Origin of the sequence: Serratia sp. BW106, from assembly GCF_002607755.1 — a bacterium.
In the GTDB taxonomy this organism is placed as follows: Bacteria; Pseudomonadota; Gammaproteobacteria; order Enterobacterales; family Enterobacteriaceae; genus Serratia; species Serratia proteamaculans.
Genome location: NZ_MCGS01000008.1, coordinates 1 through 230686, shown reverse-complemented (window position 1 = coordinate 230686; position 230686 = coordinate 1). Strand labels below are relative to the sequence as shown.

General features: G+C 54.8%; 193 protein-coding genes, 5 pseudogenes and 1 riboswitch (1 of these 199 cut by a window edge). Of the genes and pseudogenes, 114 read left to right on the top strand and 84 right to left on the bottom strand.

Going from position 1 to position 230686, the window contains the following annotated elements:
• The 3 genes from BEI65_RS06925 to BEI65_RS06915 form a co-directional block, all read right to left on the bottom strand.
• Window positions 1–101, bottom strand: the beginning of a protein-coding gene (locus tag BEI65_RS06925) for a YfhL family 4Fe-4S dicluster ferredoxin (protein WP_099062700.1). 160 nt of this gene lie to the left of the window's left edge; only the first 101 of its 261 coding nucleotides appear in the window; it begins with the start codon at window positions 99–101; its stop codon lies beyond the left edge, outside the window.
• Between the two features lie 108 nt (window positions 102–209).
• Window positions 210–1748 carry a phosphoethanolamine transferase gene (locus BEI65_RS06920; protein ID WP_099062699.1) on the bottom strand — a complete coding sequence of 513 codons (1539 nt, stop codon included), beginning with the start codon at window positions 1746–1748 and terminating at the stop codon, window positions 210–212.
• 134 nt (window positions 1749–1882) lie between these two features.
• On the bottom strand, window positions 1883–2731 hold the full coding sequence (locus tag BEI65_RS06915; RefSeq protein WP_099062698.1) for a MurR/RpiR family transcriptional regulator: 849 nt from the start codon (window positions 2729–2731) through the stop codon (window positions 1883–1885).
• 168 nt (window positions 2732–2899) lie between these two features.
• Here BEI65_RS06915 and murQ point away from each other — a divergent pair, with 168 nt between their 5' ends.
• Genes murQ through yfhb form a run of 3 tightly spaced genes read left to right on the top strand, consistent with a single transcriptional unit; the run spans window position 2900 to window position 5840 of the window.
• Entirely contained in the window at window positions 2900–3793 is an 894-nt protein-coding gene (gene murQ / locus BEI65_RS06910; RefSeq protein WP_099062697.1) for an N-acetylmuramic acid 6-phosphate etherase, read from the top strand.
• 19 nt (window positions 3794–3812) lie between these two features.
• Window positions 3813–5180 carry a PTS transporter subunit EIIC gene (locus BEI65_RS06905; RefSeq protein WP_099062696.1) on the top strand — a complete coding sequence of 456 codons (1368 nt, stop codon included), beginning with the start codon at window positions 3813–3815 and terminating at the stop codon, window positions 5178–5180.
• Between the two features lie 3 nt (window positions 5181–5183).
• Window positions 5184–5840 (top strand): phosphatidylglycerophosphatase C, encoded by a 657-nt coding sequence (yfhb, locus tag BEI65_RS06900; protein ID WP_099062695.1) that lies wholly within the window; start codon window positions 5184–5186, stop codon window positions 5838–5840.
• A 42-nt stretch (window positions 5841–5882) separates the two neighbouring features.
• On the opposite strand, the gene yiaY is transcribed toward yfhb, so the two are convergent.
• Window positions 5883–7034: an L-threonine dehydrogenase gene (yiaY, locus tag BEI65_RS06895; RefSeq protein WP_099062694.1), complete on the bottom strand. Its 1152-nt coding sequence runs from the start codon at window positions 7032–7034 to the stop codon at window positions 5883–5885.
• A 199-nt stretch (window positions 7035–7233) separates the two neighbouring features.
• Window positions 7234–8286 (bottom strand): DUF2157 domain-containing protein, encoded by a 1053-nt coding sequence (locus tag BEI65_RS06890; protein ID WP_099062693.1) that lies wholly within the window; start codon window positions 8284–8286, stop codon window positions 7234–7236.
• 110 nt (window positions 8287–8396) lie between these two features.
• Here BEI65_RS06890 and tadA point away from each other — a divergent pair, with 110 nt between their 5' ends.
• Window positions 8397–8909 (top strand): tRNA adenosine(34) deaminase TadA, encoded by a 513-nt coding sequence (tadA, locus tag BEI65_RS06885; protein WP_099062692.1) that lies wholly within the window; start codon window positions 8397–8399, stop codon window positions 8907–8909.
• Here tadA and mltF read toward each other — a convergent pair whose 3' ends face one another.
• Window positions 8910–10370: a membrane-bound lytic murein transglycosylase MltF gene (gene mltF, locus BEI65_RS06880; protein WP_099062768.1), complete on the bottom strand. Its 1461-nt coding sequence runs from the start codon at window positions 10368–10370 to the stop codon at window positions 8910–8912.
• A 279-nt stretch (window positions 10371–10649) separates the two neighbouring features.
• On the opposite strand from mltF, the gene purL reads away from it, so the two are divergent.
• The 15 genes from purL to BEI65_RS06805 all read left to right on the top strand — a co-directional run bounded on the left by purL (window position 10650) and on the right by BEI65_RS06805 (window position 32724).
• The gene (gene purL / locus BEI65_RS06875; protein WP_099062691.1) at window positions 10650–14540 is read left to right on the top strand and encodes a phosphoribosylformylglycinamidine synthase; all 3891 of its coding nucleotides are present in this window, start codon (window positions 10650–10652) and stop codon (window positions 14538–14540) included.
• Between the two features lie 891 nt (window positions 14541–15431).
• Window positions 15432–16868, top strand: coding sequence for a HAMP domain-containing sensor histidine kinase (locus tag BEI65_RS06870; RefSeq protein WP_099062690.1), 1437 nt, complete (start codon window positions 15432–15434; stop codon window positions 16866–16868).
• 2 nt (window positions 16869–16870) lie between these two features.
• On the top strand, window positions 16871–17743 hold the full coding sequence (qseG, locus tag BEI65_RS06865) for a two-component system QseEF-associated lipoprotein QseG (RefSeq protein ID WP_099062689.1): 873 nt from the start codon (window positions 16871–16873) through the stop codon (window positions 17741–17743).
• Window positions 17740–19077 carry a two-component system response regulator GlrR gene (glrR, locus tag BEI65_RS06860; protein WP_099062688.1) on the top strand — a complete coding sequence of 446 codons (1338 nt, stop codon included), beginning with the start codon at window positions 17740–17742 and terminating at the stop codon, window positions 19075–19077. Before qseG ends, glrR begins: the two co-directional genes overlap by 4 nt.
• Window positions 19078–19206: 129 nt before the next feature.
• Entirely contained in the window at window positions 19207–20829 is a 1623-nt protein-coding gene (locus BEI65_RS06855) for an NAD+ synthase (protein WP_099062687.1), read from the top strand.
• A 10-nt stretch (window positions 20830–20839) separates the two neighbouring features.
• A complete protein-coding gene (gene glnB / locus BEI65_RS06850; protein ID WP_004847623.1) occupies window positions 20840–21178 on the top strand; it encodes a nitrogen regulatory protein P-II in 339 nt (112 codons plus the stop codon).
• A gap of 223 nt (window positions 21179–21401) precedes the next feature.
• Window positions 21402–22325: a LysR substrate-binding domain-containing protein gene (locus BEI65_RS06845; protein ID WP_085118317.1), complete on the top strand. Its 924-nt coding sequence runs from the start codon at window positions 21402–21404 to the stop codon at window positions 22323–22325.
• Window positions 22326–22440: 115 nt separating this feature from the next.
• A complete protein-coding gene (locus BEI65_RS06840; protein ID WP_085118316.1) occupies window positions 22441–23904 on the top strand; it encodes a gamma-aminobutyraldehyde dehydrogenase in 1464 nt (487 codons plus the stop codon).
• 61 nt (window positions 23905–23965) lie between these two features.
• Entirely contained in the window at window positions 23966–25120 is a 1155-nt protein-coding gene (ydcS, locus tag BEI65_RS06835; RefSeq protein WP_085118314.1) for a putative ABC transporter substrate-binding protein YdcS, read from the top strand.
• A 55-nt stretch (window positions 25121–25175) separates the two neighbouring features.
• Window positions 25176–26204 (top strand): ABC transporter ATP-binding protein, encoded by a 1029-nt coding sequence (locus tag BEI65_RS06830; RefSeq protein ID WP_099062686.1) that lies wholly within the window; start codon window positions 25176–25178, stop codon window positions 26202–26204.
• A gap of 7 nt (window positions 26205–26211) precedes the next feature.
• Complete coding sequence (locus tag BEI65_RS06825; protein WP_369804750.1) at window positions 26212–27150, top strand: ABC transporter permease; 939 nt, start codon at window positions 26212–26214, stop codon at window positions 27148–27150.
• Window positions 27140–27946: an ABC transporter permease gene (locus BEI65_RS06820; RefSeq protein WP_085118310.1), complete on the top strand. Its 807-nt coding sequence runs from the start codon at window positions 27140–27142 to the stop codon at window positions 27944–27946. The genes BEI65_RS06825 and BEI65_RS06820 overlap by 11 nt, the downstream gene beginning before the upstream one ends.
• A 46-nt stretch (window positions 27947–27992) precedes the next feature.
• Complete coding sequence (gene patD / locus BEI65_RS06815; RefSeq protein ID WP_099062685.1) at window positions 27993–29417, top strand: aminobutyraldehyde dehydrogenase; 1425 nt, start codon at window positions 27993–27995, stop codon at window positions 29415–29417.
• Between the two features lie 212 nt (window positions 29418–29629).
• Window positions 29630–31540, top strand: a complete 1911-nt coding sequence (locus BEI65_RS06810) for an FAD/NAD(P)-binding protein (protein ID WP_099062684.1) — start codon at window positions 29630–29632, stop codon at window positions 31538–31540.
• Window positions 31537–32724, top strand: coding sequence for a cytochrome c (locus BEI65_RS06805; protein WP_099062683.1), 1188 nt, complete (start codon window positions 31537–31539; stop codon window positions 32722–32724). The genes BEI65_RS06810 and BEI65_RS06805 overlap by 4 nt, the downstream gene beginning before the upstream one ends.
• A 165-nt stretch (window positions 32725–32889) precedes the next feature.
• Here the strand turns inward: BEI65_RS06805 and hmpA are convergent, their stop codons facing one another.
• Window positions 32890–34080 carry an NO-inducible flavohemoprotein gene (hmpA, locus tag BEI65_RS06800; protein ID WP_099062682.1) on the bottom strand — a complete coding sequence of 397 codons (1191 nt, stop codon included), beginning with the start codon at window positions 34078–34080 and terminating at the stop codon, window positions 32890–32892.
• A gap of 373 nt (window positions 34081–34453) precedes the next feature.
• Here hmpA and glyA point away from each other — a divergent pair, with 373 nt between their 5' ends.
• The 5 genes from glyA (at window position 34454) to BEI65_RS06775 (ending at window position 39734) form a co-directional block, all read left to right on the top strand.
• Window positions 34454–35707 (top strand): serine hydroxymethyltransferase, encoded by a 1254-nt coding sequence (glyA, locus tag BEI65_RS06795; protein WP_099062681.1) that lies wholly within the window; start codon window positions 34454–34456, stop codon window positions 35705–35707.
• A 281-nt stretch (window positions 35708–35988) separates the two neighbouring features.
• Window positions 35989–37173, top strand: coding sequence for a NupC/NupG family nucleoside CNT transporter (locus BEI65_RS06790; protein WP_099062680.1), 1185 nt, complete (start codon window positions 35989–35991; stop codon window positions 37171–37173).
• 82 nt (window positions 37174–37255) lie between these two features.
• Window positions 37256–37999, top strand: a complete 744-nt coding sequence (locus BEI65_RS06785) for a glutamine amidotransferase (protein WP_099062679.1) — start codon at window positions 37256–37258, stop codon at window positions 37997–37999.
• A 1-nt stretch (window position 38000) separates the two neighbouring features.
• Window positions 38001–38429 carry a cytidine deaminase gene (gene cdd, locus BEI65_RS06780; RefSeq protein ID WP_099062678.1) on the top strand — a complete coding sequence of 143 codons (429 nt, stop codon included), beginning with the start codon at window positions 38001–38003 and terminating at the stop codon, window positions 38427–38429.
• 153 nt (window positions 38430–38582) lie between these two features.
• A complete protein-coding gene (locus tag BEI65_RS06775) occupies window positions 38583–39734 on the top strand; it encodes a 3-phenylpropionate MFS transporter (RefSeq protein ID WP_099062677.1) in 1152 nt (383 codons plus the stop codon).
• Here the strand turns inward: BEI65_RS06775 and csiE are convergent.
• Window positions 39731–40996: a stationary phase inducible protein CsiE gene (gene csiE, locus BEI65_RS06770; RefSeq protein WP_099062676.1), complete on the bottom strand. Its 1266-nt coding sequence runs from the start codon at window positions 40994–40996 to the stop codon at window positions 39731–39733. The genes BEI65_RS06775 and csiE overlap by 4 nt on opposite strands.
• A gap of 177 nt (window positions 40997–41173) precedes the next feature.
• Between csiE and BEI65_RS06765 the strand changes: the two genes are divergently transcribed.
• On the top strand, window positions 41174–41809 hold the full coding sequence (locus BEI65_RS06765; protein WP_232519018.1) for a DUF1007 family protein: 636 nt from the start codon (window positions 41174–41176) through the stop codon (window positions 41807–41809).
• Entirely contained in the window at window positions 41800–42822 is a 1023-nt protein-coding gene (locus BEI65_RS06760) for a nickel/cobalt transporter (protein WP_099062675.1), read from the top strand. Before BEI65_RS06765 ends, BEI65_RS06760 begins: the two co-directional genes overlap by 10 nt.
• A gap of 63 nt (window positions 42823–42885) precedes the next feature.
• Here BEI65_RS06760 and suhB read toward each other — a convergent pair whose 3' ends face one another.
• Window positions 42886–43689 carry an inositol-1-monophosphatase gene (gene suhB / locus BEI65_RS06755; protein WP_085118289.1) on the bottom strand — a complete coding sequence of 268 codons (804 nt, stop codon included), beginning with the start codon at window positions 43687–43689 and terminating at the stop codon, window positions 42886–42888.
• A 119-nt stretch (window positions 43690–43808) separates the two neighbouring features.
• Here suhB and trmJ point away from each other — a divergent pair, with 119 nt between their 5' ends.
• The 11 genes from trmJ (at window position 43809) to sseB (ending at window position 52730) form a co-directional block, all read left to right on the top strand.
• Complete coding sequence (gene trmJ, locus BEI65_RS06750) at window positions 43809–44543, top strand: tRNA (cytosine(32)/uridine(32)-2'-O)-methyltransferase TrmJ (protein WP_085118287.1); 735 nt, start codon at window positions 43809–43811, stop codon at window positions 44541–44543.
• A 194-nt stretch (window positions 44544–44737) separates the two neighbouring features.
• On the top strand, window positions 44738–45232 hold the full coding sequence (iscR, locus tag BEI65_RS06745) for a Fe-S cluster assembly transcriptional regulator IscR (protein WP_085118285.1): 495 nt from the start codon (window positions 44738–44740) through the stop codon (window positions 45230–45232).
• A gap of 54 nt (window positions 45233–45286) precedes the next feature.
• Window positions 45287–46501 carry an IscS subfamily cysteine desulfurase gene (locus BEI65_RS06740; RefSeq protein WP_085118284.1) on the top strand — a complete coding sequence of 405 codons (1215 nt, stop codon included), beginning with the start codon at window positions 45287–45289 and terminating at the stop codon, window positions 46499–46501.
• 24 nt (window positions 46502–46525) lie between these two features.
• Complete coding sequence (iscU, locus tag BEI65_RS06735; protein ID WP_012146333.1) at window positions 46526–46912, top strand: Fe-S cluster assembly scaffold IscU; 387 nt, start codon at window positions 46526–46528, stop codon at window positions 46910–46912.
• Between the two features lie 55 nt (window positions 46913–46967).
• A complete protein-coding gene (gene iscA / locus BEI65_RS06730) occupies window positions 46968–47291 on the top strand; it encodes an iron-sulfur cluster assembly protein IscA (RefSeq protein ID WP_085118282.1) in 324 nt (107 codons plus the stop codon).
• A gap of 63 nt (window positions 47292–47354) precedes the next feature.
• Window positions 47355–47876, top strand: a complete 522-nt coding sequence (gene hscB, locus BEI65_RS06725; RefSeq protein WP_099062674.1) for a co-chaperone HscB — start codon at window positions 47355–47357, stop codon at window positions 47874–47876.
• Window positions 47877–47903: 27 nt separating this feature from the next.
• Entirely contained in the window at window positions 47904–49754 is a 1851-nt protein-coding gene (hscA, locus tag BEI65_RS06720) for a Fe-S protein assembly chaperone HscA (protein WP_099062673.1), read from the top strand.
• A gap of 2 nt (window positions 49755–49756) precedes the next feature.
• The gene (gene fdx / locus BEI65_RS06715) at window positions 49757–50092 is read left to right on the top strand and encodes an ISC system 2Fe-2S type ferredoxin (protein WP_085118276.1); all 336 of its coding nucleotides are present in this window, start codon (window positions 49757–49759) and stop codon (window positions 50090–50092) included.
• 13 nt (window positions 50093–50105) lie between these two features.
• Complete coding sequence (gene iscX / locus BEI65_RS06710; protein ID WP_085118275.1) at window positions 50106–50306, top strand: Fe-S cluster assembly protein IscX; 201 nt, start codon at window positions 50106–50108, stop codon at window positions 50304–50306.
• Between the two features lie 83 nt (window positions 50307–50389).
• A complete protein-coding gene (pepB, locus tag BEI65_RS06705; protein ID WP_198404410.1) occupies window positions 50390–51685 on the top strand; it encodes an aminopeptidase PepB in 1296 nt (431 codons plus the stop codon).
• 214 nt (window positions 51686–51899) lie between these two features.
• Window positions 51900–52730 (top strand): enhanced serine sensitivity protein SseB, encoded by an 831-nt coding sequence (gene sseB, locus BEI65_RS06695; protein WP_099062672.1) that lies wholly within the window; start codon window positions 51900–51902, stop codon window positions 52728–52730.
• A gap of 142 nt (window positions 52731–52872) precedes the next feature.
• Here sseB and BEI65_RS27390 read toward each other — a convergent pair whose 3' ends face one another.
• From BEI65_RS27390 to BEI65_RS06680, 4 genes are all read right to left on the bottom strand, one after another.
• A complete protein-coding gene (locus tag BEI65_RS27390) occupies window positions 52873–52956 on the bottom strand; it encodes a Hok/Gef family protein (protein WP_153860932.1) in 84 nt (27 codons plus the stop codon).
• 477 nt (window positions 52957–53433) lie between these two features.
• A complete protein-coding gene (locus tag BEI65_RS06690; protein ID WP_099062671.1) occupies window positions 53434–54612 on the bottom strand; it encodes a MalY/PatB family protein in 1179 nt (392 codons plus the stop codon).
• A 1-nt stretch (window position 54613) separates the two neighbouring features.
• Window positions 54614–56053: a Na+/H+ antiporter NhaC gene (nhaC, locus tag BEI65_RS06685; RefSeq protein ID WP_099062670.1), complete on the bottom strand. Its 1440-nt coding sequence runs from the start codon at window positions 56051–56053 to the stop codon at window positions 54614–54616.
• A gap of 123 nt (window positions 56054–56176) precedes the next feature.
• Window positions 56177–57214 carry a LacI family DNA-binding transcriptional regulator gene (locus BEI65_RS06680; RefSeq protein ID WP_099062669.1) on the bottom strand — a complete coding sequence of 346 codons (1038 nt, stop codon included), beginning with the start codon at window positions 57212–57214 and terminating at the stop codon, window positions 56177–56179.
• Between the two features lie 149 nt (window positions 57215–57363).
• On the opposite strand from BEI65_RS06680, the gene BEI65_RS06675 reads away from it, so the two are divergent.
• From BEI65_RS06675 to BEI65_RS06615, 13 genes are all read left to right on the top strand, one after another.
• Entirely contained in the window at window positions 57364–62355 is a 4992-nt protein-coding gene (locus BEI65_RS06675; protein WP_099062668.1) for an alpha-2-macroglobulin, read from the top strand.
• A 61-nt stretch (window positions 62356–62416) separates the two neighbouring features.
• Window positions 62417–64741, top strand: coding sequence for a peptidoglycan glycosyltransferase PbpC (gene pbpC / locus BEI65_RS06670; protein ID WP_099062667.1), 2325 nt, complete (start codon window positions 62417–62419; stop codon window positions 64739–64741).
• 181 nt (window positions 64742–64922) lie between these two features.
• Window positions 64923–65348: a nucleoside-diphosphate kinase gene (gene ndk / locus BEI65_RS06665; RefSeq protein ID WP_012146321.1), complete on the top strand. Its 426-nt coding sequence runs from the start codon at window positions 64923–64925 to the stop codon at window positions 65346–65348.
• A 231-nt stretch (window positions 65349–65579) separates the two neighbouring features.
• On the top strand, window positions 65580–66776 hold the full coding sequence (locus tag BEI65_RS06660) for a bifunctional tRNA (adenosine(37)-C2)-methyltransferase TrmG/ribosomal RNA large subunit methyltransferase RlmN (protein WP_085118255.1): 1197 nt from the start codon (window positions 65580–65582) through the stop codon (window positions 66774–66776).
• Between the two features lie 87 nt (window positions 66777–66863).
• Complete coding sequence (gene pilW, locus BEI65_RS06655; RefSeq protein WP_085118253.1) at window positions 66864–67613, top strand: type IV pilus biogenesis/stability protein PilW; 750 nt, start codon at window positions 66864–66866, stop codon at window positions 67611–67613.
• Window positions 67603–68577, top strand: a complete 975-nt coding sequence (gene rodZ, locus BEI65_RS06650) for a cytoskeleton protein RodZ (protein ID WP_099062666.1) — start codon at window positions 67603–67605, stop codon at window positions 68575–68577. The genes pilW and rodZ overlap by 11 nt, the downstream gene beginning before the upstream one ends.
• 47 nt (window positions 68578–68624) lie before the next feature.
• Window positions 68625–69746, top strand: coding sequence for a flavodoxin-dependent (E)-4-hydroxy-3-methylbut-2-enyl-diphosphate synthase (gene ispG, locus BEI65_RS06645; RefSeq protein WP_099062665.1), 1122 nt, complete (start codon window positions 68625–68627; stop codon window positions 69744–69746).
• Window positions 69747–69884: 138 nt separating this feature from the next.
• Window positions 69885–71159: a histidine--tRNA ligase gene (hisS, locus tag BEI65_RS06640; RefSeq protein WP_099062664.1), complete on the top strand. Its 1275-nt coding sequence runs from the start codon at window positions 69885–69887 to the stop codon at window positions 71157–71159.
• Window positions 71160–71172: 13 nt separating this feature from the next.
• Complete coding sequence (locus BEI65_RS06635; RefSeq protein ID WP_099062663.1) at window positions 71173–71793, top strand: YfgM family protein; 621 nt, start codon at window positions 71173–71175, stop codon at window positions 71791–71793.
• Between the two features lie 11 nt (window positions 71794–71804).
• Window positions 71805–72986, top strand: coding sequence for an outer membrane protein assembly factor BamB (gene bamB / locus BEI65_RS06630; RefSeq protein WP_085118245.1), 1182 nt, complete (start codon window positions 71805–71807; stop codon window positions 72984–72986).
• A 130-nt stretch (window positions 72987–73116) separates the two neighbouring features.
• Entirely contained in the window at window positions 73117–74601 is a 1485-nt protein-coding gene (gene der, locus BEI65_RS06625) for a ribosome biogenesis GTPase Der (protein WP_085118243.1), read from the top strand.
• A gap of 102 nt (window positions 74602–74703) precedes the next feature.
• Entirely contained in the window at window positions 74704–75660 is a 957-nt protein-coding gene (locus tag BEI65_RS06620; RefSeq protein WP_099062662.1) for an AEC family transporter, read from the top strand.
• A gap of 13 nt (window positions 75661–75673) precedes the next feature.
• On the top strand, window positions 75674–75895 hold the full coding sequence (locus BEI65_RS06615; protein ID WP_099062661.1) for a zinc ribbon domain-containing protein: 222 nt from the start codon (window positions 75674–75676) through the stop codon (window positions 75893–75895).
• A gap of 4 nt (window positions 75896–75899) precedes the next feature.
• Here the strand turns inward: BEI65_RS06615 and BEI65_RS06610 are convergent, their stop codons facing one another.
• From BEI65_RS06610 to BEI65_RS06600, 3 genes are all read right to left on the bottom strand, one after another.
• Entirely contained in the window at window positions 75900–76241 is a 342-nt protein-coding gene (locus BEI65_RS06610) for a protealysin inhibitor emfourin (protein ID WP_099062660.1), read from the bottom strand.
• A complete protein-coding gene (locus tag BEI65_RS06605) occupies window positions 76241–77266 on the bottom strand; it encodes a M4 family metallopeptidase (RefSeq protein ID WP_099062659.1) in 1026 nt (341 codons plus the stop codon). The genes BEI65_RS06610 and BEI65_RS06605 overlap by 1 nt, the downstream gene beginning before the upstream one ends.
• An 82-nt stretch (window positions 77267–77348) precedes the next feature.
• The gene (locus BEI65_RS06600) at window positions 77349–78431 is read right to left on the bottom strand and encodes a LacI family DNA-binding transcriptional regulator (protein ID WP_099062658.1); all 1083 of its coding nucleotides are present in this window, start codon (window positions 78429–78431) and stop codon (window positions 77349–77351) included.
• 365 nt (window positions 78432–78796) lie between these two features.
• Between BEI65_RS06600 and BEI65_RS06595 the strand changes: the two genes are divergently transcribed.
• Window positions 78797–80104, top strand: a complete 1308-nt coding sequence (locus tag BEI65_RS06595; RefSeq protein ID WP_085118233.1) for an MFS transporter — start codon at window positions 78797–78799, stop codon at window positions 80102–80104.
• A gap of 11 nt (window positions 80105–80115) precedes the next feature.
• The gene (locus BEI65_RS06590) at window positions 80116–82482 is read left to right on the top strand and encodes a TIM-barrel domain-containing protein (protein WP_099062657.1); all 2367 of its coding nucleotides are present in this window, start codon (window positions 80116–80118) and stop codon (window positions 82480–82482) included.
• Between the two features lie 114 nt (window positions 82483–82596).
• On the opposite strand, the gene xseA is transcribed toward BEI65_RS06590, so the two are convergent.
• Window positions 82597–83988: an exodeoxyribonuclease VII large subunit gene (gene xseA / locus BEI65_RS06585; protein WP_099062656.1), complete on the bottom strand. Its 1392-nt coding sequence runs from the start codon at window positions 83986–83988 to the stop codon at window positions 82597–82599.
• A 170-nt stretch (window positions 83989–84158) separates the two neighbouring features.
• Between xseA and guaB the strand changes: the two genes are divergently transcribed.
• The 5 genes and pseudogenes from guaB to BEI65_RS06555 all read left to right on the top strand — a co-directional run bounded on the left by guaB (window position 84159) and on the right by BEI65_RS06555 (window position 90805).
• Window positions 84159–85622 (top strand): IMP dehydrogenase, encoded by a 1464-nt coding sequence (gene guaB, locus BEI65_RS06575; protein WP_085118229.1) that lies wholly within the window; start codon window positions 84159–84161, stop codon window positions 85620–85622.
• Window positions 85623–85723: 101 nt separating this feature from the next.
• Entirely contained in the window at window positions 85724–87301 is a 1578-nt protein-coding gene (gene guaA / locus BEI65_RS06570) for a glutamine-hydrolyzing GMP synthase (RefSeq protein WP_099062654.1), read from the top strand.
• A 300-nt stretch (window positions 87302–87601) separates the two neighbouring features.
• Window positions 87602–87751, top strand: a pseudogene (locus BEI65_RS06565) (Arm DNA-binding domain-containing protein); the annotation flags it as partial.
• A 56-nt stretch (window positions 87752–87807) separates the two neighbouring features.
• The gene (locus BEI65_RS06560; RefSeq protein ID WP_099062653.1) at window positions 87808–89577 is read left to right on the top strand and encodes a hypothetical protein; all 1770 of its coding nucleotides are present in this window, start codon (window positions 87808–87810) and stop codon (window positions 89575–89577) included.
• A 625-nt stretch (window positions 89578–90202) separates the two neighbouring features.
• On the top strand, window positions 90203–90805 hold the full coding sequence (locus BEI65_RS06555) for a hypothetical protein (protein WP_099062652.1): 603 nt from the start codon (window positions 90203–90205) through the stop codon (window positions 90803–90805).
• 419 nt (window positions 90806–91224) lie between these two features.
• Here BEI65_RS06555 and BEI65_RS06550 read toward each other — a convergent pair whose 3' ends face one another.
• On the bottom strand, window positions 91225–92397 hold the full coding sequence (locus BEI65_RS06550; RefSeq protein WP_099062651.1) for a hypothetical protein: 1173 nt from the start codon (window positions 92395–92397) through the stop codon (window positions 91225–91227).
• A gap of 347 nt (window positions 92398–92744) precedes the next feature.
• Between BEI65_RS06550 and BEI65_RS06545 the strand changes: the two genes are divergently transcribed.
• From BEI65_RS06545 to BEI65_RS06520, 5 genes and pseudogenes are all read left to right on the top strand, one after another.
• Window positions 92745–93899 carry a hypothetical protein gene (locus BEI65_RS06545; protein ID WP_099062650.1) on the top strand — a complete coding sequence of 385 codons (1155 nt, stop codon included), beginning with the start codon at window positions 92745–92747 and terminating at the stop codon, window positions 93897–93899.
• 157 nt (window positions 93900–94056) lie between these two features.
• A complete protein-coding gene (locus tag BEI65_RS06540) occupies window positions 94057–95133 on the top strand; it encodes an RES family NAD+ phosphorylase (protein WP_099062649.1) in 1077 nt (358 codons plus the stop codon).
• Window positions 95134–96656: 1523 nt separating this feature from the next.
• A complete protein-coding gene (locus tag BEI65_RS06530) occupies window positions 96657–100268 on the top strand; it encodes an inverse autotransporter beta domain-containing protein (RefSeq protein WP_157765435.1) in 3612 nt (1203 codons plus the stop codon).
• Between the two features lie 99 nt (window positions 100269–100367).
• Window positions 100368–101037: pseudogene (locus tag BEI65_RS06525) on the top strand (hypothetical protein).
• 611 nt (window positions 101038–101648) lie between these two features.
• Window positions 101649–103136: an amidohydrolase family protein gene (locus BEI65_RS06520; protein ID WP_099062646.1), complete on the top strand. Its 1488-nt coding sequence runs from the start codon at window positions 101649–101651 to the stop codon at window positions 103134–103136.
• Between the two features lie 89 nt (window positions 103137–103225).
• Here BEI65_RS06520 and BEI65_RS06515 read toward each other — a convergent pair whose 3' ends face one another.
• Entirely contained in the window at window positions 103226–103600 is a 375-nt protein-coding gene (locus BEI65_RS06515; protein WP_085118224.1) for a helix-turn-helix domain-containing protein, read from the bottom strand.
• A gap of 126 nt (window positions 103601–103726) precedes the next feature.
• On the opposite strand from BEI65_RS06515, the gene BEI65_RS06510 reads away from it, so the two are divergent.
• Window positions 103727–104560 (top strand): enoyl-CoA hydratase/isomerase family protein, encoded by an 834-nt coding sequence (locus BEI65_RS06510; protein ID WP_099062645.1) that lies wholly within the window; start codon window positions 103727–103729, stop codon window positions 104558–104560.
• Window positions 104561–104636: 76 nt separating this feature from the next.
• On the opposite strand, the gene BEI65_RS06505 is transcribed toward BEI65_RS06510, so the two are convergent.
• Window positions 104637–106418, bottom strand: a complete 1782-nt coding sequence (locus tag BEI65_RS06505) for a hybrid sensor histidine kinase/response regulator (RefSeq protein WP_099062644.1) — start codon at window positions 106416–106418, stop codon at window positions 104637–104639.
• Window positions 106415–107047, bottom strand: coding sequence for a response regulator transcription factor (locus BEI65_RS06500; protein WP_099062643.1), 633 nt, complete (start codon window positions 107045–107047; stop codon window positions 106415–106417). The genes BEI65_RS06505 and BEI65_RS06500 overlap by 4 nt, the downstream gene beginning before the upstream one ends.
• A gap of 177 nt (window positions 107048–107224) precedes the next feature.
• On the opposite strand from BEI65_RS06500, the gene BEI65_RS06495 reads away from it, so the two are divergent.
• The gene (locus BEI65_RS06495) at window positions 107225–107539 is read left to right on the top strand and encodes a hypothetical protein (RefSeq protein ID WP_085118217.1); all 315 of its coding nucleotides are present in this window, start codon (window positions 107225–107227) and stop codon (window positions 107537–107539) included.
• Window positions 107540–107742: 203 nt separating this feature from the next.
• Window positions 107743–110778: an autotransporter domain-containing protein gene (locus tag BEI65_RS06490; RefSeq protein ID WP_099062642.1), complete on the top strand. Its 3036-nt coding sequence runs from the start codon at window positions 107743–107745 to the stop codon at window positions 110776–110778.
• A 20-nt stretch (window positions 110779–110798) separates the two neighbouring features.
• Here BEI65_RS06490 and rluF read toward each other — a convergent pair whose 3' ends face one another.
• The gene (gene rluF, locus BEI65_RS06485) at window positions 110799–111599 is read right to left on the bottom strand and encodes a 23S rRNA pseudouridine(2604) synthase RluF (protein ID WP_099062641.1); all 801 of its coding nucleotides are present in this window, start codon (window positions 111597–111599) and stop codon (window positions 110799–110801) included.
• Between the two features lie 318 nt (window positions 111600–111917).
• Between rluF and BEI65_RS06480 the strand changes: the two genes are divergently transcribed.
• Both BEI65_RS06480 and BEI65_RS06475 read left to right on the top strand, forming a co-directional pair.
• The gene (locus tag BEI65_RS06480; protein ID WP_099062765.1) at window positions 111918–112226 is read left to right on the top strand and encodes a YcgJ family protein; all 309 of its coding nucleotides are present in this window, start codon (window positions 111918–111920) and stop codon (window positions 112224–112226) included.
• Between the two features lie 49 nt (window positions 112227–112275).
• On the top strand, window positions 112276–112617 hold the full coding sequence (locus tag BEI65_RS06475; RefSeq protein WP_099062640.1) for a TonB family protein: 342 nt from the start codon (window positions 112276–112278) through the stop codon (window positions 112615–112617).
• Between the two features lie 123 nt (window positions 112618–112740).
• On the opposite strand, the gene BEI65_RS06470 is transcribed toward BEI65_RS06475, so the two are convergent.
• Entirely contained in the window at window positions 112741–113190 is a 450-nt protein-coding gene (locus tag BEI65_RS06470; protein WP_099062764.1) for a helix-turn-helix domain-containing protein, read from the bottom strand.
• 95 nt (window positions 113191–113285) lie between these two features.
• On the opposite strand from BEI65_RS06470, the gene BEI65_RS06465 reads away from it, so the two are divergent.
• The 4 genes from BEI65_RS06465 to BEI65_RS06450 all read left to right on the top strand — a co-directional run bounded on the left by BEI65_RS06465 (window position 113286) and on the right by BEI65_RS06450 (window position 117706).
• Window positions 113286–114521 (top strand): MFS transporter, encoded by a 1236-nt coding sequence (locus tag BEI65_RS06465; RefSeq protein WP_099062639.1) that lies wholly within the window; start codon window positions 113286–113288, stop codon window positions 114519–114521.
• 116 nt (window positions 114522–114637) lie between these two features.
• Window positions 114638–115345, top strand: coding sequence for a GntR family transcriptional regulator (locus BEI65_RS06460; RefSeq protein WP_099062638.1), 708 nt, complete (start codon window positions 114638–114640; stop codon window positions 115343–115345).
• Window positions 115346–115354: 9 nt separating this feature from the next.
• Complete coding sequence (locus BEI65_RS06455) at window positions 115355–116332, top strand: sugar phosphate isomerase/epimerase (RefSeq protein WP_099062637.1); 978 nt, start codon at window positions 115355–115357, stop codon at window positions 116330–116332.
• Window positions 116333–116440: 108 nt separating this feature from the next.
• Window positions 116441–117706 (top strand): MFS transporter, encoded by a 1266-nt coding sequence (locus BEI65_RS06450; protein WP_099062636.1) that lies wholly within the window; start codon window positions 116441–116443, stop codon window positions 117704–117706.
• Window positions 117707–117747: 41 nt separating this feature from the next.
• Here BEI65_RS06450 and BEI65_RS06445 read toward each other — a convergent pair whose 3' ends face one another.
• On the bottom strand, window positions 117748–118173 hold the full coding sequence (locus tag BEI65_RS06445; protein ID WP_099062635.1) for a GNAT family N-acetyltransferase: 426 nt from the start codon (window positions 118171–118173) through the stop codon (window positions 117748–117750).
• A 68-nt stretch (window positions 118174–118241) separates the two neighbouring features.
• Window positions 118242–118333, top strand: a riboswitch (TPP riboswitch).
• A 36-nt stretch (window positions 118334–118369) separates the two neighbouring features.
• Here BEI65_RS06445 and thiM point away from each other — a divergent pair.
• From thiM to BEI65_RS06430, 3 genes are all read left to right on the top strand, one after another.
• Window positions 118370–119164, top strand: coding sequence for a hydroxyethylthiazole kinase (gene thiM / locus BEI65_RS06440; protein WP_099062634.1), 795 nt, complete (start codon window positions 118370–118372; stop codon window positions 119162–119164).
• A complete protein-coding gene (gene thiD, locus BEI65_RS06435) occupies window positions 119161–119961 on the top strand; it encodes a bifunctional hydroxymethylpyrimidine kinase/phosphomethylpyrimidine kinase (protein ID WP_099062633.1) in 801 nt (266 codons plus the stop codon). Before thiM ends, thiD begins: the two co-directional genes overlap by 4 nt.
• An 86-nt stretch (window positions 119962–120047) precedes the next feature.
• The gene (locus tag BEI65_RS06430; RefSeq protein ID WP_099062632.1) at window positions 120048–120506 is read left to right on the top strand and encodes an inhibitor of vertebrate lysozyme family protein; all 459 of its coding nucleotides are present in this window, start codon (window positions 120048–120050) and stop codon (window positions 120504–120506) included.
• Between the two features lie 73 nt (window positions 120507–120579).
• Here BEI65_RS06430 and gutQ read toward each other — a convergent pair whose 3' ends face one another.
• The 17 genes from gutQ to BEI65_RS06345 form a co-directional block, all read right to left on the bottom strand.
• Window positions 120580–121551 carry an arabinose-5-phosphate isomerase GutQ gene (gene gutQ, locus BEI65_RS06425; RefSeq protein WP_099062631.1) on the bottom strand — a complete coding sequence of 324 codons (972 nt, stop codon included), beginning with the start codon at window positions 121549–121551 and terminating at the stop codon, window positions 120580–120582.
• Window positions 121544–122317, bottom strand: a complete 774-nt coding sequence (locus BEI65_RS06420) for a DNA-binding transcriptional repressor (protein WP_099062630.1) — start codon at window positions 122315–122317, stop codon at window positions 121544–121546. The genes gutQ and BEI65_RS06420 overlap by 8 nt, the downstream gene beginning before the upstream one ends.
• An 83-nt stretch (window positions 122318–122400) precedes the next feature.
• Window positions 122401–122757, bottom strand: coding sequence for a transcriptional regulator GutM (gutM, locus tag BEI65_RS06415; protein ID WP_099062629.1), 357 nt, complete (start codon window positions 122755–122757; stop codon window positions 122401–122403).
• 52 nt (window positions 122758–122809) lie between these two features.
• Window positions 122810–123589 (bottom strand): sorbitol-6-phosphate dehydrogenase, encoded by a 780-nt coding sequence (gene srlD / locus BEI65_RS06410; RefSeq protein ID WP_099062628.1) that lies wholly within the window; start codon window positions 123587–123589, stop codon window positions 122810–122812.
• A gap of 10 nt (window positions 123590–123599) precedes the next feature.
• A complete protein-coding gene (gene srlB, locus BEI65_RS06405; RefSeq protein ID WP_099062627.1) occupies window positions 123600–123962 on the bottom strand; it encodes a PTS glucitol/sorbitol transporter subunit IIA in 363 nt (120 codons plus the stop codon).
• Between the two features lie 26 nt (window positions 123963–123988).
• A complete protein-coding gene (locus BEI65_RS06400) occupies window positions 123989–124969 on the bottom strand; it encodes a PTS glucitol/sorbitol transporter subunit IIB (RefSeq protein ID WP_099062626.1) in 981 nt (326 codons plus the stop codon).
• A gap of 15 nt (window positions 124970–124984) precedes the next feature.
• Entirely contained in the window at window positions 124985–125533 is a 549-nt protein-coding gene (locus BEI65_RS06395) for a PTS glucitol/sorbitol transporter subunit IIC (RefSeq protein ID WP_004941528.1), read from the bottom strand.
• A gap of 266 nt (window positions 125534–125799) precedes the next feature.
• Window positions 125800–126849: a class I fructose-bisphosphate aldolase gene (gene fbaB / locus BEI65_RS06390; RefSeq protein WP_099062625.1), complete on the bottom strand. Its 1050-nt coding sequence runs from the start codon at window positions 126847–126849 to the stop codon at window positions 125800–125802.
• A gap of 213 nt (window positions 126850–127062) precedes the next feature.
• Window positions 127063–127749 (bottom strand): GntR family transcriptional regulator, encoded by a 687-nt coding sequence (locus BEI65_RS06385; protein WP_099062624.1) that lies wholly within the window; start codon window positions 127747–127749, stop codon window positions 127063–127065.
• 98 nt (window positions 127750–127847) lie between these two features.
• A complete protein-coding gene (locus tag BEI65_RS06380; RefSeq protein WP_099062623.1) occupies window positions 127848–129179 on the bottom strand; it encodes an MFS transporter in 1332 nt (443 codons plus the stop codon).
• Between the two features lie 14 nt (window positions 129180–129193).
• On the bottom strand, window positions 129194–130672 hold the full coding sequence (locus BEI65_RS06375) for a mannitol dehydrogenase family protein (protein ID WP_099062622.1): 1479 nt from the start codon (window positions 130670–130672) through the stop codon (window positions 129194–129196).
• A 58-nt stretch (window positions 130673–130730) separates the two neighbouring features.
• Entirely contained in the window at window positions 130731–132020 is a 1290-nt protein-coding gene (locus BEI65_RS06370; protein WP_099062621.1) for an MFS transporter, read from the bottom strand.
• 88 nt (window positions 132021–132108) lie between these two features.
• Window positions 132109–133125 carry a Zn-dependent oxidoreductase gene (locus BEI65_RS06365; protein WP_099062620.1) on the bottom strand — a complete coding sequence of 339 codons (1017 nt, stop codon included), beginning with the start codon at window positions 133123–133125 and terminating at the stop codon, window positions 132109–132111.
• Window positions 133126–133139: 14 nt separating this feature from the next.
• A complete protein-coding gene (gene manD, locus BEI65_RS06360) occupies window positions 133140–134354 on the bottom strand; it encodes a D-mannonate dehydratase ManD (RefSeq protein WP_085118175.1) in 1215 nt (404 codons plus the stop codon).
• A gap of 203 nt (window positions 134355–134557) precedes the next feature.
• Entirely contained in the window at window positions 134558–135475 is a 918-nt protein-coding gene (yegS, locus tag BEI65_RS06355) for a lipid kinase YegS (RefSeq protein ID WP_099062619.1), read from the bottom strand.
• Window positions 135476–135964: 489 nt separating this feature from the next.
• Window positions 135965–137317: a tRNA 5-hydroxyuridine modification protein YegQ gene (gene yegQ, locus BEI65_RS06350; protein ID WP_099062618.1), complete on the bottom strand. Its 1353-nt coding sequence runs from the start codon at window positions 137315–137317 to the stop codon at window positions 135965–135967.
• A gap of 178 nt (window positions 137318–137495) precedes the next feature.
• Window positions 137496–137834: a YegP family protein gene (locus BEI65_RS06345; protein WP_099062617.1), complete on the bottom strand. Its 339-nt coding sequence runs from the start codon at window positions 137832–137834 to the stop codon at window positions 137496–137498.
• Between the two features lie 354 nt (window positions 137835–138188).
• On the opposite strand from BEI65_RS06345, the gene BEI65_RS06340 reads away from it, so the two are divergent.
• Both BEI65_RS06340 and BEI65_RS06335 read left to right on the top strand, forming a co-directional pair.
• Entirely contained in the window at window positions 138189–138452 is a 264-nt protein-coding gene (locus BEI65_RS06340; RefSeq protein WP_099062616.1) for an antitoxin, read from the top strand.
• 2 nt (window positions 138453–138454) lie between these two features.
• Window positions 138455–138841, top strand: coding sequence for a type II toxin-antitoxin system VapC family toxin (locus tag BEI65_RS06335; RefSeq protein ID WP_099062615.1), 387 nt, complete (start codon window positions 138455–138457; stop codon window positions 138839–138841).
• Window positions 138842–138847: 6 nt separating this feature from the next.
• On the opposite strand, the gene baeR is transcribed toward BEI65_RS06335, so the two are convergent.
• The 6 genes from baeR to BEI65_RS06305 are packed head-to-tail and all read right to left on the bottom strand — an operon-like array spanning window position 138848 to window position 149821.
• Entirely contained in the window at window positions 138848–139564 is a 717-nt protein-coding gene (baeR, locus tag BEI65_RS06330; RefSeq protein WP_099062614.1) for a two-component system response regulator BaeR, read from the bottom strand.
• Window positions 139564–140946 (bottom strand): two-component system sensor histidine kinase BaeS, encoded by a 1383-nt coding sequence (gene baeS / locus BEI65_RS06325; RefSeq protein WP_099062613.1) that lies wholly within the window; start codon window positions 140944–140946, stop codon window positions 139564–139566. The genes baeR and baeS overlap by 1 nt, the downstream gene beginning before the upstream one ends.
• On the bottom strand, window positions 140943–142373 hold the full coding sequence (locus BEI65_RS06320; protein ID WP_099062612.1) for an MFS transporter: 1431 nt from the start codon (window positions 142371–142373) through the stop codon (window positions 140943–140945). The genes baeS and BEI65_RS06320 overlap by 4 nt, the downstream gene beginning before the upstream one ends.
• Window positions 142374–142383: 10 nt before the next feature.
• The gene (mdtC, locus tag BEI65_RS06315; protein WP_099062611.1) at window positions 142384–145464 is read right to left on the bottom strand and encodes a multidrug efflux RND transporter permease subunit MdtC; all 3081 of its coding nucleotides are present in this window, start codon (window positions 145462–145464) and stop codon (window positions 142384–142386) included.
• Entirely contained in the window at window positions 145461–148580 is a 3120-nt protein-coding gene (locus BEI65_RS06310; RefSeq protein WP_099062610.1) for an MdtB/MuxB family multidrug efflux RND transporter permease subunit, read from the bottom strand. Before BEI65_RS06310 ends, mdtC begins: the two co-directional genes overlap by 4 nt.
• Window positions 148580–149821, bottom strand: coding sequence for an MdtA/MuxA family multidrug efflux RND transporter periplasmic adaptor subunit (locus BEI65_RS06305; protein WP_099062609.1), 1242 nt, complete (start codon window positions 149819–149821; stop codon window positions 148580–148582). Before BEI65_RS06305 ends, BEI65_RS06310 begins: the two co-directional genes overlap by 1 nt.
• Window positions 149822–150091: 270 nt before the next feature.
• Here BEI65_RS06305 and BEI65_RS06300 point away from each other — a divergent pair, with 270 nt between their 5' ends.
• The gene (locus tag BEI65_RS06300; RefSeq protein ID WP_099062608.1) at window positions 150092–151045 is read left to right on the top strand and encodes an aldo/keto reductase; all 954 of its coding nucleotides are present in this window, start codon (window positions 150092–150094) and stop codon (window positions 151043–151045) included.
• Window positions 151046–151069: 24 nt separating this feature from the next.
• On the opposite strand, the gene BEI65_RS06295 is transcribed toward BEI65_RS06300, so the two are convergent.
• On the bottom strand, window positions 151070–151636 hold the full coding sequence (locus BEI65_RS06295) for a GNAT family N-acetyltransferase (RefSeq protein ID WP_099062607.1): 567 nt from the start codon (window positions 151634–151636) through the stop codon (window positions 151070–151072).
• A gap of 49 nt (window positions 151637–151685) precedes the next feature.
• A complete protein-coding gene (yegD, locus tag BEI65_RS06290) occupies window positions 151686–153038 on the bottom strand; it encodes a molecular chaperone (protein WP_099062606.1) in 1353 nt (450 codons plus the stop codon).
• Between the two features lie 166 nt (window positions 153039–153204).
• Here yegD and alkA point away from each other — a divergent pair, with 166 nt between their 5' ends.
• On the top strand, window positions 153205–154701 hold the full coding sequence (gene alkA / locus BEI65_RS06285; protein ID WP_099062605.1) for a DNA-3-methyladenine glycosylase 2: 1497 nt from the start codon (window positions 153205–153207) through the stop codon (window positions 154699–154701).
• Window positions 154702–154706: 5 nt separating this feature from the next.
• On the opposite strand, the gene BEI65_RS06280 is transcribed toward alkA, so the two are convergent.
• From BEI65_RS06280 to BEI65_RS06265, 4 genes are all read right to left on the bottom strand, one after another.
• Window positions 154707–155057 carry a DNA-binding protein gene (locus BEI65_RS06280; RefSeq protein ID WP_099062604.1) on the bottom strand — a complete coding sequence of 117 codons (351 nt, stop codon included), beginning with the start codon at window positions 155055–155057 and terminating at the stop codon, window positions 154707–154709.
• 283 nt (window positions 155058–155340) lie between these two features.
• Window positions 155341–157932, bottom strand: a complete 2592-nt coding sequence (locus BEI65_RS06275; protein ID WP_232519012.1) for a diguanylate cyclase — start codon at window positions 157930–157932, stop codon at window positions 155341–155343.
• A 162-nt stretch (window positions 157933–158094) separates the two neighbouring features.
• A complete protein-coding gene (mgtE, locus tag BEI65_RS06270) occupies window positions 158095–159528 on the bottom strand; it encodes a magnesium transporter (RefSeq protein ID WP_099062603.1) in 1434 nt (477 codons plus the stop codon).
• Window positions 159529–159718: 190 nt separating this feature from the next.
• Window positions 159719–159898: a YfgG family protein gene (locus BEI65_RS06265; RefSeq protein WP_099062602.1), complete on the bottom strand. Its 180-nt coding sequence runs from the start codon at window positions 159896–159898 to the stop codon at window positions 159719–159721.
• A gap of 457 nt (window positions 159899–160355) precedes the next feature.
• Between BEI65_RS06265 and BEI65_RS06260 the strand changes: the two genes are divergently transcribed.
• On the top strand, window positions 160356–162575 hold the full coding sequence (locus BEI65_RS06260; RefSeq protein WP_232519011.1) for an EAL domain-containing protein: 2220 nt from the start codon (window positions 160356–160358) through the stop codon (window positions 162573–162575).
• A gap of 32 nt (window positions 162576–162607) precedes the next feature.
• Here the strand turns inward: BEI65_RS06260 and ppx are convergent, their stop codons facing one another.
• A complete protein-coding gene (gene ppx, locus BEI65_RS06255; RefSeq protein WP_099062600.1) occupies window positions 162608–164158 on the bottom strand; it encodes an exopolyphosphatase in 1551 nt (516 codons plus the stop codon).
• Window positions 164159–164168: 10 nt separating this feature from the next.
• Entirely contained in the window at window positions 164169–166232 is a 2064-nt protein-coding gene (gene ppk1 / locus BEI65_RS06250) for a polyphosphate kinase 1 (protein ID WP_099062599.1), read from the bottom strand.
• A 394-nt stretch (window positions 166233–166626) separates the two neighbouring features.
• Between ppk1 and BEI65_RS06245 the strand changes: the two genes are divergently transcribed.
• Genes BEI65_RS06245 through pstB form a run of 3 tightly spaced genes read left to right on the top strand, consistent with a single transcriptional unit; the run spans window position 166627 to window position 171291 of the window.
• Window positions 166627–168801: an ABC transporter permease subunit gene (locus BEI65_RS06245; protein ID WP_099062598.1), complete on the top strand. Its 2175-nt coding sequence runs from the start codon at window positions 166627–166629 to the stop codon at window positions 168799–168801.
• Window positions 168798–170450, top strand: coding sequence for a phosphate ABC transporter permease PstA (gene pstA, locus BEI65_RS06240; protein WP_099062597.1), 1653 nt, complete (start codon window positions 168798–168800; stop codon window positions 170448–170450). Before BEI65_RS06245 ends, pstA begins: the two co-directional genes overlap by 4 nt.
• Window positions 170451–170478: 28 nt before the next feature.
• Window positions 170479–171291 (top strand): phosphate ABC transporter ATP-binding protein PstB, encoded by an 813-nt coding sequence (pstB, locus tag BEI65_RS06235; protein WP_085118133.1) that lies wholly within the window; start codon window positions 170479–170481, stop codon window positions 171289–171291.
• A gap of 78 nt (window positions 171292–171369) precedes the next feature.
• Here the strand turns inward: pstB and speG are convergent, their stop codons facing one another.
• Complete coding sequence (gene speG, locus BEI65_RS06230; RefSeq protein ID WP_099062596.1) at window positions 171370–171924, bottom strand: spermidine N1-acetyltransferase; 555 nt, start codon at window positions 171922–171924, stop codon at window positions 171370–171372.
• Between the two features lie 146 nt (window positions 171925–172070).
• Between speG and BEI65_RS06225 the strand changes: the two genes are divergently transcribed.
• Both BEI65_RS06225 and BEI65_RS06220 read left to right on the top strand, forming a co-directional pair.
• Entirely contained in the window at window positions 172071–172265 is a 195-nt protein-coding gene (locus BEI65_RS06225; protein ID WP_099062595.1) for a hypothetical protein, read from the top strand.
• Window positions 172266–172268: 3 nt separating this feature from the next.
• Window positions 172269–172538, top strand: coding sequence for a type II toxin-antitoxin system RelE/ParE family toxin (locus tag BEI65_RS06220; RefSeq protein ID WP_099062594.1), 270 nt, complete (start codon window positions 172269–172271; stop codon window positions 172536–172538).
• 50 nt (window positions 172539–172588) lie between these two features.
• Here the strand turns inward: BEI65_RS06220 and purN are convergent, their stop codons facing one another.
• Complete coding sequence (gene purN / locus BEI65_RS06215; RefSeq protein WP_099062593.1) at window positions 172589–173227, bottom strand: phosphoribosylglycinamide formyltransferase; 639 nt, start codon at window positions 173225–173227, stop codon at window positions 172589–172591.
• A complete protein-coding gene (gene purM / locus BEI65_RS06210; protein ID WP_099062763.1) occupies window positions 173227–174264 on the bottom strand; it encodes a phosphoribosylformylglycinamidine cyclo-ligase in 1038 nt (345 codons plus the stop codon). Before purM ends, purN begins: the two co-directional genes overlap by 1 nt.
• A gap of 255 nt (window positions 174265–174519) precedes the next feature.
• Here purM and upp point away from each other — a divergent pair, with 255 nt between their 5' ends.
• Both upp and uraA read left to right on the top strand, forming a co-directional pair.
• Window positions 174520–175146, top strand: a complete 627-nt coding sequence (gene upp, locus BEI65_RS06205; RefSeq protein WP_017893631.1) for a uracil phosphoribosyltransferase — start codon at window positions 174520–174522, stop codon at window positions 175144–175146.
• Between the two features lie 59 nt (window positions 175147–175205).
• The gene (gene uraA / locus BEI65_RS06200; RefSeq protein WP_099062592.1) at window positions 175206–176495 is read left to right on the top strand and encodes a uracil permease; all 1290 of its coding nucleotides are present in this window, start codon (window positions 175206–175208) and stop codon (window positions 176493–176495) included.
• Between the two features lie 52 nt (window positions 176496–176547).
• Here uraA and BEI65_RS06195 read toward each other — a convergent pair whose 3' ends face one another.
• Window positions 176548–176796 (bottom strand): GlsB/YeaQ/YmgE family stress response membrane protein, encoded by a 249-nt coding sequence (locus BEI65_RS06195; protein ID WP_006316897.1) that lies wholly within the window; start codon window positions 176794–176796, stop codon window positions 176548–176550.
• 30 nt (window positions 176797–176826) lie between these two features.
• Window positions 176827–177342, bottom strand: a complete 516-nt coding sequence (locus BEI65_RS06190; protein WP_099062591.1) for an E3 ubiquitin--protein ligase — start codon at window positions 177340–177342, stop codon at window positions 176827–176829.
• A gap of 228 nt (window positions 177343–177570) precedes the next feature.
• Between BEI65_RS06190 and hda the strand changes: the two genes are divergently transcribed.
• On the top strand, window positions 177571–178272 hold the full coding sequence (gene hda, locus BEI65_RS06185) for a DnaA inactivator Hda (protein ID WP_085118118.1): 702 nt from the start codon (window positions 177571–177573) through the stop codon (window positions 178270–178272).
• Between the two features lie 57 nt (window positions 178273–178329).
• On the opposite strand, the gene arsC is transcribed toward hda, so the two are convergent.
• Window positions 178330–178683, bottom strand: a complete 354-nt coding sequence (arsC, locus tag BEI65_RS06180) for an arsenate reductase (glutaredoxin) (protein WP_099062590.1) — start codon at window positions 178681–178683, stop codon at window positions 178330–178332.
• A 20-nt stretch (window positions 178684–178703) separates the two neighbouring features.
• Window positions 178704–180173: a M48 family metallopeptidase gene (locus tag BEI65_RS06175; protein ID WP_099062589.1), complete on the bottom strand. Its 1470-nt coding sequence runs from the start codon at window positions 180171–180173 to the stop codon at window positions 178704–178706.
• Window positions 180174–180544: 371 nt separating this feature from the next.
• Here BEI65_RS06175 and BEI65_RS06170 point away from each other — a divergent pair, with 371 nt between their 5' ends.
• Entirely contained in the window at window positions 180545–181087 is a 543-nt protein-coding gene (locus BEI65_RS06170; RefSeq protein ID WP_099062588.1) for an Rrf2 family transcriptional regulator, read from the top strand.
• A 148-nt stretch (window positions 181088–181235) separates the two neighbouring features.
• Window positions 181236–182444, top strand: coding sequence for an NAD(P)/FAD-dependent oxidoreductase (locus tag BEI65_RS06165; protein WP_099062587.1), 1209 nt, complete (start codon window positions 181236–181238; stop codon window positions 182442–182444).
• A gap of 38 nt (window positions 182445–182482) precedes the next feature.
• Here BEI65_RS06165 and BEI65_RS06160 read toward each other — a convergent pair whose 3' ends face one another.
• On the bottom strand, window positions 182483–182944 hold the full coding sequence (locus tag BEI65_RS06160) for an Lrp/AsnC family transcriptional regulator (RefSeq protein ID WP_099062586.1): 462 nt from the start codon (window positions 182942–182944) through the stop codon (window positions 182483–182485).
• Window positions 182945–183138: 194 nt separating this feature from the next.
• Between BEI65_RS06160 and BEI65_RS06155 the strand changes: the two genes are divergently transcribed.
• Window positions 183139–183756, top strand: coding sequence for a LysE family translocator (locus tag BEI65_RS06155; protein ID WP_099062585.1), 618 nt, complete (start codon window positions 183139–183141; stop codon window positions 183754–183756).
• A gap of 50 nt (window positions 183757–183806) precedes the next feature.
• Here BEI65_RS06155 and BEI65_RS06150 read toward each other — a convergent pair whose 3' ends face one another.
• Entirely contained in the window at window positions 183807–184235 is a 429-nt protein-coding gene (locus BEI65_RS06150; RefSeq protein ID WP_099062762.1) for a molybdopterin-binding protein, read from the bottom strand.
• A gap of 340 nt (window positions 184236–184575) precedes the next feature.
• Here BEI65_RS06150 and BEI65_RS06145 point away from each other — a divergent pair, with 340 nt between their 5' ends.
• The 3 genes from BEI65_RS06145 (at window position 184576) to BEI65_RS06135 (ending at window position 189236) form a co-directional block, all read left to right on the top strand.
• On the top strand, window positions 184576–185658 hold the full coding sequence (locus BEI65_RS06145; RefSeq protein WP_099062584.1) for a YncE family protein: 1083 nt from the start codon (window positions 184576–184578) through the stop codon (window positions 185656–185658).
• A gap of 60 nt (window positions 185659–185718) precedes the next feature.
• Entirely contained in the window at window positions 185719–187917 is a 2199-nt protein-coding gene (locus BEI65_RS06140) for a TonB-dependent siderophore receptor (RefSeq protein WP_099062583.1), read from the top strand.
• 248 nt (window positions 187918–188165) lie between these two features.
• The gene (locus BEI65_RS06135) at window positions 188166–189236 is read left to right on the top strand and encodes an AI-2E family transporter (RefSeq protein ID WP_099062582.1); all 1071 of its coding nucleotides are present in this window, start codon (window positions 188166–188168) and stop codon (window positions 189234–189236) included.
• Window positions 189237–189279: 43 nt separating this feature from the next.
• Here the strand turns inward: BEI65_RS06135 and bcp are convergent, their stop codons facing one another.
• On the bottom strand, window positions 189280–189744 hold the full coding sequence (bcp, locus tag BEI65_RS06130; protein WP_085118108.1) for a thioredoxin-dependent thiol peroxidase: 465 nt from the start codon (window positions 189742–189744) through the stop codon (window positions 189280–189282).
• Window positions 189745–189746: 2 nt separating this feature from the next.
• Window positions 189747–190352 carry a glycine cleavage system transcriptional repressor gene (locus BEI65_RS06125; RefSeq protein WP_198404413.1) on the bottom strand — a complete coding sequence of 202 codons (606 nt, stop codon included), beginning with the start codon at window positions 190350–190352 and terminating at the stop codon, window positions 189747–189749.
• A 110-nt stretch (window positions 190353–190462) separates the two neighbouring features.
• Here BEI65_RS06125 and dapA point away from each other — a divergent pair, with 110 nt between their 5' ends.
• From dapA to ypfH, 6 genes are all read left to right on the top strand, one after another.
• Window positions 190463–191344: a 4-hydroxy-tetrahydrodipicolinate synthase gene (gene dapA / locus BEI65_RS06120; RefSeq protein ID WP_099062580.1), complete on the top strand. Its 882-nt coding sequence runs from the start codon at window positions 190463–190465 to the stop codon at window positions 191342–191344.
• 16 nt (window positions 191345–191360) lie between these two features.
• On the top strand, window positions 191361–192413 hold the full coding sequence (bamC, locus tag BEI65_RS06115; RefSeq protein WP_099062579.1) for an outer membrane protein assembly factor BamC: 1053 nt from the start codon (window positions 191361–191363) through the stop codon (window positions 192411–192413).
• 124 nt (window positions 192414–192537) lie between these two features.
• A complete protein-coding gene (gene purC / locus BEI65_RS06110) occupies window positions 192538–193251 on the top strand; it encodes a phosphoribosylaminoimidazolesuccinocarboxamide synthase (RefSeq protein ID WP_085118101.1) in 714 nt (237 codons plus the stop codon).
• 165 nt (window positions 193252–193416) lie between these two features.
• A complete protein-coding gene (locus BEI65_RS06105; RefSeq protein ID WP_012146218.1) occupies window positions 193417–194283 on the top strand; it encodes a neutral zinc metallopeptidase in 867 nt (288 codons plus the stop codon).
• Between the two features lie 48 nt (window positions 194284–194331).
• On the top strand, window positions 194332–196344 hold the full coding sequence (locus BEI65_RS06100; RefSeq protein WP_099062578.1) for a tRNA(Met) cytidine acetyltransferase TmcA: 2013 nt from the start codon (window positions 194332–194334) through the stop codon (window positions 196342–196344).
• A gap of 117 nt (window positions 196345–196461) precedes the next feature.
• Window positions 196462–197151, top strand: coding sequence for an esterase (ypfH, locus tag BEI65_RS06095; RefSeq protein ID WP_099062577.1), 690 nt, complete (start codon window positions 196462–196464; stop codon window positions 197149–197151).
• Between the two features lie 28 nt (window positions 197152–197179).
• Here the strand turns inward: ypfH and BEI65_RS06090 are convergent, their stop codons facing one another.
• From BEI65_RS06090 to BEI65_RS06075, 4 genes are read right to left on the bottom strand one after another with little or no spacing between them, the layout of a single operon-like run.
• Window positions 197180–197365, bottom strand: a complete 186-nt coding sequence (locus BEI65_RS06090; RefSeq protein WP_099062576.1) for a YpfN family protein — start codon at window positions 197363–197365, stop codon at window positions 197180–197182.
• A 2-nt stretch (window positions 197366–197367) separates the two neighbouring features.
• Entirely contained in the window at window positions 197368–198042 is a 675-nt protein-coding gene (locus tag BEI65_RS06085; RefSeq protein WP_099062575.1) for a M15 family metallopeptidase, read from the bottom strand.
• Complete coding sequence (gene dapE, locus BEI65_RS06080) at window positions 198039–199166, bottom strand: succinyl-diaminopimelate desuccinylase (RefSeq protein ID WP_099062574.1); 1128 nt, start codon at window positions 199164–199166, stop codon at window positions 198039–198041. Before dapE ends, BEI65_RS06085 begins: the two co-directional genes overlap by 4 nt.
• The gene (locus tag BEI65_RS06075; protein WP_099062573.1) at window positions 199163–199549 is read right to left on the bottom strand and encodes an ArsC family reductase; all 387 of its coding nucleotides are present in this window, start codon (window positions 199547–199549) and stop codon (window positions 199163–199165) included. Before BEI65_RS06075 ends, dapE begins: the two co-directional genes overlap by 4 nt.
• On the opposite strand from BEI65_RS06075, the gene BEI65_RS06070 reads away from it, so the two are divergent.
• Window positions 199548–199850, top strand: coding sequence for a hypothetical protein (locus tag BEI65_RS06070; protein WP_099062572.1), 303 nt, complete (start codon window positions 199548–199550; stop codon window positions 199848–199850). The two genes, BEI65_RS06075 and BEI65_RS06070, sit on opposite strands and share 2 nt — an antisense overlap.
• A gap of 467 nt (window positions 199851–200317) precedes the next feature.
• On the opposite strand, the pseudogene BEI65_RS06065 reads toward BEI65_RS06070, so the two are convergent.
• Window positions 200318–201428: pseudogene (locus tag BEI65_RS06065) on the bottom strand (IS3 family transposase).
• 278 nt (window positions 201429–201706) lie between these two features.
• Here BEI65_RS06065 and BEI65_RS06060 point away from each other — a divergent pair.
• From BEI65_RS06060 to BEI65_RS06045, 3 genes are all read left to right on the top strand, one after another.
• Entirely contained in the window at window positions 201707–202600 is an 894-nt protein-coding gene (locus BEI65_RS06060; protein WP_099062571.1) for a DUF1837 domain-containing protein, read from the top strand.
• A 5-nt stretch (window positions 202601–202605) separates the two neighbouring features.
• Entirely contained in the window at window positions 202606–205194 is a 2589-nt protein-coding gene (locus BEI65_RS06055; RefSeq protein ID WP_099062570.1) for a DEAD/DEAH box helicase, read from the top strand.
• Between the two features lie 681 nt (window positions 205195–205875).
• Window positions 205876–206199 carry an EAL domain-containing protein gene (locus BEI65_RS06045; protein ID WP_099062568.1) on the top strand — a complete coding sequence of 108 codons (324 nt, stop codon included), beginning with the start codon at window positions 205876–205878 and terminating at the stop codon, window positions 206197–206199.
• Between the two features lie 20 nt (window positions 206200–206219).
• On the opposite strand, the gene BEI65_RS06040 is transcribed toward BEI65_RS06045, so the two are convergent.
• The 3 genes from BEI65_RS06040 to BEI65_RS26750 are packed head-to-tail and all read right to left on the bottom strand — an operon-like array spanning window position 206220 to window position 207927.
• On the bottom strand, window positions 206220–206813 hold the full coding sequence (locus BEI65_RS06040) for a DUF4326 domain-containing protein (protein WP_099062567.1): 594 nt from the start codon (window positions 206811–206813) through the stop codon (window positions 206220–206222).
• Entirely contained in the window at window positions 206810–207247 is a 438-nt protein-coding gene (locus tag BEI65_RS06035) for a DUF488 family protein (RefSeq protein ID WP_099062566.1), read from the bottom strand. Before BEI65_RS06035 ends, BEI65_RS06040 begins: the two co-directional genes overlap by 4 nt.
• On the bottom strand, window positions 207244–207927 hold the full coding sequence (locus BEI65_RS26750; protein ID WP_157765434.1) for a hypothetical protein: 684 nt from the start codon (window positions 207925–207927) through the stop codon (window positions 207244–207246). Before BEI65_RS26750 ends, BEI65_RS06035 begins: the two co-directional genes overlap by 4 nt.
• 169 nt (window positions 207928–208096) lie before the next feature.
• Between BEI65_RS26750 and BEI65_RS06030 the strand changes: the two are divergent.
• Together BEI65_RS06030 and BEI65_RS06025 are read left to right on the top strand one after the other, a co-directional pair.
• Window positions 208097–209206 (top strand): annotated as a pseudogene (locus BEI65_RS06030) (IS3 family transposase).
• A 638-nt stretch (window positions 209207–209844) separates the two neighbouring features.
• Window positions 209845–210270, top strand: coding sequence for a GNAT family N-acetyltransferase (locus BEI65_RS06025; protein WP_099062565.1), 426 nt, complete (start codon window positions 209845–209847; stop codon window positions 210268–210270).
• A gap of 15 nt (window positions 210271–210285) precedes the next feature.
• Here the strand turns inward: BEI65_RS06025 and BEI65_RS06020 are convergent, their stop codons facing one another.
• The 6 genes and pseudogenes from BEI65_RS06020 to BEI65_RS27385 form a co-directional block, all read right to left on the bottom strand.
• A complete protein-coding gene (locus tag BEI65_RS06020) occupies window positions 210286–210891 on the bottom strand; it encodes a GNAT family N-acetyltransferase (protein ID WP_099062564.1) in 606 nt (201 codons plus the stop codon).
• Between the two features lie 24 nt (window positions 210892–210915).
• Window positions 210916–211236 (bottom strand): isochorismate lyase, encoded by a 321-nt coding sequence (locus BEI65_RS06015; protein WP_099062563.1) that lies wholly within the window; start codon window positions 211234–211236, stop codon window positions 210916–210918.
• 23 nt (window positions 211237–211259) lie between these two features.
• Window positions 211260–211691 carry a GNAT family N-acetyltransferase gene (locus tag BEI65_RS06010; protein ID WP_099062562.1) on the bottom strand — a complete coding sequence of 144 codons (432 nt, stop codon included), beginning with the start codon at window positions 211689–211691 and terminating at the stop codon, window positions 211260–211262.
• Between the two features lie 11 nt (window positions 211692–211702).
• On the bottom strand, window positions 211703–212182 hold the full coding sequence (locus BEI65_RS06005) for a tetratricopeptide repeat protein (protein WP_099062561.1): 480 nt from the start codon (window positions 212180–212182) through the stop codon (window positions 211703–211705).
• A gap of 328 nt (window positions 212183–212510) precedes the next feature.
• Window positions 212511–214682, bottom strand: a complete 2172-nt coding sequence (locus tag BEI65_RS05995; protein ID WP_099062560.1) for a TonB-dependent siderophore receptor — start codon at window positions 214680–214682, stop codon at window positions 212511–212513.
• Window positions 214683–214690: 8 nt separating this feature from the next.
• A pseudogene (locus BEI65_RS27385) lies at window positions 214691–215761 on the bottom strand (YncE family protein).
• Window positions 215762–216156: 395 nt separating this feature from the next.
• Between BEI65_RS27385 and BEI65_RS05985 the strand changes: the two are divergent.
• Both BEI65_RS05985 and ypfM read left to right on the top strand, forming a co-directional pair.
• Window positions 216157–218196: a TonB-dependent receptor domain-containing protein gene (locus tag BEI65_RS05985; protein ID WP_099062559.1), complete on the top strand. Its 2040-nt coding sequence runs from the start codon at window positions 216157–216159 to the stop codon at window positions 218194–218196.
• A gap of 238 nt (window positions 218197–218434) precedes the next feature.
• On the top strand, window positions 218435–218494 hold the full coding sequence (gene ypfM / locus BEI65_RS26745; RefSeq protein WP_112349006.1) for a protein YpfM: 60 nt from the start codon (window positions 218435–218437) through the stop codon (window positions 218492–218494).
• A gap of 120 nt (window positions 218495–218614) precedes the next feature.
• On the opposite strand, the gene acrD is transcribed toward ypfM, so the two are convergent.
• Window positions 218615–221752, bottom strand: a complete 3138-nt coding sequence (gene acrD, locus BEI65_RS05980) for a multidrug efflux RND transporter permease AcrD (RefSeq protein WP_099062558.1) — start codon at window positions 221750–221752, stop codon at window positions 218615–218617.
• Window positions 221753–222033: 281 nt separating this feature from the next.
• Here acrD and BEI65_RS05975 point away from each other — a divergent pair, with 281 nt between their 5' ends.
• Window positions 222034–222312: a helix-turn-helix domain-containing protein gene (locus tag BEI65_RS05975; protein WP_099062557.1), complete on the top strand. Its 279-nt coding sequence runs from the start codon at window positions 222034–222036 to the stop codon at window positions 222310–222312.
• Window positions 222313–222338: 26 nt separating this feature from the next.
• Here BEI65_RS05975 and narL read toward each other — a convergent pair whose 3' ends face one another.
• Both narL and narQ read right to left on the bottom strand, forming a co-directional pair.
• A complete protein-coding gene (gene narL / locus BEI65_RS05970) occupies window positions 222339–222971 on the bottom strand; it encodes a two-component system response regulator NarL (RefSeq protein ID WP_085118079.1) in 633 nt (210 codons plus the stop codon).
• A gap of 161 nt (window positions 222972–223132) precedes the next feature.
• On the bottom strand, window positions 223133–224815 hold the full coding sequence (gene narQ, locus BEI65_RS05965; RefSeq protein WP_099062556.1) for a nitrate/nitrite two-component system sensor histidine kinase NarQ: 1683 nt from the start codon (window positions 224813–224815) through the stop codon (window positions 223133–223135).
• Window positions 224816–225234: 419 nt separating this feature from the next.
• Here narQ and napF point away from each other — a divergent pair, with 419 nt between their 5' ends.
• From napF to nudK, 6 genes are all read left to right on the top strand, one after another.
• Complete coding sequence (gene napF, locus BEI65_RS05960) at window positions 225235–225732, top strand: ferredoxin-type protein NapF (RefSeq protein ID WP_099062555.1); 498 nt, start codon at window positions 225235–225237, stop codon at window positions 225730–225732.
• The gene (gene napD / locus BEI65_RS05955) at window positions 225722–225988 is read left to right on the top strand and encodes a chaperone NapD (protein ID WP_176980464.1); all 267 of its coding nucleotides are present in this window, start codon (window positions 225722–225724) and stop codon (window positions 225986–225988) included. The genes napF and napD overlap by 11 nt, the downstream gene beginning before the upstream one ends.
• Window positions 225985–228471, top strand: a complete 2487-nt coding sequence (gene napA / locus BEI65_RS05950) for a nitrate reductase catalytic subunit NapA (protein WP_099062553.1) — start codon at window positions 225985–225987, stop codon at window positions 228469–228471. Before napD ends, napA begins: the two co-directional genes overlap by 4 nt.
• Before the next feature lie 55 nt (window positions 228472–228526).
• On the top strand, window positions 228527–228976 hold the full coding sequence (gene napB / locus BEI65_RS05945) for a nitrate reductase cytochrome c-type subunit (RefSeq protein WP_099062552.1): 450 nt from the start codon (window positions 228527–228529) through the stop codon (window positions 228974–228976).
• A gap of 11 nt (window positions 228977–228987) precedes the next feature.
• Window positions 228988–229605, top strand: coding sequence for a cytochrome c-type protein NapC (napC, locus tag BEI65_RS05940; protein ID WP_085118070.1), 618 nt, complete (start codon window positions 228988–228990; stop codon window positions 229603–229605).
• Window positions 229606–229736: 131 nt separating this feature from the next.
• Window positions 229737–230312, top strand: a complete 576-nt coding sequence (gene nudK, locus BEI65_RS05935; protein WP_099062551.1) for a GDP-mannose pyrophosphatase NudK — start codon at window positions 229737–229739, stop codon at window positions 230310–230312.
• 68 nt (window positions 230313–230380) lie between these two features.
• Here the strand turns inward: nudK and BEI65_RS05930 are convergent.
• The coding region (locus BEI65_RS05930; RefSeq protein WP_304528411.1) for a transketolase C-terminal domain-containing protein at window positions 230381–230686 on the bottom strand (306 nt) is incomplete at its 5' end.

Sequence of the window (230686 nt, the reverse complement as noted above, 5' to 3'; positions counted from 1 at the left end):
TCTATCTGGTAGATATCATCGCCCATCGAAATGGCCTGATTAGGGCATTCCGGCTCGCACATATCGCAGTTGATGCATTTTTTGGTAATCAGCAGTGCCATATCAGTTATCTTTTAATCGGTGCACACGAACAGGCGCGCAATCTATCATAAAACCCATTTTTCCGGGCATTTTTCCACCTGTAGCGGCAAATACGGTTAACCGGGGCGTCATAGTAACTCTGGCGGGTCGTTGGCCAACTGATCAAAATCAACCATTTCCTGACCATTGAAGACATGCCTTTTGCTTTGTGCCGTTACCGCTGAAGACAATTGTGGCTGGGCAATGGTAATCCCAGCCTGTTGGGCAAACAGACTGATAAAGTCAAAGGCGCTGTAAGGATCCTCAATAAGGGTCCGTTGCCGATCTGAATCAGAAAGCACCAGCAGCGGAACTTCATAATTCTGCCGGGTATCACCGCCATGGCGCAGGTAAAGTTTGCCGTCAATCTCACGGTGGGAAAGACCGTGGTCAGAGAAATAGAATAATTTAAACGGGGAGTGAGTCGCCTGCAGCATTTCATAAGCATGCTCGATGAAACGGTCCGTCTTGCGGTAGGTTGAAAGGTAACAAGCGAGCTCAGCGTTATCGCTGGTGAAAACCGGCGGCTCACCACCGAGACGTTCGCAAAAGTCCGAGTGAGAACCCATGATATGCAGAACATACAGATTCCCCAGACCATTGTTCGCCAATGAGCTTTGCAGCAGAGGCAATAGCTCATCGTCGTCGGTGTTGCGTGACTGGTAATCCCCTTTTTTCAGGAACTGGTGCTCATCACTGAACATGGCTATTTTGGATATCGGCGTATCAAACTGGCCAATCAGACCCTGGTTGGAAAACCAATGGGTGTGTAATCCTGCGGTTTTCGCCAGCGTAATAATATTATCTGCAATATGACTGTTTTTCCCTTCGCTCAATGCCAACGTTCTTGGCAAAGATTCGAAGGTGTTCGGTGCAGTGGAAATATAATTACTGTAAAAGGTCCCGTTGACGTGATCCAGGAAGGGGGTCGTCGGCGTCGGATAACCGAATAATGACATGTAGTCCCTGCGCATGCTTTCACCAACCACAATGACATAGTTAGCCTTATTACTATTAGCGCCATTAAGGAGCCAGCTGGGTTGGGAATGCGTGCTGGCATCAATTTCTGCCATTTGTTGGTTGTAGCTTTGGTAGGAAGAAACTAGCGAGGAAAAGAAATCCACCAAATGAAGATTTCCTACTCCCCCGCTGAGTATTCTGGCGAACAGCAAAACGATAAAAATTACCAAAAATGGCAATATTTTTTTTGTCGGGAGTGACCGTTGCCAGCTATAGCGAGCAAGAATAAACAATGTGAGCAGTGTGGCGCAGGGTAGCAGATAGCAGCCGGCAGGTATGGCATGCAGAAACTCGATGGCTTCCGCCCTGTTGGTTTGAAACAGGGCCGACACCACGGACACGGAAGGTGGGCCGTAGATCACCCCTACAGGGGCATAAATGGCACAGAATATAATGTAGGGGATAACCAGAAAATATCGCGTGAGGGGGATGGCAGATAATAATAACAGGCTAAGGGAAATAAACAGAATATCAACCCCTTTGGTGCCGCCATATCCCATCGCTTTTATTAATATCAACGAAGCGACAACGAAGAGCAAAAAATTGCGGACCACGGGGGATGTTGCGAATATGTGGGTTCTATTTAAAATTACTGTATGTGTTTTCATTAAACTCTATTATCAATATATTGCTGTCCATGCCTGTTAAAATTCCTGGCGGAATTTTAACAATAAACACCACACACTCTATTTTTAGATATGTTTTTTATATCCTGGTATTTGTGGCCTGGGCATTATACGACTCAGACGAGTTTTTTCACTAATTGTTCGCTATGTTTTATTCGGTTGCGGGCATGATCAAGATCGTGCTGGATTAAGGCCATAAACAGCAGGTCGGTGAGGGCATATTGAGCGGTGCTGGAAGAAATAGCGGCGCTGCGGGTATTGGGTTCTTCGGCAATGGTATACAAACAGTGGTCGGCGCGTTGTTGCAGGCCGTTCGGTGAGAAGCTGGTGAGCGCCAGCACTTTAGCGCCGGCCAGGCGGGCTTCTTCCGCTGCCAGGTTGATTTCCCGTCGTTCGCCGCTGAACGAAATTGCCAACAGCAAATCCCGCTTATCCAGCGCCTGAACCGTTGCCAACTGGACATGCATATCTTGCTCGGCCACCGCCATCACGCCAATTTTCATCAGTTTGTAGGAGAAGTCCTTGGCGACCAGGCCGGAAGCGCCAATTCCCAGCAGAATAACCCTCCGCGCCTGACGTAACATTTCCAGCGCCTGATGCAGACGTTCCTCACTGTTGATGTCCAGCGTGGCGCGCAGTGCTGCCTGCTTCTCTACCAACAGTTTTTCTCCGACGGTTTTCAGGGCGTCACTGCTGAGGATCTGGTTATGCACCGTCACCGCGGGTTCTGTCTGCGGTTGTGCCAGGGTTTCACTCAGCGCCAGTTTTAGCGCCGGGAAGCCTTTATAGCCCATCTTCTGAGCAAACTTCACCACGCTCGACTGACTGATCCCAGCCAGTTGGGCCAGCTTTTGTGAGCTGAGATGGCGCGCCTGCTCGGCGTTATGCAGCAGAAAGTCCGCCAGTTTGCGGTCATTTTGAGCCAGCGTGGGATACATCTGGCGAATACGAAGAAGGGTACTCATTGATAATTCCCTGAAAACCAGACGCCATTCTGCCACGTCGATGGCGAAAACGCGCAGTGAAAATTTTTTGTGAGCGAGTCTTTAAAATAGCAAAAAGCGCTCGCTTTGTTGAATAAAATATTCAAATAATGATTTAAGTTTGTGAATTAAAAATTCAAAGGTGAAGAGATGAACTTAGGCGCATTAGTATCCGAAACCCGCAACCCAGCCACCATGGGGCTGGACGAGATGTCGACGCTGGAGATGGTGAGCTGTTTTAACCGGGAAGATCGCAAAGTGCCGGAGGCGATTGAAAAAGTGCTGCCGGCTATTGCGCAGGCAGTGGATCTGGCGGCGGCGGCGCTGAGGGCCGGTGGTCGGTTGATTTATTTGGGCGCTGGCACCAGCGGCCGCCTTGGCGTGTTGGATGCTTCTGAATGTCCACCGACCTTCGGCGTGCCGCATGGCATGGTGATAGGGCTGATTGCCGGTGGGCCGGGCGCGCTGCTGAAAGCGGTGGAGGGCGCAGAGGACGACGCGGCGCTGGGTGAGGCCGATCTTGTCGCGCTGGATTTAACGGCTACCGACATGGTGGTCGGGCTGGCCGCGTCCGGGCGCACACCTTATGTGATAGGTGCGCTGCGCTATGCACGACAACTGGGCTGCGCGACGGCGGCGATCTCCTGTAACCCGGATTCACCGATCGCCCATGAGGCACAGGTGGCGATTTCACCGGTGGTGGGTCCGGAAGCCTTGACCGGTTCAACGCGTCTGAAGTCTGGTACTGCGCAGAAGCTGGTGCTGAACATGCTGTCGACCGGTGCGATGGTCAAGCTGGGCAAGGTCTATGAAAATCTGATGGTGGACGTGAAGGCCACCAACGTAAAACTGGTGGATCGCGCCTGCCGCATCGTGGTGGAAGCCACCGGTGCCGAGCGTAGTCAGGCCGAAGCGGCGCTGACGCAGACCGGTTTTGAAGTCAAACCGGCAATCCTGATGATTCTGGCCGGCATCGATGCTGAAGAGGCGCAGCAGCGCTTACAGCAGCACGACGGCTATTTGCGCGCGGCATTGACGCGCTAAACCACTCCTGGGGCGGGCGATGGACAAGACAACGGCACTGGCGACACAGATTCTGGCGGGCATTGGCGGCGAGGGAAATATCCTGCGTCTGGAGAACTGCATGACAAGGGTGCGCGTCGAAGTTAGTGACGAGCAACGCCTTGATTTAGCGGCGCTCAAACAGTTATCGGGCGTTAAAGGCTATATCAAACAGGGCGATCAGCACCAGTTCATCGTGGGTCCGGGGGCCGCCGCCAAGGTGGTGGATGCCATGCGTTCACTGCTCCCCGGCGCACCGGCGGTGGTAGCAGTTGGGGATGCTGTTGCTCGCAACAAGGCGCAGGCCAAGCAAAAGTATGCCGCGCCAATGAGCGGAGCGCTGAAAAAACTGGCCGATGTCTTTATTCCGTTGATCCCGGCGTTCATCGCTTCCGGTTTGATTACCGGCATCATTAATCTGCTGAAACGGCCGGATATTGCCGGTGAGCTGGCAGTGAATTATCCCAACGTGCTGGGGCTGTTGGCGATTTTCGGCAGCGCAGTATTTGCCATCATGAATATTCTGGTGGGGGTTAATGCCGCCAGGGTGTTTGGCGGTTCACAGGCGATGGGCGGCGTCATGGCCGGTATTCTCTCCAGCCCGGCGTTGGCGCAGATCACTCTGTTTGGTGAGGCGTTGCAGCCTGGCCGTGGCGGGGTCATCGCGGTACTGCTGGTGGTGGCGTTGATGTGCTGGGTGGAAAAGCGCCTGCGTAATTGGCTACCGGAGTCGATTGAGTTAATCCTCAACCCGCTGATCACCACGCTGGTCACCGCATCGTTGGCAATTGTGATCCTGCAGCCGCTGGGCGGCTATATTTCGGACGCTATCGCCCACGGCGCCAATTTGGCGATCGATAAAGGGGGCTTGCTGGTGGGCGCGGTACTGTCCGGGCTTTTCCTGCCGCTGGTCCTGTCAGGTTTACATCAGGGGCTGGTGCCGATCCACGTCGAACTGGTACAGGCGCACGGTTCTAATCCTCTGTTGCCGATTTTGGCCATGGCAGGGGTCGGCCAGGTCGGAGCCGCGCTGGCAGTATTAATGAAAACCCGTAATGCCCGCCTGAAAAAGGTGATCAAAGGGGCGCTGCCGGTCGGCATTCTTGGCATTGGTGAACCCTTGATTTTCGGTGTGACTTTGCCGCTGGGGAGGCCCTTTATCGCCGCCTGTCTCGGCGGGGCAGTGGGTGGTGCACTGATCAGTTACTGGAAGGTGGCGACGGTGATCACCTTCGGCATCTCGGGTTTACCTTTGGCGTTAACCATTGTCTCGGGTAAGGTGATGTTGTATCTGGCTGGCCTGGTGATTACCATTGCTGCTGGATTTATTTTCACCTGGATAATGGGATTCAACGATCCTGAGGAGTAGCGCTTGAGCGAGAAACAGAACCAGCAGGCCGAGGAAGGCCGCCGTGTGGTGTTCTTTGATCTGGACGGCACGCTGCATCAGGAAGACATGTTTGGCAGTTTCTTGCGTTTTTTGTTACGCCATCTGCCTTTGAATCTGTTGCTGGTAGTGCCGTTGTTGCCGGTTGTCGGGCTGACACTGCTGGTGATGGGGCGCGCCGCCCGCTGGCCGATGAGCGTTCTGTTGTGGTCAATTACCTTTGGTCGCTCAGAGGCCCGTTTAAAGGCATTGGAACAGCGCTTTGTCAGTTATTTTCGCGATAAGGTGACCGCTTTCCCGGTGGTGCAAATGCGTCTGCGTCAGTACCTCGAAGTGCATGATGCGCAGGTATGGCTGATCACGGGTTCGCCGGAGCGACTGGTGGAGCAGGTGTATCAGGACTCTGCTTTTCTGCCACAGGTACATCTGGTGGGGAGCCGTATTTTACGGCGTTACGGTGGTTGGGTGCTGGCTCTGCGTTGCCTGGGGGTGCAGAAGGTGACTCAGTTGGAACAGCGTCTCGGTGCACCGCTCAAGTTATATAGCGGCTACAGCGACAGCAAGCAGGATAATCCTTTGCTGTATTTCTGCGAGCACCGTTGGCGGGTCAGTAAGCTGGGTGAGCTGCAACAGCTGGAATAACAACAAAGGGCGGGAGATCCGCCCTTTGCTGTTTTTGGTGGTTTACATTGCCGCGCGGAAGATGGCGACAATCTGCTCGTGGGTGGCTTGTATCGGGTTGGTAAAACCGCAGGCATCTTTCAGCGCGTTGGCCGCCAGCGTATCGAAGTCTTGTTCTTTCACCTTTAAATCGAGCAGCCCGGCCGGGATACCGACGTCTTTCGCCAGCAAACGGATGGCGGCGATACAGGCGGCAGCGCCCTGTGGGTCGTTAAGGTGTTTCACATCCAGCCCCATGGCGACGGCGATGTCTTTCAGCCGTGGTGCGCAAACGCGGGCGTTGAACTCCTGCACATGTGGCAGCAGCACGGCGTTGCATACCCCATGCGGCAGATCGTAGAAACCGCCGAGTTGGTGCGCCATGGCGTGCACATAACCGAGTGAAGCGTTATTGAAGGCCATGCCGGCCAGGAACTGGGCATAGGCCATATTTTCACGTGCCTGCATATTACTGCCGTCGGCAACCGCGTCGCGCAGCGATTCGGCAATCATGGTGACGGCTTTCAGAGCGCAGGCATCGGTAATCGGGTTGGCGGCGCTGGAAACGTAGGCTTCAATCGCGTGGGTTAATGCATCCATCCCGGTGGCGGCGGTCAGTCCTTTTGGCATGCCGGCCATCAGGTGCGGATCGTTGACCGACAGGATCGGGGTGACGTGTTTATCGACAATCGCCATTTTGATGTGGCGTGCTTCATCGGTAATGATGCAGAAACGGGTCATTTCGGAGGCGGTGCCGGCGGTGGTGTTAATGGCAATCATCGGCAGTTGCGGTTTGGCAGAGCGATCGACACCTTCATAATCCTTGATCTCCCCGCCGTTGGTCGCGACCAGCGCAATGCCTTTGGCGCAGTCATGCGGCGAACCTCCACCGAGCGAGACTACGCAGTCGCAGCGGTGTTCTTGCAGCAGCGCCAGGCCCTGTTTCACGTTCAGCGTAGTTGGATTAGGGTGAGTACCGTCATAAACGCAGCTTTCGATCTGTTGTGCGGCGAGCAACCGTTGAACCTGGGCAACCACGCCAATGTTATTCAACACTTTGTCGGTCACGATCAATGCGTGGCGCAATCCCTGTTGTTTCATGGTGTTTGCCGCTTCGTCCAGACAGCCGGAACCAATCATATTGACTGAAGGGATAAAGAAAGTTGAGGCAGCCATAACTCACTCCTTGATAAAAGCTTTATTGCTTGCCTCAAACACTACTCCGCTAATTATTAAATCATTATGATCTATCGCAATTTTGCAGTGGTTAGACCAGGTGATTGATTTGATTCCAATTTAACCATTTTAATTGTATGGTCTATTTCCCCTGCACCAGCCCAATCCAGCAGTAAGACTTACGATTAAGCGACAGGCCTTAATCATCGGTCTGATCGTGGGGTTTACGGCCCAGTTGCCATATCTTTTCTGCATAGTGGCCTAATGCCCACAGGCTCAGGCCGAGCAGTACGAAGAAAATCGCCTTTGGCATGGCGCCCCAGAAGAATTCGAAGAATCGGGTATAGAGGTTAATGCCAAGGAACGTCAGCCCGAATCCGCGCAGCATGCCGTCGTCGCGCTTCAGCCCCAGCCAAATGCAGCCGACGGCGACCAGGCCGAACAACAGGCTCCAGTGGAACAGTTCAATCTGACGCGCGTTGTACCAACTGTCGAGGTCGCCATAGTTACCAAAGATCGACAGCAACCACAGGGCAATAAACAGATACAACAAACCCATCGCCAGCGAAACTCGCTCCAGCCCGCGACTGGCGAGCAGGGGCCGCAACAGCAATGCCGCGGCGATCAATACTGCTCCGAAGGCGATAAAGCGCATTGGGAAGCTCATGCCCAGCCAATAAGCTCCCCAGCCGGACATATAGCCGGTTTCGGCACCGAAGGCGTTGCCGAGTGACAGCAAGGCAAACCACCACACCAACCCGGAGCGGCTGAACCAGCCAATCACGGCATACAACAGGGCGGCAAACATCAGCAGCAGGGAAACCCGACCGCTGCCGTTATCGAGCCAGACGCCCATTTGCCACAGGGCGCAGGCAGTGAACAGCACGGCAACAAACAGCGCCGCTTCATTGCCATAGCGTTTTTCCGGATGACGGCGGCGACGGCGCAGCGCCCAGACATAGCCAAAGACGGCCACCACGGCGGCCATTGTCATGCGTACCGGCGCATCGAAGCGGAACAGTTCGCCCAGCCGGTAAAGCAGCTCGCTGTCGGCGAACAGGCTGCTGATGGCAATCACCAACGAAGCCAACGCGGCGAGAAACGCATAACGCGCCAGTCTTCGCCAGTCAAAGGGTTGTACTTCGACATGTTGCAGCAGTTGTTGCTGCTGTTGCGGGGTCAGTGTGCCTTCACCCACCCAACCGTCCAGCGCCTTACGCACCACAACGGCATTCTTTTTGCTGAATTTCATGTTTCCTGTCCCTGAAAAACACTGTTATTCGGCCAGTATAGTCGAGTGGCTGCGACAAAAGGGGGGTACTGTGTATAATGCCCGCCGCAAAGTGCACGAGGAATGATGCAATGACTGAATATAATGATGAGTACTGGATGCGTCAGGCATTGCGGCTGGCCCTGCGTGCGCAGGAAGAGGGCGAGGTGCCGGTAGGCGCGTTGCTGGTGCTGGATAATCAGGTGATTGGCGAAGGCTGGAACCGGCCGATTGGTCGCCACGATCCGACGGCGCATGCGGAGATCATGGCGTTGCGACAAGGCGGGACGGTGTTACAGAACTACCGTCTGCTGAACGCAACCTTATATGTGACTCTGGAGCCCTGCGTGATGTGTGCCGGCGCGATGGTGCACAGCCGTATTCGTCGGTTGGTGTACGGCGCGGCCGATGTCAAAACCGGTGCGGCAGGATCGCTGGTGGATATTTTGCGCCATCCGGGCATGAATCATCAGGTGGAGATCCTGTCCGGCGTACTGGCCGAGGAGTGTGCCGCCACGCTGAGCAACTTTTTCCGCCTGCGTCGTGAGCAGAAAAAGGCGTTGAAGCAGGCGCAGCGCAGCGATACGGATAACAGCCCTGAATAATCAGAAGTTCAGTGCCAACTCCGGCGTCACGGCCGGATAGCCTTTCCCCAGTTCCGCCTGCTCGGCCGCTTCCTGCGCCGCCTTTCTCTCTTTTTCCAGCAAATAACCCACCAGGCTAACCTGATAGCGACGGATGTTTTCCACGTAGTTATAGGCTTCGCGCCCGCGTGCATAGCCATAGGTTAATTGCGGGTAGTAGCGTTTCTGGCTGAGCATCGGCAGGCGCTGTTTGACGTCGACCCAACTGTCCGGATTGCCTTTTTGCATTTTGGTCAGCTTACGGGCATCGAGCATATGGCCCCAGCCCATGTTGTAGGCCGCCAGTGAGAACCAGATACGTTCATCTTCCGGTACGCTGTCGGGCACCTTGGCCATCAGCCTTTGCAGGTAGAGGGCACCGCCCTGAATGCTTTCCTCGGGGTCGAGACGATCGTTAACCCCCAGTCCGTCAGCGGTGGCTCGCGTCAACATCATCAGGCCGCGTACGCCGGTCGGTGAGGTCGCCTGCGGGTTCCAGTGTGATTCCTGATAGGCAATCGCCGCCAGCAGCTTCCAGTCGATCTCGCTGGCGTATTTTTCAAACAGAGAACGGAAGGTCGGCAGCACTGAATCGATGGCCGACAAGAAGGTCCTGGTGTCGACGTAATCGAAACTGCCGACGTGGCCGAGGTACTTCTCTTCCAGCCGCGCCAGCGTGCCGTCATCAACCATCTGGCTGTAGAAGTCCAGCATCGCCGCATACAGGCTGTCGTCACTGCCACGCTTGAGATACCAGGTGACCGGTTCTTCATCGGTGACGTCGAAGGCTACCGCCAACTGAGGGTGAATGCGTTGCAGCAGGGCGATGGTGACGGAATCGCCGAGGGTGTAATCCAGCTTGCCGTCGGCCACCTGCTCCAGCAGCTCTTTCGACGTGAGATCGCTGGAGGCTTCCCAACTGAGGTTCGGGAATTTACTTTGCTTAAGCTGTTTCAGGGTGCTGACGTGTGCCGAACCGGAGGCGACCGCCAGTTTGCCTTTAATGTCGGCAAAGGTTTTCGGTCGTGCGGTACCCAGGCGATAGACCAGCTGTTGGGAAACAGAATAATAAGCCGGGCCGGTGCGCGCACGGCTGAGCCGATCCTGATTGTAGATCAGCCCGGCGGCCAACAGGTCGGCGTCGTCATCGTCCAGATCGTCAAACAGGTCATTAATGTTGTTGTGCGGGATCACCACCAGTTTCACCCCCAGATAGTTGGCAAAGCGTTTTGCCAGCTCATAGTCGAGGCCACTCGGCCCCTGCTTGGTGGTGAAATAGGTTAACGGCGAGTTTAGCGTACTGATACGCAACTCTCCGCGGGATTTGATCTCTTCGAGTTGCCCGCCCTGACCGCCGCGCCAGGTAATATTGGGCCACAGGGCGAGCGCCAGAAGCAAGGTAACAACACCGATTAGAATGTAGTTTATTTTAAGGCGTTTCAAATAGTTATCCAGTGGTGGCACACATGCACTGCCGACGGCTGACCAGTCTTTTCTTATGGTTAAATCAACAGTGCCGGGGCATTTTGCGCAACAAAACGCCAGCGTGCAACTTTATTGACACGTTATGACAATTCGACGGCGCAGACAGCTTTTATTAATAATAGCTACGCAAACGGTTTCGTCGGCGGCGTAGATTCTCTATAATGGCGCGCGTTTTCCCCCTGTTGCGCCCAATGAAGTGCTGAAGTCAGTTGCTTCGAAGACGAGAGAACTTTGATTATGGAAATACTGCGTGGTTCGCCCGCTTTGTCGGCTTTTCGTGTTACCAAACTGCTGTCCCGCTGCCAGGACGCTCAACTCCCGGTCAGTGATATCTACGCCGAGTACGTCCACTTTGCTGATGTTAGCGCACCGTTAAATTCCGAAGAGCACGCCAAGCTCGCGCGCTTGCTCAAGTACGGCCCCTCTCTCGCCGAACATGCCCCTGAAGGCCGCCTGCTGTTGGTGACGCCGCGTCCGGGTACCATTTCTCCGTGGTCTTCCAAAGCCAGCGATATCGCCCATAACTGCGGTTTGAAGCAGGTGCTGCGGCTGGAGCGCGGTCTGGCGTTCTACGTCAAGGCCCCGACGCTGACCGAAGCACAATGGCAGCAGCTTGCCACGTTGTTGCACGACCGCATGATGGAAACCGTCTTCAGCAGTCTGCAACAGGCCGAACAACTGTTCGCTCAACATCAGCCGGCACCTTACCAGGCGGTCGACATGCTGGGAGAAGGGCGCAGCGCGCTGGAGCAGGCCAACATCAAGCTGGGTCTGGCGCTGGCCGAGGACGAAATCGACTATCTGCTGAATGCCTTTACCGGTCTGGGGCGCAACCCGACGGATATCGAACTCTATATGTTCGCGCAGGCCAACTCTGAGCACTGCCGCCATAAGATTTTCAACGCCGACTGGATCATCGACGGTGAACAGCAGCCGAAGTCGCTGTTCAAAATGATCAAAAACACCTTCGAGCAGACGCCGGATTACGTGCTGTCGGCTTATAAAGACAATGCGGCCGTGATGGAAGGCTCGCAGGTCGGCCGTTTCTTCGCCGCGCCGGAAAATGGTCAGTATGATTATCATCAGGAAGAAGCCCATATCCTGATGAAGGTAGAAACCCATAACCACCCGACGGCGATCTCCCCATGGCCGGGTGCTGCTACCGGCTCCGGCGGCGAGATCCGTGACGAAGGCGCTACCGGTCGCGGTGCCAAACCCAAAGCCGGTCTGGTGGGCTTCTCGGTTTCCAACCTGCGTATTCCCGGCTTTGAACAGCCATGGGAGCAGGACTTCGGCAAACCGGAGCGCATCGTTACCGCACTGGACATCATGACCGATGGCCCATTAGGCGGCGCGGCATTTAACAACGAATTTGGCCGTCCGGCGCTGGTAGGTTACTTCCGTACCTATGAAGAGCAGGTCAACAGCCATAACGGCGTGGAACTGCGTGGTTACCACAAGCCGATCATGCTGGCGGGCGGTATCGGTAACATCCGTGCCGACCACGTACAAAAAGCAGAAATCACCGTCGGTGCCAAACTGGTGGTGCTGGGCGGTCCGGCGATGAATATCGGCCTGGGCGGCGGTGCGGCATCTTCTATGGCCTCTGGTCAGTCCGACGCCGATCTGGATTTCGCCTCGGTACAGCGCGACAACCCGGAAATGGAACGTCGTTGCCAGGAAGTGATCGACCGTTGCTGGCAGTTGGGCGAGCAAAACCCGATTCTGTTTATCCACGATGTCGGTGCCGGCGGCTTGTCCAACGCCATGCCTGAACTGGTCAGCGATGGCGGCCGCGGTGGTCGTTTCGAACTGCGCGATATCCTGAACGACGAACCGGGCATGAGCCCGCTGGAAGTCTGGTGTAACGAATCGCAGGAACGCTATGTGATGGCGATTGCCCCGGCGCAGATGGCGCAGTTTGACGAGATTTGTCGCCGCGAGCGCGCGCCTTATGCGGTGATCGGTGAAGCCACCGAAGAACAGCATCTGACGCTTAACGACAGTCATTTCGACAATCAACCGATCGACATGCCGCTGGACGTGCTGTTGGGCAAAACGCCTAAGATGACGCGTGACGTGACCCGTCTGCAGGCCAAAGGCCAGCCGCTACAGCGCGACGAGATCACCCTGGCCGATGCGGTCAACCGCGTTCTGCATCTGCCGGCCGTCGCAGAGAAAACCTTCCTGATCACCATTGGCGACCGTACCGTGACCGGTATGGTGGCGCGCGATCAGATGGTGGGGCCGTGGCAGATCCCGGTGGCCGACTGTGCGGTCACTACCGCCAGCCTGGACAGTTACTACGGTGAAGCGATGTCGATCGGCGAACGTGCGCCGGTGGCGCTGCTGGACTTCGCCGCCTCTGGCCGCCTGGCGGTCGGGGAAGCCCTGACCAACCTGGCGGCAACCGAAATCGGTTCGCTCAAGCGCGTGAAGCTTTCTGCTAACTGGATGGCGGCAGCCGGTCACCCGGGTGAAGATGCCGGTCTGTATGAAGCCGTGAAAGCGGTGGGCGAAGAGCTTTGCCCGGCGCTGGGTATCACTATTCCGGTGGGCAAAGACTCGATGTCGATGAAAACCCGCTGGCAGGAAGGTAATGAACAGCGCGAAATGACCTCGCCGTTGTCACTGGTGATCACCGGCTTTGCTCGCGTAGAAGACGTACGCCACACGGTGACGCCACAGTTGCGCACCGATAAAGGCGACAGCGCGCTGCTGCTGATCGACCTGGGTAACGGCCATAACGCGCTGGGTGCCACTGCGCTGGCGCAGGTTTATCGTCAACTGGGCGACAAACCGGCCGACGTGCGTAATGTTGAGCAACTGGCGGGCTTCTTCAATGCCATGCAACAGTTGGTGGCCGATCGCGCGTTGCTGGCATACCACGACCGTTCTGATGGCGGCCTGCTGGTCACGCTGGCGGAAATGGCGTTTGCCGGTCACTGCGGTGTGCAGGTAGATATCAAAGGGCTGGGCGACGACGCACTGGCTGCGCTGTTCAACGAAGAGTTGGGCGCGGTGATCCAGGTCACGGCTGACCAGCTTGCAGCGGTGCAGCAGGTGTTTGCTCAGCACGGCTTGAAGGACAATGTTCACCACATCGGCAGCGTGCAGGCCGGGGATCGCTTTGTGATTACTCAGGGCGATAAAGCGGTGTACAGCGAAAGCCGTGCCACGCTGCGTACCTGGTGGGCGGAAACCACCTGGCAGATGCAGCGTCTGCGTGATAACCCGGAATGTGCCGATCAGGAGCACCAGGCCAAGCAGGATGAACGCGATCCTGGCCTGAACGTCAAACTGAGCTTCGCACCGGAAGAAGACGTTGCTGCGCCGTACATCGCCAAGGGCGCGCGCCCTAAAGTGGCGGTGCTGCGTGAGCAAGGGGTTAACTCTCACGTTGAGATGGCTGCGGCATTCCATCGCGCCGGTTTTGATGCGGTAGACGTTCACATGAGCGATTTGCTGGAAGGCCGTCGTGACCTGCAGGACTTCCATACGCTGGTGGCCTGCGGGGGCTTCTCATACGGTGACGTACTGGGCGCCGGTGAAGGTTGGGCGAAGTCGATTCTGTTCAACGATCGCGTTCGTGACGAGTTCGAGTCCTTCTTCCACCGTCCGCAAACTCTGGCGTTGGGCGTGTGTAACGGCTGTCAGATGATGTCGAACCTGCGCGACCTGATCCCGGGTGCTGAACACTGGCCGCGCTTCGTGCGCAACCTGTCAGACCGTTTTGAAGCGCGTTTCAGCCTGGTGGAAGTGGCGGCCAGCCCGTCGCTGTTCATGCAGGGCATGGCGGGTTCACGCATGCCGATCGCCGTATCGCACGGTGAAGGGCACGTCGAAGTGCGTGATGCTGCGCATCTGGCAGCGCTGGAACACCATAACCTGGTGGCATTACGCTTTGTCGATAATGCCGGCCAGGTAACGGAAACCTACCCGGCCAACCCGAACGGGTCGCCGAACGGGATCACCGCAGTGACCAGCACCAATGGCCGCGCAACGGTGATGATGCCGCATCCGGAGCGGGTCTTCCGCACCGTCAGCAACTCGTGGCATCCGGAAGAGTGGGGCGAAGACAGCCCGTGGATGCGCATGTTCCGCAACGCCCGTAAACAGCTGGGTTAAGCGAGCATTTAGCTCTAGCCCGAGGGGCGCAAGAGATTGCGCCCCTTTTTATTGTTCTGCGCGCTGGTGGTTGTCTGCATTTTGCGACAGAGGCTATTTTTATTGTCTCTAAAAAGAGACACTTAACTTATTGATTTATAATGGTGAAAAATTAATTGGCTTAAGTTGTCGGTTTTTGACGACAGGGTGGCGTTTTTTTCTTCACCCGATGTGGCGTTAATGAGCGGTTTTTGACAGAGAATAAAATTTTTATCCATATATATCAATATATTAAAAATAACTTGAAAAGTTGGCACGCTAAGTGCATTATTCTCCCCAGTTGCTCATTCAACTTTTTATGACGGCCCCGTATTTAGACGGAACAGTTGCCTCATAAGCCTCCGAATGATGCCAAAGAAATGGTGCCTATCGTCCAACCAAACCGATAACAGACGCGCAAGCGCTTTATCAAGCATCGGGCGACACGTGGAGTGAGGCACCGCCTGTATCCAACTGTGATGAATATTCATCAATCCCGGATACTTACGGATGCTATTCGTCCTGTTCGATGCCAGCCTTGTGCTACATCACCCTGGGGACGAGATTCAAGGGCATCCACACTTTCTTGCGATGGGGCAGCCCTGCCCCAGCGTCAAATATCCTTCATACTTGAAGCTGCATCTGTGTTGACTGCGCATGTGCGCCCCCGTCACTTACTTGAGTAAGCTCCAGGGGACTTACAAACTTGCCGCCTTGATGCAACTCCAATTATTTTGGCTATTACGATAGTTCCAAACGCAGACACCCTCCACCAACGGCCGATTCCCCATATTTTCCTGACGCTCCGCTGAACGCCGGGCTTTCCTCTCATCGGCGACTCGGTTAGCATCGAAGCAGACTAGAGACAATGAGATGATTTCGTTGAAAAGATGGCGTTTATTTCCCCGCTCACTGCGCCAACTGGTGCTGATGGCGTTCTTGTTGGTGCTGTTGCCACTGCTGGTGCTGGCCTATCAGGCTTACCAGAGTCTGGATCATCTCAGTGCTCAGGCGGCGGACATCAACCGCACCACGCTGGTGGATGCGCGACGTAGTGAGGCGATGACCAGCGTGGCGTTGGAAATGGAACGCAGCTATCGCCAGTACTGCGTGCTGGTGGATCCCACCCTGGCGCGGCTATATCAGAACCAACGTAAACAGTATTCGCAGATGCTCGATGCCCACGCGCCGATCCTGCCGGATGAACGCTATTATCAAACCTTGCGCGACCTGCTAACCCAACTGGCGGCGATTAAATGCCAGAACAGCGGCCCGGACTCGCAGGCTTCGACGCTGCTGGAGTCGTTCTCGCGCTCCAATGCCGAGATGGTACAGGCCACGCGCGCCGTGGTGTTCTCTCGCGGCCAGCAATTGCAGCAGGCGATCGCCGAGCGCGGCCAGTTCTTCGGTTGGCAGGCGCTGATGCTGTTCCTGGTCAGCGTGATGCTGGTGGTGCTGTTTACCCGGATGATTATCGGCCCGGTAAAAGCGGTCGAGCGCATGATCAACCGTCTGGGGGAAGGGCGGGCGTTGGGCAGTACCGCCTTGTTTAAAGGGCCGCGTGAACTGCGTTCGTTGGCACAGCGCATTATCTGGTTGAGTGAACGTTTGGCGTGGCTGGAGTCGCAGCGCCATGAGTTCCTGCGCCATATCTCGCATGAGTTGAAGACGCCGTTGGCCAGCATGCGTGAGGGCACCGAACTGCTGGCGGACGAAGTGGCCGGTCCACTGACCTCAGATCAAAAAGAGGTGGTGGCCATTCTCGACGGCAGCAGTCGCCACCTGCAGCAACTGATTGAACAACTGCTGGATTACAACCGCAAACTGGCCGATGGTCCGGCAGAACATGAGAATGTCGAGCTGGAAGGGATGGTCGAAATGGTGGTGGCTGCGCACAGTTTGCCGGCGCGGGCAAAAATGATCGGCACCGAGATCCAATTGGATGCGGAAATCTGCTGGGCAGAGCCTACGCTATTAATGCGCGTGCTGGATAATCTCTACTCCAATGCGGTGCACTACGGCAAGGAATCCGGTAACATTTGGATCCGCAGCCGTCAGGTTGGGCAAAGGGTGCAGATTGATGTCGCTAACAGCGGCACGCCGATCCCCGAAGCCGAGAAAACCATGATTTTTGAGCCTTTTTTCCAGGGGAGTCACCAGCGAAAAGGGGCAGTAAAAGGAAGCGGTCTGGGGTTGAGCATCGCGCAGGATTGTATCCGCCGCATGCGTGGCGAACTGCAGTTGGTCGAAGTCGCCGGCGCAGACGTCTGCTTCCGTATTGAATTGCCATTAACCGCCGAGAATGAATAATAATGTACACATGGTCTAAACGCCTTCGTCTCTCGCAGACCGAACGTTCACCGCGTGCCACACAGGGCACGCCGCTCGGCAAGCGTCGATTTTCCTTTTTAGGCAGCGTTCTTTTTATGCCGTTTCTGTTAGCGGGCTGCGTCGATCGTGCGGTCAGCGGTGGCCTGAATCAGCCGCAGCAGGAAGCGATCCCGGACACCAAAGTGGTGGATTACCGCATCGCAGCCTGCGACACCCTGTGGCCGCTCGACGAAAAAGACGCGTTGAATAACTCACTTTACTGGCTGCGCGCCATGGACTGTGCCGATCGTATCGGTTCAACCCAGGCCCGTGCGCTGGCGAAAACCTTGCCCGGCAACAGTTGGGACGGCATTTTCAAGCAAAGCATTCTGTTGGGCAGCGCCGAGCCGACCTCGGGCGAACGCCGCCAGATGATCGATCGCCTGAACAGTTACCGCATGGAGTTCCCAAGTTCCCTGCGCCCGCTGTTGCAGCTGTGGCGTCAACAGCAGGTGCTGCAGATCACCCTGTTTGATGAAAAGGCGCGCTATCAACACCTGCAGGAAAGCTCTGACAGCCAGATCGATACGCTGCGTCAGAGCCAGGTGCGTCTACAGGCGCAGCTGCAGGACACTTCACGCAAGCTGGAAAACCTGACCGATATCGAACGTCAGCTCTCTTCACGCAAGCAGTTGCAGAGTGACATCCCGGACAACAGCGGGACGCAGCAAAAAACCGACGCCACGGGCAAGAAAGTCGCACCGGCCAAGGCGGCAGAGTCGGACGCCGAACCGGAGAAGGGCACCGCCCTGCCGGTGGAGCCGGAAGACACTTACGCGCCGCCCCCCGCTAACAAGGAGTCTCACGCGCAATGACCGCACGCAAACCGGCCAATTTGTTATTGGTTGACGACGATCCCAGCCTGCTCAAGCTGCTGGGGATGCGCCTGACCAGCGAAGGTTTCCATGTCACCACCGCCGAAAGTGGCCAGGAAGCGCTGCGCCTGTTAGGGCGTGAGAAGATTGATCTGGTGATCAGCGACCTGCGGATGGACGAAATGGACGGCATGGCGCTGTTTGTCGAGATCCAAAAGCACCAGCCGGGCATGCCGGTGATCATCCTGACCGCCCATGGCTCGATCCCGGACGCGGTGGCGGCTACCCAGCAAGGGGTGTTCAGCTTCCTGACCAAACCGGTGGATCGCGATGCGCTGTACAAAGCCATCGACGATGCGCTGTCGTTGTCACTGCCAGCCGGTGATGACAGCTGGCGTGAGGACATCGTCACCCGCAGCCCGATTATGCTGCGCCTGCTGGAGCAGGCAAAAATGGTGGCGCAGTCGGACGTCAGCGTATTGATTAACGGCCACAGCGGCACCGGTAAAGAGGTGTTGGCACAGGCTATCCACGGCGCCAGCCCGCGTGGCAAGAAGGCCTTTATTGCCATTAACTGCGGCGCGTTACCGGAGCAGTTGCTGGAGTCCGAACTGTTTGGCCATGCCAAAGGGGCCTTTACCGGCGCGGTCAGCAGCCGCGAAGGGCTGTTCCAGGCGGCGGCAGGCGGCACGCTGTTCCTCGACGAGATCGGCGATATGCCGCTTTCACTGCAGGTTAAGTTGTTGCGAGTTTTGCAGGAGCGCAAGGTGCGCCCGCTGGGCAGCAACCGCGATCTGGACATTGACGTCCGCATTATTTCCGCCACTCACCGCGATCTGCAAAAGGCGATGGCGAAAAACGAATTCCGCGAGGATTTGTACTACCGCCTGAACGTGGTGAACCTGAAGATCCCGGCGTTGAATGAGCGGGCCGAGGATATCCCGTTGCTGGCCAATCATCTGTTGCGTGAATCCGCCAAGCGCCATAAGCCGTTTGTCCGCAGTTTCTCAACGGATGCCATGAAACGCCTGATGACCGCTACCTGGCCGGGCAACGTGCGCCAACTGGTGAACGTGATCGAACAGTGTGTGGCCTTGACCTCTGCGCCGGTGATCAGTGAAGCGCTGGTTGAGCAGGCGCTGGAAGGCGAAAATACCGCCTTGCCGACCTTTGTCGAGGCGCGCAATCAGTTTGAATTGCACTATCTGCGCAAGCTGTTGCAAATCACCAAGGGTAATGTGACCCAGGCCGCGCGCATGGCGGGCCGCAACCGTACCGAGTTTTATAAATTGCTGTCGCGCCATGAACTGGACGCCAACGATTTTAAAGAATGATATTTTCCGCCGCAGCCTGCGCACGCAGGTTCTCAACAAACGCGGCGGAATGATTTACACTCCGTTCTCTTGTTTGCGGCATGGCCCAACACAGAGCACCATGGAACGTATTAAGCGGGATCCTAAACAATGAGCAGATCACTTTCCATCGCACTGGCCCAGCTAAATCTGCTGGTCGGTGACATTGAAGGCAACACCGAACGCATGTTGCAAACCGTGCAAGAGCAGCAGAAGGCGGGAGCCGATCTGGTCATGTTCACCGAGTTGGCGCTCTCCGGCTATCCGCCGGAAGACCTGCTGTATCGCAACGATTTTTATCAGCGCTGTGACGCGCAGTTGCACCGTTTACAGCAGGCATCTGCCGAGGTCGCCATTCTGGTTGGTCACCCGTGGCGCGAAGGTGACAAGCTGTATAATGCGCTGTCGCTGTTCTCCGAAGGGCAGTTGCTGACGCGGTACTTCAAGCAGCAGTTGCCGAACTACGGCGTTTTCGATGAGAAACGCTACTTCGAGGCCGGTAACGAAACCTGTGTGGTTGAGCTGAAAGGCTATCAATTGGGCCTGCTGATTTGCGAAGATTTGTGGTTCCCGGAACCGGTGGATGCCGCCAAGGCGGCCGGTGCCGAAATGATTTTGTCGATCAATGCCTCGCCGTATAACCGCGAAAAACCGTATATCCGCAAGACGCTGATGGCCGGCCATTGCCAACGTACTCATCTGCCGCTGGTGTATCTGAACCAGATCGGCGGGCAGGATGAGCTGATTTTTGACGGCTGCTCGAAGGTATTCGACGCGGCCGGCAACATGACCCACCGCCTGACGGCGTTTGCCGAGCAGGTGACCCTGCTTGAGCTCAATGAGCTGGAGGTGGTGCCGATGACCGCTCCGGCCGCCGAGCTGCCGCAGTTGGCACAGGTGTACGAAGCCCTGGTGTTGGCGGTGCGTGATTACGTGACCAAAAACGGCTTTAAGGGCGCGGTACTGGGGTTGTCCGGCGGCATCGATTCGGCGCTGACGTTGGCGATTGCCGTCGATGCGTTGGGCAAAGACAAAGTGCAGGCGCTGATGATGCCGTTCCGCTACACCGCGGATATCAGCATCGCCGATGCGAAGGAAGAAGCGGAAATCCTCGGCATTGAATTCGACATCGTCTCCATTGAACCTATGTTCGATGCCTTTATGGGCCAGCTGACGCCAATGTTTGCCGGTACCGAACGCGACACCACCGAAGAAAACTTGCAGGCACGCTGCCGTGGCGTGGTGTTGATGGCGCTGTCCAACAAACGCCGTAGCATCGTGTTGACCACCGGCAACAAAAGCGAGATGGCCGTAGGTTACGCCACGCTGTATGGTGATATGGCGGGTGGCTTCGACGTGCTGAAGGACGTACCGAAAACGCTGGTGTTCAAGCTGTCCGAATACCGCAATACCGTCTCATACGTGATCCCGCAGCGGGTTATCGATCGTCCGCCGTCCGCCGAGCTGGCACCGGATCAGCTCGATCAGGACAGTCTGCCGCCGTACGACATTCTGGATGCGATTCTGGAAGGTTACGTCGAGCGCGATAAGTCGGTCGCCGATCTGGTGGCTGAAGGCTTCGACGAGGCGATCGTGCGCAAGGTTATCCGCCTGGTGGATATCAACGAATACAAACGGCGTCAGGCCGCTGTTGGGCCGCGCATCACCGCCCGCAATTTCGGCAAAGACCGCCGCTACCCAATCACATCCGGCTTTGGCCGCAAAAATTGGTAAAGGAAACAAGATGAAAAAGATCGACGCTATTATCAAGCCGTTCAAACTGGATGATGTTCGTGAAGCGCTGGCTGAGGTTGGCATTACCGGGATGACCGTTACCGAAGTGAAAGGCTTTGGCCGCCAGAAGGGCCACACCGAGCTGTACCGTGGCGCGGAGTACATGGTCGATTTTCTGCCGAAGGTGAAAATTGAGATCGTGGTGGCCGACGATATCGTCGATACCTGCGTAGAGACCATCATGCAGACGGCGCAAACCGGCAAAATTGGCGACGGCAAAATCTTTGTCTTCGACGTGGCGCGCGTAGTGCGCATCCGTACCGGCGAGCAGGACGAAGAAGCGATCTAATTTAACGTTTCTGGTCTGAAATCCCTGAGGGCGCAGCTCAATACTACGCCCTTGTTGTTTCCGCCATTCCCCCTTGAGCCCGCGGTTTTATTCTCCAGTCTCAGTCATTCCTGTGGTTAGCATTCTAAAAAAGCGAAGGCTGTCGCGTTTTGGATAGTTTTTCCGATCGCTTTCCGCACGGCATCTACACTCAACCCAACTGTTTTGATTAAGGTTGTTACCTATGATGACGCTGCGCCAAATCCGCCATTTCATTGCCGTGGCGGAAACCGGGTCGATCTCCGCCGCCGCTCAGGCGGTGTTTGTTTCCCAGTCCTCACTGACGCTGGCCATTCAGCAGTTGGAAACCGACATCGGTGTGCGGCTGTTTGATCGCCACGCCAAGGGCATGAACCTGACGCACCAGGGCCACCAGTTTCTGCGCCAGTCTTATCTGATCCTCGCGACGGTGGATAACGCCAAGCGCAGCCTGCAACTGGGGACCGAAAGCCTGACCGGAAAGCTGACCATCGGTGTGACCAGCCTGGTGGCCGGGTACTTTTTGGTCGAGCTGTTGAAGCGGTTTAAATCGGCTTACCCCAACGTCACCCTTCAGGTGATCGAAGACGAACGCCCTTATATTGAGCATCTGCTGGTGAGTGGAGAGATAGATATCGGCGTGCTGATCCTGTCGAATATCGAAGACCGCGATGCGCTGCAGACCGAAGTGCTGATGCACTCGCCTTATCGCCTGTGGCTGCCGCCGCTGCATCCGTTGCTGGATCATGAAAGCATCGGCCTGGCGGACGTGGCGAAACTGCCGTTGATCCAGCTTAACGCCGATGAAATGGACGTCCATGCGCGGCGCATTTGGGCACGTGCCGGAGTGAAACCGGAGATTGCCATGAAAACCGCGTCGACGGAGGCGGTGCGCAGCCTGGTAGCAGCGGGCATGGGGGTCTCGATCCTGCCGGACATGGCCTACCGCGCCTGGTCGCTGGAAGGCAACATGATTGAGGCACGCAAGCTGGTGGATCTGCTGGAGCCGCTGGACATCGGTCTGGCCTGGCGACGCGGCAGTGCGCGGCCGGAACTGGTCACGCCGTTCCTTACCATTGCGCGTGAGAACGGCAATATGCACGCCGCTGGGCTGAAGCATTCGATTTAATCGAACGCGGCGTTCAGTATTTAGAATTTGTTGGCTGCCTGAGGCTCGCTTAGTCTGATTGAAACTAACTTATTCACATTTAGTTAACGTTTTGGTCACTTAGAGGCGATACGCGATGGCAGATGTGCACCTCCTTTCAGGTTTATCCTGTCAGCAATTCATTAACGGTCAGTCGGTCGAAGGCGAAGGCCAGCAAGAGTGCATCGTTAATCCCGCCAATGGCGAAACGCTGGTTTCCATCACCGAGGCCTCATCGGCACAGGTTGGCAGTGCGGTCAAAGCGGCACAGCAGGCTTTCGGCCACTGGTCGCGCACCACGCCGGCCTACCGTGCTGCTATTCTGCTGCGCATTGCCGACGCCATCGAACGGCAGGCCGGGCGTCTGGCCGGTCTGGAGGCGCTCAACTGCGGCAAGCCGTTGCATCAGGCGCTCAATGACGATCTGCCGGCCGCCGTCGATGTGTTCCGGTTCTTTGCCGGCGCGGTGCGCACCCAGCAGGGGCAACTGGCCGGTGAATATATTGAAGGCCACACTTCGATGATCCGCCGCGACCCGATCGGCGTGGTGGCCTCGATTGCGCCGTGGAACTACCCACTGATGATGGCGGCGTGGAAGATCGCGCCGGCGCTGGCGGCGGGTAACACCGTGGTATTCAAACCTTCCGAACATACTCCGCTGACCATTCTGGCGCTGGTGCCTGCGTTGCAGGACATCCTGCCACCGGGCGTGCTGAATATCATTTACGGCGGCGGGGAAGGGGTCGGCAGCCATCTGGTCGGTCATCCTCAGGTGCGGCTGGTCTCGGTCACCGGCGATATCGTCACCGGGCAAAAAATTCTGCAGGCCGCGGCGAAGAGCGTCAAACGTACTCACCTGGAGCTGGGCGGCAAGGCTCCGGTGATTGTTTGCGACGACGCCGACCTGGATGAAGTGGTCAACAGCATCCGCACCTATGGCTACTACAACGCCGGACAAGACTGCACCGCCGCCTGCCGCATCTACGCGCAGGCGGGGATCTATCCCAAGCTGGTGGAGGCGCTGGGCGAGGCGGTTGCCAGCCTGCGTTTTGCCCGCAAACGCGATGAAGACAACGAAATCGGCCCGCTGATCAGCAGCCGCCAACGCGATCGCGTCGCCAGCTTTGTCGAGCGGGCGCTCAGCCAGCCACATATTGAATTGATCACCGGCGCTGCCGCGCATTCCGGCCCTGGCTTCTACTACCAACCCACGCTGCTGGCCGGCTGCCTGCAAAGTGACGAAATCGTCCAGCGCGAAGTGTTCGGCCCGGTGGTGAGCGTCACTCGCTTCGAACATCTGGAGCAGGCGGTCAACTGGGCAAACGATTCCGAATACGGCCTGGCCTCGTCGGTCTGGACGCAGAATATCGATCGGGCGCTGCATATTGCCGCGCATCTGCAATACGGCAGCACCTGGATCAATACCCATTTCACCCTGGCGAGTGAGATGCCGCACGGGGGCCTGAAACGCTCCGGCTACGGCAAAGATCTGTCCAGTGATTCACTGCAAGACTACAGCGTGGTCAGACACGTCATGGCGAAGTTTAAAGCCAGCTTCTAATGAAATTAGGGCGGCAGCCGTTCCCTGCCGCACACAGATACGCAACACAGGGGTAATTACGATGGGAAAAACTACCGCAGTCACCACCACAGTTTCCGCACTCTGTTTCACCGTGCTTTGTGGCCTGGCCCAGGCGGCCGACTTGCCGCAGGCGCTGGGTAAAGGCGAAGGGCGACTGGATATCATTGCCTGGCCCGGCTATATCGAACGCGGCCAGTCCGATAAAAACTATGACTGGGTCAGCCAGTTTGAAAAACAAACCAGCTGTGCGGTGAATGTGAAAACCGCCGCCACCTCCGATGAAATGGTCAGCCTGATGGCCAAGGGCGGCTATGACCTGGTCACCGCATCCGGCGACGCCTCGTTACGCCTGATCTTCGGTAAGCGGGTGCAGCCGATCAACCCTGCACTGATCCCTAACTGGAAAAATATCGACCCGCGCCTGCTGAACGGGGCCTGGTACACCGTAGACGGCAAAACCTACGGCACACCCTATCAGTGGGGGCCAAACCTGCTGATGTACAACACTAAAACCTTCCCGACGCCGCCAGACAGTTGGGCGGTGGTGTTCCAGCAACAGAACCTGCCGGACGGCAAGACCAATCAGGGCCGGGTACAGGCTTATGACGGGCCGATTTACATCGCCGATGCGGCGCTGTTCCTGAAGGCTACGCAGCCGCAGCTTGGCATCAGCGACCCGTACCAGTTGAACGAAGAGCAATATCAGGCGGCATTGAAGATATTGCGCACCCAGCATGCGTTGATCCACCGCTACTGGCATGACACCTCGGTACAGATGAGTGATTTCAAAAACGAAGGCGTCGTGGCCTCCAGCGCCTGGCCGTATCAGGCCAATGCCCTGAAAGGGGAAGGCCAGCCGATTGGCACCGTGTTCCCGAAAGAGGGGGTTACCGGCTGGGCGGACACCACCATGCTGCACGCCGATGCCAAACACCCGAACTGTGCTTATCTGTGGATGAACTGGTCGCTGGAGCCAAAAGTGCAGGGCGACGTTGCCGCCTGGTTTGGTTCGGTACCGGCGTCTCCGGCAGGCTGCAAGGCCAGTACGCTGTTGGGTGACAAGGGTTGTGAAACCAACGGCTTCAACCAGTTCGACAAGATTGCCTTCTGGAAAACGCCGCAGGCGCAGGGCGGTAAATTCGTGCCGTACAGCCGCTGGACTCAGGACTATATCGCCATCATGGGCGGACGGTAACCCGCGGAGGGCGTAGCCTGCTACGCCCGATGAATGCCTATCAGGAGCGCAGATCATGACCATTGCCGTACAATTTATCGATGTTTCGCGGAGCTTCGGCGACGTTCGCGCCGTGGACCGGGTCTCTATCGAAATACAAGATGGGGAATTCTTCTCCATGCTCGGGCCTTCCGGCTCGGGCAAAACCACCTGCCTGCGACTGATCGCCGGCTTTGAACAACTCAGCGCCGGTTCGATCCGTATCCACGGCCAGGAAGCGGCCAATCTGCCACCGTATCAGCGTGACGTGAATACCGTCTTCCAGGATTACGCGCTGTTTCCGCACATGTCGGTGCTGGAAAACGTGGCCTACGGATTGATGGTGAAAGGCGTCGCCAAGCGTGAAAGGTTGGCTCGGGCCCAGGAGGCGCTGGACAGTGTGGCGCTGGGGTTCGTCGCCGAACGCAAACCGGCGCACCTTTCCGGTGGTCAGCGGCAGCGTGTGGCACTGGCCCGCGCACTGGTTAACCGACCACGGGTGCTGTTGCTGGATGAACCGCTGGGCGCGCTGGATCTCAAGCTGCGTGAACAGATGCAGGGCGAGCTGAAAAAGCTGCAGCGCCAGTTGGGGATCACCTTTATTTTCGTCACCCACGATCAGAGCGAAGCGTTGTCGATGTCGGATCGGGTGGCGGTGTTCAATAACGGGCGTATCGAGCAGGTGGACGCGCCACGTGAACTGTACATGCGGCCGAAGACGCCGTTTGTCGCCGAATTTGTCGGGACTTCCAACGTGGTGCGCAGCGAGCTGGCGCAGCGCTTGCTCGGCCAGACCGCCACCTTCTCTATCCGCCCCGAACATATTCGCCTGGTGGATATGACCGGTGCCGCACAGGGCGAAATTCAGGTGCAGGGCACGCTGCAAGAGATCCATTATCAGGGTGCAGCGACGCGTTATGAAATTGCGCTGAGCAGCGGTGAAAAACTGCTGGTCAGCGAGGCGAATCCTCAGTGGCACGCCGCCGGACAGCAGCATTTGATCGGTCAGCCGGTCACCGCCTGCTGGTCGCGTGAGGCGATGGTACCGCTGCTGGAGGAGAGGTGAGATGGAGATGAGCATCGACTATCCCGCGCCGCGCCGCGGTACCTTGCGCGCCCTGTCGACCTTTCTCTACCGCCGGCCGACGCTGTACCTGCTGCTGTTACTGGTGCCGCCGCTGCTGTGGTTCGGTGCGGTGTACCTCGGCTCATTATTGACGCTGTTGTGGCAGGGGTTCTATACCTTCGACGATTTCACCATGACGGTGACGCCGGATCTGACCTTCGATAACCTGCGGGCGCTGTTTAACCCGGCCAACTACGACATCATCCTGCGCACGCTGACGATGGCGGTGCTGGTGTCACTGGCCAGTGCGGTGCTGGCGTTCCCGATTGCCTATTACATGGCGCGTTACACCAGCGGTCGCGTCAAAGCGTTCTTTTATATCGCGGTGATGATGCCGATGTGGGCCAGCTATATCGTCAAGGCCTATGCCTGGACGCTGCTGCTGGCGAAGGATGGCGTGGCGCAGTGGTTCCTGCAGCATCTGGGGCTGGAGCCGGTACTGGCAGCGATCCTGACCGTACCGGGCGTCGGCGGCAATACCCTGTCGACCTCCGGGCTGGGGCGTTTTCTGGTGTTTGTCTATATCTGGCTGCCGTTCATGATCCTGCCGATCCAGGCGGCGCTGGAACGTCTGCCACCTTCGTTGTTGCACGCCTCGGCAGATCTGGGCGCACGCCCGTCGCAGACTTTCCGTTACGTGATCCTGCCGCTGGCGGTGCCAGGCATTGCCGCCGGGTCGATCTTCACCTTCTCGCTGACGCTGGGGGACTTTATTGTGCCGCAGCTGGTGGGGCCGCCGGGCTATTTCATCGGCAGCATGGTGTACGCCCAGCAAGGGGCGATCGGCAATATGCCGATGGCAGCAGCCTTTACCCTGGTGCCGATTGTGTTGATCGCGATTTATCTTTCCATTGTGAAACGTCTGGGGGCCTTCGATGCACTCTGAGCGCGCGCCATTAGGGCTGAAACTGGCCGCCTGGGGCGGTCTGATTTTCCTGCATTTCCCGCTGGCGATTATCGCCATCTACGCCTTCAACACCGAGGACGCGGCGTTCAGCTTCCCACCGAAGGGCTTCACGCTGCATTGGTTTAGCGTGGCTGCCGGTCGGCAGGACATTATCGATGCGATGCTGCTTTCCGCGCAGATTGCCGCGCTGGCGACGGCGGTAGCGCTGGTGCTGGGCACCCTGGCAGCGGCGGCGCTGTACCGGCGTGACTTCTTCGGTAAAGACAGCATTTCACTGTTGCTGCTGTTACCGATCGCGCTACCGGGCATTGTTACCGGTCTGGCGCTGCTGGCGGCGTTCAAGGCGCTGAATATCGAGCCGGGGGTGCTGACCATCGTGATTGGCCATGCCACCTTCTGCGTGGTGATCGTGTTCAACAACGTCATCGCTCGTTTCCGCCGGACTTCCCATAGCCTGATCGAGGCGTCAATGGATCTCGGCGCCGACGGCTGGCAAACCTTCCGCTACGTGATGCTACCCAACCTGGGCTCGGCATTGCTGGCCGGTGGCATGCTGGCATTTGCGCTGTCGTTTGATGAAATCATCGTCACCACCTTTACCGCCGGACATGAGCGCACGCTGCCGCTGTGGTTGCTGAACCAGCTTGGCCGTCCGCGCGATGTGCCGATCACCAACGTGGTGGCGCTGTCGGTGATGTTGCTGACCATGTTCCCGATTTTGGGGGCCTATTACCTGACCAAGGGCGGCGAAAGCGTCGCCGGCAGCGGCAAATAGCCTCTGACCCTAATGCGTACCAGACATCTTATAAAAGGATAACCCTATGCAAAGCCAATTGTTGATTAACGGCCAACTGGTTACCGGCCAGGGCGAGTTGTTGCCGGTGTATAACCCGGCAACCGGAGAGGTGGTGGTACAGGTGGCTGAAGCCAGTGCAGAGCAGGTCGATCAGGCCGTGCTGGCGGCCGACGCCGCATTTGTACACTGGGGGCAGACCACGCCGAAAGAACGTGCTGAACACCTGCTGAAGCTGGCGGATCTGATCGACAGCCATGCGGAAACCCTGGCCCGCCTGGAATCGATCAACTGTGGTAAACCCTACCACTGCGTGCTGAATGACGAACTGCCGGGCGTGGCTGATGTCTTCCGCTTTTTCGCCGGGGCCAGTCGTTGCCTGAGCGGGCTGGCGGCCGGTGAGTATCTGGCCGGACACACGTCGATGATCCGCCGCGATCCGCTGGGCGTAGTCGCCTCGATCGCCCCCTGGAACTACCCGCTGATGATGGCGGCGTGGAAGCTGGCTCCGGCGCTGGCGGCAGGTAACTGCGTGGTGCTTAAGCCGTCGGAACAAACCCCGTTGACCACCTTCAAGCTGGCCGAACTGGCCGCCGGTCTGTTCCCGCCGGGCGTGTTTAACGTGCTGTTCGGCCGTGGTGCCAGCGTCGGTGATCGCCTGACCGGCCATAACAAAGTGCGCATGGTGTCGCTGACCGGCTCAATCGCCACCGGCGAACACATCATTGGCCATACCGCATCCGGCATTAAGCGCACCCATATGGAGCTGGGGGGCAAGGCACCAGTGCTGGTGTTTGACGACGCCGACCTGCAGCAGGTAGTGGAGGGGATCCGCAGCTTTGGTTTCTACAACGCCGGTCAGGACTGTACCGCCGCCTGCCGCATTTATGCGCAGAAGGGGATCTATCCACAGTTGGTGAAAGCATTGGGCGAGGCCATCGGTAGCCTGAAGATCGGCCCACCGGAAGATCAAAGTAGCGAACTGGGCCCATTGATTACTGCTCAGCATCTGGAGCGGGTGGTGGGTTTTGTCGAACGGGCCAAGGCGCTGCCGCACGTGCAGGTGGTGACCGGTGGTGAAAGGGTTAACGGCCCTGGCTACTATTTCCAGCCGACGCTGTTGGCGGGGGCTCGGCAGGAAGATGAAATCGTCCAGCGTGAAGTGTTCGGCCCGGTGGTGACCGTCACGCCGTTCGACGACGAAGCACAGGTACTGGCCTGGGCCAACGAGTCTGACTACGGGCTGGCGTCTTCCCTGTGGACGCGCGACGTGGGCCGGGCACACCGTCTGAGCGCCCGTTTGCAGTATGGTTGTACCTGGGTGAATACCCATTTCATGCTGGTCAGCGAGATGCCGCACGGTGGCCAAAAGCTGTCCGGTTACGGCAAGGATATGTCGATGTACGGCCTGGAAGATTACACCGCTATCCGCCACGTGATGTTTAAACATTGATTCATCAGGTTTTATCTGCAAAATAACGCGGCTTTTAAGCAGGCTGGTACTTGCTTGATAATAATATTCCCCTATGAATTTCAAGTTACAGCTAGGCGGCCAGCTTGCTCATCCCCAGGAGCTTACTTAAGTAAGTGACTGGGGTGAGCAAGTGCAGGTAACAACGCTGTAGCTTGAAATACGACGGGGATAAAAACTGAAGGAAGCCAATTATGGGTATCACCAGACGCGATTTTCTTAATGGGGTAGCGATCACCATCGCCGCCGGGTTAACGCCGATGCAGATCCTGCGTGCATCGCCGCAAACCGCCAATCAAACCCTCTATTACCCACCGACGCTGACCGGGCTGCGGGGTAACCATCCCGGTTCGTTTGAGCATGCGCATCAATTGGGACGTGACGGCAAGGCCTTCGATTTTGCCAGCATCCCAGCCACGGAAGAGTTCGATCTGGTGGTGGTCGGTGCCGGAATCAGCGGGCTGGCGGCAGCCTGCTTCTGGCAGCAAATGAACGGGCCGCAGCAGCGTATTTTACTGATTGATAATCACGATGACTTCGGTGGTCACGCCAAGCGCAATGAGTTCAGCAGCGAGAACGGCACCATCCTCGGCTATGGCGGCAGCGAGTCGCTGCAGTCGCCGCGTTCCAACTTCAGCCCGGTGGCGATGGGACTGCTGCAAAAGCTGGGCGTCAGTATCGACAACCTGGAAAAGGCTTTCGATAAAACCTTCTACCCGGATCTGAACCTGAGCCGTGGCGTCTATTTCGATCGCAAAAACTTCGGCGTCGACAAAGTGGTGAACGGGGATCCGGGCCGCATGGTGGCGGATGATATCCCCCATGACCGCCTCAACGGCCGTTCCTACGAAGCCTTTATCGGTGATTTCCCTCTGCCGGAAAGCGATCGTCAGGCGCTGATTGTGCAGCACACCGTGGATAAAGATTATCTGCCGGAGATGAACCAGGAACAAAAAAGCGAATGGCTCGACAAACACAGCTATACCGAGTTCCTGCGTGACAAGGTTGGCCTGAGCGAAATGGCGATCCGCTATTTCCAGCAAACCACCAGTGATTTCCAGGCGGTGGGTATCGACGCCACCTCTTGCAGCGATGCGCGTATCTGCGATCTTCCCGGCCTGAACGGCATGAACCTGCCGCCGCTGGATGAAGAGTCGCAGGCGGATCTCGACGATCCTTACGTGTTCCATTTCCCGGACGGCAACGCCACGCTGACGCGTTTAATGGTGCGCCATCTGATCCCGGCAGTCTCACCGGGTGGTAACGACATGAATGACATCGTGTTGGCGAAGTTCGACTACAGCCAACTCGACCGAGCGGAGTCACCGGTAAAACTGCGGTTGAACAGCACCGGGCTGCACGCGGCCAACGTCGGCGACAAGGTCGAGGTGACCTATATGACCGGCGAGAAGATGACCAAGGTGCGCGCCGGGCAGGTCGTGATGGCCGGGTACAACATGATGATCCCGTATCTGGTGCCGGAAATGTCAGCTGAGCAGCAACAGGCGCTGAAACAGAACGTCAAGTCGCCGCTGGTGTACAGCAAAGTAGTGATCCGCAACTGGCAGTCGTTTATTAAACTGGGCGTGCATGAAGTTTACTCGCCGACGGCGCCTTATTGCCGTGTGAAGCTGGATTATCCGGTGAGCATGGGCGGCTATCAGCACCCGCGGGATCCGAATCAGCCGATTGGCCTGCACATGGTGTATGTGCCGACGCTGGCGGGCAGCGGGCTGAGCCCGCGCGAACAGTCGCGCAAAGGTCGCGCCTTGCTGTTGGGGACGCCGTTTGAAGTGCATGAGCAGATGATCCGCGAACAGTTGCAGGGCATGCTCGGCTCTGCCGGTTTCGATCATCAGCGGGATATCGAGGCGATCACCGTTAACCGCTGGTCGCACGGCTATTCTTACTTCCTCAACGGGCTGTTTGACGACGAGGACGAGGCGAAGAAAATCATAGAGACGGCACGCCAGCCGATCGGCAAAATTGTGATTGCCAACTCGGATTCAGACTGGAGTCCGTACGCCAATTCGGCGATCGACCAGGCATGGCGCGCGGTAAATGAACTGGCCTTCGGCCATGTTGCCGCCAAGGAGGGAGCATGAGCATGCGTTCACTGTATTTACTGACCTTACTGGCGGCGGGCGGTTCGGCCCAGGCGATGTCGGCCGGGGAATACGTGGCCAAGGCCGGTGACTGCACCGCCTGCCATACCGCACCGGGCGGTGCTCTGTTTGCCGGTGGCATGAAGTTCCCGACCCCGCTGGGCAATATTTACGCTACCAATATTACGCCGGATAAGCAGCAGGGCATCGGGGCTTATTCCTTTGACGAGTTTGACCGTGCGATGCGCCAGGGGATCGCCAAAGATGGCCATCGGCTGTATCCGGCGATGCCGTACACCTCTTACGCCAAAATGAATGTGGAAGATATGCGCGCGCTGTACGACTACCTGATGAAGGAGGTCCCGGCGCAGAATACGGCTAACCGTGCCAGTGATATCAGTTGGCCACTGTCGATGCGTTGGCCGTTGGCAATATGGAACCAGCTGTTCCATGAGGATATGCCTTACCAGCCGGACGCGGGTCAGAGTGCTGAATGGAATCGCGGGGCTTATTTGGTGCAAGGAGCGGGGCACTGCGGCAGTTGCCATACGCCGCGTGGTTGGGCGATGCAGGAGAAAGGATTGGACAGCAAAGAGCCGGCCTTCCTGAGTGGTGCCGAACTGGACGGGTGGTACGCTTCCGGATTACGCGGGCTGCAACAGGACGAGGTCGTGGCCCTGCTGAAAACCGGACGTAGCCAACATGCGGCGGTCGCAGGGCCGATGGGTGAGGTGGTTAGCCACAGTACGCAATATCTGACCGATGGCGATCTGAATGCCATTGCGACCTATCTGCACAGCCTGGCGGCGGAAAAACCGCAGGCGGACAAAGCCATGGCAATGAAGACCGGCAATTCGCAGGCAGGGCAAGCCACCTATGCCATGTATTGCTCAACCTGCCATGGCAATAAGGGCGAGGGCAGCGACAACACCATTCCGGCACTGGCGGGTAACACAACGGTCACGGCGGAAAACCCGTTAACTGCGCTGCGCGTGGTGCTGGAAGGGGCGCATACGCCAATCACCCAACATGCCACGGCAATCGCCATGCCGGGTTACGCCTGGACGTTGAACGATCAACAGGCCGCCGATCTGATGAGTTATTTACGGGGAAGCTGGGGTAACCAGGCGGCACCGGTTACGGCGCAACAGGTTCAAGAGACACGTAAGCTGGCGGAGAAATAACAGAAGGGCGCGGGTTGAGCTGTTTATTAGATAGAGATACTCGGGCCTAGCGCACCGAGGGGCGCTCCGGCAGCTAAAGCTGCTACGACCCCTTCGGCACGCTCTCCCTAATAACGAGCATTATCAGCCATCTGAGGGCGCGGCAACAGGTCGCGCCCCTTTTAATTACAGAACCTTATGCGGGCCGAAGCATTCGTAGTGGATGCGTTCGGCTTCTACACCCATCTCCAGCAACTGCTTGCCCACATGCTGCATAAACGGCACCGGCCCACAGAAATAGTAATGCATCTGCGGCGTGCTGAGTGTTTCGCGCAGGGCACTGAGGTTCATCAGGCCACGGCTCTGGTAGTCACGGCCTTCCACATCATTGACGCCCGGTTGGTTGTACCAGACGTGGCGGCTCAGATTTGGCATGCGGTCGGCGATGTTTGCCACTTCATCGGCAAAGGCGTGAACGCTGCCGTTTTCCGCTGCGTGCAACCAGTGTACGTCCGCAGGGTGCTGGTTATCGTGCAAGGTATTGAGCATGCCGAGCATCGGCGTTTGGCCGACACCGGCGGAGATCAGTGCCACCGGGGTTTCCGGCTGCGCTTCGAGGAAGAAATCCCCGTGCGGCGGAGCGAGATAAATCACGTCGCCTTCTTTGGCTTGCTGATGCAGGAAGTTCGATACCTTACCCTGATCTTCACGTTTTACCGCAATGCGATAGTATTCGCCATTCGGTGAGGTGGTCAGTGAGTATTGGCGAATTTCCTGGTTTTCCATGCTGTCGTGCTTGATGTAGACCGCCAGGTATTGACCCGGTTTGAAGTCGATCACCTTGCCACCGTCAACCGGTGCCAACACGAAGCTGCAAATCACCTCGCTCTGTGGCTGTTTTTTGACGATGCGGAATGCGCGCAGGTCACGCCAGCCACCGTCAGCCGTTTCACTGTCCTGATAAATCTGGCCTTCGCGCTGGATAAATACATCCGCCAACACGCCGTAAGCTTTACCCCAGGCATCCAGTACTTCCTGGCCCGGACTGAACATTTCATCCAGGGTTGCCAGTAAATGACCGCCAACAATTTGGTATTGGTCCGGCCGAATATTCAGGCTGGTGTGCTTCTGAGCAATACGTTCTACCGCCGGCAGCAACGCCGCCAGATTTTCGATATTCGCGGCATAGGCACAGATCGCGTCGAACAGCGCCTGACGCTGATCGCCATTGCGCTGGTTGTTCATATTGAACACATCTTTTAACTCAGGATTGTGCTCGAACATGCGATCGTAGAAATGGGCAGTCAGTTTCGGCCCGGTAGCGGCCAGCAGGGGAATGGTAGATTTTACGGTGGCGATGGTTTGGCTATCCAGCATGGTAGCGCTCCTTGGTCGATCATTATTGGAATATTTAAATGATGTATTTTAAATGCATCTTTAAGTTTTAACGCATCCTAACGGTTTCTGCCCTGGCTGTAAATACCCCTGTTTTTGTTGCGGGGTCGTTAAGCGACGATCTTGCTCACAGAACATGAAAAAACCGCATGCTCAGTATGAGTAAAAGTCCGTTGTCGAATGGGGTAGTTTATCGGATCAAAGCCTTGCTGCGCCTAATGCCAATCGTTTGCGTAAAAACCTCTGTCAAGGCCTATCCTCAGTGGGGCGAAACAGTTTACACTGTGGGCCAGAACCCAACCGGGTAGTTATTTGGTGATTTTTTAGTTAGCCGATTTAAGTCAGGAGAAGCCGGATGTTAAAGCGTGAAATGAACATTGCTGATTACGATGCCGAACTGTGGCGTGCAATGGAGCAAGAAGTGGTGCGTCAGGAAGAGCACATTGAGCTGATTGCATCTGAGAACTACACCAGCCCGCGCGTAATGCAGGCTCAGGGTTCCCAGTTGACCAACAAATACGCTGAAGGTTATCCGGGCAAGCGTTATTACGGCGGCTGCGAATATGTGGATATCGTTGAGCAACTGGCTATCGACCGTGCCAAAGAGCTGTTCGGTGCTGATTACGCCAACGTTCAGCCACACTCCGGTTCCCAGGCGAACTTCGCCGTTTATACCGCGCTGCTGCAGCCGGGCGATACCATTCTGGGGATGAACCTGGCGCACGGTGGCCACCTGACCCACGGTTCTCCGGTTAACCTGTCCGGCAAACTGTATAACGTGGTGCCTTACGGCATCGACGAAAAAGGTCAAATCGACTACGAAGATCTGGCTAAACAGGCACAGACTCATAAACCAAAAATGATCATCGGCGGCTTCTCTGCCTTCTCCGGTATCGTTGATTGGGCAAAAATGCGTGAAATCGCCGACAGCATCGGCGCCTACCTGTTCGTTGACATGGCGCACGTTGCGGGCCTGATTGCCGCCGGCGTTTATCCGAACCCGGTCCCTCACGCGCACATCGTGACCACCACCACCCACAAAACCCTGGCGGGTCCGCGCGGCGGCCTGATCTTGGCGAAAGGCGGTGATGAAGACCTGTATAAGAAGCTGAACTCCGCCGTGTTCCCTGGTGGTCAGGGCGGCCCGCTGATGCACGTGATCGCCGGTAAAGCGGTGGCGCTGAAAGAAGCGATGGAGCCTGAGTTCAAGATTTACCAGCAGCAAGTGGCCGATAACGCCAAAGCTATGGTGGAAGTGGTTCTGCAACGCGGCTACAAAGTGGTTTCCGGTGGTACCCATAACCACCTGTTCCTGCTGGACCTGGTTGACAAGAACCTGACCGGTAAAGAAGCTGACGCAGCCCTGGGCCGTGCCAACATCACAGTGAACAAAAACAGCGTGCCAAACGATCCCAAGAGCCCGTTCGTCACCTCCGGTGTGCGTATCGGTACTCCGGCTGTGACTCGCCGCGGCTTTAAAGAAGCTGATGTGCGTGAACTGGCCGGCTGGATCTGTGATGTGTTGGACAACATCAATGATGAAGCCACCATCGAACGCACCAAGAAGAAAGTACTGGATATCTGCGCCCGCCTGCCGGTTTACGCATAATTCCGCTTTCTCGCTAAAAAACGCTCAGGCGTCATGCCGGTCACTTAGGTGACCGGTTTTTTTTACCTGCTGTCGACGGTGGTAGATCCAACGTCGTATATATGTTTCCGTCATTAATATTAGTTATTAATATATTTAATAACAACAGGCTGTGATATTTATCGCCTTTTAATTAATTGCATTGTGCTGAGGGCGTGTTATGTGATGTGCGTCTATATGATTGTTATTTACTCTCATGGTATACCTTAATAAAGGACGATTATTATACTATGGAGTGTCGTATGACGCAGGTTATTCATTTTGCTCTCTCTTGTCTGTTAGTAACGGTAATGGCATTGCTGGTGAGCCATAACCGAAAGTTAATTAAGGTTCGTTATATTATCCAGCTGCTGGTGATAGAAGTCTTACTCGCCTGGCTATTTCTCCGTTCTGATATTGGCACCGGCTTTACCGCACAGGTTTCTACGGTGTTCAATGGGTTGATGCTGTTTGCCGGCGAAGGCACCGATTTCTTATTTGGTGGAATGCGAGCGCAAGGGTTGGCATTCTTCTTCCTTAATGTGTTATGCCCGATTATTTTTATTTCTGCATTGATCGGTATTATTCAGCATATCAATCTATTGCCGATTATTATTAGGGTGGTGGGGACGGTATTGTCCAAAGTCAACGGTATGGGCAAGCTGGAATCTTTTAATGCCGTCAGTGCATTATTGCTTGGGCAGTCGGAGAACTTTATCGTCTATAAAGATGTGCTGGGCAAGATGTCTGAAAACCGTATCTACACCATGGCGGCTACTGCAATGTCAACCGTCTCGGTGTTTATGGTCGGCGCCTATATCAATATGGTTGATGCCCGATATGTCGTGGTGTCATTGATTCTGAATATGTTTAGCACGTTTATTGTGCTGTCACTGATTAATCCCTATCGCGTCGATTTGGAAGAAGAAGTTCAGATGCAGGATCTGCATCGCGGACAAAGCCTCTTTGAAATGCTGGGCGAATATATTCTCGCCGGCTTTAAGGTAGCAGTAATCATTGCAGCGATGTTATTGGGGTTTATTGCCCTGATCGCTGCCATCAATGCATTGTTTAGCAGCCTGTTTGGCATCAGCTTCCAAGGATTACTGGGCTATCTGCTTTATCCTTTTGCCTGGATCCTTGGCGTACCGGCTCATGAAGCGCAGCAGGTTGGCAGCATCATGGCGACCAAAATTGTGGCCAACGAGTTTGTCGCCATGACTGACTTGCAACAAATCAAAGCTGCGTTGTCGCCACGCGCTGAAGGGATCTTGTCGGTGTTCCTGATCTCCTTTGCCAACTTCACCTCGGTGGGCATTGTGGCGGGGGCGATTAAAGCACTGAATGAGCAACAGGGGAATGTGGTTTCCCGTTTCAGTCTGAAACTGCTGTATGGCTCAACGCTGGTGAGTTTTTTATCGGCAGCGGTAGCCGGATTAGTTATTTAAAACACCGGCTAGCCTCTTTTCAGGCCAGAGGTTATTCCTTTCCAACAGAGTTTAAAATCGACAGACATAATGAGGTATTACCATGAGGGTTTTGTTTATTGGTGAGTCATGGCATATTCACATGATCCACTCTAAAGGCTTTGACAGTTTTACATCGAGTAAATATGAAGAGGGCGCGGAGTATCTGTTGTCCTGTTTACGCGGTGCGGGGATGACTATCGATTATATGCCGGCGCATACCGTGCAAACCGCCTTTCCGCAAACGTTGGACGAACTGCTAATTTATGATGCTGTCGTGATTAGCGATATCGGCAGCAATACCTTCTTATTGCAAAATAAAACCTTTTATAAAATGGAGGTGATGGCCAATGCCCTGTCATTGATAAAAGACTATGTCGCCATGGGGGGCGGAGCATTAATGATAGGCGGTTATCTTTCCTTTACCGGCATAGAGGCAAAGGCAAATTATAAAAACACCCTCCTTGCCGAAGTGTTGCCGGTTGAAATGTTAGACCATGACGACCGTATTGAATTACCGCAAGGCTGTAAACCGTTCACGCTGAGCCACAGTCATGAGATCACCCGTGATTTAAATGAATGGCCGATTTTGCTGGGATATAACAAATTTATTGCCAAGCCTGGCAGCGAAACATTAGCCGAGATTAACGGTGACCCCTTGCTGGTGGTTGGCAAGTATCAGAAGGGGCATGTTGCCTGTTTTGCCAGTGATTGTTCGCCACATTGGGGCGGACCGCAATTTATGCAGTGGGAAAATTATACCGCCTTCTGGTGCAATTTAATGAATTCAATCAAAAGGAGAAATTGAAATGGATGACAAAGCCAAGATACAAGAAATGATTGCTGCGGCCTCCCGAGCCAGGGAGTTTTCCTATGCCCCTTATTCTAATTTTACCGTGGGTGCGGCATTGATGACCAAGAGCGGTAAGGTGTACAGCGGCTGTAATGTCGAATCTGTTTCCTATTCGCCCACCACCTGCGCAGAACGCGTTGCTATTTTAAAAGCCGTTTCTGAAGGCGAGCGCAGTTTTGAAATGATTGTGGTGATCGGTGGTCCCAGAGAGGGTGAAAGCAAGGCTAAAGGCTATTCCGGGCCATGCGGTGTGTGTCGTCAAATGATCTATGAGTTTGGCAAGGACACCAGGGTTATTATTGCCAACAGCCTGGATGAATACTACGTACACGACATCTCGGAGCTTTTCCCCTTTGGGTTCGGTCCGGACCATTTATTAGGGTAAATCGCCGACCCTCCGTCATAGGGGCGCTGCAAGTTGCGCCCTGATTCCGGGCATAAACTGTGAACTGCATTGCACTCTATCCCTTTGAAGGTGAATGAACATTGCTAGCCAATGTGACCTCTGTCAAAGTATCGCCCTCACACCGGAGGGATCATGGTTCTGCAATCTACGCGTTGGCTAGCTCTCAGTTATTTCACCTATTTCTTTTCTTACGGCATCTTCTTACCTTTTTGGGGCGTTTGGTTAAAAGGTGAAGGCATACCGCCTGAAACCATCGGTATTCTGCTCGGCGCCGGTCTGGTTGCGCGCTTCCTCGGTAGTTTGTTGATTGCCCCTCGGGTAAAAGATCCCTCTCATCTGGTGACAGCATTACGCCTGTTGGCGTTACTGACGCTGGCTTTTGCCATTGGGTTCTGCTTTGGCAACGGCTGGGGCTGGTTGATGTTGGTGATCGCCGGCTTCAACCTGTTCTTTTCGCCGCTGGTACCGCTGACCGATGCGCTGGCCGGCACCTGGCAAAAACAAATTACCCTGGATTACGGCCGGGTCAGGCTATGGGGCTCGCTGGCGTTTGTGATTGGCTCGGCGCTGACCGGGCAAATGGTTTCCGTCTGGGGCCATAACGCCATCCTCTACAGCCTGATCATCAGCATACTGGCGATGCTGTTGGGCATGATGCTGAAACCAAGCGTGATGCCACAGGGCGAGGCGCGGACCCATAGCGAAGCCGACCGTTCACTGTGGGAGATGCTTAAGGAAGGGCCTGTCTGGCGCTTCCTGTTGTGCGTAACCCTGTTGCAGGGCGCACATGCCGGTTATTACAGTTTCGGTTCTATCTACTGGCAGGAGGCGGGCTATTCGGCTTCGACCATTGGCTACTTGTGGTCGCTGGGCGTGGTGGCGGAAGTGATTATTTTCGCCAGCAGCAATTTCCTGTTCCGTCGCTGGAATGCACGCAATCTGCTGCTGCTCTCCGCCTGCTGCGGGATCCTGCGCTGGGGCCTGATGGCCAGTAGTACCGAACTGGGGTGGTTGCTGGTGATCCAAATTCTGCACTGTGGCACCTTTACCGTTTGCCATCTGGCAGCGATGCGCTTTATCGCCGCGCGCAAGGGGCCGGAAGTGATCCGACTGCAGGCGGTCTACTCGGCGCTGGCGATGGGCGGCGGCATTGCGATTATGACGGTGATCGCCGGCTTCCTGTTTGAGTATCTGCAGGGTGGGGTGTTCTGGGTGATGGCGGCCGTGGTTGTGCCGGCGCTGTTTATCCGCCCGCCGGCGGTTGCAGTCAGCGACAGTCGTTAAGAGGTTTCCAGCAGCGCACGGATGGCTTTGCGCTGCTGGCGCTCTAACGGCAATTCGGTATAAATCAGCGGCGGTTGCGGTTCACCGTGCTCCGTGGCATAAGGGGTGATCACCAATGTCACCCCCTGCGGTGCACCGGAGTGCAGATAGTCGCGCAGCGGCAAATATTTGATGTTCAACGGCAGTAGCGTTAATTCACGGATCTGATATTCCACTTCCTCTTCCAATTGCGGGTTGTCCAGCGTCAGCAATAACACCTGCTTTTCCTGCAACGCATTGCCCTGCATCAACCAGGCACCGAAACTGATGGCGACCAGCCCGGCTTCCTCGCTGGAGAAATGAATGCTGTACTCCTGTTCGAGCGGTGCCAGTACCTCCTGAGCAGTACGCATCAGGCGTGGATATTTGCGCTGCACTTCTTCCAGCAGCGAGTTATCGATGCCGATCTCAAAGCGACAGCGTTCTACCGCCGGTGCCAGGTGGGCAAACAGTTGACTGATCAAGTCCTCTTTACTGCTGAAGGTCATGCCGGAAATCTGTTGGAAGCGCTCAACCATATTTTCAATCGCCGCCATCAATCGCAGATCTTCCGCTGAGTCGTTGCTGTGGTAGCTGTGGTTTTTCAGCATGGTGAACATTAACACCAGGAAGTCGCTTTCGCTGGCCTCGGGGGGCAGGGCAAAAAGTTGATTCAACGCTTGATGCAGCCAGCCGGCGGCCTGATGCTCCGGTTTCTGATGCAGCCAGTCACGCTGGGCGGGGCTGAATGTCGGGTGCCGATGACGTTGGGTTTCCCATGCGCAATAGCGCAGGTAGTGCTGCAGGAACTGACGATCGCGCCGATCAAAGCTGCGGTCGATCAGCGTTTCACACTCGCTGATACACTGCTCCAACTGCGGGGTCAGATCGGTGCTCAGCCCCAAAGCCTGCTGTAGCCAGTGGGAAAAATGGTGATCGATAAATTCCGGGCTGCAGCGCAGGGCTCGTCGCAACCAGTGGAGCAGGCAGAGGCGTTGGTTGAGCGCGCTGCCCCTGATCCGGTAACCTTCGTCGGGGTTGCCGTCGATCTCCAGATGGTGGAAACGCTGGATTTCACTGGCAACCTCGGCTATATCTTGCCGGGTGATGGGGGGGGCGACGCGATTAATTTGGCTGATAGTCTCCAGTTGTACTGCGGGCACCGGCGCATACAGCATCAATAACAGATGGCAGCGTCGTTGTTGACCGGAGAGCTCAGGCACGGGGCCAGTGTCCAGGCTCATATCACCTTCAGGCAGGTCACGTTTAAATTATGAATAAGCATAGCAAATGGCGCTGTGCGGCGTGGCAACGGCACCCGGTTTTACTTCGGCTTACAACTTTCGTCACAATTATTGGGCGGAATGGCGGTGGTTGAAGAACGGTTGATGTTACTTTATAACAATAATGAGTATCGTTTGATGATGAAGTTACGTTTTATTTTTGCCGGGTTTCTAACGCTATTCTGCACCGGCGCTGTCGCTCACCCGCACAGCTTTATTGATATGAACACCACCTTTGTGGCTAAGGATCAACAGCTGGTTGGCTTGAAAATGGTTTGGGTTATGGATGAAATCACCTCGGCGGATCTGCTGTACGATGCGGAAAATGCCAAAAACGACTCGGAAGTGTGGAAAAAGCTGGCGGCACAGGTGATGGCCAATGTCCTGGGGCAACACTATTTCACCGATGTCTATCGCGACGGCAAGCCGGTGAAATACCTGAATCTGCCAACGGAATATCACCTTTCGCGCCAGGGGCACCAGGCGGTGCTGGAATTTGTCCTGCCGCTGGCCGAGCCGCAGCCGCTGGCGGGCAAGCCGTTTGAGATCTCCACTTACGATCCCACCTATTTTGTCGATATGACTTATAAAGATAAAACGGCACTGCATTTGCCAGCGGAGATGACGGCGCAATGCAAGTTTAAATTGATGACGCCGAAGCCGGACAGCTCCCTGCAGGCCTATGCGTTATCCCTCGATAAGAATGATTCACCTGGTGAAGATATGGCGCTGGGACAACAGTTTGCCCAGCGGGTCAGCCTGCAATGTCAATAAACCTCACTCAACACACCCCGCGTAAGCGACACTGGGCTTTCAGCCTGTGGCCGTTGTTGCTGTTTGCGCTGTTGCTGGCGCTGGGCGCCCAGTTGGTGTGGCACTATTGGCCGCAGCTGTTGATGCAAAGCGTGGTGTGGCAGAAAGGCCTGCACCAGCAGTTGGCTGGCCTGTTGCAGCAGGTAAAAGCGGCACCACAGCAAGCCGGGTTGGCGTTGATGTTGTTCAGTCTGAGCTATGGCGTGTTGCATGCGCTCGGCCCAGGCCACGGCAAGGTAGTGATCGCCACTTATCTGGCCACTCATCCGGCGCGGCTGAAAAGCAGCCTGAAACTGACCTTTGCCGCTTCACTGGTTCAGGGCTTGGTGGCGATCGTCCTGGTGACGCTGATGCTGGTGGTACTGCAATTGTCGTCCCGGCAGCTGCATCAGAGCAGTTTCTGGATGGAGAAGGGCAGTTTTATTCTGGTGATGCTGCTTGGGGTGTTGCTGAGCTGGCGAGCGCTGAAGCGTTTGTATCACGCGGTGAAAGCCATGCGTCCCTCTCCGGCTCTGCGTATCAACAGTCTGCAACCGCTACCGGCGGATCATGTTCATAGCGACCATTGCGGCTGTGGTCACCGCCATATGCCGAGCGACAGCGAACTGCAGGCGGGGAGTGACTGGCGTACGCAGACCGCCATCGTGTTGGCGATGGGGATGCGGCCGTGTTCAGGCGCAATACTGGTATTACTGTTTTCCAAGGTGATTGGCGTGTTTATCTGGGGCGTTTTTTCGGCGTTGGCCATGGCGCTGGGCACCTCGCTGACCATTTCATTGCTGGCGTTGCTGGTACATTACAGCCGTCGGTTGGCGGTGCGTCTCAGCCGTTCACGCGCGCCCGCGGCCTGGAGCGCAGTCGCCTGGGGTTCGCTGGCGCTGGCCGGTGGCCTGATACTGTTGTTCGCCGGGGTGTTGCTGTATGTCACTGCCCAGTCGGAATTCATCGGTGGCATCCGGCCTTTCTCCCGCTGATCGGCATAAAAAAAGCGCTGCAAATATTGCAGCGCTTTTTCTTTATTCATTCACTTCGCGATATTAACGCTTCAGCGCTTCGCTCAGTTCTTCACGCATGGTGGAAAGCATGGCTTTCACGACGCGCGGGTTACCGGCTACCACGTTGCCGGAGCTGAAGTGGTTGTGGCCGCCAACAAAGTCGGTCACCAGGCCGCCAGATTCGCGCACCAGCAGTTCACCCGCGGCGAAATCCCATGGCTTCAGGCCAATTTCGAAGAAACCGTCAACGCGACCGGCGGCCACATAGGCCAGATCCAGCGCGGCAGAACCGGTGCGGCGGAAATCGGCACACTGAGTGAACAGTTTGCCAACGATGTTGATGTAAGGGGTTGCGTGCTGCTTCACCTTGAACGGGAAGCCGGTTGCCAGGATGGTGCCATCCAGGTCTTTGGCATTGGTGCCGCGCAGACGGTAACCGTTGAGCTGTGCGCCCTGGCCGCGAGCCGCGGTGAACAGTTCGTTACGCATTGGATCATAAACCACAGCCACTTCAGTACGGCCTTTGATGCGTACGGCGATGGAAACTGAGAAGTGTGGGAAACGTTTGATGAAGTTTGATGTGCCATCCAGTGGATCGATCACCCATTGTACATCTTTATCTTCGCCGACTAATTCGCCGCGTTCTTCGGTAACAATAGAATGTTGCGGATAGGACTTGCGAATGACGTCGATGATCAGATGCTCTGCATCGCGATCGACGTTAGTGACAAAGTCATTGGTCCCTTTCTGGCTCGCTTCAACAGCGTCCGGGGTTTCGTAGTTTTTGGCAATCAGGTTACCGGCCTTGCGCGCAGCGCGCACGGCGATCGTCAGCATCGGATGCATGGGTATCTTCCAACTAGGATGTTAAAGAACAGGAAACGGCGCGAAGTATAGCAGGTGTTCGGCAAAATGCCTACGGCTGTGTTAAGCTGCTGTGATTTTCCGCTACGCTCAGAGTTTGTATGCTGCATAACATCCGCATTGTTCTGGTAGAAACCTCTCATACCGGTAACATGGGCTCGACCGCCAGAGCCATGAAAACCATGGGATTAACCAACCTTTATTTGGTTAATCCGCTGATAAAACCTGATTCTCAGGCGATTGCCCTGGCCGCAGGCGCCAGCGACGTGATCGGCAACGCCACCATTGTTGACACTCTGGATGACGCCATTGCCGGCTGCAGTCTGGTCGTGGGCACCAGTGCGCGTTCACGCACCTTGCCGTGGCCGATGCTGGAACCGCGTGAATGCGGCATACGCGCCGTGCACGAAGGTGAACATGCACCGGTCGCGCTGGTGTTCGGCCGTGAACGTGTCGGCCTGACCAATGATGAGCTGCAAAAGTGCCATTATCATGTCGCCATTCCTGCCAACCCGGATTACAGCTCGCTGAATCTGGCGATGGCCGTGCAGATCCTGGCGTATGAAGTGCGTGTGGCTTACCTCGATCGCCAACAGGTGGGCGCGCCGCAGCTGGAAGAAACCCCTTATCCGTTGGTGGACGACCTCGAACGTTTCTATCAACATCTGGAACAAACGCTGCAGCATAGTGGCTTCATTCGTCCGTCCCATCCGGGGCAGGTGATGAGCCGTTTACGCCGTTTGTTCACCCGCGCGCGGCCGGAAGCTCAAGAGCTGAATATCCTGCGCGGTATGCTGACGTCGATCGAGAAACAGGATAAACATCAAGGTAATTAATTTGATGTGAAATGACGGCTGGCGGTAATAGTATTAGTTATCTAATGGTTATAATGTGTATTTTATATGCATATTATCTGGCTTAGTCCAAAACGTGCTAATACTTGAGTAAATTACTAGGTTAAATAGTTGACTGATTTACTCAGGAATGTCAGACTTTCGGCCATGTTTGACCAACAGGTAACCACTTAGCTATGAGACTGACATCCAAAGGCCGTTATGCCGTAACCGCTATGCTTGACGTGGCATTGCACTCCCAGGAAGGGCCCGTACCTCTGGCGGATATTTCTGAACGCCAGGGTATTTCGCTCTCTTATCTGGAACAATTATTCTCCCGTCTGCGTAAGAATGGCCTGGTGGCCAGCGTACGTGGGCCGGGCGGTGGTTATCTGCTGGGTAAAGACGCAAGTGAGATTGCCGTAGGTGCAGTTATCACGGCTGTCGATGAGTCGGTAGATGCAACCCGTTGTCAGGGTAAAGAAGGCTGTCAGGGTGGCGATCGCTGTCTGACTCATACCCTGTGGCGCGATCTGAGCGAGCGCATCAGCGGGTTCCTGAACAACATTACGCTGGCTGAACTGGTAAACAACCAGGACGTGCTGGTGGTGGCGGACCGTCAGAACAACGATACCCGTCGCACGGCCAACGGTCGTCAGCAAGAAACTATCAACGTTAATCTGCGCGCATAAGCAGCTGGCGATATTTTTTTAGTTTTTGGAAGTGATGTACGGAGCACAAGAGCAATGAAATTACCGATTTATTTGGATTACTCAGCAACGACGCCGGTTGACCCGCGCGTTGCTGAGAAAATGATGCAGTTTTTGACTCTGGACGGGACCTTTGGTAACCCGGCTTCCCGTTCCCACCGTTTCGGGTGGCAGGCGGAAGAAGCGGTAGATATCGCCCGTAACCAAATTGCTGAACTGGTTGGCGCTGACCCGCGCGAAATCGTGTTCACTTCCGGAGCCACCGAATCCGACAACCTGGCGATCAAAGGTGCTGCCAATTTCTATCAAAAGAAAGGCAAGCACATCATCACCAGCAAAACCGAACACAAAGCCGTGCTGGACACCTGTCGTCAGCTAGAGCGTGAAGGCTTTGAAGTGACCTATCTGGCACCGCAGAGCAACGGTATTATCAGTCTGCAGGCCCTCGAAGCCGCGATGCGTGAAGACACCATTCTGGTTTCGATCATGCACGTGAACAACGAAATTGGCGTGGTGCAGGATATCGAAGCTATCGGCGAAATGTGTCGTGCGCGCGGTATCATTTATCACGTTGATGCGACCCAGAGCGTGGGCAAACTGCCTATCGACCTGAGCAAGCTGAAAGTCGATCTGATGTCGTTCTCCGGCCACAAAATTTATGGCCCGAAAGGCATTGGTGCACTGTACGTGCGTCGTAAGCCACGTATCCGTATCGAAGCCCAGATCCACGGTGGTGGCCATGAGCGCGGTATGCGTTCCGGTACTCTGCCAGTCCATCAGATCGCCGGTATGGGCGAAGCCTACCGTATTGCCAAAGAAGAAATGGCGACGGAAATGGCACGCTTGCGCACGCTGCGTGATCGTCTGTGGAACGGCGTGAAAGATATGGAAGAAGTGTATCTGAACGGCGATCTGGAGCACGGTGTTCCTAACATTCTGAACGTCAGCTTCAACTATGTTGAAGGTGAATCGTTGATCATGGCGCTGAAAGACCTGGCCGTATCCTCGGGTTCAGCCTGTACCTCCGCCAGCCTTGAGCCATCTTACGTGCTGCGCGCGTTGGGCATGACTGATGAATTGGCGCATAGCTCGATCCGTTTCTCTCTGGGGCGTTTCACCACAGAAGAAGAGATCGATTACACCATTCAACTGGTGCGTAAATCCATCGGCCGTCTGCGTGACCTGTCTCCACTGTGGGACATGTTCAAACAGGGCGTGGATATCAACAGCATCGAATGGGCACATCATTAATTCTCAGGATTCAGGAGCAAGGTCATGGCTTACAGCGAAAAAGTAATCGATCACTATGAAAACCCGCGTAACGTGGGTTCTTTCGACAACGAAGATCCGAGTGTTGGCAGCGGCATGGTGGGTGCACCGGCCTGTGGCGACGTGATGAAGCTGCAGATCAAAGTCAACAATGAAGGTATCATTGAAGACGCCCGTTTCAAGACTTACGGCTGCGGTTCCGCCATCGCCTCCAGCTCGCTGGTGACAGAATGGATGAAAGGCAAGTCTCTTGATCAGGCAGAAGCGATCAAAAACACCCAGATCGCTGAAGAACTGGAATTACCGCCGGTAAAAATTCACTGCTCTATTCTGGCCGAAGACGCCATTAAAGCAGCGATTGCCGACTACAAGAGCAAACATAGCGCCAAGTAATTATTTCTGAGTCATTTAGCCCGGCCTTGGTTGGGCTTTGAAGTGTGAGGTTGTGATGTCAATTACCATGAGCGACAGCGCTGCGCAGCGTGTTCAGGCATTTATGGATAACCGCGGCAAAGGCCTTGGCCTGCGTCTGGGGGTGAGAACCTCTGGCTGCTCCGGGATGGCGTACGTGCTGGAATTTGTTGACGATATGAACGATGACGACATCGTTTTTGAAAACAAAGGCGTTAAGGTGATCATTGACGGCAAGAGCCTGGTCTACCTTGACGGCACTGAGCTTGATTTCGTTAAGGAAGGCCTGAACGAAGGCTTCAAGTTCAACAACCCCAATGTCTCAAGCGAGTGCGGCTGCGGCGAAAGTTTCAACGTCTGACAGTCCATCGTGCTCCCCCGCCAGCCGCGGGGGAACTTCATCCGATAACGCCCAGAGCACGCTATGGATTACTTTACTTTATTCGGGCTGCCAGTTCGCTATCCCGTGGACGGCAGCCTGCTTGCATCTCGCTATCAGGATCTGCAGCGCCAATTCCATCCCGATCGTTTTGCCAGTCAGCCAGAACGCGAACGCCTGATGGCGTTGCAACAGGCTGCGACTATCAATGAAGCCTACCAAACGCTGAAGCACCCATTAAAACGCGCAGAGTATATGCTATCTTTGCACGGTTTTGATTTGGGCAACGAGCAGCATACCCTGCGTGATACCGCGTTCCTGATGGAACAGCTGGAACTGCGCGAAGAGCTCGACGCCATTGAACGCAAAGCGGATGCAGAAACCCTGCTGGCCAGCTTTAGCGCGCGGGTGAACGAGACGGTCAAACAGCGCAGTGCGCTGATGGTGCAACAGCTGGATAGTCAACAGTGGGTTGATGCCGCCGACACCGTGCGTAAGCTGCGCTTTTTGGACAAACTCCAGCAACAGGTTGAACAACTCGAAGAAAAACTGCTGGGTTTTGAGTAACACATTTTTGATTGTGGAAGCTTCAATATGGCCTTATTACAAATTAGTGAGCCCGGCCTCAGCGCTGCGCCGCACCAGCGCCGTCTGGCTGCCGGTATTGATTTAGGCACCACCAACTCTCTGGTCGCCACGGTGCGCAGCGGGCAGGCGGAAACGCTGGCCGATGCCCAGGGGCGCGATTTACTGCCCTCGGTGGTGCACTATCAGGCTGACACCTTGCGTGTCGGTTGGGATGCGCGCCAGCAGGCAGCGCAGGATCCCGCCAATACCATCAGCTCAATCAAACGCATGATGGGCCGTTCATTGGCCGACGTGCAACAACGTTACCCGAACCTGCCGTATCAGTTCCAGGCCAGTGACAATGGCTTGCCGATGATAGTCACTGCCGCCGGTGCGGTTAACCCGGTAGGGGTTTCCGCCGATATCCTCAGGGCACTGGCCGAACGGGCGAAAACAGCGCTGGAAGGGGAACTCGACGGTGTGGTGATCACCGTTCCGGCCTATTTTGATGATGCACAACGCCAGGGCACCAAAGACGCTGCGCGTTTGGCCGGGCTACACGTGTTGCGCCTGCTGAACGAACCGACAGCGGCGGCGATTGCCTATGGTCTGGATTCCGGGCAGGAAGGCATTATCGCGGTGTACGATCTGGGCGGCGGTACCTTTGATATTTCCATTCTGCGGCTGAGCCGTGGGGTGTTTGAAGTGTTGGCCACCGGCGGGGATTCCGCGCTGGGGGGCGACGACTTTGACCATCTGCTGGCCGACTGGTTGCGTGAGCAGGCCGGTGTGGCTGACCGTAGCGATCACGGCGTACAGCGCCAACTGCTGGATGCGGCCATCGCGGCCAAAATTGCGCTGAGCGATGCCGACAGTACTGTCGTTGAGATAGCCGGCTGGCAGGGCGAAGTGACCCGCGCACAGTTTGATGCGCTGATCGCGACTCTGGTGAAACGTACTCTGATGGCCTGCCGCCGTGCGCTGAAAGATGCAGGGGTGAGTGCCGAAGAAGTGCTGGAAGTGGTCATGGTTGGCGGCTCCACCCGCGTGCCCTTGGTGCGTGAGCAGGTCGGTACGTTCTTCGGCCGCACGCCGTTGACCTCGATCGATCCGGACAAAGTGGTCGCTATCGGTGCTGCGATCCAAGCTGACATTTTGGTGGGTAACAAGCCGGACAGCGACATGCTGCTGCTGGACGTGATCCCACTGTCGCTCGGTCTGGAAACCATGGGCGGTCTGGTAGAGAAAGTGATCCCGCGTAACACCACCATTCCGGTGGCGCGTGCGCAGGAGTTCACTACGTTTAAAGACGGCCAAAGTGCGATGATGATCCACGTGCTGCAGGGTGAACGTGAGCTAGTGCAGGATTGCCGTTCGCTGGCACGCTTCTCGCTGCGTGGTTTACCGCCACTGCCAGCCGGCGGCGCGCATATTCGCGTTACCTTCCAGGTGGATGCCGATGGCCTGTTGAGTGTCACCGCGATGGAGAAATCCACCGGCGTAGAGGCTTCAATTCAGGTTAAACCGTCGTACGGTCTGTCCGATGCCGAAATCGCCGGCATGATCAAAGATTCGATGGCCAATGCGCAGAGCGATGTTGGCGCACGTATGCTGGCGGAACAGCGGGTTGAGGCGTCGCGGGTGCTGGAAAGCCTGCAGGGTGCACTGGCCAGCGATGCCGCATTGCTGAGTGAAGCAGAAAGTACGGCGATCCCCGCGGCGGTGGAAGCTTTGCAACTGGCGACGCAGGGCACCGATCCTGCCGCCATTGAAGCCGCAATTAAAACATTAGATGCACAAACGCAAGACTTTGCCGCGCGCCGCATGGATGCTTCCATTCGCCGCGCGCTGGCTGGCCATTCTGTGGATGAGGTTTAATCATGCCTAAAATTGTTTTCCTGCCCCATCAAGATTTATGCCCGGAGGGGGCTGTACTGGAAGCCGAACACGGGGAGTCAATCCTCAATGTGGCGCTGCGCAATGGTATCGAGATTGAGCATGCCTGTGAGAAATCCTGCGCCTGCACCACCTGTCACTGCATCGTACGCGAAGGTTTTGACTCTCTTGAAGAGAGCAGCGAACTGGAAGACGACATGCTGGACAAGGCCTGGGGTCTGGAGCCGGAAAGCCGTCTGAGCTGTCAGGCGCTGGTGGCCGACGAAGATTTGGTGGTTGAAATGCCGCGTTATACCGTCAACCACGCGCGTGAAGGGTAAGAGGATAATAGGAATGGGACTGAAGTGGACTGACAGCCGTGAAATCGGCGAAGCCCTGTACGACCAATACCCGGATACCGATCCGAAAACCGTACGTTTTACCGACCTGCATCAGTGGATTTGCGATCTGGAAGATTTTGACGACGATCCACAGGCTTCCAACGAAAAAATACTGGAAGCTGTCCTGCTGGTCTGGTTAGATGAAGCGGAGTAAATAGCGTAACGGGCTGCCATTGGCGGCCCGTTTATTTTGTATCCGACACGATTAATAAAAGAATAATCCGGAGTAAGAAGGCTATGACAACTGAATTCATGCTGGTAACGCTGTCGAACCAACCTGCTGACGCTCGCTGGGGCGAGAAAGCGCTGCTGAGCACTGGTACAGAAGGGATGACTATCCACCTGACCGGCAACGACAAACTGGGCAGCATTCAACGTGCCGCCCGTAAGATCGACGGACAGGGCATCAAGAACGTCAAACTGGCCGGCGATGGCTGGGATTTGGAAAACAGCTGGGCGTTCTGGCAAGGTTTCCGTGGGCCGAAGGGCAAGCGCAGCGTCGAATGGGCAGAATTGCCGGAAGCGGAAAGCAAAGAGCTGGAACAGCGCCTGAAGATTGTTGACTGGGTGCGTGACACCATCAACATGTCGGCGGAAGAGTTGGGGCCGGAGCAACTGGCTACCCGCGCGGTGGATCTGATGTGTGATGTCGGTTGTGAAGCCGTCAGTTACCGCATTACCAAGGGTGAAGATCTGCGTGAGCAAAACTACGCCGGTATTCACACCGTGGGGCGCGGCTCGGATCGTTCGCCGGTGCTGTTGGCACTGGATTTCAACCCGACCGGCAACCCGGAAGCGCCGGTGTTTGCCTGCCTGGTGGGCAAAGGTATCACCTTTGATACCGGTGGCTACAGCCTGAAACAAAGCGCCTTTATGGACTCCATGAAAGCGGATATGGGCGGTGCAGCTACCATTACCGGCGCATTGGCGCTGGCGGCGGCTCGCGGTCTGAAGCAGCGTGTGAAGCTGTACCTGTGCTGTGCCGACAACATGGTCAGCGGCAACGCCTTCAAGCTGGGCGATATAATTCGTTACCGTAACGGTAAAACCGTTGAGGTAATGAATACCGATGCTGAAGGGCGTCTGGTGCTGGCCGATGGCCTGATCGATGCGTCCGCGCAGAACCCTCAGTTGATTATCGACTGCGCCACTCTGACCGGTGCGGCGAAAACGGCGGTGGGTAACGACTACCATGCGCTGTTCAGCTTCGATGACGCTCTGGCGCAAGAACTGCTGGCCAGTGCGGCCGCTGAACAAGAGCCTTTCTGGCGTCTGCCGCTGGCTGAGTTCCACCGCAGCCAACTGCCGTCTAATTTTGCCGAATTGAACAACGTGGCCGGTCCGGCTTACACGGCGGGTGCCAGCACCGCGGCTGCATTCCTGTCGCATTTTGTGACCAACTACCAGCAGGGTTGGGTGCACATCGACTGTTCTGCCACCTACCGTAAAGGTGCCGTGGATCAATGGGCTGCTGGCGCGACCGGTTTGGGCGTACGTGCTCTGGCCAACCTGCTGCTGAGCAAAGCCAAATAACTGAATGCCCACCAAGGTGGGCGTTATACCCGTCATCTTTCAAGTTGCAGCGTTGTTACCTGCACTCGCTCACCCCAGTTACTTACTCGAGTAAGCGCCTGGGGATGAGCGAGCTGGGCGCCTAACTGCAAAATGAAAGCTATAGGGTATAGAATGTCGTTTACCCTCGGGGCCCAGCATGCTGGGCCCCGTTATTTGATTGCCGGAGTTTGCCATGAGTTCTCACCATCACGAAGTCGCCACAGGCGAAAATGAACTTGAACGCCTGTTGAAACTGGCAGTGACGGAGCCGGCCCATCGTCCGGCATTCTTCCGTGAACTGCTCGACGCTACGGTGTTGATCCTCGGTGACAGCGAGCAGGTGCAACTTGGCGGTGACATCACGCTAAATGCCGATACACCGGTGAATATCCAGCACTGGGAAAAGCAGGACGGCGGCAGCATCATCCCATTCTTTACCTCGGTAGAAGCGTTGCAAAAGGCCGTTGAGGATGAACAGCCGTTCATCGCCATGCCGGCACGCGTCTTATTCGAGATTACTCAGGGTGCGGATCTGTTTCTCAACCCGAAGGCCGAGTACGGCAAAGAGTTTTATCCTGAAGAGGTGGCAATGCTGTTGGCGACCGGCGGTGTGAGCAAACCGGCAGAGCGCTATATCGATAAGGATACTCAGATCCTGTTGGGGCAGCCGGAAGAATACCCGTCGGCAATGGTCGATGCCTTGACCACGCTGTTCAGTCAGCGCAAGCCGGTGCGTCGCGCATTTCTGGCTCTGATGCACGATCAGGCGGTCGACGAAAAACCTAACCTGCTGGTTGGGCTGGAAGTGGATGGGGAGCAAGGCGACATTGAGGCATTGATCAACGAGGCGGGCAGCGTGGCCAGCGAAACCGCGCCTAATGATGAACCGGTGGATTTTTGCCTGGTATCGGAAGAGGAACGTGGCGTCAGCCATTATTTGATCACCCATACCCAACCCTTCTACCAGCGTCGCTGGGGCAGTTGGTTGCGTAATATTATCCCTTCGACGGATAAAACCCAGTAATCCTGTTTTTGCTATTGTTCTCTGTATCAAAGCTAAGGAGAGCGGCCAGCCTCGAAAGGCTGGCCGGATACAACAATGGGCGCTGGAAAACCACTGCGTCACACCAAAACAGGCGGGGCGAACCCCGCCTTCAGGTTGCCATTTAACGTTGAACGTTACAGGACAACACTGCCGCTACCTCCGTATTTCCCTGTTTAAATGTCAACTCACAAACTGAACCACGTATTTACCCGTCGCCTTTCAAGTTGCAGCGTTGTTACCTGCACTCGCTCACCCCAGTTACTTACTCAAGTAAGCGCCTGGGGATGAGCGAGCTGGGCGCCTAGCTGCAACTTGAAACTCATAGGGTATAGGTTGGGTGAATACCAGAAACGTTACGCAACTTACTGTAAATCCTGGTAAAAACAGTTTTCGCGACATGTCAGCCCTCCGTTGCATTTCTGCGGTTAAGAGGCTACCATGCTGGTGTTCAGGCAGTATGGTGAAGCCTCATTCTGATTAAGAGTCAGTTTGGGGCTTTCTTCTTTCTGCTTCCCACCCAGGGCCTGAAGCAGAAAGCTTCAAGCGCCCATCCGCAGTCTAACAGAAGCTTTAATTTCAAAGCTATACCGTCAGGTCGCGGTAAATTCATTCAATCATTCCCACCAGATATCGTTCAAAAAAAGACCCCGACTGGGGCCTTTCATACACCGGCGATTGTTGCTCAGGGCTTTAGTCGGGCGAGCCCCGCGATGGCCTGTTCAAGATACTGCCGCGGGCAGCCAAGGTTGATGCGTATAAAGCCTTTTCCTTGGTCACCAAAGCTGATGCCCATCGAGGCGGCAATCTTTGACTGGTGGATCAACGCCTGCTGTAGGGCGTTATCATCCAGGCCTAAAGCGCGACAATCCAGCCAGGCAAGGTAGGTGCCCTCGGCTCGAGTCATTTTGCACCAGGGCGCGGCATAGGCTAATGCCTGTTCAAACCAACGCCGGTTGTCGGCCAGATAACCTTGTAAATCATCAAGCCAGGTTTCCCCCTGTTGATAAGCTGCCGTTGCGGCGGTCATCGACAGCGCATTGAAGACATCCAACCCATGGGCATTAAGGCGTTCGATAAACGCATTGCGGGTGCGAGCATTGGGGATCAGGAAATTTGAGATCCTCAGCGACGACAAGCCAAAGCTCTTGCTGGCAGAGGTCGCTGAAATCAGGTGGTCATGCCAGGCTTCATCCAGGTGCAGCACCGAGGTGAAGGTTTCGCCGGGTAGCGTCAGGTCGGCCCAGATTTCATCGGAAATCACCGTCACGCCATGGCGGCTGCACAGCGCCATCAACTGCGTCAGTTCGCTGTGGCTCCAGCATCGTCCGGTTGGATTATGGGGGTTACACAATAACAACAATGGTGGTTTCCGTTGTTCAAAACAGGTCTCCAGATGCTCGAAATCGAATTGATAGCCTTGTGGGCTTTCCTTCAGCGGATTTTCGAGGACCTCTCGGCCATTCATAGTGATGATCTTGGCGAAAGATCCATAGTATGGCCCCTGGATCACCACCGGATCGCCAGGCTGGCTAAGCAACTGGATCAGGATCGCCAATCCGGGTACCACCCCTTCGATGGACGTGAACCATTCGCGCTGCAAAGGCAGATGGTGCCGGCTTGAGAACCACTCTATGACCGCCTGGTAATATGAGTCATCGCGTTCGCTATAGCCAAATATGCCGTGATCCACCCGCTGATGCAGCGCCTGCCGGACTTCGATGGGGCATTGGAAGTCAAAATCAGAGACCCACATCGGCAAAAGATCGGTTTCATCGAGTTGCAGATAGCGGTCGATAAAGTCCCATTTCACCGAACCGGTGTTGTGGCGGTTAACTATCTGGTTAAAATCGGTTGGTTTCACGTCAGGCTTCCTTACGCTGTAAATCGTTTTCTGGCTGTATTCTGGCAATCCCGAATCCGGTAAAGCCATAAATCAGGGCGAAGAACACGGCGGCGTAGCATTGGATGGCCCAAGGCAATAAATCCAGCGTGCTGACACCCAGGGTGGTTGCCATATAAATGCCTGCGGCGGTCCACGGAATTAAAGGTTCGATGACGGTGCCCGCGTCCTCCACGGTCCGTGACAGGTTTTTATTGTCTAATCCCATGCGGCGGTAGGCGCCCTTGAACAGCTCTGCGGGGATCAGCAGCGCCAGCTTGCCGTCGCTGGTGGCGCCGGTCACCAGAATGGTGGTTGCGACCGTGGCGGCAATCAACTGGCCGGTGGTATGAACCACTTTCAGCAGTCGGTTGATGATAACGGTCAGCGCGCCGGTCAGCGTTAAGGCCCCGGCAAAGGAAAACGCGCAGAACACCAGCAGGATAGTGCTCATCATCGAGAACATGCCGCCGCGGTTGAGCAGGCGTGGAACATCGTCGACGATGCCGGTAATGCTGTGCCCCTGGGCGGTAAACATCGAAAGGTTAAAACCGTCCATCAACGCATTTAAGCCCTGCTGCAGGTTAAAGCCCTGGAGCAGTACCCCAATGGCGATGGCCAGAGTACAGGCCGCCAGCATCACGGGGATCACCGGTCGTTTAGTGACGGCACCCCAAAGCACCAGCACCGGCGGCAGGATCAGCAGCAGGTTAAAGTGATACAGCCCCTCCAGCGCGGTCACGATCTCGGTGACTTTTTCCGGCGTGGCTACGCTGCCGACGGCGCTGGTGTGCCCGGCAATCAGATACACCACCGCGGCTAAAACGAAGCTCGGTAATGTCGTGTACATCAGGTGCTGGATATGGCTGTAAAGGTCGGTATCCGCGACGATGGCGGCGAAATTGGTGGAGTCAGACAACGGAGAGATTTTGTCGCCAAAGTAGGCCCCGGAAACCACGGCACCGGCGGCGGCGGCCAAAGGGACATCCAGCCCGGCGGCCACGCCCATCAGTGCCACGCCGACGGTACCGGCTGCGCCCCAGGAGGTGCCGGTACAAACGGAGATCACGCTGGTAATGAAGAACGCGGCGATCAGGATATATTGCGGGCTGATCAGTTTTAAGCCCCAGTACACCATGTAGGGAATGGTACCGCTGAACATCCAGGTGCCGATCAAACCGCCGACGCAGATCAGGATCATGATCACCGGCATCGCCTTGGCCAGCTTGGCCACGATCGAGTCGATAATGTCGTTCCAGCGGTAACCTTGCCACCAGGCCAGTGCGGCGGCAATGGCGGCCGAGACCAGCAGCAACGGCTCGATCCGCAGCCCAAGCTGGCCGTAGCCGATGATCAGCAGTAATAGCATCGCCACAATGGGTAGCATCGCTAGCCCCAGGTTGAGTTTCTTTTTGTTATTCATTAACAACTCCGGTTAAGGATGAGGGTGTGACGCCAGCCTAATGAATTCGTTTTGATTGGGGTGTGAGCGCGGGCAACTGTCCATGTAATCGGTTTCATGGACTGCTGTTGTGTGAAATAGCTCTCACTTTATGGCCTTGTTTTCTTGATTTGAGGTGTTTTTCTCGAGGGAGGCGACCGAGTCTCGCAGGATCAATTCAGCGGAAAACATATTATTCTGCGGTGCCACAGCAACCGCAGAATTGAGCTGTAGCGCCAAATTAGCCGCGCGTCGTGCCATTTTCTCAACCGGATAATGTACGGTGGTCAATGCCGGGTGGAGATATTTTGCCAGGGCCACGTCATCAAACCCGACAATCGAGATATCCTCCGGCAGGCTCATCTGGCGTTGGCGGAAGGTTCGCATCATACCGGCGGCCATCACGTCATTGAACGTCAGTGCGGCGGTAAAATGGTGACCGCTGGTCAGGATCCTTTCTGCCGCTAATTCGCCTCCTTGTTCATTGAAGGGGACGCTGATGATCCAGGCACCCGGCACCGAGATCCCGGCGTGAGCCATGGCGTTGCGGTAGCCTTCCAGACGCTGTTTTCTGTCATCGATCGGCAAGTCTGTCGTGATACAGGCGATATTCCGGTGCCCGTGTTGAATCAGCATCTGGGTGGCGGCCTGAGAGGCGCTGACGTTATCCAGCCAAATGCAGCGATTGGCGATGGCGGGCAAATAGCGATTGATCACCACCATTGCCGGGGTGTGGGCGGCGTAGCGTAAGACGTCGGCATCGCTCATCCGGGTCACGTGGGCCACGATGGCTTCGCAACCCTGGTTGATCAGAAAATCGAACCCGTTTTTCTCCAGTTCGGCCTGATGGCCGCCGCTGCAGACCATCAATTTTACGCCGCCTTTGCGCGTGATATCTTCGACGCCCCGTGCCAGTCGCGAGAAAAAAGGATCGTCGAGATTGCCGGTCAATAATCCCAACATATTGCCGCTTCTTTTCGCCAGGGCCAGCGCGGCAGCATTGCGGTGATAGTTAAACTCGCGCATGGCCTTTTCAACACGTTCACGGGTGACCGGTTCAACATAGGCGGTGCTGTTGATCACCCGGCTGACGGTGGCCGTCGATACACCTGCCCGTCGGGCAACATCTTTCATTGTGGCCATATCATCTCCTGCTCAGGCTTCGGTTGCCCTTTCTGTTGACGGGGAAAAATTGAGCTGGGTCTGATGCTAACAGCGCTGCTATCATTCATCCATATTCGGATATTGCGCCGACGGGTGTCGTTGCGTAAAGGCTGCCAGGGAGTTAAACGATGAAACCATGCCGTTCAGGGGCATTTGCATCAGGCAAGAAGCTTTGTCAGGGGATCGCATTGGCGGGAGGCCTGCTACTGCTGGCCGCCTGTGATGACAGTGGTCAAACCTCAACCGCGGCGCAAGCCGATGCTCAGGCCAGCAGCGTCACGCAGGCCAAGCGGCCGGATGCCGCCGCGCTGGCAGCGTTGGCGAAACGCGACGCCGGGAAACCCTTAACGCTGCTTGATGCCTCCGAACTGCAACTCGACGGCGCCAGTGCCATGGTGCTGACGTTTTCTTTGCCGCTGGATCCGAATCAGGATTTCGCCGTGCGAGCTCATCTGGTCGACAGCGTCAGCGGTAAAATCGACGGTGCCTGGGAGCTGTCAGATAATTTGATGGAGCTGCGGTTACGCCATCTGCAGCCCAACCGCAAAGTGGTACTGACCCTTGAGGGTGGCCTGAAAGCGGTCAACGGTGCCGAACTGGGTAAACAGCAACAACAGACAATTACCACCCGCGACATCAAACCGAGCGTCGGCTTTGCCGGCAAAGGCTCACTGCTGCCAACCAAGCTGGCGCAGGGGTTACCGGTGATGGCGCTCAACGTCGATAACGTCGACGTTAACTTCTTCCGGGTGAAGGCCGATGCCTTGCCGGCATTCCTGGCCAACTGGGAGTACCGCAATTCGCTTTCCAGTTGGGAATCGGAAGAACTGCTGAAAATGGCCGACCTGGTCTACAGCGGTCGCTTTGATCTCAACCCGCAACGCAATACCCGCGAACGCCTGTTGCTGCCGTTGAGTAGCATCGAAGCCTTGCAGCAGCCGGGGGTTTACCTGGCGGTGATGCAACAGGCCGGGCATTACGGTTATACCAACCCGGCGACCCTGTTCACCCTCAGTGATATCGGTGTTTCGCTGCACAGCTACCACGACCGTCTGGATGTGTTTACCCAGGCGCTGGACGGCGGTGCGGCATTGGGCGCGGTGGAACTGCGCCTGCTGGATGAAAAAGGCCAAACGCTGACCCAGGGCACCACCGATAAGCAGGGGCATGCCCAGTTAGCGAAAAGCCCCAAGGCACGGTTGTTGCTGGCGACCCAGCAGGGCCAGACCAGCATGATCGACCTCTCGACGCCGGCGCTGGATTTGGCTGAGTTCGATATTGCCGGGCCGGAAGGTTACAGCAAGCAATTCTTCGCCTTTGGCCCACGTGATTTGTACCGTCCTGGCGAAACGCTGATCGTAAACGGTCTGCTGCGTGACGCCGACGGCAAGCCGCTACCGGCCCAGCCGGTGAAGGTAGATATCGTCAAGCCGGACGATCAGGTGGCGCGCAGCTTTGTCTGGCAGCCACAGGACGGCCTGTATCAATATCAGTATTCCATTCCCGAAGGCGGGCCGACCGGTAACTGGTCACTGCGTTTCAACCTGGGCGATAACCAGCCACGGTTGTACAGCTTCAAGGTAGAGGATTTCCTGCCGGAACGCATGGCGCTCGACATCACCGCCGAGAAAACCCCGCTGCGCCCTGACGCACAGCTGGTGTTCGACGTCAGCGGTCGCTATCTCTACGGTGCTCCTGCCTCGGGTAACCGTCTGCAGGGGCAGGTATTCCTGCGACCACAGCGTGAGGCGGTCAGCAGCCTGCCGGGTTATGAGTTCGGTTCGGTGACGGAAGAAAGCCTGTCGCGCAATATGGATGAATTCGATCAGGCACTGGATAACGCCGGTAAGGCGCAGGTGGCAGTAGACAGCAGTTGGGCTGAAGTGAAGTCCCCGTTGAAGGCCATTCTGCAGGCCAGCCTGCTGGAGTCCGGTGGCCGCCCGGTGACGCGCCGCGCGGAACAGGCGATCTGGCCGGCCGATGCACTGCCCGGCATTCGGCCGTTGTTCAGCAAACAACAGATTTATGATTACCGCAGCGACAGTTATCAGGCCCAGCCGGTGGTGGATGAAAACACCCAGGCCGGGTTTGATATCGTCTACGCCAATGCCGCCGGTGAGAAACTGGCGGTCAGCGGGCTGAAGGCCCGTCTGGTGCGTGAGCGCCGCGACTACTACTGGCAGTGGTCAGAAGGCGAAGGCTGGCAGTCGTTGTACGACAAAAAAGATCTGCCACTGGCGGAACAGACTATCGATATCGCCGCCGACGGCAGTGCCAAGGTCAGTTTCCCGGTGGAGTGGGGCGCATACCGCATTGAGGTGGTGGATCCACAGAGCAATCTGATCAGCAGCCTGCGTTTCTGGGCGGGTTACAGTTGGCAGGACAACACCAATGGCAGCGGCGCGGTGCGTCCGGACCAGGTGAAGCTGAAGCTGGACAAACCGGCCTACCAACCGGGCGAAAAAGTGAAACTGCATATCGAAGCACCGGCCGCCGGCAAGGGCTATCTGCTGGTGGAATCCAGCGATGGCCCGCTGTGGTGGCAGGAACTGGACGTACCGGCCAAGGGCATTGATGTCGAGGTGCCGATCAATCAGGAGTGGAAACGCCACGATCTGTACCTCAGCGCATTGGTGATCCGCCCGGGAGATAAGCAACAGCAGTCGACGCCGAAACGGGCGGTAGGGCTGTTGCATCTGCCGCTGGTGGATGAAGGGCGCAAACTGGCACTGACGCTGGACGCGCCGCAGCGTATGCGGCCGAACCAAATGCTGACGGTGAAAGTGAAGGCCGCCCACAGCAGCGGTAAACCGCCACAGCAAATCAACGTGCTGCTTTCCGCGGTTGACAGCGGCATCCTCAATATCACCGACTACGCAACGCCGGATCCGTATCAGGCCTTCTTTGGCCGCAAACGCTACAGCGCCGATCAGTACGATGTGTACGGTCAGTTGATTGAAGGCAAGGGGCGTTTGGCTAACCTGCGTTACGGCGGTGACGGCGATGACGAAGATGCCTTGTCGCGTGGCGGTAAAAAACCGATCACCACAGTCACCATTGTGGCCCAGCAAGCGCAGCCGGTTAAGCTGGATGCCAATGGCGAAGGCGAAATTCAGATTGCCATTCCGGACTTCAACGGCGAACTGCGACTGATGGCGCAGGCGTGGAGTAATGAAGACTTCGGCAAAGCGGAGGGCAAGACCGTTGTTGCCGCACCGGTAGTCGCGGAGCTGGCGACACCGCGCTTCCTGGCTGGGGGCGACAGTACCCAATTGGCGCTGGATGTCAGCAACCTGTCGGGGCAGCCGCAGACATTAACGGTGAAACTGGCTTCCAGCGGGTTAGTGGCGCTGCAGGGCGCAGCTGAACAACAGGTCAGCCTGGCCAACGGCGAGCGCACCACGCTGCAGATCCCGGTGCAGGCGCTAGCGGGCTTTGGACAGGGGGAAGTTGCGCTGACCGTCAGCGGCCTGGTGCTGCCGGGGGAAACGCTCAAAGACTACCAGCACAGTTGGAAGATTGGCGTGCGACCGGCTTATCCGGCGCAGACCCGCCAGTTTGCCAGTGTGATCCACGCCGGTGAAAGCTGGGGCTTGCCGGCAGATGCCGCCGCCGGGCTGGTGCAGGCGACGACCGAAGGGCAACTGCTGTTGACCAGCCGTCCGCCAATCAACCTAGCGCGCTACATCAGCGAATTGTACGCCTATCCTTACGGCTGTCTGGAACAGACCACCAGCGGGCTTTACCCGTCGCTGTACACCAACCAGGCGCAGCTTAGCGCGCTGGGGATCAAATCCGGCAGCGATGAAAGTCGCCGCAACAGTATCGACGTTGGCATTGAGCATCTGCTCAGCATGCAGCGCTATAACGGTGGTTTTGGCTTGTGGAATCGCGACAGTCAGGAAGAGTTCTGGTTGACGGCTTATGCTACGGACTTCCTGTTCCGTGCCAGCGAGCAGAACTACAGCGTACCGGCGGATGCCCTGACGGCGGCCAACAACCGTCTGCAGCGTTATTTGCAGGATCGTAGCCAGATCGACGTTGCCTCCACCCAGTACCCGGATCACACCCGTTTTGCCGTGCAGGCCTATGCCGGCCTGGTGCTGGCACGTCAGCAACAGGCACCGCTTGGGGCATTGCGGCAGCTGTTTGAGCGTCGTGCCGATGCTCGATCAGGCTTGCCGCTAGTGCAGCTTGGGGTGGCGTTGAAGTTGATGGGGGATATGCCGCGTGCCAATCAGGCGATCGAGCAAGGGCTGGCGACGCAGCGTAATGCCAAAGATTACTGGCTGGAAGATTACGGCAGCCCGCTGCGTGATGACGCGATGATCCTGGCGCTGTTGACCGAAAATAATCTGCTGCCGGCCGAGCGTGACCAGCGCTTGCTGACGCTGTCTGAGCGTCTCAACGGCGAACGTTATCTGTCTACGCAGGAGAGCAATGCCCTTTTCCTGGCCGCGCGCAACCTGATCGGCAGTGCTGAAACACCATGGCAGGCGCAAACGGCGCAGGGCAAGACGCTGTCCGGTAGTCAGGCGTTGACGCAAAACCTGTCCGCTGAACAGCTGGCGGCTGGGTTGCAGCTCACCAATACCGGCAGCGGCACGCTGTACAGCCGGGTCGATCTGGTGGGCTATCCGCAACAGGCACCGCAGCCGCAGAGCAACGTGCTGAACATCCGCCGTGAATTCCTGGGGCTGGATGGTAAGCCGGTGGATCTGACCCAACTGAAAAGCGGCCAACTGATCCTGGTGCACCTGGATGTCTGGGCCGACAATCAGGTACCGGATGCGCTGGTGGTGGATCTGCTGCCGGCCGGGCTGGAGCTGGAAAACCAGAACCTGGGGGACAGCAGTGCCAGCCTGGGCGAAAGCGCCAGCAGCGTGACCGAATTGCTGCAAGACATGCAGCAGGCCGACATCAAGCATCAGGAGTTCCGTGACGATCGCTATGTGGCGGCGGTGAATATCGACGGCTACCGTCATACCACGCTGCTGTATCTGGCGCGCGCAGTCACTCCGGGTACCTATTTGGTGCCTGCGCCGCAGGTTGAGTCAATGTATGTGCCAGCCTGGCGTGCGCTGGGTGCGACACCGCAACGGCTTGAAATCGCCAAATGATCCTCCTTGCCCCGCCCCGGAGGTTTAGCCGGTGGCGGGGCAAGGGAGTGATAGTTTCCCAATGAATCGACTCCTCACCCATTTACGTCGCCGAGGCGCCCTCTGGCTGCTGGTCATTGTCCTGCTGCCCGCTTTACTGTGGTTGGCGGATCGGCTGTGGCCGCTGCCGTTGAAAGATGCCGAGATGGCGCGCGTGGTGGTGGCGGAGGACGGCACGCCGTTGTGGCGCTATGCGGACAGTGACGGCGTATGGCGCTATCCGGTCAGCCTGCAGCAGGTCTCGCCCTATTATCTGCAGGCATTGCTGACCTATGAGGATCGCTGGTTCTATCAGCACCCTGGGATTAATCCGTTGTCGCTGGCCCGTGCTGCCTGGCAGGACCTGCGCAACGGGCAGATTGTTTCCGGCGGCAGCACGCTGTCGATGCAGGTGGCGCGGCTGATAGATCCCCATCCCCGCACGCTGGGGGGGAAATTGCGACAGGTATGGCGCACCGCTCAGTTGGAATGGCATCTGTCGAAGGATCAAATCCTCGAAATCTACCTTAACCGGGCGCCGTACGGTGGCACGCTACAGGGGATTGGTGCAGCAAGCTGGACTTATCTGGGCAAGCCGCCCTCGGCGCTGACGCGGGGTGAGGCGGCGTTATTGGCCGTGTTGCCACAGGCTCCCAGTCGTTTGCGACCGGATCGCTACCCGGAACGGGCACAGGCTGCACGTGACAAAGTGCTGGAACGGCTGGCGTATTATCAGGTTTGGCCGGCGCAGCAGGTGGCTGAAATCCGTCAGGAGGCGCTGTGGTTGGCCCCGCGCCAGGTGCCACAGTTGGCTCCGTTACTGGCCAGGCGCATGACGCAAAGTAACCGCAGTCAGGTGGTAACCACCACGCTGGACGCCACGTTACAGCGGCGGCTGGAAGAACTGGCACGCGGCTGGAAGAGCCAACTGCCCGAGAAAACCTCGGTTGGTGTCTTGGTGGTTGATCACACCAATATGAAGGTACGCGCCTATCTGGGATCATTGGATTTGAACGATAACAGCCGCTTTGGCCATGTCGACATGGTGGCTGCCTGGCGATCGCCGGGCTCGACGCTAAAACCCTTCTTGTATGGGTTGGCGCTGGACGATGGCCTGATCCACGCTGAATCGCTGTTGCAAGACGTACCGCGTCGTTTCGGCGATTATCGACCCGGCAATTTTGATACCGGTTTCCACGGCCCGGTCAGCGCCAGTGAGGCGCTATCGCGTTCGCTTAACCTGCCAGCGGTACAGTTGCTGGAGGCCTACGGGCCAAAGCGTTTTGCCGCCAACTTGCGTAACGTGGGGGTTGAACTGCGACTGCCAGCTCACGCCGAACCGAGCCTGGCGCTGATCCTGGGCGGGGCCGGAGCCCGGCTGGATCAGTTGGTGGCCGGATTCAGCGCGCTGGCTCGTCAGGGCCGGGTGGCACCGCTGCGCTTTACGCCTCAGCAAGGGATTTACGATCGCCAGTTAATGTCACCGGGTGCCGCCTGGATTGTGCGGCGAATACTGGCGGGAGAGGCGCGCCCACTACCGGATGATGCATTGCCCGCCAGCGTGCCGTTGGCGTGGAAGACCGGCACCAGTTACGGTTATCGCGACGCCTGGGCGATTGGCGTTAATGCCCGCTACACGATGGGTATTTGGGTGGGCCGACCGGACGGCACGCCGGTGGCCGGGCAGTTCGGCTTCGCCACGGCGGTGCCTCTGCTGAATCAGGTCAACAACCTGTTGCTGACCTCTTTGCGCCAGCGTGGCGAAGGCATTCCGGCCGATCCTCGCCCCGCCAGCGTCAGCCGTGCGGTGATTTGCTGGCCGGGCGGCCAGCCGCTTCCGGCGGGGGACAGCAATTGCCGCCAACGACGTCTGAGCTGGATCCTCGACGGGACTATCCCGCCGACGTTGCCCGCGCCGGGCCAGGAAAGCCTGCTGGGCAGTCAGCCGCTGATGTGGTTGAACGCGCGTGGATTGCGGGTGGCGGCGGATTGCCCGGGGGCGACACCGCGTCGGCTGGCACTGTGGCCAACGCCGCTGGAGCCCTGGTTGCCTGCGGCGGAGCGCCGTGCTCAGCGCTTGCCGGCTATCGATCCACAGTGCCCGCCGTTGCAGCAACAAGAAGCTCCGCCGTTGTTGATGTTGGGCGTGCGTGACGGCGCGATACTGCGTCGCCTGCCTGGCAACAATGCGCTTGATTTGCGGGTCAGCACCCAGGGGGGCGGCGGACAGCGCTGGTGGTTCCTCAACGGCCAATTGGTGGGGGAAGGGGAGTCGTTGTTGCAGACGTTGAGCCAACCCGGTCGTTATCAGCTCAGCGTGCTGGATGAGAGTGGTCAGGTGGCCGTGCGCGAATTTAGCCTCGATTAGGCTGAGTTTTCATAACCTGTGCTCTGGGCCGCAAAGTGAAGAATAAAGATAATGATTTTTTAATGAAATGTTGTTTTTCCCGTAGGCAAGCGTTACCAGCGCACATATAATCTGCGCCACTTGAGAAGGCCGGCACCCTGTTTACAGACCGGCCTGTTTTGGAAGTTATACAGAGGCCATCATGACCGTAGAACGTACCTTTTCCATCATTAAACCAAACGCTGTAGCTAACAACGACATCGGCGCAATCTATGCTCGCTTTGAGCGCGCCGGTTTCAAAATCATCGCATCCAAAATGCTGCGTCTGACTCGCGAACAAGCTGAAGGCTTCTACGCTGAGCACAAAGGCCGCCCATTCTTCGATGGCCTGGTCGAGTTCATGACCTCTGGCCCGATCGTGGTACAGGTTCTGGAAGCGGAAAACGCAGTACAGCGTAACCGTGACATCATGGGCGCGACCAACCCAGACAACGCACTGGCCGGCACCCTGCGTGCTGACTACGCGGACAGCTTCACTGCCAACGCCGTTCACGGTTCTGACGCAGTAGAATCTGCACAGCGCGAAATCGCGTATTTCTTTAACGAAAGCGAAATCTGCTCACGTTAATAATACCCGTCCGAATACGGTATTCACCGGCTGAAACAATAAAAATGCCCTGAATGCCTTTCAGACGTGGAAAGCTGCTACTAAAATTTGTACAATGCCGCGCCCCTGATAAGGCTTCTTGTCAGGGGCGCGCTTTTTAGCGCCGTCACCGCAATTGATGCGGGTTGAACGACGCACTTACTTTCCACTCTTTCGCGCCGTAACGTGTAACAACGAGGCCAGAGATCAATTATGTTAGAACCCATCACGTCCGAGCACATCGTGTCTGAAAATAATTCGCTGACTACTCAATCCGTTAACGCGGAACAACCGGCTGTGGCCAAAATTAACCTGCTGGATTTAAACCGTCAGCAGTTGCGTGAGTTCTTCGCCAAAATGGGCGAAAAACCCTTCCGTGCCGATCAGGTGATGAAGTGGATGTACCACTATTGCTGCGATGATTTTGAGCAGATGACCGACATCAACAAGGTCCTGCGCAATAAATTGCAAAGCGTCGCCGAGATCCGTGCGCCAGAAGTGGCGGAAGAACAACGCTCAGCCGATGGCACCATTAAATGGGCGATCAAAGTGGGCGATCAGCAGGTCGAAACCGTATTTATCCCGGACGGCGACCGTGCGACCCTGTGTGTCTCTTCCCAGGTGGGTTGTGCACTGGAATGCAAATTCTGTTCGACCGCCCAGCAAGGCTTTAACCGCAACCTGCGCGTGTCGGAAATCATTGGCCAGGTGTGGCGTGCGGCGAAAATCATCGGCGCACTGAAAGTCACCGGCGAACGCCCGATCACCAACGTGGTGATGATGGGGATGGGTGAGCCGCTGCTCAACCTGAGCAATGTGGTACCGGCGATGGAAATCATGCTGGACGACTTCGGTTTTGGCCTGTCCAAGCGTCGTGTGACCCTGTCTACCTCCGGTGTCGTGCCGGCGCTGGACAAGTTGGGCGATATGATCGACGTTGCGCTGGCAATCTCGCTGCATGCGCCGAACGACAAGATCCGCGATGATATCGTGCCGATCAACCGTAAATACAACATCGAAACCTTCCTGGCTGCGGTGCGCCGCTACCTGGCAAAATCCAATGCCAACCAGGGCCGGGTCACGGTCGAGTACGTGATGCTGGACCATATCAATGACAGCACCGACGATGCGCACCAACTGGCTGAAGTCCTGAAAGACACGCCATGCAAGATCAACCTGATCCCATGGAACCCGTTCCCAGGAGCACCTTACGGTCGCAGTTCCAACAGCCGGGTGGATCGTTTTTCCAAAGTGTTGATGGAATACGGCTTTACGACTATTGTTCGTAAAACCCGTGGTGATGATATCGATGCCGCCTGCGGGCAACTGGCGGGTGAAGTGATCGACCGTACCAAGCGTACCCTGAAAAAGAAAATGGCCGGGGAACCTATCTCCGTACGTGCGGTCTGAACCCTATAGCATGATTTTTTTGTTATCTTACAATCTGTTATACCAACAGATTGTAAGGTGACATCAGACAAGGAAATGAATGCAGGCATGAAGCTGACTCTGTGGGGGATGTTGCTGGCAGCCGGTTTACTGGCGGGCTGTTCCGGTTCAACACCGGAAGAAAAAGACGCGCAGTCACAAGCGGGCCAAACGCGTTTGCAACTGGGTCTGGAATATCTGAAGCAGGGCGATTTACCTGCCGCGCGACAGAATCTGGAGAAGGCGGCGGACGCTGCCCCACAGGATTACCGTACCCAATTGGGCATGGCACTCTATGAGCAGCGGATGGGTGAAAATAGCGCGGCCGAACAGCGTTATCAGCAAGCGCTCAAACTTGCGCCTGGCAATGGCACCGTGCTGAATAATTACGGTGCGTTTCTTTGCAGTTTAGGGCAGTATGTACCGGCACAACAGCAGTTTAGCGCTGCGGCAGTAGCACCGGATTACGGTCAGGTTGCCGACAGCCTGGAAAACGCAGGTTACTGTTTTCTCAAGGCCGGACAGAACGATGAAGCACGCACCTTGTTAACGCGTGCGATGAAGATCGATCCGGACAAAGGCACTCCACTGTTAGTGGAGGCAGAAAAGCAATTTGGAGAAGGGAAGCGCGCGCAGTCGCAACTTTTACTCGATAGTTATCAACATGTTCTGCCGGCTAGCGCCGACAGCTTATGGTTACAGATTCGTTTCGCCGCGTTAGCCGGGCGCCAAGATAGCGTGCAACGTTATGGCAAGCAGTTATCGCGAAGTTTTCCACAATCCAAACAGTACCAGCAGTTCTTAGCTAATGAATACTGAAGCCTCCCAAGATAAAACCGTATCAATGACGACAGGCGAACGTCTGCGTCAAGCCCGTGAACAACTCGGGTTGAGTCAACAGGCCGTTGCAGAACGCCTGTGCCTCAAAATGTCTACCGTGCGCGATATCGAAGAAGACAATCTGTCCGCAGATTTGGCTTCAACCTTCGTGCGGGGTTATATCCGTTCCTACGCCAAGCTGGTGCGTGTACCAGAGGATGAACTGCTGCCGATGCTGGCCAAGCAGGCTCCGCTGAAGGTGGCGAAAGTTGCCCCCATGCAGAGTTTCTCATTGGGCAAGCGCCGCAAAAAACGCGACGGCTGGCTGATGAGCTTCACCTGGCTGATCGTTTTCGTGGTGGTTGGCCTGACCGGCGCCTGGTGGTGGCAAAACCACAAGGCCCAGCAGGAAGAAATCGCCACTATGGCCGATCAATCCTCTGCCCAGCTTTCACAGAATAACAATGAAGGCCAATCTGTGCCGTTGACCGACAGCAATGCCGACAACAGTGCACCTTTGGCTGACAATGGTTCCACGCCGGTTGATACCGGCGTTGCTCCACAGCAGTCGCAGACTCCGGCCGTTACCGGCAGTGCAACCGCGCAGCAACCTGCGGTGGTTTCACCAAGCCAGACAACGCTGCCAGAGACCACGCCTGTGGCACCTGCTGCACCCTTGCCAACCGCTGACGCGGGTGTGACTGCAGCGGCGGTTGATCCTAACGCGCTGGTCATGGAGTTCTCCGCCGACTGTTGGCTGCAGGTGAGTGATGCCAGCGGTAAAACGTTGTACAGCGGCAGCCAGAAAAGCGGCGGCAAGCTGAGCCTGGCGGGTACCGCGCCGTACAAACTGACCATTGGTGCACCGGCCGCAGTACAGATTCAATATCAAGGTAAGCCGGTTGATTTAAGCCGGTTTGTTAAGTCAAACCGTGTTGCTCGTCTGACCGTTGCCGCGCAGTAATTGCGCGGCCATTGTCGTTGAGTCAGGGCAACAATGGAGAGTAAGTAATGCATAACCAATCGCCCATCATCCGTCGAAAATCAACGCGAATTTACGTCGGCAATGTGCCTATTGGTGATGGTGCGCCGATTGCCGTGCAGTCGATGACTAACACCCGTACCACTGATGTTGAAGCCACGGTTAATCAGATCAAAGCACTGGAGCGCGTGGGTGTCGATATCGTCCGCGTTTCAGTCCCCACCATGGATGCCGCCGAGGCATTCAGGCTGATCAAGCAGCAGGTCAACGTGCCGCTGGTCGCCGATATCCACTTCGATTACCGTATCGCGCTGCAGGTTGCAGAGTATGGCGTAGACTGCTTGCGCATCAACCCGGGCAATATCGGTAACGAGTCGCGTATTCGCTCAGTGGTAGACTGCGCACGCGATAAAAACATCCCAATCCGTATCGGGGTGAATGGCGGTTCGCTGGAAAAAGACATCCAGGAAAAGTACGGCGAACCTACGCCGGAAGCGCTGCTCGAATCCGCCATGCGCCACGTTGATATCCTCGACCGCCTCAACTTCGACCAGTTTAAAGTCAGCGTTAAGGCTTCCGATGTGTTCCTGGCGGTGCAATCCTATCGTCTGCTGGCTGCACGTATCGATCAGCCGTTGCATCTGGGCATCACCGAAGCCGGTGGCGCACGCAGTGGCTCAGTGAAGTCGGCGATTGGTTTGGGGCTGCTGCTGTCGGAAGGCATCGGCGATACCCTGCGTATCTCGTTGGCAGCCGATCCGGTGGAAGAAGTGAAGGTCGGTTTCGACATTTTGAAATCGCTGCGCATCCGCGCTCGCGGTATTAACTTTATCGCGTGCCCGACCTGTTCACGTCAGGAATTTGACGTTATCGGTACGGTGAACGCGCTGGAACAGCGTCTGGAAGACATCATCACGCCGATGGACATTTCGATTATCGGCTGTGTGGTCAATGGCCCGGGCGAAGCCCTGGTTTCCACGCTGGGCGTGACCGGTGGCCACAAAAAGAGTGGTTTCTACGAAGACGGCGTGCGCCAGAGAGAACGTTTCGACAACGAGCAGATGATTGACCAGTTGGAAGCCAAAATCCGCGCCAAGGCGTCGATGCTGGATGAAAGCAATCGCATCGCGGTCAACCTGCTGGAAAAATAAGCATTATACCGATACGGCGGGCTTTTTAGCCCGCTTGTTTATGAACCCGGGAGCAGAACTCTGCATTCGCGTTGAATACGGGACGGCAAAGTCCCTATAATCGGGTTCATTTTTATAGACAACGGACAGAGAACTCACGTGGCAAAGAACATTCAAGCCATTCGCGGCATGAACGACTACCTGCCGGAAGAAACGGCATTATGGCAGCGTATTGAAGGCATCCTCAAGCAGGTGCTTAGCGGCTACGGTTACAGCGAAATCCGCTTGCCGATTGTAGAGCAGACCCCGTTATTCAAACGCGCGATCGGCGAAGTGACCGACGTCGTGGAAAAAGAAATGTATACCTTCGACGACCGCAATGGCGAAAGCCTGACGCTGCGTCCGGAAGGGACGGCTGGCTGCGTTCGCGCCGGCATCGAACATGGTCTGCTGTACAATCAGGAGCAGCGTCTGTGGTACGTCGGTCCGATGTTCCGCTACGAGCGCCCGCAAAAAGGCCGCTATCGCCAGTTCCATCAACTGGGGGCCGAAGTGTTTGGCCTGCAGGGCCCGGATATCGACGCCGAGCTGATCCTGCTGAGCGCCCGCTGGTGGAAAGCACTGGGGATCTCCGAGCACGTCAAGCTGGAGCTGAACTCCATTGGTTCACTGGAAGCACGCGCCAATTACCGCGATGCACTGGTGGCATTCCTGGAACAGCATCAAGACAAGCTGGACGAAGATTGCAAACGCCGCATGTACAGCAACCCGCTGCGCGTACTGGACTCGAAAAACCCGCAAGTGCAGGCGTTGCTGAACGACGCGCCACGGTTGTCCGAGTATCTGGATGAAGAATCCAAAGCCCACTTCGAAGGTCTGTGTGAACTTTTGGCGCAGGCGGGCATCCCATATACCATCAATGAACGCCTGGTGCGCGGTCTGGACTATTACAACCGTACGGTATTCGAATGGGTGACCACCAGTCTGGGCGCTCAGGGTACGGTGTGTGCCGGCGGGCGTTATGACGGTCTGGTCGAGCAACTGGGCGGGCGTGCAACGCCGGCAGTCGGTTTCGCCATGGGCCTGGAACGCTTGGTGCTGCTGGTTCAGGCTGTTAACCCAGAGTTTAAAGCCGCGGCGACCATTGACGTATACGTGATCTCCTCCGGTGCCGGGACTCAGAGTGCGGCCATGCAGTTGGCGGAGCGCGTGCGTGATGCGGCGCCACAGCTCAAACTGATGACCAACTACGGCGGCGGTAACTTTAAGAAGCAGATCACCCGTGCGGATAAGTGGGGCGCACGCGTCGCCTTGATCCTGGGTGAGAACGAAGTCGCAGCCCAGCAGGTCGTGGTCAAAGACCTGCGCAGTGGTGAACAAGAAACGCTGGCGCAAAGCGAAGTCGCAGTGCGTCTGGCAACGATGTTAGGTTAAGGAGAAGGACACCGTGGAAGTCTATACCACTGAAAACGAACAAGTCGACGCCGTGCGTCGGTTCTTTGCTGAAAACGGCAAAGCGCTGGCAGTGGGCGTGGTGCTCGGAATTGGTGCCCTGGTCGGCTGGCGTTACTGGCAGAGCCACGAAAACTCCAACATGATGGTTGCGTCCCAATCTTATCAGGAAGCCAGCGATCGTCTGGCTCTCGGTAAACCGGACGATGTCGCCGCTGCGGAGAAGTTTGCACAGGCCAACAGCAACAGCTACGGCGTGATGGCCTCGCTGGAGCTGGCGAAGCATTTTGTTGAGCAGAATGAGTTTGCCAAAGCGAGCCAACAACTGGTGCTGGCTCAGGGCCAGACCAAAGATGAAAACCTGCTTTCGATGATTAACCTGCGTCTGGCCCGTGTCCAGGTGCAGGAGAAAAAGCTGGATGACGCGCTGAAAACGCTGGATGGCGTGAAAGGCGAAGGCTGGGCGGCGATGGCGCAAGATACGCGCGGCGACGTGCTGTTGGCCAAAGGCGACACCAAAGGTGCGCGTGAGGCTTACAGTAAAGGCATTGAGTCTAACGCTTCTCAGGCGCTGCAGGTTCTGCTGCGCATGAAATTGAATAACTTGTCCAGCTAAGGGGAATTCCCATGCAATTGCGTAAAACACTCTTGGTCGGACTGGTTTCCGTTGCCTTGTTGAGTGGTTGCTCACTGTTCAACAGTGAAGAAGACGTGGTTACCATGTCGCCGCTGCCGAAAGTTGAAAATCAGTTCACGCCAAACAAGGCGTGGAGTACCTCGGTCGGTGACGGCGTCGGTGAGTTCTATTCTCACCTGCGTCCTGCTTTCCAGGACAACACGATTTATGCCGCCGATCGTCACGGTATCGTGAAAGCGCTGGATGCCGATAACGGTAACGAAAAGTGGAAGGTTGATCTCTCTGAGAAAACCGGCTTCTTCTCCAGCAACCTGCCGGCACTGCTGTCGGGCGGTATGGCGGTCGCGGGTGACAAGGCTTACGTTGGCAGTGAGAAAGCGGTGGTCTACGCGCTGAATACTGCAGACGGTACCGTCGCGTGGCAGACCAAAGTGGCCGGCGAAGCGATTTCACGTCCGGTGATCAGCGACGGTATGGTGCTGATCCACACCACTAACGGCCTGCTGCAGGCGTTGAACGAATCTGACGGCGCGGTGAAGTGGACGGTTAACCTGGACATGCCTTCACTGTCGTTGCGCGGTGAATCCGCACCGGCCGTTGCCTTTGGCGCAGCCATTGTCGGCGGTGATAACGGTCGTGTAAATGCGGTGCTGATGCAGCAAGGTCAGTTGATTTGGCAGCAACGTATTTCCCAGCCGAGCGGCGCGACCGAAATCGATCGTTTGAACGATGTCGACACTACGCCGGTGATTGTTGAGGGCGTTGTCTACGCATTAGGTTACAATGGCAACCTGACGGCGTTGGATCTGCGTTCCGGCCAGATCATGTGGAAGCGTGAACTGGGCTCGGTGAACGACTTTATCGTTGATGCCGGCCGCATCTACCTTATCGATCAGAACGATCGCGTGGTGGCATTGAGCACCGAAGGTGGCGTGACCGTATGGACGCAGAGCGATCTGCTGCACCGCAACCTGACCCCGCCGGTGATGTACAATGGTTTCCTGGTGACCGGTGACTCAGAAGGTTACCTGCACTGGATCAATACCACGGACGGCCGTTTTGTTGCTCAGCAAGAAGTGGATAGCTCCGGCTTCCTGTCTGCGCCAATGGTTGCTGGCGATAAGCTGGTCATCCAGGCGAAGGGCGGAAAAGTTTACGCTTTCACCCGCTAACGCCGATCGTCGCACGGATTGCCAACGGCTCCTGAGTGTTCAGGGGCCGTTTCGTATTTTTATAAGCTGCACTCCTGGTGTCTACCCATGGTGTAGTAACGCTTTGATTATTAAGTAATGAGGCTTCACAATGATACCTGTCGTCGCGCTAGTAGGGCGCCCGAATGTGGGTAAATCCACCTTGTTTAACCGTTTAACCCATACGCGCGATGCGCTGGTGGCGGATTTCCCCGGGCTAACGCGAGACCGCAAGTATGGTCGTGCTGAGGTTGAGGGTAATGAATTTATTATCGTCGATACCGGGGGCATTGACGGCACCGAAGACGGCGTTGAAACCCGCATGGCCGGTCAGTCGCTGCTGGCGATCGAAGAAGCAGACATCGTGCTGTTTATGGTCGATGCTCGCGCCGGTCTGATGCCAGCCGATCTGGGCATTGCCCAGCATCTGCGCAACCGTCAGAAAGCCACCTTCCTGGTTGCCAACAAAACCGACGGTATGGATCCCGACATGGCCACCGCCGATTTCTACTCGCTGGGCCTGGGCGACGTGCATGCGATTGCTGCTTCCCACGGTCGTGGCGTGGCGCAGTTGATCGAACACGTGCTGGTGCCGTTTGTCGGTGAAAAGCCGGAAGAAGTCGAGCTGACCGAAGAAGAGGCTAACGCCGCTTATTGGGCCGAGCAAGAAGGTGAAAACCTCGAAGGCCCGGAAGACGAGCCGGAAGATGACTTCAACCCGCAGGATTTGCCGATCAAGCTGGCTATCGTCGGTCGTCCTAACGTAGGTAAGTCCACACTGACTAACCGTATCCTCGGCGAAGATCGTGTCGTGGTTTACGACATGCCGGGCACCACCCGTGACAGCATTTATATCCCGATGGTTCGTGACGAACGCGAATATGTGCTGATCGATACCGCCGGGGTGCGTAAGCGCGGCAAGGTGACGGAAACCGTAGAGAAGTTCTCGGTAATCAAAACCCTGCAGGCGATCGAAGACGCTAACGTGGTGTTGCTGGTCGTGGATGCACGCGAAGGCATTTCCGATCAGGACCTCTCGCTGCTCGGCTTTATCCTCAATAGCGGGCGCTCACTGGTGATTGTGGTCAACAAGTGGGACGGCATGAGCGAGGAAGATCGCGATCACGTGAAAGAGATGCTCGATATGCGTCTGGGCTTTGTCGATTTCGCCCGCATTCACTTTATCTCTGCCCTGCACGGTAGCGGCGTTGGCAACTTGTTCGTCTCGGTCCTGGAAGCTTACGAGTGTGCGACCCGTCGCGTGAACACCTCGATGCTGACTAAAATCATGCAGATGGCCGCCGATGACCACCAGCCACCCTTGGTACGTGGCCGCCGCGTGAAGCTGAAATATGCGCACGCCGGTGGGTATAACCCGCCGATTGTGGTGATCCACGGCAACCAGGTGACCGATCTGTCCGATTCGTACAAACGCTACCTGATGAACTATTTCCGCCGTTCTCTGAAGGTGATGGGTACGCCAATCCGTATCCAGTTCAAAGAGGGTGAGAACCCGTTCGCCGGCAAGCGCAATCTGCTGACACCGAACCAGATGCGTAAGCGTAAACGTCTGATGAGCCACCTGAAAAAAAGCTGATAATCAGTATGAGGGGCGCGGTATCACTACCGCGCCCCTTTTTTATTGGTCCGAAATCGTTTTATTATCCGTAGATTATCGCCGTCAGCCTGAAGGAACATCATGTCCTGGGAAACCTGGAGTTTTGCATTTAACGTCACTGTCCCCAATCTGTTAATGATGTTGCTGGGCATACTGCTGCGCCACTGGCGTCTGATGGACGATCGGTTTATCGACGGTGCCACCCGGCTGGTGTTCAATCTTGCGCTGCCCTGCCTGTTGTTCTTCAGCATCGCCACCAACCATCCGCAGTTGCTGGGTAACCTGCCGCTGGTGATCTTTGGCGCTGTCGGTACCCTCGTCACCTTCCTGTTGCTGGAAGCGGCGGCTATCTGGCTGGTTAAAGATCCGCGGGAACGCGGTGTCTTCGTTCAGGGGGGCTTCCGCGCCAATACCGCCATTGTCGGCCTGGCTTACGCCATGACCGCTTACGGCAGCGAAGGAATTGCGCTGGGGTCGCTGTACCTGACGGTGACGGTGATCCTGTTTAACGTACTGTCGGTGATTACCCTGACGCGTAGCTTGCAGGGCGGGCAGGGCAAGAGGATCAGTCGCCTGTCGCTGTTGCGCAGCATCGTCACCAATCCGTTGATTATTGGTCTGGTGTGCGGCTTGGCTTATGCGCAGACCGGCCTGGGCATACCTCAGGTGATCCGGCAGACGGGCAGCTACATCTCTGCACTGTCGCTGCCGCTGGCACTGCTGTGCACCGGTGCCAGTTTGGATCTGCGCGCCATGTTCCGTTCGTCCAACGTGGCGGCGCTGTCCTCTTCGGCCAAGTTGTTTATCGTGCCAGTGATAATGACGCTGGGTGGCTGGTTATGCGGCTTTCACGGTGCGGCACTGGGGATTATCTTCCTGTTCTCGGCTACGCCAACGGCGTCTGGCAGCTATGTAATGACGCGCGCCATGGGAGGGAACGCCACGCTGGCGGCGAATATTATCGCCATCACCACCGTCGGATCGTTTTTCACTACCGCGTTGGGCATTTATTTCTTACGCTCATGGGGCGTGATTTAACCTGGGAGTGACTATGGAAGTACAGTGTCCGCAATGCGATCAAACGATGGAGTGGGTGAATGGTCACTACCATTGCGCCGCCTGTAACAGCGATTATCAACGGTTGGCTCACTGCCCGGATTGCGGGCAACCGTTGCAAGAGCTGAAGGCCTGTGGCGCGGTGGACTATCTGTGCCAGAACGGCCATGGGCTGATCTCCAAAAAGCGCGTGCTATTCAGTTATCAGCCGTTGTAAGTGTTCACTCATCGACCTGGCCGGTTTTCCACAGGTCGACTAACGCCTGTGGAGCGCTGGTTTCCGGGATCAACAGCACGATTTCACTGCGCAGGGTTTGGCTGTAATAGCTGATCTGCACGCGAAAATAGCGTTGGTCACCGCAGCCGGGGGAGTCCGGCTGACCCTCTTCCTGGGCATAGGGCAGCGTCTGGTTCAACAGTTGGTTCAGGCGCTGCCGTTGCTCTGGCGTAATGTCGGCCAGCGCAATGCGCCGCTGGCCCGCCAGTTTGGGAATAAAGGCGAAACCGCCTTCACGCGCCAGCTCAATGACCGTATCCTGATTGAGCACCGGCAAAGGTTTCATTATGCCACCCCCACCTGATGCCAGGCCTGCTGTACCTTTTGCGCTACCTTGCTGTCGAAGCGCTGTTCTGCATGCTTCACCGTGGTACGGGCAAAGGTGGCGAAATCAGCGTCCTGCGGCAGTGCCTTATCACACAGGGTGTCGTACCAGATGTAACCGGCTTTCTCCCAGGCATAGCCGCCCAGTGCAGTGGCCGCCAGATAAAAGGCGCGATTGGGGATACCGGAGTTGAGGTGGACGCCACCGTTGTCTTCTTTGGTCTGAATGTAGTCTTTCATGCTGGCCGGCTGCGGATCTTTCCCCAGCAACGGATCGTCGTAGGCGGTACCGGGAGCCGACATCGAACGCAGGCCCTTGCCGTTGATGCCTTTCGCCAACAGTCCCTCGCCAATCAGCCAGTCGGCTTTATCAGCCGTTTGCTTAAGGTGGAACTGCTTGACCAAAGAACCAAACACGTCAGACAGCGATTCATTCAGCGCCCCGGCTTGCTGGAAGTAAATTAACCCGGCTTCGCTTTCGGTAACGCCGTGCGCCAATTCATGGCCGACTACGTCGATGGCGATGGTAAAACGGTTAAAGATTTCACCATCCCCGTCGCCGAAGACCATTTGCTGGCCATTCCAAAAGGCGTTCTGGTATTCCTTGCCGTAATGCACGCTGCCGGTCAGCGGCAGGCCCTGGTTGTCCAGCGAGTTGCGTTTGAAAGCCTGCCAGAAAAAATCGTAGGTGACGCCGAGGTAGTCATAGGCTTCATCCACCGCCACGTCGTGGTTGCTGGCCTGGCCCTCATTACGCACCTGTTTGCCGGGCAGTTGAGTGCTGTTTTCGGCATCGTAAATATCGCGGATGACTTCACCACCGGTCGAGGTTTTCGCCCCGGGGGCCCGCAGTGGCTTGTTGCCGAGCAGGCTCTGAACGTGATTCAGGGTGTGCAATGCGCAGTCGCGCTGCGGTAGGCTGCCGTGCTCAATGATCCGGCGCAGCATATAAGGGGGGATGACCGATCGTGCTGTTAGGGTCGGCATAGTGGCTCTCCTTAGGCAAAAAAGTTACCCGTCATCTTTCAAGCTATAGGGTATCTATAAATATTTTGACACTAAGTGTAGCTCAGACATCGTAAAGACGATGATCGTGGGTGCTGACCGCCGGGTTGGTTTTATGGGCGCTGATGCGTTTGACCGAGGTGCGAACCGCCAGCTTGCCATGCAGCAGCAGGTTGCATGGGGGCGCATCGGCACGCAGCATGCGGCGCTGCAACAGTTGAATGGCCTCATAGCCCAGTTCGTCACGCGGTACATGTACCGAGGTGAGCGGCACGTCATGAATTTCCGCCAGGTTAAAACCGTCGGTGCTCATCACCGAGATATCGCCCGGCACGTTCAACTGCAGTTTGTTGAGCGCCTTGACCGCGCCGACCGCCATATAGTCGCCACCGGCGAGAATGGCCGTGGGCAACTGTGAGCGGTGGCTGACCCGATTGATAAAGGTGGTGAGTGCCTGTTCGGCCTCTTCGCTGCCGAAGCCGGAGGTGGTGACCAGATGGCGACCGTCGTCAAAGGCGATATTGTGTCGCGCATAGGCTTGTTTAATGCCCGCCAGCCGCAACTCCATGGTGTGCCGACGCAGGCATTGCAGGTTCAGAATATGGCTGTGGCCCTGCTGGAACAGATAGTTGGCGGAGAACTCGCCAATCAGTTGATGGTCGGGCGACACGCTATCGAGCCGCATCTGACGGTCGCTGCAGTTAATCAGTACGCAGGGTTTGTTCAGGTCGGCGGCTAACTGGTGAATATGTTCGTCATCGATGCCGATAATCAGTGCCGCCTGGGTCTGCGGATCGCTCATCTTTTCCAGAAACAGCGCGCCATCGCTGTGTAATTCCTCAAGCCCGCAATAGCGAATACGGACTTCGTGCTCTGCCAGCGCAGCAGTGATGCCCTGGATCACCTTGTAGTAAAAGATATCGGTGCGCACGTCAAAGGCCCGTTGCGGGGCGAAGACCATCACGTTGTTCAACATCAGTCGGCCGCTGGAAATCCCCTGCAGGATCCCCTTCTGTTGGGCGCAGGTCAGCACCTTCTGACGTGCCTCGGCGCTGGTGTTGGCTTTGCCTGCTAATACGCGTGAAACGGTGCTGATCGACAGCCCGGTTTGGCGGGCGATTTCCTGTATTTTCAGCTTTCCGTTCATTCTGTGATCTCCTTCAAATTTGGTAATGAAAATATTTTCACGGTGTTTTTTCGGCGTACTGTCAGGCTTTGGTCGCCATTATGGCGACCTTTTATCCTGTGTATGAAAACTTTTGCAAAAAACCACGTTTCGCTCACGCTTCCGGCTGGATAGTCTGAATTGGTATGCCAACTTTATAGATTTATCAGTCCAATTAATGGGCTGAATTATAAATAAAATGAAAATAAATCAGGTGGTTGTGAAGACGATATGCCTGCTTCTGTGAGGCGCATCTCAATTTCACGGGTTCCATACCTTCACTAGCCAAACGTACCCTACCAAAAAGCGCGCTGTGTCACCGGGCAGCCGTCGTGGAGAGAAGACAGATGAGTGTTGAAATTAATCAGACGGTCGTTGACAGCGGCCGGCGTAAATTTAAATCGCTGCGCTGGTGGATGCTGGCGCTGTTTTTACTGGGCGTGACGGTCAACTACATCACTCGTAATTCGCTGGGCATCCTGGCGCCGGAGCTGAAAACCAGCCTGAACATGACGACTGAACAGTACTCCTGGGTGGTGGCGTCGTTTCAACTGGCCTATACGGTGTTTCAGCCGATCTGTGGCTGGCTGATCGACGTGATCGGCCTGAAGATGGGGTTCTTGATCTGCGCCAGCATCTGGGCGGTGGTCTGCATGATGCACGCCGGGGCAGGCACCTGGGTGCAGTTGGCGATCCTGCGCTTCTTCATGGGTGGGGCAGAAGCGGCGGCCACACCGGCCAACGCCAAGGCCATTTCCGACTGGTTCCCGAAAAAGGAACGGCCGATCGCTGCCGGCTGGGCGGGCGTCGGGTTTTCTATTGGTGCCATGCTGGCACCGCCGATCATTGTCATCGCCCATGTCTCCTTTGGCTGGCAGGGCGCTTTCCTGTTCTCCGGCGCGCTGGCGCTGGTCTGGGTCGTGCTGTGGTGGCGTTTCTATCACTCGCCGCTGCAGCACCCCAATCTGAGCCAGCAGGAGCTGGATCTGATCCGCGAAGACAACGAGCCCGAGTTACCCCGGCTGCCATTTCTCAAGTCGCTGGCGATCCTGTGCCGCAATAAAAAGTTTTATGGCATAGCCATTCCGGCATTTCTTGCTGAACCGGCCTGGGCGGTATTCAGTTTCTGGGTGCCGCTGTACCTGGCCACCGAGCGCGGCATGGATTTAAAACACATCGCCATGTTTGCCTGGCTGCCGTTTTTGGCGGCGGACATCGGCAGCGTTGCCAGCGGCTATCTCACCACGCTGTACCGCAAATGGTTTGGCTGCAGCCGCGTCAACTCGGTGGTTGCCAGTTCGGTCACCGGCGCATTCATGATGGTCTCGCTGGCGTTTGTGGCGATCACTAAAGATCCCTACCTGGCGATCGCTCTGATCTCGATCGGCGGATTTGGCCATCAGGTGATCTCCTGCATGCTCAGCGCGCTGGTGGTGGAATCGTTCGATAAAAACCAGGTGGCGACGGTCAACGGCATGCGCGGCTCCAGCGCCTGGATCGCCAGCTTCCTGTTTACGCTGTTGATCGGCGCGGTCTCCGATACCGTCGGTTTCAATCCGCTGTTTATCGCCATGGGCTTCTTCGACCTGATCGGCGCCCTGTTCCTGATTGCCTTGATCGCCGAACGCGGCGGTAAAAAAACACTTAATAGTTAAGTTGGATGCCTATGAAAACCTTGAAAAATTGGACGTTGGCCGGTCAGTATGCCGATCGCATTGAACTGTTGGTCGACGAACGTCACCTGTTTTGCCTGTACGTACTGGAAAATGACCTGTTCCGCGTGTTGATCAAACGCAACGGCGAGCTGGCGTTGGATCGCACCTGGAGCATCGCGCCGGAAAGTGACGTGCCCTGGGAAGGACGTGATCGGCTGAGCGTGGCCGGGTTCGGCCTGCCGGGCTATCAGCTGCAGCAACATGACGATCGGCTGGTGGTGGCGACGTCTGCGCTGCGCGTGACCGTGCATCAGCCGTTGTGGCTGGAGTGGGAGCATTGCAACGCCGCCGGGGAATGGCGTCCACTGGCAGCCGATCGGCCCACCAGCGCTTACCTGCTTAATCCGCACGGTGACGGCGTGGCGCATTATCAGCGCCGCCAGACTGCCGAGCGTTACTATGGCCTGGGTGAGAAGGCCGGGGATTTGGAACGCAGTGGCCGTCGCTTTGAAATGCGTAATCTGGACGCGATGGGCTACAACGCCGCCAGCACCGACCCGCTGTACAAACACATTCCGTTTACCATCACCCGCGGTGAAGAGGCCAGTTTCGGGCTGTTTTACGACAACCTGAGCAGCTGCTGGCTGGATCTGGGTAATGAGATCGACAACTACCATCTGGCTTATCGGCGCTATCAGGCGGAGGCGGGGGATCTGGATTATTACCTGTTCCTTGGGCCGAGGGTGCTGGATGTGACCAAGGCGTTCGTGCGCCTGACCGGCAAGACCCACTTTGGACCGAAATGGAGCCTGGGCTACAGCGGATCCACTATGCATTACACCGACGCGCCGGATGCCCAGCAGCAACTGCAGCAGTTTATTCAGCTCTGCCGTCAGCATGATATTCCCTGCGACTCTTTCCAGCTGTCATCGGGTTACACCTCGATTGCCAACAAGCGCTATGTGTTCAACTGGAATTACGACAAGGTGCCGCAGCCCAAGCTACTGAGCCAAGCGTTTCACGACGCCGGGCTGAAGCTGGCGGCCAACATCAAGCCCTGCCTGTTGCAAGATCACCCGCAGTATCAGCAGGCGGCGGATCAGGGGCTGTTTATCCGTGATTCTGAAAGCGACCAACCGGAGCGCTCCAGCTTTTGGGACGACGAAGGCTCGCACCTCGACTTCACCAATCCGGCAACTGTCCGCTGGTGGCAGCAGGGCGTGACGCAGCAACTGCTGGAGATGGGTATCGATTCCACCTGGAATGACAATAACGAATACGAAGTATGGGACGGTGAGGCTCGTTGCCACGGTTTCGGCCGACCGATTGCCATCAAGCATATCCGCCCGGTGATGCCGTTACTGATGATGCGTGCCTCAATGGAGGCCCAGCAACGTTTTGCTCCCGATCTGCGGCCCTATCTGATTTCGCGCTCCGGGTGTGCCGGTATGCAGCGTTATGTGCAGACCTGGAGCGGCGACAACCGCACCAGTTGGCAGACCCTGCGCTACAACATCCGCATGGGGCTGGGCATGAGTCTGTCCGGCCTGTATAACCTGGGGCATGACGTCGGCGGTTTTTCCGGTGACAAGCCGGACGCCGAACTCCTGGTGCGTTGGGTGCAAAACGGCGTGATGCATCCGCGTTTCACCATTCACTCCTGGAACGACGACGCCACGGTTAACGAACCCTGGATGTATCCGGCCGCCACCCCGGCGGTACGCGAGGCGATTAACCTGCGCTACCGGCTGATGCCGTATTTCTACACCCTGCTGTGGCAGGCCAGTGCCGACGACGAGCCGATGCTGCGCCCAACCTTCCTCGACCATGAGCATGACGAGCAGACCCTGAAAGAAACCGACGATTTTATGATCGGCCGCGATCTGCTGGTGGCCAGCGTGGTGGAGCAGGGGCAGCGCCAGCGGCCGGTGTATCTGCCGGATAATGGGGATGGCTGGTACTGCTTCTACAGCGGCCAGTGGTTCAGCGGTGGCCAGACGGTGGTGCTGGAGGCCCCGCTGGAGCGCTTGCCGTTACTGGTACGTGCCGGTGCAGGATTGCCGCTGTCATCCCGATTGGCTCATGTTGATGTGACGGCCGACGATCGGCGCGAGCTTAAACTCTATCCGCTAAAAGGCTGTGGCAGCGCTTCTGGGCTGTTATTTGAAGACGACGGGGAAAGTTATGGCTGGCAGCAAGGCGACGCGCTGTGGCTGCGCTGGGAGATGCTCAGTGACAATCAGCGCATCATGCTGAACATTACCACCGAGGGCCGCTTTAAACCGGCATGGCAAACCTTGACCTTCAGCTTGCCTGCCGGAGAAACGCGCGAACTGTGGATCAACGGTGCGCCGGGCAGCAGTTTTACGCTGGAATAACGCTATATACCCTAAATAATTGGAGTTGCAGCAAGGCGGCAAGAACGTTCATCCCGATGAGCTTACTCAGGTAAGTGATTCGGGTGAGCGGGTGCAGCCAACACAGATGCAACTTCAAGTATGACGGGGTGATTCAGCCGCGCGCTTTTTGCGCGGCTTTTTGGCGACGGTGATGGTTTTCACCTCGCTTTCCACCCAGCCATCCTGCAGACGGGTTTTCAGCAGTTCACCGACCTGAGCCTGCTTGGTGGTTTTCAGCAGTTCGCCGCGCGGGGTTTGCGTCACGCTGTAGCCGCGCGCCAGCGTTGCCAGTGGGCTGACCGCCTCGAGCTGGCTACAGGCGACGCCAAAGCGCTGACGCCAGGCGTTGAGCTGACGTTCCAGCGCCTGTTGCAATCGGTATTCCTGCTGTTGCACACGTTGCTGGTAGCGATGAATGCGTGCCTGCGGCTGCATCTGCGCCAGACGCTGTTGCGCCCGCTCGCTGCGGCGCGAAGACACACGCAGTTGGTTCTGCATGCCATCTTCCAACCGCCGTTGCAGTTTGAACAACAGCGTCTGCTGACGCGCCAGGCGCAGGTGCGGATGCTGTTGCTGCAAACGGTGGTTGATGCGGGTGAACTGTTGCTGGCGCTGCGCCAGATAGTAATCCATCGCCATTTCCATCCGCTGTTGCTGGGACTGCAACTGACGCAGCAGCTCCAGCTGATTGCGACTGACCAGTTCGGCAGCGGCGGAAGGGGTTGGCGCACGCAGATCGGCGACAAAGTCGGCAATGGTGACGTCGGTTTCATGGCCGACGGCGCTGACGATCGGAATGCGGCTGGCGAATATCGCCCGTGCCACGCGTTCATCGTTGAAGCTCCACAGGTCTTCCAGCGAGCCTCCGCCACGGCCGACGATCAGTACGTCACACTCGTCCCGGCGGTTAGCCGTTTCGATGGCGCGCACAATCTGCAACGGCGCTTCTGCGCCCTGCACCGAAGTGGGATAGATAACGATAGGCAGTGAAGGATCACGCCGTTGCAACACCTGCAGCACATCGTGCAGCGCCGCACCGCTGGCAGAGGTGATGACCCCGACGCGTTTGGCCGGGCTGGGCAAGGGTTGCTTGAACTGCTGGTCGAACAGGCCTTCAGCGCTCAGGCGCTGTTTCAACTGGTCGAACTGCTGTTGCAACAGGCCGTCACCGGCAGGTTGCATGCTTTCGGCAATCAGTTGGTAGTCGCCGCGCGGTTCATACAGCGTAATGCTGGCGCGGACCAGAACCTGTTGGCCATTCTGAGGACGGAAAGTGGTGCGGCGGTTGGTGTTGCGGAACATCGCGCAACGGACCTGCGCACGATCGTCTTTCAGCGTGAAATACCAGTGGCCGGAAGAGGGTTGGGAGAAGTTGGAAATCTCTGCGGAGAGCCAAATCTGGCCCATTTCCATTTCCAGCAGCTGTCGAACCGTCTGATTCAGGCGGCTTACGGTAAAAATAGACGGCGAAACAGGTAGCGACATGTGACCCAGATCAAATTTCAAAACAAGCACTTAATTGGTCGATACTACATGGCTGAAAAAGGTAATCAAGAGTTTTTGTGAGAAAGTGCTGGAGGCAACCGATTACGCTCTGTATAATGCCGCGGCAATATTTTATCTTTTTCACAGCCCACTCTGGTGAGATATTGCCCATGCTACGTATCGCAAAAGAAGCACTGACATTCGACGACGTTCTCCTGGTTCCAGCTCACTCTACGGTTCTGCCTAATACCGCTGAGCTCGGCACCCAATTGACCAAAACTATCCACCTGAACATCCCTATGCTGTCCGCAGCTATGGATACCGTCACCGAAGCCAATCTGGCTATCGCGTTGGCGCAGGAAGGCGGTTTGGGCTTCATCCACAAAAACATGTCCATCGAGCGTCAGGCTGAAGAAGTCCGCCGCGTGAAAAAACATGAAAGCGGCGTGGTCACCGATCCACAGGCCGTGACACCGACCACCACCCTGAAAGAAGTGAAAGAACTGACCGCGCGTAACGGCTTTGCCGGCTACCCGGTAGTGACCGAAGAAAACGAACTGGTTGGTATTATTACCGGCCGTGACGTTCGCTTCGTTACCGATCTGAACCAGCCTGTTACCGCCGTGATGACGCCGAAAGAGCGCCTGGTTACGGTGAAAGAAGGTGAAGCGCGTGAAGTCGTGCTGCAGAAAATGCACGAAAAACGCGTTGAGAAAGCGCTGGTAGTCGACGATCAGTTCCATCTGCTGGGCATGATCACTGTAAAAGACTTCCAAAAAGCGGAACGCAAGCCAAACGCCTGTAAAGACGAACACGGCCGTCTGCGCGTAGGTGCGGCAGTTGGCGCCGGTGCAGGTAACGAAGAGCGCGTTGATGCGCTGGTCGCTGCCGGTGTTGACGTCCTGCTGATTGACTCCTCACATGGCCATTCCGAAGGCGTATTGCAGCGCATTCGCGAAACCCGCGCCAAATACCCGGACCTGCAGATCGTTGGCGGAAACGTCGCGACCGCTTCAGGCGCCAAAGCACTGGCTGATGCCGGCGTTAGCGCAGTGAAAGTGGGTATCGGTCCTGGCTCCATCTGTACCACCCGTATCGTTACCGGCGTAGGCGTACCGCAGATCACCGCTATCGCTGACGCGGTTGAAGCGCTGGAAGGTACCGGTATCCCGGTTATCGCCGACGGCGGCATCCGTTTCTCCGGCGACATCGCCAAAGCTATCGCGGCAGGTGCAGCCTGTGTGATGGTCGGCTCCATGCTTGCAGGTACCGAAGAATCTCCGGGTGAAATCGAGCTGTATCAGGGCCGTTCGTTCAAATCCTATCGCGGTATGGGCTCTCTGGGCGCGATGTCCAAAGGCTCTTCCGACCGTTACTTCCAAACCGATAACGCCGCCGACAAACTGGTGCCGGAAGGTATCGAAGGCCGCGTGGCTTACAAGGGCATGCTGAAAGCGATCGTTCACCAGCAAATGGGCGGTCTGCGCTCTTGCATGGGCCTGACCGGTTGCGCCACCATCGACGAACTGCGCACCAAGGCTGAATTTGTGCGCATCAGCGGCGCCGGCATTCAGGAAAGCCACGTGCATGACGTGACCATCACCAAAGAGTCACCGAACTACCGCATGGGTTAATGCTTTAACTTCTCCTGCGGGGGAAGCCGGGGTGGGGCGTAACGCTTCACCCCGAAAACACTATTTTCGCTCTTTTTCTCTGTTGCTGGAATTCGCCTCACATGACAAAAAATATCCATAAGCATCGCATCCTTATTCTGGATTTTGGTTCGCAATACACTCAACTGGTAGCACGCCGCGTGCGCGAAATCGGCGTTTACTGTGAGCTGTGGGCCTGGGACGTTAGCGAAGAGCAAATCCGCGAATTCAATCCAAGCGGCATCATCCTGTCCGGCGGCCCGGAAAGCACGACCGAAGCCAACAGCCCGCGTGCGCCAGAATACGTGTTCACCGCCGGTGTCCCGGTGCTGGGCGTATGCTACGGCATGCAGACCATGGCGATGCAGTTGGGTGGCCAGGTAGAAGGTTCCAACGAGCGTGAGTTCGGTTATGCACAGGTAGAAATCACTACCGAAAGCGCATTGGTTCGCGACATCGAAGATGCCCTGAGCCCGGCTGGCAAACCGCTGCTGGACGTGTGGATGAGCCACGGCGACAAAGTCACCGCTATCCCGGCTGACTTCGTGACCGTTGCCAGCACCGATACCTGTCCGTTTGCCATTATGGCCAACGAAGAAAAACGCTTCTACGGCGTGCAGTTCCACCCGGAAGTGACCCACACCCGTCAGGGCCAGCGCATGCTGGAGCGTTTCGTACTGGATATCTGCCAGTGTGAAGCCCTGTGGACCCCGGCCACCATCATTGAAGATGCGGTTGAACGTATTCGCCAGCAGGTGGGTGAAGATCACGTGATCCTCGGCCTGTCCGGCGGCGTAGACTCTTCCGTTACCGCCATGCTGCTGCATCGCGCCATCGGCGAACGCCTGACCTGCGTGTTTGTCGACAACGGCCTGTTGCGCCTGAACGAAGCCGACCAGGTACTGGAAATGTTTGGCGACCACTTCGGCCTGAACATTGTTCACGTGGCGGCAGAAGATCGCTTCCTGAGCGCACTGGCCGGTGTTGACGAGCCAGAAGCCAAGCGCAAGATCATTGGTCGCGTGTTCGTTGAGCTGTTCGACGAAGAAGCCTGCAAGCAATCTGAAGTTAAATGGCTGGCGCAGGGCACCATCTACCCGGACGTGATCGAATCCGCCGCTTCTGCCACCGGCAAAGCGCACGTGATCAAGTCGCACCACAACGTGGGTGGCCTGCCGAAAGAGATGAAGCTGGGTCTGGTCGAACCGCTGAAAGAGCTGTTCAAAGACGAAGTGCGCAAAATTGGTCTGGAACTGGGCCTGCCGTACGACATGCTGTTCCGTCACCCGTTCCCGGGGCCAGGTCTGGGCGTGCGCGTGCTGGGTGAAGTGAAGAAAGAGTATTGCGACCTGCTGCGTCGCGCCGATGCCATCTTCATCGAAGAGCTGCACAAGGCCGATCTGTACAACAAGGTCAGCCAGGCATTCACCGTATTCCTGCCGGTCCGTTCGGTTGGCGTGATGGGCGATGGCCGTAAATACGACTGGGTTGTTTCACTGCGCGCAGTGGAAACCATCGACTTTATGACCGCGCATTGGGCGCACCTGCCGTACGATTTCCTCGGCCGCGTCTCCAACCGCATCATCAACGAAGTGAATGGCATTTCCCGCGTAGTTTATGACATCAGTGGCAAGCCACCGGCTACCATTGAGTGGGAATGATTTGACGTCTGGCAATAGCCTGCACGTATAAGCAGTAAAATATCTCTAAGCCCGCGTAACTGCGGGCTTTTTGCGTTTTCGACCTCGCACTATCTGGCAAGTTTTCGCATCGCCAAGCCCCCCGTTTTTATGGCATGGTAGATGGTACAATCTGACTTTAATGCCATGTTCGGCACTCGAAACCATGTCGCTCCTAACCAGATAGGCATGGTATCTATTTAAATTAATATATTGATTTATAATATTTTTATTGGTTTTGTGCGATGAGGGGCCATGGTGTTTTCTAGAGGAAACCTGACCCTGCTGACCGATACCAAGCTGCGTAACATCAAGCCGAAAGACAAGCTCTACAAAGTGAACGACCGTGACGGCCTCTATGTAGCCATCACGCCTGCGGGGTCGATTTCATTCCGCTACAACTACTCGATCCACGGCAGGCAGGAAACTATCAAGCGAAGGCAATTGCTTAATCCCAGCATGCTGTTATGAATAAAGGAAATTCGACCATGAGTGAAGAGTGGATTCTCCAGACCAAGGAAACCCGCAGGGTATTTTCCAACGCGGCGTGGGTTCCTTTGAGAGCGTTAGTTGAGAGCAAGAAAGGGGATCTAAAAGAAGTAGGCTATGTCAGTGAATATTTCGGCTGTGGCTCTGTTGCATTCCCGTCAGAGCATCGCCAGTTAGTTGAAGAACGTCTTGGATGGAGCGACATAGGCATTGGGCACACAGTCGCGCCTTATGCGTACGAAGATGGATATTATGCTTCCATTGACCAATATCAATACAACGATAAAGAGCCAATAGGTGTCAATCTAGTTTATGAACACCCGCAACCTGTTGTTGGTGGTAGAAAATGGATACTGAGCCCTGATTTGGTAGTCGCGCTGCACTTGGTCAAAGAGGGGGGCAACTGGGTCAGACCTGAAGAAAATTTCGTTGTGGTAGCTCGCGAGACAGTGAGTGAAGATGGCGAGTATCGTCAGATAGAAATAAAAAGAGAATTTTTACTCGACTATCTAGCAGCCAGAAATCTGTCGCTCCGCCTTTCATACTACCGACAGAGGGTAGAAAACGTCCCCGTATTCGAGGACAGCGTATATTCAAATTTGCAGCCTCACAATGAGGAAAGAGATAACGGTAAATTCACCCTAATCCTTCGCAAGCTTGATGACGTCTTTGGGGGACGCTGGGCGATGTTTCGAGCCTGGCGAACGGACGTAGATGAGGGTGAAGACGCCCCTGTGATGGGCCCTGAGAATGACTCGAACACTGACTATGAAAGTTCAAAGGGGCATCGTGGAGGCTATAAAGGTGTACGGGTAGAGGGGGAGTTTTGGCGTGAGGAATGGATAGACCACCAATCAAAAAGCCTACGCGTTCGTGGAGATGCAGATCCGAACCTCCCGCAATTCATCGTGGAAACCGATGGAACGCGAATGAGATCAGCAGAGCTTGATAACGAGGACATAGGCCGCTGGCTATGGTTTCGGGTCAGCGTCGTGAATGAGCTTCTCAATAGTCGAGGATTTAAGTTGGCGTGGTACACGGCTGAAACTGGAGCTATTAATTCCACATCAGGATATAAAACGCATTTCGGGATAAACAGTTCGGATCTTATCACCGTATATGCTTATGACATCGCACGACTCGCCCCATGGGAGCAGCATGTTTGGGCAGGGCATAATGTAGCTCCTGAAGGAAAGGTTTCAAGTGAGCTGCTGGACGCGCAGGTGAGGGCGAAGCCGGCATCCACATATGCGGTTGAAGAAATGTTTTTTGGAAGCATGAGGCTTTTGGAAGACGGCTTCAGGCATAAATACGAAATATCGCTGTTCACCCATGATATTGATGACTCCGAAGTAGGGCAGCAAATATCCAGGTTTGCAAGCAAAGACAGAGAGACCCTACTCAGACTAGCCAAGGACATCATTCGCGTATTCTCGGACAGGCTCAACGTAACCGAGCTACGTAAGCTTTCTACACACCAAGAGAAAGCCAAGCTCGGCTCAAACAAGTTACTCCAAAGTATTTTGGCTGAGAAAATTGGAGATGACAAAGCCAAGAGAGTATTTGCTGAGATTGCCGGTGCTTATGATATGCGAGTGGGAGATGCACACCCTACAGGCTCAAAGATAACAGACGCGATCAAGCTCGCGGGTGTCGATGAAGAAGACTCGCCATTGAGGCAGGGAGAGCAACTCATTCACAACGTTGGGCGAGCGATTTGGCACACAGGGAAATTCTTGTTCGGCGAGACTGATGAGTCGGACGAGTAGCAATGACTGCTTCTGGCCGGTTTCTGTCAGTCCTGACAAGCGGTACTGCCAGGAACGTACGGATTTTTAGTGTCCTGAGCAGGCTATTCTTAAGGCTTAGGGCATCCGTGAACTATGGGGGATTGATGAAAGACCGTAGTCACGATGAGGCAATGGTCGAGCTTTTCCAGGCCGATCCATCTTATGCGGCGGAGCTGCTGGCAGAGGGTGTTCAGGATGGTAGCACGGATGAGTTGTCCACCTTGGAGAGGCAGCTATCGGTAGCGTTTGCCGCGAGAGAGGTTAATTCGACTTCTTGAATTTACTGGGTATGGTATTTCTCATGGTGTTTAGATTTTTTCTTGTATTAACTCCTTGCTATATAAATGTTTTAATTTTCTATTGATGATTGAGTGGGAGTGAGTATGTTTTTTAACGTATTGATTATATGGAGTTAATCGAGGATTTCTGATGAATGTGGCTGCATCATCAATGGCTTTTTTATGACATTACACATTCATTTTGACCGCCGGCATCGCGATACCATGTGAGGCCGGCACGAATGTCATGGTATCGGCAACTTGGTGCATTTCTAGCCTCATTGTTGATAGCATTTTCTGCTGAACGGCTAGGCGATACATACACAATGAAAATTGCAGAACATATCAAGCAATCTCTCGATGCTGCCGATCGGAACGAGCTGGACCAGGCACTGCTGTCTGCGTGCATTGCTATTGACGGCACGGCCAAGAGAACGTACGCGGAGGAAACGGCGGTTGGCGTTCGATTCCGTAGATTTATCAATGATCACTTGGATGTAATCGAGTTAATGTTTGGGGGACTGAATCTGCAGGAAACAGTTTTTCCGTTTAAGGATGTAAAAGGGAAAATCGGAATTGGATTTGCGGATATCATTTACGAGAAATTTCGTTGTAATCTTGCTCATGGAGAAGAGTTACCAGATGGATACGGTGTTTCTGTTCAAATAGCCAATGGCCATCAGCAGTTTCTTATCGATTTAGAGAAGCAGTCGATGACTCTGCCGCAGAGCGCAATTTATGCACTGGGTCTGGTGTGTGTCTTGGCGCCTATGAACAGCGATCAAAAGATTGGGAGCAATCTCTACCACTACCGAGATCCAATTAACGTGTACGTGGTCGATCGTTGGTGGGGGAAAATCGATTGTGCAAAGAAAATCATGGACTTCGATGCTCAGATTCGCGTGAAAATGGATTTCACGACTGTCTAGTCAAGTTATTGGGGATTTTTTCAGAGTCTGAACTATGACTTTGGAGAATTACAAACGACCGAATTAGGGCAGAGCAGACGGTTGGTATACATCACGCGCCAGATCAACTTGCGGCTGTTTCATTTCGGGGCATGGCATTTTTCGTAGCAGTACCCAACCATACATTACCTACCATATGTTTTTTCGATAATTGTTTACTTTATTGACGATAGAATGGGGGTGGTTTTTTATAACAAATTGATTTTATTTGATAAAAAATGCCATTAATGATGTCTTCATCATTAATGGCATTTTTTGGCAGGTTGAAAGCATGTGATGGGAAAAAATGATGTCATTTCCTGAAGAATAATTTGTATATGTTTTTGATATGGTGTTGTTCAAAGCTTTCGCGGTTGTATTTTTAGCGCAAACTTTACAGTTCAATCTTCTTTGGCATGAAATGTGAGGTTAAATACCTTTTCCCCGGTTTCCTGTATTTTGCATTCAGCTTCACATAGAGCCGATACAGGCTGATTATGCTGGAATACATGTAGAAAATGCTGAGCGACAGCGAAAGCTGTACGAGGGGTGACTTTGGTTCCTGGCATTGTGATGTTGAATTGATGTTGCCTATCGAAATTTTCTTCGGGTTCACGGAATCTGAATTTTATTTCAAACACGATTTTGGCTCCTACATTCATTGCGTCTTCAAAGTGGCGTTTCTCTAGTTCTGCGACGAACATCGGCTCCGCCGCCTTCATAGTAATTTTTGTGATAATACCTATTGCGAGAAGTGCCAGAGATTCTGCCGCGTCTTGTTCATCGGGTTTCCAAGCGTCCTTCCGTTTGACGTTCCCGTGAAAATAGAAACCCCGTTTTTCGACTAGATGATTAATAATGTCATCTGCTTTTGGTTTCGTAAAAATGAGCTTCGCCGTATCCGAGTTCCGATCGTTCTTTGCTGGAATTATATCTTTGATGGCAAGCTCAACAATATTACTAAATTCTTGGTTTGATTTTAGCGCAGCTTGCAAGCTTGGTGTTTTAAATTGACCATTCCCATACAGGGATTCGATCAACAGGAATGAGTAGCGGAAGGAATTTATGAATTCCTGATTTTTAAGCATTTTACGAGCGCTTTTTACAAAGGCAACTTCAAATCTCGGCCCATCATATTTCTCAGCAGCCATAAGCGCCCGCGTAAACATATCGAAACTGAGAGGCAATGCAGAATCATGCCTGCCCATTGATATACTCTTTATGGATAGTCGCGTTTCTTCTTCCGGGGTTTCTCCTTCATATTTTGCCTCAATTTCCTCTGTTATGAGTTCAATATCATGGAAGCATTCGAGAAATGTGGCCGCGTTATCGAGTTGACGCTTCACGAATGCCATACGTTCATCGTTCCCGGTTATCGTTGTCATAGCCTCATAAGGGGCTCGTTTCTGAAAGCTCGGTGCGTATTCCAGAGGCTGCTTCTCGAAAGTAAGTTCAATAGCGTTGGCGTAACCACTCTCTTCAATGATGCGGAACTTCCCACCTTGCATTGGGATTTCCCAATGATCGTCAATGATGATTTTGCGTTTGAACGGGACAATGTAACGAATTCTCACGGGTAAAGTCCTCAAACCTTATCGTTAAAGAATGGAATGATATCTGGAAGGGGTATTTTTAGCATTACTGAAAATTAAAGTTATTGGACTGCCCCCACCCAAGTGGGGGCAGTCCAACTATAGATCAGGAAACGCATTTACTTCAACGGATTGCGTAGGTGAATGTGGCTCGGGTTGCGTGCTCGGTATACCATGGCAATCAAGAGTTCTGTTAGACTGCGTTTCGAATCTTCAGAGAACGCCTCGGCGAGACAGACGTTTTTTTGAAAGCGCGAGGGCTGGGTGGGCAGTTGGCGTCCATCTTCCAACCAAATGCGGCAAAATCGTAAAAGGAGTCGAAAGAATTCATGAAGAAAAAGCTGCAATTGGCACTCAACAAGTACAAGCCGATCCCTCCTAAGCTTCAAGGGGAGAGCGAAGAGAATCCGAAAACGGTTATTGATCTGGACCTTGCCGCTCTCTATCACCACTTTTACTTGGACACCTACGGCACTCAGCCCCCGAATCCGGATCCTGCCCAGTTTGAGCACATGAGATTCCTAGTGCCTGACGATGAGCTTCGATTTCAAGGTGAGGGGGTGGGCGCTTCAACCAATGCCAAGCGAGCCAAATCCAGCGAGATGGGGCAGGCATTCTGTCGCTGGTTCCTGCATGAGCATTTGGGAATTAAATACTTCGCACATTTGGATCGTTTGATCGATGAAACAAGCGAGAATTTGCATGGATTTACTTTACAGCGTACCGCGCCAGGCGATATGCCTGACTACCTGTGCAGTGACGGGGCAGGCTCCGTCGTACTTGCAGAGGCCAAGGGACGCTATACCTCAGTGGGGTTCCACACGAAAGAGTTTGGGGATTGGAGGAAACAGTTCACGCGGGTTCGGGTGTTGGACGGCAAAGGCGAGGCTGTTTGGGTAAAAGGCCATATCGTGGCCACCCGCTTTGCAACCGAATCGAAACCCAAGGTTCAGACCAAGTTGTTCGCAGAAGACCCCATCACAGAGGGCCGGGAGCCGTTATCGGGAGAAACTGCACGCAGCCTCTCCGGACAAATAATCGGAAGCCATTACGGTAATGCTCTGATGAAAATCGACCAACCCCATTTGGCTCTAGCCATTAGAAGATCAATGCGTTTGGAGTCGCAAATCGGAATTCCAGTAACCGTCTGGAAGTTCGCCTTTGAAGACCAACAGCGATACTTCGTAGGAGGCTACTACGCCAAAGAAACCAACGAGCCGTTAATTGACTTAGAAAACGGGCAGACCACATACCGCAGCAGGGATCCCTTCAGGCTAGGCGTGCACTCAGGGACGTTTGTGGGCGTTGAGCTTTCGGTCTTCGAGCACTTGGTCAAGGTTGCTCGAGGTGATGCTCGTCTGTTGGATGGCCTACCGGAGGTCGAGCCCATTAGGGAGATTTACAGCGGAATAAGCATGTTGCGAGACGGCTCAGTTATCGGACCGTTGTCAATGTTCATGCCTGTCAGCTCACGTCGTTACTAAGCGCGAGTTGCCTATCTCGATGAGTCTTAAAGCACTAAAGGGTCTTGCTCGGACGGCTGCTGATGGCCGATTGGAGTCGATCCCGATAGGTAACAAGCGGTCATCTTGCGTCTAGGATATTGATCATTAAGTCCGGCAAAAAACGTAGGGAGTCTTTATGTCTGAGATAACCGAGCCAACCAGTCAGGTTTTGCTATGCTCAAATTGCTTCACTGATGAAGGGTTGCAGATAGACGCTGCAAAGCATGGTTTTGAACAACAAGGCGAATGTCCAAATTGTAAAAGTCCGGATGGGCAGAAGCTGACCCGAGACCAGATTTTAAGTCTGGCGTGGCGCTTCTTCGTGAGCGGAACCACTGTCCGTTGTGACTATGGCGCAGCGCCAGTAATTCAGTTCAACGAGAACCATTACGGCCAATGCGACATTGCCCCGTCAACGTGGCTTAAGAATGACGTAAAGATTATCGAGGAGGCCGCTAAAATTGGATTTTTCCATTACGGTCCTCGATTGTGGATGGTCGGAGAAGTCGAGCCGCTAAAGAGGCTTCAAGATCCATCGACACGCCCACAGATCATCGAACGTATCCTGAGAGAATATCCTGAATCAACGCTCAGCCAAGGCAACAAATTTTACCGTCTTCGTGTTAACCCTGAACGACCAGCTGATTCGTCCGAGTATGACAGCCCTCCTGTGGATTTGGCTGGCAGAGGTCGTTTGGATTCTCCGGGCTTATCTGTAATGTACGGATCGCAAGACCTTGATGTTTGTATTCATGAATGCAGGGCATCAACGGAGGATGAGCTTTTTGTCGCAACTTTAAAGAATCAGCAGGATCTGCGGATACTGGACTTGACTCATGCTTTGGAAGAAACAGAGACCGAGTTTGAAAGCGTGGATATGGCAATCCATATGCTTTTTCTTGCTCGGTCTCACTCATATGAAATCGCCCGTGACATAGCTCTTGCTGCTAAAGAGGCTGGTTTTGACGGAGTAAGCTATCCGTCCTTTTTCAGCCTTATTCGTACTGGTATCCATCCTTTCGAGACGGCTTATGGCTTGTCGCTTCGACGTTTCCATCCGGAAAGGGAGCAATATGTTGAAGCAACTACCATTCGTAATCTTGCCCTATTTGGTAGGCCTGTGGAAAAAGGCTTGGTCAGTGTCGAATGTATCAATCGTCTAATCCTTACCCAAGTTGGCTATCGTGGGCATTTTGGACCAGTTGAGTATTGAGTTTTTTGGATGAGGGGAATAGAGGGCAAGTTTATCTGATGGGATGACTGTTAGCCTATGGCCGATTTCTGTCAGCTGTTATAGGCAGTATCGGCCACTATAGGGCGGTCTTGTAATGGACTGAGCAGGCTATTCTATCATGAACTAGTGGCGATTGATGAAAGACCATAGCCACGATGAGAAAATAACAGAGCTTTTCTAGGTCGAACCGTCTTATGCAGTGGAGCTGCTGGCCAAGATTGTTCATAATGGTAATGCGGATGTGTTGGCAATCCTAAAGAGGTTGATATAGGCCGCCTTTAACACTAGAGAGTCTAATCACACTTCCTGAACGTTTTTACTGTGCATGGTATTTGTCATGGTTTTTTAATTATTAAATTTCTGAATTGTTTATTTTATAATGAATTTGTTTTCATATTAATAATAGAGTGGGGGTGAGGTTTATTTTCAATTATTTGATTTAAGTATATAAAAATAAGCCATTAATGATCTTCTTGTATCATTAATGGAATTTTGCATGGAATGTGAAAGGTATGTGTTGGGGAAACACTGATGCCATGACTTGAAGATTAGTTTGTATGTGATATTGATACTGTGTTTTTTGAAACTTCCTTGGTCATATTCTTTTACGCAGCCTTTTGCGTTCAATTCTCGTTGGCATGAAATGTAAGTGTAAACACCTTTTCTCCGGTTCTTTTTACGATGTCGTACTGATGCTTTTTGTTGAAGGTTTCTTCTGGCTCACGGGATCTGAATTTTATTTCGAACAGGATAATGGAGCCTGCATGCTTTGCGTTTTCAAAATGGCGCTTCTCTAGTTCTGTGACGAACATCGGCTCTGCCGCCTTCATGGTAATTGTTGTGATAATACTTATTGCGAGAAGTGCCAGAGATTCTTTCGTGCATAGCGGCACGGGAAACGTGTAGCGGTATTAGGCGCAGCTATTTAGCGGCTCTGCTAGTTTTACATCATGTCCTTCTGGCAGATTTCCCGGATTTCGCAGCAGCAGCCAGCGGCCAGGAAGTCAGGTCATATCAGCGGCAGTGAGTGTCTGAGTTTAGGTTTTCGCAAACATAAAACTAAAGACTTTCACTGCCGTTTTTTATTATTTCACGCTAGTGCGTGACAACCTAAAATATGTGCGTTTTCTGAAAATCCCCTATTAATATTTCGTGCTAAACTCTCCCGCCACCATGAATTAAGTGTAAGTGCCGAAAATTTAATAGAATAAGTCAGTGTCTGAAATCTGAAGTAATATAGTAAATAATACATTTATTATTTGCTATGGCTTGGCTGTGCCTCTGATTTTGATATTGCAAATGACTCTCAGAGAAAGGTTATGTTGGTCAATTATCGGTTGGTGACATGTCACATATAAAGGTATTCATTGGTTGTTACTGCTGTTATATGTTATTTCTAGGTTATATATTTGGTGCTTGAATGTGTAATCTCAATGTGTAAATACGGTGACGGCGTTAACTTCGTGTGAATGTTATGTATATTAAAAAAAGAGTTAAAAATAATGATGAGTATATCGAAAGACTTACCGAGCATGCTTCTGCATAAATCATACCGGCGGCTTATTTGCCGCGTTGTGATACACAGTTTATTTCCAGTCCTTGCTCTTCCTGCCTATGCCGCAGAACTGCCTACCCTGCCGTCTTCCACATCCTCCTCTGCCGAACCTCAGGGTGAGCAAAAAACGGCACGTTGGCTGACAGATGTGGCAGCGGTAGCCGCCAGTCAACAGCGGAATGAGGCCGCGCAACAATGGGTTGGTCAACGTGCTTCTTCTGCGTTAGCTGACAGCGCCGAGCGCTGGTTAAGTGGCTATGGCAACGCGCGAGTCGGGTTGGGGTTTGATCAGCATTTCCATTTTTATGGCAGCAGCGCCGATCTGCTGTTTCCGCTCAATGACACCCCGTCGCGATTAATCTTTACCCAATGGGGCATTCACGATAAAGACGATTATACCACGGCTAACCTGGGGGTTGGTCAGCGCTGGTTCGGTGCGGAACAGATGATGGGGTATAACGTATTTCTCGACCAGGAGCTGCGTAATAATCATTCCCGCGTGGGTGGGGGTATCGAATATTGGCGAGATTATGTGAGGTTATCGGCCAATGGGTACCTGGCGCTGACCGGCTGGAAAGCCTCGAAGACGTTAACTGATTACCAGGAACGCCCTGCGTCGGGTTATGACATGCGCAGTGAAGGGTATTTGCCGGCCTGGCCGCAACTGGGCGGCAAACTGATTTGGGAACAATATTTTGGTGATGAGGTGGCCTTATTTGGTCGTGACCGGCGGCAACGTGATCCTTATGCCGTGACTGCGGGGGTCAATTACACCCCGGTCCCCCTGGTAACGAGCGGGGTGGATTACAAGCAGGGTAAGAATGGTACCAATGAGACGGTACTGAATATGCAGTTCAATTACCGTTTCGGTGTTCCCTGGTCGCAGCAGATTTCGTCAGAAGCGGTCCGGCAGCGTCGTACCCTGTTGGGGTCGCGACTGGATTTTGTCGAGCGTAATAATACTATGGTGATGCGCTATAAAAAGAGTGAAGTCATCAAGCTTACGTTGCCCAACCAGATTGATGGTGTGGCGGGCAGCGTCCAGCTATTACCGGTCGGCGTGGAGGCGAAATACGGGCTGAGTCATATTCAATGGCGCAGTGATGCATTAATTGCTGCCGGGGGAAATATTCAGACGGTGAGCCCGTTGCAATATCGGATTTTGCTTCCTGCGGCTGCCGGGGTTTATCCGGTACAGGCGGTGGCTTATGACCGGCACGGCAACGCGTCCGAGTCCTCGACACTGAACATTATCAGTTCCGCACAAACCTCACCGCAGTATCACTTCTCTTTAAGCAGCAATAATCAAACGGCCTACAATAACGGCAATGACCCGATTGTCTGGACGTTTGCGGTCACTGACGAGAAGGGCGCCTCGCTGGAAGGTTACACGGCAAAATGGGATCTCGTCGAAGGTAACGCCAGATTGGCGACAGCGGTGGGTCAGTTGGACAAGAACGGCAAAATGCAAAACAGCCTGTTCAGTACTGCTGTTGGCAAGGTGAAGCTCAGTGTGTCGCTGTGGGACAGCACGGGGAAACAGCGTGTTGGAGAGCAAAGCGCCAATAAAGCGGCAAGCTTCGTGACCCCGGGGCACCCTGCTCTGCGTGTTCAGCCGGATAAAGTCTATCAACGACCGGATGGGAAATACGCAATCGACTGGAAAGTGCATGCTTATGACAGTGCCACCGGCCGTAAAGCCGATAAAGGGCTGGGGGGATATACCTTGCAGTGGAGCAGTGATGCAGGTGCGTTTACCACCCCGACCACGAAAACCGACGCGAATGGCGACAGCACCAATACGGTGGTTAATGCCATTGAGGGTGATGTCACGGTCAATGTTAGCCTGGTCGATGCCGAAGGGGGCTCACTGACCCAGGAGAAAGATGACTCAGCCCAGTTTACCCGGCAAGAATATCAGGTGACGCTGCACCCGGAGCCGAGTGAGGTCATGGCAGACGGAGAGGAAAAGATAACCTGGACGGTCACGGTACGGGATAAAGCTGATCGGGTTATCCCGAAGGCGCACGTCAAGTGGGAAACCACGCTCGGGACGTTAGTGGATATAGAAGGTGAAACGGACGCCCGGGGAGAGAGTCAAACCACATTAACCAGCCAGGACAGTGGCGAAGCCGGTGTGAAGGTCAAAGTCTTTGATGCTGACAATAAGCTGTCGGCGACGGCGACGGGAAAAGGCAATTTCCTGGGTTACCGGTTACAGCTTACGCCCGCGATAACCCAGGCAGTGGTCGGGGGAGAAGGCATTGTCTGGACGGCCGAGGCTAAAAACAGCCGGGGTGAAGGACTGGGCGAAGGGTATCGGGTGAAATGGGGCATTGTCAGCGGGCAGGGGAAACTGCAACGCCCGACGGAGAGTGTGCTTGATGGCAGCGGCAAGGCGGTCAACACGTTAACCAGCGATGTGGCGGGGAATGTGGTGCTGAAAGCCAGCCTGCTGAATAAGCGTGGGAAGGTGGTCAGCGAGGAAAGCGGGCAGGCGGTATCTTTTGTTGATAAAGGGCAACTCACGCTGACATTAACCCCGTCGACGGTGACCGCGAGTGCGGATGGGAAATCTCCGGTGGAGTGGCAGGTTAGCCTTGCGGAGGGGCAGCAGCGCAAACTGCCAGAGGGATACTCTCTGGCGTGGAGCAGCAGCCTTGGGCAATTGCAAGCAAGCACGACACCTGTGGTTGATGGAAAGGCGAAAAATACGCTGACCAGCGGTGCCAAAGGGTTAGCCAATGTTACGGTTACACTGCTGGATAAAAGCGGTAGTGAACTGAGCAAGGCAGTCAATGAAGAGGTGTCGTTTGTCGATTATAAGTTTACGACGGATGATTTAGCGCACCTGTGGGTTGAATATTATAACGGGGGAGTGGCCGGTAGCGGCACTTACGTCCTTCTCGATAATGGCAGTGGCAAGCCACGTCCGGCTGAGGGATACCGTGTTCATATAGAACTCGTTCCCAAGGGGAATATGAATGTTGCCTTCGGCAACGGCCAAACAACGCAGGATGTCATCGTGAATTCGAATGGCCTTGTTAGCACCAATGGTTTTCACTTGACTATGGCCGGGGAGTTTGACCTGATTTATGAGATCTATGACCTCAAGAATGTGAGGGTTGCCAGGGAGTCAAGAACGGCCCGGGTGAGAAAAATGATTGACCGTTTTACCCTGACCCCTTCGCAACAGACGTTGAAGGCTGATGGCAGTGATAGCCTTACCCTGACCGCCAAGGTGATCACGACAATTAAGGAGTCCGAGTTTGAGGCTGAGGCAAACAGCATGCCAAGTTTTGCTAAGGTGGGGATCAAACATTGGGACGAAGCTTTCCCCGGCCAGGAAATCGTCATGAAACCCGCTGGACTATGTGACGGAGCCTATCATGATAAAAACAAAAAGGTAGAAGGTGGTGTCATGGTAATACAGTTTCAATGTGAGTTTATAGGGGCGAAAGTTGGCTCAGCTGACATTGGAGTTAAATGGGGTATACCGATTTCGGAGGAGTATGACAACTACAAACAAGTGGTGAAAATTACGGTTGTTAAGCCCTAAATAGCTGTTTCGAATAGTAGATCACTCGAAGGGAACTCAGTCCGATTTAAGCGTTCTGATCAATCGCTGAATATCACACATCACCAATCGGACTGAGTTATGCCGAGCATAGCACTGATACCCCGCGACAAAAGACGCCGGATACAGAAAACTATTCATAAAACACGCGACAAAGGCCATGTCCGCAGACGGACAGCTATGCTGATGCTTCATCGTGGTGACAAAGTCAGCGACGTTGCAAAAATGCGTTGCTGCGCGCGTTCATCATTGGGCCGTTGGATTAACTGGTTCACAATTTATGGTACTGAAGGCCTGAAGTAATTGTCCTCAGGGCGCGGATGACGCTGGCCGTTTGAGCATGTTTGTGCACTGTTGCGTCAGTTGATTAAGGCCTCGCCGGGAGATTTTGGTTATCAGCGTTCTCGCTGGAGTACGGAACTGTTAGCAATAAAAACCAATGAGATAACAGTTTTCCGTTTACATGCTTCAACGGTATGTCGCTGGTTTCCCTTTACCGGACTGGTCTGGTACAGAGCGGCACGGGAAACGTCAGTTATATCGGAGGCGGCAGTAAAAACTCGGGATTATTTATCAACCTGTCTACTCGCCATGGGTCAACCACGTTGAGCGACTATGGCAGGCATTAGATGACACAATAACCAGAAATCACCGTTGTCGTTCGATGTGGCAATTACTGAACAAAGTGCGCCACTTTATGAAAACGGCAAATCCATTCCCTGGCGGGAAACACGGTCAGGCAAAAGTGTAGCGGTATTAGGAACAGCTATTTAGATCGTATGGGCACTGTGGTTGTGTGATTAGCAGTGCATATATCAGTACTGCGGTAGTTCTTGTAATTTTGATTGATGCTGTTCCGGCCTGACATGGTGTATTTTATGATGCTATAATTAATTTTTATCTTAACGCACTGAAAATATTAATATGCAATTTACAATCGAATGGGAATGATAAAGAGCTAATTACTGACTATCAATGATTATTTAAAAAACTCGCTGCAGGTTGACTGTACGGGGAAGGGGCTCTTTCTGACTATCAATTGCTCTTTGTGGGAATATTCAATTTTTAACGGTATATCATCTTTCACCGTACCCACTGGTTAATCCCTCTGTCATTATTTTAAATTTTCATATGAATAACCATTAGCGTTATCCCTACATGTGAGTTATTAATAATATAAGTTTTAATGGTGCGCGTAAGTAAATTAACCCTTCATTAAAATTTATAATTAAATTGGATGTTAAAATATTTAATATACAAGGAAGTAATTTATTAATTGAATGGTTAATCAGTTTCATTGATGTCACGAATATATATGGATGGGAAATTTGGTTTAACTGCTATTTATGAAAGGATACTGAAATGAAAGACAAATCAGGCAGATGTTGTTCCACTTCTCGTCGTCAATTTTTGACCCGCGGGGCGGGTGTGTTAGGCGCTGCAGCGGCAGCGGTATTGCTACCAGGTACTGCCAGCGCCGATCCCGCCGGGCATGCAAGCCTTCCTCCGCCAACAGGCCGCTATGTATTGAAAAACGGCGTTGTGATCAGTATGGATCCCAATGTAGGTAACTTTGAACGGGCGGATGTGCTGATTGAAGGTAAGAAAATCATTGCCATTGGCCCTGACCTTAAAATAGACAGAGGTGTTAGGGAGGTAGAGGCTGAGGGTTGTATTATCATTCCAGGGTTTATTGATACGCATCATCACCAGCATCAAACGGCAATGCGAGGCTTGTTGGCGGAAGCTATATTAATTAATGATGGTCAACCCGATAACGATTTTACTTATGGCAATATTGTTATCAATAAATTGAACCCGATACTCAGGCCTGAAGACGTCTATCTGGCATTATTGATCTCTTCTTACAGTCAGTTGAATGCGGGTGTGACCACCGTTGTTGACACTTCACAAATCTCCAATAGCCCCTCACACAGCGATGCAGCTATCCAGGCGTTTATTGATAGCGGTCGCCGTACCCTAATGGCCTATTCTTCGGGCTCCGGGCCAGATGCACGCTACCCGCAAGACATTCATCGGTTAAAGGCACGCTATTTCACTGCGGAAAATCCGCTACTGTCTTTGGCTATGGGGGCCGAGCTTCTCCCTGGTTTTCGTCAAAATTGGGCACTGGCACGGGAAATGGGGATTCCAATTGTCAGCCATGTTGTCGGTCTGTTTGGCCATGAAGAGGTGATGGGTGAAATCCGTGCAGAGAAGCTGTTAGGCCCGGATAACCTGTTGATCCACTGCACCGGTCTTGGCAAAGAAAACTGGCAGTATATTGCGCAATCCGGTGCCAAATTATCGATTGCCACGGCTACCGAACTGACGATGCGCCAGGGTATGCCGCCCTTCCAGCAAGCGTTGGATTTGGCTATTCAACCTTCTCTGAGTTCTGATGTGGAGTGCGCCATGAGTGCTGATTTCTTTACGCAAATGCGTACCTCCTATACCTTGCAAAGGGGGCTGATTAATCAACGAGTCCTGAACGGTGAACAAAATGTTCCCGCGTTGATCAGTTGTCACGATGTTTTGCGTTTTGCCACTATTGAAGGTGCAAAAGCAGCGCATTTAGACAGCCGCACAGGTTCCCTGACGCCGGGAAAAGAGGCCGATATTGTCATGCTACGCGCCGACACACTGAACGTTATGCCACTCAATAATGCTGTCGGTACTATTGTCACGTTGATGGACACCAGCAATGTTGATACGGTCATTGTTGCCGGGAAGATGGTCAAACAGAACGGTAAAATGCTGGGGGTTGATCAGGCTGCGCTGCTGGTAAAAATAGAAGCCTCGCGGGATCATCTGTTAAAGGCTGCCGGAGTTAAACGGCATTTATTTTAATTAACTGCTCAAGATTTATGTTGTTGGGAGCCTTTGGTACAGGCTTCCAGCACCAAAGGGTCAATAGCGTTACCCTTGCCCAGCCAACCTCAATTTTCACCCGGTTGGTTTTGCTCATCATATCTGCGTTGACTGTCCTGTATCGTCTCCATATTCCCCAGCGTCCAATTAAATAAAATTGAGAACGGCCCCTGCAACGATTCGCCGAGCGGTGTCAGTGAGTATTCGACGCCCAGTACTCGGCCATCCAACACCCTGCGTTTTACCATGCCGTTGCGCTCAAGCTTACGTAATGTCTGGGTCAGTACGCGTTGAGTGACGCCATCGAGGCGACGCTTGATGGCGTTGAAGCGCCGTGGCTCGCGAAGCACCTCCAGCACCATCATTGACCATTTATCCGCGATCTGGTCGAGAATAATGCGGCTTGGGCAGTCGGCGCGGTAGATCGGATCGGTCTGGTTCATCGGTATCCTCCAGCATCCCTGGGATGCTTAAAGTGCGTAATTGACCCTAGGTATGCAAAGTATACCATGCAGTGAGCAGCACCCAAACCCGGTGCCAATGTCCCGCAAACCACCCAGGAAATTGACATGACTGATAAAGATTTCGGCAGACTGAGTATTTCCCATGACGCTGGCGTGTCGACGATTAGGATCGACAATCCGCCGGTAAATGTTCTTGATGTGCCCTTAATGTCGGAGCTTAGCCGCTTTCTTATTTCTGTTCGTGACGATCCGAACACGCGAGTGCTGGTATTCCAAAGCGCGAATCCTGAATTTTTTATTGCTCATGTCGACATGACCTTAATTGATGAACCCCATGCTTTCGATGAACTCGCACGCCATGCTCCGGAAGGGCTTAATCCGTTCCAGGCGTTCGGTGAGCTTCTGCGCGCGCAGCCACAGGTCACGATCGTCAAGCTGGCCGGGCTGGCACGCGGCGGTGGTGCCGAATTTGTGGCGGCGGCCGACATGGCGTTTGCCGCAGAAGGGCTGGCGGGACTCGCCCAATGTGAAGCGCTGATGGGTATCACCCCCGGCGGCGGGGCTACCCAGTATCTGACCAGCCGGATGACGCGCGGTCGTGCTCTTGAAGTAGTGCTTGGCGCCGAGCTTATCGATGCGCCCACGGCGGAACGTTATGGGTGGATCAATCGCGCATTGCCTGCCGCTGAACTTGACGGCTTCGTCGATCGGTTGGCGCGAAACATCGCGGCCTTGCCCGAAGGGGTGATTGCGGCAGCCAAGAAGGCGATGCCAGCGCCAGATCTGCGGGAAGGCTTTTATCGCGAGCACGATGCCTGGGCAGGGCTGTTCGAACGCCCGGCAGCAGAAAAACTCATTCGGGGTGGGCTTAAGGCGGGTGCCCAGACCCGCGACGGTGAGCGAAACCTTGAAGGCCTGATGCGCGGGCTTGAGATCTAGAAGGGATTTCCCCCTGAAATCTAACCCATACGGAAACGGAATTCCGGTGTGGGTTCACTGGTTTAAAGCCTCCCCACTAACAAGATGCCCACTGCGACAGCAACACATAGAGTTTTGCGGGTTCCAATGGTTTTCTTAATACCAGATAGCCCTCCTGCTCGGCCTGTTGCAAAGTGGGTGAGTTAAATTCACCGCTGACCATGGCACCGCTGGTATCCGGCAGGCGGTCAAACAGGGCTTTCAAAATATCGAAGCCGCTCTCGCCAGAGCGAAGCCGTTGATCGCAGAGTACGGCGAAAGGGCGGAAGCCTTCATCGATAATGGCAAAAGCCTCCTTTGCGGAAGCGGCGCAGCGCACGGTCAGGCCCCAAGTGCTCATCAAACTCGACCAGGCAGAAGTCACCAGCGGATCATCGTCCACGACCAGGCAGGAACCGTATAGCGGCGCATAGCGAGCAGGGGTAACGATGTTTGAGTAAGTGCTTGCGATTTCGGGTGTTTTGTCCTCTCCGGTGTACAGGGCAAAGCGCATCCAGAAACGGGATCCTTTACCCTCAACGGAGTGCATGCCGTATTTCACCTTCATCAATTTGGCGCAGCGTGCCACTACCGCCAACCCCAATCCATGGCCGGCGCTATCAATTTTCCACGCCAGTTCGGGACGATAATAGGGGGAAAAGACTTTGCCTTTTTCTTCGTCGGCAATACCAACGCCGGTATCCCATACCTCGAACAGGCATTCACCCCTTTGCGGGCGGATCGCTATCAATACACCGCCTTTTGGCGTGTAACGCAGCGCATTTTGGATCAGGTTAATCAGTGATTGCCTGATGAGTAATTGATCGCCCACCACGAGAACTCGTCGCTTGGGCCGCCAGGTCCGCAGTGATAATTTCCGGCTATTCGCTTCTTCACGAAACAGCGTAATTACCGAATCGAGCACTGTTCCAATATCCACGTGGGTAGTGGCTGTGCTGACGTTGCCGGATTCAATCTTGCTGAGATCGAGTAAAGAATTAAACATCAGGTGCACGGAGCGCACGCTTTGCTGCAGATCCATGAGTTGTGGGGTGAGCGTGGTATCGCGGTTTTTGTGAATGATGGCTTCGATCAAAAAACCCATGGCATGCACCGGTTGGCGTAAGTCATGGCTGGCGGTGGTAAGAAATTGGTTTTTATCCAGCAGGGCCTGTTCCGCTTCTTCTTTGGCCTGCCTAAATTGTTCTGCAAGGCGGGAGCTGTTCTCTTCGAGGCGGGCTTGCTGGATGAAGAATTTATGAGAGCTCAACGCGTGGCGGTAGATGGCGAACCCATAAAGCAGATTAAGCATCAACACAATAAACATGACATCGTTTAATCGCCAGATGATACCAATATTCAGCATGCCCCAGCAGGAAAAGAAAAACAGGGTAAAGGTGCTAATGATTGGCGTCAGATGTGTTGCATTTGCCGCGACGATAGCCGCTATGCTGATGTTCAATAATAAGAAGAAATCAAAATTCCCGGTCTGCGGTGTGATTACATATAATGAGGAAATGCCTAAGCCATGAACGAAAGCGACTTTATTAATATGCGGTAGCCAGCGGCGGAGAATAGCCTCTGCGTCTTTTTTCTTGGCTTCATTTTTATAGCTGCGGTGCCATACTCTGATAGCCACGGCACAGCAAAGATACAAGACTATCCAGCTAGTAATGGGCCACAGGTTTTCCCCCAGTAAATAAATCCAAATTGCGAAAGGGATGCCGACAAGAGGCACGGCACTGAAGCTAAACACCAGGCGTAGAAAGGTATTGTCCAGCAGGCGAATTTGCGCCCGCGGAGAGATCCCATCATCCTGTAAAGACTGAATTATTTTCATTCTGATGGAGCCTGTCTGCCATGAAGTAAAGTAATCGCCTCCACCCGGCTGTTAACGCCTATTTTTTTCAAGATATTACTGATGTGTTCTTTGACGGTAGGTTCGGAAATAGAGAGCTGTGCGGCAATTCTCTTATTGGGTAAGCCGCGCATCATCATGGTTAAAACGTCAATTTGCCGTGGGGTTAAATTAAAATTATGGAAGTTATTTTTGACACTGGCGCTATCCATGGAGTTATCCAGAGGAAACCATTGCCGATTGTCGGTCAGCGCAAAAACGGCTTTTTCAAATGATTCAGGCGGTTCGTTTTTGAGTACAAAACCGTGACCACCGGCATCACGCACCTTTTGCCATATTTCATTATTCTCGTCACCACTGACCACCAGTAAACGTACCTGAGGATAGAGCTGCTTTATCTCTTTCAGCAATTTTAATGCCGTGCCATCGGATAACCAAAAATCGATGACGATTAAACGCGGGGCACCATTTTCAAGAATGTGTTGATAGCAATTATCTTCGTTGGTTGCCACATAAACATGTTTGAATCGACAATGCGAATTAAGGAAATTGGCAATGCCACTTGCCACCAAAGGATGGTCATCAACAACCAGTGCATAATCCTGCCCCAAAGCTATCTCCTTTCGCCTAAGCATATCAGATGGTTCTGACGATTTTTATTATTGACCCTCCCTACTTTAGGAGGGTTTTTTCGTTTAGGAAAGAGAAATATATTATGTGGGGATTTGGACAAGATAAAACATAGAGCCATTCAGTGTTTGGATCTGTTTGGTTGAAAAGGATAATTTATGAAGAAACCATTTATCGCTTTAGCCGTTACTTTACTGGTAAGCGGTTGTTCAACATTGAAAACCGATCAGGCAATACCCTTGCTGCAGGCGGAGACGGCAAAAATGCTCGGCTTGGGGTCATCTGACGAAATTACCGTGACCAATGTTAATGGTGCTCAACCCGACGCGCTGGGCGGGCAAAAGCTTTCTTACCGCGCCACCACTGAGAAAGGACGGATCTTCGATTGCTCCTCGATGATGATGCCAGGGTTTTTAGGATCGGCAGCCACATTGAGCGCGCCAAGCTGCACCCCGGTTGTCACGCATAAATAATCCACCAACGCCTACAGGGATATTTGGCCTGAAGTCACAATAAGTTTGGTATCGAGGCGTTAGCGCTGGGGGGCAATAAGCTGGCGTCTCGATGGCAATCAGTTTGTGCACAAGACATTACGTAACCTACACCCTCTAATACATTGAATTTTTCATATAAATAATAACTTTGATGGCATCAGAATAATTGAGCCGGAGAGAACATGAAAGATAAAATATCGCATCACTTAGCGGTAAGAAAACCGCTTTCCAAAGTTTACCTCGCACTGTTTTCTGCACCACTGATATTGATTGGACCTGCTGATATAGCCCGGGCCGATGATGCTATTTTTGATGGCGAATCCAAAGTTACAGAATCTTTAGCCTACGCCGGTAATGTTTATGTTGGCCGCAATCAAAGTGGGAACCTATTGATCGATAATGGCGAGGTTAATGCCTATAACATCAATATTGGCACCCGTTCAGACGGCAAAATTTATGAAAGTCTGGTTACGGTCAGAGGACCGAACGCGGTATTGAGCGCCATTAACGATCAATATGTTCTGCGCGGCAGTTTAAATCTCGGCCAGGGCACATTGCGGGTTGAAGATGGCGCGCTGGCCAGTGCGAAAGAAATAATCGTTGGTACCACTGGGGGGTACGACAGCCACCTTAATGTTAAGGGCGCTGGTTCCAGGGTTATCAGCGACAGGCTCGGCATCGGTTTCGGGCAGGGCGCGCGTTCGACCCTGTTGATTGAGGATGGCGGGGTAGTGACCACCGTGGCCGCCGCCAGAATTGACAGCGGATTCATACCCGATGAGGCCGACAAGCTGGGACCCAAAGCTACGGTGACCGGCAATAACTCTCAGTGGAACATCACTCAGGCGCTCACCGCCAACGGCGATGTGGACGTGCTGAACGGTGGGGCGGTCAATGTTGGCAGTGCGCAGATTGCCGGTGTTTCAGGTTCACGCAAAACCGCCGAGTTGTATATCGCTGGCGAGGGCTCGCGTTTTACCAGTGCCAGCAGTGTCAATGTTGGGGACTATGGTAACGGCGTAGTGTCGGTCGTCGATGGCGGCGTATTTTCCACCGGTGCTAACGAACTGCGGTTGGGTGACACAGGATCGGGCTCGAACAGGGGCGCATTAATCATCGGCAGCCGCGGCAATATGGATACTGGCACCGGCTTGACCGAACCCACGCTCGGTGCGGCGGGAGGTGCGGGGACTGTCGATGCCCAAACGGTCGTCAATCTGCGCGGTGGGTTGTTCGGTAGTTACGTTTACTTTAATCACAATTCTGACAACTACGATTTCCGCAACAAAATGATGGGTGAAGGCGAGGTTATCAACACCGCCGGGCAAACGACGCTGAGCGGTGATCTGACTCAACTCAAGGCTAACGTGAGCGCTCGCGGCGGAAAAATCATCATTGGCAGCGATATCAATACGCAGAAAGAAGACAGCCCTTTCGACGTGCAGACGCTCAGCGCCGAAAATGGCGGGACGTTGATCCTGAATGCGACAGCCGGTTCTGACGTCAACAATGGTCAGGGTTACAGCAGTGCTGCATCGATCAAGTCCGGCGGTACCTTGGGCGGCAATGGCACTTTGGGTCAGACGGAAATTCAGTCCGGTGGCCATATTTCTCCCGGTGATGGCAACATCGGCACTTTGACGCTGAAACGCTATCTGAATTTCATTGGTGAATCTTTCTACGACGTCGATATTGCCGGCGATGGCAGCAGTGACAAGCTGGTGGTCACGGGTAAAACCACTATCAGCGATCAGGCGAAGGTGCAGGTGACTGCGTTGGACCCGCAAACCAGCTATCAGACCGGCCAAAGCTACCGTATTTTAACCTCGGAAGGCGGGATCGATGGGCAGTTCGCCGAAGCGGTCTCAAAATCTGCGTTTCTGGACGTGGCGCTCAACCACAGTGCGAATGCCGTGGATCTGACCATTGCGCAGAAAGGTGGTGGTGAGAATCCGGGCGGTGAAAACCCGGGAGGCGAGAATCCCGGCGGAGAAAATCCAGGAGGTGAGAACCCGGGAGGTGAGAACCCGGGAGGTGAGAACCCGGGAGGTGAGAATCCTGGTGGCGAAAATCCGGGAGAAGGCAGCGGCAAGCCCGGCATTTTCCAAACGGTGGCGCAAACCGGCAATCAGTGGAATACCGCCGGCGCGCTCTCGACTCTGGCACAAGGCGGCCCTTCATTGGCCCTGTACAACTCTCTGTTGTTATTGAGTGCTCCGGAGGCGCGAGAGGCGTTCAATCAACTGTCTGGCGAGGTCTATCCTTCCATGCAGTCTAACCTGATTGCCGGCAGCACCATGCTGTTCAATGTGCTCAATCAGCGTATGTTGCGCGCTTTTGATAACGATACGTTGCCTGTTCCACCATTGGCGATGACGCTGGTTCAACCGGCGCAGGCCGAAAACAGTGGCGTGTGGGGGCAGACGTTTGGCTCATGGGCAAGAAACAGCGGTAACGACAACGTCGGAAAACTTGATGGCAACACCAGCGGTTTCCTGCTGGGTGCAGACCATAAATTAGCGGATAGCAGTGTTCGCGTTGGCGGGTATTTTGGTTATAGCCGCGGTGATTATGATGTCGATAGCCGCCGCTCCAAGTCCGACAGCGATAATTATCACCTCGGTCTGTATGCCGCAGGGCAGCAAGGCGCCTTCTCGTTACGTGGCGCGTTGGGTTACACCTGGCACCGGCTGGAAAATGAACGCAACGTTAACTTCGGTAATTACTCGGATCGGCTCAAGGCAGACTATGATGCTGACTCGCTGCTGGCGTTCACCGAAGCGGGCTACCGTTTTGGGCAGTCGGACGCGAATCTTGAGCCCTTCGTCAATCTGAGTTACATCCGTCTGCATACGGATAACTTCGAGGAAAGTGGCGGTGCCGCAGCGCTGAGCGTGCGTAATGAAACGATGAATACCTTCTATTCCACGTTGGGCGTGCGCGGTACGGTTGAACTGCCGCAGAACGTCAGCCTTTATGGCTCATTGGGTTGGCAGCATGCCTACGGCGATAAAACCACGTCATCACGCATGGCCTTTGCCGGCAGTGACGCGTTTATCACACAAGGTACTGCGGTTGATGACAACCTGATGGTGGCGGACATTGGGGTGAGCGTGAAGTTGTCGCGATCCACCAGCTTGGATCTTGGCTATCAGGGGCAATACGGTTCTGATACTCAGGTAAATGCAGTCAATGCCAACATCAGATGGTCATTCTGATTTTCTAAAGAATTAGGTTTTTATAACGGGGTATCGTTGGGCAACAGGCCATTGTTGCCTGGCGATATCTCGGCTCCCTGCAACTGGTCGCCGTCCTCGGACGAAGAGTGCTCAAGCAGCTTGAATAACTCGGTTCGCTCATCCCCGGTCAAGTCCCGCCATTCGCCCAGCGGCAGCCCTTCCAGAGTGATGTTCATAATGCGTACGCGCTCAAGTTTGGTGACTTCATAGCCAAAGTGTTTGCACATGCGGCGGATTTGGCGGTTAAGCCCCTGAACCAGCGTGATGCGAAATACCTGCGCGGTTTCTTTCTCCACCCGGCATTGTTTCGTCACCGTATCCAGTATCGGCACGCCTGCCCCCATGCCCTGAATAAACTCATCGGTCAGGGGTTTATTGACGGTGACCAGATACTCTTTTTCGTGATTATTACCGGCGCGGAGGATCTTATTGACCAGTTCGCCGTTATTGGTCAGGAAAATCAGCCCCTGAGAAGCTTTATCCAGGCGGCCGACGGGGAAGGTGCGCTGGCTGTGGTTAACGAAATCGCCGATGTTATCCCGCTCATGTTTTCCCATGCTGGTGAGGATGCCAACCGGTTTATTCAGCGCGATCAGCAACAGATCTTCGGCATTGCGTGGCTCAATCAGCTGACCGTTGACACTCACCCGATCCCCGACCAATACCTGCGCGCCCACGTCGGCCAGGCAGTCGTTGATAAAAACCAGGCCCTGCTTGATATGACGATCGGCATGGCGACGGGAACAGATGCCGCTGTCGCTAATGTATTTGTTCAGGCGAATGGATGATTGAGTCAACATGGTTTCCCCGTAAAACGCGGACTATACCTTACCTGAGGTCGCAGAGGCTAATGGCGCTTGAACCTTCCCCGTAGCAAGCAGGCTTTCAATTTAACGATAATCAGAAGATAGACATTGGTATTCGGCTTAACCTCTGCACTATAGGTATTCTTGCATCGTTTTCCGTGACTAATCTGTAAAATTGCACATCGTCAACGCCCTGTTTTTTATGGCAGTATGGTGTTCCAAATAACGGGCGCTCTGCCATTAAACGAGGCTGACTCATTGAATAAAATAGCACTTTCGTTCTCACTGACTCTGCTGCTTGCCGCATCCGTGATGCCTGTGCAGGCAAAGCAAAATTCATCCCTCAAGTCACCGGCATCAGGCGTGTTATGTGACCGTTACGCCTGTGCGAATGGCACCGATGGTATTTCCCGTGAATTGACTGAAAAGTATCTCGGCAAGAAAGCCGCCACCAAGCTGTATTCACAAGGTGACTTCGACTCGACCGAGTTCACCTTTGCCAATGGCATTTTCTGCGATGTCAAAGAGCGACTGTGCCGTGAGGATCGCTACTACGGCGAAGGCGGTAAACGCACCGGAGCCGTTTCCAAGAAATACACCGAGCTGCTTTTCGGCCACTAAACTGCCAGAGTCTGGCAGTTGCATTAACTAACTTATGGAGTGAGTTACAATGATAAAACCTGCTGCCAAGATAATGTTGTTAGTGCTTTTTTCGCTATCGCTGACGGCTTGCACCGGCACCGGCAGTGAAAAGGCCGCCAAATCGCCATCAAATTCAGTAACCGACCGGCAGAAACCACAAACCGATTTTGCCAGGGTTAAATTTGACGTTGATGCAGAGGGGCGTGTCCAGAACATTCGCCTTCTTGAGTCTCATCCCAGCGGTATTTTTGATAATGAGATGAGGACAGCAATGCAGAAGTGGCGTTATGAAAGCGGTAAACCTACGAAAGATGTCATTGTTAACATCCGTTTTAAAAAAGAGAGTTCTGCAGTAGGTGAATCATTTTAGTTTTTTCTGCACTGCTAGCGCAGGCCAACGAGTGAATGGCAAGCTTTGGCTCACCCGCGGCATCAAAGCCGCGTTCTTGCCACTCATCTGACGTAGCGGCTGCAGTGCTTTATTCACACGATTTCATTCATCACCGACCTTCACCACCAAAGTATTCAGCGGCGTAAGAGTTTGCCCGGTGCTGCCGGTCGGCGTCATGCGCGGTATCGGCTGGCCGCTGTCGCTTTCGACCAGCGTTGATTTCGCCTCTGACGCGTCAAACAGATAATCCTCACCCCACTGGCGCAGGCCGACGATCACCGGGAACAGGGCGCGCCCTTTGTCGGTGAGAATATATTCCTGATAGGCGCTGCCGTCCGAGGCGGGTGCAATCTCCAAAATGCCGTGTGCCACCAGGGTGCGCAGCCGGGTAGAGAGGATATTCTTCGCCATCCCCAGTCCCTTTTGAAATTCGCTGAAACGGCGCACGCCGTCGAAGGCATCGCGCACAATCAACAGCGACCACCAGTCACCAATCACATCCAGCGTACGTGCCACCGGGCACTGTGCATCTTCCAGACTTTTACGTTTCACGGTTTTCAATTCCTGCAGCGGGATCGAGTTGCATTATAAAACCATCATGCGTAAAGTTCATTGGGTTTAATAATGAAACCACTTTGGGGCGAATGATGAGTGACAAAATGCTGGATCCGATTTGTGTATCGCCGGGGGGATCGCTGAGCCGGATGCCTGCGGCGTTGGTGCTGTTGCTGGCGGGGGCCAGCGCTTTTAGCGTGGCGAATGTCTATTACGCTCAGCCGCTGCTGGACGCCATTGCCCAGGATTTTAATATCAGCCTGGCGTCGGTGGGCATGGTGATCACCGTTACCCAGTTGGGTTGTGCTTTGGCACTGTTGCTGGTGGTGCCGTTGGGCGATCGGGTTAATCGCCACCGGCTGCTGGCGGTGCAGCAACTGCTATTGATTGCCGCATTGTGTGCGGTCGGCTGGGCGAACAGCAGTTTGTTATTACTGATCGGCATGCTGTTGGTCGGGCTGCTGGGCACGGCCATGACTCAGGGATTGATCGCCTTTGCTGCCACGTTGGCGGCGCCGCATGAGCGAGGGCGGGTGGTGGGGGCAGCACAAGCTGGGGTTGTCCTCGGCCTGTTGCTGGCGCGTACGCTTTCCGGCGCACTGGCGGATTTGGGCGGCTGGCGAGCGGTTTACTTCTTCTCGGCGGCGGTAACCTTGATCCTGTTGCCGATATTGGCGCGTTTGTTGCCTGCACCGCGCACGCCGCCATCAACGCTCAGTTACCCGGCGCTGTTGCGATCAATGCTGACGCTGCTGTGGCGTGACCGTACGCTACAGATCCGCGGCATGCTGGCGCTGCTGATGTTTGCAGCATTCAGTATTTTCTGGAGTGCACTGGTTCTGCCACTCAGTCAGGCGCCGTTTAATTTTTCACATTCGGTGATTGGCGCGTTTGGTTTGGTGGGGGCGGTGGGCGCACTGGCGGCGGTACGGGCTGGGCATCTGGCCGATCGCGGTTTAGGGCAGGTGGCGAGTGGGGTTTGCTTGCTGTTGCTGGTGTTGGCCTGGTTACCACTCGGCATGCTGAGTAACAGTCTGGGGTGGCTGATTGTGGGCATAGTGCTGCTCGATCTGGCGGGGCAGGCCATTCATGTGCTGAATCAGAGCCTGATTTTCAGCGCACATCCGCAGGCCCACAGCCGGTTAGTTGGCTGCTATATGCTGTTTTACGCGGTGGGCAGTGGGCTGGGTGCCTTTGCCAGCACCCACGTATTTGCCCTGGCGGGCTGGTCTGGCGTGTGCTGGCTGGGGGCGGGGGGCAGCCTGGTCGCTCTGTTGTTCTGGGGGCTGACGCTGCGTGCGATGCCGGCCTCAGGCACGACGCATTAACCGGCATCCTTTCGGTTCTGGGACAGGAGTCACATATAAAATTCAGTACCCCCATTGTTTGTCATAATTCACCGCGATACTGTTGTGCAATCTGGTTTAAACCAATTGAGTGAGCTATGGAAAACAACTCCACCGTTGAACTGGCCAAGCAAAGGCTTAATGACTGGCTGAGTCAGGGTGCGATAGCACCCGGCGATAAGCTTCCTTCGGAGCGAGAACTGGGGGAATTGCTGAACATTAAACGCATGACGCTACGTCAGGCGCTGCTGTTCCTGGAAAGCGAGTCGAGAATATTCCGCAAGGATCGCCGGGGCTGGTTTGCGGCACTGCCGCGGTTTAACTACAACCCCAACTCGTCTACCAGCTTCAAACAGGCAGCCATTGAGCAGGGGCGTTTTCCTTCCTGGGGCTATATGACCAAGGAGCGGGTCTTGACGGCACCGGCGGCTATTGGCGATTTACTGCAGGTGAGTGAAGGGGCAGAGATCTACCAGATCTGTGGCTGGGGGGCGCTGGACAATCACATCGTGTTTTATCACGAAACCTTTATCAATCCGCTGGTGGCTCCCGACTTTATCGAACGCCTGGGTGAGAACTCATTTGCCGAAGTGTGGGAAAACGCCTACGGCACCCCTACTGGTACCCGTCACCTGGCCTTTAAACCTACCCGATTATCTGGCGATGCCTGCAAGGTGATGGGCGGCAACGCCAGCACGCCGTCGATTCTGGTAGAGAAGCATCGTGCCGATGCCCAACGCCGCATCGTACAGGTGGATATCGAATACTGGCGCTTCGAGTCGGTGGATTTTTTCATTAACTTATAGGTGAACACCATGGATCGCTTAACGGCGGAGAAAGTCCTTCTGCGGGCGCAGAATTTGCCCCTTTACCTGCATGCCTACGCTTTTCATCTCAATATGCGCATGGAGAAAATCCTGCCTGAGGATCTGCTGACCATTGCTCATCAGCAGCAGTTGCGCGGCGTGAAAGTGCACGTGTTAGACGGAGAAAGTCAGGCGCTTTGCCACGCCGATGACGCTCGTCTGCGCGAGTTTGGTGAGCAGGCGCAGCGCTATGGGCTGGATATTCATATCGAAACCAGCGCCTCCGACTCGCAGACTATCGATCAGGCGGTGAATATTGCCCTTAAATCCGGTGCCAGTTCGGTGCGCTTTTATCCGCGCTATCAGGGGCCATTGCAGGAGGTGTTGACGCGTATCGCGGCCGATATTCAGTACATCAAGCAGCGTTATCAGCACTCGGGTCTGAGCTTTACACTGGAACAGCACGAAGATCTCAAGAGCCATGAACTGGTTAGCCTGGTTCGGGCGGCGGAGTTTCCTCAACTTTCCCTGTTGTTCGATTTCGCCAACATGATTAACGCCAACGAAGAGCCGCTGTCGGCATTGGCGACAATGGCCGGGGAAATCACGCAGGTGCATATCAAGGATGCACTGATTGTGCGTGAGAAGAAGGGCATGGGGCACCGGGCCTGCATTTCCGGGCAGGGGGACTTACCCTTCCGCGAACTGTTGCTGGGGCTAATTTGTTTGGGCGACGAGCGGCCGCAGGTCACCGCTTATGGGTTGGAAGAAGAAGTGGATTATTACGCACCGCCGTTTCGTTTCACCGATGAGGGCGATAACCCGCCTATTCCATGGCGCGAAATGAGTGAAACCGCGTTACCGGAGCAAGGGTTGGAAGAACGACTGAAAAAAGAGTCTCAGGATGCTTTAAATCAAATTCACCATGTTCGCACCATTATTAACAGTTTGACGCAGCAAGCCCGGGAACGGCTAACCCCGGCATAATATAATAACGAAATTTATAAATTACATATTCTCGCTGATGTGGAGATGTGCTCGTCCCATCACCGAGGTCACAACACCGCTTAATTATCTATTGGCTGTGAGGGAATGATGCTGACTAAAAAAAGATGGGCGCTATTTAGCTTGTTGGTCTTATGTGGCGGGACAATATATAAATTGCCCTCCCTTAAGGATGCTTTTTATGTGCCGATGCAAGAATATTTCCACCTGAGCAATGGCGAAATTGGTAACGCCATGTCGGTCAACTCGATTGTGACCACCATTGGCTTCTTCTTATCGATTTATTTCTCCGATCGTCTGCCGCGCCGCTTTACCATGTCGTTTTCACTGATCGCCACTGGTTTACTCGGTATTTACCTGTCCAGCATGCCGGGCTACTGGGGCATTCTGTTTGTCTGGGCCCTGTTTGGCGTCACCTGCGACATGCTGAACTGGCCGGTGCTGCTCAAATCGGTGAGTATGCTGGGGGATAATACTCAGCAGGGACGGCTGTTCGGCTTTTTCGAAACCGGGCGCGGCGTGGTGGATACCGTGGTGGCGTTTTCCGCACTGGCATTGTTTAGCGCCTTTGGCAGCGGCTACCTTGGTTTCAAAGTGGGGATACTGTTTTATTCGGCGATCGCCATTATTGTGGGGATTATTATTCTGTTGGTGATGAAGGAAAGCCCGGAGGAGAAAATACCATCGAAAAGCGCAGTGTCAGTCGATAAAAAACCGGGCATGAGTAGCGTATTAAAAAATAAAACGGTCTGGCTGATTGCCTTCAGCGTTTTCTGTGTTTATGCGGTGTATTGTGGGCTGACGTTCTTTATTCCTTTCCTGAGCCATGTCTATGCATTACCGATTGCACTGGTTGGGGCCTACGGGATCATTAATCAGTATTGCCTAAAAATGGTGGGTGGACCGATTGGCGGTTTGATTGCGGACAAAGTATTAAAATCCCCCAGCAAGTATTTATTCTACACCTTTATTATCAGCGCCATTGCGCTGGCATTATTGATCCTGTTGCCGCATGAGCAAATGCCGGTCTATCTGGGCATGGCCTGTACGCTGGGATTTGGTGCGGTGGTCTTTACCCAACGTGCGGTGTTCTTCGCACCGATCGGTGAGGCGGGGATTGATGAGGAACACACCGGTGCGGCGATGGCGCTAGGCAGTTTTATCGGTTACGCCCCGGCAATGTTTTGCTTCAGCCTGTACGGCCACATTCTCGATGCTTTCCCCGGGCTAACCGGCTACAAGATTGTCTTCGGCCTGATGGGCATGTTTGCCTGCGCCGGGATCATTGTGTCAGGGTTGTTGGTCAGAAATATCCGCGCACGCGGCAAATTGACCCCGGCGGTTTCTGTCGCCTGATTTGGGAACTATGGATGGGCACGGTACAACACGCCGTGCCCTTACTTGGTCGGCGAGTGCATCAGGTAATAGTCTTCTGCACCGTCATTGCCGGTGGTGATCGTCCGCCAGCCGTGTTTATGGTAAAACGCCAGCGCCTTCTCATTCTTGACCAGACATTTCAGCGAGCCGGTGGCGGTAAACGTCTGCTCCGCTGCCTGCAGCAGTGCGCTGCCGACGCCCAGGGGCGGCAGGTGAGGGTCGACATACAGATTGTGAATAAAGTTATCCTGACGATAAATCGAGACAAACCCCAGTCGCTTCCCCTTTTCTTCCGCCACCCAAATATCCTCGCCCAGTGTCGAACGATCGAAATCTTCCAGTCGGTAACCTTCGGTATCACGCCAGGGGAACGCCGCTTTGCGTGATGCCAGATACAGGGTGCGCAGGAACGGACGGTCGGCTTCCTGGTATTTTCTTATTTGCATGGCGTCTCCTTTTTATTTTTTGACACTATAGCGCGATTGACCTCACCGGCGGCAACCCCAATAATGGCCGTCTTGACTCGGGGTGCCTCTAGGGGCTGAGATTTTACCCGTATTACCTGATCTGGATTATGCCAGCGTAGGGAAGTCTCGGTGCCCCCACCGGTACCCGCCTTCTTGAACGCCGGTTGGGAGGAATATGTTCGCTCGACCTGATGCTTTACCCGGCGCTCACGCCGCGGCTTGTTTGACCCAATTTAAACGCCAACCCCCCTTGATTCATTGCCTGACCAACGAAGTGGTGCAGGAACTGACGGCTAACGTGTTGCTGGCGCTCGGCGCTTCCCCGGCGATGGTGGTGGAACCGACCGAAGCGGCGCAGTTCAGCCGGCTGGCGGATGCTTTGCTGGTTAATATCGGCACCCTCAATGCCTCGCGGGCCGAATCCATGCTGGCCGCGGTAGAGGCTGCCAATGCGGCGGGCACCCCCTGGACGCTGGATCCGGTCGCCGTTGGCGGGCTGGTGTACCGCACTGCATTTGCCCAGCGTTTGCTGGGGGAAAAGCCGGCGGCAATTCGCGGCAATGCCTCTGAGATCATGGCGCTGAGTGGCATGCAGGCGAACGGTCGCGGCGTCGACAGCGCTGACGATTCACTGGCGGCGTTACCGTCGGCGCGTGAACTGGCGCGGCTCAGCGGGGCGATAGTAGCAGTGACCGGCGTGGTGGATTATATCACCGACGGCCAGCGTGACTGGGCGGTCGCCGGAGGGGACGTGCTGATGACGCGAGTGGTGGGCACCGGTTGTGCGCTTTCGGCGGTGGTGGCGGCATTTTGCAGCCTGCCGGGCGATCGGCTGGACAACGTTGCCACCGCCTGCCGGGTGATGTCGCTTTGCGGTGAGCGGGCGACGCGCGGCGCGGCCGGGCCGGGCAGTTTCACCCCGGCGTTTCTCGATGCCCTATATCAACTGCGTCCGGAGGATCTGCAATGAAACGGATTAACGCGTTGACCATCGCCGGGACCGATCCGAGCGGGGGGGCCGGTATCCAGGCCGACCTGAAAGCTTTCTCTGCGCTGGGGGCCTATGGCGCCTCCGTGATCACCGCGCTGGTGGCACAAAACACCCGCGGCGTGCAGTCGGTGTATAATATCGAGCCGGCTTTTGTCGCCGCTCAACTTGATTCCGTGTTCAGCGATCTGCGTATCGACAGTACCAAGATTGGCATGCTGGCCAACGCCGACATTGTGCAGGCGGTGGCGGAGCGTTTACGTCACTATCAGCCGTCGTTTGTGGTGCTGGATACGGTGATGCTGGCGAAAAGCGGTGATCCTTTGCTGGCACCGGAGGCGGTGGAGTCGATTCGCCGCGAGCTGTTGCCGCTGGTGTCGATCATCACGCCGAACCTGCCGGAAGCGGCGGCCCTGCTGGAATGTGCCCCGGCGGAAAACGAAAGCCAGATGCGTGAACAGGGACGGGCACTGTTGGCGATGGGCTGCCAGGCGGTACTGATGAAGGGCGGCCATCTCAGCGAAAGTGAAAGTCCGGACTGGCTGTTCAGTGTGGGGCAGGAGCAACGCTTTACTGCACCGCGCGTAGCGACCCGCCATACGCACGGCACCGGCTGCACGCTGTCTGCTGCATTGGCCGCGCTGCGTCCGCGCCACGACGACTGGGCAGGTACGGTCGCTGCCGCCAAGGATTATCTGCAAAAAGCCTTGCAGCAGGCCGATACGCTGGAAGTGGGGCACGGCATCGGGCCGGTGCATCATTTTCACGCCTGGTGGTGAGTCAACTTTTTAGCCGTGCTGTGGTCTGACTAGATTCAGGCCCGGTTTTGGCCGGGTGCGATCGAATTCAATCAAGGGAGAAGGGCATGACAGGACAAAACGCACTTCGCGGCGCCATCTTCGGCGCGTTACTCAGCTTCAGCGTGGGCAGCTTCGCCCAACAGATTGTCACCACTTCGGACGTGATCCAGCAGCCGGGTTATCAGGCCAGTTGGCAGAACATGGTGAAGGGGCAGGCCCGTTTGCCGGGCTGGGCGCGCAAAGGGGTAGGGACTTCAACCCCAGCGCAAAGCCTGAGCTGGAAGGGCCAGGATTATTTGGTGGGCAATGTGTGCAAGCCCCACGACTGTGCCAACAACTTTATGATGGTGGCGTTTAAAGAAGACAAGTCGCAGGCCTGGGCGGTGCGCGTTGAAGTGGCGAATAAGCCGGAAGCGGTTGATCATCCGAAGAAATACGCCAAATACCAATGGCTGGGCAAGCCGGATGAAGACATGAAGGCGCTGCTCAAACAACAGTTCGAGAATAATCCGGACTGGAAATAAGCGGACTTTAGCGTCGTACGTATCCCCTCACCCAAAGGAGAGGGGACAAACGGGCAAGCATTAGTTAATGCGGTCAGCCGATACCGGCCTGATGCAGGTCGTGCAGGTTGATCGCGCCCACCAGTACGCCATCCAGATTGACCACCGGCGCGGCGCTAATGTGCTGTTCGTGCAACGCTTCCAGTGCTTCTCCGGCGCGCCACTGTTCCGGCAAACGGTAGCCGGGCCGGGTGATCGCCGGGCTTAATGCATCCTGCAGGCTATTGCCTTTCACCAGCCAGCGGCGCAGGTCGCCGTCGGTAAACACCCCCACCACTTTCTGCTGTGCGTCGCACACCGGCACTAACCCCAGCCCGGTGCGACTCAGTTCGAGCATTGCTTCCATCACGTTGGCATTTTCACTGACCTGCGGCAGGCGATCGCCGGTGCGCATCAGGTGATGTACCCGGTTCAGCAGGCGTGCGCCCAGGCTGCCGCCCGGATGCGAGCGGGCAAAGTCTTCGGCGTTGAAACCGCGTTGACGCATCAGCGCCATTGCCAGCGCGTCGCCCATCATCAGCGTATTGACCGCACTGGAGGTCGGTGCCAGCCCCATCGGGCAAGCCTCACGCTCAACGCTGATGTCCAGCATGCAGGCCGCCGCTTGTGCCAGCGGTGACTCTTTGCCACCGGTAATAGCGATCACCGGGATGTTATTCTCCGCCAGTAGCGGCAGGATCAGATCCAGTTCTTTGGCGCGGCCGGAGTAGGAGATAAACACCACCACGTCGTCGGCACCGATCATGCCGAGATCGCCGTGCAGTGCCTCCGCCGGGTGGACGAAGAAGGACGGGGTGCCGGTACTGGCCAGCGAGGCGGCAATTTTTTTGCCAATATGACCGGATTTACCGATGCCGGAAATCACCGCCTTGCCGCGACAGTTCAGTAGCAGTTCGCAGGCGCAGACGAAGTTGTTGTCCAGTCGTGCCAGCAGGCGTTGTGCTTCGGTCAACTCAATTTCCAGCGTTTCGCGGGCAAAGGCCAGCAGGGCAGCGGCGTTACTCATCAAAATCTCCTACCAGAATGATATTGATCCCTTTCGCTTGCAGCGCGGCGAGGTAATCCGGGTTGATGTTTTTATCGGTGATCAGCGTGTCTACGGCGCTCAGGTCGCAGACCACGTTCGGGCTTTTGCGGCCAAATTTTGACGAATCCACCAGCAGGATAATACGGCTGGCGGCTTCGCACATCGCCTTGCTGACGTTATGCACTTCGTTAAAGGTGGTGACACCGGCGTTAAGATCCACGCCATCCGCACCGATAAAAAGTTTGTCGAAGCTGAACTGCTGGAAAGCCGATTCGGCCAGGCTGCCGTGGAAGGACGCCGATTTTTTGCGGTAAGTGCCGCCGGGCATCAGGATGGTCTGGTCGTTATCCAGCTCCACCAGCGCATTAACGATATGCAGGCTGTTGGTCATCACCGTGATGTTATTGAACTGCGCCAGATGCGGCACCATTTGCAGCACCGTGCTGCCGGCATCGAAAATCAGCGAGTCGCCGTCGTTGATCAGCTTAATGGCGGCGTAGGCGATCTGACGTTTCTTTTCGGTATTGATGTGAGTTTTGCGGTCGATGGGCTGGTCGCCATCGTCGCGGCTGAGCACCACGCCGCCGTAGGTGCGGATCACCTCGCCTTCGTCTTCCAGCAGGGTAAGATCTTTACGAATGGTGGTGCCGGTGGTGGCGAAATGTGCCGCCAGGGCATCCACTGCCGTTTTGCCATGTCGCTGCAGATATTCAAGGATAGCGGCCTGTCGCTGCTTTGGTTTCATAGCCCGTCCTGTTCACAAGAGTTGAGCATTTCCCTTCAGTGAATAATTCAACATGAAAGGTAATGTCTTTTAATGTGAAAATATCATGATTTAGGGGCAATCGCTAACGATAGTGCAGTCTGGCATGCGCGATCCTCGGGGAAGATCACATCCGGGCGCAGATCCCGCTGGTGCAGGCCATGCAGCCGGGCGATCGAACGGGGTTGGGCAAAAATGGTCAGGCCGCGCATCAACAAGCTGCCGCAGACCCGTTGTTCGGTGTCGAAGGCCAACGCCAGCACCACCCGTGGCCGAAAGCGCCCGACAGAACGTCCGACACCGACGCGGCCCAGTTGGCACAGGCTGTCGAAGGCACGGTTGAAACGCTGGAGCTGCCACCAACCGAGCGCGATTTGCAGCAGCCAGGCCAGTACGGCGAAGATGATCAATGCCTGGGTCATAGTGTCTCCTGTTTATTTTCCCTCTCCAGACGGAGAGGGAGGCGTAACCCAATCAGAACATCACCTGACCGCCGGTGATGTTAATCGACTGGCCCGTGCAATAAGACGCTTTATCGCTGGCGTAAAACAGCAGGGTATTCAGCACGTCCTGGTAATCACAACCGCGTTTCAACGGCACCTTGTCGGTGTAATATTTTTCAACTTCATCCGGCGCAATCCCCAGTTTTTGTGCGTACTGCGGCAGCAGTGACTGGAACATGGGCGACTTCAGCAGGTTACCGAGCATCAGCGAATGCACGGTGATGCCGTACTCCGCCAGATCGAGCGCCAGTGACTGGGTCAGCCCGACCCCGCCGAACTTGGCGGCGCTGTAACCCGAGTTGTGCTTGCTTCCGACCTTGCCGGACTTGGAGTTGATCTGAATGATGCGCCCAGCAACGCCGTCGCGGATCATCAGGCGGGAAAACTCGCGGGCGCAGAGGAAATAGCCCACCAGATTGACCTGCAACGAACGGTCGAAATCCCCTAATGGAAAATCGGTGATCGGCGCGGCCTTGGCGATACCGGCGCTGTACACCAGCAGATTGGCCTGGCCAAATTGGCTATCCACTGCCGCCGCCAGGGCAATGACGCTCTGTTCATTGGTGGCATCGGCCTGGAAACCCTGTGCGCAGCCTGCGCCGTATTGGTCGTTAATCTGCTGCGCCACCTGTCGGGCGTTATCCGCGTTTAAATCGGCTACCGCTACGCGGTAACCCGCCTGCGCCAGTCCCAGGCACAAAAATGCACCTAATGTTTGGCCTCCGCCAATCACTACAGCTACTTCAGACATGGTCTACTCCTTATGCGATAAATTTCAGCGTACTGCCTAACGGGATATCCACCGGTGTGGTACCGGCTACGTGGATAGAACCGGGGAATTCGGCCTGATTTTCCCCGTCGAAACGCACGGTAAGGTGGCCCAGTTCACGCAGATTTTGGCTGGCGACCTCGCCAACGGCGGTAATCGGATAACGCTGCTCCGCCAGCTCCATCCAGCCGCCGGTCTGCAGTTCGCCGAGGGTATTGCCGTGCCGGTGGATGAAGCAAAACTCTTCGATGTCTGCCGGTGCCCCCTCACGGAAGGTGATCAGCATGTCGTCCAGCAATGCATCGCGGGCACTGTCGCCAATCTGGGTGATGGTGGTTTGGAAAATGGTGTTCATAGCTAGCCCCTGGCAGTAAGTAAAAGTTATTGGTAGATGAAGGCCGAGGCGGCCCAGGCGATCAGCACCGTAGGTGCGCCGGTCAGGAAACGCCCGACCAAGACCGAAGGCACACCGACCCGCACCGTGTCCTGCTTGGCTTCTGCCAATGACAGACCTACCGGAATAAAGTCACAGGCGGCCTGCGCGTTAATCGCGAACAGGGCGGGCAGCGCCAGCTGCGGTGGGATATGACCCAGACCGATTTGCACCCCGACCAGCACGCCAATCACCTGGGCGATCACCGCGCCAGGGCCGAGGAATGGCGACAGCAGTGGGAAAGAACAAATCAGCGCCAGCGTCACCAGGCCAATCGGGCTGCTGGCCAATGGCGTCAGGCCGTGGGCGATAAAATCCCCCAGGCCGGAGGCCATGATGATGCCGATCAGCGCCGAGACGAACGCCATAAACGGCAGAATGGTTTTCAGTACCGTGTCGATGGTGTCGCGGCCAGACTGGAAGAACACCGCCACCACCGATCCCATACCCATGCCGACTTTCGCCAACAGGCCGTCGCTCTGTTCGGTGATTTTTTTGCTGGTGTCGTAATCCCGTCCCTTGGGTTGCGGGGCGGGGGCTGCTTGCGCTGTCTCCATTGCCGATTCCACCCGGCTGATGTTGCTATCACGTACCCCGGAAACGTAAATATCCTCGAGGATAAATTTCGCCAGCGGTCCGGACTGGCCGGTAGCGTGGATATTGACCGTTGGAATACGGCGTTTAGGGTACAGGCCACAGCGCAGGGTGCCGCCACAGTCGATCACCATGACGCCAATTTCATCGGCCGGCGGTTCGCCTTCCTTAAAGCCGTCGACGGCCGGCCAGCCGGTCAGTTCGCTAAGCCGATCGACGATCGACGGGCGGGTACCGGCAGTGATGTACACCACTTTTTTTCCCGGCTCGATCGGTAACTGCAACGGGCCACCCCAGCCGCTGGCGCCTTTCTCAATACGGATATAAGCACTCATGCTGTACTCCACGAATTAAAGTTGTACCTGACGGTCCAGGCGGATGCCCATCTTGCGTTCGAACAGGCTGGTGGTGAGATCGGTTACCCAACCGCGGAAAAAGTTGGTAAACAGCCCGACCAGGAAATAGCTCACCGCCAGCGGCCCCAGCGGCAGGCCGAGGGTAGTTAGTCCACTGGCGATCCCGAGGTAAACGAACAGTTCGCCGGGGTTGATATGCGGGAACAGGCCATTCATCGAGTGGCAGCTGTAGGACGCCGCCGCGTAGTAGCTGGGTTTGTATTTCTCGGGCATAAAGCGGCCGAGGCTGAGAGTCATCGGGTTGCAAAACACAAAGGTGCCGATCAGCGGCAGCAGCAGATAGCGTGAAACCGGGTTCCCCGCACAGCGCTGCGCCAAGCGTTCGATACGTTCCTGGCCAACAAATTTGATCAGCGCGTTCATAATGACCAACAGGCTGATTAACAAAGGTAAAATGCCGGTCACCATGCCGACAAACACTTCACCGCCTTTCTGAAACAGGCCGATAAACCATTCGGCACCGTGGGTGATTAGCTCAATCATTATTGTTCTCCTGAGATGGAAGGTATGGCCTGGAGCGAACGGCGGCTCTGTCGCCATGGGCCTTACACTAATCACTTTATGGATTAATTTGTTTTAAATAGATCACAATTTGAAAGATAAATATTTTATTGTGAAAGTTAATTATGAAAGAAAAATAACATCAAAGCGCGGTAGCCGTTAGGCAAGGAGGAAGATGGCAGCAGATTAAGGGCATAAAAAAGCCCGGCGAACCGGGCTGGAGGTAACAGATTTTGCGAGTGACGGGATCAGGCGATGGTGACTTTCTTATCCAGATAGGTGTCCTGAACCGCATTGATCAGCGCGACACCTTCTTTCATCGATTTCTTGAACGCTTTACGTCCCAGAATCAGCCCCATGCCGCCCGCGCGCTTGTTGATGACCGCGGTGCGCACCGATTCCTGCAGATCGTTTTCACCGGCGGCCCCACCGGAGTTAATCAACCCGGCGCGGCCCATATAGCAGTTGGCCAACTGGTAACGCACCAGATCGATCGGGTGGTCGGTGGTCAGCTTGCTGTAGACGCGGTCGTCGGTATAACCGAATTTCACCGCGCGGTAGCCGCCGTTGTTTTCCGCCATTTTCTGCTTAACGATATCGGCACCGATGGTGGCGGCAATATGGTTGGCCTGGCCGGTGAGATCGGCGCTGGAATGATAATCCACGCCGTCTTTGGTAAACGCCGGATTACGCAGGTAAGCCCACAGCACGGTGACCATACCCAGTTCGTGGGCGCGCTCGAAGGCGCTCGAGATCTCTTCAATCTGGCGGCGTGACTGTTCGGAACCAAAGTAAATGGTGGCGCCGACCGCGACGGCACCCATGTTGAAAGCCTGCTCGACGCTGGCATACAGGGTCTGGTCGTATTGGGTCGGATAACTCAGGGTTTCGTTATGGTTCAGTTTGACCAGGAACGGAATTTTATGGGCATAGCGGCGCGATACCGATGCCAGCACGCCGTAAGTCGAGGCGACGCAGTTACAGCCGGCCTCAATGGCCAGTTCGACGATGTTTTTCGGATCAAAGTACAGCGGGTTGGCGGCGAAAGACGCGCCGGCGGAGTGCTCAATACCCTGATCGACCGGCAGAATCGACAGGTAACCGGTACCGGCCAGGCGGCCGTGGTTGAGCAGGCTTTGCATCGAACGCAGAACGGTGTTGGGACGGTTATTATCGATCATGATCCGGTCGACAAAGTCGGCGCCCGGCAGGTACAGATTCTCAGCAGGGATGGTAGTACAGCGGTGTTGCAACAGGTCTTCCGCTTCCTTTCCTAACAACTGCGCAATATCAGTCATGATTGTCTCCTGATTAGCTTCTTCATACACCGACAATAAAAACCATAGGGGAGATTTATTCACCGGCGTAGTAAAAAGCGGTGATTGAAGCTGTAAAAACGATAGTAATGAAATCCTGATAGCAAGGAGACACAATAGATGCGATTGAGAGGAAATGCCATTTGGGAAGCCAAATAGCGGGGGACGATCGCCCCCTTGAAGGTCAGTGCTTGACTATTCGGCGTCAAACCACTCGGTATTCTGCAAAGCGATGGGGGTAATAGAGTAGATCATTTCTTGCAGGTGCTCATGGATGGCGCGCTCGGCGGCATCGGCATCCTGCGCCTTCAGTGCGGCAAAAATGCGGTAATGCTGCTGGAGCAGGCTTTCCGGTGGCGAGACTTCGCTCAGGCTGAGAAAACGCACCCGGTCCATGGTGGCCTTGATAGTTTCGATGGTCTCCCAGGCCAGCGGGCATTCGGCAAACTGGGTGAGCAACTGGTGGAACTCATCGTCCAGCGCCAGGAATTCACGTGTCTGCTTGTTCTGTGCGGCCAGCTCCTGACGATGCAAATTATGCTCCAGCGTCATCAGCTGTTCCGGTGTGATGCGTTCCGCCGCGCGACGTACAATGGCGCATTCTACGGCTTGGCGGATAAAACGCCCATCGGCTACCCGTTTGGCCGAAATCTTCATCACGAAAGTCCCGCGCTGCGGCAGGATCTGCACCAGTCCGGCCTCCGCCAGCTTGATAAAGGCTTCGCGCACCGGTTGGCGTGAAACGCTAAAGCGGGTGGAAATCTCTTTCTCTGACAGCAGCGTGCCGGGGGGAATAGTGCAGTCGACGATATCCTTACGCAGGAAACGGTAAATTTGCTGATTAACCGGAAGGCTATTGGTGAGGCTGTAGGATTCAGACATGGAGACGATCGGTCATCTGGCTGGGATTCGGATGCCACCATACTAGCAGATTATCGTCTGATGGCGGGTGGATAAATCCACCCGCCGAATAGGACAACTCAATGATGCCAGTCCTGGTATTCCTGTCGACGCCGCTGCGGTGCGGTCTCAGGCATCAGGCTCAAGCCGATGGCCGAAATCACCCCCAATACCATCATGTATCCCGCGAGGCCGTAATAATGGCCACCGGTCATCTGCAGGATCTTCACCGCCAGTAACCCGAGGATGCCGCTGCCGATCAGCGAACCAATCTGCCAGATTAACGCAATGCCGCTGCAGCGTACGCGAGTCGGGAACAGCTCAGGGAAGAAGGAGGCCTGTGGGGCATAGCACATGCTGTGGCCGAGGGTTAACACCAGAATCATGGCGATTTGGGTTATCCAGTAGCTGTCGAGGTTGATCGCCATAAAGAACGGCACTATGCAGATCACCTGCAGCAGCGCACCGGCGATATACACGGGTTTACGCCCCAGTCGGTCGGAAAGGTGGCCCATCAGCGGGATGGCGAATATTTCCAGCAGCACCGCGACTATCATCGCTTCCAGCAGAATACTTTCATTCAGATGATTGGCCTTGCCGTAGGCCAGCACGATCACCGTGAACATGGCGAAGGCACAGGCCTCAATCAGCTTGGCGCACACCCCTTTGCCGATCAGGCCAGGGTAGGTGCGAACCACTTCCACCACCGGTCGGCTTTCAACCGCCTTGGTGGCGCGGATTTGGTTAAATACCGGCGATTCGTCGATTTTCAGGCGAATGAACAACCCGACGATCACCAGCAGCAGGCTGAGCAGGAACGGGATACGCCAGCCCCAGTCCAGCATTTGTGCCGGCGTCAGCAGCGCGGTCAACAGGGCGAACAGCCCCGAGGGCAGCAGGAAACCGGCCGGCGCGCCGATCTGCACCCAACTGGCGTAGAAACCACGGCGCAGGGGTGGTGAGTATTCTGCGGTCATCAGCACCGCGCCAGCCTGTTCGCCACCGACGCCGAAACCTTGCAGTACGCGGATCAGGATCAGGGCGATGGGCGCCCAGATGCCGATTTTTTCATAGGTTGGCAGCAGACCGATGCAAAAGGTGCCGAGGCCGACAATCAAAATGGTGATCACCAACGCTTTCTTGCGGCCAACTTTGTCACCGATGTGGCCGAATACGATACCGCCCAGTGGGCGGGCCAGGAAACCGACCGCATAGGTGGCGAAGGCTGCCAGTGTACTGATCAGCGGATCAGCGCTGGGGAAAAACAGTTGTCCGAAGAACAGCACCGCAGCGGTGCCATAAGCGAAAAAGTCGTAGTACTCGGCTGCCGTGCCTATCGCCGAAGCGCTGGCGACACGCCGTAATAACGGTTGATTGTCGTTGGTAACGGCTTCATGTGGGGTTGCAGACATCAGAATTCTCCCGGTTAGTATCCGTTGATGGGCAGAGCGGCCACGGTGGTCTTGGCACCCTGCGCTAACAGCGCCTGATAGGCATGGGTGACGGTATCGACGAAGCTGTGATTGGCCGGCAGATCCTGACCAAAGACCGCATCGAGCTGCAACAGGGCCAACACCCGTTCCGGGCCTTCGCGACTGTTGCCGACCAAGTTGGCGAGGCGTTCACTTAAAGGATCGCTGATCTCAATAGGCTGACCCTGTTCATCCTTGCCGCCGACGTAACGCATCCAACCGGCGACGCCTAAAGCCAGACAGCTAAAATCGCTGCCGTGCGCCAGATGCCAACGAATGGAGTCCAACATGCGCTGCGGCAGTTTTTGCGTGCCGTCCATGGCGATCTGCCAGGTACGGTGCTTTAGCGCCGTATTGCGGTAACGGGCCAGTAGCGAGTCGGCGTAGTGCGTCAGATCCAGCTCACGAACCTGCAGCGTCGGTGCTTGCTCCGCCAGCATCAGGTGGCGTGCGGCTTTAACGAAATACGCATCCTGCATGCAGTCGCTGATATGCGCATAACCGGCCAAATAGCCCAGATAAGCGAGAAACGAATGGCTGCCGTTGAGCATCCGCAGCTTCATTTCCTCGTATGGCAGTACGTCGCTGACCAGCTCAGCACCGGCCTTTTCCCATGCCGGGCGTCCCTGCGGAAAGTGATCTTCGATCACCCATTGGCGGAAGGGTTCGCAGGCGACAGCGACCGGATCGGCGATGCCACCCAGTAAATCCTCAATGTGTTGCAGCGTTTCCGCGGTGACTGCCGGAACAATGCGGTCGACCATGGTTGATGGAAAGGCGACCTGCTGTGTGACCCACGCCGCCAGATCCGCATCCTGTCGCTGTGCCAGTTGGCTGAGTACGTTGCGGGTTACCTGACCGTTGGCCGGCATGTTGTCGCAGGACATTACGGCAAACGCCGGCAGGCCCCGTGCCCGGCGTAGCCGCAGTGCGGCCAGGATCAGGCCGGGGGCCGATCGCGGATGCAGTGGGTGGGCGATGTCATGCTGAATATCCGGATGCTCTGCCAACAACTGGCCGCTGGCGGGCTGATAGCAGTAGCCTTTCTCGCTGATGGTCAATGAAACGATGGCAATCTCCGGCTGTGCCATGGCTTCAAGCACGGCTTCCAGCCCGTCGACCTGCAGGTGCAGCGCCTGCCTGATGACGCCGATCGTCTGACCATGCCAGCCGTCGCCGTCCATTTCTGCGACCGTATACAGCAAATCCTGCCGTTGTAGGTCGGCGATTTTTTGCTGGCCGTTGTGCATGCTGATCACGCAGTAACCCCAGTCGCTGGCGTGCTCGTTAGCCAACTGTTCGGTATATACCGCCTGATGTGCGCGGAAAAATGCGCCAAAACCCAGATGCACGATGCGCGGTTTAATCCTTTCGCGAGCGTAACCCGGCTGCGCAACCGCCGTCGGCAGCACGCTGTTGCTGGAAAGTGTCATGCTGAAGTTCCTGAATGTGGGGACTGAAAGCGGGGCGACGTTGGCCGCCCCGGGCAGATTAGGGTTTTGATATTTGCGGTTGTGCGGTATTGCGCGGTGCCTTGATCACCAGCAGTACCAACACGGCCCCGAGCGCGGCCACGCCACCCGCCAGCATAAAGGCGCTGTCGAACTTGCCGGTGTTTTGCACGATGTAGCCGGTTACCACCGGGCCAATGATGCCGGAAACGCTGCCCACCAGATGGATAAAGCCACTGGCGCCACCAACCCGGGATTTATGCACCACGTCCTGGATAATCGCCCAGTAAATCGCCCCGGTGATGTACAGGAAGAAGATCGATACCGACATCAGCATCACCGCCGGTACTACGCTGCTGACGGTGCCCGCCAGTGCCACACAGATGGCCGCCGCCAGCAGGCTGGTGACCAGCACAATCTTGCGCGACAGCAGCAGTTTGCCGGTGATATTGAAAATTTTGTCGGAGATATAGCCGCCGAGCGCCAGGCCGACAAAGCCGACAATCCACGGGATCATGGTGGTGAGGCTCATTTCCTTGATGTTCAGGTTATGCGCCTGCACCAGATAGGACGGGAACCAGCTCAGGAAGAAGAACAGGATGTAGTTGTAGCAGAAGAAGGCGAACGCGGTGACCAGGATGATCGGCTGCTTCAGATAGTAACCCAGCCCGTGCGCGGCATTGCTCAGCTCTTCTTCGGCGCTGTGAGTCTCTTCCTTCATCTGGTTAATCAGCGCCAGCTCTTCATCGCCGATGCGTTTGCTTTTCGCCGGGTTATCCGCCACCACGAAGAACCACACCAGCATCCAGATGATACCGATCGAACAGATGACCATAAACGCCGGTCGCCAGCCAAATGCCAATGCCAGATAGCCGACGATCGGCCCGGCGACGGCACCGCCCAAAGGGGAACCGGCACTGAGCAGGCCCATGGCAGTCGCCGCCTGTTTCTTCGGGAACCAGCCGTTGATCATTTTATTGGCGGAGGCGCAGATTGGCCCTTCGGCCATGCCGAACAGTACGCGCAGGATCAGCATGGAATAGAAACCGGTAGCTAATGCCGTCATGCCGCAGAAAATCGACCACAGGCCGACGGCAATGCCGAGCACTAACGTCGGGCCGAATTTGTCTACCGCCAGCCCGCCGATAAAGTTAAAGATGGCGTAGCCGAAGAAGAAGCTGCCGAAGATGATGCCGAACTGCTCGGCATTCAACATCAGATCCTTTTCGATCATAGGTACGGTAATCGACAGCGCGACGCGGTCGAGGTAGTTGATCATGTAAACCATAAACAGCAGGAATACGATGGTCCAACGCAGGTTTTTAAACATAAAAGCACTCCACTTGATGTTGTTTTAATCGCGATGCTTCATGGTTGGAGAGGGCCGCTTCCTGCAGCCCCTGGCCCTGGTAGAGTAATCAATCGAATTGCAACAACACCTTGCAGCAGGTGCGCTGATCTTTTTCGAACATTAACATCGCCTGTTCAACCTCGGCGGCCGGCACGCAGTGAGTAATTAACTTCTGTGGGGCGATTTTCCCGCTGGCCATCCACTCGATGACCTGCGGGAAGCGCGCGCTGTTGAGGCGTGAGGAGAAAATCGACAGCTCTTTACTGGTGATGCTTTGTTGAGTCACGGTGCAGGCCTCGCCGGAGAACCCCATGATGCCGATGCGTGCCGCTGGGGACGCCAGGTTGATCGCCTCCTGCAAAATGGCCGGATGGCAGGCGGCGTCGACGATCAGCGTCGGGCGGATGCCGCGTCGTTCCAGTTCGGCGGGCAGCGACGCTTCGGCATTGTTGAATGTCCAGTCGGCCCCGTTTTCCTGCGCCATCTCCAGTCGTTCCTTGATGCGATCGGTGACGATCACCTGCTTCACACCGTAGACGCCTTTCAGCGTTTGGATCACCGTCAGCCCCATCGGCCCCGCGCCGTAGACAAGCGCGATATCAGCGGCATTGGGCTGCAGATGGGCGGTGATATTGGCGGCAATGGTGAAGGGTTCGACCATGGCGGCGTGGCGATCGCTGATACTGTCCGGAATGCGGTAGGCGTTACGCGCCGGGGCACAGGCATAGTCACTGAAGCCACCGTCGCGGTGCACACCTATCACCTGCAGTTCGGTACAGACGTTGGGGCGGCCTATAGAGCAAGGGTAGCAATGGCCGCAACTGACCACCGGATCGACCGAAACGCGTTCGCCGAGCCGCTGCGGGTCGACATCGCTGCCGACCTGATCAATCACGCCAAAAAACTCATGACCGATCACGCGCGGGTAGCGGGCAAACGGATTATGACCATGATAAATATGCACGTCAGAACCGCAGATACCGGCAAATTTAACCTTTACCCGCACTTCATTAGCGGCCGGCTGCGGCAGAGGGCGCTGCTGGATAGCCAGCAGGCCGGGCTGTTCAATGACCACGCTTTGCATGGTGCGTTCTCCTGTTACCAGTTCCATAGGGTGCCATCCTCCAGGCGTGCGACCGGCAGGTAAGCCGGTTCGTACGGATAACGGGCGGCCAGTTTTTCGTTGAACTCAATGCCCAGCCCCGGTTTATTGCCCGGGTGCATATAGCCGTCGTTAAAGCTCCAGCTATGGGGGAATACCTCGAGCATTTGTTCGGAGTAACCCATGTATTCCTGCACGCCAAAGTTCGGCACCCACAGATCGAAATGCAGCGCCGCCGCCATGCAGATAGGCGAAAGATCGGAGGGGCCGTGCGACCCGGTGCGCACCTGATACAGCGAGGCAAAGTCGGCAATACGGCGCATGCCGGTAATGCCACCGGCGTGGGTCAGGGTGGTGCGGATATAGTCAATCAGCTGCTCTTCAATCAGCTGTTTGCAATCCCAGATGCTGTTAAACACCTCGCCGACGGCGATTGGCGTGACGGTGTGCTGGCGGATCAGGCGGAAACATTCCTGATTCTCCGCAGGCGTGGGGTCTTCCATCCAGAACAGGCGGTATTGCTCAACGCTTTTGCCGAAGCGTGCGGCCTCGATCGGGGTCAGCCGGTGGTGCATGTCGTGCAGCAAGTGCTCGTCAAAACCAAAGCGGTTGCGCACGGCTTCAAACAGTTTGGGGGTGAAATCGAGGTATTTCTCCGTTGACCACAGCTGTTCTTCCGGCCAGTTGCCCTTGGTGGCGGGTTCATAAGCCAACCCTTTGCCCTTGGCCATGCCGTAGGTGGTTTTCATGCCCGGCACGCCACACTGGGCGCGAATGGCTTTAAAGCCCAACTCTTTATGTTTGGCGTAGTCGTCGAGCACTTCGTCGATAGAATGGCCGGTGGTGTGGCAGTAAACCATCACGCCAGTACGTGATGCGCCGCCCAGTAACTGGTACAGCGGCATGTTGGCGGCCTTGCCTTTGATATCCCACAGCGCCATGTCTACGGCGGAAATGGCGGACATGGTCACCGGGCCGCGCCGCCAGTAAGCGCCTTTATAGAAGAACTGCCAGATGTCTTCGATCTGGTGGGCATCACGACCGATCAATTGCGGACAGACGTGATCTTTCAGGTAGGACGCCACCGGCAACTCGCGGCCGTTAAGGGTTGCGTCGCCGATACCGGTAATCCCCTCGTCAGTGGTGATCTTAAGCGTGACAAAGTTCCTGCCTGGGCAGGTCACAAAAACCTCTGCGTTGATAATTTTCATAGGTCTAATCCTGTTCCCACGGGTCATCATAATGGACGAAAAATACGCCATGAACTAACTACCATACAAGTATGATTTAATGAATTTGCCGGAGAGGATCACATTTTGTCGCAGAAAAGGGAGCAGCGGAGGCAAGGCAAAGGCGGACGGGTTGCCCTTATAGCAAACCGCGCCCAACCTGTGCTGGTGGGCGCTGTGGGGGACTATTTAGAGGACTGAGGTTGGCCCAGTAATCCACAGTTGGGTGGCAGGCGGCATTCGATGGCGTTGGGCAGCACTTCAATACGGAAATGAGTGCCCTTGAGCGGTTCACCGTCGAGATTAAAAGCCATCTCATGGGGCGCATCGATTTCCAGCCACGGCAGTGCAGCGCTGATCACGTTTTTGTTTTCTTCATCACTAAACAGGCTGGCCACTAACGCCGGCAGCAACTCATCAGCGATCAACAGACGCAGTTGCAGCAAGCCATCGTTGATCAGTGCGTCCGGGCATAACTGCTGCCCGCCACCGGCTTGTTTGCCGTTACCGATGCCAATCACCAGCGCGTCGCCGGACCAATGGAAATCCGGCCCACGGATCTCGCAGCGATCGGCCTTGAGCGTATCCATGCGCAGTAAGCCATGAATAAAGTAGGACACACCGCCTAACACGGCCTTCAGTTTCTCCGGGGTCTCGGTCGTGATACGAGTGCCAAAGCCGCCGGTGGCCATATTGATGAAATAGCGATGATCATTCACTTTGGCCAGGTCTATCGGGACTGCGCGGCCTTTCACGGCTAAACGCAGTGCCTGCTCCGGCAGCAGTGGGATATTGCAGGCTACGGCGAAGTCGTTGGCCGTGCCCAACGGCAGAATGCCCAATACCGGCCGACCCTTGGCCGGTAAGGTTGCCAATGCTGCGGCCACTTCGTTGATGGTGCCATCGCCGCCGCCGGCAATCAGCGTGGCCATTCCCAGATGGCAGGCTTCCTGCACATACCGTGCGGCATCTCCATGCTCCCAGGTGACGCGAACGTGCAGAGTTTGGCCCTCATCCCGCAACTTCTGGACTGCAAGGCGAACCTCTTCGTTGCCGGCGCCTTTGCCATTAATGATAAGAAGCGCTGGTGCTGGTGGATGCATTCCCGGTCTCTCCCTGCGGTAAACAGATAATGAGCAACGATAAACTACCCACCCGCGGCAGGCCATCAGAATATTCAGTTAATTCTGGGTAGATGCCGTTGGGCAGAGATAATTCCTACATAATTGACTTAATCTGAGATATACGCCGCAGATGAGTTAGCGTTTTTTGTTAATGAATTAATTAACCGTTGTAGCATGGTATTTATATCGCTGTGAGGGAAGGTGTTTTTAAAAATAGATTTAAATAATGTGTTAAAAAAATGGCTGGTTATATTAGCGATACCCGAGCGGATAGGCGGTTGAAACCAAAGAAAAAGCCAGTCCAAGGGAGATTGGACCGGCTAAGGAGGTGGTTCCTAGTATTGCTATGCAAATATTTTTCGTTCTTAGTTTTAAGCAGCCTGATATTAACCAAGCTGCGGACTAATTGATGTGATCCAATTCTAATATTTGCTAAAAATCACCACTTAAAGATAGCCAGCGGAATTTTCACACCGCAGGAGTATTGGTATCAGGCAAATTGCGGATCAGCAACGCGTAATTGAGATCGATATCATGCGGGATCGGCAAATAGACGATATGCCCGTTGCCTGGCGCCACATCGATCGCTTCACCTTTTTTATTCTGCATGCTCTCCAGGGTAAACAACACGTTACCACCGGGAGTCATCATCTCTACGCCATCACCGACCATGAACTTGTTTTTCACATCCACTTCTGCCCAACCGTCACGCCTGACGCCGGTGAATTCACCGACAAACTGCTGGCGTTCAGACAGTGAGGAACCGTAATCATAGTTTTGCTGGGCTTCATGCACATGGCGACGCAGGAAACCTTCGGTGTAACCCCGGTGCGCCAAACCTTCCAGTGTGGTGAGCAGGGTGGGATCGAATGGTTTGCCCGCGACCGCGTCATCAATGGCGCGGCGATAAACTTGCGCAGTGCGTGCGCAGTAGTAGAAGGATTTGGTACGGCCTTCGATTTTCAGCGAATGCACGCCGAGCTGAGTCAGACGTTCTACGTGCTGGATGGCGCGTAAATCCTTCGAGTTCATGATGTAGGTGCCGTGTTCATCCTCAAAGGCGCTCATGTATTCATCCGGCTTTTGCGCTTCGGACAGCATGAACACTTTGTCGGTTGGCGCGCCGATACCCAATGTCGGTTCGACGGTTTGCACCGGGATCGGCTCATGCATATGCACGATGTTGCCGGTCTCGTCCTCTTTGCCTTCTTCCGCCTTGTACTGCCAGCGGCAGGCATTGGTGCAGGTACCCTGATTAGGGTCGCGCTTGTTGATATAACCGGACAGCAGGCAGCGGCCGGAGTAGGCCATGCACAACGCGCCGTGAACAAAGATTTCCAGCTCCATCTCAGGTACCTGGGCGCGGATCTCGGCGATCTCTTCCAGTGACAGTTCGCGCGACAGGATCACTCGCGTCAGCCCCATTTGCTGCCAGAACTTCACCGTTGCCCAGTTAACCGCATTCGCCTGTACTGACAAATGAATGTCCATCTGCGGGAAGGCTTCACGCACCATCATGATCAGGCCGGGATCGGACATGATCAGCGCATCCGGGCCCATGTCGATCACCGGTTTAAGATCGCGCAGGAAGGTTTTCAGCTTGGCGTTGTGCGGGGCGATATTCACCACTACGTAGAATCTTTTGCCCAGTGCGTGGGCTTCGTTGATCCCCTGCGCCAGGTTCTCATGATTGAATTCGTTGTTGCGCACCCGCAGGCTGTAACGCGGTTGGCCGGCATAAACGGCGTCGGCACCATAGGCAAAGGCGTAACGCATGTTTTTCAGCGTGCCGGCCGGGGAGAGGAGTTCCGGTGTAAACATAATGAGTCTCGGTCTGATTTCAGGTCAGTACCGCACCACCAAATGGCGCAGTAAAAGCGGGGGATTGTAGCGGCAGCGTGACAAGAAATCAGCAGGTAACCGGATTTATTACAGGGAGATTGATCCTGGTCATAAGAAAAACGCGCGATGGCAGCCATCGCGCGTCGCCCAGATGAAGTTATGCGCTCAAATCGCGTACATCGGTGCTCGGGCCGTTCTTGATCACCGACTGAATACCGTTTTTTGCTGCTGTTTCAGAGCTGTACATTTCACTGACGCCGATCACCTGATGGTTCTTGGCTTTCAGTACAAAGTAAGGCTGATTGCTGGTGCTGTGTTTCAGTTCGTACTGCGCTTCGTGAGGGGAATTGGTTTGCACTGAGGCAATGCCATTTTCCGCCGAGGCCTTGCTGGCGTACATCTCACTGGCCAGAATAATTTCACCATTACTGGCTTTCAGGTTGAAGTGGTACTGTCCATTCTTTGCTTTTTTCAGCTCATAGTGACCGATTGCCATGGTTCCTCTCCTGTGGGTTCCGATAAGTGATGTAAGTGTAGCCAATAGCTTGAAATTGGGCGGCTAATAAACATGACTTGCGCACCATAGCGCAAAAAACAGGCGATTTTTTTGCGCTGGCGTTGAGTTTTAACCAGCGGATAGTGCTGTAGCACGAGAAGCTAATGGGGGATTGTGATGCGCAGAAAGTCTGCGCAGCTGGCCGCATTTTTGCCAGGGCAGTATTTCACCGACGGTCACGCCACGTTAAGGTTGGCTCGCTGCGTCATTGGCGTTCAAAAAACAAGCACAGCATCTTGGCATCGAAGCTCAACAGGCATATGCTTAGGCCTATGCCTGTCAGAGGAGATGAAAATGGAAAGAGTCGCGAAGCTGTTTAAAAACGGCAGAAATCAGGCGGTGAGATTACCCGTGGAATTCGAATTTGATACAGATCGTGTGTATATCCGCCGCGATCGGGAGGGAAACGTGATTTTATCAAAGTATCCGGAAAAACCTGACAGTTGGGCTCCACTGCTGCAAATGATCGAGCAAGCTCAGGTACCGCAGGACTTCCTGGTGGCTGAGGATCGTCAACAGGGGATCGCCATCCGCGATCCGTTCGGCGAGGAAGAGTAGGCATGTACATGTTTGATACCAATACGGTCAGCCAACTGTTCCGTCGGCATCCCCGCTTATTGCGCGTAATGGAAAAGATCCCGCCGTCTGCGGTCTGCATTTCCAGTATCACGGAGGCGGAATTGTTGTATGGCGTAGCCAAGCGGCAAAGTTTGGCGCTAAAAGCGACCGTGGCGGCATTCCTGGATTCCGTGACGGTGTATGCCTGGGACCGGGAAGCCGCGCATTGCTACGGAACGATGCGGGCGGATATGGCGAAAAAGGGGCGAGTAATGGGGGCTTTGGATCAGCTTATTGCCGCACACGCGCAGAGCCGTGGTGCGACAATAGTGACTAACGATAAGGCGTTCGCCATGGTGCCGGGGCTGAGGGTCGAAGACTGGACCTAGAACCGGTTACAGCCCATTCACCAGCCGACAGGCTTCGGCTTCCCAGCGGTAACCCACGCCATACACCGAGCGGATAAAGGATTTTTCGCCGTCGATCAGCTCCAGCTTGCGCCGCAGGTTTTTGATATGGCTGTCAATAGTGCGGTCGGTCACCACCCGGTAGTCATCATACAGATTATTCAGCAGTTGCTCGCGTGAGAACACGTTGCCCGGCTGGCTGGCCAGCGTTTTCAGCAGGCGGAATTCCGCCGGGGTGAGATCCAGCATATGGCCCTGATAGCTGGCCTGAAAGCGCGGTTCATCAATATGAAGCTGGGTTTCTTCCTGCGTATTATCCAGCGGGCGGTAGCAACGGCGCAGAATGGTTTTCACCCGGGCGACCACTTCACGTGGGCTGTAAGGTTTGCAGATGTAATCATCTGCGCCGATCTCCAGCCCCAGCAGGCGATCAATTTCTTCAATTTTCGCTGTCACCATCACCACAGGGATGTCGGTAAAGCGGCGTAGTTCGCGGCAGACGGTCAGCCCATCAGCGCCCGGCAGCATCAGATCCAGCAGGATCAGTGCGGGGGCACGTTCATGCACTGCCGGCACGACTTCGCTGCCATTGGTCAGCCAGCGCGTGGCGTACCCTGCGGCCTGCAGGTAGTCCACCAGCAGTTGGCCAAGTTTAGGTTCGTCTTCAACAATCATAATTTGCAACGGCTGGTTCTGGGTTTCCATCATGACGCCTTATTCATTACCGGGACGGCGAATTCTACTGTAATCCGCACGCCGCCCAAAGGCGAGTGCTGTGCGTAGATCGTCCCGTTGTGTGCTTCCACTATGTTTTGACAGATCGACAGCCCCAGTCCGGAGCCGCCGCTGGCACGATTACGCGAACCTTCGGTACGGTAGAAGCGTTCGAAAATGCGCGCCAGTTGCTCATCATTGACGCCCGGCGCGCTGTCCTGCCAGTAAATCCGCAGGCGGCCCGGCAACGGCTCTGCACCGATTTCCAGCTTACCGCCGGCGTCGGTATAACGCAGACTGTTTTCCAACAGGTTGTTAAACAGCTGATTAAGCCTGTCCGGATCGCCAAACAGCGATGCCTGTTCAGGCAACAGAGTCACGATTTCCAGCCCTTTGGCGCGGAACCGGTCGCGGAAGCTGGCGACTGCAATTTGCAGCAAGTGCACACAGTCGACTGGTGATTTACGGTAAGCGAGCGCGCCGAGATCGGATAACGACAGTTGGTGCAGGTCATCTACCAGCTTGGTCAGGGTGGTGACTTCCGCCAGCAATGAGCTGAGTGAGGCCGGGGTAGGTTGGCGCACGCCGTCTTGCAAGGCTTCAAGTTCGCCGCGCAACACCGCCAGCGGGGTACGTAATTCGTGCGAGACGTCGGCCATCACGGCGCGCCGCATCTGTTCATTTTTTTCCAGTGAGGTGGCGAGTTGGTTAAAGTCCTGCGCCAGTCGCCCCAGTTCATCCTGGCTGCTGACGGCCACGCGGGTGCCGAAATCCCCGGCCGCCAGCCGATGAGTACCTGCTACCAGGCGTTTGACCGGCGCCAGTAATCCGCGCGACATCAGCCAGGTCACCGCCGCTGCCAACAGCGTGGAGAGGGCGACAATCATCCAACTGGTGCGCCTTTGCTGTTGGTCGAAGTTGATGTCGGTATTGCGCGTCAACCTCTCAACCGGGGTGGTGATCACCCAGCCGACAATTTCATTGTTGTAGCGGATCGGATGGCGCGGGCCTTCCTTCGGCAGCGGGCCGGAATGCCCGACCAGCCGGTTAAACTGGCTGTCTACCACCCAGAACTGGGTACGCCAGCCCTTGGGCGGCAGATTGTGGCTGCTGTCGCTGTTCTGTTCGAACGAACGCATGATCTGGTAAACCACCTGATCGTTATTGCGCAGAAAGACCCAGTTGCCGTGGCGGCTGTACTGTTCTTCCAGCGCTTCACCCAGCATATTGATACGCTGCTCGTTGCTGTTCTTGATGTAGTCGATAAAACCGCGCTCGAAGCTGACACGCACACCCCAATGCATGGTGATGAGCACCAGCATGCAGGTGGCGAAGATCGCCATGAACAGTTTACCGGTAATGCCTATTTTCATTGCAACCTCGTGGAGCCGGTGCCCGGCTCTTTGGTCAGCGTACGGTTAGTCGTGGTATCGGCCGGGACACGGGCGAAGGCCAGCGCAGGCAGGGCGATGATTAACGCCATGCAGCAGTAGCTGTAAATAAAGGCGCTGTGAATCGCCGGGCTGCCGGTGATCACCTGCTGATGGGCAAAGCTGCCGATCAGAATACCGGCGATGCTGACGCCAAGACTCATCGACAGTTGCATCACCATCGACAGCAGGCTGTTGCCGCTGCTGGCCAGCCGGTCAGGCAAATCTTTCAGCGTCAGGGTATTCATGGCCGAGAAGCGCAGCGAGTTGACCATGCCCTGGAAGAACAGCACCACCGGCAACAGCCAGATCCAGCCGAGCATGGCGACCAGCGGGAAACTCAGGCTGATCAACGCCAGCATCAGCGTTGCGGCCACCAGCACGTTGCGGTAACCGAAACGGTTAACCACTCGCACCACGATGCGCTTCATCCCCATACTGCCAATAATCATCGGGATCATCATCAACCCGGCGTGGAACGGAGAAAACCCCATGCCGACCTGCATAAACAGCGGCGTCATAAACGGCAACATGCCGCTGCCGATACGGCCCAGCAGGCTGGCCGTCAGCCCAACTTTATAGGTCTGGGTTTTGAACAACCGCAGCGAGAACAGCGCCCGGCTGTTGCCGTGAGCATGCCACCAGTAACCGGCCAGCGCCGCTACGCCGGCTACCACCAGGCCGCCGATGGCGGTGGCCGACAACCCCATTCCCTTGTGGCCGTCAAGCGCCAGCGTCAACGTCGCCATACCGATCGCCAGCATGATAAAACCGCTGATGTCGAAGCGCCGGGTCTGCATGCGGTAGTTGGGCATCAGCAGCAGCGTGGCGATGGCCCCGGCAATCCCCACCGGAATATTGATCAGGAAAATCCAGTGCCAACTGGCGTACTGCACCAAAAAGCCGCCCAGTGCCGGCCCCATTAGCGGGCCGATTTGGCCGGGCAGGGTAACAAAGGTCATCGCCGCCATATACTGTTCGCGCGGGACGATTTTCATCACCGTCAGCCGACCGACCGGCACCATCATCGCGCCGCCGATGCCCTGCACCACGCGTGAGGCAATCAGCTCATTCAGGGTTTCGGAGCGGGCACAGAGGATCGATCCCAGAGTGAACAGCACGATGGCGCTGAAGAATACCCGCTGCACGCCAACCCGATCCGCCAGCCAGCCGCTGGCCGGCAGCATCACCGCCACCGTCAGTACGTAGGAGACGATCACCGATTGCATGCGCAGCGGATTCTCCCCCAGGCTGACAGCCATCGATGGCAGGGCGGTGTTGACGATGGTGGTGTCCAGCGTCTGCATAAAGAAGCCGAACGCCACAATCCAGAGTTGCCACTGTACTGAAGCAGTGTGTTTTATAAGCATCAATCAGCCATTATTGGGGCAAAGGATCCAGTTTCTTGCCGCGACGGAACTTCATCTGCAGCCGGTCAAAATACAGGTAAATCACCGGGGTGGTGTACAGCGTCAACAGTTGGCTGACGATCAGGCCGCCTGCGATGGTGATACCGAGCGGCTGGCGCAGTTCGGCGCCGTCACCGTGGGTCAGTACCAACGGCAATGCACCGAACAGCGCCGCCAGCGTGGTCATCATGATAGGTCTGAAGCGCAGCAGGCATGCCTGGAAAATGGCGTCTCGCGCACTAATGCCGCCGTTGCGCTGCGCATCCAGGGCAAAGTCGACCATCATGATGGCGTTTTTCTTCACAATACCGATCAACAACATAATGCCAATCAGCGCAATCAGGCTGAACGGCGCGCCAAACAGCTCCAGCGCCAGCAGCGCCCCCACGCCGGCAGAGGGCAGGGTGGACAGAATGGTCAGCGGGTGAATATAGCTTTCGTAGAGAATGCCAAGCACGATATACACCGTGGCGATGGCGGCGGCGATCAGCAGCAACTGGGATTTCAGCGTTTCCTGGAACACCTGTGCGGTACCGGCGAAGGCACCGCGTACGGTGGCGGGGACGCCGAGTGCCGTTATGGTACGTTCCACGGCGGCGGTGGCATCGGACAGGCTGCCGCCATCCGGCAGGTTAAACGAGATGGTCGAGGCGGCCGACAGCCCCTGATGGTTAACCGACAGCGGTGCATTGGCCGGTTGCCAACGGGCGAAGTAGGACAGGGGAATAGCCTTGCCGTCCTTGTTGATCACGAACATCTTGTCCAGCGAACTGACGTCCTGGGTATAGGGCGGCGCCACTTCCATCACCACTTTGTACTGATTGAGCGGCTGATAGATGGTCGAAATCTGGCGCTGACCGAAGGCGTTGTTCAGCAGGTTGTTGGCGTCAGAGACCGAAATACCCAGCCGGGCCATGGTCTCGCGATCGTAAACCAGATCCATCTCCGACCCTTTGTCCTGCTGATCGGAGTTGACGTCTGCCAGCTCTGGCAAGGCGGCCAGTGCGGTACGGATCTTCGGTTCCCATTCACGTAACGCGGCGAGGTCATCTGCCAGCAGCGTGTACTGGTAGCTGGCGTTAGCCTGCCGACCGCCGACGCGGATATCCTGTACCGCCATCAGGAACAGGCTGGCTCCCGGCTCTTTGGCTAATTTGGCGCGCAGCCGGGCGATCACTTTTTGTGCATCATCGCTGCGTACCGACAGGGGTTTCAACGAAATAAACATCGAGCCGCTGTTGGTGCGTGACCCCCCGGTAAAGCCGGTGACGTTTTCCACATCCGGATCTTCACGCACAATCTTCATAAAATCTTCCAGCTTCACGCGCATCGCCTGGAAGGAAATGCTCTGGTCAGCCTGGATAAAGCCCATCAGCCGACCGGTATCCTGCTCCGGGAAAAAGGTTTTTGGAATGCTGACATACAGCCACACGTTGAGCGCGATGGTGGCCAAAAACACCGCCAGCACCCAGCGCGAATGGCCAAGCACCCAGCTCAGCGAGCGACCGTAGCCCTGTTGCAACGCCAACAGCATTTTACCGAAGCCGCGTACTCGCCTCTGCGAGCGCGGCGGCTGGTGGCGCAGCAGGTAGGCACACATCATCGGGGTTAGCGTCAGTGAGATAATCAACGACAAACCGATCGACACCGACAGGGTCACGGCAAACTCGCGGAACAGACGGCCCGGCAGGCCTTCCATCAGCAGCAGCGGAATAAACACCGCCACCAGCGACACGCTCATCGACAGCACGGTAAAGCCGACTTCACGCACCCCGACCAGCGCCGCGTTGACCGGCTTCATGCCGGCCTCAATGTGGCGGGAAATGTTCTCCAGCACCACGATGGCGTCGTCGACCACGAAGCCGGTAGCGATGGTCAATGCCATCAGCGACAGGTTATTCAGGCTGAAGCCGCACAGATACATGGCGGTGAAGGAACCGATCAGCGATACCGGTACGGCGACCGCCGGGATCAGCGTAGCGCGGCCGGAACGCAGGAAGATAAACACCACCAGGATCACCAGCCCAATGGCAATCACCAGCGACTGTTCTACCTCGGCCAGCGAGGCGCGAATGGTCGGCGAGCGGTCCTGGGCGATATTCAGTTGGATTGACGCCGGAATGTTGTCTTGCAGCGCGGGCAATTCGGCGCGAATACGATCGACGGTTTCAATGATGTTGGCATCTGGTGCCCGGCTGATGGCCAGAATAATCGCCGGTTTGGCATCGGTCATCCCGGCGTTGCGCACGTCCTGTACCGAGTCGTTGACCGCAGCCACATCACTCAGGCGCACCGCCGAGCCGTTGTTATAGTGAATAATCAGTGGGCGATAAGCCTCGGCAGTTTTCAACTCGTCGTTGGCCTGGAGCTGCCAGCGCTGCTGAGGATCTTCCACCGCGCCCTGCGGCCTGCGCACGTTGGCATTGCTGATGGTCTGACGCACCGCATCGAGCGATATGCCCTGATTGAACAGGGCGCTCGGGTTGAGTTCGACCCGCACCGCAGGCAGCGAACTTCCGCCGACCGAAACGTCACCCACTCCTTCAGTCTGGGCGATTTTCTGCGCCAACTGGGTAGAGGCAAAGTCGTAAAGCTGGCCCTGGCTGTAAGTATCCGAGGTCAGCGTCAGGATCATGATCGGCGCGTCGGAGGGGTTGACCTTACGGTAGCTGGGGCGGCTTGGCATGCCGGTAGGCAGCAGGCTTTGCGCCGCATTGATTGCCGCCTGTACGTCACGTGCGGCCCCGTTGATATCACGGTCGAGATCAAACTGCAGGATCACTCGCGTGCTGCCCAGTGAACTCATCGAGGTCATTTCATTGACCCCGGCAATTCGGCCCAGTGCGCGTTCCAGCGGCGTCGCCACCGATGAGGCCATGGTCTCTGGATCGGCACCCGGCAGCGAAGCGCTGATCGAAATCACCGGATAGTCGACCTGCGGCAGCGGGGAAACCGGCAGCAGGCTGAAGCTAATCACGCCGCTGATGGCGATGGCCAATGTCAGCAGCGTGGTGGCGACTGGCCGGTAGATGAACAGGGCAAAGAATTTCACGGCAGCTCCTGCGCATCCGGCTGGTGGCGAGTGTTACGCGCCAGCTTGTCAAACAGCAGGTAGATCACCGGGGTGGTGAACAGCGTCAGGATTTGGCTCATCACCAGTCCGCCGACCATACAAACCCCGAGCGGGTGACGCAGTTCCGCACCGACGCCGGTACTGAGCATCAGCGGCAGTGCGCCGAGCAACGCGGCCAGCGTGGTCATCAGGATCGGCCGGAAACGCAGCAGGCAGGCCTGATAAATCGCGTCATACGGCGTCATCCCCTGCTCACGCTCGGCGGCCAGGGCGAAGTCGATCATCATGATGGCGTTTTTCTTCACGATGCCGATCAGCAGGATGATGCCGATAATGGCGATCACGTCCAGTTCACTGCCGGCCAGCATCAGCGCCAGCAAGGCACCGACCCCGGCGGTGGGCAGAGTAGACAGAATGGTCACCGGGTGGATAAAACTCTCATACAGCACGCCCAGCACGATATACATCGCCACCACCGCCGCCAGGATCAGCCACAGGGTGCCGCCCAGCGCTGCCTGGAACGCCAGTGTCGCACCCTGGAACTGGGTGGTGATGTCTTTTGGCATATTGAGGTTTTTTTCCGCCAGGGTGATGGCATCGACCGCTTCACCGAGCGAATAATTGCCCGCCACGTTAAAGGAGATGGTGGCCGCCGGGAACTGATCCAGGTGGTTAACCGACAGCGGCCCGAAGCGCTGCTCAATTTTGGCAATGGTGCTCAGCGGTACTATGGTGCCGTTGCTGCTGGTCAGGCGGATATCATTCAGCGCCGCCAGCCCTGGCGTGCTGCTGACGTCATGTTCCAGCACTACGCGGTACTGGTTGGCCTGGGTGTAAATGGTGGAAATTAACCGCTGGCCAAAGGCGTTATACAACGCATTATCCACGTCGCTCATGCTGATGCCGAGGCGGGAAGCCGAATCGCGATCGACATTGACATAGGCGACCAGTCCCTGATCCTGCCAGTTACTGGTCACGTCCGCCAACTGCGGGGTTTGTTTCAGCTCCGCCATCAGTTGCGGTACCCACAGGCTCAGATCGTCCAGCGACATTGCCTGCAAAGTAAACTGGTATTGGGTACGGCTGACCTGGGTATCGATGGTCAGATCCTGCACCGGCTGCAGATACAGCTTCACGCCGGGGAACTGCGCGCTTTGCTGCTGCAGGCGGGTGATGATGGCCGGAATGCGGTCTGCGCGTTCGCTTAAGGGCTTGAGGTTGATCTGCAACCGGCCACTGTTGAGCGTGGCGTTGGTGCCGTCAACGCCGACAAACGACGTCAGGCTTTCCACTGCCGGGTCCTTGAGAATTTCTGCCGCCACCTGCTGTTGGCGTTCGGCCATATTGCTGAACGACACGGATTGCGGCGCTTCCAGCGTGCCCTGAATAATGCCGTTGTCCTGTACCGGGAAGAAGCCTTTTGGGATGATCAGGTACAGCAACACGGTGAGCACCAGCGTGCTGAACGCCACACCCAGGGTCAGCCAGGGATGATTCAGCACCGTTTTCAGCCATTTGCCGTAGCGGGCGATGACCCGATCAAAGAAACGCTCGGAGGCCGCGGAAAAACGGTTCTGTTTACGCAGCGATTCGTGGCTCAGCATGCGTGCGCACATCATCGGCGTTAGCGTCAGCGAAACCACGGCTGAAATCAAAATCGCCACCGCCAGCGTCACGGCAAACTCACGGAACAGTCGGCCGACGATATCGCCCATAAACAGCAGTGGGATCAGTACCGCCACCAACGAGAAGGTCAGTGAGATAATGGTGAAGCCGATTTCACCGGCGCCTTTCAACGCCGCGTCGAGCGGTTTCTCCCCCTTTTCGATGTAGCGCGAGATGTTCTCGATCACCACGATGGCGTCATCGACCACAAACCCGGTGGCAATGGTCAGCGCCATCAGCGTCAGGTTGTTGATCGAAAAATTCAGAAAGTACATGGCGGCGAAGGTACCGATCAGCGACAGCGGTACCGCGACGCTCGGAATAATGGTGGCAGGCACGTTGCGCAGGAACACGTAAATCACCATCACCACCAGCGCTACCGCCAGCAGCAGTTCGAACTGTACGTCGCTGACCGAGGCACGAATGGTGGTGGTGCGATCGGTCAGTACCTTGACGTCGACCGACTTCGGCAGGCTTTTAATCAGCGTTGGCAGCATTTCGCGGATGCTGTCGGCGGTGGTGATCACGTTCACCCCCGGCTGACGCTGAATATTCAACACAATGGCCGGTTGCTTGTTGGCCCACGCCGCCAGCCGGGTATTTTCTGCGCCCTGTTCGATGGTGGCGATATCCTGCAGGCGGATCGCCGCGCCGTTTTGGTAGGCGACAATCAGTTGGCGGTAATCGTCGGCGGACTTCATCTGATCGTTGGCGGACAGCGTGACCGAACGGGTTGGGCCATCCAGGCTGCCTTTGGCGGAGTTGACGTTGGCATTGCTGATGGCGGTGCGGATGGTTTCGCTGTCCAGGCCGTAGGCGGCGACGGCTGCCGCATTAAGCTTCACGCGTACCGCCGGTCGCTGACCGCCGGAAATCGTGACCAGCCCAACGCCGGTGACCTGCGATATTTTCTGCGCCACGCGGGTTTCCACCATGTCTTCCACCTGGGTCATCGGTATGGCGGATGAGGTTACGGCCAGCGTCAGGATCGGTGGATCGGCGGGGTTAACCTTGCTGTAAATCGGCGGGTAGGGCAGATCGCTCGGCAACAGGTTGGTGGCGGAGTTGATCGCCGCCTGCACTTCCTGTTCTGCGACGTCGAGCGGCAACTCAAGCTGGAATTGCAGCGTCACTACCGAGGCACCGCCGGAGCTTTGCGACGCCATCTGTTTCAGGCCGGACATCTGACCAAACTGGCGTTCCAGTGGGGCGGTGATGGCAGAAGTGACCACGTCCGGGCTGGCGCCAGGGTACAGCGTAACCACCTGAATGGTCGGATAGTCGACTTCCGGCAGGGCGGAAACCGGCAGGGCGCGATAGCCGATAATCCCTGCCAGCAGGATCGCTACCATCAATAATGTGGTGGCGACCGGGCGCAGAATAAACAGGCGGGATGGGCCGCCGCCGGGGTTAGGTGGCATCACCTGCATCAGGATTTCCCCTGAGCGCGCGGTGGATGGCTGGGTTTGGTGGTGGTCGCAGCCGCCTGCGGCGTGACTACTTCTACCTGCATGCCTTCAGTCAGGCGATCGATACCGTCGGTAACCACCCGATCGCCCACGTTCAGACCGGCGTTGATCACCACCTGTTGGCTGTCCTGCATGCCGGTAGTGACCAGGTGTTTGTTGACTTTGTTCTCTTCACTCAGGGTCCAGACGAAGTTGCCTTCGTTGCCCATTTGCAGCGCCGCGGTTGGGATAACGGTCGCATCATGCAAGGTTGCCACTTTCAGCCGGGCGTTAACAAACTGATTGGGGAACAGTGCGTCGTCCTCGTTGGTAAAACGCGCCTTCAGTTTGATGGTGCCGGTAGTGGTGTCGATCTGGTTATCCAGACTCAGCAGCGAACCGCTCGCCAATTGGCTTTGGTTGGTGCGATCCCAGGCTTCGACGCTGACCGGGCCGGCTTTTTGCGCCTTGATCAAATCGCTGATATTGGCTTCCGGCAGGGTGAACACCACGTCGATAGGGTGAGTCTGGGTGATCACCACAATGCCGGTAGTGCTGCCGCTGGTGATGTAATTACCGACATCCACCAGCTTCAGGCCGACGCGGCCGTCGATCGGTGCGGTGATACGGCTGTAGGTGATTTGCAGTTTGGCGCTGTCGACCGTGCCCTGATCGGCCTTGATCGCCCCTTCTGTCTGTTGCACCAAGGAAAGTTGGGTATCCAGATCCTGGCGCGAGACCAGATTGGTTTTCGCCAGTTGCTGATAACGCGCCAAATCACGCCGGGCGTTGGCGAGCGTGGCCTGATCTTTGGCCAGTTGCCCCAGCGCCTGGGTCAGTTGTACTTCAAACGGGCGTGGGTCGATTTCAACCAGCAGATCGCCGGCCTTGACCTGTTGGCCTTCGGTAAAGTGGACTGCCATCAGTTGGCCGTCAACCCGGCTGGTGACGGTCACGGTGTTGGCGGCGGTGGCGGTGCCCAGCCCGGAAAGATAGCGCGGTACCGTCTGCTGCGTAACGGTCGCGGCCTGCACCGGTGACATAGGTGCTCCGCGTCGGCCACCGGCAGCCTTGCCGCTACCTGCATGGCGTGCACCCGACGCGGCATCCGCAGCCGGTTGCGAAGCGCTGAAGTGACGCCAAATCAGCACGGCGGCAATAGCCACAATGACCACCACCAGCAGGCGCAGTATCAGTGAACGACGTGGGTTTTTTGCATTCATGGCGGCGAAAATATCTCCAAAAGGGCAGGCGTGCGGGCACTCATTGCCTCAAAAGTTACACTCCTTACAGGATACTAGTTTAGCCAGCAAAGACGGCATAAAGATGAAGGAAATATGGAGGAATCGTCAGCATCGTCCGAATAAGTTGTAGATTTGATCATGCCAGGTTTATAAGAGAGTTAAACGGGCTTATAGCCAATGCGTTTTAGCCTGCCTTCCGATTTTGCGCTAATAATTAACCTGCAAATCATTAACCCCATGGAGCATGCAATGAGCAACAGAGAACTGGGCCGTTCGGGCATCAAAGTGCCGGCATTAACCTTCGGCGGTAACGTGTTCGGCTGGACGGCGGATCGCGAAACTTCCTTCAGCCTGCTGGATGCACTGGTGGAAAATCAGCTTAATTTTATTGATACCGCCGACGTGTATTCGAGCTGGGCACCGGGCAACCAGGGCGGCGAGTCCGAAAGCACGATTGGCCAGTGGCTGAAAAAAAGCGGCAAGCGTGATCAGGTGATCATTGCCACCAAGGTCGGCAAGCCGATGGGGGAAGGGAAACAGGGGTTGTCGCCGCGCTATATCCAGCAGGCGGTCGAGGATTCACTGCGCCGTCTGCAGACCGACTATATCGACCTTTATCAGTCGCATGATGATGATCGGGATACGCCGCTGGCGGAAACCCTGGCGGCGTTCGATGCGTTAATCAAGGCCGGTAAGGTACGGGTGATCGGTGCCTCCAACTATCAGGCCGATCGTCTGGAAGAAGCGCTGAAAGTCAGTGAGCAGGAAGGGCTGGCGCGTTACGAAACCCTGCAACCGGAATATAACCTGTATGCGCGCGAAGGTTATGAGCAAGGCTTGGAAGCGGTTGCGCAGCGCCATGGTCTGGGGGTGATTAACTTCTTCTCGTTGGCCAGCGGTTTCCTGACCGGTAAATATCGCAGCGAGCAGGATATTGGCAAGAGCCAGCGTGGTGACAGAGTGATTGAGCAGTATCTTAATCCGCGTGGTTTTAAAATCCTGGCGGCGTTGGATAGCGTTGCGGCGAAACATCACACTTCACCGGCGCAGGTTTCGCTGGCCTGGTTGATGGCAAGACCGGGCATCACCGCACCGATCGTCAGCGCCACTTCGCTGAAACAGTTGGATGAGCTGATTAGTGCCACCCGACTGCGGTTGGAGGCTGAAGATATCAGCGCACTGAACCAGGCCAGCGCCTGGTAATATTTCTAACAATCAGCGGCGGGATTAGCCGTGGCGTTTTTCCCGCCAGGTTTGTTGTGCCAGCCGATACAGGACGTGTTTTTGCAACGGATGGCCTTGCGGCAGTCGGGGATGCAGGAAACTTTCGCCATGAGACATCATGCCAATGCGTTCCATTACGCGGCGTGATGGCTCGTTGCTTTCGGCGGTAAAAGACACCACTTCAGCCAAATCCAGCTGTTCGAAAGCGTAGCGCAGTGCCGCCTGGGCAGCCTCAGAGGCATAACCTTTGCCCCAGTACGCTGCCGCTAACCGCCAGCCGATTTCTACGCAGGGTGAGCAGGGCAGATCGTCCGCCGGGATCGCCAACCCGACAAAGCCGATAAAAGGCGCGCCATCTTTTTCTTCCACCGCCCACAAACCCCAACCGTTTTGCTGCATAAACTGGCGGATTTTGTCAGCCTGCGCGTAGCTTTGCTCGGCTGTCAGCGGGGCAGGGAAATAACGCATCACCTGTGGATCGGCATTGAGTGCGGCGAATGCCGGCAGGTCTTGGTCGCGCCAGGCACGTAACAGCAACCGGTCGCTTTCGAGGGGAAGTATTTCACTCATCGACTTTCCTCCAGTGAACAAAGGCGCGGCAAGCCGCGCCTTCTGGTCATTAACGGAACAGCGTTTGCGCCCAGCGTGCCAGCCCGGCGGTGACCGAGCCGAAGTCGTTGCCACCGACGATAGGAATGCCCGGCAACTGCTGTTGCAGCGCGGCGCGCAGCAGCGGTGAACGTGCGCTGCCGCCGGTGAGATAAATCACCTGTGGTGCGGTCTGGCTGCTGGCCAGCGCGGCGCTGACCTGTTCCTGAATGCGCAACAGCGGCTGCGAAATAGCCTCGGCAAGCTGATCCTGGCTGATGGTTTCCGCCAAATCAGCCTGGACGAAAGCCAGCGGTGCGCTGATGTTTTGCTGCGCAGACAGGGCGATTTTACTCTCCTCTGCCGCGCGCACCAAACGGTAGCTCAGACGTTGCTGGTGGACTTTCAGCAGGCGTTTGACCTTTTCCGGCTCGGCGGCATCGCGGATCAAATCTTGCAGCATGCGGCCATTGGCGACGCTGTAAAAGTCGTTCTGCGCCGGCACGTCGTTGGTGGCGACGGCGTTCCAGTAGGGCAGCGCGGGCAGGGCGATACCCTTTCCGGTTTCGCCGCCCATGCCGAACAGCGGCATCAGCTGTTTGAATGCCAGCATGATATCCAGATCGTTACCGCCTACGCGGCAACCGCTGTGGCCCAGCAGGCTTTGCTGGCGATCGGCGCGGTCACGCCATTGCGGCCCCATCAGCAACACTGAACAGTCGGTAGTCCCGCCGCCGATGTCTACCACCAGCACGGTTTTCTCTTCGGTCAGCGTCGCTTCGAAGTCCAGCCCTGCCGCGACCGGCTCAAACTGGAATTCAATGTCCCTGAACCCGGCACGTTCGGCTGCGCGCTGCAAAATGCCCTGCGCCTGCTGGTTGGCCTCTTCACCACCCATGCCCTGGAAGTTGATCGGGCGACCGATGACCGCCTGGCTGATGCTGTCCTGCAGAACGTTTTCCGCCTGGCGCTTGATGTGGAACATCATGGCGCACACCAGATCTTCAAACAGCGCGATCTGCTGCGGCTTCAGGCCGTTGGCACCCAGGAAGGATTTCGGTGAGCGAACAAAATACACCTCTTCCGGATCTTCAACGTAGTGCGCCAATGCCTGCAGGCCAAACAGCACGCTGTTATTCGCGACCGGAATGTCTTCCTCGCGATTGTAGTTGATCGCCCGGCGCAGCAGTTGCTGGTTCTCTTCGCTGCCGGTCGGCACCTGCCAGTGACGGTGCAAGCACTCGCTCACGGCTTCCCGCGTCGGCGCACACAGCATCGACGGTAAATAGGGTTCGTTGTTTTCCAACGTCAGCAGCTCGGGGCCGTTATCACGCATCACTGCGACGGAACAGTTGGCCGTTCCGTAATCGAATCCAATAAACATGTCTTTTCTCACTCCCCATGCCGATGAAGGGGGGCGACTTTACCCGAGACTTGCCCCCCGGGCAATGTGTGAGCGCGTAACTGACGAAAATTTTAGCGGCGAACGGGAGTGCATGCTTAACTTAATGTCCGAATCCCGCACGTCAGCGCATCAGCCGAGTCGCATAATGAACAAAAAACTGACCCCGAGCGTGGCCATGAAAAACCAACAGCAGGCGTTGTATCAGGCACTGAGTGCGCGCGATCGCAAGTTCGATGGCCGCTTCTTCGTCGGCGTTTCTTCGACCGGCATTTATTGCCGCCCGGTGTGCAGTGCCCGCACGCCGAAGATCGAGAACTGTACTTTTTACCCGAGCGCGGCGGCGGCGGAGCTGGCGGGTTTTCGCCCCTGTCTGAAGTGCCGGCCGGAGTTGGCACCGGGGCTGGCGTTGATCGACCTCGGCAATCGCTACGCCCAGGTGGCGGTACAGTTGATTGAACAAGGCTATCTGTCGGAGCACAGCTGCGAGCAACTGGCCGCGCGGCTGGGGATTTCCGATCGCCACCTGCGGCGCATTTTTGCCGATCAGTTTGGCGCCTCGCCGATTGATTATGCCCAGTCGCACCGGCTGTTACAGGCCAAACGGCTGTTGGCGGATACCGATATGCCGCTGAGTGAAGTGGCGTTTGCCGCCGGTTTTGGCAGCCTGCGACGCTTTAACGAGTTGTTCAAGGCGCGCTACCGGCTGATCCCCTCGGCGCTGCGTAGCAGCAGCGGCCGTAATGAGCGTACCGTCGCCAGCGGGTTGGTGTTTCATTTGGGCTACCGGCCACCCTATGACTGGCCGCGCATGCTGAGCTTTTTGCAAACCCGTGCGGTGAGCGGGGTGGAACGGGTTGAGGGGCAACAATATTTGCGGGCGATCGCCATTACTCAGGGCGGCATTGACTATCACGGCTGGGTCAGCGTGCAGCCGGAGGAGGCCCGCAATCGGGTGCGGGTAGAGATCGCTCCGGCGCTCAGCCGGGTAACCACGGAGGTGTTACGCCGTATCCGCCAACTGTTCGATCTGGATGCCGCACCGGATCTGATCACCCAGGCCCTGGGAGCCCTGGCCGCCGATGCGCCGGGCCTGCGGCTGCCCGGCTGCGTCAACAGTTTTGAACAGGCGACCCGGGCAGTGCTCGGGCAGTTGGTCAGCGTCAAGATGGCGGCGACCTTTGCCGGGCGCATGGCGGAACGCTGGGGAACGCCGTTGGAACAGCCCTACGCCGGCATTACCCATGTGTTCCCCAATGCTGAGCAGGTGGCACAATTGCAACCTGAGGAACTGCGTCCGCTGGGGGTGCAATTAAAACGCGCAGCGGCGCTGATCGCCATTGCACGGGCGGTCACCGAAGGGCGGTTGCAGTTGGATAACGTGCTGGATATTGAGCAGGGGATCAAGGCATTGACCGCGTTGCCGGGAATTGGCAGTTGGACGGCCAGTTATATCGCTATGCGTGCCTGGTCATGGCCGGACGTCTTTTTGGCGGGAGATTATCTGATCAAACAGCGCTTTCCGGAGATGACGCCACGCCAGATTGAAAACTATGCCGAACGCTGGCGGCCATGGCGCTCTTACGCCACGCTGCATCTGTGGCATAACGATGGCTGGGTACCCTCAACGGACACTGACGGCTAGCCGCGCTACTCTTCGGCGGCAATGCGCGCCAGCAGGCTGTCGATCCCTTCACGCATCAGGAACGTCAGGACTTTCTCGCGTTCGCTTTCGCTAAGGTGATAGTAATACTCAACCCATACCGCCAGCGGATCCTTACGTTCAACCTGATATTCTGCGGGATCTTCTTGCAGTATCAACAGGCTGCGTGCGCCGATCGGCAGGCTGTCAATGTGGTATTCCACCGCTTTGCCCTGTACGCCTTTTCGGCGGCGGCTGATCCAACCTTCGCGGCGGGCCATCAAATTGATGCCCTGTGGCGAGGAGGGCAGTCCTGCAATGCCGGTTAGCTCTCTGGCGGCAAACCACTCGTTTTTCATAGCCATTATCCCTGAGCAATCACGTTTAAAGATGGGGTGGAAATTAACGCGCGTGCTGATTTCCGTATCGAGGTATTGTTTAAACGATTAACTTTGACCCGTTAGTTATACCATTAACCTCAGGTTGGCTAAGCAAAAAAAACGTGATCGGGGGGCTGTGACCCAATGACGCCACAGCCCGAAAAACGGGAGAGTGGGGCAGAATGAAGGGGAATGGGGGGAGCGAACGCCACGGTCACCGCCGCGGCGTCGTGCGGTCAGCGCTTGTTTCAGGTCCCTGTGGCTAACTTTTGTGGTGTGGTGCGCCTGGAGTCAGTATCTTTTTTTGTCGTGCTTCGTACAGATAGACCTTCCCGCGACCCTGATGCTTGGCGGTGTAGCAGGCGAGATCGGCCTTAGCCAGCAGTTCACTGCTCTTGCCGCTATCTGCAGTGATGCAGGCGATACCCGCGCTGGCACCGACGTGATAAACCTTGTCTTCCCAATAGAACGGATGCTGGCCGATGTAGTTCACCAGTTGTTGCATCAGGGATTTGGCCTGCTCGGATGAGCAGTCAAACAGGATCAGGCCGAACTCATCACCTCCCAGCCGGGCCAGACAGTCGCTGTGGCGCAGATGGTGCTGCATCAGTTGCGCGATATCTCTCAGCAACGCGTCGCCTGCCGCATGGCCGGCACTGTCATTGACCGCTTTAAAACGATCGAGATCGAGGAACACCAACGCATGCTGACGTTGGTGTTCAACGGCACCGGCGATGGCGTTTTTCAGTCGTTTTTCAAAACTGGTGCGATTGGGCAGGGTGGTCAGGGCATCGTGAGACGCGCTGTAACTCAGCTTGCGCATCAATTCGCGTGAGACGGTAACATCTTGCAGCACCATCACTGCCCCCATCACTTCATCATTGAGGGTTTTCAGCGGTGATACCGATTGCTGAATGTCGAAATGGCGGCCATCGCGGCTGTGCAACACCAGGGCATAATCTGCCGAAAGCTGGCGGTTCTCCTGCAGGCAGCACTGAACCGGGCTTTCGACTTCTGCGCCGTCTTTGCCGTTGGTCAAACGTACTACCCCGGCGATCGGCATGCCAACCGCCAGGCTCAGTGGCCAGCCACACATCTGCTCGGCCACCGGGTTCATAAAGGTAATCTGCATCGCATCGTTGGTGGAGATCACACCTTCGCCGATGGCATCGAGGGTGATGTGCAGACGCTCTTTTTCCTGGTGAAGCGCTTCGGTCAGGTTGCGCACTTCCGTCATGTCGATGTTGGTGCCGATCATGCGCAGTGCCTTGCCCTGTGCATCCAAAATGACGTTGCCCTGACCGCGGATATGGCGCACTTTTCCTTCGCGGGTGAGCAGTCGGAATTCCAGGATAAACGGCCGCGGCTGGTCCAGCAAAGAGGACATCTCAAGGTCGGTACGTTCACGATCTTCCGGCAGCAGCAGCGTCCGCCACAGCGACATCGTTGGCTTCTGGTCCGGGCTGAGATCATAAAGCTCAAACATGCGCTTGTCCCAGGTGAGTTCTTCGCCGTCCATCACCCACTCCCAAACGCCGATCCCCCCGACCTGATTGGCCAGGGTAATGCGCTCCATCAGTCGGTGATTTTCTGCTGAGGTGCGTTTCAACTCGCTGATGTCTTCCACCTGAGAAATAAAATACAGCGGCAGGCCTTCGGCATCGCGCACCATCGATACCGCCAGCAGCGTCCAGACGTGCTCACCGTCGCTGCGGATATAGCGCTTTTCCAGGGTGTAGCTGCTGATATGGCCGTCGAGCAGGTCGCGCAATTGCACCAGGTCGGCATTAAGATCGTCCGGGTGGGTGATTTCCTGAAACGTCAGGCGTCGCAAGGCCTCCGGGGTGTAGCCCAGCAGTTTGCATAACGCCTGGTTGACCTGCAGCCACTGTCCCTGCGGCGATACCAACGCCATGCCGATGGCGGAATATTCCAGCGCATTACGAAAACGGATTTCGCTCTCGACGATATGCTGCTTCTCTACCCGGAAAGCGTGCATCACCATCGCCATCGCATGCGCCGGGATCAGAATCAGCAGGATCGGCAGGTAGATTTCAATGTCGCTGAGCGGCGTCGTGGGGATACGGAAATGCAATAACCCGAATGAAATCATCACGGTGATCATTACCGTGGTGCAAAAGCAGATAGTGAAGGCTTCCAACCGTGGCAGGGCGATCGCCGCCCACAGCAGCGGCAGGATGACGAAGGTAAACGGAAAGGGCAGGTGGGCCAGCGCCAGATAACCAAAAACCAGCGACGCTATCAGTGCCAATAACAGCGGGAACGGGTTCAGCTGTTCCAGCATGCGGCGGCGGTACACCAACCCGATGGGGGCCAGCGACAGCACGCCAATGGCTTCCGAAATAAACCAGGTGTTAAACGACTGCCAGAAGCTTTGCTCGGGAGCCGGCGCCCACCAGGCGGCCAGCAAGGCGCTGAACAACGGGGTGAAGATCACCGCACAGACCACAAATTTCAGCCAACTGGCCAGGCTGTTCAGCGGATCGTCCGGTAACAGCATGCGACGCAGTAACAGAGTACAGACCGCGGCCTCCAGCAGGTTGATCAGCGACAGTTTGACCGGCAGCCAGCTAAAGCCGTACAGGAGCGTGCTGGCGGTGACAATGGCGACACCGCTGGCCAGCAAGGGCAAACCCCACTGGTGCGGTGAGTGGCGGTATAGCACCGTGATGATAGCGGCGGTCGGGAACCACAGCGGGGTAAAGTGACTGGATTCGTTGGACAACGTCAGGCACAGCAGCGCCAACAGGAAAACCACGGCGGCCGCCAGCAGGGTATGCATCAGCAGTGCGCCTTTGCGCGTGGTGAGATGATTCGGTGCGCTGATATCCATAAACAACCTTAACGCTGGCATCTGTCACTGAACGACGTCATGACGCGGATGAGGTGGAGAGTTCATTGCCAAAGGGTAGTACAGCGCGGCAAGAAAGCCTACTGAATCAGGTGGTTTTAGTGAGCGGTGGCAAAAGCCGGCGTTGCCGCCGGCCGTCAGGATTCAGAGCAGGAAAATGGTGGCCAGACCGAGGAAAATAAAGAAGCCGCCGGTGTCGGTCAGTGCGGTGATCAATACGCTGGAACCGACCGCCGGATCGCGCCCCATTTTTAACATGGTCATTGGGATCACCACCCCCATCAGCGCCGCCACCAGCAGGTTGAGGATCATCGCCAGCGTCATCACGCCGCCCATTGCCCAGTCGCCATACAGCAACCAGGTGACTATCCCCATGATCCCGCCCCAGACCACGCCGTTGATGATGGCGACCCCCAGCTCTCTGAACATCAGACGGGAAATATTGCCGACCTCAATCTGATGCAGTGCCAGCGCACGAACGATCATGGTGATGGTCTGGTTGCCGGTGTTACCGCCGATACCCGCGACGATCGGCATCAACGCGGCCAGCGCCACCAGTTGTGAAATCGTGTGTTCGAACAGGCCGATAACGCGTGAGGCAATAAACGCGGTACACAGGTTGATCGCCAGCCAGGCCCAACGGGTTTTCACCGCTTTGCTGACCGGGGCAAACACGTCTTCTTCCGGGCTTAAGCCCCCCATGCGGCGCAGGTTGCTGTCGCTTTCTTCGTTGACCACGTCAACGATCTCTTCAATGGTCAGGCGGCCCATCAGCTTGCCTTTGGCATCGACCACCGGGGCGCTAATCAGGTCATAACGTTCAAACGCGCTGGCGGCGGCCTCGGCTTTATCTTCCGGCAAAAAACGGGTGGGATCGCTGTCCATTACCGTCTGCACCAGCGTTTCCGGATCATTTAGCAGCACGGCGGTGAGCGGCAATTCGCCCAACAGGGTATTTTTACGATCGGTGACAAAGAGTTTATCGGTGGCTGCCGGAATGGTTTTGCGCAGGCGCAGGAAGCGATGCACCGCCCCCAGGGTGACGTCCGGGCGCACCGTGACCAGTTCAAAATCCATCATCCAACCGACGGTGTCTTTACCGTAGTGGATCATCTCCCGTACCTGAGCGCGTTGCTCCGGATCCATCGAGGTCAGCAGGCGACCCATCAGGTTACGCGGCAGGTATTGCGCCAGATAGGCCTGTTCATCGACGTCCAGCGTTTTGATCGCTTTGAGCAGGTCTTTGTCGCTCATCTCTTCGATCAGGCTGTCCCACACCGGTTCGGCCACTTCCACCAGCGTCTGGCCGCGTTTGGCGTTGCCGATCAATCGCCATACTGCCAGGCGCTCGTCCTGCGGCAGGGCTTCCAGCAAGTCTGCCAGGTCAGCGGCGTGCATATCGTCCAGCAGGCCGGTGATTTCAGCAGTCTGGTTTAGCAGTTCACTTTTGCTGAGGGCATTTCCATCCCCTGGGCGACCGAGAATGCCGTCGACCAGGTCTTTGTTGTTTAACAGCAGAGAAAGAATGCGCTGGCGATACTCAGCGACTTTTTGAACGTTATGCGTTGCGGCTGACATGGTATTCCTTACTGGCACTCGGTGATCCTTACAGACGGACTCTGAACAACATAGAGCATAGTGAATGCAGGCGTCATTTTTATGAAATGGGTGCAGAAGCTGAGGAATAAGTAAGGGGCCTGGCATGCCGATACGCCGGCAGGCTGCTTAACTATTCGCAAGCCCTGCAGAGAAGCTCGAGTCTGTGGGTTCAGGGGGTTGTGTCCTGGTTTTCGCCGCCAATCTCGGTGGTGCTTTGATAAGGGGCGAGCTTTTTTTCCTGATGATGGGGCACCGCGACAACCGCAGCATACAACAGACGGCCGACCAAAATGATAAAGCTGATAAGCAGCACTATTTTCGTCATCTGTCCGGTGGTTTTTTTACGCATATATCACCCGGCCATGCCGGTTTCCTGTGTTATACCCGCGCGCCTTGCCAGCGGGAGAGGGCGATTACATTTTCCTCGATCCTGTCTGGGGATTGCGGGTGATTAAAGCCGATAAATTGTAACCGGAATTTTAGCTATCGATGACAAATATTGTCTATTTATTTCCGGACGGCAAAACCAGGTATTTCACCGGTGTTTAACTCGGGTTTGAGTTTGTCACTGGGATCAGCGGGTTAAGGCAATACAAAATATGGCTTTACACATTATTACCCAACTTTTCTTTTTTGATTGATCGCAGTCAAGCCTCCGCTGACCCCAGCGCCTAAAATTCCCCCCATTCCCCTGTCGCATATGTTATTTTCACTTTGCCTCATGAATGGAGAGAGGTACGTAAAGGAACCTGCCTTATTACCTGAACGCGTGAATGGAATTACGCTCTGAAGGACTCGTTATTTTTATGATTAAGCCAATATTCTGGAAGCATTTGCGTGAGCGCTGGTGGGGGTATCCCCTCATCTGGGGCCTGTTTTTGATCCCGTTTGCCGGTGGGTTGTCACCGCGCATTATGCTGCCCGAGGGCAAAGTCTATTTGCTCTATCTGCCACTGACAGCCTGCATGGCGCTGCTGATGGTTTATGACTGGCGTGCGCTGCCGGGCATTACCCTGGCCATCATGCTGCGTTACTGTCTTCGACTGGGGCTGGAAAGCGGCATGTTGGTGATGTTGCTGTACCTGTTTTGCCTGAGCCTGTGCTGGTTGGGGTACCGCAGCCAGACCCAGCGGCGTTGGTGTGCGGCCCCGGGGGTACCGGCGCTGGTCAAGGCGCGGTTGATCTGGCTGGTGGTGTTGCCGGCGTTGCTGTTTGTCTTCGGCCTGAAGCTGTTGGTCGGCCTCGCTCAATTGCCTGATGAGCTGGGGATGATGTCTGGCGAGAGCAGTCATCTGCTGGCCTTGGTTAATTTTCAGGCTCTGCTGCTGGGCAGCCTTTCGGCCATGCCGTTGTTCTACTTTATGTTGCGCATATTGAACAAGCCCAGGTTTGTTCTGACCCTTTGGCGGCGTTTTGGCCGCGAAATGGCGCCAAACGCCGATAAAAAAGAGCTGGTGTTGTGGCTGTCAGTGCTGGGCACCATGGTGGCTCTGCTATGTCATCAGGCCAAAAGCGCCAGCCCTTTGCTGCTGGGGGGCTACGGCCTGATATTGCTGCTGCCGGTGATGTTGTACGGCGCGATGCGTTTTGGTTATCAATTCATTTGTATTATCTGGTCCGCCACCCTGCTGGTGTTGTTTTTCAATTATCCCGGTTATACCCAGCGTGAGAATCTGTTGCTGAATCTGGCGGTGATCTCTTCGATGATGGTGGTGTTTACTCTGTGCATTTACCTGATGTCGGCACTCAACACCCGTCAGCGCCTGAGCCACGCCAGGGCACAAAGCGCCTCGCTGCAGGATCCGGTGATTGGCCTGCCTAACCTGCGTGCCCTCAAGCGCGATCTGGCCCAGTCCCCTCCTTCAACGCTGTGTTTCCTGCGGGTCAGCGAGTTGGATTTGCTGACCCGTAACTACGGCATGCAGTTACGCATTCGCTTCAAACAACAACTGGCGGGGCTATTGCATCAGGTGTTGGCACCTGGCGAGGGGGTTTACCACCTGCCGGGTTATGATCTGCTGCTGCGAGTGGGTGCTGAAGACAGCGAAGCAAAGGTCGCAGAGATTTACCGCGCGCTGGAGAAATTTCGCCTGGTATGGAACGGCTTGCCGCTCCATCCCCCGCTGGGGTTAGGATTTTGCAGCGTGGTGTCCGATTTTGAACATCTCTACCTGTTGTTGGGGGAACTTAGCTCACTGGCAGAGGTATCCCTGACCAGCGGCAAGCCGGAGAGTGTGCAAAACGGCGGTCATCTGGTTCAGGAGGAGGTCAAACGCAAGGTGGCATTGCTGCATGGCGTACAACATTCGCTGGATAACGACGGGTTTATCCTGATGGCGCAGCCGATCGTTGGCCTGCGTGGTGATCGATATCATGAAATTTTGCTGCGTATGCGCGACGCTCGGGGGGAGATCATCTCGCCGAATGATTTTCTACCGGTGGCGCACGAGTTCGGCCTTTCTTATCGGGTGGACATTTGGGTATTGCGCAATACGTTGAAATTTATGGACCGACATCGGACCGAACTGCCCAGTGCGCGCTTTGCGGTTAATCTATCACCTTCTTCGCTGTGCCGACCGATGCTGTGCCATGATGTGGACAACCTGTTGCAGCAGCACCGGATTGAGCCTTATCAGCTGACGCTGGAGGTAACCGAATCGCACTTGCTGCAGGATACCGATTACGCCAGAGCAAACCTGCAAGCACTGCGTGAAATGGGTTGCCGCATTGCGTTGGACGATTTCGGCACCGGCTATGCCAGCTACGATCGGCTGAAGATACTGCCGGTCGACATGTTGAAAATTGACGGTGGGTTTGTCCGCGACATGCTGACCAATCCGGTAGATTTCCAGGTGATTGCGTCTATCTGCAAGGTGGCACGGATGAAGCGATTGACCATTGTGGCGGAATACGTCGAGAGTATGGAGCAGTTGCTCGCGTTGAAAGGGGTCGGTGTTGACTATATGCAGGGCTATTTCATCGGCGAGCCACAACCCTTGGCGGCGCTGTTACCGGTACAAGATTGAATTGTGCCCCCCGGCTGGCAGGGGGCACAGACTCAGGCCGAGCGTTGCTCGTTCTGTGAATCTTCTTCTTCGCAAATCAGTTTCCAGCCTACTACGTCGTTCCAGTAGGCCTGTTCGCGTTCGAGATCCAGTTGCACCAGATTGTTCTGTGCCAGATAACCGGCTGGGAAGCGCAGCGTCCAGTGATTATCGTCGGTGCTCAGGCGCAGGGTCTCTGGCGTGGTAGTCGACTGGCGCTGGTTGTTGAGTAGGGTACTCAGACGTAACAATTGGATCAGCGGCAGATAATGCTTCTTCTTGAACAGGTTCAGGCGTGGCAGTTCTTCCAGCTTGATGCCCTTGCGGTGGAAGCGCACCAGCGCCGCCAGCAGCAACTGCTGCTCCTGGTTGAAGCCAGGCAGGTTGGTGTTTTGCAGAATATAGGCTGAGTGGCGGTGCATGCCGCTGTGGTTGATGCTCAGCCCCACTTCATGCAGCATCGCGGCCCATTTCAGCAGCGCTTCCAACTGAGGATTCGCCAGTTTGGTGTTTTGCGCCATCCACTGCGCGTACAGCAATTCGGTGGTTTCCAGCACCCGTTTGGCCTGTTCACGGTCGATATTGTAGTGATCGGCCAGGCTTTTGGCGGTACGGCTGCGGATGTCCTGATGGCGGAAACGGCCTTCCATTTCGTACAGCACGCCTTCGCGCAGCGCGCCGTCGGAAAGGCGCAAATCGCGGATCGCCAATGCATCGAATACGCCGCACAGGATCGCCAGACCCGGTACAAAGACCGACTGACGGTCTTCCGACAGCCCCGGCAGACTCAGGGAGCTGAAGCTTTTAAACTGCAACACCTGCTCCGCCAGCATCTCCAGACGTTCCAGGGTGATCAGGCCGTCTTTTTCGCCCATCTCTACCAGCACTTCGTGTGCGGCCTTGATGGTGCCTGACGCGCCCAGGGCATACTGCCAGCCCTGAATACGGTATTGCCAGGCCAGGGTTTCCAACTTCTGTGCCGCCGCCAGGCGCGCACGTTTGAAATTGCTTTTGCTGATTTCACCGCCAGGGAAAAACTGTTGGGCGAAACTGACGCAGCCCATACGGCGGCTTTCTGCCAGCAGCGGTTCAAAGTCTTCGCCGATCACCAGTTCGGTGGAACCGCCACCGATGTCGATCACCAGCTTGCGGCCTTTTTCCGGTTGGGTGTGTTCCACACCCATAAAGATCAGACGCGCTTCTTCCTGCCCGGCGATGATTTCGATCGGGTAGGGGATCACTTTGGCCGCACGCTTGAGGAACACTTCGGCGTTAACCGCCTGGCGCAGGGTATGGGTCCCGACGATGGTGACGTTATCCGCCGGGAAGCCCTGCAGCCGTTCGGCAAACAGCGCCAGGCAGGCCAGGCCGCGTTCTATTGCCTCTTCACTGAGCACATTGTTGCTGTCCAATCCATCGGCGAGGTGGACCCGTTGTTTTAAACGGCCCAACACCTGTAAGGCGCCGTTGACGACGCGGGCAATCACCATGTGGAAGCTGTTCGACCCGAGGTCGATGGCAGCGATTTCCTGCGGTTTGTTTGTTGCAGTGCTTTTTAGCGGCATAGTGGCTGGCCTACTGTCCTGGTTGTTCCAGAGCTTTTAAATACTCATAAATGGCAACCTGAGAACGCACTTTACGGCGATTGCCGCGCGGGACGTACTGGTTGCTCAGTTCTTTATCGAGGTAGCGCGCCTTGACCGTGTCGTTGAACAGGATTTCCAGAATATCCAGAACCCGTTGTTTCAGTGTTGGATCCAGCAGCGAGACCGCGACTTCGATGCGGTAATCTATGTTACGGGTCATCCAGTCGGCAGAGGACAGATAAACCAGTTTGTCACCTTTATTTTCGAAAACGTAAACCCGATCGTGTTCCAGATAGCGGTCGACGATGCTGATTACTTGAATATTGTCACTGATCCCCGGCAGGTTGGGAATCAAAGAACACATACCCCGCACCAACAGGCGGATTTTTACGCCGGCGCCGGATGCCGTATATAACCGATCTACCAGCCCTTTATCCACCAGATTGTTGATTTTCAGCATAATGCCAGCCGGAAGACCGGCCTGAGCGTTGGCAATTTCCTTATCGATCAACTCATACAGCTTCAGGCGCGAGTTTTGTGGCGACACCATCAGGTTGTCGAAGGTGACTGGCCGGTACGGATTTTCGATAAAGTTGAACACTCGGCGCACTTCGTTAGTGATGCGTGAGTCGGCGGTCAACAGCGAATAGTCGGTATAAATACGCGCGGTTTTCTCGTTAAAGTTACCGGTACCGATATGAGCATAGCGCACAATTTCGTCGCCTTCACGGCGCGAGATCAGGAACAGTTTGGCGTGAATTTTCAGCCCCGGCGCAGAGAAGATAACATGCACTCCGGCTTCCGTCAGACGCTTGGCCCAGTGGATGTTGGCCTCTTCGTCAAAGCGTGCCTGTAGCTCCACCACCACCGTCACTTTCTTGCCGTTGTGGGCGGCGTGGATCATCGATTCGATAATGCGTGAGTCTTTTGCTACGCGGTAAATATTGATTTTTATCGCCAGTACGCTGGGGTCAAACGACGCCTGGCGCACCAGCTCCAGCACGTGCTCAAAGGTGTGGTATGGGTAGTAAAGCAGCACGTCATGTTCGCGGATGGCGTCAAAGCCGTTGCGGAACTTTTCGAACCAGATATGGCGCAGGCGGGGCAGCGGTTTGTTGACCAGATTGGCCTTGCCGACGTTCGGGAAGCCAATAAAGTCTTTGAAGTTATGATAACGGCCGCCGGCGATCACCGAGTCGTAGTTGGAGATACCCAGCTTGCCGCGCAGCAATTCCACCATTTCATTCGGCATGTCGCGCTGGTAAACAAAGCGCACCGGTTCGGCGGTCAGACGCTGTTTCAGGCTGGAGGACATCAGTTCCAGCAGGCTGGATTCCATTTCTGTGACCAGATCGTATTCCGCGTCGCGGGTCATTTTCATCGAATAGGCGTTGAGCACGTCGTAGTCGAAGAAGCCCTTGAAGATATCATCCAGGCAGTAGCGCAGAATGTTATCCAGCAGGATCATGGGCTTGCGGCGGCGTGGTGCTTCCGGTGGCAGGTTAACGAAGCGTGGCACCTTGTCGGACGGGATCTCCAGCAGCGCATAATCGATGCGTGTGCCGCGAATAATCTCCACTGCCAGATAGGTGTAATCGTCTTTCAGGAACTGCACCAGATTGGTTTCGTGGTTGATCAGGATGGGGGTGATGTGCTGACGCAGATGCTGCTTGAAGTATTGTCGCAGCCAGATTTGCTGGTTCTCCGACACCTGACGTTCGTTAATCAGGAAGATTTGATTACGCGCCATTTCCAGCAGCAAATCGTTATACAGGCTGTCGAATTCTTGATCGGTTTTTAATACCTTGGCCTGGATCTTTTTCAGCAGATGACGTGACGCGCCACCGGAACCCTGTTCTTCGCTGATCAGGATACGTCGTTTGAGATCGGCAAAGCGGACCTTATAGAACTCATCCAGGTTATTGGAGTAAATGCCCAGAAAACGCATGCGCTCAATCAGGGGATTGCTCTTATCTGCGGCTTCCTGCAATACGCGTTCATTAAAGGATAACCAGCTTAGTTCTTTTTCGATGTAGAGCTTTTCCTGACCCATTGCCACTCCAGTTCAATTTTAGAAAAGGATCCGGGACGCAGCCCGGATGCCGCTCTAGTGTCCTTCATCATTATTGCGAGAGATTGACAGTAAAGTCCAACACATCCATTACCTTGGCGTGAGGCATTTTAAGCGGTAAATATATTTTCTGCGGCGTGGGAACTGTTGGCCATCACCAACTGGCATAAAATGGCGTATTTCATGCTTTATATTTATAGATGTGATCGGGTTTATCATCATTTTTCAGCAATATATAGCATTAATAATGCTGATGGGTAGCGCAAAGTTCGCTGCGCCTGGCGGGTAACTTTGTCATGCAAACGTCATAAAACTGACATAAGATGCCCGGTTATTCTATGGCGCAAGCCTGCTTACATCAGCGACAGCGAGAGACATGGCACAGACTACGGTAAACCAACATCCCCGGGATCGGCTGCGTGCGCGCATCGACCGTAGCGTGCAGGCGGCCGTGACCGTCAGCGGGCTACTGGTGCTGATGACGCTAATGCTGATCTTCGTTTACCTGCTGTTTGCGGTGCTGCCGCTGTTTAAACCGGCAACGATGGGGCAGGCAAAGCCTTTGCCGATCAGCGCCACTGCGCCTGCGTTGGCGCTGGGCATGGATGTGCAGCAGCGTATCGGGTACCGCATTGATGCGCAGGGGCTGGGGCAGTTCTACCGATTGGTACCGCAGGACACCGCCGCAGCGGGCACGCCGTTGTCGCAGCAACCATTGCTGACCAAACCGACGTTATTGACCCAGGCCGCCGGTGAACGCGATCTGTTTGCTTTGGCGCAGGCCGATGGCCGCTTTATCGTTGCCAGCGCGGATTTTGCTGCCGCGAGCACTTCTGTACCACAGTGGCTATTTCCGCTGGGACAACGGCCGCTAGCGCTGGATAAGCAGGGACGGCCGTTGGCGCTGCTGGCACTGTCAGAGGTGCGACAGGGTCACTATCTGCTGGCTGGTGTCACTGATGACCACCGTTTGGTGTTTGGCCGTTTTGGCAGCGACCAAGCGCCGCAGTTAAGCGAAAGCCCGCTGGAGAGCGCGGTGCAGCAGTTGGTGCTGACGCCGGACGGCCGTCAGTTGTATCTGCTGTCGGGCAACCGACTGGCGCGCTATCAAATTAACGACACCCAGTTACAGCTTAAAGAAACGCGCATCTTAGGCGATCACACGCCTTATCAACTGACCGCCTTGCCCGGTGGCAGCGCGTTATTGATCGAAGCGGCTGACGGTGGCATACGCGAATGGTTCGATGTTGAAAAGGATCAGCGCTGGCAACTGACCCCGGTGCAGCATTTCGCCCACCAGTCCGAACCGCAGGATCTGCTGGTGGCCGAGCCTTATCGTCGGGTGTTCGCCACCCTGAGACCTGACGGCGGCTTCTCTCTGTTCTCCAGCATTCAGCCGCAGCCGCTGCTGAACGGCAGGTTGAGCACCGGCGTACAGCAAATGGCATTCGCCCCACGCGGTGACGGTCTGCTGCTGGAAACGGCGCAGGGCTGGCAGCATTATCCAATCGATAACCCTTATCCCGACGTCACCTGGCGCTCGCTGTGGCACAAGGTGTGGTATGAGAATTACCCCGAACCGGCCTATGTTTGGCAATCTACTTCCGGTGAGGACAGCTATCAGGCCAAATTTAGCCTGATGCCGGTCATTTTTGGCACCTTTAAGGCAGCGGCTTACGCCATGCTGTTCGCCATCCCGCTGGCATTGGCCGGGGCGATTTATACTGCCTATTTCATGTCGGCCGGGCTGCGAAGGGTGATTAAACCGGCGATCGAGGTGATGGGCGCGTTACCGACGGTGGTGATTGGGCTGGTGGCCGGTATCTGGCTGGCACCGGTGATTGAACATTATCTGTTGGCAGTGCTGTCGCTGCCGCTGCTGTTGGCGGTAGTGGTGCTGGCCTGCGGTGCTCTGGTGAACAAGCTGGCACCGCGCCGCTTGCCGCCGGGCATGGATCTGCTGATCCTGCTGCCGCTGATGATAGCCACCGTTTGGCTGGCGTTCAGCGTGGGGCCGTGGCTGGAGGTCAAACTGTTTGGCGAACCGCTGCATTTCTGGCTGGGCGATGACTATGACCAGCGTAATGCGTTGGTGGTCGGCGTGGCGATGGGCTTTGCACTGGTGCCGATCATCTTCTCGTTGGCGGAAGACGCCTTGTTCAGCGTGCCGGCGACGCTGAGCCAGGGCTCGTTGGCGCTGGGCGCGACCCAGTGGCAAACCGTGATGCGGGTGGTCTTGCCTTCGGCCAGCGCCGGTATTTTCTCGGCGCTGATGATCGGTTTTGGCCGAGCGGTGGGTGAAACCATGATTGTGCTGATGGCGACCGGCAATACGCCGGTAATTGACGGCAGCCTGTTCCAGGGGCTGCGCGCCCTGGCGGCCAATATCGCTATCGAGATGCCGGAAGCGGTGGCCGACAGCAGCCATTACCGGGTGCTGTTCCTGACCGCGCTGGTGCTGTTTATTTTCACCTTTTTTTTCAACACGCTGGCAGAGGCGATCCGTCTGCGCCTGCGTAAACGCTATACCCTGAATCAGGAGGCGCCATGAGGCTTTGGGCAAAGAGCGGTTCGCCGTGGATCTGGCTGACAGCCGGGTCGGTGGCCGTCAGCCTGCTGGCGTTGATCGGCATTATGCTGTTGCTGGCCGGGCAGGGGATGCGCTATTTCTGGCCCAGCCCGGTCTACCAGTTTGAGCTTAATCAGAGCGCTGCCGGGCCGGTGACGATGATCGGCGAACTGTACCAACAGCAGAGTATTCCGCGCCGTCAGTTGCAGGAGTCCGGCGTTGCGCTGCCGCCGGGGAATGCGCAGAGTTTCGAACGTTATCTGATCAAGGTGGGCAACCGAGAGAGCGAAGGGCAGGACTTCCGCACGCTGCTGGCCGGTGACATTTTAAGCCAAAGCACGCCGCGCAATTTGCTGGTACTGGAACGCAACAGCAATGGCACCGCCTATGGTTATCTGGCGGGCATGCTGGAGGACGGCCAGCCGTTGACCGGGCGTAACCTCAGCCAGGCGTTGCTACAGCGTTTGCCGCAAATTGCCGCGCTTTCGCGGCAGGCGCACGATATTCAGTTCCGCGATATGGCGCGCATCAACCAACGGTTTGACGCGTTGCGGCTGCGGGAGAAAAGCCTGCAGCATGACGACCAGCTCGACGCCCGTGCGCAGGCGTCCATCAAGGCCGAGAGGCTGGAGTTGCAGCGCCAGTATCGCTTGCTGTCTGACCGACTGGAAGGCTTGAACCGCGATCGCCAGCGTGATGCGCTGCTGCTGCGTGATATGCATGGCCAGGTCCATACTATCTCGCTCAGCCAGGTGCGCGATGCCTGGTATCCCAATGCGATGAATAGCACGCAGAAGCTGGTGCACTGGGGCGAGCAGGTGAAGAAATTCCTCAGTGACAGCCCACGTGAGGCCAACACCGAGGGCGGCGTATTCCCGGCCATTTTCGGTACGGTATTGATGGTGATCCTGATGTCGATCGTGGTGATGCCGTTTGGCGTCATTGCCGCCGTCTATCTGCACGAATACGCCGGGAATAATCTGCTGACGCGGCTGATCCGTATTGCGGTGGTGAATCTGGCCGGCGTGCCCTCGATCGTCTACGGGGTGTTTGGCCTCGGCTTCTTTGTTTATATGATTGGCGGCACGCTCGATCAGTTGTTCTATCCGGAATCACTGCCCAACCCGACCTTTGGTACGCCGGGTGTGCTATGGGCGGCATTGACGCTGGCGCTGTTGACGCTGCCGGTGGTGATCGTTGCTACCGAAGAGGGGCTGTCGCGTATTCCTGCCTCCCTGCGTCAAGGGTCGTTGGCCCTGGGGGCCAGCCGGGCGGAAACGCTGTGGCGCATTGTTTTGCCCATGGCCGCACCGGCAATGATGACCGGCCTGATCCTGGCGGTAGCGCGCGCCGCGGGAGAGACCGCGCCGCTGATGCTGGTGGGCGTGGTGAAATCCGTACCGGTACTGCCGGTGGATGATATTTTCCCGTATCTGCATCTGGAGCGGAAGTTTATGCACCTGAGCTTCCAGATTTACGATATGGCCTTCCAGAGCCCGAGCGTGGAAGCCGCCCGGCCGCTGGTCTTTGCCACCGCCTTCCTGCTGGTGGCGATTGTGGTGGGGTTGAATCTGGCGGCGATGGGCATTCGACATTCGCTAAGGGAGCGGTACCGAGCATGGTCGCAGTAACAATGAAGCTATTTCTGGGGAGTGCCTAATGAGTTTGATGACGCCAGGCAGTTTGCCCCGGCTGGATGTCCAGCATCTTGGTGATGAAGATACCGCGCTGTCGGTAACCGACCTCAACCTGTTTTATGGTGAGAAGCAGGTGCTGCACGATATTTCACTGCGAATTCCGAAACACCGGGTGACGGCGCTGATCGGCCCCTCCGGCTGCGGTAAATCGACGCTGTTGCGTTGTTTCAACCGGATGAATGATTTGGTGGATAACTGCCGGATTGAAGGCGATCTGCAGCTTAACGGCCAGGGCATCAGTGGGGCACAAATCGATGTCGCGGCACTGAGACGGCGGGTCGGTATGGTGTTCCAGCGCCCGAACCCCTTCCCCAAGTCGATTTATGAAAATGTGGTGTATGGCCTGCGTCTGCAGGGCGTGCGTGACCGACGGATCCTGGACGAAGCGGTAGAGCGCTCGCTACGTGCGGCAGCGCTTTGGCACGAGGTGAAAGATCGGCTGCGTGAGAACGCGTTTCGCCTTTCCAGCGGTCAGCAGCAGCGGTTGGTGATTGCGCGGGCGATCGCCATCGAGCCGGAAGTTCTGTTGCTGGATGAGCCGACCTCGGCGCTGGATCCAATCTCTACGCTCACCATCGAAGAGCTGATTTCCGCGCTGAAACAGCACTACAGCGTGGTGCTGGTGACACACAACATGCAGCAGGCGGCGCGAGTATCCGACTACACGGCGTTTATTCACCAGGGCCGATTGGTGGAGTACAACGACACCGACGACATCTTCACCTCGCCGCGCCAGCGCCGTACTGAGGATTACATTACCGGGCGCTATGGTTAAGGCGCCGCATCGCTTTCTGCCGGCGAAACAGAACTCCGGTCTTTAGCATGCAAAAACCCGCTTTCGCGGGTTTTTTGTTTACTTCACCAGGGGCTTATCGCTGGCCGCCGTTTTGAACTTCGCCATGTACTGCGGCTGGAAAATACACATGCGCAGCACGGTGCGGTATTCACCGTAAACGAAGAACTCGTCGATCAACTCGCCTTCTACCTCGAAGCCCAGCTTGCTGTAAATGTGGATTGCCTTCGGGTTCTCTTTGTCGACGATCAGATACAGCTTATACAGGTTCAGCACCGAGAAGCCGTATTCCATCGCCAGCTTGGCGGCGATAGTGGCGTAGCCTTTACCCTGATGGGTCGGATCGATAATGATCTGGAACTCTGCACGGCGGTGGATATGGTCGATCTCAACCAGTTCCACCAGTCCGACTTTGGCGCCCTGGTGTTCGATAATAAAGCGGCGTTCGCTCTGGTCGTGGATGTGCTTGTCGTACAGGTCGGAAAGCTCCACGAAGGCCTCGTAGGGTTCTTCGAACCAATAGCGCATCACGCTGGCGTTGTTGTCCATCTGGTGGACGAACGTCAAATCATCCCGTTCCAGTGGGCGTAGCTTGACGTTGGTAGGGCTGGACATGGGGGTTCCTTAATGTCGTGGATGGGTACCAATGATAATACCGGACAATACATTATGGTCAGGATGAAGCTCTGAGTCGCGTATTTTTTCGTAAACAAAGCCGTTATACTGCCTGAAATATAGACAACCCAGAGAGGACGTATTCCATGGCGATAAAACCTCCACTCTCCACTTTGCCGGTGCTGGGCTCGGCTGAGCAAACAGAGAGTTACGATCGTTGGTACCGGGCCAAGGTTGAGAGCGCAATTAACAGTGAACAACCGAGAATTTCACACGAACAAGTGATGACTGAAATGCAAACTCGTCTAGCGGCAAAGAAAAAATTGCGCAAAATGGGATGATCAATGCGGATAGAATGGAGCAGTGAGGCTCAGGAAGAGCTATGGAGCATTATTGATTATATCGATGACAGAAACCCGCAGGCGGCGCGAAAATTGCACCGGGAAATCGAAGAGGTGGTCCTTACCCTGCCGTTAAACCCTTTAATGTACCGCTTGGGTAAGGTGGATAATACGCGAGAAATTGTCGTCCATCCCAACTATCTGGTTGTTTATAGAGTCATCGGACATATAGAAGTTCTGAGTGTTATTCATGCCAAACGTGAATATCCCTGAATAAAAAACCCCGGCTGAAAGCCAGGGGTTGAAGAAACTCAAGATGCACTTTAGTCCGCCGCATGCCCCTGTTCGGGCAAGCGTTCGCCGTCCAGCCAGGCAGCGTTATCACGCATTGCCAACCGACCTTCGGCAAACCAGTTCACCACCAGCGGATAAATCTGGTGTTCCTGCACTTGTACCCGTTCAACCACCTCATCTTCCTCGTCACCGGGGAAGATCGGCACCTTGGCCTGCAAAATCACCGGGCCGCCGTCGAGCTGTTCGGTCACGAAATGCACCGAGGTGCCGTGTTCGCTGTCGCCGTTGTCTATGGCTTGCCGATGGGTATGCAATCCCGGGTATTTCGGTAGCAGGGAAGGGTGAATGTTCAGCATGCGCCCGGTAAAGCGCTGTACGAACTGCGGGCTGAGAATACGCATGTAGCCGGCCAGTACCACCAGATCGGGTTGGTATTGGTCGATGGCTTCCGCCAGTGCGACGTCAAACGCCGCACGGTCGGCAAAGGCCTTGGCATCCAGCGCATGGGCGGCAATGCCTGCCGCTTCTGCACGTTGCAGGCCATAAGCCTGTGCCCGGTTGCTGAATACCGCCACAATTTCGGCGGCAATTCGGCCCTGCTGGCAGGCGTCAATCAGCGCCTGGAGATTACTCCCCTGGCCGGAGACCAACACCACGATCTTTTTCATCAGTTGATGACCACTTGTTGTTCGTCAGAAGAAGCGGTCAGTTTACCGATCTTCCAGGCTTTTTCACCGGCGGCAGTCAACAATGCGATGGCGGATTCAACCAATTCTTCCGGCAGTGCGATCACCATGCCCACGCCACAGTTAAAGGTGCGGTACATTTCATGACGGCTAACATTACCGGTCTGCTGCAGCCAGGTGAAGACGGCCGGCCACTGCCAGCTGGATTCGTCGATCACCGCCTGCATACCTTCTGGCAGCACGCGCGGGATGTTTTCCCAGAAGCCGCCACCGGTCAGGTGAGCGATAGCATGGACGTCGATTTTCTCGATCAGCTCCAGCACGGATTTCACATAAATCTTGGTCGGTGCCAGCAGATGGTCAGCCAGCGTTTGGCTTTCCAGATCGGTGGTGGTTGGGTCGGTGTTGCTGACTTCCAGGATTTTGCGCACCAGCGAGTAGCCGTTGGAGTGCGGGCCGGAAGCGCCCAGGGCGATCAAGGCATCGCCGGACTGAACCTTGCTGCCGTCGATGATTTCGGATTTCTCGACCACGCCGACGCAGAAGCCGGCCACGTCGTAATCTTCACCATGGTACATGCCCGGCATTTCGGCGGTTTCACCCCCAACCAGCGCACAACCAGACTGCTTGCAGCCCTCGGCGATACCGGTAATCACGCTGGCCGCGGTGTCCACGTCCAGTTTGCCGGTCGCGAAGTAATCCAGGAAGAACAGCGGCTCGGCGCCCTGTACCACCAAATCGTTCACACACATTGCAACCAGATCGATGCCGATGGTGTCGTGTCGTTTCAGGTCCATCGCCAGACGCAGCTTGGTGCCTACGCCGTCGGTACCGGACACCAGAATCGGCTCGCGGTATTTCTGCGGCAACGCACACAGGGCGCCAAAACCGCCCAGACCACCCATCACTTCAGGGCGGCGGGTCTGTTTAACTACACCTTTGATGCGGTCTACCAATGCATTGCCAGCATCGATATCGACACCTGCGTCTTTATAGCTGAGAGAGGTTTTGTCGGTCACTGCGCGATCCCCACGACGGTTTGCGGTTTGAAAACTGTGCATCCGGCATTGATTCCGGACTAAGGCGCGGCAATTCTAACAGCGCAGGCAAACGTTTGCGAGTGGCTTGTGAACCAGCTCCGCTTTTTCGTCATCTATACTGTTATTCAATCTTTTGTTGATCCCGATCGGGCTATAGTGGGTGGCGCAGTCGGCAAAAGGAGGTATAATCCGGCGATTTTTTTGGCCGTCAACCACCTTAATAGGAGAAAAATGATGAAGATCGTTGAGGTGAAACACCCGCTGGTGAAACACAAGCTTGGTCTGATGCGTGAAAATGACATCAGCACCAAACGCTTCCGTGAGCTGGCTTCGGAAGTGGGTAGTTTGCTGACCTATGAAGCGACCGCCGATCTGGAAACAGAGAAAGTGACCATCGATGGCTGGTGTGGTCCGGTTGAAATAGACCAGATTAAAGGGAAAAAAATTACCGTTGTGCCTATCCTGCGTGCCGGTCTGGGCATGATGGAAGGGGTGCTGGAAAACGTCCCTAGCGCACGCATCAGCGTGGTTGGCGTTTACCGTGACGAAGAAACCCTGGAGCCGGTACCTTATTTCCAAAAGTTGGTTTCCAATATCGAAGAGCGTTTGGCCCTGGTTGTTGACCCGATGCTGGCGACCGGTGGCTCGATGATCGCCACTATCGATCTGCTGAAGAAAGCCGGCTGCAACAGCATCAAGGTGCTGGTACTGGTAGCGGCACCGGAAGGTATCGCCGCACTGGAGAAAGCGCACCCGGACGTCGAGCTGTACACCGCTTCTATCGATCAATGCCTGAATGACAAGGGCTACATCGTGCCGGGCCTGGGTGATGCGGGCGATAAGATATTTGGTACCAAATAAAAATTGAAGCCGACGTGAGTCGGCTTTTTTTTGACCGGAAAATGATTAAGGAAAAAAACATGACCCGTCGCGTCATCGGCGTCAGTGAACGCCCGCCGCTACTGCAGACCATTCCACTCAGCTTCCAGCATCTGTTCGCCATGTTTGGCGCTACCGTGCTGGTGCCTATCCTGTTCAAGATTAACCCGGCGACGGTGTTGCTGTTTAACGGCATAGGGACGCTGCTGTATCTGTTTATTTGCAAGGGCAAGATCCCGGCTTATCTCGGTTCCAGCTTTGCTTTTATCTCACCGGTCTTGTTGTTACTGCCATTGGGTTATGAAGTTGCGTTGGGCGGTTTTATCATGTGCGGGGTGTTGTTCTGCCTGGTGGGGCTGATTGTCAAAAAAGCCGGTACCGGCTGGCTGGACGTCATCTTCCCACCGGCGGCGATGGGGGCGATTGTCGCGGTCATCGGTCTGGAACTGGCGGGTGTGGCGGCCAATATGGCGGGGCTGTTGCCGGCCGACGGCGTCAGTGCAGACACCACTACCGTGACCATTTCGCTGGTAACGCTGGGTGTGACGATTCTGGGCTCCGTGTTGTTCCGCGGTTTTCTGGCGATTATCCCAATTCTGGTCGGCGTACTGGTGGGGTATGCGCTGTCGTTCTTTATGGGTGTGGTGGATTTAACCCCTATCCGTGAGGCGCACTGGTTCGCACTGCCGACTTTCTACACCCCACGTTTTGAATGGTTTGCCATCTTCACCATCCTGCCAGCGGCGCTGGTAGTGATCGCCGAGCACGTCGGCCACCTGGTAGTGACGGCCAATATCGTGAAAAAAGACCTGCTGCGTGACCCGGGTCTGCACCGTTCCATGTTTGCCAACGGCATCTCGACGGTGATCTCCGGCTTCTTTGGCTCAACGCCAAACACCACTTACGGTGAGAATATCGGCGTGATGGCCATCACCAAGGTTTACAGTACCTGGGTGATCGGCGGTGCGGCGGTTCTGGCGATCCTGCTTTCCTGCGTCGGTAAGTTGGCAGCGGCCATTCAGGCGGTGCCGGTACCGGTGATGGGCGGCGTATCCCTGCTGCTGTACGGGGTGATCGGCGCGTCCGGTATTCGCGTGCTGATTGAATCCAAAGTGGATTACAACAAGGCGCAAAACTTGATTCTGACTTCGGTGATCCTGATTATCGGCGTCAGCGGTGCCAAGGTGCATATTGGTGCTGCCGAGCTGAAAGGCATGGCGCTGGCAACCATCGTGGGCATCGGCCTCAGCCTGCTGTTCAAGGTCATTAGCCTGTACCGTAAGGAAGAGGAAGTGATCGAAGCGCCGGATGAGTCGGCCGAACAGAAGTGATGAATGAAAACGGGCAGCCGATAAGCTGCCCGTTTTATTAATACGCAATAAATTAGCTGCGGATTTTACGGTAAACAAACAGCACCACGATGGCACCAATCACCGCCACCACGAAGCTGCCGAAGTTGAAACCGTCCACTCTGCCGTAGCCAAAGAAGGTGCTGATATAACCCCCGACCACGGCACCGACAATACCCAATACGATGGTCAGGATAAAACCGCCGCCGTCTTTACCTGGCATGATCCACTTGGCTAAAATACCGGCGATTAGGCCGAAAATGATCCAGGAAATAATTCCCATTGACTGCTCCTTTCTTTGATATCAACTAAATTATTGTTGTGTTGCCGGCTGGGTATTGTTGTTCCCTGCTGCATCAGCATCACTTTTTAATTCTTCCGCTTTATTCTCAGCGCTGTTTTTAATCGCTTCGGTTTTCGCTTTGGCCTGTTCGGTCAAATCGTTGGCGCCATTAATGGCGTCGTTCTTAATGGTTTTAGCCTGGTCGACCAACTGCTGGCTTTGTTTGTTGGCGTCATCTTTGATGGCATCGGCTTTGGCCTTCGCATCATTGGTGATGGCTTCTGCCTGCTTGCTGGCATCGTCTTTAATCGCCGAAGCCTTGTCTTTAAGCTGGTCGGCCTGAGTGGTGGCCTCTTTCTTGATGTCCTTGGCCACGGCGGCGGCTTTATCGGTCAGATCGTCCGCTTTTTTCTGGGCGGCGTCTTTCATCTGCTCTGCGCTGTCTTTGGCCTTTTCAAGATTGGCGTCGACTTTGGATGAGTCATCACAGCCGGCAAGTACTAGCCCAATGAGTGAGGCCAAAAGCACTTTATTCCATACTTTCATTGTCTATATCCTTGTAGAACCTTGTTTATGGTGATTGCGTTTCGCTTATCTATACTAGGATAAGACTTAGCTGAAATACAAATTTCACTGACCAGGGCCGTCGGTTAATTTGACCGCGTTGGCCACAGTTGTACACTATTGCGGCATAAAATCCTGCCGGTTCAACAGAGCCCGTTTTCTGTGGTAGACTTACCGCGTTTTCCTGCCAGTTTTGGTTGAGGTGCTTTTCTGAATACGCCGGCACAGCTTTCACTGCCACTTTATCTTCCCGATGATGAAACTTTTGCCAGTTTTTATCCGGGGGAGAACCCATCCCTATTGAGCGCGATCCAGTCCGCCGTTCGTCAGGAACACGGCAACTATATCTATTTCTGGTCACGCGAGGGCGGTGGGCGCAGTCACTTGTTACATGCGGCCTGCGCAGAGCTTTCGCAGCGCGGCGAAGCCGTAGGCTATGTGCCGCTGGATAAGCGAGCCTATTTCGTGCCTGAGGTCCTGGATGGCATGGAGCAGTTGGCGCTGGTGTGTATCGATAATATCGAGTGCATCGCCGGTGACGAAGCCTGGGAAATGGCCATCTTTAATCTCTATAACCGCATCCTGGAAACCGGCCGTACGCGCCTGTTTATTACCGGGGATCGTCCGCCACGCCAACTCAATCTTCACCTGCCCGACCTGGCCTCACGCCTGGACTGGGGGCAAATCTACAAGCTGCAACCGCTGTCGGATGAAGAGAAACTGCTGGCGCTGCAATTGCGTGGCAAACTGCGCGGATTTGAATTACCGGAAGACGTGGGGCGTTTCCTGCTCAAACGCCTGGATCGCGAAATGCGCACGCTGTTTATGACGCTGGATCAACTCGATCACGCTTCGATCACCGCCCAGCGCAAGCTGACCATCCCGTTTGTGAAAGAGATCCTGGGGCTGTAACAGCTTCACTTCGAAAATTTTGGGCACCATAATCAGTGCCCAATATCAATATCACGTTTACAAAATCTCCAGCACCTGCTCCGGCGGTCGGCCGATACGCGCTTTGTTGCCGTTGACCACAATAGGGCGCTCGATCAGCTTCGGATTTGCCACCATCGCCGCTAACAACTGGGCTTCGCTCAGGTTTTCATCCGCCAACTTCAATTCTTTGTACAGATCTTCTTTCTTACGCATCAGTTCGCGTGCCGAGGTGAAGCCCAGCTCCTTCAGCAGTTTTTTCAGTTGCTCCACCGACGGCGGCGTCTCCAGATACAGCACCACTTCAGGTGTTACGCCATGCTGTTCCAACAGTGCCAGGGTTTCACGGCTCTTGGAGCAGCGCGGGTTGTGGTAAATCGTGACGTTCTTCATTTAAATCATCCTTATCAAAATCAGCTGCGCTGGTACTGGCGGAAACGCTCTTGCAACTGGCGCAACTGGTCGATGCGCGCATCATAGCGCGCCTGTTTCAGGCTGCCGAGTTTTTGCAGCGAACTGGCATTGCTGAGCAAGCCAATGGCCTGATCGAGACGGCCGGTCAGTGCCAGGCTTTCGGCACGGGCAGAAAGCTCTTCATCGCGCAGTCCCTGAGCGGCACTGGCCTGGGCCAGCAGATCCCAGGCGTTGGGATCGTCCGGATGGGCGAAGGTATAACGGTTAAGTATTTTGGATGCCTGGGCCGGCTGGTTGCCTTCAACATAGGCATTGGCCAGGTTGAGCTGCAGCACCGGGTTGTTGCTTTGGGCGGCATTGGCCGCCTGCAGGCGGGCGATGGCCTGCGGCGCACGTTTCTGACCGAGATCGATGTCGGTCATCAAATCGAGCAGCCAGACGTTTTTCGGATCTTGCGTCAGCAACGGCTGAATGATGTTACGGGCGTCATCGTATTTTTTCGCCTCATAGAACAGAATGGCGCGGCCATACTTGGCGGCGGTCTGTTCACGTATATTGCCTTTGCTGTAAGTATCGAGCAGTTCTTCGCGCAGGCCGTAACCTTCGGAACTGTACATCCCCAAAGAACGCACCTTGGCCATCAGGTAATCCTGGGTGGACTGCACCAAATGCTTGGGCATCTGGTTGGCGCGGTTGCGTGCGTCAGACAGACGACTGTCGGGTAATGGGTGGGTCAGCAGCATTTCTGGCGGTTTCGAGGCGTAGCGCGACTGGTCAGACAGCTTCTGCAAGAAGTCAGGCATGGCTTCCGGATCAAACCCGGCGCGTTGTAATACCTGAATACCGATGCGGTCGGCTTCCTGTTCGTTGGATTGGGTAAAGCTGATCATGCCCTGTTGCGTACCGGCCAGGGTACCGCTCAGCGCCGCCATGCCCATGGTCGGGTTGGCCATCGCCAGCAGGATGGAGCCGAGGGCGCCAACCCAGGTCAGGGGAGCATTGCGTTGCTGGTCTTCCATCGCTCGTGCCAGGTGGCGTTGGGTCACGTGCGAGATTTCATGCGCCAGCACCGAGGCGAGCTGGCTTTCGTTGTCGGTTTCGCGAAACAGGGCAGAGTGCAACACCACGTTGCCGCCGAAGAAGGCAAAGGCGTTAATTTCGTCGTTACGCACCAGATAAAAATGGAATGGCGTGCGCACTGAATAGGCGCTTGCCACCAGTCGGTTACCCAACTGGTTAATGTATTGAGTCAGCAGTGGGTCGTTGATCAGCGGTGCGCTGGCGCGAAGCTGACGCACATAGAAATCCCCCATGGCCATTTCCTGGCCAATGCTCAGGGTGCCGCCCGCAGAGGTGCCCATATCCGGCAGTTGATCCTGGGTTTCCGCCTGCACCGGCGCCATCGCCGTGGCGTTGAGCGTGCCAAGCAACAGTACTGCAATCGCTGTTTTGGTCAACCGGGTGGTCATAGTCAGGCTTTTCCCTTAAATAGTCATTTCTAAGACGTCAGCATCACCTAAGAGTTCTTGTTCCCTGCCGGACTCGCCAAAACAATCAGTGCGAAAGCGTGTTGGCTCACAAAAATGCACGCGTTGTGGCGGCCTGTTGGCAGATCACATCATAGTCAGCCAAAAGCGACAATGAAACTTATGTTCGGCAATAATCGGACAGAAAGGCTTTATTTTTCATTTCTGAATACCACCATGGCGATCGACGGAGTGACGCTTTCAGGCCATCGACTAAAAACAAAGACAAAGTTTGTCCGCGTTTTAATTGACAGGTTAAACGTGGACTAATATAGTCTGTGTTATTGAATTCACAGGTGCACCGCAAACCCCATATGGCTTACATCACTACCAGCGTTGAATACGGCATCCACTGTCTGCTTTGGCTCGTCGGCGATAACCAGCGTGCTCTTAGCAGCCGCGAACTTGCCGAGCTGCAGGGTATTTCCCCCAGCTTCCTGGCCAAAATCTTTCCCAAGCTGGAAAAAGCGGGGATCGTTGCCGCGAGCGAAGGCGTGCGCGGTGGTTATCGGTTGGCCCGCCCGGCAGATGAGATCACTTTTCTGGAGATCATTGATGCCATTGAAGGTCACAAACCGCTGTTCGATTGCCAGGAGGTGCGTGGCCGCTGTGCGGTGTTTGATGACAGCCCGCCAGACTGGGCGGTGTCGGGCAAGTGTGCGATCCATGCGGTGATGCTGCAGGCCGAAAAGGCCATGCGTGATGCGCTGGCGGTACAAACTCTGGGGGCTGTCGCTACTCGCTTCGGGCGCAAGGCACCAGAAGGGTTCTTCGGTGAGGTCAACATCTGGATGGATGAGCGCATGAGCGAGCGCACCACGCGCAGCGGCAAACCGGCCCGCACCAAGCCTCAATAACGCCTCAGTATTTTCTCTGACTATTTTTTCCCGCCTGTGTGCCACAGGCGGTAGCCCTTCTGCACCCTTTTATCCGGGAGCGGAACGGCGCCACTCGCCTGGAAAACAGTACGGGCAACCCGATAAACGTGTATGAAGGAGTTATTCCATGACGCAGAAAATAGTGATCGCCGGTTCTGGTTTTGCTGGTTTTTGGGCTGCCGTTTCCGCCATGCGGGCAATCTCGCTGGCCGGCAAGGAAGAGGACATCGAAGTGACGATGGTTTCGCCGACGCCGAACGTCACCATTCGCCCACGGCTGTATGAAGCGGTGTTGGAAAACATGAGTCCGGATATCTCGGCACAGCTTGCCGCTATTGGCGTTCGTCATTTGGCCGGTTTGGTTGCGCAGATAGACAGCGAAAACCAGACGCTGGTGGTGGAGCGTGCAGAAGGACAAAGACTACAACTGGATTATGATCGCCTGGTATTGGCGACCGGCAGCCAATTGTTTATTCCTCCGGTGGCTGGTTTTGCCGAGCACGGCTTCAACGTGGATACGCTGCAAAGTGCACAACGACTGGACGCCCATCTAAAAGCATTGTCCGATCAGCCAGAAACTCCGGCGCGTAACACCGTGGTGGTAGTTGGCGGTGGGTTAACCGGGCTGGAAAGCGCGGCCGAAATGCCAATGCGCCTGCGTGCCATTCTGGGCAGCGAAGCGAAAATCCGGGTGGTGATTGTTGATACCGCAGAAGAAGTGGGGGCGGGTATGGGGGCTGAACCTGGCGTGGTGATCCGACAAGCGCTGGATGAATGTGGCGTTGAGTCACGGGCCGGGCTGCGCGTTACGGCGATTGATGCCGGCAGCGTTACGTTGTCGAGCGGCGAACGCATTGCAACCGACACGGTGATATTGGCCGCCGGCGTGCGGGCGCATCCGTTGGTTGCACAAATTCCGGGTGAGCGTGACGGCTCCGGTCGCATTGTCGGTGATGCCTTCCTGCATGCACCGGCGGTGGATGGCGTGTTTGTTACCGGGGATACGGTCAAAGCCGCGACCGACGGGCAGGGAAATCATAACCTGATGACCTGCCAGCATGCGATGAGCCTGGGGCGCGTAGCCGGGCACAATGCCGCGGCGGAACTGGTCGGGCTGCCTCTTTATCCTTACAGTCAGCCCAAGTACGTGACCTGCCTCGATCTCGGTTCCTGGGGAGCGCTCTACACCGAAGGCTGGGACCGTCAGGTGCGCTTCACACGTGAGGAGGGAAAAAAGATCAAACAGGAAATCAACACCCAGTGGATTTACCCACCGGCAGCGGATCGCGATGCGCTGTTCGCCGTCGCCAATCCAGACTTTGTGATTGTCCCTTAAGACTTAAGTCACCAACGGGAGCGGAAACGCTCCCGTTGTTATTTCCCCATCGGCAAAAAAGAGCGCTCAGGCACCACGGTTTTCATCACCAGTGTCGAACTGAGGCGTTGAACGCCGGGCAGTGCGGAAAGCTTCTCGTCATACAGCTGCTGGAATGCGGGTAGATCGCGCGAGATCACGTGCAGCAAATAGTCTGGATCACCGAACAGTCTTTGCGCCTGCACCACCTGAGGAATATCCACCATCGCATCCTCAAAGGCCGCCACGGCGTGGCGATCGCCTTCCCTCATGGTGACGAAAACCAGCGCGGAAAAGTTATACCCCAGGCTGGTGGGATCAAGCTGGGCGCGATAACCCCGGATCACTCCCGACTCTTCCAAAGCCCGGACCCGACGATGGCAGGGGGAAACGCTGAGCCCGATCCGTTCGGCCAGGTCGGTGACCGAAAGTCGCCCATCGGTCTGTAGTTCAGCAAGAATTTTGTGGTCAATCTTATCCATTTAGAAGAATTTCCCCGAACTCGTGGTTTTCAGGCAAGTAATTGGCAGCACATTTTAACGCCCTAAAGATATTCTTTCCAATAATTAACCGCTCGGGACTGCGCGTTTTTGCAGCGGCGCTCAGGGTCTTATAATGAGGAAAGTCAGGTGAACATACGGATAACACAGCAATCTCGGCAGGGGCTTAAACCATCATGACACTCGCCATTTTTGCGGCCTTTTGGGCGGTCTCTATGCTGTTTGTCATCACGCCGGGCATGGACTGGGCATACGTCATATCGGCAGGTATACGTGGCAGGGTCGTGGTCCCCGCCGTCGCCGGTTTGCTGTTTGGTCACCTGCTGGCGATTGTGGTTGTGGCGGCTGGCGTGGGGGTGTTGGTTGCAGGTAACCCCTTGATCCTGACCGTGCTCACCGTCGCGGGAGCGGCCTACCTGTTGTGGATTGGCATCAATCTGCTGATGAGCCCGCCTGTACCCAATTCCGCGGAGAAACAGAGCTCAGACTCATGGATGCGCTGGGCGAGTAAAGGAGTTTGCATCAGTGGCATGAACCCCAAAGTGTTCCTGCTGTTTCTGGCCCTGCTGCCGCAATTCACCGATCCGCATGCCGTTTGGTCAATACCGACGCAGATCCTGGCACTCGGCCTGTTGCATCTGGTCAGTTGTGGGCTGGTTTATCTGCTGGTGGGGTTTGGCTCGCAGTCTGTCTTGCAGACTCGCCCACAGGCGGCGCGAGTTGTCAGCCGTATCTCAGGTGCCGCGATGGTGATCATCGCCGTCGCCTTGTTAGCCGAGCAAGCGCTCAAATAAGAGAGGATATATCCGCCGACATGATGGCGGATATATCAAGGGGGATGCCGTCAGGCTCTGACGGCAAGCAGCACGGATGAGGCTTTGATCAGCGCAATCACCCGAGACCCGTTTTTCAATGCCATTTCCTGCAGGCTTTCGTTGGTAATCACCGAGGTCAGGGTAAAGCCCGCATCCGTTTTGATATGTACGGTGCTGTTGACGGCTCCTTGTTCCACCGCACTCACTTCTCCGGCAAACTGATTACGGGCGGAAAAACGCAGCCCACAATCTTCAGACGCCAGGATCACCCAAGGTGCTTTGATTAGCGCTACGGCTTCTTTGCCGGTGACCAGACCAAGCGATTGCTGGCTCTGCACTGTCACAATGGCGACCAATTTCTCTCCACCCGGCAGGGTGATTTCTACCTCATCATTAACGGCGCCTTTTGCGACCGCAGACACGGTACCGGATAACTGGTTACGAGCTGATACTGACATAAATTCCCCTTGGTCAGACATGATAATGAACTTGCCGTACAGCATGACCATTTCTCGTTTTATTTGCCACTGTCCAGCAAGAGTTGTGTGAGCATTCACCTGATGTTGCTGAGGGTTCATACGGCTTTACGCGGCTATTGGGACAGCCATTTACGCTTGCTTGCATAAAATGTAATGAGTATGATTATTATTCTCTTTGTTATTCGCATGCATAAAAGTGAAATACCCTCCACAGGGAACACTGAGACAGACGGTGGGGCTCATTTCTCGTCATGGGAAAGCCAAAAAATAATCCGCAGAGCCACCACTCAATAACTTTATATGGCCAAGGATTTCCCTGATGAAAATGAAAGTCTCCGCGCTCGCCCTGGTGATGAGCCTGGCGCTGAGTGGCTGCGTTACACAAAAGCAACCCTCTGCTTTTCCAATCGCCCAACCTGCCGCACCGGTGACTCAACCCGCCAATAGTGTTCAACGTGAACTGGCAAATGGTCTGTATGAGATCGCACTGGCTCCGGCGGGTGATGCGTTATATGTCGCCAGCTCCGAAGGTTTTAAAGATGTGCAGGGTGGGGTGGTTTATAAGCTGGATGCGAAAACGCTGAAAACGATTAGCCTGACCCACACAGATCTGAAAAACTTTGCCATGCAGATATCCCCTGATGGCAAAACTCTCTATGTGACTAATTCTCTGGATGGCGGTATCAGCGCTATCAATACTGCTGACGGCAAAGTGAAAGGTCGTCTGCTGTTTAGCGAACGCAACGAGAAAGGGCTGCCGTATGGCGCGCGCCAGATCTTGCTACACGAAAATACGCTGTATGTGGGCGCAGTGGCCGATCCGGCGATGATTTGGGTGGTTGATGCCAATACGCTGAAATTAAAAGCGCGAATCAAAAACACCGGCAAATGGATGACCGGCCTGCATTACTCGCAACAAACCCAGCGCCTGTATGCCGCGAACGGCAGCGGGGAAATCCTGGTGATTAACCCGAAAAACAACCGCATCGAAAAACGTTGGAAGCCGCTTGGCGATAAGCCGGCGCTGTTGCTTAACCTCACGGAAGACAGCGACACCGGCCGACTGTTTGTGACCGACAATTCAAAAGCTAAAACCACGCTGGTATTGGATATTCATAGCGGCAATTTGTTGAAACAGCTCGATGTCGGCGATTCGCTGGCGGTGTTGTTCAATGCGAAACGTAACGAAATTTATATCTCGCAGCGCGAATCCGGCAAGGTGTTGAGTCTCAACGCCACCACCTATGCGGTGAAACAGAGCTGGGCGTTGCCGCCGAATCCAAACAGCCTGTCGCTCTCTGCAGACGGCCAGACCCTGTATGTCACCGTTAAGCAGGTATTTAATAAAGATCATTCGACCAAAGGCCCGGACAGCGTTGTTCGCATTGATTTGAATAAATAAGCCACACCGGCTCGGTAACGGGCCATTTTTGTTCCACTTATCCTCATCTATGAGTGAATTATGCATAACACCAGTTCAACATCTTTTCCGCAGCGCTTGACGCTATTGGCGCTGGCTATCGGCGCGATTAGTCAGGGGGCGCTGGCCGCACCCACAGAGAGCAGTAAAAAAAGTCAGGAAGAAACCCTGGTGGTTGAAGCCAGCAAAGACAGCGATTTTAAAGCCGGCGGTGATGACCTGGTGCCCGCTTATCTGGATGGGCAAATTGCGCATGGCGGGCGGTTGGGGATGCTCGGCGAGCAAAAAGCCATGGACGTGCCGTTTAACGTCGTTGGCTATACCGCGAAGCTGATACAAGATCAGCAGGCGAAAACCATTGCCGATGTCATCAGCAATGACGCGGGCGTTCAGGCGGTACAGGGCTACGGTAACTTTGCCGAAACCTACCGTATTCGCGGTTTTATGCTCGATGGCGACGACATGACCATGGGCGGTCTGGCGGGAGTGGTTCCACGCCAGGTGATGGATACCCAAATGCTGGAACGCGTGGAAGTATTCAAAGGCGCCAATGCCCTGCTGAATGGCGTAGCCAGCAGCGGAGTAGGCGGTATGATCAACCTCGAACCCAAACGTGCGGAAGATACGCCAACGACCCAGGTAGGCATTGATTACACTTCTGATTCGCAAGTCGGCGGCAAGCTGGATCTGGGGCGCCGCTTTGGTGACAACAACCAGTTCGGCGCTCGCGTAAACCTGGTTCATCGCGAAGGTGAAACGGCGGTTAACGACGATAAACGTCGCACAACCCTGGCCTCCGTGGGGTTGGATTACCGTGGCGATCGTTTCCGCACCTCACTGGACTTCGGCTATCAGAAAAAGACTTTCCATGGCGGGACCATGGGGCTCAACGTCAGCGGCGTTGATTTTATTCCCGCCGTGCCGGACCCGACCAAGAACTACAGCCAGAAATGGGGCTACAGCGATATCGAAAACGAGTTCGGTATGGCGAAAGCGGAATATGACCTCACGCAAAGCTGGAAGGCTTACGTGGGATTGGGTGCACAGCATGCCCATGAAACCGGTCTTTACAGCGCACCGAAGTTGATTAACGCCGATGGTGACGCCACGGTCGGGCGCCTGGATACTAACCGCATTATCGACGCGTTCAGCGGCATGGCAGGCATTAGCGGCGAATTCAACACCTGGGACGTGTCGCATAAGGTGAACGTCGGTTACTCGGCGCAGATCAAAAGTGACAAGACCGCCTGGCGTATGTCGGCCAACAATCCCACGACCAATATTTATGACAATCACGATGTCCCGGTGCCGGATAATGCCTACTTTGGCGGCAACTACTCCGATCCGTTAACCACCGCCCGTAATCGGACTCAGGGCTGGCTATTCAGCGATACGTTGGGCTTCTTCAACGATCAATTGCTGTTTACCGCGGCGGCACGCCATCAGAAAGTGGTCGTGCGCAACTACAGTAACACCACCGGCCTGGAGGATACTTCGTCTCGCTATACCCAAAGCCGTTGGATGCCGACATTTGGCCTGGTGTATAAGCCGTGGGAAGAAGTGTCGCTGTACGCCAACCATACTGAGGCGCTGCAACCTGGTGACAACGCGCCGCAGGGGGCCAACAACTATGGTCAGAGCACCGGCATTGCCCGCTCCAAGCAAAATGAAGTGGGGGTGAAGGTCGATTTCGAGCGCGTAGGCGGCTCGCTGGCGCTGTTTGAAATCAAGAAACCTTCCGCCATCCTCAACGACAGTGGCAACTATGTGCTGGATGGTGAGCAACGTAATCGTGGCGTAGAGCTGAATGTGTTTGGTGAACCGACGTTTGGTGTGCGCCTGAACGGCAGCGCGACCTGGCTTCAACCTGAGTTGACTAAAACCCAGGGCGGCGTGAATGAAGGTAATGATGCGATTGGCGTGGCGCGTTTCTACATGGTGTTGGGTGCCGAGTATGACATCAAACCGGTTGATGGCCTGACAGCCACTGCCAAGGTGAGACACACGGGATCTCAGTACGCCGATGCGGCCAATACCAAAAAACTGGACAGCTATACGACTCTGGACCTCGGTCTGCGTTACCGCATGCGCCTGAACGAGGATAAAAACAGTATGGTATGGCGTGTCGGCGTGGATAACGTCACTAACGAGAAATACTGGTCTGGTGTAGAGAGTTATGGCACCTATCTGTTCCAGGGGCAACCGCGTACCGCTAAAGTCTCCGTAACTTACGATTTCTGATAACCACCGGCCTTAGGCCATAGCGGCGGTTTGACTCGCAGTTAAACCGCCGCTCTACCTTCCCCGCATTAAATCGATAATTGTCTTTCCCCTTGTCTGTACTGACAATCGCTGGCTGGCAGATGGCTGGCATGGTACAACCATACGCCTGAAGCCCCCCGCTTTGTGCTGGGGGAGCAATAAGTTAAAAAATACTCCATCACAGGAACAGCAATGCCTGCCAGTCAAACCTCTAGGAGCACTCTCTGATGCTGGAGATGTTATTACAGTGGTACCGCCGTCGTTTTACCGATCCGCAGGCCATCGCGCTGTTGGTGATCCTGGTTGCCGGATTCCTCATTCTCTATTTTCTGCATGGCATTCTGACTCCACTGCTGGTGGCCATCGTACTGGCATATCTGCTGGAGTGGCCGACCGCACGGCTGCAGCGTATTGGTTGCTCGCGTAACTGGGCGGCGAGCATGATGATGATCATGTTTGCCGGTATTGCGATGCTGCTGGTGTTTGTGGTGGCGCCGACCGCCTGGCAACAGGGTATCAACCTGATGACCGATCTGCCGGGTATGCTCAATCAGTTCTATAACTTTGCCGCGACGCTGCCGAAGCGTTATCCGGCGCTGGTGGATGCCGGTATCATCGATATGATGGCGGAAAACCTGCGTGGGCGTTTGTCGGGCATGGGGGAGTCGGTGGTGAAATTCTCACTGGCTTCGCTGGTTGGGCTGTTGACGCTGGCGATTTACCTGATCCTGGTGCCGATGATGATGTTCTTCTTGCTGAAGGACAAAGAGCAAATGCTCAACGCGGTGCGCCGCGTGCTGCCACGGAATCGCGGGCTGGCCGGGCAGGTATGGATCGAGATGAATCAGCAAATCACCAACTATATTCGCGGCAAGGTGCTGGAGATGGTGATTGTCGGCATAGCGACCTATCTGGTGTTCGTTGTTCTGGACATGCGCTATTCATTGCTGCTGGCGGTGCTGGTCGGTGTCTCGGTGCTGATCCCCTATATCGGTGCGGTGCTGGTAACCATTCCTGTGGTGGTGGTGGCGATGTTCCAATGGGGTATCGGCGCCGACTTCTGGACGCTGATCGTCGCTTATCTGGTGGTGCAGGCGCTGGATGGTAATCTGCTGGTGCCGATCCTGTTCTCTGAGGCGGTCAACCTGCATCCGTTGGTGATTATTCTGTCGGTGATCATTTTCGGCGGGCTGTGGGGTTTCTGGGGCGTGTTCTTTGCTATCCCACTGGCGACTTTGGTGAAGGCGGTGATCCACGCCTGGCCGGACGAACTGCGGGTGGAAACGGAACAGGAATAGGCAGGAATAACGAAGCGCAGCAGGCCGCTGCGCTTCGTATAAATTATTGCTGCAGGTAACTCAGAACGATGTCGTGATGATTGGTGGTTTTGAAATCATCAAACACTTTTTCAACCTTGCCCTTGCCGTCGAGCAAGAAGCTGATGCGGTGAATGCCGTCATAGGTTTTACCCATAAAGGTTTTCTCACCCCAAACGCCAAACTGCTGTGCTACCTGGTGATCCTCATCAGACAACAACGTGAAGTTTAACAACTCTTTCTCGGCAAAACGCGACAGTTTTTCGGGTTTATCCGTGCTGATGCCCAGAACTTCGACACCCGCTTTTTTCAAGTCATCCATGTTATCCCGCAAACCGCAGGCCTGTACGGTACAGCCCGGCGTCATCGCCTTGGGATAAAAATAAACCAGTACTCGTTGTCCCTGGAAGTCGGCCAGATTAATTTCCTCACCGTCCTGGTCAGGCAAACTAAAGTTTGGCGCTGTGTCACCGGCTTTCAATGGGGTCATCACTACTCTCCATCTTTCTCATCATGCTGTGGATAGTTCACAACGCTAATACTGCCTTGTGCTTTCAATTCTGTACATAGGCGATGAAAGGCTTGCTCAATATTTGATGCATCATGATTGCCAGGGCTGTGTGCGGTGATCTGGATATGGAGCTGGGGTGGCAGGTCAGTTTCTGCCGGCTGGGTGCGCGACACCAGTTCGGCAATGTTCATCTGGCTGGAGTAAAACAGGTCGGTAAAACGTTCAATGATGTGCGGTGAATCCTTCACCTCAACCTGTACCCACACCGTGGCCGGCATCGGCGGCCTTTCGTGCGAGTTGGTGCGCTTCATCACAATCAGCAGTTCCAGCTCCGCGCCTTTTTGCGGCAGGGTGGACTCGATCAGGGTAATGGCGTTCCAACTGCCGGAAAGCAGCATGATGAAAGTGAACTCCTCACCCAGCATGGCCAGACGGCTATCTTCGATATTGCATCCGCAACTGCTGACGTGGCGGGTGATGGCATTGACGATCCCGGGGCGGTCGGTACCGAGCGCGGTAATCACGAGATAGTGTTCATCTGGCTTAGGCAAAATGGAGCTTCCTGTCGTGCACAATGGGGTTACCATGGTAAACATAAAAAAAACCGCCTGCCAAGCGCTTACAACACCGTTGTTTGCTTGCTTTTGGATAGGCAGCAAAAGTACCATGAGTGACTTGTTTGTGGAGGGGACGGCCAATGTTTACGGGAAGTATTGTTGCACTGGTTACGCCGATGGACGACACAGGTGCTGTCGATCGCGCGAGCCTAAAAAAATTGATTGATTATCATGTAGCCAGTGGAACTGCGGCTATCGTTTCCGTAGGGACTACCGGCGAGTCAGCAACGCTTGCCCATGACGAGCACGTTGACGTGGTATTGCAGACGCTGGAACTGGCCGCTGGCCGCATTCCGGTGATCGCCGGTACCGGCGCCAACGCTACCGCTGAAGCCATTTCGCTGACCCAACGCTTCGAAAATACCGGCGTAGTGGGTTGTCTGACGGTCACGCCTTACTACAATAAACCGACTCAGGAAGGGCTGTATCAGCACTTCAAGGCGATTGCCGAAAGCACCGCGCTGCCACAGATCCTCTATAACGTGCCTTCGCGCACCGGGTGTGACATGCTGCCGCCGGTGATCGCGCGTTTAGCAAAAATTAAGAATATTGTTGCTGTTAAAGAGGCAACAGGGAACTTAAGTCGTGTAAGTCAGATCCAAGTGCTGGTTGATGATGAAGATTTCATTTTGCTGAGCGGCGATGACGCCAGCGGTCTGGATTTCATGCAACTGGGCGGCAAAGGGGTGATTTCCGTGACGGCCAACGTGGCGGCGCGTGAAATGGCGCAACTTTGCGCGCTGGCAGCACAGGGTAACTTTGCTGAGGCACGCCGCTTAAATCAGCGCTTGATGCCGTTGCATCAGGATTTGTTTGTAGAAGCAAACCCGATCCCGGTGAAATGGGCCTGTAAGGCATTGGGATTGATGGCAACCGATACGATGCGTCTGCCTATGACGCCGTTGACCGACGCTGCCCGTCCGGTAGTGGAACGCGCCTTGAAAAGCGCCGGTTTGCTGTAACTCTAAGGGAAATTTGATGGTTTATTCATTGCAAAAGTCGACGGTAGCAAAAGTCGTGGGTATTTCGCTGGTGATGATGCTGGTGGGTTGTACCACCGATCAGCGTTACAAACGCCAGGTGAGCGGCGATGAGTCTTACCTCGATGCGTCGGTGCTCAAGCCACTGAACGCACCAGCCGGTATGATCCTGCCGGTGCAAAGCGGTAATTATGATGTTCCGGCCACCACGCTGAAAGGCGGCGTCGGCAAGCAACTGGATATTCGTCCGCCAGTACAGCCACTGGCCTTGCTGAGCGGTTCACGTGCGCAATATGCCGGCGACAGCGGCACGCTGCTGCTGGAAAACAGCCCGCAGAACCAGAACCTGTGGTCACGCGTGACCAGCATGCTGCAAACGAAAAACATTGCGATCGCCTCACGTCAGGACGCTACTCAGACCCTGACCACCGACTGGGTGAAGTGGAACCGTCTGGATGAAGACAACCAGTACGAAGGCCGCTACCAGATCAGCGTACAGCAGCAGGGTTACCAGCAGGCGCTGGTGGTGAAGACCGTCGGCCTGCAGCAGCAGGGTAAAACCGAGCAGATTACCGACCCGTCGGAAGTGCAGCGCTACAACGGCATGATGATGAACACTCTGGTTGAAGGCCTGGACAAGCAGGACAACCTGGCGAGCAACCAGTCTGCCAACCGTTTCGGCACGCTGGACGTGCAGAGCGGCGCAGATGATACCGGTCTGCCAATGTTGGTAGTGCGCGGTCCGTACACCGTGGTGTGGGATCGTCTGCCGGCGGCGTTGGAAAAACTGGGGATGAAAGTGGGTGACCGCAGCCGTCCGCAAGGTACCGTTGCCGTAACCTACAAATCCCTGAGCAGCAGCGATTGGGATGCGTTGGGCGTCAAGGATCCTGAGCTGAAAGAAGGCGATTACAAACTGCAGGTGGGTGACTTGAACAACCGTTCCAGCCTGCAATTTATCGATCCTAAAGGGAAGCCGTTGACCCAGTCGCAAAACGACGGGTTGGTTGCGGCATTCCAGTCAGCATTCAGTAAAACCAGCGTTAAGTAACTGAAAAGGGGCCAAGGCCCCTTTTTCTTTGATGGTTACGGTATCGTTTGCGTCGCATATTTGGCACAATATACCCATCATTCTTGCAGCGTTTTTAAAACAATTTTTTATTGGAGTAACTAAGATGCAAAAGCTAGCTGAGCTGTATCGCGGAAAGGCAAAAACCGTCTACACCACCGAAAACCCTGATCTGTTGGTGTTGGAGTTCCGCAACGATACGTCAGCACTGGATGGTCAGCGCATTGAGCAGTTTGATCGCAAAGGCATGGTGAACAACAAGTTCAACCATTTCATCATGAGCAAACTGGAAGAAGCCGGTATCCCGACGCAAATGGAACGCCTGCTGTCAGACAACGAAGTGCTGGTGAAGAAGCTGGACATGGTGCCGGTCGAGTGTGTGATCCGCAACCGTGCCGCCGGTTCACTGGTGAAGCGTCTGGGCATTGAAGAAGGACTGGTACTGAACCCGCCGCTGTTTGACCTGTTCCTGAAAAACGATGCGATGCACGATCCAATGGTCAACGAGTCCTATTGTGAAACCTTTGGTTGGGTGAACAAAGAGCACCTGGCACGCATGCGTGAGCTGAGCTACCTGGCGAACGACGTGCTGAGCAAGCTGTTTGACGATGCCGGCCTGATCCTGGTCGACTTCAAGCTGGAGTTCGGCTTGTTCAATGGCGAAGTGGTGCTGGGTGATGAGTTCTCACCGGACGGTAGCCGCCTGTGGGACAAAAACACCCTGGACAAGATGGACAAAGACCGTTTCCGTCAGAGCCTGGGTGGCTTGATCGAAGCCTACGAAGAAGTGGCTCGCCGCATCGGCGTCAAACTCGACTAAGCGTTTTCTCGCTATACGGGGTCTCTCCGGCCCCGTCATTTTCCTGACTTTCCCCGCCGTCTGTTCCTTCTGTCTGCATTTCCAGAAAAATTCTACATTTCCTTTGCCGCTGAGCATTTATAATGATCTACGTAACATGACAAAAACCTAATCTGGAGTTTACATATGCGTTGGCAAGGGCGTCGGGAAAGTGACAATGTTGAGGATCGTCGCGGGCAGTCTTCAGGTCTGGGTGGCGGTGGCGGCGGTTTCCGCGTGCCTCGCGGCAAGGGCGGTATCGCCATTCTGGTGGTGGTGCTGGTGGCCGGCTATTACGGCATCGATCTTTCGCCGCTGTTGAACGGTGGGGACGTTAGCCCACAAACTCAACAACAAAGCGCCAGCATCAGTCCAAAAGACGATGAACTGGCTAAATTTACCTCGGTGGTGCTGGCCTCTACCGAAGATAACTGGAAAGAAGTTTTCCAGCGCATGGGCAAAACCTACCAGCCACCCAAACTGGTGATGTATCGCGGCGTAACGCGCACCAGCTGTGGCACCGGTCAGGCGGCGATGGGGCCTTTCTACTGCCCGGGCGATAAAACGGTGTATATCGACCTGTCGTTCTATCAGGATATGAAAACCAAACTGGGGGCCGGCGGTGACTTTGCCCAGGCCTATGTGGTGGCGCACGAAGTGGGCCACCATGTGCAGAACCTGCTGGGCATTGAGCCTAAAGTGCGTCAGATGCAGCAGGGTGCCAGCCAGGCGGAAGTGAATCGTCTGTCGGTGAAAATGGAACTGCAGGCGGACTGCTTTGCCGGCGTTTGGGGCAAATATGCCGAGAAGCAACAGATGTTGGAAGAGGGCGACTTGCAGGCGGCGTTGAACGCTGCGCAGGCGATCGGCGACGACCGTTTGCAGCAACAGGGCCAGGGACGAGTGGTGCCGGACAGTTTCACTCACGGTACCTCGCAGCAGCGCTACACCTGGTTTAAACAGGGTTTCGATAGCGGTGATCCTAACACCTGCAACACCTTCGCTTCCCGTTAACATGCATGCCGGAGCCTGACTCCGGCATTTTTTTAGGTCTGGATCCTGATGTTACAGGCAATGCAACAACTTATGCAGCAGCAGGGCATCAGGCGCCTGCTGGTGCTCAGTGGCGAGCCGCAATGGTGTCGCCAGCAAGCACAACGGCTGGCGACAACCCTGCCGGGCGACTGGCCGTGGGTGGGAGAAAATCCGCCGCCTGCTATGCCGTCACTGGCCAGTGGTGCGGTACGGACATTGCTGGGGCAGGAGCGGTTGCATGCGGTGTTTGATGCGACCCGCGGCCTGGATGTCGAAGCGCTGGCCGCGCTGGCCGGTACCCTGCGCGCCGGCAGTTGGTTGCTGTTGCTGACACCACCATGGCAACAATGGCATCAGCAGCCGGACCACGACAGCCTGCGCTGGAGCGATTGCCCGCAGCCGATCATGACCCCTAATTTCATTCACCATCTACAGCAACACCTGGCGGCGGACAACGAAGTCACGCTCTGGCGAGAGGATGAGCCGCTGACTTTGGCACCCTTGCCAATACGCCCGCAGTGGCAAGCGCCGGATGGCCAGCCGACTCCCGAGCAGCAAAGGTTGCTGGCACAATTACTCGGCGCTGAGTCAGGCATTTGGGTGCTGACCGCTGCCCGTGGGCGCGGCAAGTCAACGGTGGCGGGTATGCTGGTGGCGAACACGCCGCTCACCTGCTGGATCACCGGGCCCAGCCGAGCGGCTACCGAGGTCGCTGGTGAATGGGCGCAGGGCCGCGCACAATTTTGGGCACCGGACGCGTTGTTGGCCCATTGTCGCGAACACGACGTCAGCGACGTGGGCTGGCTGCTGGTGGACGAAGCGGCGGCGATCCCCGGCCCGTTGCTGCAACAACTGGTTAGCCATTTCCCCCGAGTTTTGCTGACCACCACGGTACAGGGCTATGAAGGCACCGGCCGGGGGTTTTTACTGAAATTTTGCGCGGGGTTGCCTGCGTTTCAGTCGCTGGGGTTACAGCAGCCCATGCGTTGGGCGCAGGGCGATGCGCTGGAACGCGTCATTGATAACGCGCTGTTGTTCAACGAACTGCCACTCTGGCCGGCGACGAATAAACCCGTCAGTATCAGCGAGACAGAACAAGGAGCGCTGTGTGCCGACCCTCAAGGGTTAATGCGTTTTTACGCCCTGTTAAGCAGCGCCCATTACCGCACTTCACCGCTTGATTTACGGCGGTTGATGGACGCGCCCGGCATGCATTTTGGCGTGGCGCAGGTTGAAGATGAAGTCATCGGCGCACTGTGGCTGGTGGAGGAAGGCGGCCTGAGCGCCGAACTGGCACACGAAGTCTGGGCCGGGCGGCGGCGACCGCGCGGCAACCTGGTGGCACAGTCGCTGGCGGCACATGGCGGGCAGTGGTGGGCACCGACGCTGCGTTCACGGCGCATTACCCGCATTGCGGTATTACCGGCTTTGCGTCAGCAGGGCATTGCCCGCAGTCTGATCGTACAGCAACGTCGGCAAACGCAGGGGCTGGATTACCTCTCGGTCAGCTTTGGTTACACCGAGTCGCTGTGGCGCTTTTGGCAATCCTGTGGTTTTGAACTGGTGCGCATCGGCAGCAAAACGGAAGCCAGCAGCGGTTGTTACACCGCCATGGCCATCCTGCCGCTAAGTGAGCAGGGTGAGGCGCTGCGGCATGCGGCGCATAAGCATCTGGCGCGTGACTGGCGCTGGCTGCAGCCGCGTATTGATCTGCAACTGGAAATCACCGGTGACGACGGCGATATCCAGTTGGGTGAGGATGACTGGCGCGAACTTGCCGGGTTCGCCTTCGCCCATCGGCCGCTTGAGGCCAGCCTGGGGGCGCTACAACGTTTACTGCTAGCCAGTCCTTTGCCGCTGCCCGCACTGCGTCAGCATCTGCAACAGCAAACGACGCCGGCGGGCTGCGTGGCGTTGCTTGGCTTCAGCGGCCAGAAGGCTTTGCTACGCCGCTGGCGGCAGGAGGCGGGGTTAGCGCTTGAGCAACTTGATGCCCAGCACTGCCTGCGCTGGCACAATTGGTCGCAATCGTTGGAATAAATTGAAGATGTTGCTCAATAAAACCCGATTTTCCTGAATTCTCAGCGGCGTATAGTAGTTGACAGGAACCCGGGCAACTGGCGCCGGGCAGAATTTGATCAATACGAGGAGTCACCGATGAAACATGAGCATTTTGTTGTACAGAGCCCGGCAACCCCGGCTGCGCAGCTGATCCTGCTGTTTCACGGTGTTGGCGATACCCCAGAGGCGATGGGCGAGATTGGCAGCTATTTCGCCAAAGACTTCCCGCAGGCGCTGGTGGTCAGCATTGGTGGCCCTTTTGCCTTCGGTAACGGCAGCGGCCGTCAGTGGTTTTCGGTGCAGGGTGTGACCGAAGAAAACCGCGCCGAGCGCATTGCTGAAGTGATGCCACAGTTTGTCGAAACTGTGCGTTACTGGCAGAAACAGAGCGGCGTGAATGATGCCGGCACCGCACTGGTCGGTTTTTCTCAGGGCTCAATCATGGCGCTGGAAGCCTTGAAGGCAGAACCCAGACTGGCCGGCCGGGTAGTGGCTTTCAGCGGACGTTTTGCCAGCCTGCCGGAGCGGGCGTTCGGTGATTGCGTGGTGCACTTGATCCACGGCGAACAGGATGCGGTGATTGCGGTGCAACATGCCAGAGCGGCGGCAGAACAGCTGCAGGCTATTGGCGTCGATTTCACGCTGGACGTGGAAGAAGACGTGGGGCACGCCATCAATCAGGGCATGATGAACGATGCCCTCGAACGGCTGCATTACTACGTGCCTCAGCGCTACTGGGATGAAGCGATGTTCGGCAAACGCGGCGATTTGATCGCTTTTAAATAAACTTCAGGGCGCTAAATGCGCCCTGATATCATTTCTTCTTCGGCCAGTCGTCGTCGTTATCCCACTCGGCGTTGTTATCGCGGTGCGGTGGCAGCTCCGGCTTATCGGCCAGATAGCGTTTGACGTCAACGCGGCGCAGCTCTTTGATCCCACTGATAATCATGCCGAATAAAATCAGCAGGATGATCCACCAGTAGTCAGCTAACCATTCCATATTTACTCCTTTCCTTCAGGGCGTATAAAACGCGAAAATATCGATGGCAAATGCTCTTCAAGCCATTGGGCACCAGCAACGTCCTTATTTTTCCAGGCTGCCAGCAGCAGCGCCGGCGTCAGCAGATGCTCGGCTTCACGCGCCAGTGGCCGGTAACTCAGATGCCAGGGTTCTACCGCCACACCGTCACCTTCTTCGGTGAACGGACGGTAAAAGCCAAATTCAGCCATATGCGCCGTCATCCACTGATTGAGCGGATAAAAGTAGCCGCCATGCTGGTATTCCCAGGGCTCCAACTGCAACTTTTGCCCTGCCGGTAACAGTGAGGGATCGTAGACGTCGAGGTCACTGCCCCAGTGATGGCGGCTGGCACCGGGCAAAGCCGACCAACGCAAGATTGCCTCACAGCGCTCGGCGGCGGACAGTGGCGTGATGTCGATCGGTCGACTGTCCTTATCTAATACTGGGCGCTGCCCGCAGAATTTTCCATTCCAGATCGCCTGTTGACGATCAAAATCACGAAATGTGCTGGCGGGCTGGAGATCGAACCCGGCCGCAAGTGCCGCCTGTTGCATGGCGAGGAACGCGGCCACGGCGGCGGGCTGCAACCGGTGGTTACCGCAGAGCGGTACCAGATGATCGGTTGAGCGCCCGGTCAGCATTTCTGGCGTGATCATGCGACCAGTTGCTCCATGATGCGCTGGTACATGCGGCTGAGCAGCTGCAAGTCGGCAGCGTGTACGCATTCGTTGACCTTATGGATCGTCGCGTTGACCGGCCCCAGTTCAACCACTTGCGCGCCCATCTGGGCGATAAAACGACCGTCTGAGGTGCCCCCGGTGGTCAGCAACTGTGGCGTCAGCTCAGAATAGTGTTCGACGGCGTTAACCACCGCATCCACCAGTGCGCCGCGTGCGGTCAGAAACGGCTGGCCCGACAGGCGCCATTCGATGCTGTAGTTCAACTGGTGGCGCTCGAGCAGTTCTTCCACGCGTTGTTTGATGGTTGCGTCAGTCGATTCAGTGCTGAAACGGAAGTTGAACTGGACGAACATCTCGCCTGGGATCACGTTGTTGCTGCCGGTACCGGCCTGCACGTTAGCGATCTGCATGCTGGTCGGCGGGAAGAATTCATTGCCGCGATCCCACTCGGTCGCCACCAATTCATTCAGTGCCGGCATGGCACGGTGTACCGGGTTATCCGCCAGATGCGGATAGGCGACATGGCCCTGAATACCGTGAATGTGCAGGTTGGCGGTGATCGAGCCGCGACGGCCGTTCTTTACCACGTCCCCGACACGTTCGGTACTGGACGGCTCGCCGACCAGACAATAATCCAGGCGCTCACTACGCGCCATCAGCGCCTCTACCACCTTCACCGTACCATGGGTAGCACTGGCTTCTTCATCGGAGGTGATCAGGAAGGCCAGACGGCCCCGATGCTGCGGGTTGGCTGCCACAAAACGCTCAGCCGCCACGACCATCGCGGCCAGCGAACCTTTCATGTCTGCCGCGCCACGGCCATACAGCATGCCGTCGCGGATGGTTGGCTCAAACGGCGGGTTGTCCCAGCGTTTTTCGTCGCCGGTCGGTACCACGTCGGTGTGGCCGGCAAACGCCAGCGTTTGACCTTCGCCACGCCAGGCCCAGAAATTCAGGGTATCGCCGAACGGCATGGGCTCAACGGTAAAACCAATGGCTTCCAGACGCTCAATCATCAGTGCCTGGCAGCCTTCATCGTGCGGGCTGAGCGACGGGCGTTTAATCAACTGTTGAGCCAGTTCGATAACCGGGCAAATCATGCTGCCACCTCGGAAATAAATTGCTGGTAGCCTTCGGCACTGAAGCCGAGCAGGGCGTGTCCGTTGCCGTCGTCCAGCAGTGGGCGTTTGATGATTGCCGGTTGAGCCAGCATCAGCGCGATGGCCGCATCGGCATTGTCGCAGGCGGTGCGCTGCGCTTCATCCAGCTTGCGCCAGGTAGTGCCGCGGGTATTCAGCAGCGGCTCCCAGCCCAGGCGTTCGACAAAACCACGCAGTTGCTGTTCGTCCAGCCCGTCGGCGCGGTAGTCGTGAAATTGATAAGCCACACCCTGTTCTTCCAGCCAGCGGCGTGCTTTTTTGATGGTGTCACAATTTTTGATGCCGTAGAGCTTAAGCAAACTTTTTTGAGCATTGTCTTTCATGAAAAAATGTTACCTCTATATCAGGGTAAGTTCAGAGCAACAGGTATCAGGCGATGGCCTAAACTGTCAGGAATCACTGCTCATCAAGTATTTTGAAGATAATGCCCCAGTGCAGGATTTCGATCCAGACTACGAGCTAATTATCGATGAAGGGCGTTTAGCATTCAAAGCCGAACATTTGCATGAAAGTGCAGGGTTAGGACGATTTTTCAAGCGTGTTAATGATGGTGACATAGCGAAAGGCTCGATCAGTTCTCTCGCGAAAACCCTTTCAAGGGTGTTGAGTACATTTCGCAATTAGACCGTGCTCAAATCGAACTGCATGATGTTGAGAAGTGGCTTACCATTAGCCGCAAACACTCTTAGTGGTACAAAGAGTCGCGGCTGTGTATGCGGCTGGCACTGAGCCATTGTTGAAAACTCGTTCATGGGCCAGTGATGTAGAAAAGTGTAATGCTCCCCTATCTAATGATCTTAATAATAGAAATGACCAAGTATTACACATTCAAGTGAAGCAGAACCGATCACGGGTAGTACTCAACTGCTATGTACGGATCGGGAAGCCCTGTACACAGCAGATCGGCGGCAAAGTTGAAAGTGGTTACCGCATAGAAGCATTATCCCGCGCAGGTATACAGTTTTCACAACCAAATCCTTATGTAACGTCACCTAATCCGGCACTTGGGGCACTAAAGGAAAATGTAAAAAAGTTCAGAAGGGGGTAAACCTGACTAAAACGCATTTGGTGAACGTGTAAGTATCCCAGCTTTAGTTCCACGCACTTTTTGGGGTTTCCGGTTTATCTGCCATCAGCCGATATTCTTCCGGCATCAGGTTATTCAGGGACTCATGAGGTCGCTTGCTGTTGTACTCAGTCAGCCAGCGTTCCGTTATTTCCCGTGCTTCATTCAGTGTTCTGAACAGATAAAAATCCAGTATTTCGGTCCGGTACGTCCGGTTAAAACGTTCGATAAATGCGTTTTGCGTCGGTTTGCCTGGCTTGATAAATTCCAGCATCACTCCGTGGTCTTCAGCCCATTGTGCCAGAGCCAGCGATATCAGTTCCGGCCCGTTATCCATCCGCATCTTCAACGGATATCCACGGTTTGCAACTATCCTGTCCAGCACCCTGACAACCCGTTGGGCCGGGATATTCAGGTCAATGTCGATGGCCAGAGCCTCACGGTTAAAATCATCCACAACGTTGAAGGTCCGAAAACGTCGGCCACATGTCAGGGCATCGTGCATAAAATCAATCGACCAGCTTTGGTTGAGTGCTTCCGGCGTTGCCAGCGGAGCCGGATTGCGCACCGGCAGGCGTTGTTTACCCTTACGGCGAAAATTCAGTTTTAGCTGGCAGTAAATCCGGTGCACGCGCTTATGGTTCCAGATATTGCCCTGCCTGCGAAGTACCTGAAAAACTTCTTAAATCCGTATCGTGGATAGCGTTCAGCCGCCATGGTCAGCGCCATGATAACCGGCTCATCACGTCGCGTATCCGGCTGATAACGAAATACCGTCCTGCTCAGCGACAATGTCCTACATGCCTGGCGTAAGCTCATGGCAAACTGCGCGGTCAGATAGCTGACCAGCTCACGCTTTATCGCTGGTTTTAAAGCTTTTTTTCAATGACGTCTTTCAGTGCGTGGCACTCGAGACTCAGGTCCGCAAACATCTGTTTCAGCCGGCGGTTTTCATCCTCAAGGTCTTTCATCTTTTTGATATCAGAGGCTTCCATACCGCCGAACTTTGCTTTCCAGTTGTAGTAAGAGGCCTCAGAGATCCCGGCCTCGCGGCAGACGTCTTTAACGGTGCGTCCGGCTTCGACGGACTTCAGAACGGCGATGATCTGGTGTTCGGTGAATCGTGCTTTGCGCATGGCGATCTCCTCCAGGGACATAGTCAGTATGTCGGAAGATCTCTAAAAGTGAATGGTTCGTTTTGCAGGGATACTTACAAACGAAGCTACAACGTTTTAGAGTTACTAAGTTGCAGTGCTTGCATAGGGGTACTGCACTAAGTCAAAAAATCGCCTATTAACTTGATGAAACAGACTTGACTGTGTTTTTATACAGTATGTATACTATGACCATGAAATCGACAACTAGAGGTATGCGTGTTAAATTTTATCCATGATAACAAAAGGGTATTGTGGAAATGTTGCTACCAATACGAGTCAACAAACGATTTCTTAATTTATTTAGAACATTACAGTTAGATCGGTCACCTCAGCAATCAACAATAAATTTGCATGTACTTAATATTGAAAGTAATAGTTTTATATACCAAAAGTTAGTTGATGAACTACGAGAGTTAATTGTTGGCTATGTTCATTCTAATCGAAGGTTAGCAGAATTCGATAAAAATCATCCAAGATTTAGTCCTAAACCATATTTAGAGGCAATTCGGAAATTTCGGAATTATACATCTAATGAAGGTGAGCTTGGTGAATTGCTACTATATGCATTTCTTGAGTCAGGTTTAAATGCACCTAAATTGTTGTCTAAAATGGAGTTAAAAACTGATGCGAATGACTATATTAAAGGGTCTGATGGTATACATCTCTTAGAAGTAGGCAACGATTATCAATTAATTTTTGGTGAGTCTAAAATGTATGCAAACTTACTAGACGGTGCCCGCGAAGCATTTGACTCTATTGCAGAGTTTAAACTTAACGGTTTAGGGTTTGAAAGAGGTTTAATTGATACTCATGTAATAAATGAAATGGTTACAGAAGAAGGGTATGAAACAATCAAATCTATTTTACTCCCCTCAGGAGATAATGGCCCAGATCTCGATTTGTCTTTTGGTGTTTTTCTAGGTTTTGAACTATCTATTGATGATGTTCAGTTATCCATGAAAAATAGTGAATTTAGAGAATGGATATACTCCGTTGTGCAACAAAATGCATCCAGAGTAATTGATACCATTCAAAAGAGAATTATAAAGCATAAGCTATTTGGTCATGATTTTCATATTTACATAGTTCCATTTACGGATATAGATATTACCCGAAAGAAACTAATTCAAGAAATGCTAACGGTTGGGTGAGAGTTATGAATGAAGAAGGTATTATAAAAAAAATTCCACTAGCAGAGCGTTTGTCAGTGGATGCTTATGAGAGTGATTACTTCAAAGAAATTCACACATATATATCAATGATATATGATGATTGTTTGTTTAACAATAATGAGCAGGATATAATAGATGTAATTGACATGTCAAAAATTGAACATGCTTTGCGTTTTGCGGACATACTATCACACTCTCTATCAGAAAAACATCGCTCTAGTTCATTTGAAATAATAAGTAAAATAGCTACATTCCAATCAAATAATCCTTATTTCAAAATGGTTGGGTCAGCCGTAATCAACCGCTTAGGCGTATTCGCTGCGGACAATCTAATATCGCAAGGTGTACAATTACCTTTAGATCGTGAGGTTGAGTCTGCGGTAAAAAAAACCATCCAAAAGACTAGTGTCGATGGTTTATATTTTACAGACAGGCAATATGAACTTTATCAATCCTTGATTAGCTCAAATAATTTAAGCTTTGCAGGTCCTACATCAATGGGGAAATCATTTGTTATCAATGAATACATAAAACATATTGTCATTAATGAAGATTGTAAAAAAATTGTGCTTATGGTCCCTACCAGAGCACTAATCAGTCAGAATACATTAAAGCTGAAGAACGAGCTTAGGAATGAGATTAATAAAAATCGTTATAGATTAATTACTACCTCCTATATGTTAAGAGGTGGTGTTGATAATGGTGGGGGGTATATTTTCGTACTAACTCCTGAACGATTAGTTAGTTTAATTAGTTCATCTCCTAAAATGAAAATTGATTATATTTTTGTAGATGAAGCTCAGAAGCTTACAACAAAAAATGACACGAGAAGTCTTGTTACATATTCAGCTATTGAACAGGCTTTAAATTTAAATATTAATGCGAAATTATTTTTTTCATCACCAAACTTATCAAATCCCGAGGTGTTTAACAAACTATTCGATAGAGAAAATGCTGCGACATATAGAAGCATTGAAGGTGCTACTGCACAAAATTTATATTTTATTGATTTGTTAGAGCAGAATTTCAGTTATGTAGGTGGAAATAGTTTAACAAAAATAAAAAATATAAATGAAAGATATGCTTCTGCTAATGATCTTATATATAAAATCAACAAAGGTAAAAGTAAAATAATTTATTCTGGAGGTATAGATAATACACTGTTACGGACAAGAGAGTTTTTGAATTATATTAAAAAAACAAAGCAAGCAAAGAGACTCTATAATTCTGATCTTGCCTCGCAAATTAGAGAGTTTGTACACAATGGATATGAATTGGCCGAAGCCATAGAATATGGTATTGCATTTCATTTTGGTAACTTACCGCAAGCAATTCGTGACCTTATTGAACATCATTTTAGAAAAGGGAATATAGAATATCTATTCTGCACATCAACATTGCTGGAAGGCGTAAATTTACCGGCACGTTCAATATTCATTCTAACATCTAAGAAAGGAAACAGCCACTTTGAGTCAGTTGATTTTTGGAATCTTGCAGGTAGAGCTGGAAGGTTAGCTATGGAGTTGGCAGGAGATATTTTCTGTGTAAAAGATGAAAGCAAAACATGGACAGATAATGCAATAAAAAAATTAATTCTATCAGATAAAAATAGTATAGAGTTAATTCCAAGTTTCTATATAAATGATAAGAAAAGTATTGATTCATTAAAACAGATAATTACAACTGGTTCCACAGATGGCATTAAGAATAGTGAGTTTCTAAGAACCCTAGGGGACATGGTTAGAATAGATACCTTAAGGACTGATGGGGTTAATAATCTTCCACTTATTAACTACTTTAGGGATAATGGTAATAGCGATATTTTACATCATGCTTTAAAGAGTACTAATGACCTCAATATCCCTCTAAATATTTTACTAGCCAACAGCCATATTGCTATTAACTCTCAATATAATGCCTTTAATAAAATAAAAAATTATTCTATCGATGAACTGAAGTTATCATGGAATCCTACGCATGATGATATAAAAGGAAAGTTAGAGCTAATATTTGAACTTTATCAAATAGAAAAATATAGTAAAGGGTTGAATCGCCTTAACTCTAAATCAATAACCTACTACGCTGTTATTTTATCCAAATGGATGCATGGTAACTCTTTAAGTGAAATTATAGCTGATACAATATATTACTATAAATCAAATGGAAGGGAATTGTATTTTTCTAATGGAGTTCGTGAGCTATTTGATTCCAGTAACCCTACGCATATTACCAAGTTAGTAAATGATACTATAAAGGACATTGAGTTGAAGGTCGGTTATCAACTCCAAAATTACATTTCACATTACTGTCAGCTTCTATCGCTAATATTTGAGAACAATCCTGGGGCTAATTGGTCCCAGTTCATTGAGTTTGGATCGAATGATCCAGTTGTTTGGCAATTGCAATTTATGGGGTTCTCAAGACATTGTGCAGTCTTCTTGAAAAAGAATTTCTCTCGTCATTTAAAATATGATCCTGAAAGCTCACAATTAAACATTGCTAACATAGATGGAATTAAATCAAAAGTGATGCAAAACCAATTGTATTGGCTTGAGATTCAGGCATTACTTTAAATGTTTTTTAATTTATTATATGCTCTATCTTTCGTTCAGATGCCCAGTTTTTTAATTACGGAAAGTAGAACTATGATTTAAATGGTTTTTATTATTTAAATGTATTAATAAAAATATCATTTCCGTAATTAATACCTTTAACATTACTTATCTTTATATTTTCAAATATCAAATATCAAATATCAAATATCAAATATCAAATATCAAATATCAAATATCAAATATCAAATATCAAATACCAAATACCCAAATTATTCATTATTAAAATTGAAAGTTTAAGGGGTTACATACGAATATTAAAAGTAGAGCGTTTTTATCTGCATTAGTTTTTAGCTGACCTGCTTGGTATAATCAATCATCAGTACATTAAAAATCAGGATAGCCAGAGATGATTACTCAATACTTTGCTCAACCTGTAATGAGCACAGATCAGAAGTTGTTAGGGGGTGAAATAATGCAGGATTGGATTATCCACGAAAAAACTTATTTTATTGACGTAATATATTTTATTACCAATGGCGAAGCATTTCTCAAAGAAAAAAACTGTTATGTTCCCTCAGTATCGATTCCAGTACTGTATTAATTTTGAAGCACGATACATACATTCTGACTTTGTTGAAATTAATGCCATGCAGTTAATTTTATGGTATCAGAGGGGATATAAAAAATGAGCAGGGGGTAATGAATCCAGAATTGAAATCACTTTCACATAGTAGCAATGCTATTTCCCTTAATTATCTTGGCGCTGGGAGTGTAAATCTACTAACTTATGTTAGTACCATATTTGAAGTGGTTAAGATCGATAAAATCCTGTTCAGTACTCAATTCTACAGGAACAGCTTTCCAGTATTACTAAAGGATATAATTAAGTATTGCCCTAGGATTATCGTATCCGGCGTATTTGATACTGAGTTATTGCAGCACTTGAAGGAATGGGGCGTTTGGGGTGTACAAGGGGATTTGTACAAATCAGCACTACTGCAAGATGCGAGTGGTTTAATTTGAGGTTACTTAGTAACCTGCGTTTATTCACCATCATCTAATTTATTGAGATATTCAGCAAGAACATCCCCGTGGCATGCGTATGGTTTACAATGGCAGCCTAAAGTATGTCCTCTTAAAAGCCTAAGCTTTTCATTAAAATCATCTCCTCCACGTAAAAAACCACGGTTAAAATCATAAGCAAATTTTCGGATGACTTCATCACGGTCGCCGTCTTGACCTATTGCATACGGATTCCCCCATAAAGTTCCGCGTCCAATATAAGTATCAAAATGTTCATCTTTGTCTTTATTTGAGACGAATGTTATTTTGTCTTGAATATATCTGACTGGTATTTTCTCTGAAAGATATGATTTAACAGTTGTGAATTCTGGGGAATAGATAGAATCAAAAATTACCGCATGAGTTAGTTTTTTATCTTGAATAACACTACTAAGTACATCATCGTCAAGATGTTTTAATAATTTTGAATCGAAGTGATTACTAATAAGACTTGCTGGATCAGCAAAGTATAGAATTTGGTAATCATCCAGTGCTGAAAGTATTTTAGTAAGTTTTCTTTCAAACTTACCAGCAGATACAAAGTTTGGATGATACATTATCAGTACTTTCATCATATCAAATGCTTAACCTCGAAGTCAGTATCCCAGTGATCATTCAAATATTCTATCACAAGACGTCGATGGCAGTGATGAGGTTTATGCTCGCTGCATAGTAAGCAGCTGTTTTTAATGAGTTCTTTGTCAATTCTTTCAATGTTTCTTTGGGCCATAAGGTTTAAAAAATTATTTTCATAAGTTTCCCAAGGAATGTTACCTTTTTTATAGGGATCTAACATTTCTTTTGTTGGAGCTAGATCTGGCACATGCACATAATCGATATTGCAAATTTCTTTAAGGAAATATTTTAGATCATTTTTCTTGGAGAAACCTGCAAGTTGCGAAATATTATTTAACCTAACATCTATTAATGTGGAGATTTTCTGTGACTTCATAAGATTAAAGAATTTTTCTGCTGATTTCTCAGTGAATCCTATCGAATATACTTTCATTCTTGTACCTCATATATAGCAGCTGCTATTTTCCAATAATAGCCTAAGTGTTCTCCACCTAGACTTACTACCAGATAACAATTATTAATTTCATACTCACCATTTCTGTGATTTGCGTATTGCTCTAAGATCATAGCATCAGTCAAAGAGAACATATATTCGACACTGTTGTAGTAGAATCTAGCTCTTACTTTTCTTTGAGGATTATCGAACGCTTCCCCTTCAGTTGCAATATGAACGAATAATCTTGTAGGCCGAATAAAATAGAGTGAATCACGAGATGTTCTAACTATACCTACAGGTACTTTGTCATTAATTCCATTAGTACTATGCAGTCCATTTTCCCAAAGAGAAGTAGGTCTTTGTAGCAATGGGCTTAAATATTCATGTGCTTGTAAATAATTTCCTACGTGTGTCCATTTTGCATCGTGAGTGAACAGCATGTTTTCCTTCTGCATTGGATGATTTTGAGCTGTCGTAAAATCAATTTGTACAACACTGAGTTTATTTGCTGTGTGTTGATTAAGGCAAATTCTATCTGAATCATGAACTTGCCCCTCACCGTTTAAGCAGACAGGGCGTACCCAACCTTGTGCTCGGTTATCAACTATTTCTATTCCTGCAACGCAACGGCCTCCAGGACGGTATGAACATGCTAAAAGAATCAATTTTTTTAACATTATTTTTTCTCGAGAAATTTTTAATAATTATGTTGTGATATATGAATAAACTCAATTGAATTTAATATATGTATTTCGATTTTGTGATCCACCTTGTGTGACCTGCTCCTCGTTGATTAGTACACCCAGATGTTAGCAATGTCTTCATAAGCGACATGAGGACATCCCCGTGAAGAAGCGTTTTTCCGACCAACAGATCAATCAGTATTCTCCGAGAGGCTGAAACCGGGGTTTCTGCCCGTGAACTCAGCCGCAAGCATGTGAGCTCCGACGCCACGTTTTACACCTGGCGTAAAAAGTATGGTGGTATGGAGGTGCCCGAGGTTAAGCGTCTGAAGTCGCTTGAGGAGGAGAACGTTCGACTCAAGAAGCTGCTTGTCGAAGCCATGCAGGATAAGGAGGTACTTCAGGTGGTTCTGGGCCGAAAGTACTGACGACAGACCAGAAGCGGGAAGCAGTGGTGTTGATGTGTGATGCGACCAATCTGTCGCAACGTCGTGCCTGCAGGCTAACGGGTTTGTCCCTGTCGGCCTGCTGTTACGAAGCGTAGCGTCCAGTGTCGGATGCGCATTTATCAGGATGCATCACCGAACTGGCACTGGAGCGTAGGCGTTTTGGCTACCGCCGCATCTCAGCTGCTGCGCCACGAAGGGCTTCATGTTAATCACAAGCGAGTGTAACGGCTTTGTCATCTCAGTGGTCTGGGTGTACAGCGCAGACGACGTCGTAAAGGGTTGGTAACAGAACGTTTGCCGCTGCTCCGCCCAGCGGCTCTTAATCTGACCTGGTCGATGGATTTTGCGATGGATGCGCTGGCCACCGGTCGCAGGATAAAGTGCCTGACCTGTGTGGACGACTTCACGAAGGAGTGCCTGACGGTAACCGTTGCCTTTGGGATTTCTAGCGTTCAGGTCTCGCGTATTCTCGACAGCATTGCGCTGTTTCGCGGCTATCCGGCGACGACCAGGGGGCGGAGTTTACCAGCGGAGCGCTTAACCAGTAGGCTTACGAACAAGGCGTGGAGCTGCGGCTTTTCCAGCTAGGTAAGCCGACATAGAATGGATTTATTTAGAGTTTTAACGGACGCTTTCGCGATGAATGCCTGAATGAACATTGGTTCAGCGAGATCAGCCATGCCAGGAAAATCATCAGTGAATGGCGTAAAGATTATAACGAGTGCCGCACACACTCCACGCTCAATTATCAGACACCGTCTGAATTTACGGCGGGCTGGAGAACGGGTAATTCTGAGAGTGAAAGATCCGACATTACTAACTGAGCGTTGTATCTAATCCTGAGGGCAGGCCAATAATCAGTAATACCTCTCTAGATGAAATGAGAGCTAAGTACTTCTAATTTTTTTTGAAATCTTGATGTGATTATGAGAGAAGATAAAAACTTGAAATTTACAGAACAAATGTGTAAATAACTTATCGGTTTATAAGGATAATTATCAAAAATTGATTTTGACGCGTTAGAGCGTGATGGAGTCATAAAAAAGTTAGAGACGGGTATGAGGTTCTTAAACATAGTCAATTACCAGAAATTGTTCATAAGTTACGTAAGTCCTTAACACCGACCAAAGGTGGTTCCAAACTCATAATTTTTAAGCCGCCACAGTCATTTCTCAATTTGTCTAAAAAATGAGTACAAAACTAATCTCCGATGCCCTTATCCATCGAATGGTTAAGTGCATTTTTTCACTCATTAATATAAAAAATCAAAAGGGTAGTTATTGATTTTTTTGATTACATCTAATGAAAGCCAGCGACCAGCATGCCGAAAAATGGCGGGGAGTTCCACCGTACAATGGTCTGAAAGGCAGGGGAAAGCTGAAAAAATGCCGATCGCGTTTATTACGCTGCTTTTTTGCTAATCTCACTGTGCTACTGAGCAACCCTACATAAGAAGAAGATCATGGAAAATTACCGAATCGAAGTCACCGAAAGCGCCATCGACGAAATAGAAGCGCTGATTGCAGAAGGGCTGAATCAATATAACGATGAAGTGACCGGCACCAACGATCGTCGCCCGTTAGCGGTAGTGGTGAGAGACCCGATCAGCGGCGAAGTGCTGGGCGGTATTAGCGGGCGTTCATCGTTGGGTATGTTGTTTGTCGATCTGTTTTATCTGCCAAAATCGCTGCGTGGTTCAGGGCTGGGCAGTGAGTTGCTGCGTCGCTTTGAGCTGGAAGGGCGACGCAGGGGCTGCGTTTCCGCCGTGCTGTACACCATCAGCTTTCAGGCACCGAAGTTTTATGAGTTGAACGGCTGGACGAGCTTTGGCGAAGTGCCCTGTCTGCCGGCAGGTACCAGCAGGATCTTTATGATGAAGACGTTGTAGATTACTGGCCAGAAATCATTCTCTGGCCTGACGTAATTTATAACTCAGGCTTTTTTTCACCATCGGCCATTCGTGGTCGATGATGGAAAAAACCACCGTATCCCGATAGCTACCATCTGCATTTTTCTGGTGATTTCTCAGTACGCCGTCTTGCTTGGCACCCAGGCGCGCTATCGCCGTTCTGGAAACATGATTATGCCAATGGGTGCGAAATTCAACGGCAATCACCGCCAGGGATTCAAACAGATAACTGAGCAACAACAATTTGCACTCGGTGTTAACGGCGGTTTTTTGATGGCTTTTGGCATACCAGGTGTAGCCAATTTCAACGCGACGGTTTTGTCCGTCGGCATGACAAACCCGAGTGGTGCCGATAATTTTTTGCGTGGCGTTATGCACCACAACGAACGGTAATGCTCGCCCGGCTGCCTGTTCACTTAAAGCCAGGCTGATATAGTCTTCTACGGTGTCTTCATTGGGTACCGAGGTAAACCAAAGTTCCCAGAGACGGCCGTCGGTAGCCGCTTCAACCAGCTGTGACGCATGCTCTTTCCGTAATGGGATAAGGCTGATGCTTTCGCTTTTCAGTTCGGTTTCCATTAGCCAGGATAAGTCAGCCATGTTCTGTTGATTTCCTCATTGAGTTTACTTTTCGCCCTGATCCTGGGACCAATGTTTCATTTCTTCGCTGATAAAATAATTAACCAGATCGCGATACATGTTCTCTATCACCTCCGGGCTTAAACCTTGCTCATCGGCCCAGACTCGTCTTTGCAGCAGCATGGCCTCAAAGCGTTCTTTGGCGCGTACCGCATCGGGGCTGGTCTTGAATTTGGCCGCAGCCTTCACGTAGGCGAAGCGTTGGGCGATCAGCTTGATAATGCTTTCGTCCATCATGTCTATTTCAGCGCGAATATCATTCATGTTCGCACAGTCCTGCGGAGACAGCCGGTTTTCAATAAGCAATGGGGAGTTCCTTTAAGGTTTTTTCAGCGGATATAACCATTTTGCTGCAGTCGCTCTAAAGCCGCGCTATCGGCATAGACCATGCCGGTGGTCAGCTCACGGAAGTGGTATTTTTTGTAGAACTCCAGCTTGTCGGGCACCGAGTAGATAAACACTTTGCCGAGCGGGGCCAAATCCTGCATGACCCGATCCATCAACTGACGTCCCAAACCCTGGCCCTGAAAGTCTGGATGCAGAGCCACGTCGGCCAGATAGGCAACTGAAGTCATATCGCTAATGGCGTGGGCGGTGGCGATCAGCCGGTCATCCAGGTAGCCCCAGTAGCAAAATTGGCTGTGCTGATAAACGCGCTGCAGAACCTGCGAGTCACGCTGGCCCAATCCGGCGGCTTCCAGTAGCCCGGCCAACTGTAGCCAGTCGACGCCGTAGCGGTTCGGGTCGGTCACGATTTCCATGTTGACCTCGCTTAGCCAATCCGGTCCAGATCGGCGGCGTATTGACGGATCGCACGCTGGTAGCTGCTGATGTCGCTATGCGAAGAGGTTTCAGCCAGCAGCAACAGCAAATCCGCGACCGCTTGTTTGGTTTCACCCAGGTTGTACAGCGTCATGGCGCGGAACAGGGTAAGTTCTTTGGCCTGTGGGAACTCGCTCAGCCCTTCGTCGAAGGCGGCCAGCGATTGTTGATACAGGCCGAGCGCCCGGTAGGTACTGCCCAGGCCAAGCCAGGCTTCCTGGCGTTGCGTTGCCGACAAATTGCGCGCCAGTGCCGCGAGGTAACTGGGGATCGCCTGCTGCTCAAAGCCCTGAACGTCATACAGGCAAGCCAATTGGTAGTGCAGGGCGGCGTCTTCCGGTTGTTGCAGTAACTGTTGTTGCGCCAGTTCGGTCGCTTCCTGATAGCGGCCCAACTCTTTCAATTGTTCGATGGTCAGCGTAGGGGACATCACATGGCCTTAGGTGAGTAGGGTTTTTGTACCTTTTGCACGCTACTACGGAAGAATTCATCGCACAAGGGGTATAGGCATTGCTGAGGGAAGGTTGGCCCCGCGATCCGGGGCCGGTTTTTGCTGTCAAAGTTGTCTTTTAGCCCTAGATACCCGGGCCTAGCGCACCGAGGGGCCATTATGGGACACATCCCTGTGTCCCACCCTACGGGCCGACTGGAAGTCGTTCCAATTTGCTCCCGGCAAATTAGTCGGCAGCTAAAGCTGCTACGACCCCTTCGGCACGCTCCCCATAATAACTTACTTTTCAACGGGTTACTGTAGATAATCAGAACTCGTGTTTGAGCGTCAGCATGAAGTTACGCGGCTCGCCATAGTTGCGGGTACTGTAGAAATTAACCTGTGAGTAGTATTTCTGGTCGAAAACGTTGTTCAGGTTAAGTTGCACCGCAGTTTGCGGCGTCAGCCTGTAACGCGCCATCGCATCGACCAGAACGTAAGACCCTTGTTCGGCTTTGCGATTGACCATTTCACCGTTATTGGCCCCGTTAACGTTGGCGTAAACCTTGCTCTGCCAGCGTGCGCCGCCGCCCAGCGTCAGGTCGCGCAAGGCACCCGTCAGTTGGTAGGTGGTGAACAGGTTGATGCGGGTACGCGGCTGCTCGGTGTTGAGATCGACCTTATCCTTGTCCTTCAATGAGAAGTGGGTAATGCCAAACTGTGCGTTCCAGCCCTGTGCCAGTTCACCGTTCAGTTCGAACTCAACGCCTTTGCTGGTGGCGCCCTGGCTCTCATGATAGGTCTGCTGCAGCCAGTCCAGATTGCTGGTGTCTTCGTCCAGCACACCCAGATTGTCCTGCGTGATGCGGAATGCCGACAGCGACAGGTTGAGCCGCTCATTGAGTAACGCAGCTTTAATGCCCACTTCCTTATTCACCCCTTCGATCGGCGCCAGGTAGTGGCCGCTGCTGTCGAGATAGTTCTGATCCTTGAAGATGTTGGTGTAGCTGGCATAGGCAGAGACCTGATCGGTCAGCTTATAGACCGTGCCAACGAATGGGGTGACTTTGTTCGCGGTGCTGGTGGTGGTGTTTTTAAAGCTGTTGAAGCGAGCGCCGAGTATCAGATCCAGACGGTCGGTGACCGAAAAGTCAGCACTGCTGTAGAAGCCGATTTGCCGCGTACGGTAATCCATTTGCGGCATTTTGTCTGACCACTCGGGTTCGCCCAGGCCGCCGTTCCAATCCAGCAGGCTGCCGCTAAACAGTTGTGAGGTGCTGGCGCTACGATAGGTGCTGTAGCTGTGTTGCCAGGCAGAGGAACTGCCCACCACAAATTTGTGATTGCGGCCCAGCAGGTCGAAATCACCGTTCAGCTTCAGGTCTACCGCATGTTGATCCCGGTAGCCTTCATAGCGCCCGGCATAAGGGCTGGAAGGTTTCACTGCCCAGGTATCCGGATCAATCAGCCCGCCAAGACTCATCGCCATTTTGGCATCGAAGACCTGCCGACTGTGGGTGTAGTTGGCCACGCCTTTCCAGCTGTTCTCGAACTGGTGCTCCAGCGTAGCGAACTGAGTGCTGAGCGTGGTGTCCCAGCTCGACCAGTCAGAAGCGCCGCTATAGTGGCGATCCCAATTGATCTCGCTGCCGTCGCTGAACCAGCCGGTTGGCAGGGCACCGCCCCAGGTGGAGGCTTTAGGCCGGTTTTGCTGATAATCCGCCCCCAGTCGCAGCAAGGTCTCGCTACTCAGATCGGCTTCCAGCGTGCCATAGAGGGTGCCTTTGCGTTCCTGATGCCTGTCCATAAATGAGTGGCTGCGCTCGCCGGCGGCGGCGATGCGCACCCTGACGGTGCCTTCGTCATTGAGCGGTGTGCCGACATCGACCGTAGTGCGGTAGTGATCCCAGGAACCGGCGGAGAGTTCGACGCGGGCAAAAGGAGAAAGGCTGGAAGCTTTCTTTCTGACCAGGTTGATGGCCGCGCCCGGATTACCGACGCCGTTCAGCAGGCCGGCGGCCCCCCTGACGATCTCGACGTGATCCAGTGTGATCGAGTCAATTTCCGACTCACCGCCGGAATAACCCGAATCAAAGAAGGTGGGAACACCGTCATATTGATAGTTATCGACGCTAAAACCGCGGTAATTGAACGAGGAGCGTTCGCTGTCGTAGTTGCTCTCACTGACACCGGTGGACCAGCGCAGGATATCCTTTAGCGAATACGCGTTGATATCGTCAATTTGCTGGCGGGTGATAACCGCGACCGACTGCGGCGTATTCTTGATACTCAGCGGCAAGCCGGTGGCGGTGCTCATCTGACTGGTGGTGTAGGAACCGGTGTTTTCAGTGCTGCCGTCCTCGCTTAACGGCGAAGCGACCACCTCCAGGGTTTCTTCTTTCTGTGGGCGGGGAGCCTGCCCGGTTCCCGCCGCCTGTACCACCATGACCGGCAGGCACAGCAGTACCCCGCCGGAAAGGCGGATCATAAAACTAGCCATGACCTGCCTCACAATCCGCCGAGATTAATCTTGAGCAGATAGTCCTGCTTTTTCTCCATCTCTTCCTTGGATTGCTTGATGCTGGCGAAGAGGGTATTGCCATCGGCAGAAAGCGCCAGGCTGTTAGGCAAAGCGTGGGTGGCGATGCTGTTTTTGACCTGGTAGCTGTTGCTGTCAACGATGCTGATGCGTTTGGCCTCGCGGTGAGTGATGTAGATCTCGCTGCGTGCCGGATTGAACAGCACCGCCAGTGAGTTGTTCACGTCAATCTGGTGCAGGATTTTGCCGCTGTTGACATCGACTACCAGCACGTTAGGCAGGTCGGGGTCGGTGAGGAAGGCGCGACCGGTTTTGCTGTCCAGGCTGATGTTAAGGAAGAAGTGTTTCTTGGCGGGTTCGACCACCAGGCGATTGAGGATCTGGTGGCTGTTGGCGTCCAGGGTAATCAGTTCGCCGCCGCCATTAACACAGTAGATGCGGCCACGTTCGGTATCCAGGGCAAGGCCGGTAGGGTATTCGCCGACGTCGTTCAGGGTGGCAATTTTTCCCCGCTTGGCGGTATCGATCACCCACAGCACACCTTTCTTGGACGTGCCAGAGACATACAAACGCTGATTTTTCTTATCAAGCACCATTTCACGCGTCGGGACGAACTGGTCTTCTTTCATGCTTTCACTGAGCTGGATGGTCGCGAGTTATTTACCGCTCTGGGTATCGATCATGGTTACTGAACCGTCCACGGTGTTGCCGATGTACAGGACATGCCGTTCTTCATCCAGCGCGGTGGCGAAGGCACGACGTTGGGTGACGATTTTCCCATCTGTAGCCAGCGTGGCCGGATTGATACGGTAAACAATCCCGCTGTTTTTTCCTTTGGCGAATGAAGGCGTAGAAGCGGCAAACAAGGTGCTGTTTTGTCCATCAAATGCCAACTCATACAGGCCGTATCCCACCGGTTTGGCCTGGAAATGGCTTTCTGGCAGCTCAGCGGCCAGCGTTGAACAAGACAGCAGCAGCATGGCGGAGGTCAGTGCGCTGAAAGAGAAACCTTTGCCTGGGGTGAACAGGTGCAACTTCATATACATTCCTTTACATCAGTTTACGATTTAAGGATGCTAATGATATTGATAATTAATATCAATATCATTTAATTAATCATATGAAGATATGTATTTTTCTTATTGAAAAATAAGTAAATATTTAAAATAACCCCATGATATGTCCGCATTGCGCGATCTTGTTCCCCGCGATTTTTGTTGTTGTAATAATTTTCATTTCGTTTTAATGCGAATGATTATCCGTTATATTCGCCGTCAATCGTGAAGAATTGTAAATAAAAATACCATCAGCAGCGGTTATCCGCTGGCGTACAGAGCGAGTTGGCTAAGGCCATCGATCTCCTGCTGCGTCAGCCATTTTTGGACGCTTTGCGGGCTACATCACCTATCGGAAACCGGTTTTATTAGGAATGGTTATGAGTGTTAAACAATACATGGGAAAACGCAGCGTAATGGCCAAAGCGATGGCTCTGGCATTGATTATTGCCCCTCAGGCTTACGCGCAGGAAGGGGAGGCAGAACAGAAAAATAACGCCTCCCAGGAAGACCAACTGGTGGTCACCGCCTCCGGATTCAAGCAGAACAAGAAATACGCCCCGGCCAGCATTTCGGTAATCGATCGCAAGGCGCTCGAGAAGCAGAACAGCCGCGATGTGGCCGAAGCGGTTCAGGATATTTCGGGGGTGTCTGTCAGCAACGGTGCTGGCACTGAGGTGTCCGGCGACGTCATGATCCGCGGTATGGACTCGAGTTACACCTCGTTCATGGTCAACAGCATTAAGCAGAATACCGGCGAATCCCGTCCCTATGGCCAGAATGTTGGCACCGAAGCCGGCTTTTTACCGCCGTTGGCGGCCATCGATCGTATTGAGGTGATCCGCGGCCCGATGTCATCGCTGTACGGCTCGGACTCCATCGGCGGCGTGGTCAACGTCATCACCAAAAAACCGTTTGGCGTACGGGAATGGATGGGCTCGATTGCCGCAAACAGTTTCCTGCAACAGCATCAGGAGTTCGGTAATACCCAACAGACCAACCTGTTCCTGATGGGGCCGCTGATACCCGATGTTCTGGGGCTCAGCCTGTCGGCGGATTACCTCGATCGCCGTGAGGACGAAAAACCCAACTCGTTCAGCAAGAACAACAAAAAGTCGCTCGACATGACGCTCGGTTTTGCCGCCAATGAGACCAACCTGTTCGACCTGAACCTGGTGAAAGGGGAGAAAAAACGCAGCCGGACGGAGAAAGGCGGTGGCACCCCTTGGGGCTGGGATTTTGATCGTGACGCCCTGAGCCTGACCCACTCGGGTTGGTATGCGGAAGATAGCATCGCCACCACCAGTTATTTTCAATACGAAAAAGGCGAATCAACCTTCCACACCAGCACGTTGGCACCACAGCATATCCAGACCGAGAATTACGTGCTGAATAGCCAGGCCAAGCTAAGCCTGGGTGAGCACAACCTGACCCTCGGCGCCAACTACAGCCGTGAAACGCTGAATGACGATTTCTATGCCGACAACAAACGGGCGCCGGGCATCGATCCCGTCACCAAAATTTCGCGCGACGGCTGGGCGCTGTTCGCCGAAGGGCAGTGGAACATTGAAGATTTCTCGCTGACCACCTCGGCACGTATGGATCGGGACAATTACTTTGGCACCCACATTAGCCCGAAACTTTACGGCAACTGGATCCTCGATTCAGCCTGGGCACTGAAGGGCGGCGTCTCTTCCGGCTATAAAAAACCGTCGCTGCGGGAAAACTCCGATCAATTCATTACGCCGCGTGGCAGCAACCCGCCTTATCCCTATCTGTCGGTGGGCAACAGCGAGTTGAAGCCGGAAACCAGCCTGAATACCGAACTGGGGCTGTACTGGAACAACAATCGCGATCTCTCCTTTGACGGCACGGTGTTTTATACCGACTTCAAGGACAAGATCGCGGAGGTGAATATCTGTGAGGCGAGTGCCAACCATCCCTGCGTGGTTAACGGTTATAACGCCGAATCGATCGATAAGTATTTCAATATTGGCAAGGCCAATGTTTACGGTGTCGAACTTAACGCAGACTGGCAGGCGACAGACAGTCTGAATCTCAGTGCCAACTACACCTTCAACAAGAGCGAGCAGAAAAACGGTGTCAATAAGGGCTATGCGCTAAATGACTTCCCAAAACACATGGCTAACTTATCCGCCAAGTGGGCTGCGGCATCGGCGCTGGACGTCTGGTCCAAGGTCAATTATCGCAGCCGCAACGAGGAGACCGGCGACCATACCCGCTACGGAGCTTACGCTTTGCTGGATGCCGGGGTGATTTACCACTTCGACAAGCACACCCAGGTGATGGCGGGCGTGTATAACATTTTCGATAGCGCGCCAAAACGCACCACCAGTTGGGGGGAATATCCGCAGCTGGAGGGCCGTCGTTATAACCTCGGCTTACGCGTCGATTTCTAAGTTTTGCTGAGTCAATAGCCCGGCCGTTTGCTAACAGCGGCCGGGTTAGATCTTTTCTGCGTTGGCTTGGACGGATTAAGATCGGAAGGGAATAGCCGGGATTATCGATTGATCAGATAAATACGAAAATGTGCACTATCCCCGGTTTTCGCGGCTGGCATCGTTCCCAACCCCCTTCACTTGCTCAAAAAACAGGCGTAGAATTCGCTTCGTCTATTAATTGAGGTTGTAAATTATTATGGTTGATCGTGAGTTAGGAAACTGGAAAGACTTCATCGAAGAGATGTTGGGTAACTGACACTGCGTTGAGGCTGAAAACAAGGTTGGTTGATTTGTCGGTAATTGAAGCACCTTGGGAACGAGACTCTCGTTCGAGATAAAGCAGCATCGGTTTCCCGACGCTGCTTTTTTTTGCCTGCTATTCTGCGCTGTCTTGCGGTTTGGCCGCCCTGGAGGGTTTACCCGGGAAGCGGCGACGAACCAGCACAAAGAACAGCGGTACGAAGAATATCGCCAGCAGGGTAGCGGAAATCATGCCGCCCATTACGCCGGTGCCTACTGCATGCTGGCTGCCTGAGCCGGCACCGCTGCTGATGGTCATCGGCAGTACACCGAAGATAAAGGCCAGTGAGGTCATCAGAATCGGCCGCAGACGCATGCGCGAGGCTTCCAGCGTCGCCGCCATCAAATCCTGGCCTTTTTGATTTAGCTCGTTGGCGAATTCGACGATCAAAATGGCGTTCTTCGCCGACAGCCCGATAATGGTCAGCATCCCCACCTGGAAGTAAACGTCATTCTCCAGCCCGCGCAGCCAGGTCGCCGCAACGGCACCAATCAGGCCGAGGGGTACCACCAGCATCACCGAGAACGGAATCGACCAGCTCTCATACAGCGCCGCCAGGCACAGGAACACCACCAGCAGCGAGATGGCGTACAGCGCCGGTGCCTGGGAACCGGACAGGCGTTCCTGATAGGACATGGCGGTCCATTCCAGGCCGAAACCGGTCGGTAACTGGCTGACAATTTTCTCCATTTCGATCATTGCCGTACCGCTGCTGACGCCTTCTGCCGCCTCACCAACAATCTCCAGCGCCGAGTTGCCGTTATAACGCTCCAGACGTGGGGAACCGTACTCCCAATGAGAGGTGGCGAAAGCGGTGAACGGCACCATACCGCCCGCGCTGTTGCGCACGAACCATTTATCGATGTCGCCAGGCAACATGCGGAACGGCGCGGCAGCCTGCACATAAACTTTTTTCACCCGACCACGGTCGACGAAGTCGTTGACGTAGGTTGAACCCCAGGCGGTCGACAGCGTGTTGTTGATGTCATCGATAGAAACCCCCAGCGCCTGAGCCTTGCGTTGGTCAATATCAATCTGCAATTGCGGGCTGTCATCCAGACCATTGTGGCGTACCCGGGACAGCAGTGGATTGGCGGCGGCCAGTTGCAGCAGTTGATCGCGCGCTGCCATCAGTTTTTCGTGACCCAGCCCGGCATGATCTTCCAGTTCCATATCGAAACCGGAGGAGTTACCCAGCCCGGTGATCGCCGGTGGGCTGCTGGCAATCACCCGCGCCTCGTTAATCTTGTTAAATTCGTGGGTGGCGCGATTGATGATATCGAAAGAGCTGTTGGCACCCGAGGTGCGCAGATCCCAGTCTTTCAACCGAATAAACATACGCGCCACGTTTTGCCCGTTACCGCCAGGCCCGGCGCCGATGGTGGAAAACACCGACAGCACGTCCTGCTTCTCTTTGGTCAGGAAGTATTGCTCAACTTTTTCCACCACCTTGGTGGTCTGCTGCTGGGTCGATCCCGGCGGCAACTGCACCTGTACGGTGAACACTCCACGGTCTTCCTGCGGCAGGAACGAGGTTGGCAGCTTGATAAACAGCAACGCCATGCCCCCCAGCAGCAGCAGGTAAATCACCATATAGCGGGTGCTTGCGTGCAGAACCCGTGCCACACCGCGCTCGTAGCGATCGGCGTTGCGGTTGAACATGCGGTTAAACCAGCCGAAGAAGCCGCGTTTGCCGTGATGGTGACCTTTGGCGATCGGTTTGAGCAGGGTCGCGCACAGGGCAGGGGTCAGGATCATCGCCACCAGCACGGACAGCACCATGGCAGAAACAATGGTGATCGAGAACTGGCGGTAGATGGCACCGGTGGTGCCGCCGAAGAACGCCATCGGGATAAACACCGCCGACAGCACCATGGCGATACCGACCAACGCACTCTGGATCTGCCCCATGGATTTTCGTGTGGCATCCCGGGGCGACAGGCCTTCTTCGCTCATCACACGTTCGACGTTTTCCACCACCACGATGGCGTCATCCACCAGCAGCCCGATGGCCAGCACCATGGCGAACATGGTCAGGGTATTGATACTGAATCCGCAGGCCGAAAGAATGGCAAAGGTGCCCATCAGCACTACCGGCACGGCAATGGTCGGGATCAGGGTGGCGCGGAAGTTCTGCAGGAACAGATACATCACCAGGAACACCAGTAAAATGGCTTCCAGCAGGGTTTTTACCACGTCTTTGATTGAGGCTTTAACGAACGGAGTCGTCTCGTAGGCGACCTTCGCCTCCAGCCCGTGCGGGAAATACTGTGACAGCTCGGCAATTTTGTCTTTCACCAACTGGTCGGTTTGCAGTTCGTTGGCACCGGAGGCCAGCTTGATGTTCATGCCAGCGGCTTGCATGCCGTTATAGCGGCTGAGATAGTCATAGTTCTCGCCGCCCAGCTCGATGGTGGAAACATCACCCAATGTCACCAGTGAACCGTCCTGGTTGACCCGCAGGGTGATTTGTTTGAACTGTTCCGGCGTTTGTAGCTGAGACTGGGCGTTGATGGTGGCGTTGAGTGCCTGTTTATCCACGGACGGTGTGCCGCCGAGCTGACCAACCGCCACCTGGGCGTTCTGTGATTTGATCGCGGTAACCACGTCCTGGGTGGTGAGCTGGTAGCTGTTGAGCTTGTTGGCATCGAGCCAGATGCGCATGGCATATTGCGAACCGTAAACGTCCATGCTGCCCACGCCGTTGATGCGGCTGAGTGGATCCTGCAGGTTGGAAACGATGTAATCGGCAATGTCCTGCTTGTCCATGCTGCCGTCGGTGGAGACAAAGGCCACCATCATCAGCGTGGTGTCGCCGGATTTCGACACCGTCACGCCCTGGGTTTGCACGGCCTGTGGCAGTCGCTTAATCGCCGCCTGCAGCTGGTTTTGCACCTGCTGCATCGCCTCGTTGGGATCGGTGCCGGCCTCAAAGGTCAGCGTTACCGTGGCACGCCCGGTGTTGGTACTCTGCGACGACATGTACATCATGTTGTCCAGACCGGTCATGTTCTGTTCGATAATCTGGGTGACGGTGTTTTCCAGCGTTTGCGCCGAGGCTCCGGGGTAGTTGGCACTAATGCGCACGTTCGGCGGTGCCAGGTTCGGGTACTGTTCTACCGGTAAGGAAGAAATCGCCAAGGCGCCGGTCAGGCAAAGAATAATTGCCAGAACCCAGGCGAAAATCGGGCGATCAATAAAAAAATTGGCCATGCAGCGCGAACCTCGTTATGACTTGTTCTATCTTTAAGACGCATCGGAATTGCGTTTATCAGCGGCTGGGAAGGATTCCGGCGCTTATGCACTTTACTCGGGTAGGGGGAGTAAAGCGTGGAGAAAAAAAGGAGATAATGTAAATAACGGTAGTAGAAACCTGCAATGGTGCTGCTATTGCTGTTAATTACGCCATTAAGACAAATTTATTACTATCAAGGGCCTGACCGATCAGGGTTCACGGGAAATCATCAGGACTCATATTAATGCAGGAGCAAGGCATGGAAATTAACCCGGTATTTGCCCGTCGTCTTTATCTGTGCTGGCTGATCAGCCACAGCGAACGGCCCAATGTTCCACGTTTGATGGAGTTGACCGGCTGGCCGCGCCGTACTCTGCAAGACGTGTTGAAAGCCTTGCCAGGCCTGGGGGTGGAGCTGCAGTTTGTTCAGCAGGGCGTACGTAATAACGACGGTTTCTACCAGTTGGAAAACTGGGGGCCGATCAACAAGGGCTGGGTTAACCAGCACCATCAGACGCTGCTCGCCGCGATTGAATAAAGCCTCCCCGGCGTGCCGGGGAAGTATTAATGACTCTTGTGCTCCAGATACATCACCGTGGCCGCCACGCGTGAACGCACGTCCAGCTTGCGTAGCATGTTGCGGATATGCACTTTTACCGTCTCTTCAGAAATGTGCAATTGCGCCGCTACCTGTTTATTGGACAGGCCGCGCGCCACTTCCTGTAACACGTCCAGCTCGCGTTCGGTCAGTTCGGCAAAGGGATCGTGCTGTTCGCTGCGGGATGAAAGATAGTCCGCCACCGCGTCGCTGATCACGTTCTGTCCTTCCGCCGCCGCGCGAATGTGTTCCAGCAACTGTTCCGGTTCACTGTCTTTCAGCAGGTAGCCGTCGGCACCGGCGTCGATCAACGCATACACGTCGTTGCGTGAGTCTGACACCGTCAGCACGATGATGCGGGCATCCACGCCTTCATTGCGCAGCGCTTTCAGCGTGTCCAGACCGGATAAACCTTTCATATTCAGATCGAGCAGAATGACGTCCGGCGCGTGTTGCAGCGCAAGCGTAATGGCTTCGTTACCATTACTGGCTTCGGCCAGCACGGTAAACAGCGGATCCAGCCCCAGCAGTTGTTTGATGCCGCGGCGCATCAGCGGGTGGTCGTCGACGATCATCACTCGGTAATTCTTCATCACCATGAAATATGCTCCCTGTAGCGAGTAAAGCCACTCAAACGCGCTGTGCAGCACGCTTCACAGTGGGACAGACTCTTATAAAATAGTGGCAATTAGCGCCCCGGACATCCTGAAATGACCGTTAGACTTCGCTAAACCGTAACGAAGGGTGAACAGTCCTGATTTTATGGCGGGAATGTCAGACGGACTTCCGTGCCGTCCGGCTCACCCCGCTGGATGCGCAGCGTTCCTCCCAGTCGCGCAGCGCGTTCGCTCATGATGGTCAGGCCATAGTGGCCTTCAGGTTCATTCAGGCTGGCAATGCCGCAGCCGTCGTCAGCAATGCTGATACTGTTATCCCCCTCGGCCGTCATTTCGCAGCGAATCACGATTTCCTGTGCTCCGGCATGTTTGATGGCGTTGAGCACCGCTTCGCGCACAATCTGCAGCGCATGCACCTGCTGCTGGGCATTGAGCGCCTGGGAAGAAAGCCGACAGTGTAACTGAATCCGTGCGTCGGTAAGAACCTTTAATGGCGCCAGCAACTGCTGCAGCGCGGTGTTCAAATCGGCCTCCTGAATGTTGAGGCGAAAGGTGGTCAGCAACTCGCGCAACTGACGATAGGCATCGGCCAGCGCCTGGTCAAAATCGGTAATGATCTCTTGGGCTTCAGGGGCACTGCCCGCCAGTTTGCGCTTGAGCAGGGTTAACTGAATACGCAGGAATGACAGGGCCTGTGCCAGAGAATCGTGCAGCTCCCGGGCGATGGTGGCGCGTTCTTCCATCAGCAAGAATTGCATATGCTGTTTCTGCGCCCGGTTAAAATAAACCCCTCGACTCAGCATGTTGGCCACGCTTTGCATCAGATGTGGGTGTGGCGGATGATCCTGATGCTGCCAGCTCAGTTCACCCAGCGGTTTGTCGCCCTGGATGATGGTCAACGATTGCCACGCCAGCGTCGGCGAAGGGCTACCGCTGCGCAATTGCCATTCGCTGAGGTTGTCCGCCACGTTTAGCCGAATGCAGTGCAAATCTTCGCTTTGGCGCACGATATGCAGGATCTGTTCGAATGCCTGCTGGTCTATCTGCCGCACGCTCAACGCTTGCGAGCAGTTGTACAGCACCTCCAGCGTCTTGTTCGCCTGTTGCAGCCGCTGGGTTTTTAACTGCACTTTCTGCTCCAGCGAGTTATATAACTTGGCCAGATCGCCCGACATGGCGGTAAAGGCCTGCGACAGTACCCCGAGTTCATTCGGCAGGGCGGTATCCAGCGGCGGGTGGTTAAAGTCCCGCTGTTGCACGCGCTGGCTGGCATCTACCAGGTGTTTCAGCGGTGCCACGACCTGACGGCGCATAAAACGGATGCAAAACAGCACCAGGCCGATAATGGCGATAAAGCCCAGCACGCTGATGGCCGCCACGATGGTCAGTTTCAGCTCGGAATAACGCTGTAACGCCAACACAAAATGGTCAATCTGGTTAACATAGCCGGCGATATTGGCCTGATAGTCGGTCGACTGGCCGGCTCGGATCTGCTGCGCCAGCGGTTGCCAGGCATGCTGCAGCGACAGGTACTTTTCCCGCACCTCCTCAGGCACGTAAAAACGGTCCAGCTTTTGTAATGCCGGGGCCTGCAGCGATTGCTGATACTGCAACAGGTGCTGCTCCAGCTCCGGAGCCGGGCGGGTGAGATCGTAGGCCAGTCGGTAGCTCTGCATGCGCAGTGAACCGGCAATGTTGACCGCTTCGGCGTCGCGCAGGCTGTCAGCAACGGTGGTCAGCGCCAGCCCGGTGGAGAGCACGGACAAAATTACAATGCAAAACAGCGCCTTGGCCAGGCTGCTGGTCACTGAACGTTTAACAAGCAATCATGCATCCTTTTCTGGTGGGCGATGAGCATCGCCGGGTTTCATTCGAAAGCAAAATTATAAGTTTTGCAACTAAAATGCACTGCGTTTTGCATTAAGTTGGTCTGCATCACCACAAAATTCAGACGCTATATAATCAACTAGATAGCGTCTGACTGGCGTTCCTGCGGCCGATAACCCATTGAGAGCGGAAATAGATTGATCTGGCGCAAGCTACCCCCGCATTTACCCCTTTAGGGTAATTATATACCCCCAGCGATCCCCTTATCTTACCCCCGTCTTTCTCAGGGTTTATTCCTGTCGTCTTTCACGTTATGGCGGCAACGGGAAATTCCCTGGCAATGACTACAATAACAATACAAAAACAGGTTTTATTTATTACGCGCGATGGCGTGTTTGCAATGTCGAGGAAAAACCGTATGACCGTATTGTCACGGCGCAAACTGCTCGGTGGACAATGGCGTCAGCCAACCGCAGCGATCCGCCCCCCGTGGTCGCTGCAAGAATCCCTTTTTATTGCCGGTTGCACTCGCTGCCAGGCCTGCGTTCGCGCCTGCGAAACCGGGGTGCTGATCGGCGGCAGCGGCGGTTTTCCCGAAATTGATTTTCAGCGAGCGGAATGCACGTTTTGCGGGCTCTGCGTACAGGCCTGCGAAGAACCGCTATTTCGCCCGTTGGCAGAAACCCCTTGGCGGCAACATGCGGTATTCGGTAGCGCCTGTCTGGCGCAGCGGGGCGTGGAATGTCGCAGTTGCCAGGATAGCTGTGAGACTCAGGCGATCCGCTTTCGGCCACGTCTGGGCGAAATGGCACAACCGACGCTGGATATCGCGGCCTGCAATGGCTGTGGCGCCTGTGTCGCCGGTTGTCCGGCCGACGCCGTCACCTTAACCCGGAGCGAAAATAATAATGAATAGCGAATGGCACGTCAGCGGGCTGGTAGTGCAGGCGCGACCGGAAAAAATTCCACGACTGATAACGGCCTTGCTGGCGATAACGGACACGGAAATCCCGGCGCAGGATCCGCAGCACGGCAAGCTGGTGGTAGTGATGCAGGCGGCTTGTTCTCATCAGCTGCTGGAAAAAATTGAGTCGGTACGCAATCTGGATGGCGTGCTGGCGGTATCGCTGGTTTATCACCAGCAGGACACTCAAGGTGAGGTAACGCCATGAAACTCAGTCGTCGAGACTTCATGAAAGCAAACGCCGCGGTAGCCGCTGCGGCAGCCGCCGGGCTGACTATTCCTACGGTGGCGCAGGCAGTGGCCGGCAGCGCTGACTCTATCAAATGGGACAAAGCGCCCTGTCGTTTCTGCGGTACCGGCTGCGGCGTGCTGGTTGGCACCCAGAATGGCCGCATTGTGGCCTCACAGGGTGATCCGGATGCGGCGGTCAACCGTGGGTTGAGCTGCATCAAAGGCTACTTCCTGCCAAAAATCATGTACGGCAAAGATCGTCTGACTCAGCCACTGCTGCGCATGAAAGACGGCCAGTACCACAAAGAAGGCGAGTTCACGCCGGTCAGCTGGCAGCAGGCGTTCGACATCATGGCCGAAAAGTTCAAGCAGGCCCTGAAAGAGAAGGGCCCAGACGCGGTTGGCATGTTCGGCTCCGGCCAGTGGACGGTGTGGGAAGGCTATGCCGCCGCCAAACTGCTGAAAGCCGGCCTGCGCTCCAATAACCTGGATCCGAACGCTCGGCACTGTATGGCTTCCGCGGTGGTGGGCTTTATGCGCACCTTCGGCATGGACGAACCTATGGGCTGCTATGACGATATCGAGCAGGCCGACGCCTTCGTGTTGTGGGGCTCCAACATGGCGGAAATGCACCCGATCCTGTGGTCGCGCATTACCGATCGCCGCCTGAGCAACGAGAAAGTCAACGTATCGGTACTGTCGACCTTTGAGCATCGCAGCTTCGAGCTGGCGGATAACGGCATGGTGTTCACGCCGCAGACCGATCTGGCGATCATGAACTATATCGCCAATTACATCATTCAAAACAACGCGGTGGATCAGGACTTCCTGAATCGACACGTTAACTTCCGCCGTGGGGCGACGGATATCGGCTACGGCCTGCGTCCGACTGACCCACTGGAAAAAGCGGCGAAAAACCCGGGCAGCGACGCTTCGGATCCGATGAGCTTCGAGGAATACAAGACCTTCGTGGCGGAATACACGTTGGAAAAAACGGCGAAAATGAGCGGCGTGCCGGAAGACCAACTGGAAGCGCTGGCCAAGCTGTATGCCGATCCGAATATCAAGGTTGTGTCGTACTGGACCATGGGCTTTAACCAGCACACGCGCGGCGTGTGGGCCAATAACCTGTGTTACAACCTGCACCTGTTAACCGGCAAGATCTCCAAACCGGGCTGTGGACCTTTCTCGCTGACCGGCCAGCCTTCCGCCTGCGGTACCGCGCGTGAAGTGGGGACTTTTGCTCACCGTCTGCCGGCCGACATGGTGGTCACCAACGAAAAGCACCGCCAGACAGCTGAACAGAAATGGCAACTGCCGGCCGGCACCATCCCGGCTAAAGTCGGGCTGCATGCGGTAGCGCAAGACCGCGCGCTGAAAGACGGCACGCTGAACGCCTACTGGGTGATGTGCAACAACAACATGCAGGCCGGGCCGAACATCAATGAAGACCGTATGCCGGGCTGGCGCGATGCGCGCAACTTTGTGGTGGTGTCGGATCCTTACCCGACCGTCAGCGCCCTGGCTGCCGATCTGATCCTGCCGACCGCTATGTGGGTGGAGAAAGAGGGCGCTTACGGCAATGCGGAGCGCCGCACCCAGTTCTGGCGTCAGCAGGTGAAAGCGCCGGGCGAGGCCAAATCTGACCTGTGGCAACTGGTGGAGTTCTCCAAGCGCTTTAAGGTAGAAGAAGTGTGGCCGGAGGAACTGCTGGCACAGAAACCGGAATATCGCGGCAAAACGCTGTACGACGTGCTGTTTGCCAATGGTGAGGTCAACAAATACCCGCTGACCGAAATCCCGGCGGACCAGTTGAACGACGAGGCGCGCGACTTCGGTTTCTATCTGCAAAAAGGGCTGTTTGAAGAATATGCCGGTTTTGGGCGCGGTCATGGTCACGATCTGGCGCCGTTTGATAGCTACCATCAGGCTCGCGGTCTGCGCTGGCCGGTGGTGGAAGGCAAAGAGACGCTGTGGCGTTATCGCGAAGGTACCGATCCTTATGTGAAAGCCGGGGAAGAAGTGCGTTTCTACGGCAAACCGGACGGCAAGGCGGTGATCTTCGCACTGCCGTTCGAACCTGCGGCGGAAAGCCCGGATAGCGAATACGACCTTTGGTTATCCACCGGTCGGGTGCTGGAGCATTGGCATACCGGTTCGATGACCCGCCGGGTGCCGGAGTTGCATCGGGCCTTCCCGGAAGCGGTGCTGTTTATTCATCCGCTGGACGCCAAAAGCCGCAACCTGCGCCGTGGCGAGAAGGTCAAGGTGCTGTCGCGCCGTGGCGAATTGATCAGCACGGTCGAAACCCGTGGCCGTAACCGTCCGCCAAGAGGACTGGTGTATATGCCGTTCTTTGATGCGGCGCAGCTGGTGAACAACCTGACGCTGGATGCTACCGATCCGCTTTCCAAGGAAGTCGACTTCAAGAAATGTGCGGTGAAGTTGCAGAAGGTATGAGGCGGACGAATTGCACGATGAACACCCCATTTTATTACCCGGGAGCCAAATAAAAATGAAAAGCCCTGTTGTGAAAAAGACGCTTGCCCTGTGGGTTACCTTGTTATCGCTGGCCTTCGCCGGTCTGGCGTTTGCTGCTGGTGATGTCGATCTCAGTAAGTCCCCGGAAGTGTCCGGGACTGTCAGCGGGCCGATCTCGATGCCGAAACAGCAGGAACGGATGGCGCTGAACTACGTCAATCAGCCACCGATGATCCCGCACAGCGTCGATGGCTATCAGATCAGCAAGAACACCAACCGCTGCCTGCAGTGCCACGGCGTGGAACATTACCGTACCACCGGTGCGCCGCGTATCAGTCCGACGCATTTTATGGACCGGGACGGCAAGGTGCTGAGTGAAGTCGCACCGCGTCGTTATTTCTGTCTGCAGTGTCACGTACCGCAAACCGACGCGGCGCCGATTGTCGGCAATGATTTCCAGCCCATGCCGGGCTTTGGGCACTAAGCGGGGGAGCTATGAGCGAAGACCAACACACCACCACTGAAAAAAAGCCCGGTCGGCTGCTGCGGTTATGGCGCTGGTGGCGCAGGCCTAGTCGGCTGGCGCTGGGTACGCTGTTGTTGCTGGGCTTTGGTGCCGGCATCATCTTCTGGGGCGGTTTCAATACCGGCATGGAGGCGGCGAATACCGAGCAGTTCTGCATCGGCTGTCATGAAATGCGCGAAAACGTCTATGAGGAATACATGGGCACGGTGCATTACAACAACCGCAGCGGCGTGCGCGCTACCTGTCCGGATTGTCACGTGCCCCATGAGTGGGGGCCGAAAATGCTGCGTAAGATCAAAGCCAGCAAAGAGTTGTATGCCAAAGCATTCGGTTTGATCGACACGCCACAGAAATTTGATCAGCACCGGCTGGCGATGGCGAGCAACGAATGGGCCCGCATGAAGGCCAATGACTCGCAAGAGTGTCGCAACTGCCATAATTTTGAATATATGGACTTTACCGCGCAGAAAACCGTGGCGGCGAAGATGCACGACAAGGCGATAACCGAAGGAAAAACCTGTATCGATTGCCACAAGGGGATCGCCCACAAGCTGCCGGATATGCGCGACGTGCCTAACGGCTTCTAAATGCTTTCGGTGGTAAAAACCCCGTAGTTCTTGATGAGCTGCGGGGTTTTTTGTTGCAAATCCTTTGTCACTTCGGCGCTTAATCGCGGTATCATTTTTGCGTTTCAGCTAACGGAAAAGAAGAAGGGTTCATGTCAGCGAAAATTGAGAATGTGAAAAAAGAGCTGTTGTCGAATAACTGGTATGTGTTGCACAAATACACTTTTGATCTGAAGCGCAAGGATGGCGGTTCTGTTCAGCAGATGCGTGAAGTCTACGATCGCGGTAACGGCGCAACCATTTTGTTGTATAACCGCGCCAAGGGCACTGTGGTGCTGACCAACCAATTCCGTATGCCGACCTACGTTAACGGCAACGACAGCGGCATGCTGCTGGAGGCCTGTGCGGGCCTGCTGGATGCTGACTCACCGGAGCAGTGCGCGCGCCGTGAAGCGGTGGAAGAAACCGGTTTTCAGGTTGGCGAGGTGAAGAAGATTTTCGAAGCCTACATGTCACCGGGCGGCGTGACCGAGATCATTCATTTCTTTATTGCCGAGTACCATGACGATGAGCGTCGTGCAGCCGGCGGCGGTATCGAAGACGAAGATATTGAAGTGGTGGAATTGCCGTTCACCGAGGCGGTGGCGATGATCGCCGACGGGCGGATGAAAGACGGCAAGACCATTATGCTGCTGCAGTACCTGCAAATTCATCGGATTATGGAATAAAAAACCCGGCATTGCCGGGTTATCGTCATCATGTTCAGGGCGCAACATGCGGCGCCCCTACTTACGGCTTATTTCAGCAGTGCCTGCGCCTTGGCCACCACGTTTTCCACGGTGAAACCAAACTCTTTGAACAGCTGCTCCGCCGGGGCTGACTCGCCGAAGCTGGTCATGCCCACGATGGCGCCGTTCAGGCCCACATACTTGTACCAGTAGTCCGCGATACCCGCTTCCACGGCCACACGGGCGCTTACCGCCGCCGGCAGCACGGATTCACGGTAGGCCGCATCCTGCTTGTCGAATGCGTCGGTAGACGGCATGGAGACCACGCGCACCTTGGTGCCCGCCGCGGTCAACTGGTCTGCCGCTTCCACGGT

Excerpts from the sequence above, each read along its gene's own strand:
- BEI65_RS06920 (WP_099062699.1), bottom strand. The coding sequence starts at position 1,748 with ATGAAAACACATACAGTAATTTTAAATAGAACCCACATATTCGCAACA.
- BEI65_RS06915 (WP_099062698.1), bottom strand. The coding sequence starts at position 2,731 with ATGAGTACCCTTCTTCGTATTCGCCAGATGTATCCCACGCTGGCTCAA.
- murQ (WP_099062697.1), top strand. The coding sequence starts at position 2,900 with ATGAACTTAGGCGCATTAGTATCCGAAACCCGCAACCCAGCCACCATG.
- BEI65_RS06905 (WP_099062696.1), top strand. The coding sequence starts at position 3,813 with ATGGACAAGACAACGGCACTGGCGACACAGATTCTGGCGGGCATTGGC.
- yiaY (WP_099062694.1), bottom strand. The coding sequence starts at position 7,034 with ATGGCTGCCTCAACTTTCTTTATCCCTTCAGTCAATATGATTGGTTCC.
- BEI65_RS06890 (WP_099062693.1), bottom strand. The coding sequence starts at position 8,286 with ATGAAATTCAGCAAAAAGAATGCCGTTGTGGTGCGTAAGGCGCTGGAC.
- tadA (WP_099062692.1), top strand. The coding sequence starts at position 8,397 with ATGACTGAATATAATGATGAGTACTGGATGCGTCAGGCATTGCGGCTG.
- purL (WP_099062691.1), top strand. The coding sequence starts at position 10,650 with ATGGAAATACTGCGTGGTTCGCCCGCTTTGTCGGCTTTTCGTGTTACC.
- BEI65_RS06870 (WP_099062690.1), top strand. The coding sequence starts at position 15,432 with ATGATTTCGTTGAAAAGATGGCGTTTATTTCCCCGCTCACTGCGCCAA.
- qseG (WP_099062689.1), top strand. The coding sequence starts at position 16,871 with ATGTACACATGGTCTAAACGCCTTCGTCTCTCGCAGACCGAACGTTCA.
- glrR (WP_099062688.1), top strand. The coding sequence starts at position 17,740 with ATGACCGCACGCAAACCGGCCAATTTGTTATTGGTTGACGACGATCCC.
- BEI65_RS06855 (WP_099062687.1), top strand. The coding sequence starts at position 19,207 with ATGAGCAGATCACTTTCCATCGCACTGGCCCAGCTAAATCTGCTGGTC.
- glnB (WP_004847623.1), top strand. The coding sequence starts at position 20,840 with ATGAAAAAGATCGACGCTATTATCAAGCCGTTCAAACTGGATGATGTT.
- BEI65_RS06845 (WP_085118317.1), top strand. The coding sequence starts at position 21,402 with ATGATGACGCTGCGCCAAATCCGCCATTTCATTGCCGTGGCGGAAACC.
- BEI65_RS06840 (WP_085118316.1), top strand. The coding sequence starts at position 22,441 with ATGGCAGATGTGCACCTCCTTTCAGGTTTATCCTGTCAGCAATTCATT.
- ydcS (WP_085118314.1), top strand. The coding sequence starts at position 23,966 with ATGGGAAAAACTACCGCAGTCACCACCACAGTTTCCGCACTCTGTTTC.
- BEI65_RS06830 (WP_099062686.1), top strand. The coding sequence starts at position 25,176 with ATGACCATTGCCGTACAATTTATCGATGTTTCGCGGAGCTTCGGCGAC.
- BEI65_RS06825 (WP_369804750.1), top strand. The coding sequence starts at position 26,212 with ATGAGCATCGACTATCCCGCGCCGCGCCGCGGTACCTTGCGCGCCCTG.
- BEI65_RS06820 (WP_085118310.1), top strand. The coding sequence starts at position 27,140 with ATGCACTCTGAGCGCGCGCCATTAGGGCTGAAACTGGCCGCCTGGGGC.
- patD (WP_099062685.1), top strand. The coding sequence starts at position 27,993 with ATGCAAAGCCAATTGTTGATTAACGGCCAACTGGTTACCGGCCAGGGC.
- BEI65_RS06810 (WP_099062684.1), top strand. The coding sequence starts at position 29,630 with ATGGGTATCACCAGACGCGATTTTCTTAATGGGGTAGCGATCACCATC.
- BEI65_RS06805 (WP_099062683.1), top strand. The coding sequence starts at position 31,537 with ATGAGCATGCGTTCACTGTATTTACTGACCTTACTGGCGGCGGGCGGT.
- hmpA (WP_099062682.1), bottom strand. The coding sequence starts at position 34,080 with ATGCTGGATAGCCAAACCATCGCCACCGTAAAATCTACCATTCCCCTG.
- glyA (WP_099062681.1), top strand. The coding sequence starts at position 34,454 with ATGTTAAAGCGTGAAATGAACATTGCTGATTACGATGCCGAACTGTGG.
- BEI65_RS06790 (WP_099062680.1), top strand. The coding sequence starts at position 35,989 with ATGACGCAGGTTATTCATTTTGCTCTCTCTTGTCTGTTAGTAACGGTA.
- BEI65_RS06785 (WP_099062679.1), top strand. The coding sequence starts at position 37,256 with ATGAGGGTTTTGTTTATTGGTGAGTCATGGCATATTCACATGATCCAC.
- cdd (WP_099062678.1), top strand. The coding sequence starts at position 38,001 with ATGGATGACAAAGCCAAGATACAAGAAATGATTGCTGCGGCCTCCCGA.
- BEI65_RS06775 (WP_099062677.1), top strand. The coding sequence starts at position 38,583 with ATGGTTCTGCAATCTACGCGTTGGCTAGCTCTCAGTTATTTCACCTAT.
- csiE (WP_099062676.1), bottom strand. The coding sequence starts at position 40,996 with ATGAGCCTGGACACTGGCCCCGTGCCTGAGCTCTCCGGTCAACAACGA.
- BEI65_RS06765 (WP_232519018.1), top strand. The coding sequence starts at position 41,174 with ATGATGAAGTTACGTTTTATTTTTGCCGGGTTTCTAACGCTATTCTGC.
- BEI65_RS06760 (WP_099062675.1), top strand. The coding sequence starts at position 41,800 with ATGTCAATAAACCTCACTCAACACACCCCGCGTAAGCGACACTGGGCT.
- suhB (WP_085118289.1), bottom strand. The coding sequence starts at position 43,689 with ATGCATCCGATGCTGACGATCGCCGTGCGCGCTGCGCGCAAGGCCGGT.
- trmJ (WP_085118287.1), top strand. The coding sequence starts at position 43,809 with ATGCTGCATAACATCCGCATTGTTCTGGTAGAAACCTCTCATACCGGT.
- iscR (WP_085118285.1), top strand. The coding sequence starts at position 44,738 with ATGAGACTGACATCCAAAGGCCGTTATGCCGTAACCGCTATGCTTGAC.
- BEI65_RS06740 (WP_085118284.1), top strand. The coding sequence starts at position 45,287 with ATGAAATTACCGATTTATTTGGATTACTCAGCAACGACGCCGGTTGAC.
- iscU (WP_012146333.1), top strand. The coding sequence starts at position 46,526 with ATGGCTTACAGCGAAAAAGTAATCGATCACTATGAAAACCCGCGTAAC.
- iscA (WP_085118282.1), top strand. The coding sequence starts at position 46,968 with ATGTCAATTACCATGAGCGACAGCGCTGCGCAGCGTGTTCAGGCATTT.
- hscB (WP_099062674.1), top strand. The coding sequence starts at position 47,355 with ATGGATTACTTTACTTTATTCGGGCTGCCAGTTCGCTATCCCGTGGAC.
- hscA (WP_099062673.1), top strand. The coding sequence starts at position 47,904 with ATGGCCTTATTACAAATTAGTGAGCCCGGCCTCAGCGCTGCGCCGCAC.
- fdx (WP_085118276.1), top strand. The coding sequence starts at position 49,757 with ATGCCTAAAATTGTTTTCCTGCCCCATCAAGATTTATGCCCGGAGGGG.
- iscX (WP_085118275.1), top strand. The coding sequence starts at position 50,106 with ATGGGACTGAAGTGGACTGACAGCCGTGAAATCGGCGAAGCCCTGTAC.
- pepB (WP_198404410.1), top strand. The coding sequence starts at position 50,390 with ATGACAACTGAATTCATGCTGGTAACGCTGTCGAACCAACCTGCTGAC.
- sseB (WP_099062672.1), top strand. The coding sequence starts at position 51,900 with ATGAGTTCTCACCATCACGAAGTCGCCACAGGCGAAAATGAACTTGAA.
- nhaC (WP_099062670.1), bottom strand. The coding sequence starts at position 56,053 with ATGAATAACAAAAAGAAACTCAACCTGGGGCTAGCGATGCTACCCATT.
- BEI65_RS06680 (WP_099062669.1), bottom strand. The coding sequence starts at position 57,214 with ATGGCCACAATGAAAGATGTTGCCCGACGGGCAGGTGTATCGACGGCC.
- BEI65_RS06675 (WP_099062668.1), top strand. The coding sequence starts at position 57,364 with ATGAAACCATGCCGTTCAGGGGCATTTGCATCAGGCAAGAAGCTTTGT.
- pbpC (WP_099062667.1), top strand. The coding sequence starts at position 62,417 with ATGAATCGACTCCTCACCCATTTACGTCGCCGAGGCGCCCTCTGGCTG.
- ndk (WP_012146321.1), top strand. The coding sequence starts at position 64,923 with ATGACCGTAGAACGTACCTTTTCCATCATTAAACCAAACGCTGTAGCT.
- BEI65_RS06660 (WP_085118255.1), top strand. The coding sequence starts at position 65,580 with ATGTTAGAACCCATCACGTCCGAGCACATCGTGTCTGAAAATAATTCG.
- pilW (WP_085118253.1), top strand. The coding sequence starts at position 66,864 with ATGAAGCTGACTCTGTGGGGGATGTTGCTGGCAGCCGGTTTACTGGCG.
- rodZ (WP_099062666.1), top strand. The coding sequence starts at position 67,603 with ATGAATACTGAAGCCTCCCAAGATAAAACCGTATCAATGACGACAGGC.
- ispG (WP_099062665.1), top strand. The coding sequence starts at position 68,625 with ATGCATAACCAATCGCCCATCATCCGTCGAAAATCAACGCGAATTTAC.
- bamB (WP_085118245.1), top strand. The coding sequence starts at position 71,805 with ATGCAATTGCGTAAAACACTCTTGGTCGGACTGGTTTCCGTTGCCTTG.
- der (WP_085118243.1), top strand. The coding sequence starts at position 73,117 with ATGATACCTGTCGTCGCGCTAGTAGGGCGCCCGAATGTGGGTAAATCC.
- BEI65_RS06620 (WP_099062662.1), top strand. The coding sequence starts at position 74,704 with ATGTCCTGGGAAACCTGGAGTTTTGCATTTAACGTCACTGTCCCCAAT.
- BEI65_RS06615 (WP_099062661.1), top strand. The coding sequence starts at position 75,674 with ATGGAAGTACAGTGTCCGCAATGCGATCAAACGATGGAGTGGGTGAAT.
- BEI65_RS06610 (WP_099062660.1), bottom strand. The coding sequence starts at position 76,241 with ATGAAACCTTTGCCGGTGCTCAATCAGGATACGGTCATTGAGCTGGCG.
- BEI65_RS06605 (WP_099062659.1), bottom strand. The coding sequence starts at position 77,266 with ATGCCGACCCTAACAGCACGATCGGTCATCCCCCCTTATATGCTGCGC.
- BEI65_RS06600 (WP_099062658.1), bottom strand. The coding sequence starts at position 78,431 with ATGAACGGAAAGCTGAAAATACAGGAAATCGCCCGCCAAACCGGGCTG.
- BEI65_RS06595 (WP_085118233.1), top strand. The coding sequence starts at position 78,797 with ATGAGTGTTGAAATTAATCAGACGGTCGTTGACAGCGGCCGGCGTAAA.
- BEI65_RS06590 (WP_099062657.1), top strand. The coding sequence starts at position 80,116 with ATGAAAACCTTGAAAAATTGGACGTTGGCCGGTCAGTATGCCGATCGC.
- xseA (WP_099062656.1), bottom strand. The coding sequence starts at position 83,988 with ATGTCGCTACCTGTTTCGCCGTCTATTTTTACCGTAAGCCGCCTGAAT.
- guaB (WP_085118229.1), top strand. The coding sequence starts at position 84,159 with ATGCTACGTATCGCAAAAGAAGCACTGACATTCGACGACGTTCTCCTG.
- guaA (WP_099062654.1), top strand. The coding sequence starts at position 85,724 with ATGACAAAAAATATCCATAAGCATCGCATCCTTATTCTGGATTTTGGT.
- BEI65_RS06560 (WP_099062653.1), top strand. The coding sequence starts at position 87,808 with ATGAGTGAAGAGTGGATTCTCCAGACCAAGGAAACCCGCAGGGTATTT.
- BEI65_RS06555 (WP_099062652.1), top strand. The coding sequence starts at position 90,203 with ATGAAAATTGCAGAACATATCAAGCAATCTCTCGATGCTGCCGATCGG.
- BEI65_RS06545 (WP_099062650.1), top strand. The coding sequence starts at position 92,745 with ATGAAGAAAAAGCTGCAATTGGCACTCAACAAGTACAAGCCGATCCCT.
- BEI65_RS06540 (WP_099062649.1), top strand. The coding sequence starts at position 94,057 with ATGTCTGAGATAACCGAGCCAACCAGTCAGGTTTTGCTATGCTCAAAT.
- BEI65_RS06530 (WP_157765435.1), top strand. The coding sequence starts at position 96,657 with ATGATGAGTATATCGAAAGACTTACCGAGCATGCTTCTGCATAAATCA.
- BEI65_RS06520 (WP_099062646.1), top strand. The coding sequence starts at position 101,649 with ATGAAAGACAAATCAGGCAGATGTTGTTCCACTTCTCGTCGTCAATTT.
- BEI65_RS06515 (WP_085118224.1), bottom strand. The coding sequence starts at position 103,600 with ATGAACCAGACCGATCCGATCTACCGCGCCGACTGCCCAAGCCGCATT.
- BEI65_RS06510 (WP_099062645.1), top strand. The coding sequence starts at position 103,727 with ATGACTGATAAAGATTTCGGCAGACTGAGTATTTCCCATGACGCTGGC.
- BEI65_RS06505 (WP_099062644.1), bottom strand. The coding sequence starts at position 106,418 with ATGAAAATAATTCAGTCTTTACAGGATGATGGGATCTCTCCGCGGGCG.
- BEI65_RS06495 (WP_085118217.1), top strand. The coding sequence starts at position 107,225 with ATGAAGAAACCATTTATCGCTTTAGCCGTTACTTTACTGGTAAGCGGT.
- BEI65_RS06490 (WP_099062642.1), top strand. The coding sequence starts at position 107,743 with ATGAAAGATAAAATATCGCATCACTTAGCGGTAAGAAAACCGCTTTCC.
- rluF (WP_099062641.1), bottom strand. The coding sequence starts at position 111,599 with ATGTTGACTCAATCATCCATTCGCCTGAACAAATACATTAGCGACAGC.
- BEI65_RS06480 (WP_099062765.1), top strand. The coding sequence starts at position 111,918 with ATGCCTGTGCAGGCAAAGCAAAATTCATCCCTCAAGTCACCGGCATCA.
- BEI65_RS06475 (WP_099062640.1), top strand. The coding sequence starts at position 112,276 with ATGATAAAACCTGCTGCCAAGATAATGTTGTTAGTGCTTTTTTCGCTA.
- BEI65_RS06465 (WP_099062639.1), top strand. The coding sequence starts at position 113,286 with ATGAGTGACAAAATGCTGGATCCGATTTGTGTATCGCCGGGGGGATCG.
- BEI65_RS06460 (WP_099062638.1), top strand. The coding sequence starts at position 114,638 with ATGGAAAACAACTCCACCGTTGAACTGGCCAAGCAAAGGCTTAATGAC.
- BEI65_RS06455 (WP_099062637.1), top strand. The coding sequence starts at position 115,355 with ATGGATCGCTTAACGGCGGAGAAAGTCCTTCTGCGGGCGCAGAATTTG.
- BEI65_RS06450 (WP_099062636.1), top strand. The coding sequence starts at position 116,441 with ATGCTGACTAAAAAAAGATGGGCGCTATTTAGCTTGTTGGTCTTATGT.
- BEI65_RS06445 (WP_099062635.1), bottom strand. The coding sequence starts at position 118,173 with ATGCAAATAAGAAAATACCAGGAAGCCGACCGTCCGTTCCTGCGCACC.
- thiM (WP_099062634.1), top strand. The coding sequence starts at position 118,370 with ATGTTCGCTCGACCTGATGCTTTACCCGGCGCTCACGCCGCGGCTTGT.
- thiD (WP_099062633.1), top strand. The coding sequence starts at position 119,161 with ATGAAACGGATTAACGCGTTGACCATCGCCGGGACCGATCCGAGCGGG.
- BEI65_RS06430 (WP_099062632.1), top strand. The coding sequence starts at position 120,048 with ATGACAGGACAAAACGCACTTCGCGGCGCCATCTTCGGCGCGTTACTC.
- gutQ (WP_099062631.1), bottom strand. The coding sequence starts at position 121,551 with ATGAGTAACGCCGCTGCCCTGCTGGCCTTTGCCCGCGAAACGCTGGAA.
- BEI65_RS06420 (WP_099062630.1), bottom strand. The coding sequence starts at position 122,317 with ATGAAACCAAAGCAGCGACAGGCCGCTATCCTTGAATATCTGCAGCGA.
- gutM (WP_099062629.1), bottom strand. The coding sequence starts at position 122,757 with ATGACCCAGGCATTGATCATCTTCGCCGTACTGGCCTGGCTGCTGCAA.
- srlD (WP_099062628.1), bottom strand. The coding sequence starts at position 123,589 with ATGTCTGAAGTAGCTGTAGTGATTGGCGGAGGCCAAACATTAGGTGCA.
- srlB (WP_099062627.1), bottom strand. The coding sequence starts at position 123,962 with ATGAACACCATTTTCCAAACCACCATCACCCAGATTGGCGACAGTGCC.
- BEI65_RS06400 (WP_099062626.1), bottom strand. The coding sequence starts at position 124,969 with ATGAGTGCTTATATCCGTATTGAGAAAGGCGCCAGCGGCTGGGGTGGC.
- BEI65_RS06395 (WP_004941528.1), bottom strand. The coding sequence starts at position 125,533 with ATGATTGAGCTAATCACCCACGGTGCCGAATGGTTTATCGGCCTGTTT.
- fbaB (WP_099062625.1), bottom strand. The coding sequence starts at position 126,849 with ATGACTGATATTGCGCAGTTGTTAGGAAAGGAAGCGGAAGACCTGTTG.
- BEI65_RS06385 (WP_099062624.1), bottom strand. The coding sequence starts at position 127,749 with ATGTCTGAATCCTACAGCCTCACCAATAGCCTTCCGGTTAATCAGCAA.
- BEI65_RS06380 (WP_099062623.1), bottom strand. The coding sequence starts at position 129,179 with ATGTCTGCAACCCCACATGAAGCCGTTACCAACGACAATCAACCGTTA.
- BEI65_RS06375 (WP_099062622.1), bottom strand. The coding sequence starts at position 130,672 with ATGACACTTTCCAGCAACAGCGTGCTGCCGACGGCGGTTGCGCAGCCG.
- BEI65_RS06370 (WP_099062621.1), bottom strand. The coding sequence starts at position 132,020 with ATGTTTAAAAACCTGCGTTGGACCATCGTATTCCTGCTGTTTATGGTT.
- BEI65_RS06365 (WP_099062620.1), bottom strand. The coding sequence starts at position 133,125 with ATGCAAAGCGTGGTCATTGAACAGCCCGGCCTGCTGGCTATCCAGCAG.
- manD (WP_085118175.1), bottom strand. The coding sequence starts at position 134,354 with ATGAAAATTATCAACGCAGAGGTTTTTGTGACCTGCCCAGGCAGGAAC.
- yegS (WP_099062619.1), bottom strand. The coding sequence starts at position 135,475 with ATGCATCCACCAGCACCAGCGCTTCTTATCATTAATGGCAAAGGCGCC.
- yegQ (WP_099062618.1), bottom strand. The coding sequence starts at position 137,317 with ATGTTTACACCGGAACTCCTCTCCCCGGCCGGCACGCTGAAAAACATG.
- BEI65_RS06345 (WP_099062617.1), bottom strand. The coding sequence starts at position 137,834 with ATGGCAATCGGTCACTATGAGCTGAAAAAAGCAAAGAATGGACAGTAC.
- BEI65_RS06340 (WP_099062616.1), top strand. The coding sequence starts at position 138,189 with ATGGAAAGAGTCGCGAAGCTGTTTAAAAACGGCAGAAATCAGGCGGTG.
- BEI65_RS06335 (WP_099062615.1), top strand. The coding sequence starts at position 138,455 with ATGTACATGTTTGATACCAATACGGTCAGCCAACTGTTCCGTCGGCAT.
- baeR (WP_099062614.1), bottom strand. The coding sequence starts at position 139,564 with ATGGAAACCCAGAACCAGCCGTTGCAAATTATGATTGTTGAAGACGAA.
- baeS (WP_099062613.1), bottom strand. The coding sequence starts at position 140,946 with ATGAAAATAGGCATTACCGGTAAACTGTTCATGGCGATCTTCGCCACC.
- BEI65_RS06320 (WP_099062612.1), bottom strand. The coding sequence starts at position 142,373 with ATGCTTATAAAACACACTGCTTCAGTACAGTGGCAACTCTGGATTGTG.
- BEI65_RS06310 (WP_099062610.1), bottom strand. The coding sequence starts at position 148,580 with ATGCAGGTGATGCCACCTAACCCCGGCGGCGGCCCATCCCGCCTGTTT.
- BEI65_RS06305 (WP_099062609.1), bottom strand. The coding sequence starts at position 149,821 with ATGAATGCAAAAAACCCACGTCGTTCACTGATACTGCGCCTGCTGGTG.
- BEI65_RS06300 (WP_099062608.1), top strand. The coding sequence starts at position 150,092 with ATGAGCAACAGAGAACTGGGCCGTTCGGGCATCAAAGTGCCGGCATTA.
- BEI65_RS06295 (WP_099062607.1), bottom strand. The coding sequence starts at position 151,636 with ATGAGTGAAATACTTCCCCTCGAAAGCGACCGGTTGCTGTTACGTGCC.
- yegD (WP_099062606.1), bottom strand. The coding sequence starts at position 153,038 with ATGTTTATTGGATTCGATTACGGAACGGCCAACTGTTCCGTCGCAGTG.
- alkA (WP_099062605.1), top strand. The coding sequence starts at position 153,205 with ATGAACAAAAAACTGACCCCGAGCGTGGCCATGAAAAACCAACAGCAG.
- BEI65_RS06280 (WP_099062604.1), bottom strand. The coding sequence starts at position 155,057 with ATGAAAAACGAGTGGTTTGCCGCCAGAGAGCTAACCGGCATTGCAGGA.
- BEI65_RS06275 (WP_232519012.1), bottom strand. The coding sequence starts at position 157,932 with ATGGATATCAGCGCACCGAATCATCTCACCACGCGCAAAGGCGCACTG.
- mgtE (WP_099062603.1), bottom strand. The coding sequence starts at position 159,528 with ATGTCAGCCGCAACGCATAACGTTCAAAAAGTCGCTGAGTATCGCCAG.
- BEI65_RS06265 (WP_099062602.1), bottom strand. The coding sequence starts at position 159,898 with ATGCGTAAAAAAACCACCGGACAGATGACGAAAATAGTGCTGCTTATC.
- BEI65_RS06260 (WP_232519011.1), top strand. The coding sequence starts at position 160,356 with ATGATTAAGCCAATATTCTGGAAGCATTTGCGTGAGCGCTGGTGGGGG.
- ppx (WP_099062600.1), bottom strand. The coding sequence starts at position 164,158 with ATGCCGCTAAAAAGCACTGCAACAAACAAACCGCAGGAAATCGCTGCC.
- ppk1 (WP_099062599.1), bottom strand. The coding sequence starts at position 166,232 with ATGGGTCAGGAAAAGCTCTACATCGAAAAAGAACTAAGCTGGTTATCC.
- BEI65_RS06245 (WP_099062598.1), top strand. The coding sequence starts at position 166,627 with ATGGCACAGACTACGGTAAACCAACATCCCCGGGATCGGCTGCGTGCG.
- pstA (WP_099062597.1), top strand. The coding sequence starts at position 168,798 with ATGAGGCTTTGGGCAAAGAGCGGTTCGCCGTGGATCTGGCTGACAGCC.
- pstB (WP_085118133.1), top strand. The coding sequence starts at position 170,479 with ATGAGTTTGATGACGCCAGGCAGTTTGCCCCGGCTGGATGTCCAGCAT.
- speG (WP_099062596.1), bottom strand. The coding sequence starts at position 171,924 with ATGTCCAGCCCTACCAACGTCAAGCTACGCCCACTGGAACGGGATGAT.
- BEI65_RS06225 (WP_099062595.1), top strand. The coding sequence starts at position 172,071 with ATGGCGATAAAACCTCCACTCTCCACTTTGCCGGTGCTGGGCTCGGCT.
- BEI65_RS06220 (WP_099062594.1), top strand. The coding sequence starts at position 172,269 with ATGCGGATAGAATGGAGCAGTGAGGCTCAGGAAGAGCTATGGAGCATT.
- purN (WP_099062593.1), bottom strand. The coding sequence starts at position 173,227 with ATGAAAAAGATCGTGGTGTTGGTCTCCGGCCAGGGGAGTAATCTCCAG.
- upp (WP_017893631.1), top strand. The coding sequence starts at position 174,520 with ATGAAGATCGTTGAGGTGAAACACCCGCTGGTGAAACACAAGCTTGGT.
- uraA (WP_099062592.1), top strand. The coding sequence starts at position 175,206 with ATGACCCGTCGCGTCATCGGCGTCAGTGAACGCCCGCCGCTACTGCAG.
- BEI65_RS06195 (WP_006316897.1), bottom strand. The coding sequence starts at position 176,796 with ATGGGAATTATTTCCTGGATCATTTTCGGCCTAATCGCCGGTATTTTA.
- BEI65_RS06190 (WP_099062591.1), bottom strand. The coding sequence starts at position 177,342 with ATGAAAGTATGGAATAAAGTGCTTTTGGCCTCACTCATTGGGCTAGTA.
- arsC (WP_099062590.1), bottom strand. The coding sequence starts at position 178,683 with ATGAAGAACGTCACGATTTACCACAACCCGCGCTGCTCCAAGAGCCGT.
- BEI65_RS06175 (WP_099062589.1), bottom strand. The coding sequence starts at position 180,173 with ATGACCACCCGGTTGACCAAAACAGCGATTGCAGTACTGTTGCTTGGC.
- BEI65_RS06170 (WP_099062588.1), top strand. The coding sequence starts at position 180,545 with ATGGCTTACATCACTACCAGCGTTGAATACGGCATCCACTGTCTGCTT.
- BEI65_RS06165 (WP_099062587.1), top strand. The coding sequence starts at position 181,236 with ATGACGCAGAAAATAGTGATCGCCGGTTCTGGTTTTGCTGGTTTTTGG.
- BEI65_RS06160 (WP_099062586.1), bottom strand. The coding sequence starts at position 182,944 with ATGGATAAGATTGACCACAAAATTCTTGCTGAACTACAGACCGATGGG.
- BEI65_RS06155 (WP_099062585.1), top strand. The coding sequence starts at position 183,139 with ATGACACTCGCCATTTTTGCGGCCTTTTGGGCGGTCTCTATGCTGTTT.
- BEI65_RS06150 (WP_099062762.1), bottom strand. The coding sequence starts at position 184,235 with ATGTCAGTATCAGCTCGTAACCAGTTATCCGGTACCGTGTCTGCGGTC.
- BEI65_RS06145 (WP_099062584.1), top strand. The coding sequence starts at position 184,576 with ATGAAAATGAAAGTCTCCGCGCTCGCCCTGGTGATGAGCCTGGCGCTG.
- BEI65_RS06140 (WP_099062583.1), top strand. The coding sequence starts at position 185,719 with ATGCATAACACCAGTTCAACATCTTTTCCGCAGCGCTTGACGCTATTG.
- BEI65_RS06135 (WP_099062582.1), top strand. The coding sequence starts at position 188,166 with ATGCTGGAGATGTTATTACAGTGGTACCGCCGTCGTTTTACCGATCCG.
- bcp (WP_085118108.1), bottom strand. The coding sequence starts at position 189,744 with ATGACCCCATTGAAAGCCGGTGACACAGCGCCAAACTTTAGTTTGCCT.
- BEI65_RS06125 (WP_198404413.1), bottom strand. The coding sequence starts at position 190,352 with ATGGTAACCCCATTGTGCACGACAGGAAGCTCCATTTTGCCTAAGCCA.
- dapA (WP_099062580.1), top strand. The coding sequence starts at position 190,463 with ATGTTTACGGGAAGTATTGTTGCACTGGTTACGCCGATGGACGACACA.
- bamC (WP_099062579.1), top strand. The coding sequence starts at position 191,361 with ATGGTTTATTCATTGCAAAAGTCGACGGTAGCAAAAGTCGTGGGTATT.
- purC (WP_085118101.1), top strand. The coding sequence starts at position 192,538 with ATGCAAAAGCTAGCTGAGCTGTATCGCGGAAAGGCAAAAACCGTCTAC.
- BEI65_RS06105 (WP_012146218.1), top strand. The coding sequence starts at position 193,417 with ATGCGTTGGCAAGGGCGTCGGGAAAGTGACAATGTTGAGGATCGTCGC.
- BEI65_RS06100 (WP_099062578.1), top strand. The coding sequence starts at position 194,332 with ATGTTACAGGCAATGCAACAACTTATGCAGCAGCAGGGCATCAGGCGC.
- ypfH (WP_099062577.1), top strand. The coding sequence starts at position 196,462 with ATGAAACATGAGCATTTTGTTGTACAGAGCCCGGCAACCCCGGCTGCG.
- BEI65_RS06090 (WP_099062576.1), bottom strand. The coding sequence starts at position 197,365 with ATGGAATGGTTAGCTGACTACTGGTGGATCATCCTGCTGATTTTATTC.
- BEI65_RS06085 (WP_099062575.1), bottom strand. The coding sequence starts at position 198,042 with ATGATCACGCCAGAAATGCTGACCGGGCGCTCAACCGATCATCTGGTA.
- dapE (WP_099062574.1), bottom strand. The coding sequence starts at position 199,166 with ATGATTTGCCCGGTTATCGAACTGGCTCAACAGTTGATTAAACGCCCG.
- BEI65_RS06070 (WP_099062572.1), top strand. The coding sequence starts at position 199,548 with ATGAAAAAATGTTACCTCTATATCAGGGTAAGTTCAGAGCAACAGGTA.
- BEI65_RS06075 (WP_099062573.1), bottom strand. The coding sequence starts at position 199,549 with ATGAAAGACAATGCTCAAAAAAGTTTGCTTAAGCTCTACGGCATCAAA.
- BEI65_RS06060 (WP_099062571.1), top strand. The coding sequence starts at position 201,707 with ATGTTGCTACCAATACGAGTCAACAAACGATTTCTTAATTTATTTAGA.
- BEI65_RS06055 (WP_099062570.1), top strand. The coding sequence starts at position 202,606 with ATGAATGAAGAAGGTATTATAAAAAAAATTCCACTAGCAGAGCGTTTG.
- BEI65_RS06045 (WP_099062568.1), top strand. The coding sequence starts at position 205,876 with ATGAATCCAGAATTGAAATCACTTTCACATAGTAGCAATGCTATTTCC.
- BEI65_RS06040 (WP_099062567.1), bottom strand. The coding sequence starts at position 206,813 with ATGATGAAAGTACTGATAATGTATCATCCAAACTTTGTATCTGCTGGT.
- BEI65_RS06035 (WP_099062566.1), bottom strand. The coding sequence starts at position 207,247 with ATGAAAGTATATTCGATAGGATTCACTGAGAAATCAGCAGAAAAATTC.
- BEI65_RS26750 (WP_157765434.1), bottom strand. The coding sequence starts at position 207,927 with ATGTTAAAAAAATTGATTCTTTTAGCATGTTCATACCGTCCTGGAGGC.
- BEI65_RS06025 (WP_099062565.1), top strand. The coding sequence starts at position 209,845 with ATGGAAAATTACCGAATCGAAGTCACCGAAAGCGCCATCGACGAAATA.
- BEI65_RS06020 (WP_099062564.1), bottom strand. The coding sequence starts at position 210,891 with ATGGCTGACTTATCCTGGCTAATGGAAACCGAACTGAAAAGCGAAAGC.
- BEI65_RS06010 (WP_099062562.1), bottom strand. The coding sequence starts at position 211,691 with ATGGAAATCGTGACCGACCCGAACCGCTACGGCGTCGACTGGCTACAG.
- BEI65_RS06005 (WP_099062561.1), bottom strand. The coding sequence starts at position 212,182 with ATGTCCCCTACGCTGACCATCGAACAATTGAAAGAGTTGGGCCGCTAT.
- BEI65_RS05995 (WP_099062560.1), bottom strand. The coding sequence starts at position 214,682 with ATGGCTAGTTTTATGATCCGCCTTTCCGGCGGGGTACTGCTGTGCCTG.
- BEI65_RS05985 (WP_099062559.1), top strand. The coding sequence starts at position 216,157 with ATGAGTGTTAAACAATACATGGGAAAACGCAGCGTAATGGCCAAAGCG.
- acrD (WP_099062558.1), bottom strand. The coding sequence starts at position 221,752 with ATGGCCAATTTTTTTATTGATCGCCCGATTTTCGCCTGGGTTCTGGCA.
- BEI65_RS05975 (WP_099062557.1), top strand. The coding sequence starts at position 222,034 with ATGGAAATTAACCCGGTATTTGCCCGTCGTCTTTATCTGTGCTGGCTG.
- narL (WP_085118079.1), bottom strand. The coding sequence starts at position 222,971 with ATGGTGATGAAGAATTACCGAGTGATGATCGTCGACGACCACCCGCTG.
- napF (WP_099062555.1), top strand. The coding sequence starts at position 225,235 with ATGACCGTATTGTCACGGCGCAAACTGCTCGGTGGACAATGGCGTCAG.
- napA (WP_099062553.1), top strand. The coding sequence starts at position 225,985 with ATGAAACTCAGTCGTCGAGACTTCATGAAAGCAAACGCCGCGGTAGCC.
- napB (WP_099062552.1), top strand. The coding sequence starts at position 228,527 with ATGAAAAGCCCTGTTGTGAAAAAGACGCTTGCCCTGTGGGTTACCTTG.
- napC (WP_085118070.1), top strand. The coding sequence starts at position 228,988 with ATGAGCGAAGACCAACACACCACCACTGAAAAAAAGCCCGGTCGGCTG.
- nudK (WP_099062551.1), top strand. The coding sequence starts at position 229,737 with ATGTCAGCGAAAATTGAGAATGTGAAAAAAGAGCTGTTGTCGAATAAC.